Genomic DNA, 230,686 nt, shown 5'->3' on the forward strand with positions numbered 1-230,686 from the left:
GGCAAGAACATGCTCATTTGACAAGTCCAGACCAAAGGAGTTGTTACGCTCGCCGTAGAGATGGCGTGGTGGTGGTGTCAGTGGGTTTGGTGAAATGCCAGTGGCTTTGACCACATCAACTGGCGATTCGATCAGCTCATCGATGCTGACATTTTCGTCCACGATGCGATTGACAAACGACGAGTTCGCACCGTTTTCAAGCAAGCGGCGAACCAAATAAGCCAGCAGTGTCTTATGCGTGCCGACAGGGGCATAGATACGCACACGTCGGCCAAGGTTTTTCTCGCCAACCACTTGGTCATACAGCGTTTCACCCATGCCGTGCAAGCATTGAAATTCAAAGTCTTTGTCTTTGCCCATCTCATAGATGGTAGATAGGCTTTGGGCGTTATGCGTGGCAAACTGTGGGAAAATGGCATCTTGAGCTGACAGCAGTTTTTTGGCACACGCCAAATAAGACACATCGGTATGTACTTTGCGAGTATAAACAGGATAACCGTCCAAGCCATCAACCTGCGCCCATTTGATTTCGCTATCCCAATATGCCCCTTTGACTAGGCGAATCATCAGTTTTTGATTATTGCGGCGTGCCAAATCAATCAGAAAATCAATGACATATGGGCAGCGTTTTTGGTAGGCTTGCACCACAAAGCCAATGCCGTTAAAGCCTGCCAAATCAGGATCAGAAACCAATTTTTCCATCAAATCCAAAGACAGCTCAAGGCGGTTGGCTTCTTCGGCATCGATATTTAGGCCGATGTCATATTCTTTGGCAAGCACATACAGGGCTTTTAGGCGTGGCAAAAGCTCATTCATCACTCGATCGTGCTGGGCTCTAAAATAGCGTGGGTGAATGGCAGACAGCTTCACCGAGATGCCATTGCCATCATACACGCCACGGCCTTGGGCATCTTTACCGATGGCATGAATGGCGGTTACATAGTCTTGATAATAGCGATCAGCATCGGCTTGGGTCATTGCCGCTTCGCCCAGCATATCAAAGCTGAAACGATAGCCCATTTTTTCACGCTCTTTACCATTTGCCAAGGCTTCTTCGATGGTTTGACCAGTAACGAACTGTTTGCCTAGAATTTTCATGGCGTGATTGACACCAGCACGGATAAATGGTGCGCCGCCTTTTTGTAGTACACGAGTTAGGGCAGAGCCAAGTCCGTTTTGGTCGGTCGGCTGGGTCAGCTTACCAGTCAGTACCAAGCCCCAAGCGGCGGCATTGACAAACATCGATGGGCTGTTACCCACATGGCTTTTCCAGTCGCCATTGGCAAGTTTGTCCTGAATCAAGCGATCTCGAGTCGCCACATCTGGAATGCGTAACAAGGCTTCTGCCAAGCACATCAACGCCACGCCTTCTTCACTAGACAGTGAAAACTCGTGCATCAAGGCATCAACGCCTGATGATTTGCTGCGATCGGCACGCACTTGGGTAATCAGTCGGCGAGCCAGATTGCTGATTTGTTGTTTTTGGTTATCGTCAAAATTTAGAGTTGCTAATAAATTAGAAACTGCGGTTACTTCATCTAAGCGATACGCACTGGTAACAGCATCACGAAGTGCGGTTTGGGGTTGGGTAAATTGAAACATGGTACAACTCACATTAAAAATAAAGCAAACAAATAATAATTATAGCTTACATAAGGTCATAAACCAAGCTAATTTTGATTAATTTTTGTTATATTATCGCCATTGATGGGCAATTGATTAAAAAAATGGACAAATATCATTGCCATATCATCGCCAAAATTGACCAAACTTCACCCAGTTTTGTTACTGGGTTGTAATTTTTTGTTATAAAATAAATGACGCTGCAAATCGTCAAATGACAAATAAAATGGTAAAATCGCCCAACAAATCAAAAAACAAGGTTGATTTTGATGAAAATCATGGGTGAAACCATTCCAACTTGGGTGCTGATCGGTGCGGTGGTGTTGGCGTTTTGTGCAGGGGTGTTAAATACCACAGCCTTGACAGGGATTACTCACATTTCAGCATCACATGTGACGGGCAATGTCAGCTTATTTGTGGCGTCAATAATCCATGGCGATTGGCTAAACTTTCAGATGCTGCTGATTTCCATTGGCTCGTTTTGGTTTGGCTCGGTGCTAAGTGGGGCGATTATCGGCTCAAGCGAGCTAAATATCCGCCGTAATTACGGCTATGCCATGCTGCTCGAAGGCGTGATGTTGTGCATCAGTCTGGCGATGTATCTGAATGCTCATTTGTTTTTTGGTCAGATGCTGATCGCCATGGCGTGCGGTCTGCAAAACTCGATGGTCGCCACTTATAATGGCACGGTGATTCGCACCACGCATTTGACAGGGCTGACTTCGGATTTGGGGGCGGCGGTGGGCAATTGGCTGGTCGGTCGCCGTGTGAGCCTAAAGCGTATCATCTTGCACAGTGCTTTGTGGTGGGCGTTTTTTGTTGGTGGTGGCACGGCGGTGGTGCTGTACGCCCATTTTGGCTATTTGTCCATGCTGCTGCCGATTACGGTGATTTTGCTGGCGGCGTTATTTTATAATCAAATGGACAAACTGTATCACAAAGTCGAACAAAAGGTTGGGCGACTGGCTCGCTTGGCAATTCTTACAAATCGTTACAAAAAATAATTTTTAAAATTTCTCATTAGAGTTTACATCTGTTTATTTAGTAAATCTTATTAATAAAACAAGCTAAGTGCTTGACAACAAAGCAAAAAACCCAAAAAATTCTCTAAAAATCAACCAAAACCCCAAAAATCGCCGATAATATTTACTACTACTACTACTACTACTACTACTACTAACAATATTAGCAAAAATGATAAATCCACATTAATATCAATGATTATACATTTTTGTTACCAAACTATTACATTCTTGCCTATTCTTTAAATTGAATTTAATTTATGATTTCTGTATAATTCGTCAAATTCCGTCAGCCAGTAAGCTTTTGATGATTTAGATGATTTATTGATATTGTATAAATCGCTTGAGAGTTGTTGGTCAGTGTGTTATTTCAAAAGCTCGTTTTAGGATTCGTGGTAGTATCCAGAGCTTAACCTTAATTTAGGAAGTGTTTTGTGAATAAAATTTATCGTATTGTCTTTAACAAGGCAACCCAGACTTTTCAAGCGGTCTGCGAATATGCTCGTGCTCAGGGCAAATCATCATCGGCACAGGTTGGCTCGGCCGATATTGTAGAAGTTGATGCTAAGACGGCAGGTATGCCAGATGCCAGTAAGGTGCTGATGATTTCGGCGGCGGTGGTTGGTGCCACTTTATTGGCAGCACCACAAGAATCACAAGGTGCGGTAATCATTGGTGCTGTGGGTGATGCGGTTTTTTATGACAATATTAAAACAAACCCCACAGTAAATACCAGTGTATCTATCAACTCAAATGGTACAAATGACACAGGTTACATTCAACGGAAAAGTGCTAATGTTGCCTGTCATAAACAGCTGACTGATGCACAAGCTCAACACTCTATTTTCAAGGACCTTAAAGCTGAAGAATGTAATGCTATTGCGATTGGTTATAATGTAACCGTAGCAACAGGTGCTGCATCTAACAGCCTTGCATTGGGCAATGATGCTGCGGTCACGGCTGGTGGTACTGATGCGATGGCGATTGGTTATAAAGCCACTGCAAATGGTGCTGAATCTATGGCGATTGGTAAAGGGGCAAATTCTGTTGGCACTAACTCAACTGCTCTTGGTACTAACTCAACTGCAAATGGTTTAAGTTCACAAGCGATTGGTCGTGACACTCTTACTGCAAATGATGCCTCAACAGCAATCGGTTTTGGTGCTCAAGCCCTTCAAACTAATGCCACAGCAATTGGTAGAGATGCGCATGCCACACAAGTTAATGCTATTTCAGTAGGTAACAAAGCCAGTGCAAGTGCTAGTAACGCACTTGCTTTTGGTGCTGAATCGGCTGCCAGTGGCAATGATTCAACTGCTGTTGGTAAAGGTTCAAAAGCCTCAGCGGGAAGTGCAACGGCATTGGGTGTCGGGGCGGCTGCTAGCGGTACAGACTCTTTAGCTTTGGGCAAACAATCTAGTGCAACCTTGCCAAATGCCACAGCCATTGGTACTGGTGCAAATGCAAAAAATTACAGTGCACTTGCCATTGGTCGTGATTCAAAAGCTGAGGGCGTATCATCAACCGCATTAGGTTGGAATGCACAGGCAACAGCTGAAAATGCCCTAGCATTGGGTACAAATGCTGCTGCAACCCACGCAGGTTCTGTGGTGCTTGGTAGCGGTTCGGGTTCAGCAACTGTTAATTCACCAGCCAACATTACCGTTGGCGGTAAAATATATGAATTTTCTGGCGAAACGACCAATCCTGGTGCTTATGTTAGTGTAGGCAATAGTTCTGCTGCCCGCCAAATCAAATATGTGGCACCGGGGGAAATCTCTGCAACTTCTCAAGATGCCATTAACGGTTCACAATTTCATGCTGCAGTGCAAGCGATTGAAAGCCATCATTGGAATTTGGAAACTGATGGTAATCGTGGTGCAAGACAAAACAATGCGGCTGTTACCGATAATAAACAAACCGCAAATATTACCAACGATAAAACCGTTAAAATCATTGCCGGCGATAATTTGAAAATTGCTCAAAATGGTAATAATGTTACCCTTTCTGGATACAATGTTACTAATGCAGATGATAGCATTGTTGTGACTAAAGACGATGCCACTAACACATTTAAAATCAAAGCCAATGTTACGCCTGCAGGCAAACCAACCGTCGTTAAAAATGGCGATGATAGCGTTACAGTAACACCTGATGCGGCTAATAACACTTATACCATCACAGCCAAAAACGATAAAACAGTGGTGCAAGCAGGTAAAAATGTTAATGTAACAAATAATACTACTGGTAATACCACCACTTACACCGTTAATGCCGAAAAAACCACAGTGAGCAATGGCTCGAATAAAGTGGTGGTTACGCCTACGCCTAATGCCGATACAGGCGTTACCGATTACAGCGTTGATTTATCTCAAGCGGCAAAAGACAACATTGATAAAGTATCTAAAGGTTGGAATTATTCAACCAGCGGTAATAAAACGGCTGAAAATGTACAGCTTGGTCAAGAAGTAAAATTCGTTAATGGCACCAAAAATGTCAATATCACGCACACTGGCAAAACCATCACCATTGGCGTTGCTGATCCTGTAATTAACGGTGGCGATAATGTAGATGTGAAAAAAAACGAAACCGATGGTTCATTCACTATCACAGCCAAAAACGATAAAACAGTCGTAAAAGCAGGTAAAAATGTTACGGTAACCAACTCGACCGAAGGCGATACCACTACTTACACGATTGATGCCAATGTGCCAGAGCATTCCACTCTTACCACTTGGAAATTAAAAGGCCCGAATGTTTCTTCAACCACCATCAACACGGCAACAAACACTGCTGATGTGGGCGATGGTCATACTGTTGAATTTAAAGACGGTGATCACACCAAAGCCGATGTGCGTAAAGTTGATGCTGGTTCAACCACAGTTACTTTCCACGCGGATAGCTATCAAGGTGCCGGCCCTGTTTCTATTTCAGAAAATACCACAGCCACTCAAGCCAATGCCAATAAAACCAAGGTTTATGATGTTAATGTTAATACATCAAATGTGGTAACTGCGACTGATGCAACTGCAAAAACAGAAGGCAATAAAACTGGTGCAGCTAAATTAGATGTTATTCCAGAAGGTCAGACAAATGCAGGTCAGCCACAAAACGGCTCTAATTTGGTTAATGCCACAACAGTGGTTAATGCCATCAACAATTCTGGCTGGCGTGTAACGACTGGCGAAGACGGCGGTAAGCGTGCAGCTGGTACCACTGCAACCGAAGAATTGGTACAACCGGGCGAATTGCTAAAAATCAATGCCGGCAAGAACACTGTTATCAAACAAGACGGTCAAAATATCACGCTTTCTGCGTATGGTGTTGTCGCTGAGGATAAGAGTGTAACCGTTGTTCAAGACGATACCAATCACACTTTTAAAATCAAAGCAAATTTGCCTAAATTCCAAGCTGGTGATGATAGCGTTACTGTAACGCCTGATACAGCTAACAACACCTATAACATCACAGCGAAAAATAATGTGACTGTTGTAAAAGCGGGTAAAAATGTTACTGTCACCAATACTACACAAGGTAACACCACAACCTATACGGTTAATGCCGAAAAAACCACAGTGAGCAAAGGCTCAGATAAAGTAGTGGTTACGTCTACGCCTAATGCCGATACAGGTATTACCGATTACAGTGTTGATTTGTCTAAAGCGGCAAAAGACAACATTGATAAAGTCGGTTTGGGTTGGAATTATTCTACCAGTGGTAATAAAACACCAGAAAATGTACAGCTTGGCGAAGAAGTGAAATTCGTTAATGGCACTAAAAATGTCAATGTGACCCACACTGGTAAAGAAATCAAAATTAGTGTAGCCGACCCTGTAATTAACGGTGGCGATAATGTAAATGTTACCAAAAATGATAAAGGTGAATTTACTATCTCTGCCAATGTGCCAAAAGTAGCGGCAGGTGATGATAGCGTTACCGTAAATAAAGAGGGTGATACTTATAAAGTCACAGCCAAACAACCAAAAATAGAAGCTGGTGATGCTAGTGTCAATGTGACTAAAGAGGGCGATACTTACAAAGTAACAGCCCAAAACAATAAAACAGTGGTCGTTGGCGGTAAAAATGTTACTGTCGCTGAAAAAGTTGATGGCAATACCACCACTTACACCGTTAATGCCAATGCTTCTACTTGGACAATCAGCGGTAAAGCGGAAGTTGCGAACGAGGGCGAAACACCAACTACCACCACTAGCACCGTTGGTGATAATTCTACAGGCGTAACATTTTCAGACGGCAATCACACTACGGCAAGCGTAACCACCAAAGATAATATTACAACGGTGAAATACAATGCCGATAGCTATCAAGGCGAAGGCCCTGTTTTCATTAAGGCTAATAAGAAAAATGCAGATGGCACAACAACTTTTAATGTTAGCGTAAATACTACGACCATTGGCAATGTCGCTGCTAAAGTTGAAGGCGATAAAACGATCAACACTGGTAAAGTTGAAATTCCAGCAGGTCAGAACGGTTCTAATTTAGTTACTGGCGAGGCTGTGGTTAATGCCATCAACAACTCTGGCTGGCGTGTAACGACAGGTACTGATGGCGGTATTCGTGCTAAAGATAATGCAGCAACCGAAGAATTGGTACAACCGGGCGAATTGCTAAAAATTAATGCCGGCAATAACACCGTTATCAAACAAGAGGGTCAAAATATCACCCTTTCTGCATTTGATCTTATAGAAGGTGAAGGCGTTAATATTAAAACCGATAATAGCACCGGCAAAATTACCATTTCTGCAACCAAACCAGCCGCTACCCCACCTTCCACTTGGAATGTAAAAGGCAACAATGGCACAGAAGACATCACCGCAGCGATTGGTGAAGGCAATGATGTTACCTTTGTAAATGGTCAAGGCACTAAAGCGATTGTGACTAAAGATGACAAAGGCAATGTTTCAGTAAAAATTGATAGCCCGTTGGCATATTCAGGCAATACTGATACTAACGATCAATCCAACGCCACCAATAATGTGACTTTAGTTGGAAAAGATAAAAATGAAGCCGTGTCATTGCAAAATGTGGCAAGTGGTTTGGGTTTGACTAAAGAAGCAGCGAAAACTGTTACAGGTGCAGAGTTTGCAGAAAAATTAGACAAGGCAACTGATGCTCAACTCACTAACGCCGTCAATGTTGGTGATTTGAAAAACACCGTTAATGCCACTTTAAGCAAAGTGGGCTTTAATTTAACCACTAACGATGATAAAGCCGCTATCGATGCAATTGCAGATGAAAAAGATAAAGCTGCCGCTACCCGTATTGAGAACAACGAAACCTTTAACTTAAATAAAGGTGATGGCAATATCGTTGTTAAACAAATCAAAGACGGTTACGAGCTTTCTGCCAATAATAACTTCCAAATTGGTGAAAAAGGTGAAGATGGTGCAGAAGGAAAACCAGGCAAGCCAGGCGTTGATGGTACACTTGGCGTAAACGGCAAAGACGGTGCGTCTGTTGTGTTAAACGGCAAAGACGGCTCTATCGGCTTAACTGGCCCGAAAGGTGAAGATGGTAAAGACGGTGTGAGTGCGAATATCAGCTTAGCCAATGGTACAAAAGGTTTAGATGGTAACGATCTAGGCGGTACGAATGGCAAAGATGGCACAAACAAAACTCGTATTGTTTATGAAAAACCAAATGGCGATACCGAAGAAGTTGCAACCTTAAAAGACGGTTTAAAATTTGCTGGCGATAACGGTGATAAAAATGAAAACATCATCAACAAAGAACTCAATCAAAAACTTGAGATTGTTGGCGGTGCAGATAAAGATAAATTGTCTGACAAAAACATCGGTGTGAACGCTGAAAACGGCAAATTGGAAGTTAAATTAGCCAAAGAGCTTAAAGATTTAACCAGCGTTGAAACGGTTAATCCAACCAATAACACCACAACCACCCAAACGGGCGATGGCATTACGATTACCCATAATCCGAAAAATGAACAGGGTGATACGATCACAGAAGGTAAAAAACCGAATGTGAGTTTAACCATCAATGGTTTGGATAACGGTAACAATACGATTACCAATGTAACCAGTGGTTTAAATACTTACCCTGATGCACCAAAATCGGGCAAATCTGGTTTGATCAATCTGGATAATAACAATGTGCCAGATACAAACGCAGCAACCGTTGGCGACTTGAGAAAAATGGGTTGGGTAGTAACAACCAGCAAAGATGGTAAAGACACGCCTTATTCAGATAAAGTACAAAACGCCGATACAGTTGATTTTGTGGGCGATGGTGTAACTGTAAGTGGTGAAACTAAAGATGGTGTACGCACGATTACCATTAAAGCCGCACCAGCAGCAGACGGCGTTCACTATTTCAGTACCAAAGCAGATCCTAAAGAACAAGACAACTACAACAATGACGGTGCAACAGCTGCAAATTCTATTGCTGCCGGTATTGCAACCAAAGCATCTGGCGAACAAAGCACCGCATTAGGTTTCTTGGCAAATGCATCTGGTGCTGGTGCGACAGCGATTGGTTCAAATGCGTCTGCATCGAACTATGGTTCGATTGCAACTGGTCCAAATGCGAATGCTAGCGGTTCACACGCTATCGCATTAGGTATGAATGCCAGTGCCAGTGCACAACAAAGCGTGGCATTAGGTCAGTTATCAAACGCTTCTGAGTTGGCAACCACGGCATTAGGTACTAACACTAATGCTAGTGCATTGGGTGCAACGACTATCGGTGCAAACTCTAAAGCCACTGTAATCGGCGGCGTTGCAGCGGGTTATACTTCTCGTGCAGATCGTGCTGGTTTGTTGAAAAATGCAACAGCAACGGATAGTGCAACAGCAGCAGCTAACCAAGTGTATGCGTTAGCAGCGGCAACAGACGAAGAGAAAAAAGCGATTGCAGCAACGGCAAAACCTTATACTGGTGGTGCTGGTTTGGGTGCATTCTCTGTGGGTTCTTCATCGGGTACTCGCCAAATCATCAATGTTGCAGCGGGTTCTGAAGATAGCGATGCTGTTAACGTGGCACAATTAAAAGCGGTGGCTAATGCAGTTGCTCGTTCAGGCTTTAACTTAACCACGAAAAATGGTGATAAATCAGATGTGGAAGTTAAAGACGATGATGCAGATGACATTAAAGCGAAAAAAGCTGATGCTGTTCGTATTAACAACAACGAAACCTTTACCTTAGATCAAGGCGATAACAATATTGTTATCAAACAGATCGACAACGGTTATGCACTTTCTGCTAATAACAATTTCCAAATCGGCGAAAAAGGCGAACCGGGTGTTGATGGCAAACCGGGCAAAGACGGCATTGACGGTAAACTTGGTGTAAACGGTAAAGACGGTGCGTCTGTTGTATTAAACGGCAAAGACGGTTCTATCGGCTTAACTGGACCGAAAGGTAAAGATGGTACAGACGGCAAAGATGGCGTAAGCCCAAGCCTAATCTTTAAACCAGCTGAAGGCACTGGCACAATTGATGAGCGTGGTAAAGACGGCAAAGATGGTAGCACAGCCAAAGATGTTAATGCGACCCGTATCGTTTACGACACCAAAAATGAAAAAGGTGAAAATATCACCCGTGAAGTGGCAACTACTGATGATGGTTTGTACTTCAAAGGCGATAACGACACTGTATTAGATCGTAAATTAAACACTCGCTTAGATGTAAAAGGCGGTGCGGATAAAGATAAACTTTCTGATAACAATATCGGTGTTCAAGGTAGCATTGATAAGAATGGCAATCGTGTATTGGATATTAAATTAGCCAAAGAGCTTAAAGATTTAACCAGCGTTGAAACGGTTAATCCAACCAATAACACCACAACCACCCAAACGGGCGATGGCATTACGATTACCCATAATCCGAAAAATGAACAGGGTGATACGATCACAGAAGGTAAAAAACCGAATGTGAGTTTAACCATCAATGGTTTGGATAACGGTAACAATACGATTACCAATGTAACCAGTGGTTTAAATACTTACCCTGATGCACCAAAATCGGGCAAATCTGGCTTGCTGAATTTGGAAAATGCAAATAATCAAGGCGTTCCAGATACTAATGCAGCCACCGTTGGCGACTTGAGAAAAATGGGTTGGGTGGTTTCATCTGATAAAACCACAGGTGAGTTAGGCACTGCTTATAACGATCAAGTGAAAAATGCTGATGAAGTTCAATTCGTGGGGACAAATCTTGCGACAGTGAGCGGTAAAACAGATAGCACAACGAAAGTTCGTACTATTACCGTTGATGTTGATGCACAAAAAGTGGTGGAAAGTGCCCAATTACCAGTAGTTTATACCGATAAAGACGGTAATAAACTGGTGAAAATTGACAATAAATTCTACAAAGCAACCGATGTAGAAAATGGTAAGCCAAAACCAAATACCACAGACGTGCCAGCAGAACAGGTTATTGCCTCTATGAACAGTGGCGGTAATAACACTTCTACACCAGTGGCATTGCATAATGTTCAAAATGCAACGCTAACTTATGAGAAAGCACCAAAAATGACTGCTGGTGAAACGCCGCAACCATATATTCCTGCGAGTATTGCTGGTCATTTAGGTGACAATATTAAAGCGATCAATGGCTTGGCGAACCTAGATGCAGCCAATCCAAATGCAGCATTAACCGTGGGTGATGCTCGCAATTTAGGTTGGGTTGTTGGTGCTGGTAAAAATGAAAGTGGCAAAATTACTAACACCTATGCCGCACCTGTGACCAATGCCCAAGTGGTTGAATTTGTTGGTGATGATAATGGGATTATTACTGTTGAAGGTACAACCACCACTGACGGTATCCGCCGCATCAAGTTAAAAGTGAATAAAGACGACTTGAAAGGTGACAAAGGTGAAGATGGTAAAAATGGTTTAGATGGTAAAGACGGCAAACCAGTTATTGTTGAAACCAATAAAGAAGGCAACACCACAACGATCACCTTTAAAGATCCTACCACTAAGGAAGTGATCAGCACTGCCACAGTGGAAGATGGTAAACAAGGTATTCAGGGTATTCAAGGCGAAAAAGGTGCTGATGGTAAAGACGGCAAATCACCAACCGTTACTGCTGAGAAAAACGGCAATGTTACAACCTTAACTGTAACTGATCCAAACCAAAATGGCGGTAATCCACAAGTTGTGAAAATCAATGATGGTGCCAAAGGCGAAAAAGGCGACAACGGTAAACCTGTTAAAGTTGAAACCAGCAAAGATGGCAATGTCACAACTGTAATCTTTAAAGATCCCGACACTGGTGCTGAAATCAGCAAAGCAACCATCAATGATGGTGAGAAAGGTCAAGACGGCAAATCACCAACCGTTACTGCTAACAAAAACGGCAATACCACGACTGTAACAATCAACAATAACGATGGTACAGCACCAACAACCGTAGACATCAAAGATGGTGAAAATGGTAAAGATGGTGCTGCGGGTAAAGACGGTAAAGATGGTACTAATGGCACTAATGGCACCAACGGCAAAGACGGTAAGTCTGTTACTGTTGAAACCAACAAAGTTGGCGACACCACAACCGTAACCTTTAAAGATCCTGAAACTGGCACTGAAATCAGTAAAGCTACTATCAAAGATGGTGCTAAAGGTGATAAAGGCGACCAAGGCGAAAAAGGTGCTGATGGTGCAGCAGGTAAAGATGGTGTTGATGGTAAAAACGGTCTAGACGGCAAAAATGGTCTAGACGGTAAAGACGGTAAATCTGTAACTATTGAAACCAATAAAGTTGGCGACACCACAACCGTAACCTTTAAAGATCCTGAAACTGGCACTGAAATCAGTAAAGCTACTATCAAAGATGGTGAAAAAGGTGAGAAAGGAGAACGCGGTCTTCAGGGTGAAAAAGGTGCTGATGGTAAAGACGGCAAATCACCAACCGTTACTGCTAACAAAAACAGCAATACCACGACTGTAACAATCAACAATAACGATGGTACAGCACCAACAACCGTAGACATCAAAGATGGTGAAAATGGTAAAGATGGTGCGGCTGGTAAAGATGGCATCAATGGTAAAGACGGTAAATCTGTAACTATTGAAACCAATAAAGTTGGCGACACCACAACCGTAACCTTTAAAGATCCTGAAACTGGCACTGAAATCAGTAAAGCTACTATCAAAGACGGTGCCAAAGGTGAAAAAGGTGCTGACGGCACTAACGGTAAAGACGGTGCCAAAGGCGAGAAAGGTGAAGATGGTAAATCACCAGCCGTTAATGTTGAAAAAGGTAAAGATGGCGTAACTACAATTAAAGTGGTTAATCCTGATGGCACTAACTCCACTTCAACCGTGAAAGATGGTAAAGACGGTATTGACGGCAAATCACCAACCATCACCGTAGGTGAAAAAGGTGCAGATGGTACAACCACCATTACCGTAACTAATCCAGATGGCTCAACCAAAACAACGACTGTTAAAGACGGTGAAAAAGGTGAGCGTGGTGAACAAGGTCTGAAAGGTAAAGATGGTGTTGATGGTAAAAACGGTATTGACGGTAAATCACCAACCATTGAAACTAAAGATGTTGAAAACGGCACAACCATTATCGTAAAAGATGGTGACGGAAAAGAAATTTCTAATAAAACCATCACCAACGGTAAAGATGGTATTAACGGAAAAGACGGTGCCAAAGGTGAGAAAGGCGAAGATGGTAAATCACCAACCGTTAATGTTGAAAAAGGTAAAGATGGCGTAACCACGATTAAAGTGGTTAATCCTGATGGCACTAACTCAACTTCAACCGTGAAAGACGGTAAAGATGGTAAAGATGGTATTAACGGCACTAACGGTAAAGACGGTAAATCTGCGACCGCTAAAGTAACCACCAACTCTGATGGCTCACATACGATTACTGTTACCGATGCTAACGGCACAAGCACTGCGATTGTGACCAATGGTAAAGATGGTAAAACACCAACAGCGAATGTAGTGACCAATAAAGATGGTTCACACACCATTACGATCACTGATGGCAATGGCACGACCACTGCTGTTGTGACCAATGGTAAAGATGGCTCTGATGGTAAAGATGGCATCGTAGATCGTATTGATCCAAAAGATCCTGACAATACTACACCGCCAAGCACACCACCAACAGATGATGGCTCGAACCTTAGCGATGTGTTCTATTTGGGTGCTTATGAAGTAAAAGGAACAAACGGTAAAGTCATTCCTAAACAAATTACCGACCTAGGCAATCCAGATACCACCATTGAAAAAGGTGATGAATTTAAGTTAAATGCCGGTGATAATGTGATCATCACCCGTGTAGATGATGGTTACGCCTTATCAACCAACCATGACTTCCAAGTTGGTAAAGCGTCTGTACCGCCTAAAGATGGCAAACCAGGCAAAGACGGCATTGACGGTAAACTTGGTGTAAACGGTAAAGATGGCGTTTCTGGCGTTGCAATTAACGGCAAAGACGGCTCTATCGGCTTGCGCGGTCCAAAAGGTGCGGACGGTAAAGACGGTTCAAGCCTAACCTTTAAACCAGCCGAAGGCAAAGGTACGATTGACGAGCGTGGTAAAGACGGCAAAGATGGCAGCACAGCCAACAATGCTCAGGCAACTCGCATTGTTTATGAAACCAAAGGTAAAGACGGCAACGACATTACCCGTGAAGTGGCAACCACCGATGATGGCTTGTACTTCCAAGGTGATAACACTGATGTAACCTTAGATCGTAAGCTAAACACCCGCTTAGATGTCAAAGGCGGTGCGAAAGGTAACCTTACTGAGAAAAACATCGGTGTGGTTGGCAGTATCGACAAAGATACTGGTGCTCGCGTCCTTGATGTGAAACTGGCTGAAAATGTTGATTTGGGTGCCAAAGGCAGCGTGACGACAGGCGACACCACCATCAATGATAATGGTGTTAGCATCAACAATGGCCCAAGCATCACCAAAGGCGGCATCAACGCTGGCAATCAAGTAATCAGCAATGTCGCACCGGGCGTTAATCCGACCGATGCGGTGAATGTCAGCCAGCTGAACCAAACTAACGCCAACATCAACTATTTGGGTGATAAGATTAACCGCCTAGATAAAGATTTGCGTGGTATCGGTGCTAGCTCTGCGGCTGCATCATCATTACCGCAGGTGTATATCCCAGGTAAGAACTTGATGGCGGTTGCCGCAGGTACTTACGAAGGTCAGCAAGCACTGGCGGTAGGCTACTCAAGCATCAGCGACAACGGACGCTACATCATGAAGATGACAGGTACTGCAAATACCGCAGGCAAAGTCTCTGGCGGTGTTGGTTTCGGTGTTACTTGGTAATTTGCCAATTAAGCAATTATCAAATCAAAAAAACCAAGAGCGATTTTGCTCTTGGTTTTTGTTTATCAAATAACAACCACGATACTCAAAAACTAAATATACTCGTGTTATAATCCCCGACTCATACAAAACCAAATATGCTAAAATAAAAATTCAAACAAACCAAACCAACCGCCAAAATTTTGACTTTAAAACCTTGGACAATAGCAAAACACATTAAAAATGAATCCTGCATTTGTAAAATTTTTAAGCTGGACTTTTTTCTGTCTTGATTGCTTATATGCACCAGTTTTTTATTTTTTTTTCAGACGGGTGCTTTAGGTTCTGCATATCAGGCTTGCTTGAGAATTATAGAAAAAGGCGTTTTTTATGATTCTTTGGCAACTTACATTTTTTGTTTTGGCTTATTTATTGGTTTAAATTTATTGTTTTTATGCGTGGTGTATGTCTTTAACAAAAACATGGCTTGGAATATTATTAAGAACAATAAAATAGTTTTAATAGCTTTAATTATTTTTTCTCATATGATACTTTGTCATCGCCTGTATTTTGATGTAAAGAGAGATTTTGAGAAAGAGTGTGGGCAGTTTTTATCAGTAAATGAAGATAATATAAAGTAAACCCAAGGTGATTGATTGACAGTTTTACCAATCAATCACATGTAAGTTAATCGCTTGGATTTTACTTATTGATACGGATTGTCAAATCCCAACGCTGCCAAAATCTCAATCTCAAAACCTTCCATCTCATCGGCATCGTCATCGCTGATCTCGTGATCAAAGCCCAACAGATGCAAAATGCCATGAATGATCAAATGCGTCAAATGTGCCTGAAAACTTTTGTGCTGCGTGGCGGCTTCATTGACCACGACATCATGGCACAGTATCAGCTCACCCATCTCAATCTCGTCCATCACCGCCAGCACTTCATCAGGCAGACCGCTAGGGTAGGACAGCACATTGGTGGCATAGTCCTTGCCACGAGCTTGCAGATTGAGCGTACGACCTTCATCGGCATCAACAATATAAATGCTCAAGGCTTTGGGCTTGTGCCAATAATCACAAGCATTGGCAAAATAAGCAAAATCAACGCCAGTGGCCAGCTTATCGTCCATCAGTGATAGGGTGGTGTCAAAAATCTGCTCAATGTCCAAGGCTTGATAAATGGGTGGTATGGTCGGCTCAAGCGTTTCGGCAAAGCCCAGATAAATTGGATTACGGCTCATCGTGTTATTCCTTGGCTGCCAGGCTTTCTGCTAGGCGTTGGGCTTTTCGCTCGGCGGCCAGTGCTGCCTGTGCTTCATCAAAAGCATCATAGGCTTGGACGATTTTTTGTACCAAATGATGCCGCACCACATCTTGACTGTCAAAGCGTGTGATGTGAATTTCATCAATTTTTGATAGGATTTGCAACGCTTGAGCTAGCCCAGACTTATGTCCCCGTGGTAAATCCACCTGTGTCATATCGCCAGTAATCACCGCACGAGAGCCAAAGCCTAGGCGAGTTAGGAACATTTTCATCTGTTCAGGTGTGGTGTTTTGTGCTTCATCAAGAATCACAAACGAATTATTCAGCGTCCGCCCACGCATATAGGCCAAGGGAGCGACTTCGATAATTTGCCGTTCAAGCAATTTACCAACCTTTTCAAAGCCAAGCATTTCGTACAACGCATCGTACAATGGGCGTAAATAAGGGTCGATTTTTTGGGTCAAATCCCCCGGTAAAAAGCCCAATTTTTCGCCAGCTTCCACCGCAGGACGCACCAATAAGATTCGCTCAATCTCACCACGCTCAAGCATATCCACCGCACACGCCACCGCCAAATAAGTCTTGCCAGTGCCTGCTGGACCGACGCCAAACGACACATCGGAGATTAGGATTTTTTTGACATATTGTTGTTGGTTATGACCCCGTGGCGTGATTTTGCCTTTGCGAGTGCGTAGTGAAATGTCGGCAAATGTAGGGCTGGACGGCTTGTCGTGCGGATTTACCGAAGTGGTTTCGCCCCCACGAGCAAGGCTGGATTGGATAATCAAATGCAAATCTTCGCCGCTGATGTCGTCTTGCTCGCAGGCAAGCTCGGCCAGCTTTTGTAGCACCAGTTCGGTGCGTTCGACTGGAGTCAGCTCGCCGCTGATGATAAATTGGTCTTGGCGGTGAATGATTTGTACTTCTAATCGTTCTTGGATATATTTGATGTGTTTATTGTATTCACCCAGTAGTGTGCGTAACTGATGCGTATTAATGGGCAAAGAAATGGTGCGAGTCATGCTCACTGCGTTATCCTTTTGACAAACCTTTGAAACAAAAACTGAAACTAAACTTAAACTGCCCATGATATTGGGGCTTTTTGTGATAATTCAATATCAGGCTTTGTATCTTTCATAAAAATCTCTTTAATAAACTGCATTCAACAAATTCAAAAAACTGTATTTATCAAAACAGTGAACAATTTCAAAAAACTGTATTTATCAAAACAGTGAACAATCACCAAGCCCAAAATGATTAAAATGCAATGACCAATAATCATTTAACAATTCACCCAAAAATTGCAAAAAAACAGCTCAAACGCACAAGCGTCCAAGCTGCTGGAGAAAAACGCCAAATTCAATCAAGTTGAATCAAATTTAATCGAATCAATTTCATCAAATCAAGAAGGGTCTTTTAGCATATGACCTTCAAGGTAGTGAATGTTTTGGGCTTCTTCGCAGAATTTCTCATCTTTTAAAATCACATCACGATGCAGCGGAATGTTGGTTTTTACCCCTTCAATAATCAGCTCGTCCAAGGCGTGCAAAGTTTTGGCAATCGCTTGACGGCGTGTCTGGGCGTGGCAGATCAATTTGCCAATCAGCGAATCATAATAGCTGGGAATGGTGTAGCCTTGGTACAGATGCGAATCAAAGCGAATGCCTGAGCCGCTGGGCGTAAATAACTGCTGGATTTTGCCCGGTGATGGCATAAAGGTCTTAGGATCTTCGGCATTGATACGGCATTCGATGGCATGACCGCGAATGGTGATTTCGTCTTGATGGTAAGACAGACCATAACCTGCGGCGATTTTTAGCTGCTCAACGACCACATCGATGCCTGTAATCATCTCGGTAACTGGGTGTTCAACTTGCACACGAGTATTCATCTCGATGAAGAAAAATTCGCCATCTTCGTACAAAAATTCAAAAGTACCTGCACCACGATAGCCGATTTGCTCACAGGCACGGACGCAGGCTTGTAAGATTGGCGTGCGTACATCGTCTGGAATGTCTGGTGCTGGGGCTTCTTCTAGAACCTTTTGGTGGCGGCGTTGTAGCGAGCAATCACGGTCAAATAAGTGCAAAGCATTGCCATTGCCATCACCGAGTACTTGCACTTCGACATGGCGGGGGTTTTTCAAAAACCGTTCCATATAAACCGTGTCATCACCAAAGGCACTTTGGGCTTCGGTTTTGGCAGCTTGAACTTGGTTGAGCAGCTCTTCAAAGCGTTCAACCACACGCATACCACGACCGCCGCCGCCTGCTGCCGCTTTGACAATCAAAGGAAAGCCAATTTTGCGAGCTTGCTCTTCGGCATTATGTAGGGTTACTGCTCCCACAGAACCCGGCACGGTGGGTACGCCAGCTTCTTTCATGGCATTGATGGCGGAAACTTTATTGCCCATCAGGCGGATATGTTCAGGCAAGGGGCCAACAAAAGTAAGGCCAGCTTCTTCGACACGCTCGGCGAATTTGGCATTTTCGGACAAAAAACCATAGCCAGGGTGAATGGCGTCGGCACCTGTAATTTCGGCAGCTGCCAGTAGGGCGTTAATGTCCAAATAGCTTTGAGACGAAGGGGCATTGCCGATACACACCGCTTCATCGACAAAACGCAAATGCATCAAATCCTTATCAGCGGTTGAGTATACACCGACTGTCGAGATGCCCAACTGCTTACACGCACGCACGATACGCAAGGCAATTTCACCACGGTTGGCAATGAGTAGTTTTTTAATCATGGGGCATTCCTGTTAGGCTTTGTAGCGAATGACAGGCTGACCAAATTCAACCACTTCGGCATTGCTGACCAAAATCTCTTCGATAATGCCGCTTTGGGTGGCTTCTAGTGGGTTCATAATTTTCATGGCTTCGATGATGCCAAGCGTATCGCCAGCTTCAACTTTTTGACCGACTTTGACAAATGGCGGATCATTTGGGCTAGGTGCTGAATAAAACACTCCAACCATTGGCGAAGTCTCAACCTTGCCGCTCGGCGTCTTGGCAGCAGGTGCGGCGGTGGCAGCAGGTGCGGCGACTGCGGCAGCTTGTGGTACAGCGACCGTCTGAACGGCGGTGTTTCTGGTTAGGCTGATGTATTTGTCATCATAACCATATTCCAAATTTAATAGATCTTTTTCTTCCATCAGATCCACAAGTTCACGAATTTTTTTGATGTCCATCAGCATCACCTTTGAGTTAAGTTGTTCAATTAAGTTATTCAATCGGGCTTATTGGGCGACAAGCTCCAATATCGGCTAAATGAAAAATCAGGCTGGGTTATTATCAGTTATCAACTTCAACAGCCAACCGTTCAAAATTTATTTATATAGTGTACATTCGTTTTATTTTATTGCAAGTGTTTTTTGTAATATTTTGGTACAAATTTTTTGCATCAGCCGTTTTTTGGGTAATTTTGGGCGGTTTTAGGTGAATTTTGGCACTTGATAAGTGTCATCATCGCCCATCCAGTCGGGTTTGACCCATTTTTGCGATTCGACAAAGTGATAATTTGCCATCTTGGTCAATAGCTCATCGACGGTGTCGGCAACACACACCAAATCCACATTGGCAGCTGGCATAAAGCCTGTATCGGCAGCTTGTTTTAATAACTGCAAAAATGGCTCAAAAAAGCCGTCAATGTTAAGCACGCCAATCGGCTTGGTGTGGCGGCGTAGCTGTGCTAGCGAAATCACTTCAAACAGCTCTTCATAAGTGCCAATGCCACCGGGTAAAGCAATAAAAGCATCGCCAAGCTCAATCATCTTAAGCTTACGGCTCGCCATATCATCGGTAATAATCAATTCGCTCAAATGCTGATGGGCAACTTCTTTGTCTTTTAAAAATTTGGGAATGATGCCAATGCTGTCGCCACCATGAGCGATGACGCTGTCAGCCACTGTCCCCATCAACCCAACATTGCCGCCGCCATAGACCAGCGTTAGGCTGTGCTTGGCAAGTGTTTCGCCCAATTGCTGGGCGGCGTGATGATAGGCAGGCGTGTTACCAAAATTTGAACCGCAATACACAACCACATTTGTAAATTTTTCTTGATAGTTCATAATTTTCCCATGATTTTTGTGGCAATGGCGACTTTACTCGGTCATTGATGTGTTTAATACTTCTAAAATATGCTCTTTGAATGGTAATAGTGCAGGAATGATGCCATCAACCACCAAAGATTGACGATAGCCCAAAAGTTCAGGCGGTAGGGTGTTAATATCGCCATCATGAGCTACCAGTAATAGCAGCTCATTTATCCAGCGATTTTTGAGTAACAAATTGGCAGGAATCTGATGCTCAAGGCTGTATGTGTCAATGGCGGCGTCCAGCTCATTTTTAAAAGGTTTGGCTTTGCTGTGATAAGTCGGTGGTGGCAAAGGCGGCAGCGTGTCTGGGTTGCTGCTTTTGACTTGGCGAATGATACGCACAATCTCATCGCCGTAGCGTCTGAGTGTGGCACGGTTGATGGTGGTGCGTGCCAGCATTTTGATGCTGTCGGGCATTTCTTGGACAATTTCACGCAAGGCTTGCTTACCGATGATAAAGCTCTTTGGCTCGTTGGTGGCTCGTGCCAGTGCTTCGCGCCAAGCGGCAAGCTGTTGCAGCACACCAATTTGCTGACGATTATAAATCGGTGCTAACAAATCCAAATACAGTGTATCATCAGGTTGGTTTTGGATATTGTGTAACTCTTTTGCATAATGGTTGCTGTCTTCATAGACGCAAGCGACAATCTTGCGACGCTCAAGCTCATCATGCACCGCATCGCATAAAGCCAGTAAATACCGCACATCGTTGGCGGCGTAAATCTCTTGCTCGTGCGACAAAGGGCGTGCCAGCCAGTCGCTTTGGCTTTCGCCTTTATCCACATGAATGTCCAGCATCTCGCTCAACGCTTGACTGTAACCTGCTTGTAATTTGCCTGACAGATACGCCACACCCAGCTGCACATCAAAGACATTGGTCAAAGGTGGACATTTGGCAAGCAGATAAAAAATGCTCAAATCTTCACCGCAGGCATACCAAATCATGGTCGGCACTTCGATGAGTGCTTGCCAAAACTCAGTCAAATCCAAGCGTGGGGCATCGACCAAATAAATCGCACGCCCTGTATTGACCTGCACCAACGCCAAAATGGGATAATAAGTGGTGCGTTTGATAAACTCGGTGTCCAAGGCGACTTTATCGATGCTGTCAATTTCATCAATCAGTTCATACAGTTCATCTTCGTTACGCACCCAAACGGTCGGCAAATCATCGGCTGCCGCTTGGTCGATGTGAAGTTTTGGAAAATGAAAATCGGCTGTGGTGGTCATAGTTGTATTAAAATTTATAAAGTGCCACGATTTTGTAGGGCTTGGTGCAAGGTGATGCTATCGACATATTCCAGCTCGCCACCCATCGGAATGCCTTGAGCCAGACGAGTGATTTTTTTGGCATAGGCTTGGGCGGCATCGTGGATAAAAAACGCCGTGGTTTGCCCTTCGACGGTTGAGCCTGTGGCGAGAATCAACTCATCAATCGGCTGATTTTTGATGCGTTCAATCAACTCATGAATGTGCAAATCGTCAGCATTGATGCCATCGATGGGCGACAAATGCCCACCCAACACAAAATATTTGCCACGATAAGCACCGCTTTGCTCAATTGCCATTACATCGGCGGCACTTTCAACCACGCAAATCGTGCCATCGTCTCGGCGTGGGTCGGCACAAATGGGGCAAATCTCGCCATCGCTAAACGAGTGGCAATGTGAGCATTCGATAATGTCTTTCATGGCACTGTCCAATGCCAATGCCAGCGAAATGCCTTGATTGCGTTTTTTGCTTAGCAAATGCAATGCCATGCGTTGAGCGGACTTTTGCCCAACGCTGGGCAGGATTTGCAGTTCTTTAATCAGTCGATCAAGTTTTGGGGTCAGCATGACTTAGCCGAACAAGCCTTTCATGCTCGGTGGCAGACCCATGCCAGTGGTCGCACCAGCCATCACTTCTTCGTGCAGCTCGTCAGCTTGGCGTACGGCATCGTTAATGGCGGCGGCGACCAAATCTTCGATCATGTCAGGCTCATCACCCATTAAGCTTGGGTCAATGGATAGGCGTTTGACCACATGGCGGCCAGTCATGGTAACTTTGACCAAGCCGTTGCCTGCTTCGCCTTGCACTTCTTTGGTGGCAAGGCTGGCTTTGGCAGCTTCGACATTTTTTTCAACTTGCTTTTGCATGGCTTGAGCTTGTTGCATCAGGGCTTGAATATTCATCGTAAATTCCTAAAACAATCAATAAAAATCATCAATAAATTCAAAAATAACTGCCATTATAGCACAAAATCTAAGGGGATAAAAATGCAAAAATTTGGCATCTTTAAGGTAAATTCAAAGATGCCAAATTTATCTGCGGTGCAATCAATTTATCATTAATAAACCAATGATAAAAATAAATTTACCGATTAATCATTGATTTGTCCGACAAATCACAGTTTGCAAGCACCGCCTGCACAGCCATCATCAAGGTCGCTGTGAGTGTCGTTAGCCCCATCACGAGTGTTGTGATAATATAAGGTTTTGACGCCAAATTTATAAGCGGTCAGCAAATCTTGGATTAAGATTTTCATTGGTACTTTGCTGCCTTCAAACTTGGCAGGATCGTAGTTGGTGTTGGCGGAGATGCTTTGGTCGATGAATTTTTGCATAATGCCGACCAGTTTGAGATAGCCGCTATTATCAGGAATATCCCACAGTAATTCATATTGACTTGCCAGACGCTCAATTTCAGGCACGACTTGTTTTAAGATACCATCTTTTGATGCTTTGATGGACACCAAACCCCGTGGTGGCTCGATGCCATTGGTGGCATTGGCAATTTGTGAGCTGGTCTCAGATGGCATTAGAGCCGACAGCGTCGAGTTACGCAGACCGTGTGTTTTGATGTCGTGGCGTAAACCTTCCCAATCTAGGTGTAAAGGCTCGGTGCAAATGCCGTCCAAATCAGACTTATAGGTATCAATCGGCAAAACGCCTTGGCTATAAGTGGTTTGGTCAAAGTACGGACACGCCCCTTGTTCTTTGGCGAGTTTGTTAGATGCTTTCAACAGATAATATTGCAATGCTTCAAAAGTGCGATGCGTCAGACCCAACGCCGCTGCATCTGAATAGCGAGTGCCATTTTTTGCCAAATAATAGGCATAATTAATCACGCCCACGCCCAAAGTGCGGCGGTTCATGCTGCCTTGTTTGGCGGCGGCGACAGGGTAGTCTTGATAATCCAAGAGAGCGTCCAAAGCACGGACAATCAGTTCGGCAGGCTCTTCAATGTCAGACAGCGATTGGATTTTGCCAAGGTTAATCGCTGATAGCGTACAAAGGGCGATTTCGCCTTTTTCGTCATTGATGTTGTCCAGTGGTGTGGTCGGCAGGGCAATTTCCATGCACAAATTGGACTGGCGAATCGGTGCAACCGATGGGTCAAATGGGCTGTGCGTGTTGCAATGATCGACATTTTGGACATAAATGCGGCCAGTGCTGGCTCGTTCTTGTAGCATTAGGCTGAACAATTCACGGGCGGCAACTGTGCGTTTTCTGACATTGGGATCGGCTTCGTATTGGGTGTATAAGCGTTCAAATTCGGCTTGATCGGCAAAGAATGCTTCGTACAGCCCCGGCACATCTGATGGTGAAAATAAGGTAATGTTCGTGCCTTTAATTAAGCGTGTGTACATGGTTTTGTTAATCTGTACACCATAATCCATATGACGCACACGGTTATCTTCAACACCACGGTTGTTTTTTAATACCAAAAGGCTTTCGATTTCCAGATGCCAAATTGGATAAAACAAAGTTGCAGCACCGCCACGCACGCCACCTTGTGAGCAGGATTTGACCGCCGCTTGAAACATTTTAAAAAACGGAATGCAGCCTGTGTGCTGAGCTTCACCGCCACGAATTGGACTACCCAAGGCACGAATCGCACCAGCATTGACACCGATGCCAGCACGCTGTGAGACATAGCGGACGATGGCAGAAGTGGTGGCGTTGATGCTGTCTAGGCTGTCGCCGCACTCAATCAGCACGCATGAGCTAAATTGGCGTGTTGGCGTGCGGACGCCTGACATAATCGGCGTTGGCAGTGAGATATAAAAATTGGAAGTGGCATCATAAAAACGCTTGATGTAGTCTAGGCGTTCGGCTTTGTCATAATTGGCAAATAAGCACATACCAACCAGCATGTACAAAAATTGTGGGCTTTCATAGACACGCTTGCTAACTCGGTCTTGCACCAGATATTTGCCAAGCATCTGCTCAACGGCAGCATACGCCAAATTCATATCACGATTGTGATCGATGTGGTTGTTTAATTGCTCAAATTCATCAATGCTATAATCGTTTAAAATGTGTTTGTCGTATTTGTTTTGGGCGGTGAGATTTTTGACATGCTCGTACAAATGCGGTGGCTCAAAATCTCCATAAGCAATCTTGCGTAGGTGAAAAATCGCCAAGCGAGCTGCTAAATATTGATAATCTGGCGTGTCTTCTGAAATCAAATCTGCCGCTGCTTTGATGATGGTTTCGTGAATGTCGCAAGTACGAATGCCATCATAAAATTGAATGTGTGATTTTAGCTCAACTTGAGAAACAGACACATTGTTTAGCCCATCAGCCGCCCAGTTGATGACACGGTGAATTTTTTCCAGATCGATGGGTTCGGACCTGCCATCACGCTTGATGACTTTGATTTTATCAATGTGCGTCATTGTTGCTCCTAAGTTACTTACACGCTCGTGCAGCTTGGTGATTTTTACCAAGTGGATAATAAGTGGATAATTTTAAAGTGTTTTTTTGGGCTAAGATAAGCAAAAATCCGTATGGTGTGTCGTGATAAAAATTAACACCATATCTAGTGCACGAGTATTTTTCAGGCAACAATATATCCTATTTTTGATAAAAATAAAAGATTGCCAAAATACAAAAAATGTGCTTTGGTCGCCCAAAATTTGCCAAAAAACAACCAAAGCCAATGATATCAATGGCTTAGCGTAACAAAATTTTTTCCAAAATTTTTGTAACCAAAAGCCGACAAAAACCCATGGGTAGCCCATGGATAAATTTAAGTCAAAACACTGTTAAAAACGATTAATTTGACCCAATTGCATTATGATAAAATGTCTAAAATTTAATCAAATACCATCAGTGGTAGTGTTAGATAAAAAATCAGCCATCGTTTGACGGCTGATTTTATCACGCAGTATTATTTAATATAACTAATCAAATTTTGGTAAATTTGGCAGTTTTTAGATTGGGCGTGCGTGCTTTGTGGGTGTCTCGGCGTTCTTCACGGCGTTCGTACGCTTCGTGCTTTTTGCGGCGGACTTCTCGAGATTTGAGCGGTTTTTTGTGAATGCGTGCTTGCTTTTCTTTGGCGGCGGTATTTAGCCCAGTGCCTTGACGCTGACGCAGACCGACCGACTCGACCAGTTTGCCGATGTCTTTGGCATCAAGCTCAATAAAGCGGCCTGTACGCAGCTCTTTGGGTAAGCTGACGGTGCTATAGCGAGTGCGAATCAGGCGAGAGACCTTGAGTTCTTGGCTTTCGAACATGCGGCGAACTTCACGCTTACGGCCTTCTTTGATGGTAACATGATACCATTTGTTCACGCCCAAGCCGCCGCCTTCTTTGATGTCGTCAAATTTTGCCATGCCGTCTTCAAGCACCACGCCACGAGTTAAGGCACTGGCAATCTGTGGCGTCACTTCGCCCAGCACACGCACGGCATATTCACGTACCACTTCGCTAGATGGGTGCATCAAGCGGTATGCCAGCTCGCCATCGTTGGTGAACAGCAGCAGGCCTGATGAGTTGATGTCAAGACGACCAACCATCACCCAGCGATCGCCAGTGAGCTTTGGCAAGCGATCAAAAACCGTTGGGCGACCTTCAGGATCGTGAGCTGAGCAAATCTCGCCTTCAGGCTTATAATAGGCGATGACACGGCGGCGTTTTTCACGCTCGGCCTTTAGGCGTACCAGTCTGCCATCGATGCGGATCTCATCGGTCAATAACGCACGATCGCCCAAGGTGGCGACTGTGCCATTGATGGAGATGCGGCCAGATTTGATGATTTCTTCAAGTCCACGGCGTGAGCCAAGACCTAGGCGTGCCAAGAGTTTTTGTAGTTTTTCACCAACGGGTTTGTCGGTGGTGTCGTGCTGTTCGTGCATAAGTTGTCCTGATGGGTGGAATTTAACATTTCTCAATGTGTCAAAGCAATTTGCAGTTTGTAGTTATGAAATTGCAAACTTGCCATCATACGCCATTTGGGTAATTTTGGCAAGTAAAATGTAAGAAATTTTAAAAGTAGCTGCAGTGAATTAACCTGATTGGCTCGGCTGGCTTTGGCTTGACAGTTTTGGTTTATTGCAGTGGTTTTAGCCGTTCCAAATCTGGCAAAGGCGGCAAATCATCTAGGCTATCCAAACCAAAAGCGTCCAAAAATACCTTGGTGGTGCAGAGCAGTGCAGGGCGACCTAAGGTGTCTTTGTGGCCATTTTCGGCAATCCAGCCCTTATCAAACAGCTGCCGCAGAATGTTACTTGAAACGGTAACGCCACGCACCTGCTCAATGTCTGAGCGAGTGACAGGCTGCTTGTAGGCGATGACGCTCAAGGTCTCAAGCAGTGCTTGGCTTAGATTTTCAAGCCGCTCAGGAAAAACTTGCTGAATCAGTCCGCTGTAATTGTCTTTGATTTGCAAGCGATAGCCACTGGCGGTTTTATTAAGCGTCAGCACGCCATGACTGAGCCGTTCTTGTAGTACTGCTAATGCAGCATTTAACTCTTGATTGCCAATCATCAGGTGCTTTTTGAGATCGTTATCGGTCAAGGGCGTTTCGCTGGCGTGTAGCAGTACTTCAATATAACGGCTGAAAGTTTCGGCCTTTTTGTGGGCTTGCAAAAATTCTGGTTTGTTATTTTGACTCATATCGGTGCGTGATTCAATTAAAAAATAGGCTAGGGCGGACAATGGTTTATTTTTATAAAAAAAATTAATTAATTAATAATATCAATGCAACCAGTGTAAATTTTGTTGCGTCAAATTATGCCCATAATAATGTGTGGTGGTTTTGGCTTGGTTTTTGCGTTTTGGCAAATTGGCATCTTCTTCAATCAATGCCACTTCAGGCTCACTAAAGCCGATAAAGCCACGCTTAATCAGTTCAAGTACCGCCACAAAACTGACGACAATGCCGATTTTGCCTTGGGATTTGTCAATCAAATCAGCAAAACTGCTGACACCTTTTTGGCTCAAAATGCGTGTAATGGTCGCAATGCGTTCAGGCAGTGGCACGCTGTCAGCTTGCACGGTGTGCGATGCTGTGGCAGGGCGAATTTGCATATTGACCAAGCTATTGACCAAGATTTGTGGCGAATAATTGGGCAATTCTCGCTGCATCGCTTCGGCACTGGGCATGCTGGCAAATGCCAAAAACACATCACGCTCCAACCGCAAAAGCCCATCGATGCGTTGGGCAGCTTCTTTGATTTGGGCATATTCTTCCAAGCGTTGGATAAGCCGTGCCTTGGGACTGGTTTCGTCATCGCCAATCTGCGGCTGTGGCAACAACAGCTCTGATTTGATGGCGATTAAGGTACTTGCCATCAGCAGATAATCGCCTGCCAGCTCAAAATATTCTTCGTCCAAATCGTGAATATACCGCAAATATTGCTCAGTGATGGGCAAAATGGCGGTTTCGGTGAGATCAAAATTGTTTTTTTTGACCAAATAAAGCAAAAAATCCAAGGGGCCAGCAAATTGCTCAAGCCAAATGGCAAACGCTTGTGGCGGAATGTACAAATCTTCAGGCAAATTTAGCACTGGCGTATCAAAAATTCGTACGCCAGTTGCAGTTGTTGCCTGCTCGTTTTGCTCATTGCCAAGCGTATTTTGCACGCTGTGATTTATCATAAATTATCAACCACAAATGGCGGCTTATTTTAGCTTGGCAAGCGGCTTGATGCCAATGGCACGGCGTGTTTTATCAAGCTGCTTTTGGGCGGTGCGACGTGCTTTGGCTGCACCCATTTGTAAGATTTCTTCAAGCTCTTTGGGGTTTTTCATCAGCTCTAGATAACGCTGGCGATATGGTGCGATTTCGCTGTTGATTTTTTCAAACAAAATCTCTTTGGCTTCGCCCCAGCCGATACCACGGCGATAATGTGCTGCCAAGGCTTCGATTTCGTCAGTGGTAGCAAAAGCACGATAAATCTCAAAAATCGTACAATCGTCAGGGTTTTTTGGCTCTTCTGGCAGTTGTGAGTTGGTAACAATCTGCATGATGGCTTTACGCAGGGCTTTTTCAGGGTCGATTTGCGGATTGCCGTCACCAAACAGCGGAATGGTGTTGCCATAGCTTTTTGACATTTTGCGACCGTCCAAGCCTGTCAAAAGCGGTGTATTTTCATCAACCACGGCATTAGGTTCTTTAAATATTTCTTTGTATTTAAAATTAAAAGTACCAGCAATATCACGAGCCATCTCGATGTGCTGAATTTGGTCTTTGCCCACAGGCACATGGGTGGCGTTAAACATTAAAATATCTGCCGCCATCAGCACGGGATAGCCAAACAACCCCATGCTGATGCCATAATCAGGGTCGGTGTCTGCCTTAGCAAGGTTTTGATCGACAGCGGCTTTGTAGGCGTGGGCGCGATTCATCAAACCCTTGGCACAAGAGCAGTTGAGTATCCATGCCAGCTCTGGAATCTCTGGAATGTCCGATTGGCGATAAAAAGTCACTTTTTCAGGGTCCAAGCCGCAAGCAATCCAAGTGGCAGCGATGGCATGGGTTGAGCGGTGAATTTCGCTGGGGTCAAAGCATTTGATAATCCCATGATAATCCGCCAAAAAGAAAAAAGCATCGCCATCACCTTGGGCAAAGGCGGCATTAGCAGATGCGATGGCAGGGCGAATTGAGCCAACATAATTGCCCAAATGCGGAATACCTGTGGTGGTAATGCCAGTTAAAATGCGTTTTTTATCATCACTCATGCGATTTCTCTTAAAATTTTATTAAAAATCTATAAAAACAAAGCCATAAAATTAATTAAAAAAATCAATTAAAATGCCAAAAATATTTGATAGTTTAAAATGCTTTATGGCTAAATTTGTGGCTAACATTGTGAAATTTTACCAGTCAAATTTATCATCAAATGCTGGCAAGCAAATGCTCAAGGGCTTGTCCAGCGTTATCGGTTTTCATAAACTGCTCACCGATTAAGAAATGATGGATTTGATTGGCTTGCATCAGCTGAATGTCGGCAGCGTTATTTAGACCGCTTTCGCTGACCACCAAGGCATCATCGCCCAGCTCGGCAAATAACTGCTGGCATAGGCGAATGCTGTGTGCCAAATCCACTTTAAAGGTGTTTAAATCACGGTTGTTGATGCCGTAAATATTATGGGTGGATTTTGGCAGTTGTAAGGCACGGTTTAGCTCGTGTTCGGTATGAATTTCGATCAAAACATCTAAGCCAAGCTCGATGGCAACTTGATGCAAGTGCTTTACCGTCTTATCATCTAGGCATGCCATGATGAGCAAAATGCAGTCAGAACCGATGGCTTTGGCTTCGATGATTTGGTATTCATCAACCATAAAATCCTTGCGTAGCACAGGCAAACTCACCGCAGAGCGAGCCGCCACCAAATAATCATCATGACCCAAAAAATAATCTTTATCGGTCAGCACCGACAAGCAGGTCGCCCCAGCGTTTTGATAGCCTTGGGCGGCTGTTACGGGGTCGAAGTTTTGGCAAATGATGCCTTTTGATGGCGATGCTTTTTTGATTTCGGCAATGACACCGATTTTGCCAGCTTGATAATCCACAGCACGCAAGGCATTGGCAAAACCCCGTGGCGTTTGGGCATCGGCTAGGGCTTGCAGCTCATTGATACTGCGGACAGCTTTGGCAGCGGCCACTTCTTGGTGCTTGGTGGCGACGATTTTTTGTAAGATACTGGGTGTGTTGGTCATGGCGTTCATTGGGTAAATTTAGACAGATTGGGCGACGGATTGGGTGAATTGAGCAAAGGCATCAAGTTTATCCAAGGCAGCACGGCTGGTCAAGATTTCTTGGGCGATTTTGACACCTTGGGCGTGGCTGTCTGCCAGTCCTGAAACATAGATGGCAGCACCTGCATTGATGGCAATCATTTGCCGTGCCTTGATGGTGATGGGGCTGTTATCCGTACCGCCTAAGGCTTGCTTGATAATTTCAAGGCTTTGGGCAGATGATTCGACATGAAGTCCCTGCAGCGTCTGCGACTGTATGCCCAAATCTTCAGGTTGGCTAATGTAGGTACGCACTTGACCGTCTTTGAGTTCGGCGACATGCGTGCCTGTGGCTAGGCTAAACTCGTCCAAGCCGTCTTGGGAGTGAACCACCATCACATGCGTCATGCCCAATTTGGCAAAAACATCTGCCAACGGCTGGCACAGCTCAGGGCTAAACACACCAATCACCGCACGCTTGACTTTGGCAGGGTTGGTCAAAGGCCCTAAAATATTAAAAATGGTACGCACTTTTAGCAGGCGACGCACGCCAATGGCATGACGCATGGCAGGGTGATGATTGGGTGCAAATAAAAAGCCAATGCCCAGCTGATTGATGGCGTCCACGGTATGTGCTTTATCAATATCCAAACGCACGCCAGCCATACTCAGCACATCAGATGAGCCTGAAGTGGTGGATACGCCACGGTTGCCGTGCTTGGCGATGCTCACGCCTGCCGCTGCTGCCACAAACGCAGAAGCGGTAGAGACATTGAACAGATTTGAGCCATCACCACCAGTACCAACAATATCCACCGCATTGGCACAGTCAAGCTCAACCGTATCGGCAAGCTCAAGCATGGTTTTGGCACAGGTGCTGATTTCGTTGATCGATTCGCCTTTTTGACGCAAAGCAATCAAAATCGCCCCCATTAGAGCATCGGGGCAGCGGCCTTGCATGATGATAAGCATCACTTCACGCATCTGCTCATCGGTCAGCTCAATGTGCTTAAGCAATTTGCCAAGTGCATCGGTCAAGATGGCATGAATGGCAGCATCGTCCATGCTGGCAATATGTTCGGGGGTTTTTGGTGTGTTTGTCATGACAAAACCATTATTTATTTAATGATAAATTTAAAAAATTTAATAAATTGGCAAGTGAATCGGTTGGCAATAAATTGGTAAAATTAAAAAATCTGATTAAAACTTCTAAAATTTGATAAGTATAACTAAAATCAAATATCAAAATTTTTATCAATTAAGCCAATCAGCCAATCGCTCAATTAAGCAAATTTTGGCAAATCTGCCGATTTATGCCACTTCTGGCAACTCGTGATTTTCCAAAACCGCCAAATTGCAACGCTTTAAAAAGTTATTAAACAGCTGATAACCATGATTACTCAAAATCGATTCTGGGTGAAATTGCACGCCTTCAATGTCTAGCGTTTTGTGGCGAACGCCCATGATTTCTTGCATTGTGCCATCGGCGTTATTCGTCCATGCGGTGATTTCCAGGCAGTCTGGCAAAGTCGCCTTGTCAATCACCAAAGAATGATAGCGAGTGGCAACGAAGGGATTTGGCAAATCGCTAAACACACCTTGTCCAGTGTGGTAAATGTCCGACAGGCGGCCGTGCATCACTTCGCCAGCACGCACCACTTGACCGCCAAACGCCTGCCCAATGGCTTGATGACCCAGGCACACACCCAAAATGGGGATTTTACCAGCCAGCTTTTCCAAAATCTCAAGCGTAACGCCAGCTTCGGTGGGGCTGCAGGGGCCGGGGCCGATGACGATGGCTTTGGGGGCAAGCTCGATAATTTCATCAAGCGTGGTGGCGTTGTTGCGTTTGACGACAATATCTTGCTTTAATTCACCAAAATATTGAACAATGTTATAAGTAAAACTACAAAAATTATCTATCATTAAAATCATTCTAAACATATCCCTTTGATTTCATTGGATTTTTGGTTAGTTGAGTGTAAACTGTACTCAACATTGCACTCAAAAACAAAAAGCACGCCCAAATTGAGCGTGCTTGTTCGTTAGTTTTGTTCAATGAATTGTTTAACATTATTTTCTAACCAATATGGATATGGGTCATGCCCATCAGCTTTAGGTATTTTACCAGCTTTCCGCCATCTGTCAAATGTTGAGCGATGTTTTCCTAACAAATGACAAAATTCAATAATTCTAATGCGTCTTTGTATCATCTCACCACCTTTATCGTAACCCCAACTTTACCCTGCCCAAGCGGTGCAATTTTGGCAAATGCCGCTTTGGACAAATCTACACTTACGCCATATTTGCCAAATCCGCCACGGTCATTGACACGGCAGATGACCGATTTGCCATTGGCGGTGTTGGTTACTTTGAGCCGTGTGCCAAACTTGTGTGAATTGCTCGCACAAGTTAAGGCGTTTTGGTTAAATCGCTCACCGCTTGCCGTCTTGCAACCATGGAATTTATCGGCGTAGTAGGTAGCGGTGTTGGCTCGTGCTTCACCGATAATAACCGCCAAAGCAAACAAAACCACGGCTATATATAATATAGTACTGTCTTTCATTGCAAATTTTCCAATTCATCAAGGATATAATTTAACGCATCTAAAAAGCCGTGTTCATAACTGCCGTGAGCGACTTTTTGCAGGTTGCCAGCGTGCGACTTATACTCTGTAATAAGTGTCGCCCATTCATTCGATATTTGTTTAGCGTGGCTTTGGTTATCTGACCTTTTTTGATTGTATTAACCCACTGGTCATAATAATCAACAAACTTCATCACCCATCACCCCAACCAATTTCTGCAACTTCGGCGGTTCATAATCCGCCCCTTTCTTAATCTTGCCGTTGTTGTCAAACACTGGCTTACCGTTTTCAAACTTTGACCAGTTCGAGCGATTGACTTCAGCCAGTGCGGACTCAATATCAAAGCCCATCATATGAGCCACGCCAACCGCTGTTACGATTTGGTCGCACAGAGCATCAAGTAGCTCAACTTCATTTACATTGTTAAAAAATTCTTTAACAGCATCGCCAGAAGTTTCTGTATCAATGCTTTTGAACTCTTCGGCAATATCCATCAATTCAGCTATACCATCGTCAGGCTGTAGAGCTTGGGTCATCTCATAGACTTCTTCAAAATGACAACCCATCTGCACCAGCCGATCGGCATCGGTGGGATTGGGTTTTGCGGTTTCAAACCAGCGTTTAATCTGTTTAATCATAAATTACTCCTTAAAATTAAGTTCTCACTCGTGCATAGCTGTGGTAAGTATCGCAAATCACGCCTTTATGCTCCGCCCCCACTTGCTTGCAATAGTGATGGATAATATCGCCCAAATCAGCAAGCGTGCAATTGACTTCTAAGTCAGATATATCAAGCGGTTTTCTATCTTTGGCGGTGTCTGCTGGCAGATAGATATACATTGAGATTAAAAATCGTCGCTCTTGATTGATGGGGATTTTTGCCATATCGATATTGCCAACATATTTACATCTGCTAAACAGTTCGGCTGCGGTGTAGCCGTTGAGATTAAACTGCCAGTAGCCACAAAATTCCGTGCCGTTTTGCTTTTGCAATTTGCGTTCATACTGCATTTGACCAATTTTGGCTTGGGCGATGCGTTTATTTTTCTTAATGATGGCTCGTTTGCGTTTTGGGTTCATACTCGATTACCTTCGCTGTCGATGGTTTGCCATTCAAGTATCCAATTGTTTTTTAAAAATTCTAACAATTCGGCTTGATTGACAATATAGTAATAATAAAATCGTGTGCTTATCATGGGATTTTTCCGCCATAAAACAGCTCAGCAACTAACTCACAATGTATTCTAAAGGCGTGTTCTTGTGCTGCTAGCTGGCTTTCAAAGTCTTGCAAAATAGGGCGTTTGCCGTCTTCAATGAAAAATAAGCGGTGTTTGTTGTATTCAGGACGCACCACAAATTTGGCATTCACGCTGCTTGCCACAAAAACCCTGCCATCTGTCGATGACCAAATCAACTCTTTAATCATAAGTTTTCCGCCATTTGTTTGTATTTTTCGGCAATTCTATCCAGCTCGCTTTGTGGGTATCGCTTGGTTGCATCGCTGGCATTTTTAAGCTCAATTAATCTGTCGATACGCTCTTTGCCAAGTTTATTCTCAAGCCACCGCCCAGCTTCTGGAATGTCTTTTTGAAACCAAAACACATGACAGTTGTAGCACAAGGCAAGGGCATTATCAGCATCAAATCTGATATTGTAATAACGACGGCTAAAATGATGACTGCACTGTAAGCCTTGTGAGTTCGGCTCATATCGCTTACCGCAACGCTCACAGCAGTAGTTGGCACGCTTGCGGATATAATTGCTAAACGCTGCATCGGCATTTGAGCGTGTAAAGCCTTGGCTTGCATCTTTATCTTCTTTGCTGTGCTTTTTGATATGGCTGACGGTATCGCTTAATAAGTCATACAGTGCTGTTTGCTTGTATTTTTTGGCATCACGCCGCCAAGTATTGATTTCATTGATGAGTTTGGCGGTGGGACTGATTGGGTTTAGGGTAATGACGGTCATGATTTCACCTTTGGCTGTGGGTAGTAAAGCATACCAAAACGCACGGCACGCAATTTATCAAGTATCGCAGGGACATAATCAGCGTGGACTTCAGACATCACGGCGATTTGTCCGATATTTAAGCCGGTGCGGTTGCTCTCTAGTACCGCTTTGACTTTTTTCTCAGTGGGTGTTAATCGGATTTCAACTTTTTTGGGTGGCTCTGCTGGTTCGTTTTGTGGCTCGGCTTGCCAGTCATCGACGATTAAGCCCAATTTTTTGCAGTGCTTTTCAATCGTTCTAAAACTTTTTTTATCGCCAAAAAATAAATTAAAAATCTCGGTGCAGTCTTGCACGCTTTTAAATCTTTTGAAATGACTGACCAGCCAGCTTTGCCGCTTGGTATTCATAAATGTGGATTCGGTCATGTTTTCACCTGCTAAATTGATATTAAAAAAGCTCGTATCGTGAGCCAGCCGATGATTGCCCAGTCAAATGGTCTAATCTGTCAATCATTGCTGATGTTATAGCCCCCACATGTTGGGCAATGACCGCCACCGTCAGCTGGGCGTGTCATTTTTTCGCTTATGAAAACTTAAAACGGAATATCGCTATCATTAACTTGTCCAACAGGGCGTTGCATTGCTGTCTGTGGCGATGGTTGCGGATAGCCTTGTTGCCCTTGATACTGTGGCTGGGCAAATTGTGGCTGCTGCTGGGCGAATTGTTGATTAAACTGATTATTCACCTGCCCAGTCGCTCCGAACTGTGGCGGTTGTTGATACGCCGATTGTGCCATTTGTTGCACCGCTTGCGGTGTCTGCTGTGGTGCTTGGCGTGGCGTGTTACCATCATCTTTACTACTGCTTAGCATGTTTAGCGTCGTGGCTCTAATATCTGTGCTATAACGCTCGATGCCGTCGTTTTTATCTGTCCACTTGCGTGTTACGATTTTACCTTCGACATAGATTTGTGAGCCTTTTCGCAGATAATCACGCACAATCTCCGCCAAGCGTCCGCTAAATACGACACGATGCCATTCAGTGCTTTCTCGCTTTTCGCCCGTTTGTTTATCTGTCCAACGCTCATTAGTTGCGATTGACACATTAGCAATGATGCCGTCGGCAAACTGCTTAATATCAGGGTCAGCACCCAAAAAACCTACCAAAATTGCTTTATTTACGCTCATTGTTTAATCTCCAGGTAGTTACAATCAACACATTCATTACACTTAATCTCTTCTATCAATCTGCCAAGCTCATCGATTTGCTCTACTATCATATCTAACTGCCTGTCAATGCCAGCCAATCTCAATGCTTCGCCAATCGGTATTATTGGATTTGCTTTCGCCATTGCGGCAATGAGATATATAAATTGGGTTTTGATTTTGTTCTGTGCAATCAGCGTTGAAATCAGCTTTTGCACTGGCGGACTGTTATTACTCACAACAAATCTCCTTTTAACAATTCATTGACAAATTTCACCGCCTTACCGCTGGCGGTCAATACCCCATAATCACCCAAATCACCAATATTGCCGTCGCCTGTGTTTACCGTGCGGATAAAGCTGGCATTGACATCTGAGCGTTTTAGCCGTCGATAGCCGTCAAGTAGGGCGATTTGGCTGGTCTTATACGCTTTATCATTCACCGCTCGATTTAAGAAGTTTAGCTGATCGGTATCGACAATAATCGCCAAATCAATATTGCTAAATCGTGGCTTGGGGCGTTTGCCACGCTCAATCATCGCTGCACGGTCAAGATGACTGTCATTACAGACAATCCGCAGCTGATACATCGGTGCGTTTTCGCTGATAATATCAAGCTGCTTATCGGCGTCTTTATCCGCCAAATCGACACATGCTGAAGCAATGCCGTGGCTGTTGAAATGACTGGCTATTCGCCGTGCCACCGTGCGACACTCGACTTTTACCGCTCCTGCGATAAGTATCGTTCTCATGCCTTGCCCCCAGTGTATATGTGCATCAGATACTGGCGAGCGGTTACAGCTTCTAGCTCATCGATGGTTCGCATCGGCATGATTGCCGCCCAATCCATATCGTATTCGGCTCGTATCATGCCGCAAGCATTACGGCACATCGCCATAGCAAACACTGTACCAGTGGGTTCGTCTCTGACGATTTTTTGGACGATGCCATACCATACCTGTTCGCCTTCGTCGATATATTTAACGACATCAAGCGGCATCAGCTCACCGCCACAGATAACAGTTTCGTCATCGCTAAATCTATCCAGCGAACTCATACGCCACAAAAGCTGATCAATCAGCACTTTGGCATGATTATTCACTGCTGACTGGCTTGGTTTATTTGCTAAATCGGTCATAATATTCATTCTCACAATGTTGAATGGCTCTACAAATCAAGTTCACTTCTGTGGGCGTCATACGCACGCTACCGATGCGGATTTGGCGGCGGATAACTCGCAAATTACCCAGTGCAAACACTAACGCCAACTCGCCTCCATGTTCTTCATACCGCTTTAGGCTATGCACCGCACCATTTAAGCAGTGCCTGCTCATCGCATTGTATGGCTTGAGTTTGCTCATATGATGAATATACTGTTTAATGTTCATCAACCACCTGCACGCTGCTGTACTGATGGGCGATGCGTAGCATATCCTGCTCGCTGTCGTCTATCCAAGCATTGATAAGTAACACGAACAACAGCGACACAATCAAAGAAAAAATGATATTTTGAACAAGTTGCATGGTTTACCCCTTTGCATTTTCGTTTTGATGTATGTATAATACTACTATAAGTAGTATAACGCAAGTATTAATACTATCAAAAGTAGAAAAAGTTGCTAAACTATTGATTTTTAACTATTTAAAGTAGTATTTTTAGGTAATCAAAAACGCCCTTGGGGCGTTATTGGGTGTATTATGAATGTTGTAATTAATGTTTTCTTTTTTGTTGCGTACTCTTTATTCGTCTATGTGATGGGTTTTTTGCTGGCTAGAATTTGGTACAAACCCAAAAAAACAGATATTGTTACCATTGATGAATGTGTACAAAGAGCTGTGGATAAGCAATTTCTCAAAGGGGCAAGGGGTGATAAGATTGATGTCGCTGATTTGTCACACTATACAGCGATTGTGGGTAGAGACAGTGTAATTATTGTTAATCCCTTTAAACAGCTCTAATTAATAAAAAATGTAACAATAGCAATAATCGCCGCCAGCACAGTAAAAATATCTGCTGTGCTGGTCAATACATGTTTATTTTTCTCTAGACAGTATTTTACATGGCTAATAAACATCGCTAATCTCGATGGGTCATAATCTTGCCCTGTCAGATAGCCGCTATCGCTATTGATTTTATCACCACGGATAAAGGTTTTGATAAATTCTGCTTTAATTTTTGTCAAAAATTTAAACATCTATCATTACCACCGCTTCAACACTGACCAATTCCACACCCAGCCGATAATTTCAATCGTATTTAGCTCTTCGCCTGTTACGATTTCATCTTCATATTTTGGGTTGTGGCTGCGTAACACTAAGTCGCCATTGGGGCGTTTTAGCAGATATTTCACTCTCAAAAGTTCGCCGTGGTTAAATGCGTAAATTTGACCTTCTCTAATTTCTTTTTTTGACTGATCCACCGCTATCATTGAGCCGCTAGGGATTAGCTCTTCCATGCTGTCGCCTTTGAGCGTCAGGCAAATCACGCTATCAGGGTTTGCACCGCTGGCATAAGCGGCGGTAATGCCGTATTTAATCCGTCGCCGCCCATCATCTGGAGCTGGCAGCCTACCATCACCACCAAGCAGCTCAACATCTTTATAATAGGGGACTTCGAACTCATCATCATCAAGCGGTGTATGACCTTCCCAAAACTCAACCGCTCTTACTTCGACTTCGCTAATGGGTTGCCCATCTCGTGGACGATAAGTGATTCTCTTCTTACCTTCACCATAACTTAGCCACGCTGTTGATACGCCCAAAACTTCCGCCAGCTGCTGCATTTTGTCTTCTCTGGGCTTGGCAAGCCCATTGGCATAACGGCGTATCATTTCGTAGTTGATTTTTGTTTTGTCACTGATAGCGACCCAATCCAATTTTTTGGCATCAATCGCTTGTGTAAAACGCTTGGCAAATTCTTGATGAGAAGTAGTCATGTTACCCCCAAAAACTATCTATGTGATAGATATTATCATTAACAGCTACTAATAGTAGTAGCAAATATTATATTACACCATTTTTAGGCTTGCGTCATTACTATTTTTAGTAGTATAATACAACCCAAAGTAGCGAAATGGAGACAATATGACAGCACTTAATAGAGCAATCGACCTAGCGGGCAGCGTGTCCGCACTGGCTCGACAAATCGGCGTAACGCCGTGGGCAGTCGCCAAGTGGAACCCTGCCAAAATTCCAACCGATAGATGTCTGGCAATTGAAAAAGCCACAGGCGGACAAGTTACCGCCGAAGAGCTGCGACCAGATATTAACTGGCAATATGTCCGCCAACAATCCAACACGCAATAAAAAATCTCGTTGGGTGCGACCAACGAGATTTCAGCTAACTGTAGCGAGTTAATTATATGACAATTTCAGCTAAAAAACAACCCAAACGCCCGTATTTGGACTTCGAAAGAATCAAAATGCAGGCAAATGGCAACTTTACTGATGTAATATTCCCAGCCGTGGGCATTTCCTTAATGTCCACTCACCCCATGAAACACCAGCCCTGTCCGCTGTGTGGCGGTAAAGACCGCTTCAGATGCGATGACAAAAACGGCACTGGCTCATGGATTTGTAACCAATGCGGAGCAGGCGACGGCTTTAGTCTTGTCGAGCGATACACAGGCACATCAAACTATGAGCTGATGTCGCTGATTGCCGGCATTCTTAATATCGACGCCACCGCCCAAATCAGCGAAAGCGACAAGCAAAAATGGCGAGATGCCCAAATTCAGCGTGAGAGCAAGCAAGCAGCGATTGACGAGCAAAAACGCCAACACGCTGCCGCCACCGCTAATCAGCTTTGGCAATCTGCCACGCCAAGCGATGGCACGCACCCATATCTCATCAATAAACAAGTGCGTGGCGAGTATTTACGGTGCAAAGACAATATACTGCTTGTACCGCTGTATTTCACCGACCCCCAGACCCTACAAACCAAGCTGGTCAATGTGCAAAAGATTGACGAACACGGCAAGAAGTTATTTTTGGCAGGCGGACAACAAAAAGACTGCTTTTTTGCCATCGGTCAAGCGTCAGAAGTGGTGTTTATCGGCGAAGGCGTGGCAACTTGTGCCGCTGTCTATGAGAGTTTTGGCGGTCAATACATGGCGGTCTGTGCGTTTAATGCTAATAATTTGATGGGCGTGGGTCAGACAATCCGTCGCATTCTACCGACTGCTAAGCTGATTTTTATTGCTGATAATGACGCATTGACGGCTTATAACACGCCAAATCACGGCAATGTTGGCATCGATAAAGCCACCGCAGCCGCTGCCGCCGTCGATGGCTTGGTAGTTTTCCCAAATTTATAATAAGTAAGGATATTACAAATGCAAAATGTTGATTTTAATGATTTACTCGTACAAAACGGTGCGGCTGCGGTGCGTGAACAAATCACCCCAGCTATTACCGCCGCTTTATCTACACCGACCAAGCCAGCCAATATGCTACTGCCTGCGGACAATCTTAAGCTACAAGATGCCCTAAAACGCTATCACAGAATCATGGTGGGTCAAAATCTTAGCAATAAATTCTATGACGAGCAGACCGACCAAATCATCGGCAAAAAAGACTTTGCCAACGCTATCGGCGGTAAAATATGCAACGAATGGTTAAAAAGCAGCTATCAAGTCATCAATCAAGAGCAAATCGCACGCAAAATGACTGACGGACACGGCGAGAGCTTACAAGACTTGCTAGAGCGTTATTATTACATCGAAAACACAAAAGAAGTGTGGGACAATGCCAAAAAAATCCGCTTCAATATCGAAGGCATGCGATATGGCTATCCACGACTATTCAAGCATTGGAACGAAGACCCCGAACGCCTAAAAATCAACCCAGCCAACATCTGGTTTGACCCCACAGACAATCACCGCCCACAAGTAGCAGGCGAACTATACACCAACAGTTTTAAAGGTTTGCCATTGAGTGCATTAGACATCAGTCATGAGCAGGCTAAAGCAGAATCCAAGCCGTTTTTGGATTTGTTATTGCACCTATGCAACGGCAATCAAGAACACGCCAACTGGGTGCTAAATTGGCTTGCGATACCGCTACAAAAACTGGGTTCAAAAATGAATACTGGTTTGATTTTTCACGGCAAAACACAAGGAGCCGGCAAATCGTTGTTTTTTGTCAGCTTAATGCGAAAAATCTATGGCGAATACTGCAAAACACTGGGACAATCCCAGCTTGATAATCAGTATAACGACTGGGCAGACGGCACACTTTATGTAACTTTTGAAGAGATTTTTGCTGGCAATGACCGCTATCAAAATGTGCAAATGGTCAAGCATCTAATCACTGGCGAAGAAATCTACATCAACCGCAAGTTTATCAGTGGTTATACGCAAGCCAACTTCGCCAATTGCGTGTTCTTATCTAACGACATGATGCCGTTGGCGATTGAGCCAGACGATCGCCGAATGTTTGTTATTTCGCCAAAAAGCAAATGCCCACGCCACATCAGCCAAGCGGTATCAGATGCCTTGGCAGACCCAACACTGACCAAAGTGCGTGCGTTTTTGCAGTATTTACTCACCAAAGATTTGGGCGAGCAAAACGCCAAAGACGATGCGTTAATGACCGAATACAAAGAGCTATTGATTGAGATTTCATCGGCTAATTGGGAGCGTTTTGTTAAAGAGTGGATACATGGCTATTTGCCAGTGCCGTTTGAAACTTGTCCGTCTGATGAGCTATTTAAGTTGTATGAGCAGTGGTGTATTGCTGGCAACGAGCGAGCCACGAGTAAGAACAAATTTTCAGGCTACTTACAGCAATACCCCAATATCACCAAGAAAAGAACCAACTACAAACTCAGAAATAAAAACGAGAGAAAACAAGCAACATTTTTTGTCGTGGGTGAAGAACCGACAAACAAAACGCTTGAAGTTTACTACTCTGAGTGCTACTATAAGTTTTTTGATGCGTATGTTAAGCACAGAGCATCACTACATTTAGAACCATCTATCAGCCAGATAGTCAATCACCCCAGCCAAAATAACCCACCAGCAATGAGCAATATGCCGTTTTGATGCACTCTAATCAGTCATGATGCAGGGTTGATGTAGTCATGATGTAGGCACTAAAACAGACCCCAAAGCCAATGATAGCAAGGCTTTGGGGTTTTTTGATGCACATAATTTACAGCCCAGCACTTACTATAGAAAATTTTTTATTCTATTCATTAATTTTTTTTCTATTACAAATCTTATATTTATACCTGCATCATTACATCAAGGTATATTGTAAGCTAGATATAGTAAGGGTTTGAGCTTGATGTAGGCATGATGTAGGCTAAAGCAAATTTGACCATTTGCCTACATCAGATTTATAATACTGTTTTATTAATGGAATGCCTATGCACTATCAATTCGTCCGCTCACTGGCTGAAAGTTTTGAGCATATCAGCCGCTTTGAATCCGCTTGTTATCATTACTTGTATAACGCCGACTGCACCGCACGCCGTGATTATTTCCATATTCTCTACCATCATTATTACGATAAGTGCTTGATTGACCACCCACGCATTAACCGCCAGCACCTGGACAAGCTGGTTAATGCCGCCTTGTTAGAGCTTACTTATCCAGTGGCTAGTGATGGTTACGCATGGTCAACCAATGACCGCTGTCTATGCACTGGTATCAGTCGCCGCTCGTGGTATCGCCACAGCTATCATACGCTTATCAAGTCCATCATTGACGAAGTCCGCACAGTGAGCGACACCGTCGATATGCTGATTGGTTCACAGTTAGCCGACTACTACAAAGCAAATTCAAATTGTGCTTGACAGTTGGCACAGTTTTGACTATATTATTCTCATAATAGTAGTATTGTAACTTTATCCTTGATACATCGCCTTGAGTGTTCACACTCAGGGCTTTTTTTTATACTCTCACATCATGAAATTAACGACGCTAAAACCACGCCTAAAACCCACCCAAACCCACACCCCAAAGAAATCTTGGGGCAATGGTCGTGGTGGTCGTCCATGGCGTGCTTTGCGTGCTAAGGTTTTGCTGCGTGATGCTTACACTTGCCAGCATTGTCAGCGAGCTGGCGGACGCCTAGAAGTCGATCACATTATCAACATCGCCCAAGGCGGCAGCGACGACATGAGCAATCTTCAGACGCTTTGCCACGATTGCCATGCCATCAAGACCCAAGCCGAGTCGATGGCGGGGGGAGTTCATCGATTTTTCACCTGAACCGCTGGACACCGCCCCCAAAATCGTTTACAAAAAAAATTCTGATTTGAAAAAAAAATGTCCAAAATGTCTAAGATGATAATTGTTACAGCGTTTACATAACTTAACAAAAGAAACGATATGAGCCTAACACCAAATCAAGAGAAGTTTGCTCAACTGGTGGCGGCTGGCGTCGATGAGCTGGACGCCATCAAGCAAGTGGGCTACAAAGCCAGCAGTGCATCTAAGCAAGCCTACCGCATGGCAAAGCATGCAGGGGTACAAAACCGCATCGCTGAACTCAAAGCCTACAGACTCATGCAAGATCACACCTATCAGAGCAAGCAACAACAAAATGACCCATTACGCCCAGACCAAACCGATGCAGTTGTCAGTAAGCACAGGGCGTTATTATTTCTCAATGAAGTGTATTCAAACCCACGCTACAAGATGAGCGAACGACTAAAAGCCGCCATCGCTGCCTTGCCGTATGAAGAAGCCAAAATCGCAGCCGTGGGCAAAAAAGAAACCGCTGAATCTGCGGCAGTATCGGCAACCACTGGCGGTAAGTATTCATCATTGCAGCACCAAGCCGATTTTTTTAGTGATGTGGTGAGCTGATGAAATACATGAACGACAAGGGGCAGACGGCTGAAGTCATCAGCCAGCACGCCAACGCCGACAACAAAATACGCATACAGATTGACGGCGAAGACGGGCAAACCGTGGTGGACTATGACGCATTTATCGCTGAATATCGCCACATTTACCAAGATAACCAAAATGGAGCATTCAAATGATTAGTGCTGATGAGATTTGCCAGACTGCAATTGAAACGATGAAAGAGCGTGGCAAGGCTTATGACGATAAACAGACTCGTGAACGCTCGATGGCGTCAGTTGTGGCGGCGTTTAATGCTGCAACAGGGCATCAGCTCACCGAAGAACAAGGCTGGCACTTCATGACTATCTTAAAAATCGTCAGAAGCCAGCAGGGCGATTATAAAGCTGATAACTATGTCGATGGCACGGCTTACTTTGCTCTAGCTGGTGAGTGTGCCGACCGCCACGCACCACCAAAACGCAAGATTGTGGGCTATCAAGAAGGCTTTTTGGGCTATGATGTGCCGATTTATGAAGACGAAACAGAGCAATGATTGAACCGACTTGGACAACCGCACTCACCGACTGGGAAGATAAAATCAAAAATGGCGAATCGATGATACCGTGTAAGCCATTGTTTGATATACCAGCCCAAATCGCCCTGCGAATTTTTAAAGAATTACGCTTGGTTGATGTGCTGGGCAGTCCAAAAATCGGCGAAGTCAGCAAAAACTGGGTCTATGAGTTCGTCGCTGCTATCTTTGGGGCGTATGACCCAGCGACAAAAGAACGATTGATTAAAGAATTTTTTTTGCTTATCTCGAAAAAAAACAGCAAATCAACGCTGGCAGCGGGCATCATGCTCACCGCTTTAATTCTCAATGACCGCCACTCATGCGAGATGGCGATTATCGCCCCAACAAAAGAAGTTGCCAATAACTCATTTAATCCGCTCAAAGACATGATACGAGCAGACAGCGAACTCAAAGCAATGTTCAATATCTCAGAGCATACTAAGACCATCACCCACCTAGGCACAAAGGCGACGCTAAAAGTGATTGCCGCCGAAAATGACACGGTGGCAGGTCTAAAAGCCACTTATGTGCTGGTTGATGAGCTGTGGGTATTTGGCAAGCGGCAGGGGGCGGATTCGATGCTGCGAGAAGCCAAAGGCGGTCTAGCATCACGCCCAGAAGGCTTTGTTATTTATCTAACCACGATGAGTAACGAGATGCCCGCAGGCGTCATGAAAGAAAAGCTGGACTATGCCCGAAGCGTGCGAGATGGCGAAGTTATCGACAATGAATTTTTGCCAGTTTTGTACGAATTTCCCAAAAACATGCTCGAAGATGGCACGCACCATGAGCCAAAAAACTGGCACATTACCAACCCAAATTTGGGTGCATCGGTCAGCGAAAAATACTTAATTTCGGAGTATAACAAGGCTAAAGTCGCCCCCGAAAAGGCAGTTTTGCAAGACTTTATGGCAAAACACCTAAATGTCGAAATCGGTATTTCGCTACGAGCGAACCGATGGGCAGCGGCGGAGTTTTGGGAGAGTGCAGCAAAGACATTCACGCTTGATGAACTGATTGAACAATCAGAAGTCATCACCATGGGCGGTGATGGCGGCGGTCTAGATGACTTGCTTGGCTGCTGCGTACTGGGGCGAAAAGCCGATGCCCACAGCTCACACGATGCCAAGCCGTGGCTGGTGTGGAATCGTGCGTGGTGCCACCCTGTAGCACTTGAGCGGCGAAAGCAGGACGAGCCAAAATACCGAGATTTTGCTGCCGATGGCGACTTGATTATCGTCGATAAAGTCGGTGATGATACGGCGGAATTTGCCGATATTGCAAGAAAGCTACTTGATAGCGGTAAACTTGACCGCATCGGACTTGACCCCTTAGGCATTGGCGGTATCATCGATGACTTATTACACGCAGGCATACCACAGGATAAGATTGTTGGCGTCAGCCAAGGCTTTAAAATATCTGGGCATCAAAAAACTTGCGAACGCAAAATCGCCAGTGGTGATTTGTTCCATGCAAGCCAACCAATCATGACTTGGTGCGTGGGCAATGCTCGAGTGCTGGTCAAAGGCTCTGGCACAATGCTATCAAAAGCCGAGAGCGGCACAGGTAAGATTGACCCTGTGATTGCGATGCTAAACGCCGTGGCACTGATGAGCGAAAACCCAGAACCGCCACGAGATGCCGACGATGTGGGGGTTTATTTTTAGTATTAACTACCCAAACCCTGCTAAGTTGCAGGGTTTTATTTTGGATTATCAAAATGACCAAAGCATATTCAACCCTAACCATCAAATCAGTAACCGACACCGACGATGAACGCATCATCACTGGCATTGCCAGCACGCCAAATACTGATAGAGATGATGATATTTTGGAGCCTGATGGCGTCAAGTTCTCACTACCGATTCCGCTATTGTGGCAACACAATCACAATCAGCCGATTGGCGAAGTTACCGCCGCCAAAATCACCGACAAAGGCATCGAAATCACCGCCAAAATCGCCAAAATCGACGAAAATGGCAAGCTAAAAGAGCGTATCGATGAAGCATGGCAAGCGGTCAAATCTGGACTGGTCAAGTGCTTATCAGTCGGCTTTAAAGTCAAAGAGTTTAACTATCTAGAAAACTCATGGGGGCTACACATCAAAGAGTGGGAATGGTACGAGTTATCTGTCGTTACCGTGCCTGCCAATCCTGATGCCATCATCACCAGCGTTAAGCAGATTAAAGATGCCTTTGCCCCAATCGCACCCAAAGCGGAGCAAGCCGAACCACCAAAAACCGAACCAACCAAACCCCAAACCGCCAACCCTGCCACAGGCAGCGTGGCACTTATCAACACTCACGGAGTAATACTTGTATGAACTATCAAGAACAACTGGCAAAAATCAACGCCACCATCGCCCAAAAGCACAATGATATGGGCAATCTGATGACCAAAGCAGCGAGCGAAAACCGCACGCCCAATGATGATGAAGAAGTGCAAATCAAAGCACTAGAAGACGACATCGCCAAACTTGAGAAAAATGCCAATCGCTTAGTTAATCTCATCAAAGCAGGCGAAATGGCAGAAAAATCCGCCACCGTCATCGCAGGCGACACCCCACAAGCAGCGGAACAGTCAGCGACTGGCACAGTAAGCCAACCTACCCTAAAAGTCGAGCCAAATATGGAAAAAGGCGTGGGCTTTGCCTTGTTGGTCAAAGCGTCCGCCATCGCCACCAAGTCAAAAGGCGGTACAACCACCAGAGAAGTGCTAGAGTCTTGGGGCGTACCTGATACTGTCGTCAAAGCTGCCGCCCAAAAAGCGGTTATCGGCACGACAACAGACACCAATTTTGCTGCTGCATTGACCGATTATAACAATTTGACTGGCGAATTTATCGAATTAGTCCGCAAAAAGACGGTGATTGACAAATTGGCGGCTGGCATGCGTCATGTGCCGTTCAATGTCAAAATCCCTATGCAAACGGCAGCAGGCTCTGTGGGCTGGGTCGGTGAAGGTAAGATGAAACCTGTTGGCAATCCACAGTTTGATAATATCACACTGGGTCATTCAAAAATCGCTGGCATTGTGCTACTGTCTGATGAGCTTATCCGCTTTAGCAATCCCAAAGCTGATGCCCTAGTGCGTGATGACTTGGTCAACACCACCGTTGAATTTCTGGACCAGCAGTTTTTTGACCCTACAAAGGCAGAAAGCACCGAATCACCAGCATCTATTCTAAACGGCGTGGACGCAGTAACATCAACAGGTACCACGGTCGATAAATACGATGCCGATTTACAAACCCTAATTGCCAAAGTGGTCGATGCAGGCTTTACGCTAGAAGGGGCATATTGGGCGATGAGTGAGACTCGAGCGATGCAATTGTCTGGCTTGCGTGATGCCCTTGGCAATACTTACTTTGAGGGCATGAACTTAACAGGCAACCGCTCACTAAAAGGCTTGCCAGTGGTAACAAGTGGTCAATTAGCGGATAAGATTGTACTGATTATCCCAAGCCAAATCCTGCTTGCCGACGATGGCGGCGTGGACTTCTCTGTATCTACTGAAGCGACAATCAACCTAGGCACAGAAGAGTCACCAAAACTGGTGAACCTGTTCCAAAATAACTTGACCGCCATTCGTGCCGAGCGTTTTATCCGCTGGAAAAAACGCCTAGCCAATGCCGTGGGCTATATCAAGTACTAAGCCGCCAAAAGCCCCCAAATCTGAGCGTTTGGGGGTTTTTCATTGGAGATATTATGAAAATTAAGTATCTAAAACCTGCACCGCTTGGCAACACGGGTGATATTGGCGAAGTGCCAGACCATCATGCTCGTGTGCTAATCAGGCTGGGCATCGCCGAGCCGTACAATGAAGCACCGAAGCGACAGCGGACAAAGCATAAAGAACCGCAAAACGACTTACTCAGCGAATAATGGGAAAATTTATGGGATTTTTTGATTTTTTTCGCAAAAAATCGCTGCAAACAGTCCCATCTGATGGCTGGTATCCGATGGTACACGAGCCGCACGCTGGGGCGTGGCAAAAGGGCGAGACGCTAAATCGCACTGATGTGGTCAATTTTCATGCCGTGTTTGCTTGTGTGAGTCTGATTAGCTCAGACATTGGCAAGCTCAAAATTGAGCTAAAATCACGCAAAGACGGCGTATTATTACCCACCAAATCACGCAGTCAAGCCATCTTAAGCGTGCCAAATCGTCATCAGACATGGCAACAGTTCGCCGAGCAGTGGATTAGTAGTAAGCTGTTGCGTGGTAATACTTATGTGTATAAGCAGCGTGATATTTTCGGTGAGATTTGGCAGCTGCATGTACTAAACCCTGACCGTGTGCGTGTGCTGGTTACTGATAGTGGCGAAGTGTTTTATCATATTAGCCGTGATAAGCTGTTCGGCATTGACGATATGACCGTGCCAGCCAGCGAAATCATTCACGACAGATTTAACTGCTTTTATCACCCGCTTGTTGGATTATCGCCCATCAGTGCCTGTGCTGCCGCTGCTGGCGTCGGTACAGCAATTCAGCAGATGAACACCGCACTATTTAAAAATGGCTCACGCCCAAGCGGTATCCTGTCTGTACCAACAAGCATCAATCAGAGCAAGGCGGACGAAATCAAAGCACGCTGGCAAGCCCAGTACAGCGGTCTCAATCGTGGTGGCATTGCGGTCATTGGCGATGGTACAAAGTATGAAAGTATCAGTATCTCATCAAGCGATGCTCAAGCGATAGAGCAGCTAAAGATGACCACCGATATTGTCTGTTCGGTGTTCCATGTGCCAGCGTTTAAAGTCGGTATGACTGACTTTAAAAGTGGGCAAAAAATCAGCGACTTGAACGAAATCTACTATTCAGACTGCTTGCAGCACTATATCGAAGCAATGGAAAATCTGCTAGATACGCACCTTGAGCTAGAAAAAGGCGTGGAATGCGAAGCGGATTTAAGCCCATTAATCCGCATGGACAGCACCAGCCAAATGGCGTATCTCAAAGAAGGCACACTATCAGGCATCATCAGCCCCAACGAAGCACGAGCAAGCCTAGGACTTGCCCCAGTCGCTGGCGGTGATAGTCCGCTGATGCAGCAGCAAAATTATAGCTTAGAAGCACTGGCACGCCGAGACAGTAGCGATAATCCGTTTGGCAACAGCACAAGCAACAAAGGGGGCGATGATGACACTGGCGACACTTGATGAAGTCAAGCATCACCTGCGATATGACGATGATGCCAATGATACTGTGCTATCCATGTTACTTGTGGCAGCAGAGCAGGCGGTGATGGCGTATGTTACCGACACTATCACCGATGAGATGTTACCTACCCTAAAAGTCGCCACATTGCTGATGGTTGGCTATCTGGATAATAACCGCAACAGCGAAACAGGTAGCGAGCATCGCAACTATCTGCCTGCTGCCGTGCGTCAGCTACTTAGCCCCTACCGCACGCCAACAGTGGGCTAAGGGGGAGTGATGAAAGCAGCAACACTACGCCACCGCATTAAGATTTATAAGCCCACCGCAGGGCGGTCAGCCACTGGAGCGGTCAAGGCGGTAAAATGGGAGCATATTTTGACGATTTGGGGGCAGTTTAGCCCCTTATCAGTCAAAGATGTTATCAGCGGACAGGCGGCAGGTACTAGCGTAACCGCACGGCTCAAAATCCGCCACCGCACCGACATCACGCATCAAATGCGAGTGGAACACACAGGCAAAATGTATGACATCGTCGGTGAACCGCTGGCTGATGATGGTAGCGGACTGGAGTATTTGACGCTGATGCTTAAGGCGGTGAGTGCATGAAGTTTAGCGTAAAAGTTGAAGGCTTAGATGAGCTTGATAAGCAATTAGCCAAGCTCGACAATCAGACCACCGGCAAGGCTCTGTATGCAGCATTAAATTACAGCAGTAATCCGATGCAAAAAGACATGAAAGACAGAGCCCCAAAGGCTGCCGCTGCTTATCGGCGTTATATGTCGCACGCTCAAGGCGAAAAAACATGGGTCAAAACCAAAAACGGCAAACCCAGAGCTGGCAAGTCCAAGCGTGCCACGACTGGCACGGGCAAATATATCATTCAACAGCCCGGGTTGCTCAAGTCAAGCGTCCGCAAAAAACGGCTTAACAAAAACAGCCAAAACGAACATCAGGCGGCTTTGGGGATTTTTATTGCCCAAGGTACTGGCAAAACTTTTGGCTCACCGTATTATTGGTATTTTATCGAGTACGGCACAAAATACATGCCAGCGATACCGTTTGTCCGTCCAGCGTATGAGCAGGGCAAACACTTGGTTGTCGAACGCTTTAAACAAAATCTTGATAAGAACATCAAAAAACACAGCCGCTAACATTGATTTTTGCGTAATTTTCGGTTATTTTATGTTACACAATCACTAAGATTAGGAGTAAACATGAAAAAGTTGATTTTGACGGCATTAACAGCCTGCATTGCAACCACAGCATACGCAAATTGTGGCTATGAACAAATCAATAGTCCTGAATATAAAGTTGATGAAATCACCAGCAAATATATGGGCAGTAGTTTTGTGCTGTCTGAAAAAACTGGTACACTTTCGCATTCCTTTAATAACAAAAAATATGAGGAATTTGCCAATACAAACTTAAAAATCTCAAGAACTGCTATTCCTGTCAAGTACACACAAGAAAGGTACAAATCAAAATCTGAGAATGTCGAGATTGGCGGTAAATCTTACAAAAGAGACCAATCGGTCGCTACTGAATTTGTTACACCATCATGTAAGACCATTTTTTATACGGACAGTTCACCATCTCGTAATTTTGTTAAATCTAATGGCGACAAGATAGACGAGCAAGACAAACTCAATATCTGGGGTAAGGCATTAACACCAATCAGTGTAACAGCCAGATCAAAATATGATGAGTTTGATGGTATGTATAGCCTATCAACGGATATGTTTAACAATAAGTATCTTATCCGTGGCAATTATCGCAAACAAACTGGTGAACTTGCCGTATTGCAGATTTACCTAAAATACACATCTTTCTTTGGTTGGGCACATTTTACATCAGCAAGAGATACTAACGGTGGCAGTTATGACATTGTCAATATTGACCAAAATGCCGACTGCTCAGGCAAAAGCCTTGGACTATCTTGCCAAACAACCGAAGTTATCGGTATTAATATCACCGAATCACTACTTCGAAACAACCCCAACGGCTTTAAATTGAAACTTTATGGCAAACAAGAAGAGATTATCAATATCTCACCTGAAGTTATCAAGCCATTCTTAGATGAGTTGGATAAAGTAAAATCTAACTAAATCGAATTAAAACCACCCAAAACCCACCCATGCGGTGGGTTTTTTATTGGACAAAATATGAACGCCAGCGAACAAGTTTATACGCTACTTGCTGACTTGGTCAATCAGCAAGTTTTTCCGCTTTTTATTAACGAAAACCAAAGCGTAACGCCGCCGTATATCATCTATCAGCCCATCACCACCACGCCAGATAACACGCTTGATGGCGTGACAGGTCATGAATGGGTGCGTATGCAAATTGATATTTATCATGATGATTATGATGAGCTATTGACACTGACCAGCCAAGTTATTGCACAGCTGGACACTATCAAGCCATCAAATTATGAAAGCAGCCAAATCATCTATGAAGACGACTTGTATCGTCATGTGATTGAATACGGCTTTTGGCAGACTTATTAATTTTTTTTAACAATTTCACACCAACCAAACTCACCATTTCGGTGGGCTTTTTTTTATGGAGCTAATATGGCTAAAAATGTCGCTAATTTGGTTGATAGCTTTTATCAACTGTTTGTATCCACCGACGGTCAAACCTTTACAAAACTTGAGCATCTGCAAAAAAGCGGAGTCCCAAGCGAAGAAAAGACCATGGACGAAGTTACCGCCACTGATGACACTCGCACGGTCAAAGCAGTGGTGAACTTCAAAGAAGAGTCTGAAATTGAGTTTGAGTTCGCTGTAGATCCTGACGATGTCGCCCAAAATGCGGTGCAAAAAGCCTTTGAAGATGGCACGGAACTTACATTCCAACTCAAATTTACCAAAGCAACGCAAGAATCACGCCAGTTTAAAGGCATGATTTCTAAACTATCGCTGGACAACGAAGACACCAAGAAAAAACTTCGCAAACAAGCCACCATCACTATCACTGGCGATGTGACTAAGATTTCAGGTTAATTCACCCAAGCCTTGCGATACCGCAGGGCTTTTTTTTAATCAATTAAGGTAAAAAATATGAGCAAACGCAGCAATGTATTAATCGAAGCATTTTTAAACAAATCTCAACTATCTAAATCAACCCTATCAAGTGTTGCACAAGAATTTTATTTAAAAAAATTAACCATCGGCGACCAAGCCAGTCTTTATGCCACCAAAGATGATGATAATCCATTTTCTCAGATGATGACCATGATTTGGCTGTCGGTGTGCGATGCTGATGGCAATCGTGTCTTTGAAGATGTCGAAGCGGTCAAAGCGTTAGACTCACAAATCGCCACAGAATTGATTGACAAAATTAATAAGCTCAACAGCTTTGACAAAGACAGCGAAGATTTAGAAAAAAACTAATCACCGACAGCAACCGCCGCTTTTTGTTTAAGCTCGCTGGTCATCTGGGTAAAACGGTCGGCGAGCTTGAGAGCAGTCTAAGCATCGCCGAATTTGCTGAGTGGCAAGCCTTTGACCAGCTAGACCCCATCGGCGGATTTCGTGGCGACTTGCAAGCGGCAATTGTCGCAGCGTCAATGGGCGGCGGTAAGCTGTCGGATTATCTGGTGATTGACCCCAATCCGATGACTGATGAGATGCGTGAAGAATACGAGTACAGACAGCGATTACAACAGCTGACAGATGAACAAAACGCCTTAATTCAAGTTTTTAGCAATGTTGAGTAAAAGATATGTTTGCAAGTTTACAAATCGCACTGTCTGCCAACACGGCAAATTTTAGCCGTGGCATGAAAAAATCACGACAAGATGCCAAAAAAACCAGCGAAGACATCAAAAATAACTTCGGTTCGGCATCATCACAAGTCAGCAAAAGCCTAGAAAAAATTAACCGCCAAATCGACAACTACCGTAAAAAAATTGAAGGCTATCATAAGGGCGTTGCCGTGGTTACTGCTGCCGTGGGTGGCTTGACCGCTGCCTATGCCAGTATGTCTAAGATTGTCGATGTGCAGCGAGAATTTGACAAGCTAAACGCCAGTTTAATTACCGTTACAGGCTCATCTGCCAATGCCGCTGCGGCTATGGAAGATTTGAAAAAATTTGCCAAAGAAACGCCATTTGGCTTATCGCAAGCGGTGGACGGCTTTGTCAAGCTAAAAGCCTTGGGGCTTACGCCATCGATTGATGCTCTAACCAGCTTTGGTAATACCGCATCGGCGATGGGTAAAGACCTAAATCAGATGATTGAAGCGGTGGCGGACGCAGCGACTTTTGAATTTGAACGCCTAAAAGAGTTTGGCATCAAAGCCAACCAAGAAAAAAACAGCGTATCATTCACATTTCAGGGTATCACAACCACGGTGGGTAAGAACGCCAAAGAGATTGAGCAGTATCTGACCAATATTGGTAATGTGCAGTTCGCTGGGGCGATGGCAGAGCGAATGAAAACGCTGGACGGTGCAATTGCCAGTCTTGGCGATAGCTGGAATGAGCTGTTACTAAAAATCGGCAATTATAAAGTGTTCGATACCAGTGTTATGGATTTGCTTGCCGCTGCCGCTCGGCGTGCTGGTGATGCCATCGACTGGCTGTCTGAGCATCTTAATATCATCGTCGCTGGTATCAGTGTGCTGCTGGCAACACTTGCCAGCCGTGTGATTGCTACCGCTACCAGCACCGCTGCCGCTTGGGTGGCATCATCAGCGGCTAAAGTGCGTGCCAATATCGCTGAAGCAGCGAGCCTACAGGCTCAATCGGCGATGATTTATAATTATCAGCGTCAATTTGTACTGCTGCGATTGACCAAAACGCATTATATTAACACCATCAAAGAAACCACCAAAGCCACGCTTAACTATGTCCGTGCATTGCCCAACAAAATCACCGCCATCAAACAAAGTACTTTGGCAATGATTAACAATACCAGAGCAATGTTTACTAAAGCAAACGCTCTCAAGGCTTTAACCGCCAGTGCATCGGTGGCGAGCCGTGGTATCATCAGCCTAGGCGGTGCGTTTGCGTCGATGGGACGGCTGATACTTGCCAACCCCATTATGACCATTGCCGCCATCATCTCTGCTATCATTGTCCGCACTATGGGACTACAAAAAGCGATGGATAGCTTATCTGATGCTATTGATGTCGTGGGTGAGTTATTTGGGCGGTTGGTAGATTGGGGTATTGATGGCTTTGGTAATTTGCTCAATTCAGCTGGTGAGTTTCTCAGCGGATTTTTGGGGCAATCCGAAAGCACCACTGGCGGCGTTACTGGTTATTTTTCACAGATGTTTGCTGGCACCAAAGGCGGATTTGTTGGCTTGATACAGGTTGCCGCCAGTGCGTTTGACCGCATGTCAGGCTTTGCGGTGGGCTGTGTCAGATATATGCTTGATAATTTCAACCGTTTTAAAAATCAAGCGATTAACTTATTTATCAGTCTTGGTAACGCCATTGGTAGTTATTTTTCTAGTCGTATTAATACGGTGATTGACGGCTTAAACTGGGTTAATGGCAAGCTCGGTGGTGATGCCGATTATATCCCACACTGGCAATTTACACCCGGCAGCATGACACCCGTGTCCGATGTTCAATTTTCTGCGACTGGCGGTACCAATTTTCGTGGGTTGGTTGATGATGCCATTGGTACTGTTGACAACAAAAAGAAAAACCAAGGCGGCGGCGGTGCTGGTAGCGGTGCTGGCGGTAGCGGTGCTGGCGGTGCTGACAAAGGCAAAAGTGGTAAGGGCGGTAAGGGTGGTAAGGGCAACGGCAATCACAAGCCACACCATGAAAAACAAGAAAAACCCGACACCACAATTCAAGATGCCCTCAATGAAATGACGGTAAAAAATGCCAAACTGGAGTATGAAGCTAAACAATTATTAAACAATGTTTATTCTGATATGCTGTTTGAGATTTCAGATGAGTATGGCAAATTTTACAAAGCGACTAAAGAACAAAAACAAGCTTTATTGCAACTGGCAAAAGAAGAAGATTTGCTCACTGCCACTAAAAAAGCCCATGATGAATTTAAAAATATTGGGCGAACATTGAAGCTTATCGGCAAAGAAAACCCATTTGATGCTTTGCTTTATGATTTGTACGATGTCAGAAATGAACTGAGCGTACTCGATGAGCAAACTAAACAAAATTGGCTACTGCTTGAAGCTCAAAAGCAATCTGCTCAAGTCTTGCACGAACTTAAAGAAAAAACAAAAGAGCTGTCTAATGAAGCCGCACTGGTCAATGAACAATCAGAGTATCGGCGAGAATTGCTACAAATTGAGCAAGAAACCACCAAAACTTTGGAAAAATACGCTGGGCTAAACCAAGGCAATACTAAGCAAGTCTATGAGCAAATCATCGCCAATCATAAACTGTACGAAATCGAACAGAAAAAATTGGCGACTGAAAAAGCTTATCTACAAATCAAAGCCGATAACCAAAATGAAGAAGAAAAGCAGTTACAAACACTCACCAGCCAGCTTGATGTGCTAACAGAACAAGCCAAAATCGTGCAAGAGATGGGCGGTGATACTTATGCCATCGAAACACTGTCCAAAAAGCTAATCACCGACGCCATCGGCTTGCCAGAACTTAGTAACCCTTATGGAGATTTGGCTGATGAAGCGGTCAAACGCCAAAATTTGCTAGATGCTGGCATCGAACAATTGTTAAAAAATGAGCAATTAAACGAAGAGCAACGCATCAGCATTAAAAGATGGGGAGCTGCCGAGCGTGAACGCATCGAGAAAAACTATCAAGACTCAGTTAATCGCATGATTTTGACCGACAGCGAGAATATGTTTGGCTCGCTGGCGTCCATTGCCCGTGATGGCTTGGGTGAACAATCCAAAGTTTATCGTGCGATGTTTGCGATGCAGCAGGGCTTTGCAATCGTGCAAGCAACCATGGCAATGCAACAAGCCATTAGCCAAGGACTTGCCAAGGGCTTTCCGATGGGGCTGGCAGATATGGCATTGGCAGCCGCTGAAGGTGCAAAAATCGTCAGTGCCATCAAATCCGTTGTTATGCCAGTCGGTCAAGCCCACGACGGCATTATGTCAGTTCCCAAATCAGGCACTTGGAATCTAGAAAAGGGCGAGCGAGTGCTGCCCAAGCACACCGCAAAAGCCCTAGATAAAAAGCTGGACAGTATCGGTGGTGGCGGTGGCACGGCAATCAATATCAGCGTTACAGTCAATAGCAATGGCAGTAGCGATGTACAAAGCGATGCCCAAGCTGGCAAGAGCTTTGGCAATGCCATCAAAGCAGCAGTACAAAACGAGCTAATGCGACAACGCCGCCAAGGTGGCATGCTTTACGGAGTGTAAATGAAAACCTTCACTTGGAAAATGAACATGGGTGCGTCAAGCGAAACGCACCACGCCATCACAAAAACCCAATTTGGTGATGGCTATACGCAGCGTGTCAGCCATGGCATTAACGCCAAACGCACGGACTGGAGCGGTGTCAAGACTGGCGATTTTAACACTGTGATTAAGCCGATTATGGATTTTCTCGATGAACATAAAGGCGTGATGCCATTTTTGTGGACAAATCCGCATGGGCAGACGCTCAAATATGTTTGTGCTGATTATTCAGTCAGTCAAAACAAGGGCAATTTTTGGCAAATTAGCCTAAAATTTGAACAAACTTTCTAACTCAAAACGGAGCAAAACATGAACGAACTTACAACCCTTTCACGCCTAGAAGCCAACACTATCCAAAGCTTTATTGCTCAAGTCGATTTTTGGCTTGGGCAACACGGCGAAAAAGCGGATAAAATCGAAATCACTTATTACCCTGATGATGACGGCTTTGAAGTCGTGAACAATGAGCAAAACAACGGCGTACTTAAGCGTAACCGTGCCACTCGTTTTCGCACCGAAATTCTGGCATGGGCGATGAATATGCTCAATCAGCTAACCAATTATGACCCAAGCAAAGAAGTCAAAGCCTTTGCTTGCGTGTATAAAAACGGCGAATTTGGCGTGTTGGCAGAAGTCGGTGATGCGTCTGAAGACAGCGAAGAATTGGATAGCGAAGATAGCGAAGAATTGGGCAACAAACAAGATGAGTAATTTTAACACTCAGGTTCAACAAACCAGCGTTGAGAATTTCTTGACGCTGTATGAGCTGGATTTACGAAAATTGGGCGGTGAGATTTACCGCTTTCATGGGCATAATGATGGTGTCATCACTTGGCAAAACAAGCAATACACGCCCATTGCCATCACATCAGATGGTCTTGAAATGCGTGGCGATGGCAAAGCCAGCACGCCTAAGCTCACCATTGCCGATACTTTAAATGGCGTAAACGGAGCGATTGGGGCGTTATGCCGTATGTACGATGACTTTGCTGGGGCAAAGCTCACCATCACTCACGCCATCGGTGATGAGTACAAACAGCAGATTTGGTTTGTTGAGCAAAAAACCACCGAAAATCCATCATCTGGCGTGCTTGAATTTGAATTATCAAACCCAGTGGACTTTGAAAATCGCAAAATCCCCGTGCGAACCATCACCAACTTTTGTCATTGGGCGGTGATGGGGCAATATCGTGGCGAAACCTGCGGCTATACTGGCACGGCACGCTACACCATCGACGGCAAGCCTACCGATAATCCGCTTCTAGATAAGTGCGGCGGCTGTATGTCAGACTGTCAAATCAGGGGCAATGTCGCACGCTTTGGCGGTTTTCCTGCGGCAGGGTTGGTATGATATGCTAAATGATATTTTTAACCACGCTTGGCAATGCTACCCTAGCGAGTGCTGCGGACTTATCATCAACGGCAAATACCACCCTTGCACCAATATTCATCATGACCCCAAAAATCATTTTGAGATTGCTGCAGATGAGTATTTGACGCTTGAGAACTTAGGCGAAATTACCGCCATCGTCCACAGCCACCCAGATGGCGAGCCATTGCCCAGTGAGTTTGACCGTGTGCAAATGGGGCTACACGGCGTGGATTGGTGGATTGTAGGGCTTGGGTATTCACCGACTGGACAAAAGTATCAAGCGATACAAAAGCACAAGCCCACCGACTACCAAAGTCCGCTCATCGGCAGGGATTATATCCATGGCGTGCAAGACTGCTATACCTTGGTGCGTGATTATTACGCCCGTGAGCTTGCTATTGACTTGCCAGACTTTGAGCGAGCAGATGGCTGGTGGGAAGATGAAAATCATGAACCGCTGTATCAAGCCAATTTCGCCCAAGCTGGCTTTGTTGAAGTCGATACACCACAAAAACACGATGTGATTTTATGCCGTGTCGGACGCACGCAGCACATTAACCACGCCTTAATTTACTTAGGCGATGGCAAATTGACAAGCGAAAACGCCAGCGACATTATCGGCGATAATATCGTCTTACACCACCCCCATAGCCGCCTGTCGGTGCGTGAGATTTATGGCGAAAACTGGCAACGGCGGACGGCGATGGTGGTTAGGCATAGGCAGCTTGCCAAAGCTCCACCGCTTCCATGATGATGATATTTTTGGTTTTGCCTGTGCTTTTGGCAAGTTCGTCCAGTCGCTCGGCAAACTCAATCGGCACTTTAAAGCCGATATGTTTGACGCCACGGCGAGCATCGCTTTCTTTTTGGATTTGGCTGCGGGTTTTGGGATTGGCAACAATCTTTGGCATTTGACATTTTCCTGTGTTATGGTATGATAGGGGTTAAGTAAGGGGGTGAGCGGTGTTTCCTGTCCGCTCCGCCATATCATCTGCTGATGACTTAGGCGTTTATCTTAGTAAGCTGGTAAGCTATACAAGATAAAGACCAAAACGATGAGTGCTGTTAATACTTTCATCGCATTCTCCTTACATCGGTTGGCGGTTATTTCCCTTAGGTAAACCGTTTAACCTAGCAAGGCAAGGCTCGACCCCTTGCCTTGTTGTGTATATTATAGTTATAACTACTCTAAAAGTCAAGTAATTTCTACACTTTTTTATAAAAAGTTGTGAATTATTTGGCTTTTTTGTTGTCTAAATTTCACCGCTTTTGCATTGTGCAAGGGCGGTTTTTTATTGGGTAAATCTCATGAAAACAATCCAACTGCACGGAATTTTAGCCAAAAAATTCGGTAAATTTTTTCGGCTCAAAGTACAAACCGCACGAGAAGCTACGCACGCTTTGGCGTGTCAAATCCCTGCGTTTCGTCAATTTATGCTAGACAGCGAAAAGCACGGCTATCGCTTTGCCGTGTTTACTGGCAAGGTCAGTAAAGCTAATAACATCGGCGAGAACCGCCTAGACTTTATCACTGATAAAAACACCATTCATATCGTACCCAAAGTTATCGGCAGTGGTGGCAAGGCAATGGCATGGCTACAAGTGGTGGCTGGGGTGGCACTGATTGGCGTGGGGGTTTTTCAGGGCAATTTCGCCCTAGTCGGTGCAGGCGTTGGCTTGCTGTTGGGCGGTGTATCAACGCTACTCATGCCCACACCGCCACTTGGCACGCAGGACGAAGACGGCAATAGGGCAAATAACGGCTTTGGTGGGGCAGTTACCACTGTTGCCCAAGGCAACCCTGTGCCTGTGCTATATGGCGAGCGAGAAGTAGGCGGATTTGTGGCATCTGCCAGCATCATAGCGGAAGATAAAGTGGTGGCGGGCGTCGATGCCCCAAGAGCGAGATTAGGAGTGTTTAGACGATGATTAGCGGTGCAAAAAAACAAAAAAACCAAGCCCAAAAACCCAATATCCAAAAAGACACCACCGCCAGCACTGAATTTGTGCAGGCGTTGTATGGCTTGGCAGAAGGGGAGATTTTGGGCTTGGTGGACGGTGGTAAGTCCATTAAGCTGGACGGCACGCCCTTGATTAACGACAACGGACAGCCGAACTTTGACAATGTATCTTGGGACTTTCGAGCTGGCACGCTCAATCAAGACTACATTAAGGGCTTTAGCAGTGTGAATAACGAGAGCAATGTGGGCGTTGAGCTAAGACACGATAAACCCTATATCAAAGCCATTAATAACACCGCCCTTGATGCTGTGATTATTCGCTTAGGCTGGGGGAGCTTACGAGAACAAAAAGACAATGGCGATATTGTCGGCTATCGTATCGCTTATGCCGTCGATGTGCAGACTGATGGCGGTGCGTGGAGCGAAGTGCTGAACACTTTTATTAACGATAAGGCAAGCCAAGGCTATAAACGCAGCCACCGTATCGAGCTGCCTAAGGCACGCCGTGGCTGGACAATCCGAGTTCGCCGCACGACGCCCAATCGTGATAGTGAGCTGATTGGCGATAGCATGAGCGTGGTTGCGATAACCGAAGTCATCGACGCCAAATTGTGCTATCCTTTGACTGCTTTACTGGCGGTGAAATACGACGCTGAGAGCTTTAGTAATATCGCCAAATTATCGGTGCGTCTGCGTGGTAAGTTAATCCAAGTTCCTAGCAATTATAACCCAACGACACGCAGCTATAACGGCATGTGGGACGGCACTTTTAAGCTGGCGTATTCCAATAACCCTGCGTGGGTGTATTATGACATTTGCACGCACAAGCGGTATGGGCTAGGCTTAACCGTGGACAAATGGCAACTGTACCAAATCGCCCAATATTGCGATGAGATGGTCGATGATGGCAAAGGCGGTAAAGAGCCACGCTTTACTTGTAATGTGTACTTACAAAAAGCCGAAGACGCTTATCAAGTATTGCAAAGCCTAGCCAGCGTATTTCGTGGGCTAACATTTTGGGACGGTACGCAAATTGTTGTCGATAGCGATGTGCCAAAAGACCCAGTTTATACCTTTAGCCGCTCAAATGTGGCTGGTGGGGAATTTATCTATTCAGGCACACGCCGTAGAGACCGCCATACCGTCTTTAAAGTCGGTTGGGATAACCCTGATAACGACTATAAGACCGAGTATGAGATGATACGAGATGATTATGCCATCGCCAAATACGGCATCAATATCTTGGACATTAACGCTTTTGGCTGTACCAGCCAAGCCCAAGCCCAGCGAGTGGGGCAGTGGGCGTTAAAGACCGAGCAATTAGAGACGCAATCTGTATCTTTCAAAACTGGCTTGGACGGCTTTATCCCCAAGGTTGGCGATGTGATTAATGTGGCGGACAATGTACGAGCAGGGCGAGCGATTAGCGGACGCATTGCCGCAGTCAACGGCAATAAAATCACGCTGGACAGAAACGCTGGCAGCATAGGCAATACGATTGTCATCGGTGAGCATACCGCCAAAATTACCGCCGTTAATGATACTGTCATTACGCTAGATAAGCTAATCAATGCCAAAGCAAATGAGATTTGGGCGATGACAGCGGACGATTTGCACTTAGCTCAATACCGAGTGATGAGCATTGCTTATGATGATGCGTCGTTTAACATTACCGCCATTGAATACCGCCCAGAGAAGTATAGCGATGCAGTGCGGATTGAGCCACGCCCCATCAGCGTAATTAAGCCAACAATCTTATCCGCCCCAAGTCAAGTATTGCTAACTTCGCACTCACGCACGCACCAAGGGCAATCTATCACCACGCTTAGCATCAACTGGGAGCAAGTCAATGGGGCGGTGGGCTATATTGTGGAGTGGAAAAAAGACGATAACGCTTGGCAAAAAAGCAAAATCGCCAGCCAGTCTATCGATATTGACGGCGTGTATAGCGGTAATTACACGGCACGAGTGGCGGCGGTGGACGCATTCGACAATCAATCGAGCTTTGCTACTAGCGTCTTGACTACCGTAACAGGTAAGACTGGCAAGCCCAAAAAGCCGATTGGTCTTACCGCCAAAGGTGGTTTGTTTAGTATGATGATTGCTTGGGCGTTTGACACAGGCAGTGAAGATACCAACTTTACTGAAATTCAAGTCAGCCCTGATGGACGCACGAACATTAGCACACTGGCTACTTTTGCTTATCCGACAAATAAGCATGAAATTACAGGCTTGCAGGGCAATTTGACCCAGTTTTATCGTGCTAGAATTGTCGATAAATTGGGCAATGCGTCGGACTGGACAGCGTGGGCAAATGGCACAACCGAAGCCCAAGCCGAAAAAGTGCTAAACTTAATCAGCGGTCAAATCAACCAAAGCCACTTGCACCAAAGCCTAAGTACGCCGATTGCTAAGATTGCACCGCTTGAAACCAGCATTAACAGCACACGAAACGAGCTAAACGCCAGTAAAACGACGCTCAATCAAGCGGTAGCAAATATCACAACGCACAGACAGCAAATCACGCAAGCGGTGGCAAATATCACTAGCTTAATGAGCGATAAAAACGCCAAAACCCAGCAAATTACTAATCTGACGCAGTCGGTGAATAATCATGCGTCGTCAATTCGTGAATTGTCGGTAACGACTGGTACGCTCAATCAAAAATACGGCGAGCTAAAAACGCAGGCGGATAATGCCACCAGCCAAATCACGCAGATTACCCAAACTCAAGCCACGCAGGCGGCAAGTATCGAGCGAATGGGGGCGAGATTTGACAGTTTATCTATCGAAAATCGCAATTTGTTGATTGATAGTGAGTTTAATTCAATCAAAACTTGGAACAGTCATACACGCTCATTCACAAAAACAAACTTCAAGCACCGCCAGTTAATTCGTGTGAACTCAAATAATGTCAAGCAACAACAAATTGGTGTAGTGCATGCAACAGAACAAAACTCACTAAAACAAGGAGAAACTTACACACTATCATTCAACGCTCAAGGCACAAGCGGATTTATCAAAACTGGCTTGAATTATATCCTTTTTACTCGCCATAGCTCAGAAGGTGGTGTGTTTTTTGTTCCAAAAATCAATATCACTAATAACCTTGATACACGACACCAAATTACATTTGTCGCACCATGGACAAGTAATACTGTACGCTTGATGATTGGGGCTTTGGGTAATTTTTCGGAGTCAGATTGGTTTGAGTTCCACAGTGTCAAGCTAGAAAAAGGCAACATCGCCACAGACTGGACGCCTGCTCCTGAAGATTTGCAAACTGCGATTGATGGCAAGGCAAGCAGTGCAGATTTGCAGACGCTAAAAACCACGCTAGCCAATGCCGATACAGCGTTAAGCCAGCAAATCACCGCCATGGACGCTGCTTACAAGCAAGCAGACAGCCAAGCCAACGCCAAGATTGACAGTGAAATCACGGCACGCAGTAACGCAGACAGTGCGTTATCAAGTCGGATTGATAGCTTAGATACTGCTTACAAATCTGCTGATAGTAGCTTAACAAGCCGTATCGCTAGCGAAGAAACCGCACGAGCGACAGGCGATAACGCCAACGCCCAAGCCATTCGCACGCTAAACAGCACGGTACAAGGCATCAATGGGCGTGTCGGTACAGCAGAGAGCAAAATTACCACACTTGAGCGAACCACAAGCGATGCCACGCAAGCACTGGCAACAGCTCAAAGCCAGCTCAATGCTCGGTTTGATAATTTGGCGGTGGGCGGACGCAATCTGCTCAGAGATTCAGGCACGACAAAAACAGCAGGCTATTCTACACGCTATCGACTGACAGACGCTCCAGCCGTGGGCGAAGTGTTTTCTGTAACGCTTTGGGGCGAGCTTGGAGCGGATAGAAACGGTGAAATCGGTGTATTTAACAGTCGTGGCTGGGGCGAAATCACCAAATTAACCAAAATCTCCGATGGCGTGTACCATGGTACAGGCACTTGGAAGCTGGCAAATGGCGGAGATGACAGTGCTGATCAGGCTGATAATACGCATCTTAATCTGTACTTCTACCCACGAAATGCCAACTCTGTATCAACGATTAACAAAGTCAAAATGGAGCGTGGCAATATCGCTACCGACTGGACGCCTGCTCCTGAAGATACGCCGTCCGATGCCGTAACCACCGCCATGCTTGATGAGTACAAATCCGCTCAAGCGACCAAAGACACCGCCAATGCCCAAAAAATCACCACTTTGCAAACGCAGGTCAATGGGCAAACCGCCAGCATTCAACAGCATGCGACAAGTATTGATGGATTAAAAGCCCAATATACGGTCAAAGTTGATACTGGCGGACGAGTGTCAGGCTTTGGCTTGGCAAGTGGTGGCGGTGTGTCAGACTTTGCCGTAAACGCCGATAAATTCTATATCGCACCGCCTACTGGCAGGGGCAAGGGCATCACGCCATTTGTCGTGCAGACTACCACACAGACGATTAACGGCGTGCGAGTGCCAGCAGGGACTTATATTAATGATGCCTTTATTAAAAATGGCTCAATTAATATGCTCAAAATCGCCGATAGTATCCAGTCGGATAATTATGTGGCTGGGCGGAGTGGTTGGCGGTTGTACAAGAATGGTGAGCTTGAGATTAACTCAAGTTTTGGCGATGGCACAAAAGTTACGCTAACCAGTCGTGGCTTGGTTGGCTATTATAGCAATGGCAAAAAAGCCTTTGAATTGGGAGTTTTTAATGCTTAAAACTTACAGCAAAGACGGCAAATTGTTGGTGGGGCTTGATGGCGATTTTTTAAAATTGGTCGGTTTTATCACCGTGCCTGCCAATAAAAATGCACAGGGGCGGATTAATTTTACCGCCCCAGCTGACCGCCAAAAAGTTTATATGCCCATTGCTCAAGGCTTGGCACGACAAGATTTTGCGGTCATTCATGTGGACAATCAAACAGGCGATTATCGCTATCTTGAGCCGTATAAGTCGGACAATCGTTTTATTGCCGTGGAGTACAGAATTTATTATGGCTATATTTAAAACTTACAAAGCAGACGGCAGTTTGCTACTTGATGCCAATTTGGTCAAATATGGGCTGATTAAATCATGTGGCTTTGAATATCGTGGTGACAGTGCATCAAACCCAGCCAACATTTTGCACGATGTGGTCAAGGGCTTGTTTTCTCATGTGTTCACGGTTGATGTGGTTAGTCAAAACTGCCCAATTTGCTTTATTCATTATGATGGGACAATTTATGACAGTTATGGCTTAATCAATGGTGGGCGTGATTATAATTTCGTCTATCCCTTCAAGGTGCTAAAAGGCAAAAATGGCTATCGGTTTTATTTCGGCTCAATCTCAGCAGACCCCAGAATGCTTGATAAAATCCGCTTTTATTTTTTTGATGCGTTTATGCAAAGAGAAACCAAAGTTGGATTAAATCTGTATGACCAAAATGGCGTGCTGACTTTTTCAACCGCCAATCCGCCACTGCACATTTGTCATAGTTTGGTGGCGTATAAGCCCAAAGCCAGCTACATACCCAAGGCGATTGCTTATGACAGAATAGATGGTAGTGATGGCGGTGCGTATCTTGGTCAAATTTTACAAATCGCTCAAGTCAAACAAACGCAGCGACGAGAGCAATTGCAAATCGTCCATGATTATATCAGCCAATACCTCGAAACTGGGCAAGTGGCTGGTAAGCCTGCTGTAACCCATGAATTGAAAAGATATTATTTCAACAATCAGCATGGCGTTTGGGGGCAAGCGATGGATAACAGCTTAGATTATGTTGTCAAACTGCTGGATAAAAACAGACGCTATGCCACCTATTGCACCGCCGAGTCACAAATCGGCACAGTGGATATATTGGGCAGTTTTGGGCGTGATTTGCGTACCACAACTTTTTCAAGCATGGGCATCAATGGGGCAGTGCTGGCTTTGGCATGCGTTAAAGATGTGCCATTGTCAACTGACCGCTATGTTCTGCGTAACGGCTCAAGATTTGACTGGCTGGATAAAACCACCCAAGCGTTTCCCAATATTTTAGTGGCAGATGTTACCAATTTACCTTTTCCTTACAATTAGGGGGCAATACTGTGATAATCGAAGGGCTGCAAGCCCCTTTTTTAACTTCGTGGCTGGGCTTTTGGCTGTTTAGCATGATGGGCGGTCTTGCCAGTGGCTTTGTCAAGATTGATGATATTGATAACCGCCTGCGACACCCATTTATCGCCAAGCCCTTAATTGGCACGATTAGCGGCATGGCGATTGCGGTATATCTCAACCAAAACGCCGAGCCACCGCCGCCAACCTTGCTATTTTGGGCGTTTATTGCGTCGCTGCTTAGTACGCCGATTGTAACAGGTCTGTTGGTGTTTATCTCTGACCAACGCCGCCAAGACCAGATTTACAGCAAAGCCAAGGACAAATTTCTACCGTGGTCAAAGGAGGATAAGCAATGATAATGTATGTCAATGTGGCATGTTGCGTAGCGGGTCTTAGCGTCGGTTTATATACATTCATCAAGCACGCCAATGACCATGTTACCGATACTTGGCTAGTGTCGGTGGGTAATTTGGCGTGGGCGATGATGGGCTATTCAATCCTTGACCAGTTTTTTGAGCATTTAGACCCATTCGAGATTACTTTTACACGAGTAGAGACCTTTGCACGCATTTTATTTTTAATTTACTGGTGCGGCGTGCTGCTACAAGTCCAAAAGCACTGCTTACGATACAAACTTAAAAAGAGAAAGAAACATGAACATCAAAAATATTCAAAATCAAATTAATGTAACCGCCGATGGCATTTGGGGCGAGCAGTCCAAGCAGGCGTTGCGTGCCGCCCTAAACGCTGGCAAAGTGATTAAAATCACCGACAATATCAGCTTAAATGAGCTGATTATCAGCCCAACCGCCAAACGCTACGGCATTGATAATATCCCCAATCAAGCGGTGCTACAAAACCTGATTGATAGCAGTGTCAATCTGTGGCAACCTGCACGAGAAATTCTAGGGCAAGCGATGCACATTACCAGTGGCTACCGCTCGCCACAGCTAAATAGCAAAGTGGGCGGAGCGGCAAACTCTGCCCATAAATTCGGCTATGCCATTGATTTTCATTGTCCCAAATTCGGCAACACTCGCCAAATCGTGCAATTTTTAGCCAAAGAATTGCCAAAAAAAGGCATCAAATTTGACCAAGCCATTATTGAGTATCCCAAAAGCCCCAATTCTTGGGTGCATCTGGGCTATAAGCACCCCAGCGGCAAACAGCGTGGGCAGGTGTTTGTGATTGGGTAGAAAATGCCCCCACCAATTCAACAGCGGGGGCGTTTTTATTAATATTGCACTTCAACCGTTGGCTTTTTGCCCTTGTAGCTACGCATGATGGCGTTTTTGGCGAAGTCGTAGTAGATTTTGTTGTTATTTGCGTTTAGGTTGTATTCACGGTCAGTCACTTGGTTAAACTGCTCAACGGTCATATAAATGCGTTTGATGTCGCCTTTTTCCCAGATTTTGCAGCCCATTTCAAGTAGTGTATTTGCGATAGTCATTTTAAATCTCCTGTACGCCTTTGGCGTTTTCAAGTTCATCAAGTGCGTTATTGCTCTTGATGGGGTTATTATATAAGGGAACTTATATAAAGTCAAGCATTATTTTCAAATTTTTGCAAAAAAAATCAATTTTTTTTCTACAAAAAGTACAAAAAAACTTGCATTATCATCAACAATATGTTGTAATGATAGCACAGGTTGAGTTACAGGCGTACAGCCTGCTTAGAAAGTGATATTTTTAGGGTTTCAACCTGTGTTATCAGACGCACAGTCTGCTTAGAAATTGGTATTTTTTACTTTAATTTTTAAGTATGTTTTTCGACCGCACAGGTCGCTTAGAAAATATTATTTTTAATTTTCAATCGTAAGGTTGTCCTTAAAAGTAATAACTTTTAATATTATCGGTCGCACAGATCGCTTAATTAACGCTTTTGAAATTCGAACTTTTTCGATGACAAAAGTAAAAAAACCCCACTGTAACAAGTGGGGTTTTTGTTATTCACAATCATCAATATGTTCATCGTTGAACAAAATCCAGATTTTACAATCTTGGGGAATTTCGGCATTTTCATCAATCTTAATTTTGCCAATGGTGTACAAATGAGCCACCGCAGACTGATACGCCCGAAAAGTGGCGATATGAGTAACGCCAGTGGCGGCGGTAAAAAAGTCAAAATGAGCAAAATAAGGGAAAAATGCTCGCTTGGCGGGGGCAACTTCATCACTGCGATGAGCTTTGTTGTATTCATCGGCATATTCTTCAATGAATTTTATGCATGATGACAACAAACCGCCCAAATCTATCATCTGCATATGCACATCGGCAGGGATTGGCATTTTGCCCGCTTCCCAATATTGAATTGTGCGTGGGCGTATCTCAAGCACTTCTGATAATTCATTAACAGACAAGCCAACCGCTAAACGGCTGGCTTTTAATTCAGTTTTATTCATGATTTGTCTCCGTGATTTGGTAGTGTTGCCTAAGCAGCTTGCGGCATAATTCGCTAAAACTGCCGTCATCTGCATCAATCTTAGCCAGTAATTCGGCATCTTTTTCAATGTGAAAATCAATTCTTTTTTGGCGTCTCTTCTGCTGATATTTTTTAATCGCTCTTAGCGTGTATTCTGGGGTTTTTGTCATGATTTGTCTCGCTAAAAAAGCCAGTTTAACGACTTGGCTGGGTCGATGAGATTAAACAGTTTCGGCAAATTGGCAAATGTGCTGTACCACGCTTTCAACCAGTTTTGTTACTTCAAAATATAAGTCGGTGGGGTGGTTGGGTTTTGCCCAGATTGCATCTTCGCTAAATTCGCTAAAAACGGCGTCTTTAACTTCGCTATAAAATGTGTTGCCGTCCAAGTCTAAGCCCCAGCCTGTGCTTTGGTCATACTGGATTTGACCGTATAAATTGCTGTCGTTGATAGATACCATCACATTGACACCAACCCAGCCTTGGCGGTACTCTTCATCGCCCATCTCAAAGCCATATTCTGCGTTATAATCAATCACTTCGTCCAATTCGATAGCGATATTGAAAGTTTTGCCAGCGGCGGTTAGGTTTAAAGTTTTCATATTGTCTCCTATACGCTAAAAAGCGGTTTTAGTGTTCATCAAGTGCGTTATTGCTCTTGATGGGGTTATTATATAAGGGAATTTATATAAAGTCAAGCATTTTTTGCAAAAATTTTCAATTTTTTTTAGTATTGGATTTCCAAGCTTGGGCGGTTCTTTTTGTAAACCATATAAATCGCTTTGGCTTTGAAATCGTAAAAATAAGTGGTGTAGCGTGAATTTAAGATGCTTTTGCTGTTGGTCGCTTGATTAAATTGGGCAACAGTCATATAGATGCGTTTTTTGCCGTAGTTTTCCCAAATTTTTAAACCTAGAGCAAGTAGCGTATCAACAATATTTTTGCTGTCTGCCAAGATGGCTTTGATGGCAAGACCAAAAGTGATGCGATAATCATCGCCTGCTTTGATGATGGCTTTGGTTAGTGCGTGGGCTTTTTTAAAAAGTTCTGATTTAGTCATTTGAAATCTCCATACGCTCAAAAGCGGTTTTGGTTGCTGTTCTTTATGTTTTGTATTATATAACTTCCGTTATATAAAATCAAGCGAAAAATGAAAAAAAATTGGGTTTTTTTTTGCAAAAAAAAAATCAAAATCGCAAACTGTCTAGGTAGTCTGCCCATGCTTGTAGCATTTTTGTCCGCTCTGGCAAGTATAACGCATGATTATAGATGCCGCTGACTGTATTATCGACATGTGCCATTTGTAGATTGATATGCTGCGTGTCATAGCCCATGCCGTGCAAGTAAGTGGAGCCAGTCGATCGCAAATCATGCCCAGAAATATTATCAAAACCCATGTAGCTGATGGCTCCGTTTACCGTCATTTTGCCAATTGGCTGGCTTGGGTTTTTGTTCGATGGAAAAACAAACTCGCCAAGTCCGCTGATTTTGTGCATTTTTTCTAACAGTTGCATCATCTGATTAGACAGCGGCACAATATGCGGACGGTCGGTTTTCATGTTGCGTTCGCCTTGCTTGCGTCTTGAGATTTCTGCCAGCGGAATATTCCACAGCCTGCGTTCAAAGTCGATATGTTCCCAACGCATAAAGCGTGCTTCTTTGGCTCTACACATGGTATATAACATAGTCTGTATTACGCCAATTGTGGACGGCATGCCGCCGTATTCTTGAAGTCTGCCTAAAAATTGCTTAAGCTCATCAAGTGTCAAATCTCTGGCATGATTGATGGGCGGACGCTCAACTTCACCCTTGGCGGCAATCGTTGGGTCGTGTAAGCCACGCACTGACCGCATCGCATGACGAAAAATCAGACTGACAAGCTGGCGGCACATTTCGGCGGTAACTTCGCCAGTGCCACGCTTGCCACGGTTATTTGTCACATTTTTTAAGGCGGCGTGCATCATTTCGATAATATCAACAGTATCAATCTCTTTAATAGCTTTATCGCCGATTTGGGGCAAAATGTGCCGTCTTAGATGACCCTTGATTTGCTGGATATAGCCAGCGGATCGCTTTTGTTCCAAGCGGCTAATGAAGTTATCGGCGTGGTATTTGAACAAATCTTGGCGTTCGGCTTGCTGTGTCTTGCGGTCTTGTCGCTGTTTGGTGATAGGGTTGATGCCTTGCTTGAGTAAATTTCGCATCTGCAAATGTTTGGCTCGTGCGTCTGACAAGCTCAAAAGTGGATATTCACCAAGCAACATCATGGTCGCTTTTTTGTCAAATGAAAAGCGGTAGTACCAGTATTTTTTGCCGTTGGGGCGGACTTCGATGCACAAGCCCTGTTGGTCGGTTTTGCGATAGACTTTGTTGGTGGGTTTAAGATTTTTGATTTGGGTATCTGTGAGCATAAGATTTTGAGTGTAGCAAAAATGTACTCAATATTATACTCATTTTTTGTTGCGTTACAATGATTAAAGATGAGACAAAATGAATAAACTTTTTCACGCTAAGTATTGCACGGCTTGAATTTGACTATTACTCATCTTTACTCATGTTTAATCATTGTTTGTTAAGTGTTTTTTATCTATCATTAAAATCATGGCAATATTCCTTAAAATGCTTAAGCCTTGTTATTTATCATTTTTTATGATTTAACCGCTGTATTTTATCATGATGTGGCTATGGTTAAAAGTCAAAAGATGGTAAAAGATGCCAAATGTGCGGTTTTGGCGATTATTTGCTGTGATGGTTGGGTGAATTTGGCTGATTTTGGGTGGATTTGGAAATTTTTGGGCAAAATTAAGGATTGACTTGGCAAATTGGCTGTGCTTAAATGACTTGATATTTTGTGTAATTTTGATGATTTGTCTTGATGAGCTTGATTGCTTGAATTGTTTAATTTTTGGCAAAGTTTGATAGATTTTCTTGATTTTTTTTATTAAATTGTTTATTAAGTTTATTGATTAAGGTTGAATGATGTTTATCCCCAAATGTTTTGCTCAGACGGATCGCCGTGAGATTTTTCGCTTGATTGCCGAGTATCCGTTAGCGACCATCAGTTATGTTGCTGACGGTAAGCCGTGCGCTTGCCATGTGCCTGTGATTCATGTGGTTGAAGATGGCGTGGATAAACTCATCACCCATGTCGCTCGTGCCAATCAAATTTGGCAACATACCGACACGCCGTGGCTGCTGGTTTTTATGGGAGCAAGGCATTATATCAGTCCCAACTGGTATCCAACTAAGGCCAAGACGCACAAAGAAGTGCCGACTTATAATTATCAAACGGTGCATATCACCGCTGCAGCGACGGTACGACAACAGCTTGATGGGGCAAAGCAAGTGCTGGCACAGACGACAGATTTTTTTGAGACGCAGCTGGCTGGACAAACCGACCACACGCCGTGGCAGCTTGATGATGCACCGACAGAATATGTGGATAATATGTGCGATGCCTTGGTGGCGATTGACCTTGAGATTTTGGACATTGCCGCTCAGTTCAAACTTAGCCAAAACAAACCGCCAGAAAATCAAGCAGGCGTTATCGCTGGACTAAATCAGCTGGCGACGCCAGAAGCGGTGCAAATGGCCAATTTGGTGGCAAAATTTGCCAAAGACTGAATTAAAATGCTTGGTTTGTGATGCATTGATTTATCTTAAAATCATCATGGTTTAAGCACTTTTGTGAACTTTAAAGTAATTGGCATAATTAATATTTGCTTAAAATTATTAAATTGATATGATACCAAAAATAAAAACGAGACGGCATAAAGCAATCTCGTTTTTATTTTTATTTTTATTTTGGTAAGTTAAATTAAACTGATTTACCAAACCGTATTGGCAGGTTCATAATGCAACACTTGAGTGATGTGGTTTTGCTCATCAACCAAAACCACATTGGGTTTGTGGGTTTTGGCTTCATCATCATTCATCATCACATAAGACATGATAATCACAATGTCGCCCGCTTGCACTTTGCGAGCAGCAGCACCGTTTAGGCAGACAATGCCGCTGCCACGCTCACCAGCGATGGTATAGGTCTCAAAGCGTTCGCCATTGTTGTTATTGACGATGGCAACTTTTTCATTAACCAAAATGCCAGCAGCGTCCAACAGGTCGGTATCAATGGTGATACTACCAACATAGTTCAAATCGGCTTGGGTTACAGTGGCACGGTGAATTTTGCCACCAAGTAGTGTACGAATCATAAATTTTCCTAAGGTTATTAAGTAGTAATAATTATCATGACAATTGATAATTATTTATATAATCTAATCATACATATTAATCATCGGTGTGTTTATACAGATGGTTGATAAGTTTAAATAAAAAGTTGTCTAATATTAAGGCATGGTTATCTGCTATTAGGATTCATCGCCAATCATGACAAATCTTGATGATAATAATTTTTGCCATCGGCTTGGTTTTTGAATCGGCGGTGAAACCACATCCATTGGCTGACATCTTTTCGGATATTGGTTTCAACCAAGCGGTTAATGCGTTCGGCATCAAGCATTTCATCATCGCTGGGGTAGTTATCCAGTGCGGCACTTAGGCTGATATGATAGTGCGGACGGCGGCCACGGGGGATATAATCTGGCGTTTGGCGAATCATATCCATCATGATGACGGCAGGGGGATTGGTTTTGTCGCCCATCTTTGCCAGTCGGCGTTGTGCGGTGATGGTGGCGGCAGGCACGCCAAAAAAAGTCGCCATCACGCCATGTTCCAGACCAAAATCTTGGTCGGGCGAATACCAAATCACTCGCCCAGCTTTGATACGAGTGATGAGTTTTTTCATATCACGGCTGGAGATTTGCTCATCAAAAATCCGCCGCCGTGCATTATAAATAAACCACTCAAACAGCGGATTGTTCTGCGGACGATAAACGCAGTCCGCTGCAAAAAATTGCGTACAAAAACGACCGCCAAGATCCAAAGTCGTGTAATGACCGCCGAGCAAAATCACCGCTTTGCCGTTTTTTTGGGCATCAATCAGATGTTGCAGACCTGAGATGCTAAAGGTTTTGACAAAAACATTGGGGCGAAACCACGCACACAGACTCTCAAAAATGCCAATGCCTTGATTGATAAACACTTGGCGAGCGATGGCAAGGCGTTCGGCATCGGACTTGTCGCTAAAGGCAAGTTTTAGATTAATCAAAGTGTCCTTGACCCGAGTTTTGGCAAGCAAAAATACCAATTTGCCAAGCTGTTTGCCCAGCCAAAATTGCAGTCTTAATGGCAGATAAATCAAGGGCAAAATCAGCAAAAACACCAACCAAAATCCCCAGTTTTTTGGGTGCAAAAACGACCATAAAAATGGCTTGGCGTCCGCCATTTGAGTTTGCTTGTGCGTATCGGTTAGGCTTGGTGTGCCTTTGGTTGGCGTGGTGGCGGTTTTTTTGGTTTGGCAACCGCAGCTGTGATCAGAGTTTGATTGGCAGCTCATTTGGCAATGCTCTCCAGTTCGTCCCAACGCTCAAGTTTGATAAGCAACAACTCATCAATCTCGCCCAGTCGCTCACTGGCAGCAGTGGCAGCTGCCAAATCGCTGACAAACCAGCTACCATCTGCAAGTTTGGCAGATAAGGTGCTTTGTTCGGCTTCTAAGGTTGCGATTTCATCAGGCAGGCTGTCAAGCTCACGCTGCTCTTTATAAGACAGTTTGCGTTTTTGGCTGGCGATTTTGGTGGTATCTTGCTTGTCTTGAGCTGCTTTGGTGGATTTGTCGGATTTATCGGATTTGTCATCAGATTTTGGCTTATCGATTTCAGGCTTAGCGGTTTTTGGCTGGCTTGCGACAAATCTGGCGTGTTGCACCAGATAATCTTCATAACCGCCGACATATTCACGCACCACGCCATCGCCGTGCTTGTCGGTGTCAAAAACCCAAGTTTGGGTAACGACATTGTCCATAAAAGTGCGATCATGGCTAATGAGTAACACCGTGCCGTCAAAATTAACCACAAAATCTTCGAGCAGCTCAAGCGTCGCCATGTCCAAATCGTTGGTTGGCTCATCAAGTACTAAGACATTGGCAGGTTTTAGCAACAATTTGGCGAGCAACACTCGAGCTTTTTCGCCGCCAGATAAGGCTTTGACTGGCGTTCTGGCACGATTTGGCGTAAATAAAAAGTCTTGCAAATAGCCCAAAATGTGTGTTTTGCGACCGCCAACTTCGACATAATCCGAGCCTTCAGAGACATTGTCAGATACTGATTTTTCGGGGTCTAAGTCGTCTTTTAATTGATCAAAAAAGGCGATGTTTAAATTCGTACCCAGTTTGACCGAACCTGACTGAATCGCTGAATTATCAAGCCCTAAGATGGTTTTGATTAATGTGGTTTTGCCCACGCCATTTTTGCCGATGATGCCGACTTTATCGCCACGAATGAGCAGGGTGGAAAATTGCTTTAGCAGAATTTTGTTGTCATATTCTAAAGTTAAGTGATTGACTTCACAGACAATTTTGCCAGATTTTTCGCTGCCATTTTGGCTGATTTGTACATTACCCACGACATCACGGCGTGCTTTGCGTTCTTCACGCATGGCTTTTAAGGCACGCACTCGTCCTTCGTTGCGAGTACGGCGTGCTTTAATGCCTTGGCGAATCCATGCTTCTTCTTGGGCAAGTTTTTTGTCAAATTCGGCAAAGCTTTTTTGTTCGCTGGCAAGCTCTAGCTCTTTTAATTCTTGGTAGCGAGCATAACCGCCCACGCCTTGAGCGACATCATAGCTGGATAGCTGCCCACGGTCTAGCTCGATGATGCGTGTGGCTAAGGCATCGACAAATTTACGGTCATGGGTGATAAACAGCACCGTTAATTTTTCGTTTAATAAGAAATTTTCGAGCCAATCGATGCTTTCGATGTCCAAATGGTTGGTCGGTTCATCAAGCAGCAGCACATCAGGCTTGGTAACTAACGCTCGAGCCAGCAAGACACGGCGTTTGCGACCGCCAGACAGTTCATCAAGTTTGGCATCAGTGTCCAGTCCCATGCTGTCAATCAAGGCCTTGGCTTGGCGTTCAAAATCCCAGCCGTGCAGCGTATCTAAGGTATGTTGCAGCGAAGTCATCGCATCGCAGGCGGCATTATCGCCATGACTGCAGTCAATACTGGCTTGATGATACGCCGTCAGTGCTTGAGCGATGGTCCGATTGCCGCTCATCACCACATCTAGCACGCTGGCAGATTGGTTTGGCACATCTTGGGCAAGCATGGCGATTTTTACGCCATCTTTAATCAGCACTTCGCCGTCATCAGCGTGTAAATCGCCAGTGATGAGCTTGAGCAGGGTGGATTTGCCTTCGCCATTGCGTCCGATGAGACAGACACGCTCATTCGGCTCTAGGCTAAAATTTACGCCACCTAAGATGGGAGCGACACCAAACGCCAGATGGATATTTTTTAATTGAATCAACGCCATAACAGTTATTAAGATTTAGACAATTTGCCGACTATCATACCAAATTTTCCCCAAATTTTCCCCAAAATTTACGGAGAATGTCGTAAAATAACGCTTTTAATACAACCCATATAATAAATACTGTGATTGATATGACTATTGATACGACCGAACACGACCTAATCGAGCTACAAACTCGCATCAGCTTTTTGGAAGACACTTGCGACAGCCTAAGTGCCATCATCGCTCGCCAAGACAAGCAGCTTATTGATATGCAAGACCAGTTGCGACTTTTATATCAGCAAATCCAAGCCAAAAATACCGATGTCGGCATTGCACCGTTTGATTTGTTGGCAGATCGTCCGCCGCATTATTAACTTTTGATTTGTGATTATAAAGATTGATTGCCATAAAATTGTTATAAAAATTAACAGGTAATTCTCCAAAACACGCTAAAGCACCAAAAGCATGCCAAAAACAACAACTGTGCAGCACCGCCCAAAAGTGTGATTTTTTTTGCTCAATTATTTAGCAAATTTGCCGTTTTGTAAGTTTTTTGGATAGATTTTTGATAAATTTGCCAGAAATATTGCAAAAACTGTCAATTTTTCCCTTGTTTTGTCTATAAAATTGTTTTAAGATACGAGTGTACAAACATTGACATTTCTGTGTGCTTATCAGAAAGGTGGATTTTGTGCCTTTTAGGGATTTTACTTGGATTTTATTTGGAGAATGTGATGAGCTTAAAATTTGGATATAAAGCACTCAGCATCGCTGTGGCATCGACTTTGACGGCCACTGCCGCACACGCTGCTGGTATGGATCGCTCAGGTCAGGATATTACGGCGTTTTTGCAAGACGGCACTTATGCAGAAGCGGTTTATACTTATATCGATGCTGATGTCGCAGGCAAGGACATCGCTGGCAAACCTGTGTCAGATGTTGCTGAAGCTTACGACTTTTTCCGCTATGGCGTAAAAACAGACATCAATGATACTTTTAGCGTCGGTGTGCTGTATGATGAGCCATTTGGGGCGGCGGTACAATATCGTGGTGATAATAATTTTGTGGCTAATGGCGATGCGACAACACAGGCATTGGTTAAGACTGCTACGCCAGCAATTCAAGCCAGACTTGAAGCAAGTTCAGCATTAACTCCAGGGCAAAAGACTGCATATAAAGAATTGTTAAATCAGCTAGCACCAACAATCACCAGTCCAGAGTTGGCACACGGTACTGCAGACTTGGTTCGTGGCAATCCTGTTACCAAAGGCATTGCTGATACGCTAGATACCATTGCTAATACTGCTGACAGCCTAGATGGTCAAGGTACCAATGTAGAAATCCGTACCAACAATATCACCATGCTGGTTGGTGCTAAATTGGGTGCGAACAAAAACTTCCAAGTATATGGTGGTCCAGCAGCACAGCGTCTAAATGGCGAAGTGCATTTGCGTGGTACAGCTTATAGTGGCATGAACGGCTACGATGCTCGCATCGCCACCGATACCCAAGTCGGCTGGGTGGCAGGTGTGGCATATCACAAGCCTGAAATTGCCCTAAAAGCAGCTTTGACTTATCGCTCAGAGATTGAGCATGAAAGCACCATCGCCGAAACCGTACCAGTGTTGGCATTGCGTGGCTTGGATACACATACCAACCGAGACTTTAAGGTAACACTGCCTGAATCATGGAACTTAGATTTCCAAACTGGCATCAACCCAACCACGCTACTGACCGCCAAAGTGCGTTATGTGCCTTGGGCTGATTTTGACATTCGTCCGCCAACTTATGGCGACACCACCAAAGTCGCCACTGGCACAAGCCTACCAATCGTCAGCTACTCAAAAGACCAATGGTCGGCTGAGCTTGGTCTGGGTAAGCGTGTCAGCGATCGCTTGGCAGTGTCTGGCTCAGTGGGCTATGACAGCGGTGCAGGCAATCCTGCAAGCACACTAGGACCAATCAAGGGCTACTACTCAGTTGGTTTGGGTGCTAAGTACAATGTTACGCCACAATGGTCGCTTGCCGTTGGTGGTAAATATCTGAAATTTGGCGATGCCACTGCTCAAGTGCCGACAGGCGCTAAAGTGGGTGAGTTTGCTGACAATGACGGTTATATCGTTGGTGTCAAATTGGCATATCAAGCCAAATAATCAGTTGGCATTGTCAAGTCAAAATTGAATTAAAAACAGCTCAAGCAATACTTGGGCTGTTTTTTTTGGTGGGTAATTTACAGGATTTATAACCAATAATGCAGGTCAAGAACGCAACTTAGTAAAAAGACCTTTTGCAAAAACAGAAGGTCTTTTGATTAAAATCTGGCTAAAAAAGCATTAGCGGATTTCAACAGTTGCACCATTTTCAATCACAGCAAATAATTCCAGCACGTCCCAGTTGGTCAGGCGGATACAGCCAAGCGACGCTTGACGGCTGATGCCTTCAGGGATTGGCGAGCCATGAATACCATAGCTGGGCTTATTTAACCCCATCCAAGCGACGCCAACAGGGCTGTTTGGCCCTGGTGGTAGATAAAAAACTTTTGGCTCATCGCTGTCTTTATTAACCGTGGCTTTATAAGTTGGCATTTTGACTTTATTGACAATCTTGTATTTGCCACCCGGTGTGCTGCTGGCATTACCACCGACTGTGGTGGGATAAGTGGCGACCAGTTGATCACCGTGATAAGCATACAAAATCTTATCGCTGCGATCGGCAACCACACGAGTGATTTTGCCATCAAACGGCTTGCCTGTATTGATCACGGTGATGGTTTCGCCTGCGACAAACTTTTTATTTGGGTTGAGTTTTTTTAGGTAGGCGATGTCCATATGAAAGCGTTCACTGAGCATCTCTTGGATACTCTCATAGCCCAGTGCTTTGAGCTTTGAGCGAGATTCGGCATCGTTGGGCAGTTTTTTGTATGGGCCTTTGGCGTCCGCTTCGGTGATGGTATAAGACACCAAAACTGGCTGTTCGGCAGGAATATTGGCAATCAGGGCGTCCCAAGTGGCCTGATTCATCTTGCCAGTGGCTTCAAGTCCTTGAATTTTTTGAAAATTCACCAAGGCTTTTTTGCTGTTCATGCCCCAGCCACCATCAATTGGGCCGGGTGATGCGTGATTCCAGTCAAGCAAAACTTGCATTTTTACCGTCATGGCGGTATTGACTTTCATATTTTCTGACCACGCCGATTCATTGACACGACGGGCATATTCGTCCAAGCCATGAATGGTAACACGCTTGCCGCCTTGCTCGATGCTGTTGATGCTGCTGTGGTCGGTTTGCGTTGGTACAACCACTTCGCCAGAGATGATGTCATCATCGGCATTTGCCAAGGCGACATTAACCGAATTAGCTGACAAAATGCCTGCGATGGCAACGGTCAAAAATTTGTTTGCTTTTATCATAAAATTCTCACGATAATCTAAAATAATCATAACGCTTATGATAGCACAATTTGCCAAAAGATGATAAATCTGCGATTGGGTTATTTGACCAGCTCAATCGTACCATTGGCGGTGTAGGTCAGTGTGGTGTTGCCTGCTTCTAGGCTTTGCGATTCGATGGCACTGCTGGCATCGGCGACTTTCATTGACATTGCTGCCATGGGGCGGTAGTAGTGGTTGTGATTACCGCCAAGGCTGACATTGACGATTTTATAACTGCTTGAGCCAAAGGCTTGGCTGATGGTGGCAGCTTCATCACCAAAACGCTTGATGGCTTGTAGTTGTAGGCGTTTTTCTTCGGATTCTCGCAGCTGTTCTGAGACGCTAAAGCCGATATTTTCCATGACCATAATCGATTGTAAATCGGCAATGAGCTGGCTGGCTTTTTCAAAATTATTGCTCTTAATTTCTACCGATACCGAGCCAGTAAAGCCGACAATTTTATTGCTACCATTGGCGTAGCGTGGGTAGGTACTTTGTCTGCCTGTGCTGACGCTCACTTCAGGATAGCGTTTGGCGATTTGCATGGCGGCGTTAATGCTGCTGTTTAGTTCTTTGGCGATGGCGGTGGCAGTGGCAGCTTGGGCGGTTTTGCTCATCGTGGCACGCATTTCGTCGTTGGCGATTTCGCTTTTGACTTCGCTACTAAAGCTGATGCGATTATACTCATCAGCGTGGGCAGGCAGGGCGGCTAGGGTGGTCATCAAAACGCCAGTAAGAAAAATTGGGCTTTTCATAAATTGTCCTTGGATTTGGGATTTCTAAATTGGTCATGCCATGAACCATTTGTATTAGCCATATTATAAATCCAAATCGGACAAGCAATGTAACAGACTGGGATAAAAATTGTAAAATTATGCGAAATGCTGTGAAAATTTGCTAAAATTGGTGAAACTGGAGCAATAAATTATTGCTATTATCATAATAAGCCATTATAAAACCGCTTGGTCGGTTTGTTTTGTTCTAGCAAAGATTTTAATTGGTAAGCAGGTTTAAAAATATCTCTGATTGGATAAATGACTAAATTTATAACTATTTTATGAATTTTTATTAAACTATCACACAATGATTGCGTTTGATTTTATTAAGATAATCATCAAACATCATGCAGTAAAGATAAAATATCCATCACGCCAAACGGATAGCACAACAGGCGTGTTTTGGTGATTAGCACAGGAATCAGCACACCCAAAGCATCAATCAGCTGCTCATCGCTGGCATTTGCCAAATCCAGCAGTTGCAGTGTTGGGGCGTTGCTGGTTGTGGCAAAGGCTTGCTTAATGACAGCGTGGCTTTTATCGCACAAATGACAGCCATCAGTGCCAATCAGATACCAAGTGTTTGGGTCATTTGCCCCAACGGATTGATCATCAATGGGCTGGCGATAAAAACTGCTCAAAATCTTAGCAATCAAAGCCGTGTTGTCCGTCTGCGATAGGGCATGGCGATTGGTTTTGAGTGTTTTTAGTGCATCAAAATTGGCAAGTTTTGGCAAATCGTGGTTACTGATTGTCATTGTATTAAAATTTTTATTAAATAAAATAAAAATAAACCATCAAAAATTGCCGCTATACAAGACATTGGCAATGGTTTATCATGTACACAATTGCTGTGTTTGGAGTATTGTAGCGTGTTTCGTTGGTTTTTTAAATGGATAATAACGCCACTGTTGGTGCTATTTATCAGTTTTCATCTGCTGGTGGCAGGGCTGTTGGTGCTTTGGGGCAATACGCCTGTCAATCATTCTGCGTTTATGCTGTGGCATCGTCTATCTGGCGGCAGCGTAACGCAAAATTGGGTGGATTATGAAAACATCGCCAAAGCTGCCAAACAAGCTGCCATTGCCAGTGAAGATGGCAAATTTGCCACGCATCACGGCTTTGACTTTGATAGCATGCAAGCGGCGGCACAAGCCAACGAAGCCAAAGGCGTGGCGGTGGCGGGTGGCTCAACCATCAGCCAGCAACTTGCCAAAAACCTATTTTTGACATCGCACCGCTCATATCTGCGAAAAGGCGAAGAAGCGATAATTACGCTGATGATGGAAACTTTGTGGACCAAACAGCGGATTTTGGAAGTGTACCTAAATGTTGCCGAATTTGGCGAAGGCATCTACGGCATCGATGCGGCGGCACGGCATTATTTTCAGCGTTCAGCAGCAAATCTTAGCCGTGAGCAGGCAGCGTTATTAATCAGTTTGTTGCCCAATCCCAAATATTATGGCAAAAATCTTAACGCCAAGCGATTAAAAAACAAGCAACGCATTGTCCTAAGACGCATGAATGCCGCCCAGTTGCCATGATTGATGGTTGTGATGAACGATGATTGTTGATGATTGATGGTTTGTTGTCAAATTGCCATCATTCACAAAATTATTCAGTTAATTGATTGATTAGCACGATAAATCACTGCATAAAAATCAACTTGGCATATTGGTTGGCAAATTGGAGTATTTAAAGTAAAGTGTCGGCACGCCAAAATATTTTGGACAAAGCAAATGCCATAAAAGCCATTGAATCCTTGGCAAAATTTTTGTACACTAATTTTACAGCCTAAAGATGGATATGCCAGCGCTGTGCTGGTGAATTTTGCCATGATTGATACCATTCGCCTGCGACCATTGCCTGTTGCAATTCGCCAAATTCTGACAACTTTTAGGGATTTTGCCATGACTGAACACGCCCAGCCAACCGAACCAAACGCCAGTCCTTTACATACCAAATTGACAGAACTTGAGAATTTGTTTGATGAGCAGGGCGGATTTACGCCAAATTGCTACATCAACCGTGATTTGTCGGCACTCAGATTTCAGCTGCGAGTGTTGGCACAGGCGGCCAATCCCAATCACCCTTTGCTGGAGCGTATGTTCTTTTTGACCATTTTTTCGTCAAATTTGGACGAGTTTTTTGAGATCCGTGTGGCGGGTCTATTACAAAAAATGAAACAAGGCGACAAGGTCAGCAGCTTAGATGGTCGCAAGCCCAGCGAGATTTTGCAAATCATCAGCACCATCGCTCATGGGGCGGTGGCGGAGCAATACCGTATGCTCAATGATGACATTTTGCCTGAGCTTGCCAAGCACGAAATCCGCTATCTACGCCGTGATGATTTGAACGACAAACAGCGAGCTTGGCTGCGTGAATACTTTATTAGCCAAGTGATGCCAGTTTTGACACCGATTAGTATCGATCCAGCTCACCCATTTCCACGCTTGGTGAATAAGTCACTGAATTTTATCATCAGTTTAGAAGGCAAAGACGCTTTTGGGCGTGATATTAACCGTGCCATCGTGCCTGCTCCCCGCTCACTACCACGAGTGATTCGTCTGCCTGATGAGCTGACTGGCGGCAAAGAGCATCATGTGATGCTTTCGGCAGTGATTCACGAAAATGTCGGCGAGCTGTTTTTGGGCATGAAAGTGACTGGCTGCTATCAATTTCGCCTAACACGCAATGCTGATTTGGCGTTGGCGGACGATGTTGATGATATTGCCAAGGCATTAGAAGGTGAGCTGGACAATCGCCGTTTTGGTCAAGAAGTGCGACTGGAAGTAACGACCAATTGCCCACAAGAAATCAGCGACTTTTTGTTAGAAGAATTTGCCCTAAGCGACTCGCAGCTGTACCGTGTCAATGGGCCGGTAAACCTGACTCGGCTTTTGACCAGCTTTGACCGCCCAGAGCTTAAATTCTCACCATTTACCGCTGCCATTCCTAAGGCATTTCGTGAGATTGACATGAGCGATACTGGCTCAATGTTTGCCGCCATCAGTAAGCAAGATGTGCTGGTGCATCACCCATTTCATGCCTTTAGCCCTGTGGTCAATCTACTTTGGCAAGCTGCCAACGACTCTGATGTGCTGGCGATTAAGCAGACGATTTACCGCTCTGGGGTCAATTCGGAAATTGTCCAAGCCTTGGCCGCTGCCGCCAGAAATGGCAAAGAAGTTACGGCAGTGATTGAGCTGCGAGCCAGATTTGATGAAGCGTCAAACATCGCTGTGGCAAATATGCTCCAAGAAGCTGGGGCGGTGGTGGTCTATGGCATTGTCGGCTATAAGACACACGCCAAGATGATGCTAATAGTCCGCCGTGAGCAGGGCAAAATCCGCCGCTACGCCCATTTGGGTACAGGCAACTATCACGCAGGCAATGCCAAGGCTTATACCGATTATGGGCTGTTTACCGCCAACACCGAAGTTACCGAAGATGTGGCGGCGGTATTTCAGCAGCTGACAGGCATGGGCAGACCGCTGCCTGCCAAGCAGATTTTGCACGCCCCATTTACTTTGCACGATACTTTGATGCGTCTGATTGATGATGAAATCGCCCACGCCAAAGCTGGCAAAAAAGCACGAGTCATCATGAAATTTAACGCCTTGACCGAACGCAAAATCATCAATAAGCTGTACGAAGCGAGCATGGCAGGCGTGCAGATTGACCTGATTGTCCGCTCAATTTGTTGCTTGCGTCCGCAAGTGGTGGGTTTGTCCGAAAATATCCGTGTGCGTTCGGTGGTGGGCAGATTCCTTGAGCATACTCGAGTGTATTATTTTGCTAATGATGTCGAAAACGGCGGCGTTGAGCGGCTATATTGCAGTTCAGCCGACTTGATGGATCGCAATTTATTACACCGTGTTGAAGTTGCATTCCCAATTTTGGATAAAAAGTTATTCAAAAAAATCTACCAAGATGGCTTGATGAATTATCTAAAAGACGATGTGCAGGCGTGGGAGCTGTCTGGCAAGGGCGAATGGCACCCATTGTCGGTGCTGGGTGAGACGCACGATGCCCAAAATTATCTGCTTAAGAAAATCACATCATGAGAAAGTCGCATCATGAAAGTTGAGCCGACCGTTTGCCCTTGTGGATTGGGCGATTATCAGACTTGCTGTCAGCCATATCACCAAGGGCAAAATGCCCCAACTGCTGAGCGGTTGATGCGATCACGATACAGTGCCTATGTTTTGCAGGATATTGACTACATTATCCGCACCACTGTACCTGCCCAAGCTGGGCTATTGGACAGGGCGGCATTGAGTCAGTGGGCAGCACAGATGCACTGGCGAAACCTTGAGATTGTCAGCATTGCCCCAAAAATCGGCAAGCGTCATGCACAGGTGCATTTTCGTGCGTATTTTGACAAGCAAGACAACTTTGCTGGTAATGACAATGGTGTCAGTACTGATAGTGATGGCGTCGGTTGCCACGATGAACGCTCGGCTTTTGTCAAAATCAAGCAGGGCGAAGAAGTGCGGTGGTATTTTTTGGATCCGACCGTGCCAAATTCGCTCACCAACAAGCAGCCGTGTTTGTGTAGCTCTGGCGAAAAATTCAAAGCCTGCTGCGGCAAGTTTTTGGCGACAGGTGGCTAACTGGGTTTTGGCAAACGATAGCAAATTTCCTACGAATTTCCTACAACCAAAAAATTGTGCTAAAATACGGCATTTTATTGGCTATTGATAAATTTTAACAGGTTTGATTAACTGCTTGATTTAAAAAGTTAAATTGCTCAAGGCAAGTAATTTGGCAATTACTCAGCATTTATCATAACCATTCATCAATGATCAATCGGATTTTAACAAATCATTTATTTTTAAATTAACTTAAAATAGATTTAAAACAATAACTGAACAAGGCGGCATCATGGCAGGCAATACCATTGGACAACTTTTTACAGTAACAACTTGCGGCGAATCGCACGGCGTGGGCTTGATGGCGATTGTGGACGGTGTACCACCCAATTTGCCACTGTGCGAGGCGGATTTGCAAGACGAACTTGACCGCCGCAAACCCGGCACTTCCAAATTTGCCACTCAGCGAAAAGAGGACGATGTGGTGGAGATTATCTCTGGCGTGTTTGAGGGCAAGACCACAGGCACACCCATTGGGCTGTTGATTCGCAATACCGACCAAAAATCCAAAGATTATGGCAACATTGCCACGACTTTTCGCCCAAATCATGCCGATTATACCTACACGATGAAATACGGCTTTCGTGATTATCGAGGCGGCGGACGCTCATCGGCACGAGAGACGGCGATGCGCGTGGCCGCAGGGGCGATTGCCAAAAAATACTTGGCAGAAAAATTGGGCATCGTGATTCGTGGTCATGTTACCCAAATTGGCAACGAAAAAGCCGACAAATTGGATTGGCAGGTGGTGAATCAAAATCCGTTTTTTTGCGGTGATATTGATGCTGTGCCACGCTTTGAAGAGCTGGTTACTAAGCTGCGTGAAGCAGGGACGAGCTGTGGGGCGAGACTGGAAATTTTTGCCGAAAATGTCCCTGTTGGCTTGGGCGAACCAGTGTTTGACCGCCTAGATGCTGACATTGCCCATGCGATGATGAGCATCAACGCTGTCAAGGCGGTGGAGATTGGCGATGGCTTTTTGGTGGCAGAGCAGTTTGGGCATGAGTCCAGAGATGAGCTGACGCCAGAGGGTTTTCTTGCCAATCACGCAGGGGGGATTTTGGGTGGTATCTCTAGCGGACAAACCATCAAAGTCGCCATCGCCCTAAAACCAACCGCCAGCATCACCACTGCAGGCAAGACCATCAATTTGGACGGTGAGGCGGTTGATGTCATCACCAAAGGTCGCCACGATCCTTGTGTTGGCGTGCGAGCGACGCCGATTGCCGAAGCGATGCTGGCGATTGTGCTGCTGGATCATTATTTGCGTCATCGTGCCCAAAATGCCGATGTGGTGATGCCGCTTAAGCCGATTGCTTGACCAAATATTGATAAAAAATTGATATATGGTTAAATGATTGGTTAATTTTTATTGATAAAATCACAAAATCGCCAATCAATCGCTAACCAAACCACCGCCAAGCCGTGCAAAATCAGCGTTGATTAGGCAAAAGTTACCAGCTTGGATACAATCTTGGACTTAATTTGGATACAGTATGACGCCAGCCATTAAGCTGCTACAAAAGCAAAAAATCGCCCATCAGGTCAAAGAATATGAGCATGATGCCAATGCGACCAGTTTTGGCCTAGAAGCTGCTGAGAAATTGGGCTTATCCACCCATGAAGTTTTTAAGACTTTGCTTGCTACCGATGGCAAGGCGTTTTTTGTGGCGATTTTGCCTGTGGATTGCCGATTGAATTTAAAAAAGCTGGCGGCGGCGGTCGGTGTCAAAAAATTGCAAATGGCAAATCCTGACGATGCCGAGCGTATCACTGGCTATATTGTTGGCGGTATCAGCCCCTTGGCACAGAAAAAACGCCTAAAAACCGCCATTCACAAGACCGCAGCGACATTGGCGATGATGTATGTCAGCGGCGGCAAGCGTGGCTGTGATATTGGATTGGCACCAGCGGATTTGGCAAAAGTTTTATCGGCTGATTTTGTGGATATTGTGGAGTAGTTTGCTAAGTAAATTGTTATTTGGTATAAAAATTGCTGTCTTTTGTTTATTTTTTGTAAATTTTATGCTATATTGGTCGAATGGTTCGGATTTTCGGACAATTTATAATTGGCATAGTTGTAAAGTTTTCACAGATGGCTTATAAAGGCGGTATTGTAATTTTGGTGTATGACTTAGGCATGGGTTGGGCATAGGGCATGATGCGACACAATCAGACAGTTTGTACGATTTTGGGTGCTTTATCCGCTGTGGCTTTGAGTGCCTGCCAAATGGAGCAGTCAGAGCAGAATTTTGATGCCAGCATTGCCACAAGTACCGAAATGACAGCTGGCGAGAGTCAGTCATCAACCATCGTCCGTAAAGCCAATGCCCAAGACAGCTGTCCGCATTTGGTGCAAAAAAAAGTCGATAGCACCACAGTGCTAAGACAAGACAGCATGGTTGGCAGGTTTTGCGATTACTTTATTTATCCCTATGTTGGCGAGACCGTACAGGCGACGATTTCCGATCATCGTATTCGCCTAAATTTGGTGCGTCCTGATGTCCATGATTTTGCCAATGGCAGCTATCGAGTGAGAAAAAACGGCCGCCATGTGCTGCGATTGGAGTACGACGCCTTTGGCAAAAGACCGTCAGTGATGGATTATGAGATTGAGATTGACATCAAGCCAGTAACCCATTAACCCATTGCTTGCTTTGATTTGATTTGATGGACGCTTATTTATCCCATCTTATTTGTTTTGTTTAATATCAATTTAATCCAAGTTTGCCCCAAAATTCCCAATTTGCCTAACTTTTTAACTGATACAATAAAAAAATATAGCCAATGAAAAACATTGGCTATATTTGCTTATTTGGTCGGATAAATCATGGTTTGGATTATTGTTCCGTCCAGCGTTTTTGGCTTTCTTTGATGACTTGTTTTGCCACATCAATGCCAAAAAACCCTTGAACAACGGTTGTGCCAGCTTTTTTCAGATCTTTGTAGTGGTTGAAGTGAAATTCTAGCTGCTTGATTAGCTGTGCAGGCAAATCGTCTAGGCTGTTATAAGCGTTGCCATTGTTGCGGTCATCAGCAGGCACGACGATGATTTTATCGTCCACTTCGCCATCATCGACAAATTTCATCACGCCGATGACTTTGGCAGATAAGAAAATGCCTGTGGTCAATGGCTGATCGGTGATGATCAGTGCGTCCAACTCGTCGCCATCTTCGTCCAAAGTCTGCGGAATGAAGCCGTAGTTGCAAGGCTTGGCAAAGGCGATTGGCTCGACACGATCCAGCTCAAAGCATGCCAATTTGCGATTCCACTCGATTTTGTGGTTTGAGCCAGCCGGGATTTCAACAACGACATTAATCACGCCGCCATCAACATCACCTGCGTCCAAAATTTGATTAAAATCTGCCATAATCTGCTCCAAAATTGTAAAAATTAAATAAAATCAATAACAATGTAATAAAAGTCAAAAGGTTAAAAAGCTAAAAAAGTGTCAAACGCCAAAGCGGTCAAAACCGTGCTATTTTAGCGTATCTTGGGGTCGCAATTCAACCAAGCCAGCATGACGCCTGGCAATATTTTTGATAAATTTATCAATAAATTCGCCAACTTGCCCAGACTCAAACCGCCCAAAACTGGATAATTTTGCCATCGGCATGCCTGCATAGCCACAAGGATTGATGGCGTTAAATGGCGACAAGTCATTGATAAGATTAATAGCAATGCCGTGATAGCTAAAGCCTTGCTTGATTTTAAAGCCCAAACTTGCGATTTTGCCCAGCATATCGCCATCGTGATTATAAATGTACACACCCGGGGCATCTCGGCGAGCCTTTGCGGTCAGTGTGTCGGGCAGATATTCGCTGATGACATCTTCGATGGCCTGCTCGGCGTGGCTCACCAAATCACGCACGCCCATATTTAGCCCATGCAAATCAAACAGCCAATACACCACCAGCTGACCTGTGCCATGCCAAGTAACCTGTCCGCCACGGTCGGTGTGAATAATCGGCGTGTCGGTCTGGTATAAAATATGCTCAGGTTTACCAGCTTGTCCTAATGTATAGACATCTTGATGCTCGACAATCCACAGTTCGTCAGGGTGGTGAATGCCTGCTTTTTTGTCTTCGATGCGTTGTAAAGTGCGGTTTAGCATGGCATCGTGCGTGGCGTTATACTCGGCATCATCAAGCAGGCGGATAGTGAGCGAATCACTGGATAAGTCGCACAAAGACGGATATGAAGTAGGGGTGATTTTTTGCATAATAATTTGTCAATAATCAATGTTTGCCGCCAATGGTATTGTATTTTGGCAATTTTTTGCAATTTTGACATTTTTTGACAATTGTCAGTGATTTATCGCACTTTGACAAGTCAAAACGGGCGGCAATTGTCATCATAATAAGCACTTTATGCCAAGATTGCAAGGCGGATTGGTACAAATTTGCCAAATTTTATCAAGTGCGTGGCTGTTGGGCGAATTTATTAAAATTTATCAAAACCAAAAATCAAAACAAAAAGGCATTTTTGGTAAAATTCTAACAAAAACTATAAAATATAGTGAAATTTACATAAAAATTTATAGAAAAGGGTGCAAATACTGGTAATTTTGTGTATTATAGGAGTTTTTACATCATTAAAATATAACATCACACAGGGATCGAGCTTATGAGTGTCAATTTGACCGCCGATACGCCCATCATCACATCGCTTTTGGACAATGATTTGTACAAATTCACCATGTTACAAACGATGCTGCACCAATTTCCGCAGACGCATGGCGTGTACCGCTTTCGTTGCCGCAACAATCACCAAACTGTTTATCCGCTTGGTGAGATAAAGGCGGACCTAGAGCGACAGCTTGATGATTTGTGCCAACTCAGATTCACCCAAGATGAGTTAGATTATCTGCGTGGCTTGCGATTTATTAAGTCTGATTTTGTTGATTATTTAGAGTTATTTTCATTAAAACGCCGTTTTATCACCGTATCCACCGATGAAAATAACTTTTTGAATGTGGATATCGAAGGTCCGATGATTCAGGCGATGTTTTTTGAGATTTTTGTGCTTTGTATCATCAGCGAGCTGTATTATCGCCGTTTGGCAAATGATGAAATCATCGCCGAAGGTCAGCGTCGCCTTGACGAAAAAATCACGCTGCTGCACCAGTATCATCAAGAGCAAAGCGGACAAAATATCAGCCCAGAGCAGGCTTTTACCGTAACTGATTTTGGCACACGCCGCCGCTTTAGCAAGGCTTGGCATTATCATGTGGTCAAATCGCTGCACGAAGCCTGTCCGCAGATTGTGCGTGGCACTTCCAATGTGTATCTTGCCAAATCACTGGGCATCACACCAATTGGCACAATGGCACATGAATTTATGCAGGCATTTCAGGCCTTAGATGTGCGACTGCGAGATTCACAAAAGGCGGCACTGGAGTGCTGGGTGCGTGAGTATCGTGGCGACTTAGGGATTGCCTTGACCGATGTGGTCGGTATGGACGCATTTTTGCGAGATTTTGATTTGTATTTTGCCAAATTGTTTGATGGACTCAGACACGACAGTGGTGATCCGTACGAATGGGGCGACAAGGCGATTGCTCATTATCATCAGCTAAAAATTGACCCAAAAACCAAAGTACTGACCTTTAGCGATGGGCTAACGCTACAAAAGGCGTGGGATTTGCACCAATATTTTGCTGGTAGAATCAAAACAGGCTTTGGTATTGGCACCAATTTGACCAATGATATGGGCGTAACGCAATTAAATATCGTACTAAAATTGGTCGCCTGTAACGGTCAGCCAGTGGCAAAAATTTCAGATAGCCCCGGCAAGACAATGATTGATGACGATACTTACTTGGCGTATCTCAAGCAAGTCTTTGAAATCAAAGAATAAATGATGCAGATAAATTTTATATAATTTTGTGCAATAAAAAAACGGCAACTTTGATGAGTTACCGTTTGTTTTTTTTTAATTCGATTAATTTTATTTGAATAATAAATAATCAACATTTATTTAAACATTTAATCAAGCTTCAGTATCCAAGCCGTCCGCTTCGGCAAAGGCGGCTTTGAGTGCCGATTCTACAGCGTCAATGCGTGATTGACAGACACGATATGCCGCCAGTGATTCTTCAACAATGCAGACCAAATTATCAATATCCAAAGCGTCCGAGCGTTCCAGTTTTTCGGCATTGGTTTTTAAAATTTCGTAAGCGTCTTTAAAGTTACTGGGGGTGTTGTCGGTCGTTTGGCTCATGGTGGTTAATCGATGTCAAAAGTGAATTTGACCTATTGTAACCAATTTTTGATGTGTTGTTAAGCGTTTTTTGTGGCGATTGGCATAACCAAAGGCGATGTCAATTTGGCTAAATTTACGCATAACTTATCTCTTGCACATAAAAATTATATAAAAAATAAATACTTTTATAACAAATTCAATGGTTTGTCGGTTATTTATCTCAAAAACATTGCAAAATATTACATTTTTGTTATTATAACTTTGTTGTGGACGATGGTAGGGTATGCCGCTTGTGGAATCGGTGATTTCACGAGCTTTTGGTGTATCTGTTTGCTGTATCTGGCCGTTACCACTTCCCTATCTTATTGATGTATGATGGACAGGTCTTGATATACGCTCAATAGGTGTTTACATTTAAGGATAAGTTATGACACAATCAGATCAATCAAATGAGACAGATTTTACGCTAAGAACTGATTTTCAGCACAGTGATGACGGCGTTGCACCGTCTGGCGAGTTGCGTTCGGACGCCATCAAAGGCGTGGTGATTACTGCCATTGCAGCGATTGTTGCTTATGTTTTGTATGCCTTTGTTTTGCCATTTGAACCTTTGGCAAATAAGGGCTTGGCGTTGGCGACTTTTATCGGTATTTTGTGGCTGACAGAAGCCATTCATGTGACGGCAACGGCGATTTTGGTGCCGTTGTTGGCGTTATTTATCGGCATTCCTGATTTTGAAACCAAGCAGGCTTTGACTTCGTTTGCCGATCCGATTATTTTTGTATTTTTTGGTGGTTTTGCTTTGGCGGCCACTTTGCATGTCCAAAAACTTGACCGCAAAATTGCCTTTGGACTGGTTAGCCTAGTTGGTGGCCATTTGGGTAGAGCGGTGTTTATGGTGTTTGCCGTTACCGCAGGCCTATCAATGTGGATCAGTAACACAGCGACAGCGGCGATGATGCTGCCATTGGCGGTCGGTCTTTTGGGACAAATTGACGAGAAAAAAGACCGCAATACCTTTGTTTTTGTCTTGCTGGGTATTGCTTATTCAGCGTCGATTGGTGGCTTGGGGACTTTGGTCGGTTCGCCGCCAAATGCGATCGCTGCCAAGGCACTGGACATTGGCTTTACTGAATGGCTGTCTTTTGGTTTGCCGATGATGCTTGTGCTGATGCCAGCGTTAATTGGCACAATGTACTTGGTGCTACGCCCAAATCTGAACCAAAAAATCACTTTAGAAGAACAAGAGCCAATCCGCTGGACGACGCCACGCATTTTGACCATGGTGATTTTTGCATTGACGGCAGTGAGCTGGATTTTTGGCAAGCAGCTGGGCGAAGCGTTCGGCTTTAAGAGTCCAGATACGGTGATTGCTTTGTTTGCTGCCATTGCCGTGTTGTTGCTTGGTTTGGTCAGCTGGAAACAAGTGTCGGACAATACCGACTGGGGCGTGTTAATGCTGTTTGGTGGTGGTATCGCTTTGTCGGACATCATGAAAAATACAGGTGCGTCTGAAGTACTGGGCGACAGTATCGCTGCGTTTTTGGGTGGTGCATCGCCGCTATTGGTGATTTTTGTGATTGCATCGTTCATCATTTTCTTGACCGAATTTACCAGTAACACCGCATCGGCAGCATTGCTTGTGCCGCTGTTTGCACCGATTGGCGTGCAGCTGGGTCTGCCGCCTGAAGTGCTGGTGATGGTTATTGGTATCGGTGCATCGTGTGCCTTTATGATGCCTGTGGCAACACCGCCAAATGCCATCGTGATGGGTACAGGACACATCAAGCAGCGTGATATGATGAAGGTTGGTTTTTGGCTAAACATTGTCGCCATCATCATCGTTACCGCATGGGCATATTTGTTCTTGGCTTAATGTCAAATTTAAAATAAATTGACTATTTGCCAAACAAATTGCCAAAATAGTAAAACAAATCCCCATCAAGCGGTGGGGATTTGTTTTGGGTGGGTTTTAAAATGATGAGAAGTATTTTATTGAATACTTGATAAGTGTTAAAATTATACCAGTCATTCAAATTCAAATTACTTACAATCATTCAAATCACTTTTGAAATCATTTAAAGTCATTTAAACCATTTACATGGCATCAAATTGTGCTTGGCACAGCTTGATAAATTCATAGCCAAATTTGCGAATTTCGCTATCATCACGCACCGCAATCCAACTGGTAAAACGCCCAAAATAAGTGACAGGAATCGCCACCAAATCTGGATAATAATCTGGCTGATACGCCATTTCAGCGATGATACCAATGCCAAGCCCTGCCGATACATAGGTGCTGACCACATCAGAGTCCAGTGCCGCCAGCACAATGTCAGGCGTAAAGCCAGCTTGGGCAAACACCTTGTCAATCGCCCCACGACCTGTAAAGCCGCCATGATAAGTTACAATCGGATAGCTTGCCAAAGTCGGCAAATCCACGCCATCAACGACATTGGCAAATTCGGCCAGTTCATGATTTTTTGGGACGATAATCACATGCGACCAATCATAATAACGGTGGCAACGCAGCACATCGTTATTCAGCAGTGATTCGGTAGCGATGCCAATATCTGCCTGCCCACGAATTACCATCTGGGCGATGCTTTCAGGGTCGGCTTGCTGCAGCACCAGATTGACTTTGTCAAATTTTTCTCGAAATTCTTTGACAATCTGCGGCAACACATAGCGTGCTTGCGTGTGCGTGGTGGCGACTGTGAGCGTACCAGCTTGGGCATTATTAAAATCTAGGCTCAAATTTTCAATGGTGCGAATCTCGGCAAAAATCGCTTCAATGTGCGGCAATAACGCCTTGCCAATTGGCGTAAGTCCCGTTAGGCGTTTGCCTTGGCGAGTGAACACATCGGTTTTTAGCTGGCTTTCAAGGGCGGCGATTTGCTTGGATAGGCTAGATTGGCTGGTGTGTAGCAATTCAGCCGCTTGGCTAAGATTGTAGCCATTAACTACCGTATGCCAAACGGTTTCTAGTTGTTTGAGTTGAATTTGCAAATGACGCTGATTAATCACAATATCAATGGCCATAACAATCCTTACTGGGCGATAAATTGGGGAATTTGCACAATATACCCAATTTTGATAAAAAAAGGTAGGGGAATTTGTGAAAATGGCGAGAAAAGCAAGCAAAATTAAGGTAAAATGGATAAATTTATTTCTCCAATTTCAATTTGCAAGTGGGGCAACATGAGCGGTTCAACAATTCACACACAGCACAATTTGAGTTCGTGGCAGGCTTTTCGGCAGGCTTATTTTAATAAGCAGGCATTGAGTTTGCTGTTTTTGGGTTTTGCAGCAGGCGTGCCATTGTTGCTGGTTTTTTCATCTTTGGGCTTGTGGCTTCGAGAAGCTGGCATTGACCGTGCTACCGTAACGATGTTGGGCTGGGCGGCGTTGGGCTATTCGTTCAAATTCATTTGGGCACCGCTGGTGGATACTTTGCCTGTACCGATTTTGACACGCCTGTTGGGGCGGCGTCGTGGCTGGCTGCTTTTGACCCAAATGGCCATCATTGCCGCTTTGGTGCTGATGGCGATGACCAATCCGCATAACGATGAACACATGCTACAAGTGATGGCATTGGGTGCGGTTTTGCTTGGGTTTTCGTCAGCATCGCAGGACATTGTGATTGATGCGTATCGCATTGAGATTGCCCCTGCTGATATGCAGCCAGCACTGTCTGCCACTTATGTGATGGGCTATCGAATCGGTATGATAGTCTCAGGGGCGGGTGCGTTGTATTTGGCGGATTTTTTTGGTTCGGCGATGGAAGCGTATAATTACGCCGCTTGGCAAAAAACCTATCTCATCATGGCAGCGGTGATGCTGGTGGGCGTGGCAACGACGCTTGTTATTCGTGAGCCAAAAGTTGCCCTAAAACCAGTTACCCAAGAAAACCGTGATTATCTGCGACTGGTGGCGGCGTTTTTTGTTTCAATCATTGCGTTTATTGCAGCGTTTCGCACCATCGGTGGTGTATTGCCCCAGACTGAAAGTGTGCTGGCTGGCTTTTTATTTGGCTGCTTGCAGTTTATTGGCGGTATTGCAGCGTTTGCGGCATTGGGCTTTTCTTTGGTCAAAGTGGGTGTGGTGCCAAAAGCCATTGCCATGCGAACTTGGGTTGAGCCAGTGGCGGACTTTTTTTATCGTTATGGCAAAAAAGCGATTTTATTGCTGGCATTGATTGGCTTATATCGTATCAGTGATGTGATTGCTGGTAATATTTCTAACATTTTTTATCAAGATTTGGGCTTTAGTAAGACTCAGATTGCCAATGCAGTAAAATTGGTGGGTGTTGTTGCCAGTATTGGCGGCGGCTTTTTGGGCGGCTGGCTTGCCCAAAAAATCAACATCATCAAAGCCATGAATGTGGGGGCGATTTTGGCGTGTGTGACCAATTTATTATTTATCCTACTGTCCAATTACCCAACGGTATCGGTGATGTATTTTGCGGTGATTACTGACAACTTGGCGGCAGGTCTTGCCAGTGCGGTGTTTTTGGCGTTCTTATCGGCATTGACTTCCATTCGTTTTACTGCGGTGCAATATGCGTTATTTTCATCATTGATGACGCTGATTCCAAAGGTGTTGGGCGGTTATTCGGGCAGTATTGTTGAAGCGACCAATTACGGCACATTTTTTATGATTACCTTTTTGATGGGCATTCCTGTGCTGCTGTTGATTTATTTGGTCAATCGCCACATCGATATTGGCAATCCACAAATTGACAAATAGGCGGTTTTGATGTCCAAGATGCCCATTTTGCCGCAGCAGTCGGTGCGTGATATTCGCCGAGCATTTCGCCAATTGTGCAGCCAGACGCTGCCAATGCACTGGCTGGACGGCTGGCTGCTTGCGGTGCTGGATAAGTCTGCAGTGTTTTTGATGACTGATGATGATTATCGCTTGACCGCTGATGAGACGGCACAGCTAAATGCAGGCATTGCACGCATGATGACAGGCGAGCCTTTGGCGTATTTGTTGGGTCATCAGGCGTTTTGGGGTCGTGAATTTGTGGTCAATCGGCATACACTGATTCCTAGAGCAGATACCGAGATTTTGGTCGAGACGGTGCTAAATTTTGCCAAGACTCAAGCCAATTACCAGCCACGCATTTTGGACTTGGGTACAGGTTCAGGCTGCATTGCCATCACTTTGGCACTTGAGCTGCCTTTGGCATCGGTGCTGGCGGTGGAGCTGTCGGCAGATGCCCTACAAGTGGCACGCCAGAACATCGCACGCCTGCAAGCGGACAATTGCCAAGCGGTACAATCGGCGTGGTATCAGGCGGTAACAGGGCGATTTGATATTATCGTCAGCAATCCGCCATACATCAGCGATGATGATGAACATTTGGCTGGTTTGGCACATGAGCCAATCACCGCTTTGGTGGCAGCAGATGACGGTTTGGCGGATATTGATGTAATCATCAAAAATGGACGAGAGCATTTGTCCGATGGCGGTTTGATGGTGATTGAGCATGGTTATCGCCAAGCCAAGTCGGTTAGGGCGTTGTATCAGGCGGCAGGTTTTGTGGCGATTGAGACGGTCAAAGATTATGGCAGCAATGAGCGAGTAACTTTGGCTCGTTGGTATGGCGGTTGTGATCATCAGAGCGATAATTAAGGCAATAATCAGGACAATTTGGTGGCAAAATGACACAGGCGACTGGCGACGCTGGGTTTGACAATACGACATTGAGCGATGATGAGCTGATGCGGTATGCACGGCAGATTTTGTTGGACGATTGGGACATTGATGCCCAAATTCGCCTAAAAAATAGCCACGCTATCATCGTTGGTATGGGCGGCTTGGGCTGTCCTGTGGCTCAGGTGCTGGTGCGAGCAGGCATTGGCAGACTGACCATCATCGATGACGATACAGTCGATGACAGCAATCTACAAAGACAAGTGCTATACACCGCCGATGACATCAATCAGCCTAAAGCGATAGCTGCTAAAGTGGCACTTCGGCGACAAAACCACTTTTGTCAGATTGATGCTATCGTTGATAAAATCAATACCGATAATGCCTTGCGGTATTTACAGCATGTCGATTTGGTGATTGATTGCACTGATAATTTTGCCATTCGTGATTTATTAAACCAAATTTGCCGCAAGCATCATTATCCGCTATTGTCCACATCTGCCATCGCTCAAACAGGGCAAATTGCCCTATACACTGCCCAGACGGCTTGTTATCAATGCGTTTTTGGCTCAGATGCCAGCGATGAGCAAAGCTGTGCAACATCAGGTGTGCTGGCAAGTACGGTGGCGGTGATTGGGGCGTTGGCATCGCAGGTGGCATTGACTTTTTTGGGCAAGGGCATCAACCCAATCGCCAATCAGCTGTTGATTTGGCAGGGTGATGGCTTGCAGTTGCGGCACGCACGATTTTCGCCAGATTTGGCGTGTTTGGTGTGTGGTAATCATTAAGTTAATTTTATTCATTGATTAAAATTATATCGGTAAATCATTTTATATTTTTATAATTTGTAAGTTTGCAAGTTTACACTTTGCAAGTGTGCGATTTTCGAGTTTACAGTTTTTTACATTGACATTTTGCCATTTATCATCAAAAATCAATCATCAACAAATACCCACTAAAAAGTAACCAATATGTCAAAAAATCCATTTCATTTTGTCAAAAAACACTTAACCCAAGGCGTACAAATTCTGGGGCGTATCCATCGGACAGCAAGCGTGGCTGGGCTGTCGGCATTGCGTGTGGCAAAAGGCGATAAGATGGACGCTTATTTGTTGCGTGAAGCGTTTGAGCAAATGGGCGTAACTTATATCAAACTTGGGCAATTTATCGCCAGCACGCCATCGATTTTCCCCCGTGAATATGTGCTGGCATTTCAAGGCTGCTTGGATCAGACGGCGGCGGTGAGTTTTGCCCAAATTCGCCAAGTTTTGGCAGATGAGCTGGAGAATGAGCATCGTGGTTTGGGTGATATTTTTTCGTACATTGACCCTGTGCCTTTGGCATCGGCGAGTATCGCTCAGGTGCATAAGGCGGTGCTGACTGACGGCAGACAGGTGGCATTAAAGGTACAAAAACCCAATGTCAGCACGGTGATGCAGACCGATTTGAATGTGCTGCATGGTGTGTTTTGGTTGCTTGAGAAGGCGATTCCTAGCCTAAAAATGGCAAATTTGGCACCGATTATTGACGAAATGCGAATGCGAATGCTGGCAGAGACTGATTTTTTGGCAGAAAGTCGGCATATTGACAAATTCATCGCTCATCTTGAGCAAATTGGCAACACACGAGTTACCGCTCCGACGGTGCATCATCACTTATCCACCAAAAAAGTGCTGGTGATGGATTTGCTTGATGGCAAGTCGCTGGTTGATGACAGCTTGGTCTGGACGGCTGATAATGACAGCAAGCAAGCGATGAGCGATGTGCTGGACACTTGGTTTTTGTCCTTGATGATGACGGGGGAATTTCATGCCGATTTGCACGCAGGTAATTTGATGCGTCTGACAGATGGACGCATTGCCTTTTTGGATTTTGGCTTGATGGGGGCGATTGAGCCAAGCAGTTTGCAGGCGTGTTTTGAGCTGGTGCAGAGCTTACAAAATAACGATTATCACGGCATGGCAAGGGCGATGGTCAATATTGGCATGACGCACAGCATGGATAAGATGAACCTTGAGCGGCTGGCGGACGACTTAAAAAGAGTACTGGGCAAAGTGAGTCAAAATACCAAATCGCCACAATCGTCCAACGACAGCCTAAACGCCATGATGCTTGAGATGGTAGAAATCGGCAAGCGGCATGGCATTCATTTTCCCCGTGATTTTGCGTTGCTATTGAAGCAGTTGTTGTATTTTGACCGCTTTATGCTTACGCTTGCCCCCGAGATGGAGCTATTTGAAGGTGAGCGTTTGGGTTTGCTCAAAGTGAATTGATTTGTCATAATTTTAGATCAAATTTTTACAAATCCATCATTTGTTATGAAATGGCTGTATGGTAATACGGCAAAATTTAATCATTTAATGCAATAAAATTACAAATTGTGTTGATGTAAAATTAAGATTTCTGCCAATTTGTCCGCCAAATCCGCTCGCAGTGCTGCCTTATTATCTGGGTTGTCGATAAGATTGCTGCCATTGCCATCACCATCGTCAAGACTGCAATAGTTGGGGTGCGTGCGTGCTTTTTTGATGGGTGCTGGTAAGTTGTCGCTTTGCCAAGGCAGGCGTTCGCTGTCTGCGGTGATGGTAGCAAGGCTGGCATGGCCACGGTGTCTTAGATGATGATGTAGGCTTTGGGCTCGAGCTGCCAGCAGGGTGATGGTGGCTGCATCGATGGTCAGCGTCTGTACGCCCATTGCCTTATCCTTGATGGTGTGGGTGTTGGGCAAAAGCCCGCCCAGTACGCCGCCGATGGCAGTCCCCAGCCCAAGGCTTGCCCCCAGTGTTGCCACATCAATGCCAGCACCGATAAGCATACCGATACCACTACCGCCAGCGGTACGAATCCCATAGTGTGCCAAAATTTCTTTATCAAAAATATCCTGCGTCGCCCCTGTGATGCTCATCTGACTTAGGTGAATGTCGCTATGATAAAAGCGATACAGTGTGAGCAAATTTTGTTGTAAAACTTGCTCAGCTTGGCGGACGGCATGTTGCATGCGATTTAATATCGGTGCAGGGTCGGCTTGACTGTCGATTTTTTGAGCAAAGGCGGCGACATTGATTAAAAAATCAGCAATTTGTCCAGAACCCATCTCTAGCAAATCCTGCCAAGTCTCGGCACGCTCCTGTTGTAGTTTGGCAATGTTGGCATTGTGATTGGATAAAATTTTTAAATTCTCCCAAAGTGCCATCTCACTATCAAAATCAAAAGCCACCGTATCAAAAGCATTGCTAATGTGCAACACTCGCCGAGCCAGCATCTCACGCCACGCATCTAACTGCTGTGTGGCGATGGCAGTAAAATTAAACACAGGCAAAATCGGCGTGCCAGAATTTGCCAAAATCGCCAGCTCGTCTTTGTATTTGGCAAGCACAGGCTCTCTGGAATCAATCACATAAATGGCAATATCGGCAGACAACAGACTATTTATGACTTTGGCTTCTTGGCGATAATCGCCGTCCAACCGCTCATCGCAAGCTTGCACCGCTTGCAAAAACTGCTGCAATCGCTCAACGCCATCGGCACGAGCATCGGTATAATCTTGCAAAAAATCCATCACGCCTGTGGCATCTTCTAGCCCTGGCGTGTCGTGCAAGGTTACAAGTGGTACATTGTCTTTACCAAGTATATCCACAGCACTGACATGGCGAGTGGTGGCAGATGCATTTTGCACTTCGCCAAACGAAGTGTCTCTTAGCAGGGTACGCAGCAGCGATGTTTTGCCGACATTGGTATGTCCGATAACGCTTATCTTACACAAGTTATTGATTTTATTTGATTTATTCATAATAGCGGCTTATTTTTGACATAACAAAAAAATCAAGCAATAATCATCAGATATTGGGCAAAGTCCATAAAAACAACCCAACTTCATAGTGTTTCGGTTTCTTGAACCTTTTGATCTTTCCAAAGATGCACCGCCTGCATGATAATTGCTGGGCGTGACAGTCCTGTTTCTTTTGACAATTGGGCAAGCTCATCAATAAAACCCAATGGGAATTTATAGCTTGCGGTTTTGACGCCACGGCGTGCGTCCGATTCGGCTTGGATTTGGGCTTTGGTTTTTGGATTAGCAACAATCTTTGGCATTTGACATATCCTTAAAATCTTGGTAAGATAGTCCTAAGTTTTAGGAGCGAAGCGGTGGTGCGACCCACCGCCCCAGCCTTTTTAGGCTTGACTTAGTATTACCAAGCTGGTGTGCTTAATAATACCAAGATAATAACAATGGTTAGTTTAACAAGTTTCATTGTTCTCTCCTAGGATAGCCACCACTTGACTTAGGTCGGTGGCGGTAACCTATCAAGACTGGGTGTCGTTACCACCTTGTCTTGATAAAACATATTATAGTGTTTACTATAACAAAAGTCAAGTAATTTCTATACTTTTTGATAAAAGTTGTAAATTATTTGACTTTTTTGTTGTCCAAATTTCACCACTTCATATCACACCAAGGTGGTTTTTTATTGAGCAAAATCTATAAAAGTCTCACTCTGCACGGCATTTGAACCAAATTTTAACCAAAATTCGGTGAATTTTAATATTGATATTTTTTAAACTTAGAATTAAGACTGTATAAAAAATTTACAAAACCAACACCAATAAAAAAATAGCCCCAAAGTTAAGGCTATTTTTTTTATTATCCAATGTTGCAAATAAAGCATTACCAATTGTTTTGTTGCAACTGCATACGCAATTCTTTGCGTTTTTTCGCTGTTTCAAAGCGGCGTTTGGCGATTTCGTCCACCAATTCTAACTGCGGCACAGGTTTTGGCTTGTGATTGTCATCAATCGCCACCATGCTAAAATAGCAGCTGTTGGTATGGCGAGTGGTGCGTGTTTGGATATTTTCGGCTTCGACACGGATACCCACTTCCATTGAAGTGTTACCGACATAGTTGATGCGTGCCAAAAAAGTGACCAATTCACCGACATAAATCGGCTCTTTAAAAATCACCTGATCCACCGACAGCGTAACCACATAGCTGCCTGCATAACGGCTGGCACAAGCATAGGCGACTTGGTCGAGTAATTTTAAGATATTACCGCCATGCACATTGCCCGAAAAGTTCGCCAAATCTGGCGTCATCAATACGGTCATGATCAAATCGGTTGGGGCGATATTTAATGTACAAAATTCATTCATAGCCATTTTCTGCCTATACTGCTTAACAAAATAAACATTATAACATAATCTTTTATGGCTTTGAATTATTATAAAGATATTTTATGATAAGATTTTTTGTAAAAATACGCTCACCAAAATGCAGTCATTTACAGGCAATTTGGCGGTTTGGGCAAGCCGGCAATGCGATTGACATGGCGAGCCACCAGCCCTGTGTTAAATAGCTGTTGCAATTTTTGATTGCTAATCTCAAGTTCGGGCAAAGTCGCCATCAGATGCTTAATCAGTGGGCGAGTGCTTGGGCTGTGATGATAAGTATCAAAAAAAGCACGCACTTGCAGGATAATCTGATAATGCACTTCATCAAGTGTTACATCGATGGTATCGGCAAGCTGTTGGGCGATTTGCGGTGTCCATTGTTGATGGTCTTTTAGATGGCCATCATCATCAAGTATGGGTAGGGTGGCTTGGTTCATGGTTTATTTAATTTATCTGAAGTTTAATTTATCCAAAGTCTAAAAAAAATTCTAAAACATTGTTCAGCTGTTCAATGATTTAATTTGACCAATTTATAAAAATAATTAAAATAAATTATCAAAATAAATCATCAAAACAAATTATCTAAAAATAAAATTTATCAAAAAACAAAAAGGCTGTCAAACGCATCAGGATTTGGCACGCCACGGCAAATGGCTTGGCGAATCACATCATCAAGCTGACTGCAAGCGGCATCATCAAAATCATGATAAGCAGGCGGTAAATCATACAGCTCAAGCGATTGCACCATGCCATACAAGCGAGTGCTGGAGTCGCTTAATAACGCCAGTGTCGCCTTGCCAAACGCCAGCTGCACCGTGTGGTCAAAGGTTGCCAAAGTCAAGGCAAGGGCAATCGCTTCATAGCCGATCAATTCGCTGTCGGTGTCAATGCTGATAAGAAATTTCATAAAAATGCGTCCAAAACCGTCCAAATTATCCAAAATTAGCCAAAGTTGTTAAATCGCCCAAAACCGTCCAAAAATTGCCGATTGATTGATGAAATTTACCGTTCTGGGTTGATTGATTAGGCGTGTAAAATCAGTATTGCACGACTGTATCACTGGCGTCGATTAATAACGCCAATTCGGATAAACCCACCAAAGTAAATGGCGGCAGTAAGTTTTCGCCATCTAATCCGTGGCGTTTGGCGTTTTCGCCATCGGTGATGCCACGAGCCAAAGCGGTGCTGACACACACTGGCAGGGCAATCCGATACTTGGCGGCAAGTTCGACCCAGTCTTTGGCGATATTGGCGACATTGGCGGTTTGCCACATTAGGCGGTTGGCGGTATAAGCCCCATCGCCATAAAAAAACACCGAGACCGTCTCGCCACGCTCCAGCCGTTGCTTGGCATCGCTGATGGCAAGTTTGGCTTGATGGCTGTGCGGTGAGCTGATAATGAGCAATAAAGTCATAAATATCAAATTGTTAGGGGAAAATTGATCAATTTAGCAACATCTTTTGGTGATACCTTGACCAACTGATGAGCCAATCTATAAATTAAGGCTTATTATAGCCCAAAATATGGTGTAAAATAAGTCTAAGTTTTAAGATATGCGTTTATTTTGGATTGTTTTTATATTTTAATTTTAGATTGATATTATTAATTAATATTAATTAACAGTATTTACAAGGCAATTTATGGCTTCGTTAAATTTTGTGCCAAATGACACCCAGCTTGAGCGGTTGGCGGTTGCCAGCCCTTTTGCGATGCAAATTTACCAAAAACACACGCACGATGCCCAAGCGTTTTTGGCACAGTTTGGCTTTGGCGTGCCGATGTTTGGCGTGGATTTTGATGCTTTGATACGCCAATTTGTAGGACTTGGAGCGACCAATTATCTGGACAGCATCAACGAAGAGATGGTCATGGCAGGCCTAAGAAAACTGCGGCAACTGCTGATGCTAAAATGGATTTGGCAGGACGCTTTGGCGGCGATTTCGCTTGAACATCTGACCAAGGAGTTGTCCGATTTTGCCGATAGTTGTATTAATTTTGCCAAAGATTTTGTTTATAATAAATTAACCAAACGCTACGGCGATCCCATCATCAGACGCAAAGCCAAAACCCTAAAAGATGAGCTTGCCATCATCGCCATGGGCAAACTTGGGGCAGGCGAGCTGAATTTATCCAGTGATATTGATTTGATTTTTGTGCATATTGACAACGGCGATACCGATGGCAAAAAGTGCATTGATAGCCACAAATTCATGCGAGATTTGGGGCGTGGCGTGATTAAGATTTTGGACGAAAACACCGAGCATGGCTTTGTGTTTCGTGTGGATATGCGACTGCGACCTTGGGGCGATGGTTCGGCATTGGTGATGCACATGGCGGCGTTGGAGAAATATTTTAATCAGCATGGACGCACTTGGGAGCGATTTGCTTGGCTAAAAGCTCGTGTGGTTAATCAAATCAGTGCCGATTTTGCCCAGCCGCTGCGACAGATTATCAAAAACTTCGTGCATCGTTATTATATTGATTACAGTGCATTTAGTGCCTTGCGAGAGATGAAGGCGATGATTGTCAATCAGCAGATGCAGCGTCAGGATTTGGACAATGTCAAGCTGGGCATGGGCGGTATTCGTGATATTGAATTTATCGTGCAGGCATTTGCCTTGATTTACGGTGGGCATCATGTGCGTATCGCCGAAAATCCTGCTTGCCTTGACTGCTTGGCGGTGCTGACCGAGCTTGGCTATATTGATAAAGAAGAAAGTGGGCAGGTAGAATCGGCGTATCGTTTTTTACGCCGTCTTGAGCATGCCATTCAAGCACGCCATGACCAACAAACCCAAAGACTACCAAGCGATGATGGGCAAATGCAGGCAATTGCCCAGACTTTGGGTTTTGAGTCGATTGCATCATTTCGTTCGGTGTTGGACGCTCATCGCCAAAATGTCAGCCGACCTTTTGGACGCATGGTTACTGACAGACAGTCGCCCAAGCAAGAAAATCTCAACGCCGAGCAAGTTTATACGGCATTATGCCAAACGCTGGGCGAGCAGGCACAAGCACAGTTGGCAAATTTTATCAATTCACGCTTGGTGGCAAGTTTGGACGATGTTTCCAAAGAGCGGCTCAACCAAGCCTATCCCATCATTTGGCATGCTTTATTGATGCACGCACAGCGAAATGGCGACGAAGCGATGGCGGCATTGCCCAGATTGATTGGCTTATTAGAAGCCATTTGCCGCCGCTCGATTTATCTGGTGATGCTGACCGAAAACCCTGATGCCACGGTGCGTCTGATTCCGATGCTCAGTGCCAGCCCTTGGATTGCCAGAGAACTGGCGCATTATCCAGTGCTGTTGGATACTTTTTTACAAAAGCGGTATTTGCATTTGCCAGACAAGATGGAGCTGACGGACATTTTACGCCAAAGTCTGCTGCGTGTTGAGCCATTTGATGACGAAAATTATCTAAGTAGCATTCGCTTGTTCAAAAAAACGCAAGTGCTGGCGGTGGCGACGGCAGATGTGCTGGGACTTCGCCACATTATGAAAGTCTCAGACAGTCTAACTTTTATTGCCGAAGTGGTGCTAGAATCCGCCTTGTACCGTGCTTTTGATGAGCTGACCCAAAAACACGGATTTCCCAAACTCAATGACGGACGGCGTGCCGATGTCGATACTTGTGGTTTTGCGATTGTCGGCTATGGTAAATTGGGCGGCTTAGAGATGAGTTATGCATCTGATTTGGATTTGGTGTTTTTGCATCGCATTGATGAGCAGGGCGAAACGGACGGCGAAAAACCGATCAGCGGTATGAAATTTGCCGCTCGCCTAATCCAAAAACTGATGAATTATCTGGCAACGCAGACTCGTGATGGGCGAGCATATGAGATTGATACACGCTTGCGACCGTCTGGCAATGCAGGCGTGGCGGTGATTTCGACTCATGCCTTTGAGATGTACCAAACCCAAAAAGCGTGGGCATGGGAGCATCAGGCGTTGGTGCGCGCTAGGGGCTTGAGCGGCGATAGGGCGGTGCTGGACGAATTTTGCCGCATTCGCAAGCAAGTTTTGACTAGTTGTCGCAATCAATCACAGGTTCGTCAAGATGTGATTGAAATGCGTCAAAAAATGCAAAGCCATTTGGGTACTCGCAACAAAACCGCCAATACAGATGGGGACAAAGTGGAACAATTTCACCTAAAACAAGACTTTGGCGGCTTGGTGGATATTGAGTTTTTGGCACAATATATGGTGCTAAGTCATGCCCATCAATACCCAGATTTGGCGATTTGGCCAGATAATGTGCGGATTTTTGAAGAAGTCCAAAAGGCAGGGATTTGGAGTGCTGAGCGTTGCCAAAAGCTGACCCAAGCCTATTTGGATTTACGCAAAAAAACGCACGAATTGGCATTGTCCGAACAAAATACCATCGTCAATGATGGGCAATGGCGGCAGCTGCGTGATTTTGTCCGCCAAGTTTGGCAAGATGAATTGGGAGATAACTGATTGAATTAAATGGCAATTTTTGCTATTTTGCTATAAATCATTTATCCAAATTTAACAATTTGCCGATTTTATCATTTTGTTAAATTATTAAATTGATTTTATGAAATAAATAAAACTTATCAAATTTCCCAAAGGTTTTTTAAGTAAGTCGTAAAACGCCAAAAATTGGCGTGTATAAGGCGTGTGTCAATTGTACAGACATTACCAATTGATAAAAAAACGCCCAATTTGCTCAACAAAACCTTTTATTATTTTTGTCGCATCTGTTATAATTATCCGTTATATCGGTTAATAACATTCATGGAGTCAATTATGAGCATGGCAACCCAAGAAGGCAAAATGTGGCTTGATGGTGCGTTGGTTGAGCAACCAGATGCCAAGGTGCATGTGCTAACCCACAGTTTGCATTATGGTTTGGCAGTGTTTGAAGGCGTGCGTGCCTACCAAACGCCAGATGGACGCACAGCGATTTTCCGCCTACAAGAGCATACCGAGCGTTTGCTCAATTCTGCCAAAATTTTCCAATTAAATGTTCGCTACACTTTTGATGAGCTGGTACAAGCCCAAAAAGATGTGGTGCGTCTGAATAACTTGGCGTCTGCTTATATTCGCCCATTGATTTGGGTCGGTTCTGAAAAACTGGGCATCGCCGCCAAAGACAACACCATTCATGCGGCAGTGGCTGCGTGGCATTGGGGTGCATATCTGGGCGAAGATGGCATCAAAAACGGTATCCGTGTCAAAACTTCAAGCTACACGCACCACCACCCAAATGTTACCATGTGCAAAGCCAAAGCCGCCAGCAACTATCCTGTGTCTATCTTGGCAAACCAAGAAGTAACACGCAATGGCTATGATGAAGCGATTTTGATGGATCCGCAAGGCTATGTTTGCCAAGGCTCGGGCGAGAACCTATTTTTGGTCAAAAATGGCGAATTGCACACGCCAGATTTGGCAGGCGGTGCTTTGGACGGCATCACACGCCGCACCATCATTCAATTTGCCAACGATTTGGGCATTAAAGTGGTCGAACGCCGCATCACTCGTGATGAGTTTTATCTTGCCGATGAGATTTTCATGACAGGTACTGCCGCCGAAGTAACGCCAATCCGTGAATACGATGATCGTGTGATTGGCAACGGCAAGCGTGGCGAAATCACCGAAAAATTACAAACGCTATATTTTGATGTGGTGCAAGGCCGCAACGAGCAGTACAAGCATTGGTTAAGTTTTGTTGATGAATGATTTATTAATGATTTATCAATAGCTTATTGATGATGTATCACCTGTGGGTTGTTTTTTGATAAAGCTGCTTTTGGCGAATTATTTTTTGACGGATTTGCTTTTAGTCAATGTAATTTTGATAAACAACCCACCAAAAAGCGTTTGGGCAGCTGAACGCTTTTTTTTGTTGTGCCAAAAAACACCCAAAAGCAGTCCATGCACTGATGATAAAACAAAATCAGCCTTAATTAAAAGTAACATTATAAAAGAGCAACAACAATGAGCGAAACAGACTTTGGTGAAGTGCTATTACCCCAGCCAGATTATCCTGAAGATTGGGAATGCTGCAATAGTGAGTGTGGCGATGCCTGTGTTTATCAGCTTTATCAGCAGGACAAGCAGGCTTATGACGCACAGCAAGCACGCCTAAAGGCATTTTTGGCAACCAATGCCCAAAAGGCGGAGATAGCGGATTAATATTTATCAACAGTGATTTGTTAAATTAATGTCAATTAACCAAATTGATAATTAAAACAACCGAGCCGATGGGTGAAAAATTGACAATAAAAAACCTTGCCAATTTGCAAGGTTCTTATTAATATGGTGGGGACGGAGAGACTCGAACTCTCACACCTTGCGGCGCTGGAACCTAAATCCAGTGCGTCTACCAATTCCGCCACGTCCCCATATTGGGTAATTTGTGCTTGATGGGCGTTATTATAGCGGATTTTTGTCATTTGGCAAGTGTTTTTTGTAAAAAAAACCATTTTTTTTTGCCATAAATTTCACCGCAAACAATGATTGGGCAAAATTGACAATCAAAAATTGATAAACTGATAAATAGTTGCCGTGATGATAGGCGGTATGATTTTCTATGACTTTTGGGTCAGTGCCTTTAAGGTTGCCATTGGCATTGTCTGTGTGTTATTATTTGGCGTTTGTTTTATTGATTAAATTTTAAGATAGCTACGGATTTTTAATGAATCAAGTTGCACAACAAGCCACGCCCAGCATTGCCATTGTTTTTCATTCAAACTATGGACACACCAGACGAGTTGCCCACGCCATCGCACAGGGAGCGGCACAGTTGCCCACGCATTTGGTGGACATCGCCAACATCAGCGAGCAGGATTGGGCAGCGATGGACAATGCGTCATTGATTGTCTTTGGCAGTGCAGTCTATATGGGCAGCATTACGGCGGCGTTTAAAACCTTTATGGACGGCACATCTAAGCGTTGGGTGGCTCGCTCTTGGCAGGGTAAATTTGCCGCAGGATTTGCCAATTCTGGTGGATTGAGCGGTGATAAATTGGCGGTGCTGCAACAAATTTGCCTATTTGCCATGCAGCACGGCATGAACTGGGTGGGCATGCCGCTGATGCCAACTGGCAGTAGTGAGCAGGATTTGAACCGCTTGAGCAGCTTTTTGGGTTTGATGACGCAGTCTGTCGATGCACCGCCTGAAGTAACGCCATGCCAAGGCGACATTGAGACGGCGGTTTGGTTTGGCAATCATTTGGCACAGACCGTATTAAGATTTTCTAAAGTATAACCGCACCAAGTTGGCTATTTTAAAATTTGGCACTTTTAACCAGATGTCTGTCCAGATGTTTTTGGGTGAGTATTTTTAGGCAAAGTTTTTAAATCATATTTTTAGATAAATTAAACAAGATAATTGAGAGTTTTATGAAAATTTATTTGGCAAGAAATCGTGTGCAAGCAGGGCCTTATACGCTTAGCGAGCTAAACACCATGTTGGCATCAGGGGAAGTGCAGCTGGACGATTTGGCTTGGCATGCACCGATGAGCCAGTGGCAACGACTGGGTGATTTGACCGACAATCAGTACCATTATCAGCCAAAGCAAAGCGGACAGGGCGAGCTAAATCAGCAAAACCAAGCCGATAAAATCAGCCTAGCAGACGCCACTCAAGATACCGCCAATCCTTATGCCAGTGGTGAACCACGGGGTTTTGGTGATAATGTCGATTTGCTACCAAATCATCAAGCAGGACAGGATAAGCCAAAGCGAGTGAGCGTTGATGAATTGTACGGCAGACCGTCTAACACCGCACAAAAGCCCAAGGTGAATGTGGTGATTGTCAAGCCAAATACCGCCAAGGCAAGTACTTTGGATCAGACGGCTTATGCGTCCATCGGTTCACGATTTTTGGCGGTGGTGATTAATTTTGTGTTATTTGTATTGATTTTATTGCCGTTTTTGCAGCAGTTTTTGACACTTAATCCAGACCCTAAACTACTTGGTGCTGGTGATTTTGCCGCTCGCATGGCTTACGCCCAAGAGCTTGCCGCCCAAATGCCCACTCACGCCATCAATTTATCCAGCTTGTTATTGCTTGGCTATTTGGCGGTGCAGCTGATTTTGATTGTGGCACGGGCCCAGTCATTTGGCAAGATGGTTGTCGGTATTCGCACAGTAGATGCGGTTACTTTTGCCAAGCCGAGCTTTTTTAAGCGAGTGGTATTGCGAGTGATTGTGCTGTTTTTGATTTATCAGCTGATTGGCAGTTTGCCAATCCCTGTGAATATGGCGTTAATTTTATTGTCAATCAATTACCTGATTGCCGCCAAAAGCCCAAACAAACAAGGCTGGCATGACAAATTGGCAGGCACAGTGGTGGTTAAGACTTCAGCGATTGGCTTTGATGATAAAAAAGCAAAACAAGGCAAATAAGGTAAAACAAGACAAAAATGATGACACCTGAACAACAAGCGACGCTGGCTCGTGTGCAGTTGCCAGAAGATTGGAAAGCGGCATTAGCACCTGCGTTACTAAGCCCCAATATGGATAAATTGCGTGATTTTTTACGCTCGCAATATGCCGAACAAAAAGACATTTATCCGCCAAAATCGCAGATTTTTCAGGCATTTCACTTAACGCCTTTGTCGCAGGTCAAAGTGGTGATTTTGGGGCAAGATCCTTATCATGGAGCAGGGCAGGCGATGGGATTGTCGTTTAGTGTACCTAAAATTATTCCCAAGCCGCCAAGTTTGCAAAATATCCTAAAAGAGCTGGCGAGCGATTTGGGCATCGAAGTCAGCAAGCATGGCAATTTGAGCCACTGGGCGACGCAGGGCGTATTGCTACTGAATGCCACTTTGACCGTGCAAGCAGGCATCGCAGGCAGCCACCAAAAACAAGGCTGGGAAGAGTTCACCGATGCTGTGATTGAAACCATCAATCAACAAACCGACCGCACGGTTTTTATTTTGTGGGGCAGTTATGCCAAGCACAAAGGGCGGTTTATTGACACATCACGGCATTTGGTGCTGGCTGCCAACCACCCATCACCACTGTCGGCAAATCGTGGCGGATTTTTTGGTACACGCCCATTTTCACGCACCAACAATTACCTGATGCAGCATGGCAAAATGCCGATTGATTGGGCGTTGCCACAGTGACTGGGCAGCTGGTAAAGTTAGCGACACAAGTGGGGCGATCAAAGGGTTTTGAGCAAATTCAAAACTTTTGCCCATCAAGTATGCAACCGCCAAGCGTGCAGCTATCAAGAATGCAACCACTGATGGATTTTACCCAGCTAAAATTTTGGTCAGTCAAAGATGCACAAATGATGGCTCATGCACTGGATTTGGCAAAGCAAGGTATGGCGTGCGGTGAAGTGCCAGTCGGTGCGGTGCTGGTCTGTGATGGTCAAATCATTGGCGAAGGCTATAATCAGCCGATCAGCTGCCACGACGCCACAGCTCATGCCGAGATTGTCGCCATCAAAGACGCTTGTCGCCGACTACAAAACTATCGCTTGCCTGCTGGCACGACCTTGTATGTCAGCTTAGAGCCTTGCACTATGTGCTTTGGGGCGATGATTCATGCCAGAGTGGGGCGAGTGGTCTATGCAACGAGCGAACCCAAAGCAGGTGTGGTTGGCAGTCAGTTGAATTTGCAGGCAATGCCGTTTTATAACCATTTTGTTGCGGTGGAACATGGCTTATACCAAAAAAACGCCGCCGATATGCTCAGTGATTTTTTTCGCCAAAGACGGCAGCAGAAAAAGGCACAAAAGCAGATTGCCAAAGCATGATGCTATTAAGCATACTATGACTAGACATAATATGATTAATAAAAATGCTATTTTTAAGAAAATTATTTCATGATTGATTAATTAACATTGTCAATGAATTGGATATGTTATGACAAAACAACCGATAATCATCACCATCGATGGGCCATCAGGTGCAGGCAAAGGTACGGTGGCGTACCGCTTGGCACAGACTTTGGGTTTTGAGCTTTTGGACAGTGGGGCATTATACCGCATTGTGGGGCTGCTTGCTCATAAGCAAGGCTTACTGGTTGATAATATTGATGAAGACAAATTGGCGGATTTGACTGGTTCGCTAAAGCTGTCTTTTCGCCCAAATACTGACACTTGTAGCGTCGATATTCTTATCGACAATCAGCCATTAATAGACGACATTCGCAACGAAATTGTTGGCGGATACGCATCAAAAGTCGCTGTTTTTCCCAAAGTTCGTGCCGCTCTTTTGGATTTGCAACGCAATCTTGCCAATGGCAAAAAGGGACTGGTGGCGGACGGACGAGACATGGGAACGGTGATTTTTCCTAATGCTGATGTTAAGGTATTTTTAACAGCCAGTGCCAAAGCTCGTGCCAACAGACGAGTGCGACAGCTGCAAATGGCAGGCAAAGTGGCGGATTATCAGAGCATTTTGGCGGACATTGTCGCTCGTGATGAGCGTGATGAAAACCGTGCCGTCGCCCCCAGCCGCCCTGCGTCAGATGCTTTGGTTTTGGACAGTTCGGATAAATCGGCGGACGCTGTGTTTGATGAGATTTTTGCATTTATGCAGAATAAGTTATGATTACGCTTACGCTTAACCCATTAACCGCCAAGCATTATGATGATTTATCTTATGCGTTGAGTGATGAGCAACAGCAGTTTACTGTCTTGCCGAGCGTGTGGTTTGATGATGACAATTTGCACGCCCATAAGGTCGCTATCTTAGACAATGGCAAAGCGGTGGGGTTTTTTGTGTTGGATTTTGGGCAGGATAAATACCGCTACACTGATGATGCTCATGCCGTTTTACTTCGCTCAATGTCCATCAATCCTGCTTTTCAGGGCAAAGGCTATGCCAAAAATGCGTTAAATCTAAATCACTTACAGCAATTTTGCCAAACGTACATTCCGTTTTGTCATCAGATTGTGCTTGGGGTTAATCACGCCAATTGGCCCGCCCAAAGGCTTTATGAAAAGCTGGGCTTTGTCAAACAAGCACGAACCGTCATGGGACAAAAGGGCGAGCAGTGGGTCTATGTGTTAAATTTATAAAATAAATCCTATCTATTTTATAAATTTTGTGCTATCATAACACCGCTTTATTTTTTTATTTGCCGATCATTTGCCCAAAACCAGTATTGCAATGACTGGCAATCACTTGAACCACACTGTGCTGGACAGGCTGTGGCTAATTTTTTAAGGTAAACATAATGGTATCATTTGCTGAACTGTTTGAAGCAAGCCAATCAGAACAAGGTCTTAACATTGAGCGTGGCTCAGTAATTTCAGGTACTGTCGTTGCGATTGACAGCGATTGGATTACAGTTGATACAGGTCTAAAATCTGAAGGCATCGTTGCTCGTGAAGAGTTCCTAAACGAAGCTGGTGAGCTTGAAGTAGCAGTAGGCGACAGCATCGACGTTGTTGTTGAAGCTGTGGACAACGGTATGGGTCAAACTGTACTTTCACGCGAAAAAGCGAAGCGTGAAGAAAGCTGGCGTGCCCTTGAGCAATTGCACGAAAATGACGAAATCGTTAAAGGTGTAATCTCATCTAAAGTTAAAGGCGGTTTCACTGTTGAAATCGGCTCAGTGCGTGCATTCCTTCCGGGTTCTTTGGTTGATGTTCGTCCAGTGCGTGAGACAACTCACCTAGAAGGCAAAGAGCTTGAATTTAAAGTCATCAAAATTGACAAACAACGCAACAATATCGTTGTATCACGCCGTGCCGTTATGGAAGCTGAAAACTCAGCAGAGCGTGATGAATTGCTTGCCAAACTAGAAGAAGGTATGGAAGTAGAAGGTATCGTTAAGAACCTAACTGACTACGGTGCATTCGTTGATTTGGGCGGCATCGATGGTCTTCTACACATCACTGACATGGCTTGGAAGCGTATCAAGCACCCATCAGAAGCGGTGGAAGTTGGCCAAGATCTAAAAGTTAAAGTATTGAAGTTTGACCGTGAGCGTAACCGTGTTAGCCTAGGTCTAAAACAGCTTGGTGCTGATCCATGGACTGAAGTTGAACAAACTTACCCAGTGGGTACAATCACCAAAGCTCGTGTAACCAACCTAACTGATTACGGCTGCTTTGCAGAAATTGCTGAAGGCATCGAAGGTTTGGTACATGTTTCTGAAATGGACCACACCAACAAAAACATTCACCCATCAAAAGTTGTTCAAGTGGGCGACGAAGTGAATGTTATGGTTCTAGAGATTGATGGCGAGCGTCGTCGTATCAGCCTAGGTATCAAACAAACCATGCCAAACCCATGGGCTGAGTTTGACAAAAACCACGAAAAAGGTCAAAAAATTAGCGGTACTATCAAGTCAATCACTGACTTTGGTCTGTTCATCGGCCTAGAAGGTGGTATTGATGGCTTGGTACACTTGTCTGACATCTCTTGGACTGAGTCTGGCGAAGAAGCAATCCGCAACTACTCAAAAGGTGATACCGTTGAAGCTGTGGTATTGTCTGTTGACGCAGAAGCCAACCGTATCAGCCTAGGTATCAAGCAGCTAAATTCTGATCCATTTAACGAATACCTAATCGCTAACGACCGTGGTGCTATCGTTAAAGGTACAGTAAAAGAAGTTGATGCTAAAGGTGCAGTTATCACTTTGGCTGACGAAGTTGAAGGCTACTTGCGTGCTTCTGACATTGCTCGTGAGCGTACTGAAGACGCATCAAAAGTGCTAAGCGTTGGCGATGAAGTTGAAGCGAAAATTGTTAGCACCGATCGCAAATCTCGCAACATCGGTCTATCAATCAAAGCCAAAGACGAAGCCGATGAGCGTCAAGCCATCAAAGAGCTTTCAAACGCTGCGGCAGTTGAAGCACAGCCTAAGACATTGGGTGACATTTTTGGTGATCAACTAAAAGGCTAATTTTGGCTGATTGAAGTTGTGATCTTCAAATGACAAAGGGGCGGCAAGTTTTTCTTGCTGTCCTTTTTATTTGTCAAATGATTTACTAAAATTGGCGGTATAATGCAGATTGATGAAATATACAAAACACTAAATCCGACCAAAAGATTCATGATATCAATTTTAACAAAAAATACATTTTCTTTTTGGTTGATTTCGGTTATCATTTAAGTTTGAAATAAAAACAAATCCAAATTTGGCAATTGGTTAAATTTTGAGTGGATAATATGCAAATGGTATTAAATAAATCTGATTTGATTACCAATTTGGCATCAAGATGCGATAATATTGATGAGTACATTGTAACCGAGTCGGTACGCCTGATTGTCGCTATGATGGTTGATGAATTGGTACACGATGGACGCATTGAAGTGCGTGGATTTGGCAGCTTTTGCCTGCACCATCGAGATGCACGCTTGGCACGCAACCCCCGCACGGGCGAAAAAGTATCCGTCAAAGCCAAAGCCGTACCATATTTTAAACCGGGCAAAGCACTGCGAGAGTCTGTCAATGTCATCGCTGATTAATCGGTTGATTGACGATAAACCAAATTTTAAGAGCGATTTTGTAAGAGCAATCTGTTTAAGAATGATTTTTTTTGGTCAGATTGCTGCTAATGGTTGGCAAAAGCCACTTTACAGAGTTTTATAAAGAGTTTTTTATGCATATTATTCTTATTATTTTATTGATTTTGGCGTTTGCGTATTCTTGGACGCTGGTTTGGCTAAATAACCAAGCCATTTCCGTTAATTTGCTATTTTCTAATGTTGCCAACATGAGCTTGGGCTTGGTATTGGTGGCGACCATCTTTTTGGGCATTTTGATTGGCATTTTGTTGGCATTATTGCTGTTTCGTGTTTTGCAAAACAAATGGGAAATCAGCCGCCTGAAAAAAGAAGTCGCTCATGTGCAATCACAGCTGGCAGATGCCAATATCAAGCTGGCACAACAAGCCGATGACATTCGCCGAGCCGAATTGGCACAGCAAACATCACTGGCAGCAACCCAAGGCACGCTAAACACTGCTCAAACAACGGCGGATAATGACAACGCATACAATCCAGCCAGTTCAAGCAATCCAAACAACCCAGCATAAGCCAGTAACATCAATCGGTCAGCCATTTTGCAAATTGAATGGCAATTGAATTTATGCTATGATGATTTGGCTTTGTAAAAAAAACCGTTAAATCAACGGTTTTTTTATGACCAAATGAATAAAATAAGGAATGATTATGGCGAGCAAATCACCAATTATTGTGGCGGTTGACAAGCATCATTTGAACGATGCATTGACATTGGCGGACAGTTTGGATCCAAATTTATGCCGCCTAAAGGTGGGCAAAGAGCTGTTTACCGTCTGTGGCACTCAAGTGGTCAAAGAATTTCATCAGCGTGGCTTTGATGTGTTTTTGGATCTAAAATTCCATGACATTCCCAATACGACTGCCCAAGCGGTGCTGTCGGCGGCGGATATGGGCGTTTGGATGACCAATATCCATGCCAGCGTTGGCAGTGATGCGATGCGTCTTTGCAAAACTCGCCTAAGCGATGGCGGCTATCAGACGCTATTGATTGCGGTAACGGTGCTGACTTCGATGACCGATGCCAATTTGGCGGAGCTTGGCATCACTCGCACGGCAAGTGAACAAGTGCTACACTTAGCGGGGTTGACACACCAAGCAGGACTTGATGGCGTGGTGTGTTCGGCACAAGAAGCTACCATCTTAAAACAAAAATTTGGTGAAGCATTTAAGCTGGTTACGCCTGGCATTCGCTTGGCAGACGATGCTAAAGATGACCAAATGCGAATTTGCACGCCAGCACAAGCCCTGCAAAATGGCTCGGATTATTTGGTGATTGGCCGCTCGATTACTAATGCGGATAATCCCAATGACAAATTACGCCTGATTTTGTCGCAAATTGGCATGGCAAGCAGCTGAATAATTTGGTTGGTAAGTTGCTAAATTTGTCAAAATCCCTGTGTCAAAGCAGGGATTTTGTTAATTTAAAAATATCAATAGCAACTTAATAATCAATCCAGCGACTGATAGCGTGTCGGATCGGCAACGCCTGCATCAATAAAACCCTGTTTTCGCAAGTGGCAACTGTCGCAAGTGCCACAAGCTCGCCCATCGGCATCGGCTTGGTAGCATGAGACGGTTTGCGAATAATCCACGCCAAGCGATAAGCCCAGTTTGAGCGTCTCAGCTTTGGACAGGTTTTGTAGTGGAGCGATGATGGATAATTTATGCCCTTGTCTGCCAGCGACAGTGGCAAGATTTGCCATGTTTTCAAAGGCGGTGATGTAATCGGCTCGACAATCTGGATAGCCTGAATAATCCACCGAGCTGACACCGATGATAATCGCTGATGCGTCGGTTACTTCGGCGACCGCTAGGGCATAGGATAAAAAGATGGTGTTGCGTGCTGGCACATAGGTGACGGGTGCGACCTGCTGGCTGTCATCATAGACCACCGAAGCGTCATAATCAGGCACGCTAATTGCCGTGTCCGTCAGAGCAGAGCCGCCCAATTTACCAATATCAATGTCAATGATATGATGGCTAACACCAAGCGATTGGCTGATTTTTTGGGCGGTGATAAGCTCGCTAGAATGCCGCTGCCCATAGCGAAAACTGACAGCGGTTACTTTGGCAAATTGCGACTTCGCCCAGTACAGGCAAGTGGTCGAATCCAGACCGCCTGAGAACAGCACGACGGCGTTTTGTTGTTGATAATTTGACATAAGAAAAACCCATAATTTTGGCAAGCACAATACCGCAATTTTTTGGCGATTTCAACTGTTTTTGGTGTTTTTGTACCAAATTTTGGGCAATCAGATGCACAAATTGCTAAAGCTGGCAAATTTGCAAAATTTTTCAAAGATTTGGTCAAAGCATGATAAAATAATTGGCAAAATGACTGCCATTATCAGATGTCAAGTATTAAATATCAAATAATTATCGTAATTATCGCATGGGAAAATCATGGAAGTAGAAATTATTAAAATTATTCTTGCCTTTGTGGTGCTGATCAATCCATCGGCAGCGTTGGCGATGTTTGTCAATATGACCAACGGTTACAGCCTGCAAGACAAACGCCGCATTGCTCGCATTGCTTGTGCAACGGTTTTTGTGACCATTGCTTTTTTTGCCTTATGTGGCGAAGCGTTGTTACATGGCTTGGGGATTTCGTTGGGGTCGTTTCGTGTGGCAGGTGGGATTCTGCTGTTTTTGATTGCTTTGGGCATGATGAATGACGGCAATAATCCTGCCAAACCAAATCCCAGCGAAGACGAAATGTCTCCTGCCAAACCAAAAGACCCAAGCTCGCTGACGGGCATGGCGGTTGTGCCACTTGCCATTCCGATGATGATTGGGCCGGGCGGCATTTCTACGGTGATTATTTATTCATCACAAGTCAGCGGTGCGATGCAGATGCTGTTTATCATCATCGCTGGACTGTGCATTAGTGTGTTTTGCTATCTGTCATTGATGGCGGCGGGTAGCATCAGTAAATTGCTTGGTGCGACAGGGCTAAATGTCATCAACCGCATTATGGGGATTATTTTGGCGGCGTTGGCGATTGAGATTGTGGTGGCAGGGCTGCGAACCATTTCACCAAACATACTTTAGGTTTATGTTGAGCGATACTGATTTTATCCAAATTACCGTTGAAATTTTGTAAAGTTAATGCAATGACAAATAACTGACAAAGCAATGACGATTGCAGTGATTATTAGTGCAATCATCATTGCAATGATTGCAAAATTCTAAACGCATCACCATTTGCCGTATTGTGGCGGTGAAATTATCATGTATTACTTAAAATTATCAGTGGTAAATCTTATCAATCAACATTGTCGCTGATGGGCGTTTGTAATCGCTTGCGAGCGGGTGATAATTTGTCCAATAATGCCGCCGTGATGGGCAAAATACCGCCATCAAGCAAATCCGCCAAAATCTCACCGCACAAAGGGGCAAAGCTAAAACCCTTTGAACCCATGCCATACAAGCAATAGCTGTGTTGGCGGTTGGCAATTTTGCCGACCAGTGGGTGATAATCTGGCGTCTGGGCTCGCACGCCTGCACGCCCAATCAGCTGGCTGTTTTGAGTAATGCCCAGTTTTTGGCAATATTGGGGCAGGGCTTGGCGAAGTTTTTGATAATTAAACTGATGTTCGTCATTGTGTACCGCTGTGTCGGTGCAATTTCTGACAAAACTGGCACCAAACAGCAGCGATGGTTTTTCGCTGATGGGGTCAAAAAATTGACTGCAATAACCATCGTATTTGATGGCTCGCCACTGCTGATGGGCTGACGATTCATCATCGCTAATGGCAGTCCAAGACACTTGCCCACGGATTTTACGGCAGTTAAATAAACCATCGTCCAGCTGATGGCTCATAAAGCCAGCACAGATAACCACACGATCAAAGTCAAACTGCTCACGGTTGCCAGTATCGTCAAAGGCTGTTAGGCGAACATTTTGTTCATGCTCATCAATCTGCTCAATGCTTAACCGCTGATGGCAAATCCGCTGGCAGCATTCAATGGATTTGGCGATATTGGCAGGGTATAAAATGCCGCCCATCGGCACATGAGCGACAATGTTGGCAGATTTTAGGTCGTCTGCCAAAGCGTCCTGCTTAAGACTTACCAAATCAAACTCATCAATCAAATCATCAGGATAATCGCTTATCATGGTGCGGTGTTTATCGGCGGTTTTTTGGCTGGGCAATAACAAATCAATCACGCCAGTATTGTCCATCACGGTATAAGTTTGGTTCAGTGCTTTATAATGACGATGTGCGTACAAAAAACTGACAGTCGGCAAATGATTGCAGGCTTGCTCAAGCAGTGTCAATTTGGGCGAAAATAACGCACAAGGATTGCCCGAAGCTGCCGACATGATGGGCTTGGCATCAAAAATACTGACATCATGACCACGGCGAGCCAGTGCTTGGGCAAGGCTAACGCCACTGATACCGCCGCCGATGATGGCGATGCGTTTGTGAGTGATGGCGGCTTGTTTGGGGAAATTGGGCTGGTTTGGCGTGTCGGCAGATTGTAGCATTTCACGCTTTTTGCCAAAGCCTTTGGATTTGACGACATCAAAGCCAGCCGCCAATAAGCCACGGCGGACAAAGCCTGCAGCGGTAAAAGTGGCGATACTGCTTTGGTCGTGCGAGAGTTTTGCCATCGTGTCAAACAGTGCTTGACTCCACATATCGCTATTTTTGGCAGGGGCAAAGCCGTCCAAAAACCACGCATCGACTCGCAAGCTGCCTGCAGTTTGGGTTTGGATTAATTGAGCAAAACTGTCCAAAGCATCGCCAAGCCACAAATCCAGCGTAATCGCATCGCCAATATGCAGCCGATGGCAGCCAGTCAGTGGCAGCGGATAGGCATCAAGCAGGGCATCAATCCAAGGCACAAGGCTGGCATCTTGTCGCCAAGCCGATAACGCCTGAGCCAAATCTTGGCGACTTAGGGGAAATTTTTCGGTGCTGATAAAGTGCAGCTTGGCGGATTTTGGGGCGGTGTTTTGCCATAATTGACAAGTCGCCAAAAAATTTAGCCCTGTACCAAAACCAGTCTCAGCAATCACAAATCGTGTCTGCTGGGGCGGATTTTGGGGCAAATTATCTTGCAACTGGGCAAATCGCTTGGGCAGCTGATTGCCATGCAAAAACACATGATAAGTCTCCGCCAAGCCGCCTGCGTGCGAAAAATACACATCATCAAACTGCACGGAAGTTGGCACGGTATGCCCATCGGTGTCGGTTTTCCAGCACAGATTGGCGGTGCTTAGTGCGGACTGGTTGCCAATATCGGCGTGGTTGGTATGAGTCATGGCTTGGCGTTTGTTTATTGGTATGTGAATGCACGGCTTTTGATTATTTGTTAATTTGCCAAGTCGTCAATTGGTTTAACAATTTAGCAATTTACCAATGCAGTATTGGCTACTTTTTGGCTGGCAGTGCTTGGATAAATGGCTTGACATCAACATGGCTGTACACGCCTGCACTGATATAAGGGTCTTGGCTTGCCCACGCTTTGGCGGCTTGAATGTCGGCAAATTCTGCTACCACCAGACTGCCGCTCATTGCAGGTTCACCGTGTGTGATGGGCGTTGGTCCTGCGATGACAAGGCGGTTTTGGGCGAGCAGTTCGTTTAATCGCTCAAGGTGAGCTGGGCGAGCGGCGGCACGCTTGTCGGTGCTGTCGGCGACATCGTGTCCGATGATGGCAAATAATGGCATGATATTTTCCTTAAACTAAAACCATAATGAAAATTATGTTTAAAATTGAAATTAATTAAAATGAACTTAAATTTAATTAAATTCATTAAACTCACATCAAAATCAATCATTCAACGCAACAATTATAGCACATCTTGGGCGTCTTGGCGTGTGATGATGGCAATTTGCCGCTCGTGCAGTGCCTGTTGCCATGCCGTCAGATGTGTGCTGTCATCGCCTGTTAAGATTACTACCAAACCAAACTGATGGCTGGCAAGCCGCTCAATTTTACGGACAATGCCACGATCAGGGGCGGTATCGGTATTGATAATTAAGCAAATTTGTGCCGATGACTGATGGGCTTTTTGTAAAAAGTCATCAATTTGTGCCTTGGTGTCAATCACGCCAATCGCTGCATTGGGCAAATAGGGCTTTTCTAGGGCGATGGCAAGGCGTGCCGTGCTGGGCATGGGCGTGCGGACAATGGTCGGTATCGGTGCTTGATAATCGTCTGGATCGATGATTCTTTTCCCAAAATAATTTAGCAAATCTGCATAATAAGGCTCACGAGTATCAATGCCGGTCATAGGTCTTGTTTGCCAGCGGCTGTACAGATACGCCAGCAAGCGGGGCAATATGCCATAGCCAATCAGGCTAAAAATGGCAAGCCATGCAAATTGGGCGGAGCTGCTATGTGCCATGGTTGGTAAAGTCAATCCCAATTTGGCAGGCAAATAACCAATGATGGCAAGCCAAGCATAAAAGTGCTGGTCGGATAACAGCGTGGATTCCCAGCGAAAATCATAGCTTTTGAACAAAAACAGCCCAAACAGCCCAAATACGCTGCCTACCAAAGCAGCAAGCCAGACGCCGTGCATGATGCTGGCGATTTGCCAGCGTCTGCTGGTTGCTTGGTTTTGGGCTAAGATGGCAAGCACCGCTTTTTGGAGTGTAGCGTCCGTTTGCCATTTACCAAACAGGGAATTTTGTAAGATATATTTATCAATCAGATTATCCATGATGGATATTTTATTGGGCAATATCAAGCCAATCAGCCACCACATGAGCGAAATCGTATGCCAGCCAAGCAAAGTTGCCAGCAGATAAAAGAAATTGATGCTTTGGCTGCCAAGTAGCCCTGTGGTGCTGATAATCGCCAACAAAAAATACAGCAAATACAATGCCTTAACTGCCATACCAATCGCCTGCTTGGTGTGTTGTAGGCTTGCCATGATACGGCCATCACTGTCCAACTTCTGGGCGTACAAAAACAGCTTATCATAAGCACTGGCACGCTCGGTCGCCACCGCCGCCAAGGCCGTTTTGGCATCTTGGGCGAAGGGGTAATTTTGTTGGGCAAGTCGCCGAATGATTTGTAGATGCTGATAATCGGCTGGCGAGTGCTTATTTTGGGCGGTGTGGGAAGATTTGTCCGTCATGGCGTATCCTTTATGGCTATCCTTGAGCGTGCTGATGGCATTTGGTGGCAATCATTCCAATTGGGCAAGTTCTTGTTGCAATTTGCTCAACTGCTCACGCAATTTGGCATCGTCTTTGACAGCAAGTTGCTTGGTTAATTTTTTAATTTGACTGCGTAATTTGGCAGCGGCGATGGTATTTTTGGCGGTTTGTTGGTCGATATTTGGGCTTTGGGCGGTGTTTAGGGCATTGACCATGGCCGATTCGATGGTGCTGACCACAGGTTTACTGCCGCTTTCGATGGTTTTGGCGATGCGGTGCAGATGCTGATGATAGCGATGACGCAGGTGGTTTTGTTCGGCGGTGCGTGCCGATTCGTCTAGCGTGCGAGCGTGCGCAACCAGTTCGATGCAGTCCACAGGACAAGGGGCGATACACAGCTCACACCCTGTACATAAATCGCTGACAATGCTGTGCATGTGCTTGGCAGTGCCGATGATGGCATCAACAGGGCAGGCAGGAATGCACTTGGTGCAGCCGATACAGTCAGCTTCACGAATCACGGCACGCACTTCGGTGGGGCGATTGGTGGTAGGGTCAAGCGGATGCTTGCTGGGCGTGGCTGTTTGTCCGTCACGGCCAGTGATGGCGGCGATGGCGTCTGTGGTTGCTTGCCCACCGGGGACACACAGATTGATGGCTTCGCCTTGGGTAACGATGCCATGGGCATAGGGCAGACAGCCGTCATGATGTCCGCACAGTCCGCATTGCGTCTGTGGCAAAATCGCATCAATGGCGGCGATGGTCGCTTGGCTGGCATCATCAAGTTTGTCCAAATTCAGCTTGGTAAATAATACTGGCAAATTGGTCAATCTGGATTGTGGTGGGTTTGGTTTATCAAAGGTAATCATGGCGTATAAGCTGTGTTTGTGTGTTGCATGTTTGTATTGTCAGTTGTGCGTTTGTGCGTGTTTTATGCGTTGGGCGTATTGTGCTTATCATTAAAATGGTGAATCACATGGCAAATCAAAGCATGGGCAATGGTGCCAGTGCGTGGAATTTTTGGCAAATTGTCAAAATCAAAAAACTGGGCATCAACCAGCTCATCAGGACAAATGGCAATCGTACCGCTGGCATAATCGGCAACAAAACCTGCCATCAAATTGCTTGGATACGGCCAAGACTGACTGCCAAAATAGCGTGGCGAATCGATGCACAAGCCGACTTCTTCGAGTACTTCTCGGTGGGCAGCCATTTCCAGTGTTTCGCCAGATTCGACAAAGCCAGCAATCAAACCATAAACCCCTTGAACCTTATGCCTTTGATGTTGGGCCAATAAAATCTGTGGCTTGCCAGTTGTGGTATCGGTGTGTGTGATGGCAACGATAACGCAGGGCTGCACTCGTGGGTAGGCATGATGATGGCATTTTGGGCAAACTTTGGCGTGTTCGCCGTGTGCGTGTGGCACAGCCTTCGTGCCGCAGCGACTGCAAAAACGGTGATCGTTTTGCCATCTGACTAAGGTGATGGCACGAGTGATGGCGGCAAGTGTTGGCATATCGGCAGTGTCCAAAAACTGCGTAAAGCTGATTTTGCGTAAATGCCGCTGATCTTTGGTGTCATAGCCGTCGCCATAAGCGGCAATCAGCCCAAGTTTGATGGCGTCTTTGATGTCCATGGCATGACTGACAGGCAAATTGGCGGTCTGTAAAATCGGCTTGCCGTGATGTGTCTCAACAAAACCCAGATAAATTGCACAGCGTGGCGTGTGGTCAAGCGTCAGCACCAAAGGCGTGCCATTTGCCAGACAAATAATCCCATCACCATCAACCAGCCAGCTTGTGATCATCATGCTTATCCCAATTTATCCCAGTTATCCTTTTAGCACACGCTGTCGCCATGCAGCATCGGCATCGCTATCGGCATTTGAGATTTGTAGTAGGCTGGCTAACTGCGACAAATTGGCAAAGCCTGTGCCTTGCGACAGCTGTTCATGCCCCAGTCCTTGATCGTCATCGATTGCCATGGTGATTTGTCCGCCAGTCATTGCCAAATACACTTCGGCCAAAATTTCAGAGTCCAGTAAAGCACCGTGGAAAGTACGGTCTTTTTTGCCGACATCAAGCCGTTTGACCAAAGCGTCCAAGCTGTTTTTTTGCCCTGGGTACATTTGCTTTGCCATCGCCAGTGTGTCGGTAACTTGCACTCGCTGACTAAAATCATGCAAGCCAACACGGTCAAATTCCATCGTCAAAAATCGCATATCAAAGTTGGCATTGTGAGCGATGATTTCACTATCCACCATAAATTCATAAATCAATTTGGCAACTTCGGCAAATTTTGGCTTATCAGACACAAAGTCATTGCTAATACCGTGAACGGCAATAACTTCATCGTCCATTTGCTTTTCAGGGTTGATATACACATGCAAAATGTTGCCAGTAAATTTACGCCCAACCAGCTCCACAATGCCCACTTCCACGATGCGGTCGCCATTTTGGTCGTTAAAACCTGTGGTCTCCGTATCCATAATCAGCTGCCGCTCAGATGTGCCACGATTGACAGGGGCGGGCAATATCGCCCAAAAATCTGGATTAATGCGACTGGTATCACCATCATAATTGGGATTTTGCACGGTGTTGTATTCGCCGATTTTGGGGGCGGATACTGGGGCGATTTGTTCGCCATTTTGACCGCCATGTTGTCCATCATGGTTTTGAGCATTGTCGGTGTGATGGATTGGCTCATAATGCTCATGATAATCGCCACTGGCTTGATTGGCTTGAAAAACTTGATTTGAAATCAGCTCATCGCCTTGCCCATCAACGCCCAGATTTGCCAGTTTGTCTGCCATTTCGTTACCTTCATGTCCTGCGTGGCCTTTGACCCATTGCCAATCGATTTGGCGGTTTTGACAAAGATTGTCCAGCGTCTGCCACAGTTCTTGGTTTAGCACAGGTTTGCCGTCCGCTTTTCGCCAGCCCCGAGCCTTCCAGCCATCGATCCATTTGGTGATGCCGTCTTTGACATAACCAGAATCCGTCCACAGCTGCAGTGGCGTATCGCTTGGCGTGCTTTGTAAGGCGACGATTGCCGCCATCAGCTCCATGCGATTGTTGGTGGTGTCCGCTTCGCCGCCCCACAGGTTACGCACATCACGATTGGCAAATTGCAAATGCACGCCCCAGCCGCCTGCCGATGCGCCTTGTTTGCCATTGCCTTTGCAGGCACCGTCTGTGTATGCGATGATTGGGTGGGTCATAATTTTGCTCTAAACCTTGCTCAATGTGCCTAATAAACAAAAAAATTAAGCATTTAATGATAAATTTAAGGACAAACAAATTAATTTGTCCAAACCGCCTATTATAAAGCATTGATGGCATTTGTGCGAATTTTTTGGTATGGATAAAAGTCGGCTGTGTTATTGTGGTATAATAAGCCTTTGATGATTTATCACAAATTACCAATCACAAGCCACAAATCAGATATAACCAATACAACCAACAAAACCACGATGAATAAGCCAAGTTTTAAACAAGATTTTAGCCATCAATTTGCCCGAGTGTTTGACACGCAGCATTTTCACGCCCCCAAAAATTTTTCGCCAAAAGATGCCGCCGCCATTGCTCAGGCAGTAGCAACCAATACGCCGCTGTATTTAGAAATTGGTGCTGGCAAAGGCAAACATGCGATGCTATTTGCTAAGGCAAATCCAGACAAGCATCTGATTGCCGCTGAGCGAACAGCAGAAAAATTTGCCGCTTTTGCTAAGCTGGCGACTGGCTTGGACTTGCCAAATCTGACCCATATCCATGCCGATGCCATTGCCTTTGCCGTGCATCATCTGCCGCCTGCATCGCTTGATGGCGTGTTTTTGTTATACCCCAATCCAGAGCCGCACAACAAAAACCAACGCTGGCTAAATATGCCGTTTTTTGAGTTTTTATTATCACGGCTCAAGGCAGGGGCAAGCATTGTATTGGCGAGTAATATCACAAGTTATATTGATGAAGCGTGTGAGCTGTTGCAGACGGTTTGGTATTTGCCTTATCAAAAATCGGTGATTGACCCCCAGTCGGCACGCACGCATTTTGAAATCAAATATCTGGCTCGTGGCGAGCTTTGCCAAGAACTTGTCATCACCAAGCCTGATAATTATCGCACGCATTTTGATGCCACGCCTGCCAAATGGGGTGCTGATGAAGTCTAACAAACCCAAAATTGCCATCATCGGTGCTGGGGCGGCAGGCTTGATGGCGGCAGAAGTGCTGTCGGCTTATCCTGTGGCCGTGCAAGTGTTTGAACAAAAACCCACCGCTGCACGCAAGATACTGATGGCAGGCAAAACAGGGCTGAACATCTCACACAGCGAAGATAAGGCGGTCTTTGTCAAGCGTTATATGCCCAGCGATTGGCTGGCGGCATTCGTGCAGGATTTTGGAGCGGACGAGATTGTCGCATGGATGAATGGGCTTGGCATTGACAGCTATGTCGGCTCAACAGGGCGGATTTTTCCTGTGCAGATGAAAGCATCAAAACTGGTGCGTGCTTGGCTGCAGCGATTACAAAGCCGTGAAGTACAGTTTTATTATCGGCATCGCTGCACGGCAATGAATGAGCGGTCGCTTTGTTTTGAACAACTAAACAATCAAAATCAAGTGATTGACCAGTTTGATGAGTCATTTGATGCGGTGATTTTGGCATGTGGCGGTGGCTCTTATCCGTCATTGGGTAGTGATGGTGCATGGCAGGCGTGGCTGCCTGATGAGCTATTGACACCGCTGTATGCCAGTAATGTTGGCGTGTTGGTGGGCTGGTCGCCTTATATGGCGGCGATTTTTGGGCAGCCGCTCAAGCGTGTCAAAATCACCGTTGGCGATACCAGCGAGCAGGGCGATGTGATTATCAGCCATTATGGGTTAGAAAGCGGACTGATTTATAAGCTCAACGCCGCCATGCGACAAGCAAGCGATACCGATGGCTTTGGTCTGCAGATGGATTTATTGCCTGACAAATCTGCCGATGAGATTGGTCGTATATTAAGTAAATCTAAAAAACAATCGCTCAATACTTCGCTCAAAAAAGCAGGTCTGGACGCCGCAAAAATCGCCATCTTGCGAGAATGCACACCAAAATCCGACTGGCAAAATCCCCAAACAATGGCCAAGCATATCAAATCGCTAGCCGTTCACTGCACAGGATTTCGCCCAATGGCCGAAGCCATCAGCACAGGTGGTGGCATCAAACGCACGGCGGTTGATGTATCATTACAACTTCGCCATCAAGCAGGGGTATTTTGTGCTGGCGAAATGCTCGATTGGGACGCTCCCACAGGTGGTTATTTGCTCACAGGCTGTTTTGCCACAGGAAAAGCGGCAGCGATGGGCGTACTGGCATTTTTAAATTTGTCAGATGGATTGTATTGATTTATTAGCAATTATCTGTATTTTATCAATTGATTTATCAGCTAATATTAATTATATTAATCAATAAATCAACACAAAAAAACACAAGCAATCAAACAAAATCCGCCATTAATGCGTCAGCGTCAGTGCGTGCGTCTAAGGCAACCAATAACGCATAAGCACCGATGAATTTGCGGCTAATGAACATCATTTCTTTTGGTGGTAGGCTAAATTCCAGCGACTGCATGCCGTTTTTGGCGGTGTCCATCACTCGAGCGTATAGGTTGCTTGTCGCCCAAAGATACAAGCCTGCATCGTCCAAATGGGGTGAGTTGCTATGATGAGCAGCACGCAACGCCGATGCCTGTGCAAACGGCTCACACGCCATCAAAAACACATCTGCCATGTCTGATTTTGGCTTGCCAGTCAATTTATCAAAAAAATCATAACCTGTCATCGCCGCCATCATCGCCCCCTTGTCTTGGTGATAGCCAGCATGAATCAGACCCTTGGCGATACTAAGCAAATGATTATCAAACTGCTTAATCGCCCCAAAATCTAATAAGATTAGCTTATCAATGCCATCTTCATAACGCACCAAATAATTGCCAAAATTTGGGTCAGTCTGCATCTCTCCCCATTCAAAAAGCTCACGAATCACCACTTCGATGGCAGCTTGCCCTAGGGCGTTTTTGCGTGCTTGGGGTAGGGCGGACAGGCTTGGGTCGTTGAGCGATACACCAGCTTCAAAACTCATACAAATCAGCCGCTTAGTGCTATAATTGTCATAAATCGTTGGGACAATGTAGCGATGATCGGCCGCCAAATAACTGGCAAAACGCTTGGTGGTATTCGCTTCAAGCTGATAATCCACTTCACGATGCAGCAGCTCACCAATCTCTTCAAACCACGCATCTAATGCCTTAGTCTGTGGCACGGCGTTGGTTATTTTTAATAAATGCTTAAAAATAGACAAGTCAGAATCGATAGAATCGGCAACACCGGGATACTGCACTTTTAGCACGACAGCACGGCCTGTGTATTTGTGGATTGCCTTATGCACTTGGGCAAGGCTTGCCGTGCCAATTGGCGTGCGTTCAATCTCAAAATCAGCAATCCGCTCACCAAGCTCGGCTTTTAGCGTTTCATAAATCACATGCCACGACAGCGGTGCGGTGCTGGCGTCCAGTGTATGCAGGGCGTTTAGCACTTGTTTTGGCAAAAAATGCTCACCGTACAATGCCAGCATTTGCCCAACTTTGACAACCGAACCTTTGAGCTTGCCCAACTCGCTCACCAAATAATCGGCCTGCTCTTGTAGTAGCGTGTGCTTGGCGACTGCTCGCTCTTCTTTACTGAGTAAAAGTCCGCTCATGCTGGATTTTGCCCAGTTTTTGCCGATATTGAGTGAAGTTTTGGCGATGGATAAACGCCGTGATAGGGGCGTGGTTTTGAGTTTGGTCAGTGGCTGATTCATTGGCGGCTAAAAGTTTACAAGTTTTTGAAGTTTTGGGGTTTGGGATAAAAATTTGTGCATAGTATAGCAAAATTTGCCAGTTTTGACAGTTGTGAAATTGTGAATAATTCGGATAAAATTTAGACGAGAAAAGCCAGTACGGTTAATGGATATAATTTATAAATATGATTTATAAACACAGTTTATATCATAATTAAATATAATATTAAAATACACTTTCCAACCAATTCAAACCAAAACTCAAATTTTATTTAATAAAAAAAATGGGCAAATGATAAAATTCACCCATTTTAGCTTATTGATTAAGTATATTTAATAAATAAATCATCAGCGGTTAATCGCACGCCAGCCAATATCACGGCGGTATTGCATGCCATCGAAGTGGATTTGGGCAATTGCCGCCAATGCGTCTTGTTGGGCGGTGGCGATGTCTTGTGCCAATGTCGTAACACACAGCACACGACCACCATCGGTTACGATGTCTTCACCAGATTTTTTGGTACCAGCGTGGAATACTTTGAGTGTGTTGGTGTCGCCGCCCAAGCCTGCGATGATGTCGCCTTTTGAGCTGCTCTCTGGATAGCCACGGCTTGCCAGTACCACGCCTAGGGCGACTTTGTCAGACCATTTGGCTTGGCTTGGTAAATTGCCAGACAGACCTGCTTCGATCAGCTCAACCAATGAGCTTTCTAGTCGCATCATAATCGGCTGAGTTTCAGGATCACCAAAGCGGCAATTAAACTCAATCACATACGGATCGTTATGCTCATCAATCATCAAGCCTGCGTACAAAAAGCCCGTGTATGGCGTGCCGTTGGCTTTCATCGCCTTGACCACAGGGGCAATCACTCGCTCGATGACTTTTTGATGGACTTCGTCAGTGACCACAGGTGCAGGCGAGTACGCTCCCATGCCGCCAGTGTTAGCCCCTGTATCGCCTTCAAAAATTCGCTTATGATCTTGGCTGGTTGCCATTGGCAAAATGTTATCGCCATCAATCATGCAGATAAAAGACGCTTCTTCGCCTACCAAAAATTGCTCAATCACCACACGGCTGCCTGCTTCGCCAAATTTATTGCCAGACAGCATATCATCAATGGCATCAAAGGCTTCTTGTTCGCTCATCGCCACAATCACCCCTTTGCCAGCAGCCAAGCCGTCTGCCTTGATGACAATTGGCGCACCGTGTTCACGCACATAGTTTTTGGCAGGGTCAATTTCGCTAAACACTTCATAAAAAGCGGTGGGGATATTGTGCTGTTTCATAAAGGCTTTGGCAAAGGCTTTTGAACCTTCTAGCTGTGAGCAATACTGCGTTGGCCCCCAAATGGCAATGCCAGCAGCACGCAAATCATCAACCACACCAGCGACTAAAGGTGCTTCAGGGCCAACCACCACAAAGCTGATTTGATGGCTTTGGCAAAACTCAATCAATGACGCATGATTGCCAATATCCAAATCCACATTTTGTAACTTTGGCTCAATGTCTGTGCCAGCGTTGCCACGAGCGACATAGACCGTAGCGACACGCTCATCTTTGGCACACGCCCACGCCAAGGCGTGTTCACGGCCGCCTGTGCCTAATACTAAAATATTCATAGCCATTCCAAACGGTTGTTAAAATTGCACTTATTGTAACAAAATTTTGACAATTCGCCAATGTGATTTCAAATTGCCATTTTATTTAATTAAAATTAATAGTATTTATAAATTAATCCACAGATAAAGTATAAGCATCTTTATCAATGGCAGCAATCAGCACATCGCCACGCTCCAGCCGACCCACGCCTTTTGGTGTGCCAGTGTAGATAATATCGCCTTGTCTGAGTCCAAATTTATCATGCAAATAACGCAGCTGATAGCCGACATCAAACAGCATCTTATCGGTGCTGTCATTTTGGCGGATTTGACCATTAACCGTCAGCGACAACTGGCAAACGCTCGGCACGCCAGCACACAAAACCGACAGCCAAGCGGCATCACGAAAACCCTTGGCAAGCGTCCAAGGCAGCCCTTTGGCTTTTAAGTCAGTCTGCACATCACGAGCGGTCAAATCCAGCCCAACGCCATAGCCTGCGATACATTCAAGCGTTGGCGTGGCATCATCGGCGACATCACGGCCGATATAGACGACCAGCTCCACTTCGTGATGCACATCGTCTGAAAACTTCGGCAGGTGCAGTCTGTCGGCGGTGGTCAGTGCCGTGGTGGGTTTCATAAATACCACAGGTTCGCCTGTTGGTGTGTTGCCAAGTTCGCTGATATGTTCGGCATAACTGCGTCCGATGCAGTAGATATTATTGACCGTGGCGGTGCTGCCGTCTTTAAAGGTGATTTGTTTCATCAAAAAATCCTGCATAAAATCTGGTGTGGTTGTCAATCTCAATCGCCAAAAGTGCAAATTCTGGTGCAAATCTTAAGTATAAACTTTAAGTGCAAATTTTAAGTCTAAGTCGCAAATTTTGGCGATTCGTTTGTGCGTTTTTGCATTTCTGCGTTTGTGGGTGTGTGCGTTTGTAAATTGTTATGCCAAATCGCTGCGTCAAACTCAAATCAAACCAAAACAACCAAGTTGATGGGGCATAAAATTGGCACAACACGACACAGACCCATGACACAGGATAATATAGCACAGACCCATTGTGATTGCAGTTTATTTTATTTTAAAAAATAACAAGAATTATTCTCAATTCACTTGCTTTTTGGTGGTATTATGGTATATCATAACATTTATTCCATTCACGCTTGCGAATTTATGCGTGTAAATTTATACTTGTAAATCAATCAAAAGGAGCCATCATGCAAGTTTTATCATCACTAAAATCCGCCAAAAACCGCCACGAAGATTGCCAAATTGTCCGTCGCCGTGGTCGCACTTTTGTGATTTGCAAATCCAATCCACGCTTTAAAGCCGTCCAAGGTGGCAAAAAACGCAAATAAAATAGCGACAATCAAAATCCAAACTTGGCTTTTGTTAATTCAAATTTATCACCAAAAAACCGCTCTTGACGACCAAATTATCGGTAGTAAAGGGCGGTTTTTGATTTAGCGAATTAATGGCATTGATGGTATTGGCAAATTCATATCAAATTCATCATATCAACCGTATATCAATTTGACACCAAACCAATACCAATCACTCTTGGCAGTGCGTACTGATAAGATGGGCAAGGTAGGGGTGGTAATATTCGGGCAAATCGTGTCCCATACCGCTGACCAGCACAAAGCGAGCATTGTCGATGACTTTGGCAAGAAATTTGCCATGACTGGGAGCAAGCAGTCCGTCTTTATCGCCGTGAATAACTAAGGTTTTGGCACGGATTTGTTTGCTAAAGCGTAAAATCGAGCCAGATGCCAAGATGGCAGTCAGCTGCTGCGAGACGCCCAAAGGGTGGAAGTTGCGTTGGTAGCGTTTTTCGGCGATGGCACGAGTACCCTTGATGTCCAAATGCCCCGGTGAGCCGACCGCTGTCATAAACCACACGCTATGACGCACCATGTCTCTTTGGGAGTGGCTTTCTGGACGACGCACAAAAGTCATGAACTGCTTGGGTTTTGGTGGTCGCAAAAACGCACGGTTGGCGGTGGAGAATAACAAAACCAAGTTTTTGATGTATTTGGGATAGCGAGCGGCGACAATCTGAGCAATCATGCCACCCATTGACGCACCGACCAAATTGACATTGTCAAGGTGCATGGTTTTGATGAGTCGTGCCACATCTTCTGCCATATCGGTGAGCGTGTAGGCGACTTGTTCGGAGCGGTTGGACAGCCCTGCTTGGACTTTGAGCATCATTTTGAGCGTGTTTAGGCGTGGCAAGCCATCAATCTGAATTTTACTGGATAAGCCAGTATCACGATTGTCAAAGCGAATCACAAAAAACCCAGCATCAATAAACCGCTTGAGCAATTTATCCGACCAAAACAGCATCTGCGAGCCAAGCCCTGTGATAAAAACCATCGGCGGATTGTTAGGATTGCCGCCAGCTTCGACGCACAGCTGAATGCCTTCGCCAATGTCAATGATGGCTTGATACAGATGCTCTGACAAGTCGGACGGATACCAGTGAATATCCCCAAAGCGTTGCCAGCTATCAGGCGGTGCGGTCGTGCGGTCGTGCGTGGTCATGGCGGCTATCAGATTTCAATCATCTCAAAATCCATCTTGCCCACGCCGCATTCTGGGCAAATCCAATCATCGGGAATGTCTTCCCAACGAGTGCCGGGGGCAAGTCCTTCTTCAGGGCAGCCCAATTCTTCATCATAAATCCAGCCGCAGACGATGCATTGATATTTTTTCATATTAAGCCCTTGATGTGCTGTGTTAAGTATGCTGTGCCGAGTTTGCCGATGATTGGGTAAAACGCCAACCAATCAAGGCAAATGGGTACAAATCATCAAAATCAATTATGTGCTTAGTTTACAGATGTATCGAATTTTTGCAAGTAAAATTTGTGATTTTGGGTAATTTTTGGGCGATTTTTGAGTAATTTTACCAAAAGTTGCCAGTTTTGCCATTTTAAGTGCGACCAAATTGCGATTGTATCAATAAATTCATACCAATAATGAAGTTTGGCAATAAATACAAACCATCGCCATTGAATAAAACTGGCTGGATAAATGCAGTCAATGCAGTCAATGCAATCAATTAATACCGCCAAAAAAAAGCAAGATAAAAAACCGCCAATAGTGTCGCAATTGGCGGCGATGTTTAAACTATTCATGAGTTATCAATAGTTTATTAATGATGATTTAATTGGCTGATAGCTGCTTTGCCAAAGTTTCTCTGGCGGCGATAAAGCCGTCAATGCCCTTAAGCAAAAGCTCATTGAGCGGATTGGCGTTTTGTTCACGCTCAAATGCATCACCACTGATGGCAGCAGGCTTATCAAGCGTGTTTTGGCTTGGACTTAACACAGGCAGCACAGGCAAGTGGCTATTTGCCAATTCATCAAGCAGGGTAGGCGAGATGGTCAATAAATCGCAGCCCGCCAAGGCGATGATTTGCTCAATACTTCTAAAACTTGCCCCCATCACTTGCGTGTGATAGCCGTGCGATTTATAAAATTGGTAGATGCTTTTGACCGAATTTACGCCCATATCTTCGCTGATGGCGATGTGTTGGCGGTTTTCGTGGGCTTTTTGCCAATCGGTGATGCGACCGACAAACGGCGAAATCAAAGTAACGCCAGCATCGGCACAGCTGTGGGCTTGCGTTTGGGTAAATAACAAAGTCAAATTGCAGTGAATGCCTTGTTTTTCTAGGGTATGGGCAGCTTGGATACCTTGGTAGGTTGCAGCGATTTTTATCAAAACACGGCTGGCGTCCACGCCTGCTTGGGCGTAGCGTTCGATGTATTCTAATGCTTTTTTGACCGTGGCATCGGTATCAAACGACAAGCGTGCGTCCACTTCGGTTGAGATGCGTCCTTGAATGCGTTTGCTGATCTCAACGCCCAACGCTACCGTTAAGGTATCGATGGCGTCATCGATGTCCAAGCCTTTGATTTGGCTTAATAATTCATCATGATCGCCACTGGCAAAGGCAGCGGCAATCAGGCTTGGGTTGGTGGTGGCATCGACAGGTTTTAGGCGGCTGATGGCGTTCAAATCGCCAGTATCGGCAACGATGGTGGTGTATTTGGCAAGCTGTGCCAAGCTGTTTTCGGCTGAATGATTCATAAATTTACCCCAAAATCACACAAAATCTCATTTTAACAATGACAAAAAAGTAAAAATGACAAAAATAACACAAAGGACAAAATGTCGCTTGGTTTAACGAAGTTTAATTGAGTTTAAAATGTCAAAACGACTAAAACAATTGAAATGATTAAAAATTCACCAAAGCAAATATCAAAGCGACAATCGGCTTGGATAAATTGACTTTGATAAACGCATTTCATCAATTTGCTATTTATACAAATTCGCTTGCTACAAATTAGCACATTTTGCCCAGTTTGACCAGTGTTTTGATGGTTTGGGTGGGGTGGGTTGCGTGATTTTTAAAAAATATGGCGTAAATTGTAAGCCAAATGAACAAACCGCAAAATACGAACAACGATTGATAAAGTGGATAAAGTGTGTACAAATGGCAAAATTGCCACAAAATCAGACAAACCCCAAAATCTAAGTGATGCCCAAGCTATACCTATACAACACCCATGCAATAAAATAAAATTAAGTCATAAAATAAAGTTTGGCAAAATAACTACAACAAAACCGCAAAATCGTGTATTATTATCCATCATTGACACCATATCGACATCATGACTTGTTTGAGCATGGCGTTGGGCATGGCAAAATCGCCAAGCAGCATTGCCAAATGCCAAACAATTGACAACAAAGGAATCGCCCCATGAGTGAGACAACGCAATCATTACCTGTAAATACTGACGAAATCAAAAGCTATCGCAGCCAGATTGACGCCATTGATGAACAAATCCAAAAACTCATCAACGAGCGAGCCAAAGTGGCACAGCAAGTCGCTGTGGTGAAAAAAAATTACGAAAATCACCCAATTTTTTATCGTCCAGAGCGTGAAGCACAAGTACTAAAAGCGGTGATGGCACGCAATGAAGGCCCGCTTAGCGGCGAGAAAATGGCACGCTTATTCCGTGAGATTATGTCGGTATGCCTAGAGCTTGAAGCACCGCAAAAAGTGGCGTTTTTGGGGCCAGTCGGTACATTCACGCACGCAGCGGCGTTGAAGCATTTTGGCAAGGCGGCAACGACGGTTTCTTTGGCGACCATCACCGATGTGTTCCGTGAAGTGGAAGCAGGCAGTGCGATGTATGGCGTCGTTCCTGTTGAGAATTCATCAGAAGGCGTGGTCAATCACACTTTGGACGCTTTTTTGGGTTCTGGACTAAAAATCATCGGTGAAGTTGAGTTGCCGATTCATCACAATTTTTTGGTTGCCGAGCATACCAGAATCGAGAGCCTAAGCCGCATTTATAGCCATCAGCAGGCACTGGCACAGTGTCGCCATTGGCTAGATGTCAATTTCCCAAATGTCGAGCGTGTGGCGGTGTCGTCAAATGGCGAAGCTGCTCGCCGCCTACAAAATGAGTGGCACTCAGCGGCGATCGCTGGTGATGTGGCAGTGGCTGAATATGGCTTGCACAAACTTTATGAAAACATCGAAGACAATCCGGGCAATACCACACGCTTTTTGATTATCGGCCGAGAAGATGTCGCACCATCAGGACAGGATAAGACTTCAATCATGGTTTCTAGTCCAGACAAGGCAGGGGCGTTGATTGAGATTTTGGAGCCGCTGCGTCGCCATGGCGTGTCGATGACCAGCATTGAGACTCGTCCAGAGCGTCCGAACAAATGGGCTTATGTGTTCTTTATTGATATGAATGGCCACATCAATGATGACAATGTCGCCGCTGCCATCGAAGACATTCGTCCTTTGGTGAAGGATTTGCGTGTGTTGGGTTCTTATCCCAAAGCGGTGCTGTAAAAAAAAGCGGTGCTATAAATTGACCAAAAACATATTTGGTTAATCATATGATATGATTCATCTGATATGATAAATTGGTATCATTAAAGTCATATTGATAAATTAACCGTATTCACTTTTATCTTTTGTAATTATTGGGATTTTTCAATGCACGACGGACATAAGCCGATGTTTGAGCATCTGTGCGTCATTGGTTTGGGCTTAATCGGTGCGTCTTTTGTACAGGCGGTGTATCATGCCAATCAGCGGCTCGGCAGTCCATTGGTGGGCAAAATCACCGCCGTGGACACCAACCCAAAAAGCATCAAAGACGCCATCGCCGCAGGGCTAATCCAAGACGGCGGCGATACGGTGTCGGCAGTGGCTGCTGGGGCGGATTTGGTGGTGATTGCCACGCCAGTTCAGAGCGTCGAGAGCATCATGCAGACGCTAAAAGATGCGATGAATGCAGGCGTGTTGCCTTATGATGCCATCATCAGCGATGTGGGCAGCACCAAAGTGAGTGTACAGCAGGCGGCGGATCGGATTTTTGGCTTGGGGCATCATTTTATCGGTGGACACCCAATTGCAGGGGCAGAAAATTCAGGCTTTGATGCCAGAAATGGTGAATTGTTTGTTCAGCACAAATTAATTCTTTGTCCAACGCCAGACAGCCCAGCCGATGCAGTCGCCAAACTTGCCAAACTCTGGCAGGCGGTTGGTGCTGAAGTGATACAAATGGACGCATCTCGCCATGATGAGATTTTGGCTTATACCAGTCATTTGCCACATTTGTTGGCTTTTAGTTTGACGCATCAGCTTGCCAGTCATGATGACAATTTGGATATTTTTCGCTATGCAGCAGGCGGTTTTCGTGATTTTAGTCGCATTGCCGCCAGTCACCCAGTGATGTGGCATGATATTTTTATTGCCAACAAATCGGCACTGCTACAATCACTGGACGAATTTCAGGCACATTTGAGCGAATTTCGCCAAATCATCGCCAATGAAGATTCACAAACCATGCTTGATTGGCTTGGCACGGCACGGCATGCACGCCGACATTTTGGCCATATGCTTGCCAAAAAACCCATGTACAAACCCTATTCATCAACCATTAGCAAAGACAAAGACGCCATCAAGGACACCATTATGAATCAAAGCTATCACATTCGCCCCCAAAACACCATCGCTGGTACCATCAGTGTGCCGGGGGATAAGTCGATTTCGCACCGCAGTATTATGTTTGGGTCGCTGGCAGATGGCATCACGCAAGTCAGCGGTTTTTTGCAGGGCGAAGATGCGTTATCGACTTTGCAAGCCTTTGTCGATATGGGCGTAAAAATTGAGCGTCAAGGTGATAAAGTAACCATTCACGGTGTGGGCGTTGATGGCTTGTCAGCACCTGCCGAGCCTTTGGATATGGGCAATTCAGGCACGAGTATGCGACTGCTTGCTGGGATTTTGTCCGCCCAGCCATTTGACAGTGTGATGACTGGTGATGTCAGCTTATCCAAGCGTCCCATGGAGCGTGTCGCCAAGCCGCTGCGTCAGATGGGGGCAAAAATCCAGTCCACTGGCGAAAAAGGCACAGCACCGCTGTCCATCACTGGCGGACAAGCCCTAAACGCCATCGAGTATCCGTTGCCTGTGGCGTCAGCTCAGATTAAGTCTTGCTTGATTTTGGCGGCGATGTGGGCAAAAGGTACAACCACCATCATCGAGCCTGAAGTGAGCCGTGATCACACAGAGCGTATGCTCAAGGCATTTGGCTATCCGATTAGCGTTGATGGCAATAAAATCAGCATCACTGGCGGTGGACGCTTGACGGCAACGGATATTATCGTACCAGCGGACATTTCCAGTGCGGCATTTTTTATGGTGCTGGCGGCGATTGGCGGCGGTGAAGGCTTGACCATCGAAAAAGTCGGCATGAACCCAACACGCACTGGCGTGATTGATATTTTACGCCTGATGGGAGCGGACATTCGCCTAAGTAATGAAGCCGTTGTTGGCGGTGAGCCGATTGCGGACATTACGGTACGCCCATCGGATTTGCACGGCATTGAGATTCCTGAGTCTTTGGTACCACTGGCAATTGATGAGTTTCCTGTGCTATTTATTGCCGCCAGCTGTGCCACTGGCACGACCAAATTGACAGGAGCCAAAGAATTGCGTGTCAAAGAATCCGACCGCATTCAGGTGATGGCGGATGGCTTGGCGACTTTGGGCGTTGATAGTACCGTGCTTGAAGATGGCATCATTATCCAAGGCAAAGGCGTGGCAGGCGAGAAAAATGCCATTTTTGGTGGTGGGGTGATCGAGTCGCACCATGACCATCGCATCGCCATGAGTTTTGCGGTGGCAAGTAGCCGTGCAACCGATGACATCATCATTCATGGCACGCAGACGGTGAACACCAGTTTTCCGGGATTTGCCGAGCTTGCTAACCAAGTGGGGCTTGCCATCGAAGTGAAATGAGCGGATTGACTGGCTGGATTCGTTAAATTGTCTTAATTGGTTTGACTCATCTTAGCTTGATTTAATCAGATGAAGTAACTGACAAATGAATCCAGCCATCGCCGTTGCTGTTTTAATCATTTAAATCATTTAGGCAGTTTAAGTCATTTAATTTGCCGTTATCCATAAGGCAAACCATCAGGTCAAGCCCATGAGCCAAACCGTCAAAACCACACCAAAAGGCCTGATAACCGCCTTAGCCGCCTTTTTATTATGGGGAAATTTTCCTTTATATTTCAAGGCATTATCAGATTATGATGCCATAGAGATCATCACTCATCGAGTGATTTGGACTTGTGTGGTACTGTTTGTGGTGGTGCTACTGGGTGGGCGATGGCGGCGGATTTGGCAAGTTGCCAAAAATCCCAAATGGCTGCTATTGACAGGGGTGGCGGCATTGTTGATTGCGACCAATTGGCTAGTCTATGTCTGGGCGGTAACGCACGATCGAGTGCTAGAAGCCAGCTTGGGTTATTTTATTCACCCATTGGTCGGTGTGGCGTTGTCGATGTTGATTTTTAAGGAAAAACTTCGCCCATTACAAAAAATCGCCGTGGCGTTGGCAGCGTTGGCGGTAGTCATTCAGATTATTTGGCTGGGCGGCTTGCCTTGGGTGAGCTTGCTGTTGCCGTTGTCGTTTGCGTTTTATGGTGTGATTCAGCGAAATACGCCTTTTGATGCTGTCGATGGGCTGTTTGTTGAGACAGCGTTATTGTTGCCGCTGTGTTTGCTGTGGCTGTCTTATGCCGATGTCGCCAGTTCGCATCTGTCTTTGTGGTTGTCGCCCCAAGTTTGGCTGTTAAGTCTGGCAGGGCCAATCACATTGATTCCGCTTTTGTTGTATAATATGTCCACTAAGACGGTGCAGTTTAACACTTTGTCATTTTTAAACTATCTGACGCCAAGCATCGTGTTTTTGTTGGCGGTGTTTTATTATCATGAAACTTTTGATTTGCAAAAAATCATTGTTTTTTCACTGATTTGGCTGGGGCTGTTGGTATTTAGTGCCGATATGCTAAAATACAAAAAAGGATAATCCATTGAGCGATATTGTTTTTATTCAAGGTTTGCAGATTAATACGCTGATTGGCGTGTATTCGTGGGAGCGTGCCATCAAGCAGCAGCTGATTATTGATGCTGAGATGGTCTGTGATATGAGCCGTGCCATTTTAGATGACGATGTCGCCCATGTGATCAATTATAAAACCGTCTGCGAAGACATGGAAAGGCTGTGCCACGAGATTCAGGCGGAGCTGATTGAGACTTTGGCGGATAAGATTGCCGAGTATGTTTTGACGCATTATCCATGCAGTCAGATTGCGCTGACCATTCATAAGCCAAACGCCATCAAGCAAGCGGCCAGCGTTGGGGTGAAAATTGTCCGCACAAAACCATCTGCAACAAGCAAACACACGCAACCAAACACTACACCATGACACCAAAAAATAGCAAAGACATTCAGGCGGTGGTGCTGGCATTGGGCAGTAATTATCAAGCCGATGCCGCTTTTGGCGTTGCCCTTGAGCAGTTGGCGACGCTTGGCGTGATTTGCTTGTCTGATAAAAATGTCGCCCAAGATTTTACAGGTCGTAGCTGTCGCTTGTATCATAATGCCTGTGCTTACCTGCTACTCAATCAAGCGACCGATTACCAAACGCTAAATGAGCAGTGCAAAGCCATTGAGCGTCTGTGTGGCCGTGATAATGCCAAAAAAACCGCCGAATTTGATTATCAAGTGGCGATGGACATTGACATACTGGCAGTGTACGCACAAAGTCTTTGGAAAATCAACACCGCCAGATTGCCACTAAAAGCACACGACATCGCAGGCGTGGCACAAGTGGCGGCATTTTTATTGGCGGACGATTTGTCTGGTGATTTGCCTGATGAGTTATCTTAATCTAACTTGTTGATAACATTGGGGTTATTGGATAGTGATGGCGATAATATAAATTTTGGATTAAATCGAACATTTTTTAATTAAATGAATACAATAACGATATTTATTTTATTGAATAAACATTTTGCACAAATCCTTTTATAATAAACAGTAATTGTATATGGGATAAATTCCCTTAGGTTGCATGGGCAAATGGCTGTCCGTGCGTGAATTTTCGCCATCACATCGGTGGTGATTGAGTTTAATCAGGGCAAATGTAATGACAACTTATTATAACGACCCCGATCACATCGAAACCCAAGAGTGGTTAGATGCCTTTGAATCGGTTATCAAAAACGCTGACAAAGATCGTGCGCAATTTTTATTAAAATCACTGTACAACATGGCTGTACAAGAAGGCTTGCCGTTTAACCGCTTGGACACCGCTTATATCAACACCATTCCTGTGGAAGATGAGCCAGCGTATCCGGGCGATTTGCACATGGAACGCAAAATCCGTGCCTTGGTGCGTTATAACGCCTTGGCAATGGTGATGCGTGCCAACCAAAACAATGACGATTTGGGCGGACATTTGGCGACTTTTGCGTCATCGGCGACTTTGTACGAAACAGGCTTTAACCATTTTTGGCGAGCGCCGAGCGAAAACCACGGCGGCGATATGATTTATTATCAAGGCCACGGTGCGCCGGGTATGTATGCTCGTTCGTTCCTAGAAGGGCGATTGAGCGAAGAGCAGCTGGTGAATTTTCGCCGTGAAGTGGACGGCAAGGGCTTATCAAGCTATCCGCACCCTTATTTGATGCCAGATTATTGGCAATTCCCAACAGTATCGATGGGTCTTGGGCCATTGATGTCTATTTACCAAGCTCGCAACCAAAAATATCTGACTAATCGTGGCTTGATCAAAGATGAAGATCGCAAAGTGTGGGCGTTTTTGGGTGATGGTGAGACGGACGAGCCAGAGAGCTTAGGTGCAATCTCCATGGCTGGCCGTGAAAAGCTGGACAACTTAATTTGGGTAATTAACTGTAACCTACAACGCCTAGACGGCCCTGTGCGTGGTAACGGCAAAATTATCCAAGAGCTTGAGTCGGTATTCCGTGGTGCTGGCTGGCGTGTGATTAAGGTTATTTGGGGTGATCATTGGGACGCTTTACTTGCCAAAGACAAATCTGGCGCACTCAAAAAACGCATGGAAGAAGTGGTTGATGGTGAGTATCAGCTGTACGAAGCTCGTGATGGTGCGTTTGTGCGTAAAGAGTTTTTTGGCAAATATCCAGAACTTGAAGAGCTTGCCAAAGACCTAAGTGATGAAGAAATCATGCGTCTTAATCGTGGCGGCCATGATCCCAAAAAGGTCTATGCCGCATTTAGCGAAGCGATGAAGACCAAAGATCAGCCAACCGTCATTTTGGTAAAAACTGTCAAAGGCTACGGCTTATCAAACCAAATCCAATCGGTCAATAAAGCCCACCAAATCAAAAAAATTGACGAAAGTGGTCTAAAATATTTCCGTGATCGTTTTGATTTGCCATTGACTGATGAGCAGCTCAAAGAATTGCCGTTTTATCGTCCAAGCGAAGATTCGGCAGAATACAAATATCTGATGGGTCGCCGTGAATCGTTGGGCGGTCATTTGCCAGCACGCCGCAGTGGTCATATTCCGCTACAAATTCCAGAATTGTCAATTTTTGATCAAGTGCTACAAGGCTCAAAAGGCAAAGAACAATCCACCACGATGGTCTTTGTGCGTCTGTTGTCGGCCTTATTAAAAGACAAAGCTCTACAAAAATATGTCGTGCCAATCGTGCCTGATGAAGCACGCACCTTTGGTCTAGAAGGTATGTTCCGCCAGTTGGGTATCTATTCATCAGTGGGACAAAACTATGTCGCCGAAGATGCCGAAGCCTTAATGGGCTATCGTGAAGCCAAAGACGGCCACATGCTAGAAGAAGGCATCAACGAAGCTGGTGCGATGAGTGCTTGGATTGCTTTGGCGACCAGTTACTCGGTGAATGCTTTGCCAATGATTCCGATGTATATTTATTATTCTATGTTCGGTTTCCAACGCATTGGTGATTTGGCATGGGCAGCAGGGGACTGTCAAGCACAAGGTTTCTTGTTCGGTGCAACTGCAGGCCGTACAACGCTGAACGGCGAAGGTTTACAGCATCAAGATGGTCATAGCCATATTTTGTTTGGTACTGTGCCAAACTGCGTTACCTACGATCCATGCTATGGCTACGAATTGGCAGTGATTATGCACGATGGCCTACGCCGCATGTATGGCGAAGGTGAGCGTGTGTACTACTACATTACTTTAATGAATGAAAATTACGAACATCAAGCGATGCCAGCAGGTGTTGAAGAAGGCATCAAGCGTGGTATGTATTTGCTTGAAGACAATGGCTCAACCCAAGTGCAGCTATTGGGTTCTGGCGTGATTTTGCGTGAAGTTCAAAAAGCAGCTCGCATTTTGCAAGATGAATTTGGCATCACTGCCAATGTCTGGAGCGTAACCAGCTTTAATGAGCTGACTCGTGATGGCATGGCGTGCGATGATTATAACCGCTTGCACCCAACTGCTGAACAAAAAACCCCTTGGGTTACTAAGCAGTTAGCACCGCACAAAGGCATCGTGGTCGCTGCATCTGACTATATGCGTAACTATGCCGAGCAAATCCGTGGCTGGTTGCCAGACGCACGCCCATACGCCACTTTAGGTACAGACGGTTTTGGTCGTTCGGACAGCCGAGCCCAGCTGCGTAGTTTCTTTAATGTCAATGCCGAACACATCGTGGTGGCGACTTTGAAAAAACTGGCTGACGAAGGCGAAATCGATGCACGCTTGGTGCAAGATGCCATCAACAGCTTTGGCATTGATGCCGATCAAGCTCCAGCATGGCAGCCGCAGCCGCAATATGACTTTTTCCCAGATGCACCAGCACCAAAAACTGTGCGTGAGCCAAACCCAGTGCCTGAACTGATCGACGACAACATCAACAACGGTTAAACACCCAGAACATAGGAGAATATGATGGAAATCAAAGCCCCCGATTTGGGTGTAGAATCTGCCGAAGTGGCAGAGATTATGGTCAAAGTTGGCGACAGCGTCAGCCAAGACAGTAATTTGGTACTGGTAGAGTCGGACAAGGCGTCGGTTGAAGTGCCGTCGCCAGCTGCAGGCATCATTCAGGCGATTCATATCGCTGTTGGTGATAGCATTGGCGAAGGCAGTCTATTATTCACGCTAGAGTCTGCTGCCGATAGCAGTACTGCACAGGATACGCCTGATGCACCCGTTGCCGAAGTTGCCAAAACTAGCGAGCAAGCGGCCGCACCTGTTGCCGAACCACAAGCGGCTGCTCCAGTGGCAGCTGGCGAAAGCCAAACGCATCATTTGCCTGATTTGGGCGTGGACAGTGCCGAAGTCGCTGACATTATGATCGCCGTTGGTGATACGGTTGAAAAAGATCAGCCGCTGATTTTGGTGGAATCGGACAAAGCATCGGTTGAAGTGCCAGCACCAGTGGCTGGTGTGGTTGAAGCGATTTTGGTCAATGTTGGCGACAGCGTGGCAAATGGTCAAGCCTTTATCAGCATCAAAGGCGGTGCGGTTGCCAGTGAAGCTGTTAAATCTGCAGAAACCAAACCTGCCCAAAGTGTCGCACCAACTCCAGTTCAAGCTCAAGCTGCCAAAGCACAGCCAGCTGCCACACCAGTTGCACCAACTGCCACGGACAAATTACCAGAGCATATCGTCAATGAGAAAGCTCGCAATGTCTATGCTGGCCCTGCGGTGCGTAAATTGGCAAGACAGTTGGGCGTGGACATCAGTGCCGTTACTGGTACAGCCGCCCATGGCCGTATCCTAAAAGAAGACCTGTTTGGCTATGTCAAGGCAGTGATGAATGGTGCTGCTACCAAGCCACAAGCAGCGGCAGCGGTGTCTGAGCGTTCAGGTTTACCAAACTTGCCAGACATGAGCAATGCCGAGATTTGGGGCGAGATTGAAGTTCAGGACTTAACTCGCCTGCAAAAGGTTTCTATTCCGCAGCTAAACTACAACACCTACCTACCGCAGGTAACGCAGTTTGATTTGGCGGACATCACCGATACCGAAAGCCTGCGTAACGAGCTAAAAGGCGAGTTTAAGGCTGAAGGCATTGGCTTGACCATTTTGGCGTTTATCGTCAAGGCAGTGGCGTATGCACTCACTTGCCACCCAAAATTCAACTGCCACTTGTCAGACGACAATACTCAGATTTTAATCCGCAAATCGGTCAATATGGGCATTGCCGTGGCAACCGATGACGGTCTGATTGTGCCAGTGATTAAAGACGCACAAGCCAAAGGTATTAAGCAAATCGCTATTGAAATTGGCGAACTTGCCAAAAAAGCTCGTGATAAAAAGCTGACCGCCAAAGAGCTACAAGGTGCCAGCTTTACCATCTCAAGCCAAGGAAACTTGGGCGGCACAGCGTTCACGCCACTGGTGAACTGGCCACAAGTCGGCATTTTGGGCATCTCTGAAGCGTCATTCCAGCCCCGTTGGAATGCTGCCACCAAGAGCTTTGAGCCACGCTTGATATTGCCACTGTCGTTGTCATACGATCACCGTGTGATTAACGGCGCTGATGCGGCGGTATTCACTCGCTACATCGCCAAGCTGTTGGCAGATCCACGCCGTATTTTGCTTTGATGATGGTTTAAATTTGGTTAAATAACTGATGAATTTAAGTTAAAAGTCAAGTTAATGAAATTTGATTTAACTCAATAAATTGCACAATTTAGCCGATTTCACCACTTTTAACCAAATCAATCAAAACCACAAATCACCGATGATTTACCCAAATTGTCGGTGATTTTTTTTGTCATTTTATTTAAAATTTGTAAAAATTCACTAACTGCTTATTTTAATAAATATTAATTATTAATTAAAATTTAATAAATTTCTAAACTAATTACAAATCCGATTTTAAATCCAATTTTAAAGCACACCTAAGCCAATTTACGATTTGACCTATAAAAAGATTAACAATCCACAAAAATGGTGTAAAATAGCCGTTTTATTTTCCCTTTTATATTTAACCACATTCCCAAACTTCCCTTGATCTGTGCTGATTATGAAATTTATCGTCAAACTGTTCCCAGAAATCATCATGAAAAGCGACTCAGTTCGCAAGCGTTTTATCAAAGTATTAAATAGTAATATCAAAGAAATCTTACAAAAAATTGACGAAACGGTGGTGGTCATTCGCCATTGGGACTTTATCGAAGTCAAAAGCAGCGATGAATCCAAGCGTCTGGCAATTCGTGAAGCATTACAACGCATCAGCGGCATTCATCACATTTTGGAAGTCGAAGAAAGCCAGTATCGTGATTTGCATGATATTTTTGAGCAGACTTTGGCGGCATATCAAGATAAGCTTGTGGATAAGACTTTTTGTGTGCGTGTCAAGCGTCGTGGCAAGCAGGATTTTGATTCGATGGCGGTGATGCAATATGTCGGTGGTGGGCTAAATCAGCACATTGCCACCGCTAAAGTACAGCTAAAAAACCCCGACATTACCGTCCGCATTGAGATTGAAGATGACAAAATGATGCTGGTCAAGGCACGACACGAAGGTCTTGGCGGCTATCCAATGAGTACCCAAGAAGATGTGTTGTCGCTGATTTCAGGCGGTTTTGATTCTAGTGTGTCCAGCTATATGTTTATGCGTCGTGGCAGTCGTGTGCATTATTGCTTTTTTAATTTGGGCGGACAGGCACATGAAATTGGTGTTAAGCAAATGGCGTATCATCTGTGGTCTCGCTATTCGTCATCGCATAAGGTGAGATTTATCACGGTGGATTTTGAGCCAGTGGTTGCTGAGATTTTACGCAGTATCGATGATGGGCAAATGGGCGTGGTGCTAAAGCGAATGATGGTCAAGGCGGCCAGTGCCATTGCCGAACGAATGGGCGTTGAAGCGATTGTTACTGGCGAAGCGTTGGGACAGGTGGCGAGCCAAACGCTGACCAATTTGCACATCATTGACAAAGCAGCAACACGGCTGATTTTACGCCCATTGATTACCAGTGATAAAGAGTGGATTGTTGATACCACCCAAAAAATCGGTACGATGGAAATTGCCAAATCCATGCCAGAGTTTTGTGGTGTGATCTCAAAGTCGCCCACGGTCAAGGCGGTCGAGTCCAAGATTGTCGCCGAAGAGTCCAAATTTGATTTTGGCGTGCTAGATTATGCCATCGAGTCGGCAAAATCGGTCGATATCCGAAGTCTGGCGACAACCGATACTGTGCTGATGCCAGAAGTGGTGCATGAAGTGCAGGCAGGGCAAGTGGTGCTGGACATTCGCTCACCTGATGAGATTGACGAAATGCCGCTTGCCATCGATGCGACCGTGATACAGATACCATTTTATCAATTGTCATCACGCTTTGGCGATTTGGATCAGTCGCAGACTTATCTGCTGTACTGCCAGCAAGGGGTAATGAGCCGCCTGCAAGCCAGTCAGCTGATGGCAAATGGTTATCACAATGTCAAAGTGTTAAAATTGCAAAAAAAATTGATAAAAATGCTTGACAGCAAAAAATAATCATATATAATATGCCACACAAAGCGGGAATAGCTCAGTTGGTAGAGCACAACCTTGCCAAGGTTGGGGTCGCGAGTTCGAATCTCGTTTCCCGCTCCAAATTTTAAAAAGCTCAAATCAGACGATTTGGGCTTTTGTACATTTGTAATTTGCTTGAAGTTAGAGACGGAGAGTGGCGATGAATGACGATTTGATGGTTGGTTTAATGGGTCCTATGCTCACAATTGGAATTGCCAATAGAAAGCAATTTAAATCTACTTTTGATAAATTATTAGAAGAGTTAAAAAACAAGAGTGATACATATTATTATCTTTTTTGTAAATTATACAAAAAATATTTAACAGTATCCGATGCCAAAGAAATCATTAAGGTTGATCTCGATGAATACAAATCTAATTTTAGTGATGATGAAATTGTAATTTTAGATAAAATTCACAAGTCTGTTTTGGATCTTTATAGGCAAATGCTTTTTATGATTGAAAATAATGAAGATCCAAAGGTTTTAAAATTAGCCCTATCTGATATTCCATACTTTATTTACGATAGAATGCTGCCTCTAGAAGCCTATGATGATCTTACCGATAAGGACGAACCTTTCTGGATGAGAGATGTCAGTGATTTTATTCAAAAAAGATAAATCAGGTGCTGATGCCGATCGGCAACAAGGTGATTATTGGGACAGAGTATTGATTCAATTATTTAGCAATGGTGCGGTACGCTTTCAGACAGAGTTTGATTAAGTTTGCAAAATCCTGCATCATAACACATTAATTTTAACAATCAAAAACAGCTGCCCAGTTTGAGCAGCTGTTTTTTTTAACCAATTATCAACACTGACTAAAGCCAGATTTGATATTGACCACATCAATGCGTTTGTTATTGGTGGCGTCGATGACATGGACAGCCAAGCCACCTTTGGCGGTTTCTTTGTATTTATCCATCATATCAATGCCTGTTTCTTTCATGGTGGCAATCGCTTCATCGAGCGAGACATGATGGCTGCCATCGCCACGCAGTGCTAGGCGAGCGGCATTGATGGCTTTGACCGATGCCATGGCATTACGCTCAATGCATGGCACTTGCACCAAGCCTGCGATGGGGTCGCAGGTCAAGCCCAAATTATGCTCAAGTCCAATCTCAGCGGCGTTTAGGCATTGTGCCACACTGCCGCCCAGCACATGTGCCAGACCTGCCGCCGCCATTGCACAGGCAGAGCCGACTTCGCCTTGACAGCCGACTTCAGCACCAGAGATGGAAGCGTTTTGCTTAATCAATGCACCGATTGCCCCAGCGACCAGCAGAAATTCACGCACACCTTGATGGCTAAATGACGGAATAAACCCACGGTAATAATGCAACACCGCAGGGATAATGCCTGCTGCACCATTGGTCGGAGCGGTAACGACTCTGCCACCAGCGGCGTTTTCTTCATTGACCGCTAGGGCGTACAAATTGACCCAGTCCATCGCCAACAGGCCGCCATTGCCCGAATAGCCGTATTCTTTAGAAAGCTGCTCATACAAGGCCTTGGCACGGCGTTTGACATTAAGCCCACCGGGTAAGATACCATCGACCTTACAGCCTTGAGCGACGCAGGCTTGCATGGTGTTCCAGACATCGTTCAGATAATCGGTAACGACAGTTTCATCACGAAGGGCGGTTTCATTTGCCATCATCAAGGTGGCGATATTCAGCTGATGCGTTTGGCATTGGGCGGATAATTCATCAGCACTGTCAAAGTCATAGGGAAATTGCAGCGATTCAGCAGTGTTGGCGGTATTTTGAATTTCTTGCTCGTCTTTGATAAAGCCGCCACCGATAGAATAATAAGTGCGAGTAAATTGACTGCCATCATTTAGCGTGGCAGTCAGTTGCAGGGCGTTTGGGTGCGTGGGCAGGGCGGTATCGTCCCACAGTAGATGATTTTGGGCATCAAAACTGATGGCGTGTACGCCATTGAGAGCCAATTGTCCATCTTGATAAATGGGGGTAAGGTATTTGTCCGTCTTAGTGGTATCAATACTGCTTGGCTGATGCCCAAGCAACCCCAATAAAACAGCGGTATCTGTGGCATGCCCCTTGCCTGTCGAAGACAGTGAACCGTACAGTTGAATGGTGATTTGTTGCACTTTTGGTAAATTGTCCGCCAATTCCGCCAAAAAACGATTGGCAGCCACCATCGGCCCCACCGTGTGTGAGCTTGATGGGCCGATACCGATTTTAAACAATTCAAAAACACTAATCATGGCTCTATCCTTATTTGGCGTGTGGCTTTGACGATTTTTTAATCACGATTTATCAATAGCTATGTTATCAATAATAAAAACAAAAAGTATCAAAATAATAAAATGGCAAAGACGATAACTGGCGTTATGAACAGCTGATGTCCTTGCCAGCGGTGTTGATGCACATTTTTGTGCCATTGCCCAGATTGCCAATCCATGCCTTGCCATGTTCAAAAATCAGCGGTGTGTTTGGGGCTTTGGGCGTTTGGCTGCCAGCGTGAATGCCGTCTTTGTGGAATTGAAAATTAATCACCAAATCGGCTTTTTCATCAATAAAACCCCAATAGTTGCCCTGACGCACCGCCGCCAAGCCTTCAGAATAATCACGCACTTCATCAAAGGCGTATAGGATTCTAAGATTGCCTTGACGATCAACAAAACCCCATTTGCCATCGGCGGCTTGTTGCTTTTTGATGAGCGTTGTTGTGTTGGCAGGTTGGTTGGTTTGTTGGGCAGTTTGCACGGCTTGTGTGGCAATCTGCGGCTGTATCAGCGTAATGCGGCTGATTGGCTGAGCGTTGGCAGCAGGGTTAATGGTCGTGCTGGCGGTATTGATACTGGCAATGCTTGGGTTTTGCGGTGTGCTTTGCAGCGTGTTTTGTGATACGCTCTGTGGCATATTTTGGGCTGCGGCTGTGGTCGAGACGGTCGTGGTGGTTGTGGTGGCAATGGTTGCTGGTATCGGTGCGGTAGGTGCGATACGATTGCCTTGTTTGTCAATTTCATAACGCTGCGTGTTTTGCACCACAGTGGCGACGCCATTGTGATAGTCGGTCATTTGGCTGACATTGCGGTCAAAGGTGCGAATCAGTCGCCCAGAAGCACTCAAAATCACATAGCGGCCATTGGCATAGGCAATGATGCGATCATCACTCACGCCACGAGCCCAGCTGCCTGATGGCATTTTGTCATAGTTAAAGCCAATCACCACTTTGCCTTGGCGGTTGATGTAACCGACTTTGCCATTTTTAAGCACAGGCAGTAATCCTGCTTGATATTGATTTGCCAAAACTGCTTGATAACTGAACAAATCGACAATCTTTTTGCCTTGTCTGTCCAGCAGGGCGACAGGTTCGCCGTTGTCTTTGGTTGCCAAAAAAGTATCACTTTGGGCGGTACAACGAATGTTTTTATAGTCGCTTTTTGGTGGTGTGCAAGCGTGGGCAGCACTGACACCACTCACAAAAACGCCGCCGATAATCAACGGTTGTAGCAGTTTATGGGTCAAATGATGTGTCAAAAATTTCGCTCTAAACATGGTTTTCATCATCAAATACAATTCAAATATGGCTTAAATACAGTTCAAATACAGTTTAAATATAATAACAATTGCAAAATTGTCGCAAGTTTGTGCCGATGGCTGATTTTAAACTTCTAAATCTCAAAGCCACCATTTTAGCGTTTAGCAAAGATTTTGTATAGTAAAAAGCAAGCAGAAAATGGCTCATTTGCATGAATTGACCAAAAAATACACAGCATTAATTGAAAATTTTTATAAAAAGGTGAATTTTATTTCATTATTTAAAATCCATAAGATAAAATTTGAAAAAATCAATAAATATGTTTGCAAATAGGAACGGTTATTGTTATTATATGTGCAAAAGAGAATTGCTCGCTTTTGAGAACAAAACATAATCGCAAAAAGCAGGGATTTTCAAATTATTTAATAAAACACAAAACCCAATTACGGTAGATTTAATCAAATCAAAATTCGGTATCGCCAGCCAAGGAGTCGTTATATGTATGTATGTATTTGTCACGATGTAAAAGACACCCAAATCAAGACCGCTTTGGCGTCTGGCGTTGATGGTATGGAAGGTCTGCAACAAGCGTTATCGGTGGGTACTTGCTGCGGCTGCTGTGTGCCGATGGTGCAAGATTTGGTTGATGAACACCAAGCCACGGCGATTGCCATTGATGTGATGGCAAGTTAATTGATGGTTTGACTGGTGATTTTGCCGATGATTTGGCGGTTTTGACCATTTTTATCATCAGATTGTTGCTAAATTGTTACTGTCATGCACAAATCTGCAAAGCATGATTTTGGCATTTATCCCATTAATTGACCAAATTGATAATCATTTTTAGTTTGAAAATTTCAATTAAAAGTGATTATCAATAAAAATTATAAAAAGTACTTTAAAATCAATCAGTTATATCTCATATTTTTATCATCTGAACAAATTTTGTGCAGATGATTTTTTATTTTATTTGCAAGTTATTATCAGAGTGTAAAGCGTTCGCAGTTCAATAGTCTTACAAAGTCAGGCTGGATTTGTTCATATTTTGTGCTATTATAATCAGCGTAACCAATCATCTTTTGAAGTTTTTGATAAACATTGAATCATTTAGAATCAGTTATTCAAATTAATATTGATGAATTTTAACATTGATGAATTTTTGCCAACAACAAAAGGAGCAAAGCGATGAAATCATCTCAAAAAGTTATCGATTATCTAAATTTCCTATTGGGCGGTGAGCTGGGCGCTCGTGATCAGTACTTTATCCATTCACAAATGTATGCCGAATGGCATTTGGGCAAGCTGTATGACCGTATCCATCACGAGATGGAAGATGAGACTTTGCACGCTCAGCTACTGATCCAACGCATCTTGATGCTGGGTGGTACGCCAAATATGCAAGTCAGTGCCATCAATATCGGTAACGATGTGCCAAGCATGCTAAAAAGCGATCTTGACCTAGAATACAGCGTCCAAGAACACCTAAAAGAAGGCATTGCTCTTTGTGAAGCAGAGCGTGATTATGTGACTCGTGATATGTTGGTGCGTCAGCTAGAAGACACCGAGCAAGACCACGCCCATTGGCTAGAAAAACAACTACGCCTAATCGACATGATGGGTCTGCAAAATTACCTACAAAGCGTTACCGCCGAGCCAACACCAGTAGCGGCAGCACACTAATTTTAAGGAAATCTTATGAAAGGTAATAAAGAAGTCGTCCGTGCGTTAAACTTGGTTTTGGGTCAGTCACTGATCGCCATTAACCAGTATTTCCTGCACGCACGCATCACCAAAAACTGGGGCGTAACTGAGCTAAACGAAGCATTTTATAAGCAATCTATCCAAGAAATGAAGTGGTCTGATGAGCTGATTGAGCGTATTTTACTGCTTGAAGGCTTGCCAAATCTACAAGAGCTGGGCAAATTGCTTATCGGCGAAGATGTTTTGGAAATCTTAGCTTGCGATTTAAAACTTGAGCAAAGAAAGCACGATGTGCTGGTTGAAGCCATCGGCATCTGTGAGTCCAATCGTGATTATGTCTCTCGTGAAATCTTGGTAAAACTTAAAGATGGCAATGAAGAATATGAAGATTGGCTAACAACACAACAAGAGCTTATCGAAGATATGGGTATCCAAAATTACATTCAGCTAAAAGCCAGTGATGATTGATAACCTGTATTGAGCCAAACTGGCCAAGCAAAGCACCCCAAAAGTTTATCGCTTTTGGGGTGTTCTTATTTAATTAAAAACTCAAAAATTAATTAAATATAAATTAAATATTGATAAGTAAAATTATCAATTACAAATTAATAATTATTAAAGTCTTTGATTAAAGTTTGAATCAAATTGACCATTTTTGGCAGTCCTAACCAATCAGAATTGATAATTAAAACCCAAGCGTGTTTTGCTGTCAATCTTGCCATCGGTCAAAGGGCTGTCTTTTTGGCTATCAGATAGCCATTCGATACGCTGATTGGCAAAAAGGCTGATGTTATCGGTCAGCTGATAATTGGCGGTTGCTGTGATAAATGGCGACCAGCCAGCTTTGGCATCGTAGCGACTTAAGCCTGAGCGTTGGCTTTGTTCGACATTGATGCCATAGTAGTATTGGTTATAGTCTTTACTTTGCCAAGTTGCCCCAAATTCTGGGTAGATTGTCCAAGCGTCTTTGCTAAATTTGCTTAAGTGCGACAGGGTAACGGTTTGTCCGTCGTGGCGATTTAGCAAATCGGTGGCGGCTTTGATTTTTAGGCCGCCATAAGGGGTTAGGTGCATATAGCTGGCGTGTGCCAGTGCCGACCATTTGCGTTTGTCGGCTTGCTTGAGTGCGTCGCTGTCTGCTTCACTGGCATCAAAGCTGCGTCCGTCATAACTGACACCCAGACGCACATGGTGCTTGGCGTCTTTGTACGGATACACGCCAGCTTCAGCCCCTTCGATATAGACACGGTGATTGTCATAAAAGGCTTGTGGCAGCACAGACACAGGGTTTTTGCTGGCGTAGGCGGTGGCGTTATAGGTGGTGTTGATGCCGATTTTTAGCTCTGCATTGTTGTCAACTGGCAGGCTTTGGGCATGGGCTACCGTGGTAGCGGCAGCGGCGATGCCAAATAAGGCGGTGATAGTTAGGTTTTTCATAAATTTTCCTGATTTTCCAAAATTTATTAAAAATTTCAATGATTAAAAATTTAAAATCTGAAGCTTAATTGAATATATTAAATATATTACAAAACTTGCTTAAATTATCCAAATCATTGGTCAAAAAACTGTGCGGATATCAATCAATGGCTTAATCTGGCGGTTTGGGCGAGTGGTCAAGCGGCACATCAGCTCATAGCCGATGGTGTTGGCACAGTCGGCAATCTCATCAATGCTTGGCTGCTGCCCCCACAGCACGACCGTAGCACCGACATCAATCTGCAAGCCGTCAATATCCACCATAAACATATCCATGGCAACACGGCCAATGATTGGGCATTGGTGTACTTTCCCTTGTTTGTCGGTGATGGCGACGCTGGCATTGTCCAGCACTCGTGGGTAGCCGTCGCCATAACCGATGCTAACCACAGCGATTTGTTGGCTTTTGGTGGTTGTCCACAACGCACCATAACCGACTTGACTGCCAGCAGGTAGGGTGTGTATTGCCATCACTTGAGCAGATAGCGTCATCGCAGGTTTTAGACCCAATGCTTTGGCAGACTGATTGGCGATGGGCTTTGAGCCATACAAGGCGATGCCTGCACGCACCCAGTCGTGATGATGCTCTTTAAAATGAAAAATCCCTGCCGAATTGCACAAGCTGCCCTTGGCATCAGGAGCAAAGCGGCGAATGCTTGCCAAGGCGGTGTTAAATTTGTCAATTTGCACGGCATTGAGTGGGTGATCTTTGTCGTCAGCACAAGAAAAATGTGTGGTCAAAATCAAGCGATAACCAGCTTGGTGCAGTGTTTTGGCGGCGGCGATCACGCCATCATCATCAAAGCCCAGTCGATTCATGCCTGTGTTGTATTTTAGCCAGATACTACGGCAAAAGCTGTCATCATTGGGTAAATTTTGTATTGCCCAGTTAAGCTGTGCTTGACAATGAACAACGCAGCCAAAATCATGCAAAATGGCGGTTTGCCACTCATCTTGACTAAAGACACCTTCGATAAGCACGATGGGTTTTTTGCTTGATTTTTTGTCATTCAGTGCTTTTTCTACCGCCATGGCTTCGCTTAGGCATGCCACGCCAAAGCCATCTGCCGCCAGCAGGGCAGGCACGGCGGCATCGACGCCATGACCGTAGGCGTTGGCTTTGACCATTGCCAGCACTTTGGTGGTGGGTTTGATGGTGTTTTTGATGATTTGCAAATTATTTGCCAAAGCATCTTGATGGATAGTAACGGTTGCAGTACGCATAATGGGTCTTATTTTTAGTGGGTTAAGTTTATTGGATTAAGTTTAGTAATATTTAAAAATCAAACGCAAATCTCATACATCAATTATCATATATCAATGCACAGCCAAGCCAATTGATGGCAGGCGTTGGGCATTATTCTTCGTCCATATCATAATCGTCAGGCATATCACCGGGGATAAGATCTTCAAAACGGACATATTCGCCAAGGAATTTGAGCGGTACTTTGCTCCGTTCGCCTTGGCGGTTTTTGCCGATAATCAGCTCGGCAAGATGCTTGATGTCGTTTTTGTCTGGGTGATAGTAGTGATGGCGATAGACAAATAAAATCAAGTCGGCATCTTGCTCAATTTGTCCTGATTCACGAATATCAGAAATCAGCGGCCGCTTATTGGGACGCTCTTCGACTTTGCGGTTGAGCTGCGACAGGGCGACAACAGGGCAATTTAGCTCACGAGCCAACGCCTTAAGGCTGCGAGAGATTTCGCCCATTTCATTAACTTTGTTGTCGCCCATGCCGGGTACTCGCATCAGCTGCATATAGTCAATCAGCACAAAGCCCAGACCGTCAGGGTAATTTTTGGCGATGCGGCGGCAAGTGGCACGCACTTCTGATGGGCTAAGGTCTGAGCGGTCGTCAATATACAGATGCTTGTCTTGTAGCAAAGTTACGCCATTCATAAATCTTGCCCATTCGTCTTCGTTCATGTTGGCAGACATCATGCGTTTCATATCAATGCTGCCCCATGCCGCCAACATACGCATGGTGATGGACTCGGCAGGCATCTCCATCGAAAAAATCGCCACTGCTTTATTGGACATTAACGCCGATTGGGCAAAGTTTAGGGCAAGGGCGGTCTTACCCATCGCAGGGCGTGCTGCCAGCACAATCAAGTTGCCATTTTGAAAGCCCAGCGTCTTATTGTTTAGCTCAATAAAGCCAGTATCCAGACCAATAAGGCCATCAGGACGCAGGCGGATTTCGTTGAGCTGATTGACCACTTTTGGCAAAATATCATTGATCGACTGCGGGCCTGTCTTGCTGCTACCCCGAGCAAAACTCTCACCGATGCGAAAAATATCCGATTCGATTTTGTTTAAAATCTCGGTAACTGATTGTTTTTTGGGGTGATAGGACAGATTGAGCATGGTGTTGGCAGCACCGATAAGCTGCCGATACACCGACATTTCACGCACTTTTTCGGCATAGCTGATGAGATTAAAAAAGTTGGCAGTGCTTTGGTTGATGGTAATCAGATACTCTTCGCCGCCTGCCATGGTCAGCTGATTGGTGCGGCTTAGATAATCATGCACCATGATGCTGTCATACGGTTCATTGACATGAGCCAAATGGCTGATGGCTTCAAAGATTTTTTTGTGCCGTTCGCCATAAAAATCATCGGCAGTTAAGATATTTTCAACATTTTCAAACGAATCATTGATACTCATCAAAGATGCCAACAAAGAACGCTCCATCTCGATATTGTGGGGCGGCTTTAGGGTCAGTGAAGGGCTGGTCTTATCGGTATTGCTATCGGTCATGGTGTGCCTGTTTTGATTATCTAAAATATATTAAAAATTTTATAAAAATGATTGCAACTTTGATAACAATCCACCATATCGCCACCTATCGCCAAAATTGTCGGCGAAGTTTTGGTAAAATATCGGTAAAACTTGTGGCGATATTTTACCAAAACTTTTGCAAAGTTTGCGGCAAATCATTGGCGTTTGGCAATTTTTATCAAAAATGCTAAAATCCGTCTGATAAATTGTACCATATTACGCCACAAAAATGCTTTAGGATATGCCAAAATGTCATCATCAGACAATTTTTCTCCCAATTTTTTCCCAAATCGCTCTTTGCAATCGCCTTTTTTAAAATCAGACAGCTTGACAGCTGATGCACACGCTTTGACAGACACAGCGACACACTCCGCCAACGCCACCAAAAAACCAATGCTGATCACCGCAGGTGAGCCAGCAGGCATCGGCATGGATATTGTTTTGACGGTGTTTGATGCGTTGCCAGATGGGACTTGGCTGGTGGCTGCTGATGCTGATGCGTTGTTTGAGCGTGCCAAATTGATGATGCAGTCGTTAAACCTACCAGCTGATGAGCAGGCGGATAAACTTGAGCGGATTAAGCATTTACCCATCATTAACGCCCCTGATGATGCGGCCGATGTGGGCGATGATTGGCTGGCAGAGCAATTGTCCACATTGCCCAAACCGCCCCAATCACCCACAGCGGATAAGCATCATGCCAAGCGTGTCATTATTTTGCACATACCTTGTCATGATAAAGTCATTGCAGGTCGCCTAAATGCCGCCAACGCTCCCATGGTTGAAAAGCAGCTGCATCTTGCCCATCAGCTTGCTCACGGTCGCCAGATTGCTGCCATTATCACCACCCCTATCCAAAAATCCATCATGATACAAGCGGACATTTGCCTAGATAATGGCGAGATGTTCAGCGGTCATACCGAGTATTTTATGCACAAAGCAGGCTGTGATAAAGTGGTGATGATGCTTGCCAATTCGGTGATGAAAGTTGCTTTAGTAACCACGCATTTGCCGCTAAGGGCAGTACCCGACGCCATCACTTGCGATGAAGTGGCAAAAACGGTGCAGATTACCCATCAGGCTTTGGTGGCACAATTTGGCAAGCAATCCCCCAAAATCCTAGTCTGTGGGCTAAACCCCCACGCTGGCGAAAACGGACATTTGGGTGATGAAGAAAATCAGATTATCAATCCTGTTTTGCAGCGGTTTATTGATGATGGCATGGATATTTCGCTGGCGATGCCTGCCGATACGCTGTTCACGCAGCGGCATTTGGCAGAGTGTGATGCGGTGATTGCCATGTATCACGATCAAGGATTGGCTCCGCTCAAGTCGCATGGCTTTGGCGATACGGTCAATATCACGCTGGGTTTGCCTTATGTGCGGACATCGGTGGATCATGGCACAGCATTGGATTTGGCAGGTACAGGCAGGGCATCTGGCTCAAGTTTATTGCAAGCGATTGATTATGCACAGCGTATGACGACAAATCCGTGAATGTGCTTGCCAATTGCTTTATTAACTCTTTAGCTGATTTAATTTGGCAAATTGAGTAAATTAACCAAATTGCCAAATTTTGGTTTAAAAACTGCTAGGTGAAAAACTGTCAAAGGGCTTAAAATTGCCATCGCTGCTTTTAATCAAGCAACGCTCATTTTGGCAATTTTTACTGATTTTTAGCAATTTACCAATAATTTGTCTATAATTTATCAAACAAAGCCACAAAACGCATGAATAAAAGCACAAATCATGGTATCATGTGGCGAGCCAATATTTATCTTTTGATTATTATTTATTCATTACTTATTTAGAAAATTATCATTTATGCACATCATTCCAAAATCCCCACAACAGGCCAAACATACACCACGCAAGCGTTTTGGTCAAAATTTCTTGCACGATACCAATGTTATTGCACAGATTGTTACTGCCATTCGCTTGAATAGACGGGATAATTTGCTAGAAATCGGCCCGGGTCTTGGGGCATTGACCGAGCCGCTGCTTGCCGAAGTGGACGGCATGACGGTGGTTGAGCTGGATAAGGATTTGGCAGGGCAGCTAAAAATTAACATTGGTGCCAATAGCCACCCTGATTTTACCATCATCAATGACAACGCCATGCACCTTGATTATCGCAAGCTTGCCGATCAAGTGGGCAAAGGGGCGTTTCGTGTGGTGGGCAATTTGCCGTACAATATCTCAACGCCGATTTTGTTTCGCTTGCTGGAGTTTAGCGATGTGATTGATGATATGCATTTTATGCTACAAAAAGAAGTGGTGGATCGCATCACCGCCGAGCCAAACTCCAAAGAATACGGCAGATTGTCGGTGATTATGCAGTATTATTGCCAATCAGAATATCTTTTGACCGTGCCAAAAGGGGCGTTTAATCCGCCGCCAAAAGTAACCAGTGCGGTTTTTCGCTTGACGCCATTTACCACCAAGCCAATCACTGCCAAAGATGAAGCGGTGTTTGCATTGGTGGTGCGTGAGACCTTTAACCATCGCCGTAAGACTTTGCGAGCCATTTTTAAGGCAAATGCACTACTGCCAACGCTTGATGAGAGCGATTTTGAGCAAGCAGGCATCAATCCACAAGCCAGACCTGAGACTTTGAGCGTGGCGGATTTTGTCAAATTGGCGGATTTGGTGGTGGATTGCCGTGCCAAGGCGTGATGCTTATCCGCTGCGATTGGTAATTGGTGATAAATTGTTGGCGAATTTGTGATAAATGCGCGATAGATTTTTGGCAAATGTGTAATCATTGCCACAAATTTGCCTGCTTAAATTTAGATTAAATTTGTATTGACAAATCCATATTGCCAAGTCTATATTACATCGCTCAATTTGCTTGATTTGCTGAATTGACCCAATCTGTATTGCTAAATTTGCTATAAAATTTTGGTATCGTTTGACACATGAAAAAAAATAAAACAAAACATTATCGCCATCAATATGTGATTGGTGATTTGCAGGGCTGTTTTGCGGCATTTAATGAACTTTTGCAGGCTTTGGATTTTGATGAAACCCAAGATAAGCTGTGGCTGGCGGGTGATATTGTCGCACGAGGCGAGGATTCGTTGGCGACTTTGCGAGAAGTGAAGCGGCTGGCGGATATGGGGGCATTGACCACGGTGCTTGGTAATCACGACATCACGCTGATTGCCACATGGCGTGGCGTTCTACCGCCCAAGCCAAAAGATAAGACTGCTGCCATCTTTGCTGCCGATGACTGTGATGAGCTGCTAAACTGGCTACGCAAGCAGCCTTTGCTGGTTTTTCCAGACGAAAAGACGGTTTTGACGCACGCTGGCATTCCGCCAAATTGGTCAATCATCGAGACGGCAGGCTATGCCAAAGAGCTGGAAAAACAGCTGGGCGGTAGCCTAAAGCAGCTAGACAGATTGTTGCCCAATTTGTACAGCAAAAAAAGCGATGAATGGTCGGACAAGCTAAACGGCTATAAGCGAATGCGAGCCATTGCCAATTATCTGACTCGAATGCGGTTATGCACAGCGTCTGGTTTGTTGGAATTTTCGTTCAAAAAGACCCTAGATGACGATATGCCGATGGATTTTCGCCCATGGTTTGAGTGGTTTGTGGTGCGTGAGCGGCGGATTTTGTTTGGGCATTGGGCGGCGTTGCGTGCCGAAGTGGACACCAAATTTGTGCGAGCATTGGACGGTGGCTGCGTTTGGGGCGGTACTTTGGTGGCATATCGCTTGGCAGATGCCAAAGTGATTGCGGTATCTGGTGATGTACCTTTGGACTGATGGGTATGAAAATTTTCATCGCACAAGTCAAATCTTAAAGTTGCATTTGCGTTAAGGATTGATTTATAATCAAGCGGTTATCGTGTCGATGCACGGTTTTGTGCATTATTTACATTTATCAACACTTGTACTCATCAAGAATTTGACAAAATTTGCCAAATTGACCAAATTTTGTCAAAAGTAAATTTGTCAAAAGTGAAACTCAAAAGGATCGGCTATGGCGATTGTTGCAATGAAAGATTTAGATTTGTCAGGTAAGCGTGTACTAATCCGTGAAGATTTGAATGTGCCAATTAAAGACGGCGTTATCACCAGTGATGTGCGTTTGCAAGCGGCACTACCGACACTAAAAGACGCTTTGGCACAGGGGGCGGCAGTGTTGGTGGCATCGCATTTGGGTCGCCCAACCGAAGGCGAGCCAGAAGCCAAATATTCGCTAGCACCTGTGGCTGATTATCTTGCCAAGCATTTGGGTGTGCCTGTGCGTTTTGAGACGGATTATTTGGGCGGCGTGCAAGTGGCGGCAGGCGAGTTGGTATTGCTTGAAAATGTCCGCTTTAATGTTGGCGAAAAGAAAAACATCGCCGAGCTGTCTGAGTGCTATGCCAATTTGTGTGATGTGTTTGTGATGGACGCATTTGGCACGGCACATCGTGCGCAGGCTTCGACCGAAGGCGTGATTCGTGCTGCCATCGCCCAAGGCAAAGCGGTCTGCTCAGGCAACCTGCTGACTGCCGAATTATCCGCTTTATCTCGAGCATTGGACAATCCTGCCGCACCTGTATTGGCGATTGTTGGTGGCTCAAAAGTTTCAACCAAATTAGATGTATTGTTAAGTCTGGCCGAAAAATGCGACAGTATCGTGGTTGGTGGCGGCATTGCCAATACTTTCTTGGCAGCCACTGGCGTCAATGTCGGTGCATCGCTGTATGAGCCAGATTTGATTGACACCGCCAAGCAAATCATGCAAAAAACGCAAATTTTATTGCCGTCAGAAGTGGTGGTTGCTGACAAAGCCCAGATTGATTTTGACAATTTCTTAGGCTCACTTGAGCAGGCGGACGCTGTGGTCAAATCGGTTGAGCAAATCGGCGATAATGAGATGATTTTGGACATTGCCAAAACCAGTGCCGATGTCATCGCCGAGCATATCAAAAACGCAGCAACAATCCTATGGAATGGACCTGTTGGCGTGTTTGAAGTGGACAAATTTGGCACAGGCACACAAGTGCTGGCGTTGGCGGTCAAACAAAGTGCAGGCTTTAGCATCGCAGGCGGTGGCGACACTTTGGCAGCCATCGACAAATACCAAGTGGCAGATGATGTCGGCTATCTTTCAACAGGTGGCGGTGCGTTTTTGGAATTTGTTGAAGGCAAAACTTTGCCAGCGATTGCCGCCTTACAAACTGCCTGATGGTTGATTTGGCTGAGCTTTTGCTGGAGCATTGGGTAGGATAAACCCATAAAAATTAACAATCGCCATAGCAAAACTTAACGCTTTGTTGCTTTTTGTTACATTTTTTGAATTGGGCTTGTCAAATCCACTGGCGAAAGCTAAACTAATTGCAATGATTATTTGATAAATTGGCAAAAGTTGGATAAATCGCTGTTGATTGGTGTGATTTATTTTGATTTATCAAATTGTTAGTTAAATTGTTAGCCGATTTCACTCACTTCACCCACTTCATCAAAAAGAGAATGCATTATGAAAAAAATCTTACTAGCCACCGCTTTTGCCGCTTTATTGGCAGCTTGCAGCCAGCAAACCAAAGACGCTGCCAGTGAAGCTGCCGCATCTGCAGCCGAAGACACCAAGGCAAATACCGAGCAAGTCATTCAAGAAGCAGAAGCCGCCGCCGCTGCCACCGGCAATGCTGTTGAAAACGCTGCCGCTGCCACTTCTGAAGCGGTCAAAAATGCTGGTGCTGCGGTTACTGATGCTACTACCACTGAAGCCACCGAGCAAGCAGATTCTGCCGAAGGTCGTGCACCTGAAGATCAGCAATACTGATTTGCCGCTGATTTGTTTTTAATTTTATTGTATTTGATAAAATTATTACAAGCAGCAAAGCACAAAGTAGCCAAAAAGCCGACAAGATAATTTGTTGGCTTTTTGTGCTAAAAATCAATGGCAAAACCGCCAAAATCTTATTAATACACGCCAAGATGCCATACCTAAAATGCTAGACAAAGATGCTATGTAAAACTGCCGCTGATATGGTATAATTGGCAGGAAATTATCTATAATCCCCAAAATACGGAGAACGATATGGCATTGGTATCATTGCGTCAATTATTGGACCATGCAGGCGAGCATGCTTATGGATTGCCAGCATTTAATGTAAACAACCTAGAGCAAATGCGAGCCATTATGATGGCGGCGGATAAGACCGATTCGCCAGTGATTGTGCAGGCATCGGCAGGGGCGCGCAAGTATGCAGGTGCGCCGTTTTTGCGTCATTTGATTTTGTCAGCCATCGAAGAATGGCCGCACATTCCTGTGGTGATGCACCAAGACCACGGCACCAGCCCAGCGGTTTGCCAACGCTCAATCCAGCTTGGTTTTAGCTCGGTGATGATGGACGGCTCGCTCAAAGAAGACGGCAAAACACCAGCAAATTATGACTACAATGTCAGCGTTACTCGTGAAGTGGTCAAAATGGCACACGCTTGTGGTGTATCAGTTGAAGGTGAAATTGGCGTATTGGGCAGCCTAGAAACTGGCATGGCAGGCGAAGAAGACGGCGTGGGTGCCGAAGGTGTGCTTGATCATAGCCAGCTATTGACTTCTGTTGAAGAAGCTCGTCAATTTGTGGCGGATACCAATGTGGACGCTTTGGCGATTGCAGTGGGTACTTCGCACGGTGCGTACAAATTTACTCGTCCACCGACAGGCGACATTTTGGCAATTGACCGCATCAAAGAAATTCATGCCGCCTTGCCAAATACGCACATCGTCATGCACGGCTCAAGCTCAGTGCCGCAAGAATGGCTAAAAATCATCAACGAAAATGGCGGTGCAATCGGTGAAACTTATGGTGTACCAGTTGAGCAGTTGGTTGATGCCATCAAGCACGGCGTGCGTAAGATTAATATTGACACCGATTTACGCTTGGCAAGCACAGGGGCGATTCGTAAATTTATGAACGAAAACCCTGCCGAATTTGACCCACGCAAATACTTGGCGGCATCAATCAAAGCCATGGAAGAAATCTGCGTGGCGCGCTACGAAGCATTTGGAGCGGCAGGCAATGCCAGCAAAATCCGCCCAATTGGCCTAGAAAAAATGGTTGATTACTACAAATGATTGGCAGCATCACAGGGCAAGTCCAGTATCTAAATGCACCAGTGGCTTGCCTGATGACCGCCAGCGGTGTGGGCTACGAGATTGAGTTGCCCATACCGTCATTTTGTCAGCTGGCACTGGGAGCGAACATCAGCCTGTATGTGCATCACCATGTGCGTGAAGATGCCCAAAGCCTGTTTGGTTTTATCGACAAGAGCGACAGAGATGTCTTTCGTAAACTGATAAAAATCAACGGCGTGGGTGCTAAGATGGCACTTGCCATGCTATCGACACTCACCGCTGGTGAAATCAAGCAAGCCGTTGAGCGTGATAATGAAGTGGCTTTGGTACGAGTACCCGGTATTGGCAAAAAAACCGCACAACGCATTATCCTTGATTTAAAGGGCAAGTTGGCTGATTTTGGCGATTATACGGCAGTCGATGGATTATTTGAGCCGCAAGGTGAAGTGGATAATTCCATGCAAATTATCGCTGAAGTTGAGAGTGCCTTGATAAATCTGGGCTATAAAGAAAAAGAAGCACAAACTGCCATCAAACTTGCCCAGTCTGATGGTGCAGACAGCACTTCTGCCTTATTAAAGGCGGCTTTGCGGCAGTTGTCAGGGCTTTGACATTTGGTTGATGCTTGATTTATCTGCTTATTTTGCCTTTTAACGGTTTTTGTCTTTAACTGCCTTTAATTGCATCAATTAAAAAAATGCCAAACGATTGCTTTGGCATTTTTTCGGTTTTATTTTATAAAAGTTTGAATATTTGAAATAAGCATCAGTTTAGATTAAATCAAATTTTTCTGCTGGCTCATCAATGGACAGCATGGATAGCAAGGCTTGCATGCTTGCTGAGCGAGTCAAATTGGGATTGGTCACCAGTCCCAAATGCCGCTGCAATTCGATGTGTTCTGCCATATCAATCTTAATCAAATCTTGATTAATCAGCGTCTCAGGTAATACCGACCAGCCCAGACCAACCGATACCAGCATGCGGATAGACTCCAAAGGGTTGGTGCTCATGGTCGCATAAGGTCGCAAATTGTGCTTAGCAAATTCGGCTAGGGTGATTTGACTGGTAAAAGTATTGGCGGCAGGCAAGATGGCAGGGTGATGTGCCAGTTGTAGTAGGCTGACTTTGGATTTTTGAGCCAAAGGGCTGAGTGTGCCTGTCACAAAATACAAAGGATCGCTCCACAGCGTGTGGTAGTTTAGCCTACGATCATAAGTTGGTGGCAAAGTCAAAAATGCCAAAGAAATCTCGCCTTCAAGCACCGCTTTATGGGCTTCTTCTGAATCGACAAACCGCACTTCCAACTGAACGGCAGGATAGGTTTGGATAAACCGCTTTAGCACAGGGGCTAAGTGATGCAGGCCAATGTGATGGCTCGTGCCAACAACCAAGCGACCTGATGCCACTTCCTTGGCGTGCTGCAAGCTGGCTTTACAGGCTTCATAATCATCAAGCCAACGACGAACAAAAGGCAGTAGCTCATGGGCAGCAGTCGTGGGAATGATGCTGCGTCCGACCGTGTCAAACAGCACCGTGCCAAATTCGTCTTCAAGATTTTTGATGCGTTTACTGACCGCAGGCTGAGTGATATAAAGCTTTTCGGCAGCACCTGAAATGCTGCCTGTCTGCATCACGGCGATAAAAGTCGCAAGGTTGGTGGTGTTCATCGCATTTGCCCAATCGGTGAAGTATAAAAGTTGCCAATAGCTTAATTTATTCCAAAAAGTTTTGCAATCAAAATTTTCAGGAATATTGTAATTAAGTCAATGCGTATCAGTGCTTGTTATTCGTTATAAAATTCGTTAGCTTTATACAATATCAGCAATAATGCAGAATAACAAAAGATACTAATTAGGCAAAGCACCAAAAACACCAAGCCAGTTTTTTCTAAAGATGCACCATTAGCAAAAGGATTGTAAATGATGCCATCGCCCCAAAACAGCCAGTTGATGATGATTTGGCAAATAAACCCAATCACGCACAAGCGAGTAACCACTTTTTCAGATGAGCTGCCTTGACGGCGAATCAAATACAAGCCAATCAGTAAAATCAGTAGAAAAATCGCAACAGAAATCGCATAAATCATCATGGTATTTTTTCCTTATAGACATCAAATTTTGTTAAAAAATCATCATAATGAACAGTTGCCATGCAGTTGGTGCATGATTTTCTTACAGCAATGTAACATAAATTTACAAAAAGCACAACAAGCCAGCCAGATTTTGAGTCAATTACAAGGCAGAAAGTGGCTAATATTCCAAAAAGTTTGTAAATATATAATAATAATAAATTATCATTATATATTTATTTTTGCTATAATTGGCAATATCCATTAAACTATGGCTAAAATCATCGACAAAGCTAACCAAATGAAAACGGCAGGTTTTGGTGATGGATTTGATAAAACATGTGTTGTGATTTGTGATAATTAGTTATCACTGATGTTATAAAAACTACCCAGTCTATTTTGGAGTAAAAAATGGCAGGCAAAACTTTATACGATAAATTATGGGACGATCATTTGGTCAAACAGCGTGATGATGGCTCAAGCCTAATTTATATTGACCGTCAATTGTTACACGAAGTAACCAGTCCGCAGGCATTTGAAGGCTTGGAGTTGGCAGGGCGTAAGCCTTGGCGATTATCGGCAAATATCGCCACCCCTGACCACAATGTCCCAACTTCACAAAAAGAGCGTGCCGAAGGCATCGCAGGTATCGCCGATGATACTTCACGCATTCAGGTCAAGACGCTTGATGATAACTGCAAGACCTTTAATGTGGCACAGTTTGGCATTAACGACATTCGCCAAGGCATTGTCCATGTGGTTGGCCCTGAGCAGGGTTTGACTTTACCGGGTATGACGGTGGTGTGTGGCGATAGCCATACAGCGACACATGGGGCGTTGGGCTGCTTGGCTCATGGCATCGGCACAAGTGAAGTGGAGCATGTGCTTGCCACGCAGTGCTTGGTTGCCAAAAAAATGAAAAATATGCTGGTGCGTGTCGATGGTAAACTTGGCAAGGGTGTTACGCCAAAAGATGTGGTGCTAGCGATTATCGGCAAAATCGGTACGGCAGGCGGCACAGGCTATGCCATCGAGTTTGGCGGTCAGGTGTTCCGTGATATGTCCATCGAAGGGCGTATGACCGTGTGTAATATGGCCATCGAAGGCGGTGCCAGAGTGGGGCTTGTGGCGGTTGATGATAAGACCATCGATTATGTCAAAGGCCGCCCTTATGCTCCAACAGGCGAAAACTGGGAGCGTGCGGTGGCGTATTGGAACACGCTGCATTCTGATGATGATGCCGAGTTTGACACGGTGGTTGTCCTGCAAGGTGAAGAGATTGAGCCGCAGGTATCTTGGGGGACTTCGCCTGAGATGGTGATTGCTGTCAGCCAAAATGTACCAACGCTTGATATGGCAAAAGACGATGTGCAGCGTAACGACTGGACTCGTGCCTATCAATACATGGGGCTAAATGCAGGTCAGCCGTTGTCTGAGATTGTCCTTGATCGTGTGTTTATTGGCTCATGCACCAACTCACGCATCGAAGACATTCGCGTCGCCGCCGAAGTCGTCAAAGGTCGCAAGGTGGCAGCTACCATCAAGCAGGCGATGATTGTCCCAGGTTCTGGCTTGGTCAAGCAGCAAGCCGAAAGCGAAGGCTTGGATAAAATCTTTATTGAAGCGGGTTTTGAATGGCGTGAGCCGGGCTGCTCGATGTGCCTTGCGATGAATGCCGACAAATTGCAGTCAGGTGAGCATTGTGCCAGCACTTCCAACCGTAACTTTGAAGGTCGTCAAGGCAATGGCGGACGCACGCATTTGGTATCGCCAGCGATGGCAGCAGCAGCAGCGATTGCAGGGCATTTTGTTGATGTGCGGACTTTTTGATATCTTGACATAAGGTAGTTTGCAAAGAACTGCCTTATTTTGAAAAAAATGAATGGTGCTGCTATGCAAATTGGTAAATTTATACATAATGTTAATCTTGCCGAAGAATATCAGAATTTATCAGAAGTAGATGAGTTGTCAGCTGATATTTTAGCCAGTCACAAAAGATTTGAACAGGCTTGCTATTTTTTATTACAAGCAATGGAAAAATCCTTAAGGGCAAAAATTTTTACAAAGATTAACCCAAATCATGGGTATTTTAGAGAGATTAATCGCTCACATTCTATAGAAGATGCTATTAGACTGTTTACCGACATTGTTTCAGGTGGTGAGGAGATTAAGAAAATGCAAATTAACAAACAGTTAGATGACTATGTTATCAAAGGTTCTAATTACAATTTTTTGCATAATAATTTAAGATATCCGAATTTTTCCAATAAGTATAAAAATTTTTCAAAGTTGGCTGTTAAGAAAAACGATTTTGATGAATTAAAAAGACGCTTAAATTGGCTAAGGGTTTTTTTAAAAGATTATTAATTAAATATTTAATTTTAGATTAATTTTTTTTTGCAGCATTGATTAATTCGCCATTCAAATTAAGAAGCTTAATTAAAGGAAAAGCTATGAAAAAATACACCACCGAAAAAGGCATTGTCGCCCCTTTGGATCGTGCCAATGTTGATACCGATTTGATTATCCCTAAGCAGTTTTTAAAGTCCATCAAACGCACAGGCTTTGGCGATAATTTGTTTGACGAATTGCGTTATTTGGACGAAGGCTATCTGGGTCAAGACATCGCCAAACGCCCAAAAAATCCTGATTTTGTCTTAAATCAAGACCGCTATCAAGGTTCAACCATTTTGTTGGCTCGCAGTAACTTTGGCTGTGGCTCTAGCCGTGAACACGCACCTTGGGCGTTGAACGAATACGGTTTTCGCACGGTGATTGCTCCAAGTTTTGCTGATATTTTCTTTAATAACAGCTTTAAAAATGGTATGCTACCAGTGATTTTATCCGAAGAAATCGTTGAGCAATTATTCCAAGAATGCTTTGCCAACGAAGGCTATCAGCTGACGGTGGATTTACAAAATCAAAAAGTCATCACTCCAAGTGGTCAAGAATTTGCCTTCGAAGTTGATGCGTTTCGCAAGCATTGCTTATTAAACGGCTTGGACGATATTGGCTTGACGCTACAAAATAGCGATGAAATCCGTGCCTTTGAAGAAAAAGCCAAAGCTGAGCGTCCTTGGGTGTTTAAAGAGCTTAACGCTTAATTTTGGTAAGATGAATTTTGATTGATTTATTGGTTTAAATAAAAATTAGGATTGATTATGACCAAACACATTGCAATTTTAAAAGGCGATGGCATCGGCCCTGAAATCATCGCTCAAGCAGTAAAAGTGCTTGATAAGCTGATTGAGCAGGGCTTAGATGTCAAATACGACTATGCACCATTGGGCGGTGCTGCTTATGATGAGTACGGCAGTCCGTATCCAGAGTTTACCCAAAATCTTTGCCGTAAGGCAGATGCGGTGCTGCTGGGTGCAGTTGGTGGCCCACAATATGACACGCTGGAACGCTCAGTGCGTCCTGAGCGTGGACTGCTTGCCATTCGCCGTGATTTGAATTTATTTGCCAATTTACGCCCTGCGATTTTGTACAAAGAGCTTGCCAATGCGTCCACGCTAAAGCCTGAAGTGGTAGCAGGACTGGATATTTTGATTGTGCGTGAGCTGACAGGCGATATTTATTTTGGTGAACCAAGGGGCATTCGCACCCTAGATAATGGCGAGCGTGAAGGCTTTAACACCATGAAATACAGCGAGTCGGAGATTCGCCGTATCGCCAAGGTGTCCTTTGAAGCCGCCCAAAAGCGTGGCAAAAAACTGTGCAGTGTGGATAAGGCAAATGTGCTAGAAACCACCGAACTTTGGAAAGAGATTTTTAACGAAGTTGCCAAAGACTATCCAGATGTTGAGCTGTCGCATATGTATGTGGACAATGCTGCCATGCAGCTGGTGCGAGCACCCAAGCAGTTTGATGTGATCGCCACAGGTAATATTTTTGGTGATATTTTGTCCGACCAAGCCAGTATGCTGACAGGCTCAATTGGTATGTTGCCATCAGCAAGTCTTGACGAAAACGGCAAGGGTCTGTACGAGCCAAGCCATGGCTCTGCCCCTGATATTGCAGGACAGGACAAAGCAAACCCACTGGCAACCATTTTGTCATTGGCGATGCTGCTGCGTTATAGCCTAGGCGATGAAAGCCGTGCTGCTCAAGTTGAAAATGCCGTACAAAAAGTGCTGGAGCAAGGCTATCGCACAGGTGATATTTACGAAGATGGCACGCAGCTACTGTCGTGCAGTGCGATGGGTGATGCGGTTTTGGCGGCATTATAATTTGACTAAAGCAGGATAATTTTTACATAAAACCACCCTTGTCTTTTGGGTGGTTTTATTATATTTTTAATAAATTTTTAAAAAATTTAAAAATCAGCACCAAAAGCCATCAAACAGCTAAATCACAAGCCGCATTTGTTTATCAAAAAATCGGCGAATGACCAACAAAGCCGACAAGGTGCATGAGATGGCACTGCCCGCACAAATCAAAAACATGGTGATGATTTGATAACGAACCGCTTGTGTGGGGTCAGCACCTGCCAAAATTTGCCCAGTCATCATACCAGGCAGGCTCACCAAACCAACGACCATCATTGAGTTAATCGTCGGCATCATGCCGGCATTGATGGCGGTGATGATGGTACGATGGCAGGCTTCATAAGGCGTGGCGGATAAAGTGAGCAAGGTGCGTATTTGCCCTTGCTGCTCGTGCAGATGGTCAATCAATCGCCCTGTGGTTAGCGAAATGGCGGTCAAAGAATTGCCCAAAACCAAGCCCAAAATGGGAATGATGTACTGCGGCGAATACCACGGTTTGATTTGTAAAATCAACAGCATGGCGACCAGCGTTACGCCAAAAGTCGCCAATGACAGTGCCAATAAAGTGTCGGTCAGTAGCCCACGATAGGGTTTTTTGATGCGGTTTTTGGCAGCGATGGCAGCGATAAGCGTCATAATGCTCAAAATGCTCAGCACTTCATACCACGCTTCTCGTGCAAAAATCCATGCCAAAATCAAACCAATCAGGCTTAGCTGAACCATGGTACGCACCGCCGCCATCAGTAGCGTTTTGGTTAGCCCAAGTTTAAGATATTGTGAGATAAAAATGGCAATTAGCACCAAACTTGCCGATATGCCCACATCAACCAAACTCAATATCATCAGACTATTTCCTTAAAATTTATGGCATCTATGGTGTCCGTACTATTTGTGGTGAGCTTGCCTGCGTGCATCGTCCAGCATTTGGCGGATAATTGATACCGCTCGTCAGGGTGATGGCTAACCCAAATGATGGCTCGATGGGGCGCATCACTTACCCAGTGGTTAATGCAGTCAATCAAGGCTTGAGCGGTTTTTGTGTCCAGTGCGGCGGTCGGCTCGTCCAGTAGCAAAACATTGGGCTGCAATTGCAAAGTCCGCAAAAAATGCACCAATTGCCGCTCGCCACCAGACAGCGTATGAATCTCTTGCTTGATAAAATCGGCATCTTTGCCAAACGCTGTCAGTTGGGCGATGTGCCACGCTTGACAAAAGGATTTGGCTTTGTGCTGTACAAAGCGATAAGGCAGGGCAAGATTGTCCAGCACCGTGCCATCAATCATTACAGGCGTTTGGGTCAATAACGCCACTTTCTCACGCCACAAGGGAGCAGGGGTATCGGACTGTGTCAGTGGCTTGAGCGGTAAGTGCAGGCAAATTTGCCCCTGATAGGCGATTTGCCCAGCCAAAGCCGACAGCAGCACCGATTTGCCAGCACCAGATTGTCCCATCAGCACCACTTTATCGCCAGTGTTTAATTTGCCTGATGCTGCGTGTAGCAGTTGTTTTGGCATGGCAGATTGGCGGTGAGCGGTGTCGGTATGCTGAGGATTATTTTGATAAAAACTAAGATTATCAAAACTTAACAAATTGGTCAAATCAGTCATGATTGGCTTGGCTGTTTAGGCGATTAACAAAAGATGTCGGCAGGCGATAAGGGCGGATTTTTTGTCCATCATTTTGTACGCATGCCAAGGTGATTTTGGCGGTGGTGGCGGCTTTGGGCTGACCTGCTCGGTAAATGCTTTGGTGCAAAATCAAACTGGCAGGGCGAATGACAATGTCATCAATACAGACGGACAAAACATCATCAACAAACAGTGGGCTGTGATACGCCAAATCGGCATGGCTCACCACAAAATGCACCGCCTTATTATAGCCGTTCGTTGTCGGCTCTGTGTCGTCATTGATCAAGTCAAAAAAATAGCCGTCATAGCCTAGACTTGTGAGCCAATCACGCCGACAATGCTCAAAAAACACCAAATGATTGGCATGATATACGATGCCGCCAGCGTCCGTGTGATTGATATAGACTTTATAAGTGTTGCAAAATTTTGCCCCAATATCCATAATTACCGCCTTGCTGTTTGCTCAATTTGTTAAGTTATTCATAACAGTATATCATTGTACACCGTTTTTTGGGTGCTGGCTAGGCATCTTTAGGCAGGGATTGGACAAATTTTCACCACGACATTGTTGCTAAGATATTTTCACCACGATATTGCCATCATGGTATTTTTCCAAGATGCATTTGTCAATGCGCCATTGCCAAGATGTTTGCACCATAAGTGTTGCCAATTTTACCCAATCGCATTTTTATACCAAAAAGCACCAAAATCAAAATAAAATGGCATTAAATTACCAAAATTGTCCAAAAAATTGTTAAAATAACCAATTAACTTATTTGTATCTTTATATTATCCATATCATTCATAATAATAAGGAAAAATATGACCACTTTTGTCAGTTTTAATATCAATGGCTTGCGTGCTCGTCCGCATCAGTTGGCGGCGGTGCGTGATATTTTGGCGGCAGATGTGATTGGCCTACAAGAAACCAAAGTGCATGATGAAGCCTTCCCTATTGAGATGGTGCAAAGTCTGGGCTATCATGTGGAATTTTTTGGACAAAAATCGCATTATGGCGTGGCTTTGGTATCAAAAACCGCCCCAATTTTTGTTCAAAAGGGCTTTCCTTTTGCCGATGCTGATGCTCAACGCCGCCTAATCCATGCACGCTATGAGTTTGGTGGGCAGCAGATTGATGTGATTAATGGCTATTTTCCGCAAGGCGAAAACCGCAGCCATGAAACCAAATTTCCGATGAAGCAGGCGTTTTATGCCGATTTGAACCGCTATATCAAGCAGCTACAAGCCGAAGGTCGGCAACTGATTGTGATGGGTGATATGAACATTTCGCCCCAAGACAGCGATGTGGGCATCGGCGATGTCAATGCCAAACGCTGGCTTGCCAAGGGCGTGTGTTCGTTTTTGCCTGAGGAGCGTGAATGGTATCAGTCCTTGTTGGCGACAGGCCTAAGCGACACTTATCGCCTGTTTTATCCAGAGGCGGCAGATGAATTTAGCTGGTTTGATTATCGTTCACGAGGCTTTGAGGATACGCCCAAGCGTGGACTTCGCATTGACCACATTCTTTGTACAGATACGCTAAAAGACAGCTGCGTGGCAGCAGGCATCAGCTATGAGATTCGTGGCATGGATAAGCCGTCTGACCATGCACCGATTTGGGCAAAATTCCAATTATCGTGAGATTTTTTTTTAAATTTGCTCATTAAATTGTCAAAATTTATTTATCAAAATGATAAATTTTTAGGCACAAATTAAACCACACAAACCACCCAACCAACCCAAGGAGCAGATGATGGCAGTCGGTGATATTAGCATTCCTAAGACAATCTATCCCATTGATGGGGTAAAAATGGGCATCGCCCAAGCACAGGTGCGTTATGCCAATCGCCGAGATTTGACGGTATTTGCCATCGATCAAGGGGCGAGCGTCGCTGTCGTTACCACCCAAAATCAATTTTGTGCTGCCCCTGTGCAAGTGTTACGCCAGCACATCGCCGAGCAGACGCCAGCGTATCTTTTGATTAATACTGGCAATGCCAATGCCGCCACAGGCAGCGATGGCTATCAGCGAGCTTTGGCGACTTGTCAGGCTTTGGCGGATAAAGCAGGCGTTACCACCCAAGCGGTTTTGCCGTACTCAACAGGTGTGATTGGTGAGACCTTGCCCAGTGATAAAATCATCGCAGGGCTAGATGCGGCGATGGCGGATTTGTCAGCGGATAATTGGCTGTTTGCTGCTCATGCCATCTGCACCACCGACACCATTCCAAAACTTGCCAGTACCAGAGTGGCAGCCGATGGCATCACTTATCATATCACAGGCATCTCAAAAGGGGCAGGCATGATTCGCCCAAATATGGCGACGATGCTTGGCTTTGTGGCGACAGATGCCAATATCGCTCCAGATTTATTGCAAACCATGCTAAAGCAGTTGACCGATGCGTCATTTAATCGCATCACCATTGATGGCGATACTTCAACCAACGACTGTTGCACCTTGATTGCCACTGCCAAGGTTGGCGAGTTGATTGACAGTGAAAATCACCCACATTATCAAAGTATTTATCAAGCCTTACAAGCGGTGTTTGTGCGTTTGGCGACCTTGATTGTCCGTGATGGCGAAGGGGCAAGCAAGTTTATCACCGTCAAAGTTACTGGCGGCAAAACCACCCAAGAATGTGCCGATGTCGCTTATAGTGTGGCACATTCGCCTTTGGTTAAGACGGCATTTTTTGCTGCCGACCCAAATTGGGGGCGGATTTTGGCGGCAGTGGGTAAAGCTGGCGTCGATCTGGATCAAAGTTTGGTCAATGTCGCTTTGGACGAAGTGGCGATTTGTCAGCGTGGCGGTCTGGCGGCAGGCTATACCGAAGCTGTCGGAGCGGCAGTGATGCAACGCCCAGAAATCACGGTACACATCGAGCTGGGTCGTGGCGACGCCAGCGATACGGTTTATACTTGTGATCTGTCTTATGAGTATGTCAAAATCAATGCTGACTATCGCTCTTAATGGCGGTTTTTTGATAGTTTTTGGCGGATTTGTCTTTTGTAAAATCATATATCAATGGATAAATGCTTTAATTGATACAGATTGATATTTAACCTAAATTAAAACCTAAATTAAAAACGGCTGATAAGTATCAATACCAGCCGTTTTTTATAAATTTTGGGTATTATGCCTAACTGTTGATGATTTTATTTGATTAATTTGGAAATGCTCTTAAAGGCAGGATCGTCCGCCGTCCGTAGTAGCTCAAATAAGACGGCTTCAGTGGTTGTAACCGCCGCACCAGCTCGACGCATTCGCCGAATGGCTTGTTTTTTGTCATAAGGGCTGCGACTGCCCACCGCATCAGCGACAATCACTGGCTGCATGCCATTATCCAGCAAATCCAATGCCGTCTGCAGTACACAAACATGGGTCTCGATACCAAAAAGCAGCACGATGCGGCGGTTTTGGCGGACGATATTTGCCCAAGATGGCGGATTGTCGCAGACGCTAAAGCTCTTTTTCTCAAAACTGGTGCGGTTGCTCTCATCAAGCAGCTCATACAAGGGAGCAATGGTTTCGCCCAGACCTTTTTTGTACTGCTCGTTAAGCATAATCGGCACGCCAAGAATTTGTAGACCTTGGATTAATATTGCCATTTTTTGGCGGATATTTTCATGCTCAAAAATGTGCGGCATTAATTTTTCTTGCACATCAATCATCAACGCTTGAGTATCTTCACGCAAAATGCGATAAGGCACCGAAAAAGTTTTTGTCGTCATTTCAAACTCCTTTTTGATGGATTTGCCCAAATACCAATCCGTCAAAGGTTGAGCGGATATTAAGTGATCATTGGGCGGATAAAAGCACAGGCTTTATGTCATCATAGCAGGTTTTTGGCTGATTGCCAATTTTTATGCGGCTTGTTTGCGGTTTTGTTTACTGCTTTGTTCGGTATTTTGTGGCAGATGGCGGCAAATTTGCGATAAATTTATCATAAATTCATGCCAAATTGATGGCAAATTGCCAAAATATTAATGATAGATTTTTGATAATCTGCTACAATATGGCAGATTTTTATTTTTTTTAATTTTTCGTTTTAATGACAAATTTAATGGTAAATTGGAACTGCTATGAGTGAACAAAACCAAGCCCCAACTGGTGCAGATGCGACAATTTCTGAAAATGATCTGATCGCTCAACGCCACGCCAAACTAGAAATACTACAACAAAAGGCCGCAGAGCAAGGCAAAACCGCTTATCCAAACACTTTTAAGCGTGAAGATTATTGTGGCGATTTGCAAGCACGATTTGACGGCGTGGATAAAGCGACCATCGAAAGCGGCGAGCAGGTACACGCCAAAGTAGCAGGGCGTGTGATGCTAAACCGTGGCTCATTCATCGTTATCCAAGACATGACTGGGCGGATTCAACTGTATGTGGACAGAAAAGGCTTGCCAGCGGAGAAACTTGAGTTGATCAAATCTTTGGATTTGGGCGACATCGTGGCAGCAACTGGCTATATTGGCCGTTCAGGCAAGGGCGATTTGTACATTCATTTGCAAGATTTTGATTTATTGACCAAATCGCTACGCCCATTGCCTGACAAATTCCACGGACTAAGCGACACTGAAGTCCGCTATCGTCAGCGTTATCTGGACTTGATTGTCAATGAAGAAACTCGCAAGACTTTTGAGATTCGTGCCAAGGTGATTTCAGGCATTCGTGAGTACTTGGTCGGTGAGCGTTTTATGGAAGTGGAAACGCCGATGATGCATGTGATTCCCGGTGGGGCATCAGCACGCCCATTTGAGACGCACCATAATGCCTTGGATATGCCGCTGTTTTTACGCATCGCCCCTGAATTGTACCTAAAGCGTCTGGTTGTCGGCGGCTTTGAGCGTGTGTTTGAGATTAACCGTAACTTCCGTAACGAAGGGGTTTCAACTCGCCACAATCCAGAATTTACCATGATTGAGTTTTATCAAGCCTATGCTGATTATACCGATTTGATGGCATTGACCGAAAAAATGCTTGAAAAATTGGCAGTGGATATTCTAGGCTCAACCGATGTGCCTTATCAAGGCGAAGTATTCAGCTTTAAAGGCCCATTTAAGAAAATCAGCATGTTTGATGCCATTTTGGAGCACAATCCAGAATTTACCGCCGACAATGTCAATGACCGTGAATTTTTGGCAAAGTTTGTCCAAGAAGTGCTAAAAGAAGAAGTCAAGCCGTCATTTGGCTTGGGCAAATTACAAACCATCGTCTTTGAAGAAACGGTTGAAACCAAACTTCGTCAGCCGACTTTTATTACCGAATATCCAGCTGAAACTTCACCGCTGGCACGCCGCAATGACAGCAATCCGCACATTACTGACCGTTTTGAGATGTTCATCGGTGGTCGTGAGCTTGCCAATGGCTTTAGCGAGCTGAATGACCCTATTGATCAGGCAGAGCGGTTTAAGGCACAAGTTGCCGAAAAAGACGCTGGCGATGATGAAGCCATGCACTACGATGCGGACTTTATCGAAGCCTTGGAATACGGCTTGCCACCAACGGCAGGGCAAGGTATCGGCATTGACCGCTTGGTGATGCTGTTTGCTGATGCTGCCAGTATCCGTGATGTGATTTTGTTCCCACATATGCGTCATAAATAAATGATGGACAAACAATATCAAGTCTTAGCCCGAAAATATCGCCCCAAAAACTTCCATGAGCTTTTGGGGCAAACCCATGTTTGGCACGCACTGGCAAATGCGGTGGACACAGGCAGGCTGCATCACGCCTATTTGTTCACTGGTACTCGTGGCGTCGGTAAGACGACCATTGCCCGTATTCTTGCCAAATGTCTTAACTGCGAAACTGGCGTAACCAGCCAGCCTTGCGGTGTTTGCGATACTTGCGTGAGTATCGACAGTGGGCGGTTTTTGGACTTGATTGAGATTGACGCAGCCAGTCGCACCAAAGTCGAAGATACTCGAGAGCTGCTTGAAAATGTGCCTTATGCCCCTGTGCAGGGCCGCTATAAGGTCTATTTGATTGACGAAGTGCATATGCTATCGACGCACTCTTTTAATGCGTTATTAAAGACGCTTGAAGAGCCGCCTGAGCATGTCAAATTTTTGTTTGCGACCACCGATCCCCAAAAACTGCCCATCACCATCATTTCACGCTGTTTGCAGTTTGTCCTGCGGCCGTTATCCCAAGCCTTGCTTGCCGAGCATTTGGCAAAGGTACTGGGCAGTGAACAGGTGGTATTTGCCAATGAAGCGGTTTGGCAAATCGCCAGTGCTGCCAAAGGTTCGGTGCGTGATGCACTGTCCTTAACCGATCAAGCTATTGCCTTTGGCGGCGGTCAGATACAAGCCGACACCGTCAATGAGATGCTGGGTCTGGTCAATAGCATCAATGTGTTTGAGCTGATTGAAGCGGTCTATCAGGACAATCGCACCGCTGTTGCCAGCCACATTGCCACCATGCGTGCCAAGATGGTTGATGCCACCGCCGTGTTTGATGAGCTGATTGACAGCATTCACCAGATGGCGATGATGCAGGTGCTGCCTGATGTGCCAATGGATATGAACCAAGAGCAAGTACAGCATTTGCAACGCTTGGCGGCGGCAATCAGTGCCGATGCGCTGCAGTTGTATTATGAGATTTTGACCAAAAGCCGTGATAATATCCGCTTTGCCAGCACGCCTATGCAGGCGTTGGAAATGGGGATTTTGCGTCTGTTGGCGTTTCGTCCTTTAACAGGCGAGCAGTGTTGTGCAGACATTGGCATAGATACCAATCATGATAATACTAATGCCAATGCCGAACCGCCCAAGCCAGACGCACAAAATCTGTCCGATGAGCATAACAATCAATCAAACACTGTCAGCGACACCGATACCATCGATGCTGATGCCAAAGATACTGACAATGCCACCACCACCGCAGATAATGCAGCTGCTAAAGATGATGCCTTAGTAAGCATTGACAAAATCAATCATTCAGCATCGGATAATGGTAACGGCAATGAAAATACCTTATACTTACAAAGTGCTGACGATAAGGTAATGGCTAATAACAGTGAGCCAGTCGATCATACTATCGCCACCGCTGATACAGATATTGATGACTTGATGGCAAAAAATGCTGATAATTCTGATAATGCTGCGGACAATCTGCCAAATTTGCTAACAGTGCCAACAGATAGCATCACAGCAGATGTTACTGACACACCGATTTTACCACTGGAATCGTCTGATGGCAGTGATGATAAGCATAATCAGACGAGCGATGATTGTTATGCTATCGATACTACTTCACCGTTAATGACGGACGATTTGACCGATAATGCAGCGTTTAATCAGCAAAAAAACACGGTAGAGCCAATCGATGCTTTGGCGGCCGATGTTGTTGATATGGCTGATGCTGATAATGCCAATCATGCCATTAATAACAACCGTGATAGCAATATTGATGATAACACCAAAAACAGCAACGACAACGCAATTGCCGATAATCACGCCAGCGATAACGCCGAAAATGCCGATAAATCAACGACATTAACCACAGCAATGACTAAGGAAACCATGCTTGAGCGGCTCAATCCGCCCATGTCCGAGATTGTGGGTGAGTGGGACAATGCAAAGTGGGATTATTGGTTGCATTTGGCACGCCAAAGCGAGATTTTTTCTGCCGATGAGCTGGCATTGATGGCAAACGCTGTAATGGTGGGCGATACCGCAGGCGAAAGCTGGCTGCAAGTTGGCGAGCGAAATTCGCAAGTCGAAGTCAGTTTTAACAGTCTGCACCAAAAAATCGCCCAGCATTATCCGCAGATTCGCCTGCATACAGAGCCTGTCTTAGCTCAGGTGGCACTATCGCCTGCCGAGCTTGCCAGACAGCGACAAGCCCAAATTCGTCTAGATGCCCAAAATCAGCTTATCAATAGCCCAGTCTTCCAAAAACTTTGGCAAGCGGGTTATGTGATTAGCGACGGCACGCCAGTACTTGGCAATTCCAAATTGAGCATTGACTAAAGCACTCAGCACTCATCACACACCATTAAAATTGCTTGATTTTATGATTGGCAAAATCAAATATCAAGCATATTTTCTCCATTATTTCAAAATATTAAGCAATTCTTTCTTAAATCTAAATCTGTTAAAAATAATGCAAATATCATTACAATAAGATACATTTTTTTTGAATAATTGGTTGATAATCACATGAATTTGCTTTATAGTTATGTTTCATTATTTAAGAGATTGTCTGTTAAATCATTTTTAACAATGTGGGATTCAATTCTACTGTTTTGGTTAATTTACTATTAACATTTTTGTTATAATTAACCAAAGGATAAAAATGACTGGTCAGTCACGATTTCTTACATAACTGAATGAATTTTTGATTATAATAGTTTGCTTTTTCTAATAAATGCAAGAATTTTTTAATTAATAAATGAAATGAAATTAACTAATAGAGGTAAATATGTTAGATAATTTACGAGGTATGGCGGTATTTGCCAGCGTGGTGCGTCACGGTTCATTCAGTGGTGCTGCCAAAGAACTGGGCATCACAACCAGTGCTGTTAGCCAGCAAATTCGTTCACTAGAGACTGATTTGGGCGTGTCATTGTTGCACCGCTCAACCCGTAAACTTAGCCTGACTGAAGCTGGCGAAAGTCTGTACAATGCAGCATTGCAAATGGTCAAGGCAGCAGAGCAAGGCCGTGATGGTGTCATTCAGCTAAAAGACGAGCTGTCTGGCAGCTTGCGTGTGGCAGCATCTCCAGTGCTTGCCAAAGAATATCTATTGCCAGCATTGTCTGACTGGCTATCAGAGCATGATAACCTATCACTAAATATCATCTCTCGAGATGACTTGGACATGATCGAAGATCGTGTTGATGTGGCATTGCTATTGAGCGAAGCATCACAAGGCATCAGCCTAAAAACCGTCAATCAGCTGTTGGTTGCATCACCAGCGCACATCAAAGAGCATGGCGAAGTTGAAAATCCAAAAGCATTGACTGCTCACTCAGTGATTATTTGCGGTGAAAAACCAACCGAAAACATCGAGTTCAAAGATGCCAATGGCAAGCAAAATGTTCGTGTTAGCTCACGCCTAATCACCAACAACCACGCCATCGCCCTAAACTTGGCAGAGCAAGGTTGCGGTATCCTAAAAACCAACGAAGTGGAAGCTAAGGCATTGCTAGACGCTGGCAAATTGGTGCGTGTGTTGCCAAATTATAACTTGCCAAGCCTAACTTTGAGTGCCAGCACCATCTCAAAAGAGCAAACCCCAATCAAAGCCCAAAAATGCATCGAGATCCTAGAAGCATTTTTTAAAGCATAAGCCACACATAGCATCTGTGTGATTGGCTATGCCAATCGGATAAGGATTGGACAAGACCCTTGCAAAACATTTGCAGGGGTTTTTTGATGGGATTAATTCTTTAAACTTAAAAATTTATGATACAATCACTTTGCAATGGGTTTAAATTGTGCTACATTAGCCACCTGTAATGCGAGTTATTCGTGTTATTCGCTATTGTTTTGGTATTTTTAATTTTATTTCATCTTATTTTGTGGCATTGTTGATTGTCTTATGAAAAGAAAGTTTTCCCCAAAAACACAAGGATATGGCACGCATTGGGCATTAAAAATTGGCTATTTGGCAGTGGCGACTTTGATGCTGCAAGCCTGCCAGACCGTCCATAGTCAAAATACGCACACGGCACAGGCGATTGCCCCAAGTCAGTTGCTATTTTCGGACAATGTGTCCACGCCGTCTAGTATTGCTAAGGCAAATTTATTGGCGGCGATGGGTCAAAATTTGTCGCAAGATCTTTATTCTTTGTCTCGTTATCAATACCGAGTTTTGCCGAGTGTCTCTAGCGATAGCATCGATGTAGGCAGTGATCATCTGTGGACAACAGCACGCAAAATCTACGCCAGCCAAGCCAATCCAAATACTGACGATGCTGGTGGCACTTTGTCCACTGTGTCAGAAGAGATGATTGATCAATGGCTAACCCAAATCAATCAGCAAAAAACTTCGCCATTTTTGCGTTATGACGATCAAAAAGCCAACCGCACGCCTAGTGATTATGTAACTTATGAAGTGGCGTTATCAGAGCCGTATCGGGCAGTTTCGGCAGCGATTGGCGGTTTTGCAGATCAGCAAAGAGAGTGCCTGCTAGATATTTCGATCGGTATTGATGACATTATCCAAGAGCGTCCCACGGCAAGCACAAACGATCAGGACATCAAAGAACGGCTTGGTAAAGTGCATGACTGTATCGATGCCAGCCAAGCACAATTGGCACAGATACAGCCACAAGCACAGGGCTATCAGTTGGGCGATATTGCCAAAATTCGCCAATGTGCCGCCATTTATCAAGAAGATCTTACCCAAGCCTTAAGTGCCAAGCGTAAAAATAAATCACTGACAGGCGATGCTTATTATGGCTATGATATGGCTTGGCAAAATTACACCGCTTGCCGAGATACCTACACACAGCAGGCACTTTGGCTGGATCCCTTAGGCTGGGATTTTCAGGTTATCGATGATAAAAAGCTCGCCACCGTTGGTGATATACAAAAATGCCTAACCACCCAAACCAAGCAAAGAGATGCTTTGCGTCAGCAGGGCATTACGCTTGCCAACAACCCAACGCCAGATATGATGGCTTATCGTGAAGCGACTTACTGCTCGGCGGCAGCATTTAGCAAGCAATATTCAGAGTTTGCAGCACCCAGCATGCCAACAGATAATGCCGAAGCTGATGAGCTAAAAGCTGCTTTTATGGACGCTGCTGGCAAAGTGTTTTATGATGACACTCAAGATGATACAACTTCGGCGGTTGATGGCTGGTTTGCAACTTATAAACGCATCAAAACTGCCGAACAGGCCACTGGTATGGCAAATCAGCAAAGCAGCCAAACTGTACCGTTGCCATTGCCGCTGCCTGACAGTGAATCACAAACTTATGCTTATTCGATGCTTGAGTCGCTGTTTGATGCCGTCCAAAAAACCCCTGAGCAATTAACCGCTCAAAATTTATACAATTATGACAACATGGTGGTAACGGTATTGAGCCACAATCAGCCAAGTCAGCGAAAAATCAATGCGGTTTTTGCGGTTGATAGTCAAGCACCGACCGCCAAAACATCGATACAAATGCCGTTGGTGATGGATTTTAATCAAGAAAATCTACTCATTGACACATCGGCAGCATTGCCACTGTTGGCATTGGCAAGTCCTAAATACGCACCATTGCCCAAAGATACCCCCAGTGGCGTGGTCAAATTCCGCCTGCCTGAGCAATTATCAGGCGTGATTCCGATGCCCATGATTTATGATTCGCTATTAAAGGCGAATTTGGCCAGTTTTGGCGAACTTGATGCCGAAAATTTCACGCCTATGGCAATTGCCAATGATAATTACGCCAAGCAAATCGGTGCAGCACAGGTGATTAAATTAAACCTATCTGCCCAAAATCTTGGCAAAATGATCGGTGTGCTTTCTAAGCACCTTGCCAAGGATCTTAAAGCCTATGTTGATGCTCACCCTGAGCGTTATAGCGACACAGGCGGCGACACTGAAGATAAGATCCAAGATAAGTCATTAAGCCCAGCGGCAATCAAGGCGGTGATTGATGATTGGACGCTGATTAATCAAGGCTATCAAAGTGATGATGTTGGCAGTTTGTTGGCTTTGTTTGAAGCGGTGCAACTGTCAAAATCATCGGGTGCGTTTTATTATTATCTGGATAATCGTGGCAAATTAATCGGTATGCAGTTTGTGCAAGCCACCAAGCAGGCCATCGCCAACACTCGCCTAGAGCTTGCCGCACAGGTTCGCTTTAGTGATAAGCCGTTTAATCATGTTTATAGCGACAAATTGTCTTTGGATTTAGATGCGTCCAAAGCGGCTGATGGCAATGCTTTTATCCAAAAAATCCGCCAAGACAGTCAGCTGCAAGCACTTGCCAAACAAGCACGAGAAGATTATACGCCACCAGCGGACGATTTGGACAATGGCAATTTATCGCCAAATCATTAATGCAATGACAAATTGTCTTAATAACCCTTAACAATCTTAATAATATTAATAAAAACAACTTGATTGGCACAGTTTACAAAGAGTATCTGTATGAAGATGAGTAAAAAACCCCTATATTTGACTTTGGCAATTGCCACGCTTTGTGGCTGTGCCAGCACTGGACATCAGCAGCCAAACCACCCAAACCGCTTAAATCACTCAAGCAACTCCCAAAATGCCAAAGACGCATTGGCATCGGCGGCAGCATCTCAGCTACGCACATCGTTTGGCTATCAGACGGACATTTATGTCTCAAACGCCATTCGTGATGAGCAATTGGCTCACGCCAGCGATGAGCAGCGTCATGCCAGTGCCGATGTGATGAGCCAATGCGAACAGACGCATGACGATGCTTATGTAGCACTTGCCAAAACACTGATAAAACAGGGCGTCCATGCCGAAGCGGTCGCCCAATCTGCCGATTACCAAAAAATTCATCAAGCATATCAAGCCTGTATCACCGCTCGCCAATCGGCATTACAGGCAGGCGTTGAAGATTTTAATATCCAAGAATTTTTGGACAACACCCAAGGCATCGATGCTGCCGAGCAGTTTGATTTATTATACGAAACGCTGCAACAAAAACAGCAAGACGATGCCACCACGCTTGCAGCTGCCATAGCAAATTTTGCTGCCAATCATGACGGCAATCACACGGCACTGGACGCCAAAAAATCCCAACTGATTTACGCATATTTGATTGAACCTGCCAAACTCTCGGTGATTGGCAATTATCAGCCGTTATTGGGCAAATTCACCGCCTTGCCTGCGGTGGATTATCAAGCCAAAAATGTGCAAATTCATCTCAATCAGCCGCTGTATGTGGATTTTAAAAAGGGCATTTTATACCTGTGGGCGGATAATTTTGCCCTAGCTAACAGCAATATATTGGATAAGCAACTGGGCGATAAATGGAAAAATCGCTGGCTGGCGATTGAGCTAAATGATGGCAGTTTGCCAGACGGTTTTGCCAAAGATTTGCTGGGTTTTATTATCGATGCCAAAAAACAAAGTTTTGCCAGCTTGCCAACATCGGCGTTTGGCTGGGTAGATGCCGATGGCGTTTTGTCTGAGCCATTTTTACAAAATCATCTGCCAAAATCGGACATTGAGCGTATCAAAAATACCCATCGCATCATCAAAAGCAGTCCCACTCAGGCCGACAGCGATTATGCACGCCATTTGTTTGCTGATATTTTGTACCAAAATATCGTCGCCAAATACCCTGAATTTATGGGCAATTATCAAGACAATGAGCGTGTCATTAAAGATGGCGAGAACATTATTTATATCATCAATGCCGACGATGCCAGTGATAAAAAAGACCGTGAGCAAGCAGAGCAGCAGTCGGCAGTGCAAGCGGTGGCGGTCAATGATCGCTTGGTGATGAATCTGCTGCTCAATGTGCTACAAAGTATCAGCTACGGTTATTTGTCTGATATGCAAGCCCAAGCAGACGGCTTTGGGGCGGCTGCTGGCAAATATCAAAACCAATCGTACTACGGCATAGACGCTGGGCGGATTGGTTGGACATATCAGCGGCAATATGTGAATAATCCGACTTTGCCAAAAGATGCGTCCGATTTGCGTCAAGCAGAGCCGTTGGTGGTGGATATTTTTACCAATTACACCGCCACACACAAAGATGTCTTTATGCAGCTGCCTGCCGGCAGCCGATTGCCAAATGCCGATAATACGGTGAATTTGGTGGGTTATGGGCGTGAGTTGTTTGAGCGTATCAAGACTGGCAATGACCAATCTGCCAAACGGATTTTGGGTTTGTTTGGTGTTGATGATGAAGATGGCATGGGTGAATTTGATGACATTGATGAATTTGATGAAGAATACACCCCAGATGAGCTTGAGCCAATGGGTGATGATTTGCCAGATTTGCAGAATTGATAAAATTGGCCGATACACCAAAATGGCTTGAGTCAAGATTTGAGCTAAGATTTAAGTTTTGGTCATTTTTTGCTTGCTTGATGATGATTATTAAATCCAGTCCGTTTTGCTATCAATTTGACCATCAATGAAACTGATTTACTTGCAACATTTATCAATTGACAAAATCAATTGCAAATACCAAGAATGCTTACTGAGTGCATAACTGTAAGATTTTCTAATTTGACAAATAAAGGATAATTATGAACGATTCGCAACAAAGTTTATTGGCAATAAAACCTGCTCAAGCGGCCGTCATTGCTTTGGCGATGATTGCCATCATGGGCATCACAATGATCGCATGGGGCTGGGTGCCGCATTTGTCATTGCTGCTGGTGATTGTTAGTTTGTTGGCTTTTGGCTTTATTAAGGGACAAAAATTTGCCGATATGCAAAAACGCATGACCGATGGTGTCAATACGGGCATGGGTGCGATTTATTTGTTCTCGTTCATTGGTCTACTTGTGTCTGCTTTGATGATGTCAGGGGCGATTCCGACTTTGATTTATTATGGCTTTGGCGTTTTGTCGGCAGATGTTTTTTATTTGTCAGCGTTTATTTTGTCATCGGTGGTGGGCATTGCTCTGGGCAGTGGCTTTACCACTTGTGCGACCGTTGGCGTGGCGTTTTTGGGTATGTCGGCGGCATTTGGGGCAAATCCTGCTATTGTCGCTGGTGCGGTTGTTTCTGGGGCGTTGTTTGGTGATAAGATGTCGCCATTGTCCGACACGACCAGTATCGCAGCGTCCATTGTTGGTGTGGATTTGTTTGACCATATCAAAAACATGATGTACACCACTGTGCCAGCGTGGCTGATCAGTGCAGTGTTGTTTTGGTGGTTATCCAATGGCGGCGTTACAGCGGATTTGGCAGACATCACCACGCTAAAAAACCAACTGGTTGATAGTGGTTTGGTGCACGGCTATGCTTTGTTGCCTTTTGTGGTTTTGGTGGCGTTGGCGGTGCTGCGAGTCAATGCCATTTACACCATTTCGGCGACTGTCGTGGCGGCAATTTTGGTTACTTATGTGCATTCTAGCCCAAGTTTGTCGGATTTGGGCGGTTGGTTTTTTGCAGGTTATACACCTGCCGTTGATTTGAACTTGGGCGAAGTTGCCAAAATCATCTCTCGTGGTGGCTTGCAAAGTATGTTTTTTAGCCAGATTTTGGTGATTTTGGCGTTATCATTGGGCGGTTTGTTGCAAGGTTTGGGCATTTTGCCAGCATTGCTTGATGGCATGCGTCATCTATTGACCAAGGCAAGCCGTGGCGTGGCAGCGGCGGCTTTGACATCGCTTGGCATCAATATCTTGGTGGGTGAGCAATATTTAAGCTTACTCATCTCAGGCAATGCCTATTTATCTGAATACAAACGCCTAGGGCTGCATCCGATTAACCTATCTCGCACCATTGAAGATTCTGGGACGGTGATTAATCCTTTGGTACCATGGAGTGTGTACGGCAGCTTTTTGACAGGGACTTTTGCGATGCCTGTGATTGACTATGTGCCGTATGCGTTTTTCTGTTATTTGTGCTTTTTCTTGACTTTGTTGTTTGGCTTTACTGGCTTGACCATCACCAAATTGGACAATGGGCGATAAAAGGGCGTTTGTTGGCGTTGTTAGGTTTTGCTAAATTTTTCTAAGGTTTGCTAAGTTTTTATAAATTGCAGGGCGGTATTACAAAGATAAGCCATTATCAAGACAATCCTTGCCAAAATCACCAGAGCCATTGCCAAGATAATGTTAAATTATCAAACCTTTTATTATCGGCTTGTAACAATTTATGAAAAAAATTGACAAAGCCAACAAACCGCCAAATTTATGGTAAAATAAGACATTACCAAAAAGGGGAGAAAAGATGAAAGTAATCAAACGCACTGGTCAAAATATGGCCGTTTTGTTGGCAGTGATGGCAGGTACGGGCAGCGTACACGCCTTCACCATCGATAATAGCCAGCAGCGTATTACCAATATCCAGCCAGCACAGTTGACGACTGACCAGACGGTCTATGTACAGCCAAGTGCTGAGCTTAAAACCACGACCAATGTCAGCATTCAGGCGGCAACGCCAGCACCGACACCAGCGGCAACTGTCAGCACCCAAGTCAATGTGTACTCTGCACCAGTGGTCAATCCACAGGTGCAGACCACCAACTACGCTGCCAATTCAGCAGCATATAGCAATTCAAATTATGCCAGCAGCTTTGATGAATTGGCATTGACCACACGCTCGGCGGCGGTTTTAGTTTATGATTTGCAAACTGGTAAACCGATTTATACCAAGAACATCAATGCTCAGCGTTCGATTGCTTCGGTCAGTAAAGTGATGACCGCCATGGTAACTTTGGACGCTGATTTGGATATGCGAGAAGAGATTACGCTCATCGCTTCAGACTTGGTTGGTGCCAAGCAAGCCAGCACTCGCCTAAAAGCAGGCGACCGCATGACACGCTCTGAGTTTACCTTGATGGCGTTGATGCGTTCAGAAAACCCCGCTGCCAAGGCGTTGGCTCGTACTTATCCGGGTGGCTATGATGCGTTTATCGCTGCGATGAACCAAAAAGCCCAAGAGCTTGGCATGTATCAGACCAAATTTAGCGATTCATCAGGCTTAGACCCACGCAATATGTCATCGGCCAATGACTTGCTTATCATGATGAAAGCGGTAAACAGCGATCCACGCTATCACAGTATCCGCAACTTCTCAACCGCACCGACTTACGATTTTTATATCACCAATTATAACAGCGGCGACCGTGTCTATAAAGGCAACAACACCAACCGACTGGTGCGTGAAGGCACTTACCCAATTGGCGTACAAAAAACTGGCTATATCCGTGAATCAGGCTACAATGTCGTCATGGAAACCAACATCAACAATCGTCCTGCCATTGTCGTGTTGCTGGGTGCATCGAACAGTGAAAACCGTTGGCGAGATGCCGAAAATATCCTAACAGAATTGGCGTATCGCAAATAAGCGAAAATTACCAACTTTAATCAATATACCAAATACCCCAAAGTTACGATTTTGGGGTGTTTTTCATGATTAAAATTAAAATTATACAAATTAATTTGCCATTAAATGATGGGTTAAAATGTTAAAAATCTTGTCAATTTAATTGAATGGCAAAGGCTATTTCGTTTTAATTGATTTGGATTGATGGGTGATTTGATGGCATAAAATTAATGACATAAAAAATACGCCCAAAAATCATTTTGAGCGTATTGGCTGGTATTATCGGTTCAGTCTTTGCTATTTTGTAGCTCAGGATCAGAAAATACCACAACTTCTTCTTCAAATTCAGGTTTAACTTGTACCACAAAATCTTCACGAGACAAGCCAAGCATCAGCGGAATCGAACTTGCGATATAAACCGATGAATAAGTACCTGCAATCAAGCCGATAAATAACGCCACTGAGAACCAGTACAGACCATCACCACCCAAAAACAGCATGGCAATCACCACCACAAACACCGTTCCCACCGTCATGATGGTACGGCGTAGCGTCTCGGTCAAGGACAAATCCAGCACTTCTACGGGTGTCAGACCACGCACACGGCGGAAGTTTTCACGGATACGGTCATAAACAACGATGGTATCGTTAATCGAATAGCCAATCAGTGCCAACACCGCCGCCAGCACGGTCAAGTCAAACGGCCAGCCCATGACGGCAAAAATCCCAACGACAACAATCACATCGTGAAACAGTGCCAATACCGCACCTAACGCCAGCTTAAACTGGAATCGTGTGCCAACATACAGCAGCATCATGCCCAAAGCCACCGACAACGCCAGCAGTGAGTTTAGGTAAATTTCATTACCCACCTGACTGCCGATGATGCTGATGCTATCGACCGTTGATGCATTATCAGGGAAGTCCAAAGCCTTATCCAAAGCGGCGGTTAGATTCTCTGCCGAGCCTTCTTGGGGTGGTAGGCGAAGTAGCAGCTCTTGGCGTGTGCCTAGGTACTGCACGACGGCGTCAGGATAGCCATGATCTGCCAAGGCTTGCACGACTTGCACTTGCTCGACAGGCTTTTCATAAGCAACATTGGCAGACACACCGCCTGTAAAGTCCAAACCAAAATTTAGCCCCTTGACAATCACCGCCACAATGCCTGCCAAAATCAGCAATGCCGATATTATCATCATCGGCTTTTCGATTTTCATAAATGGAATGATGCGTTGATTGGCAATTAGCTTAACGCCGCCTGCTTTTTCGGCAGCTTCATCGCCTTGCTCAGCTATCAGGCTTTGGTCGGCAAGGGCATTTTGGTTGGTGATGGCATTTGCCCCCTTGCCGTCACGGCGTGGTGTGCGGCGACGGCGTGGCACTTGGTTAGCACCAGTGTTTGGGTCGATTGGGTTATTTTCATTACTCATCTTTGACTCCTAACCAATGCTAAGTTTTGTTAAATTTTTGCGATTGCCATACCAAATTTGGATCATGGCTCGTGTAACGATAATCGCCGTAAACATTGAGCTGATGATACCGATGGCAAGCGTTACCGCAAAGCCCTTGATGGGGCCTGTACCGATGGCAAATAGGATAAAGGCAATCAACAAAGTGGTGATGTTGGCGTCAAAAATCGAGCTAAAAGCACGGTCAAAACCAGCGACAATCGCCGATTTGGCACGCACGCCATTGGCAAGCTCTTCACGGATACGCTCAAAAATCAGCACATTGGCATCAACCGCCATACCGATGGTCAAAACAATACCTGCAATCCCCGGTAGGGTCAATGATGAGCCAATGATGGACATGATGGCGACCATCATAATCAGGTTAAAGGCAAGTGCGATATTGGCAATCACCCCAAAGGCACGATAAAACACAATCATCCACAAAAACACCAGCAGATAGCCGACTTGGGTTGAGAACAGACCTTTGTCAATATTATCCTGACCCAGTGATGGGCCAATGGTACGCTCTTCAACAAAGTACATCGGTGCCGCCAAAGCACCTGAGCGAAGCAGCAGGGCAAGTTCGGCAGCATCAGCGTCCGAGTCCAGACCTGTAATCACAAAAGTTGAGCCAAGCACCGCCTGAATGGTCGCACGGTTAATGATGCGAGATTCGGTATAAGGCGTGCGTGTTTCAACAAGTTCACCAGTTTTTGGATCTTCATTAAAGGTGATACGCTGTTTATTTTCGATAAATAGCACCGCCATTTGCTTACCGACTGCGGTATGAGTGGCATTTTGCATCAAGCGACCACCATTGGCGTCTAGCGTGATGGCGACTTGTGGGCGACCGTCTTGATCCAGACCAGACTGGGCGCCTTGGACACGCTCACCAGTGATGATGGATTGGCGGTTTAATAGCATCGGCTGACCATCTAGCGTACCAAATGGGAAGGCTTCTGTGCCAGCAGGTGGAATGCCGCCAGCATAATTGGCGTCTGCTTCGCTAACCATGCGAAATTCAAGGTTTGCCGTGCGTCCCAAAACACGCTTGGCTTCGGCGGTGTCCTGAACCCCGGGCAGCTCAACGACAATACGGTTTGTGCCTTGTGATTGTACCAAGGCTTCCGCCACGCCAAGCTCATTGATACGATTGCGTAGTGTGGTTAAGTTTTGACCAACGGCGTATTCATTGATTTCTTGAAGTTTGGCTTCGGTGTAGCTCAACTCAAGGGCAGCCCCTTCGGTATCAGCATACGGACGCAGTGCAAAATCCAATCCCATTTGCTTTTGTAGCAGCGTTTGGGCGGTGTTTCGGTCATCAGCATTGGCAAAGTTTAGCACCATGCCGTTATCGGTTGTTTTTAGACTTTTGACAGAAATTTGCTTGGTACGCAAAGTACGGCGGACATCTTGGCTGGCAGTGGCTAGGCGTCGCTCCAGTGCTTTTGCCATATCCACTTCTAGGACAAAACGCACACCGCCACGCAAATCCAGACCCAGTTTCATCGGCTTGGCACTGATATTACGCAGCCATTCGGGTGTGGTTTGGGCAAGGTTTAGGGCGACAACATATTGCTCACCCAAATCACGGCGTAGCACTTCTTGGGCTTTGAGTTGGTCTTCGGCATTGGACAAGCGTACCAACGCACTGTTATTCTCAAAACTGCCATCGTGATAATTCAGTCCTGCCTTGCCTAGTAGCGTCTCGGCTTGTGTTAGGACATCAGGGGTGAGTTCGGTGCCTGCCGTTACGCCTGTGATTTGCACAGCAGGTTCGTCGGGGTAGAGATTGGGCAGTGCATAAATGCCAGAAATGACAAGCACCACAGCAATTAATATATATTTCCAAGCAGGGTAGTGCATAGAGTATTCTTATTTAGTTAATCAGGATTTATGAATTTATTCATATGATTTGATAAAGCAAAAACTGGAACAAATTTGATAAATCCTGCGTCAAAAACAAACCCAAGCTGGTGGCAGATGACAATCCGTTTTGGCAAATTAAGCAGCTTAAATCCATGAATTTAGACCATTGAATTAAATTTAATCTAAGTAAATTTAAGTAAATTTGACAAATCATTGAGATAAACCAAAAATATTTATCATCGGCCACTTACTTGGGCAAATCAGATTAGATATTATCAATCGTACCTGCTGGCAATACCATCAGCACGCTGGCACGCTGCACTTTGACATCGGTTGAGTTGCTCAAAGTGATGACGGCATAATCGCCTTCGACTTTTTTGATGCGACCAATCAGACCGCCTGCAAAGACCACTTCGTTGCCTGCCGTCAGACCATCGACCATCGCTCTGTGCTGCTTATTGCGTTTAGATTGTGGGCGAATAATCAAAAAATAAAAAATCGCCACAAACACCACTGGCAATAGCAAATTCATCCACATCGGCTGCTGTGCTGGTGCTTCAGCCGCTGCGTGTGCTGTGTTAATCAACAAATCGAACATAACCGCTCCTTTAAATATAATGATTGATAAGTGCAATTTAATACTTGGTACAATTTGTTTAATAAAATGTTCATAAAATTAAAATACAAATTGAGTCAAGCATCAATTGACTTAAGTTTAATGGTTAAACTTGATAAAAATTTAATAAAAACTTGATGAAATTTTATAAGATAAACAATCAAGATAAACAATTTAATCCAATTAATCCATCGCTTTACTTAGCTGCCGTTGATGATTTAGATGATTTAAGAAAAACTCTTAAAAACTTGGCAAACACCGCAAAGCAAAAGGTAAAATAACCCACATTGTAGCATATTTTTGGCTTGCTCGCTTGGGTTTTTGGCATATCCGTGGCACGCTAGCATTATCAATACAAAAATACTAAAAACAATACTTGCAGTTTGCTTATTTTTCACTTAATATGGCGGTAATTTTTGCAATTTATCACCCTTATGCCCCGACCAAGAACTTTGATTATCGCTGATTTTTTTTCCAATTATTTTCGCCATATTTTGATAGCTGCCACTGCTTTATTGGCAATGTCTAGCCCACTGATGGCAAATGCCGCTTTTCAGCTTGGCGGTGATAGTGTTAATCTTGCCTTATTAATCTTTTTTATTTCTTTGTCGTTGATTGTGTCTTTTGTTTGCTCGATTTCTGAAGCGACACTATTGACCATGACGCCTTCGTATATCGACACGCTTGCCGAAGACAACCCAAAGCATGCAGAACTACTTAAAAATGTCAAAGTGGATAATATCGAAAAATCCATTTCGTCAATTTTGACATTAAACACCGTCGCTCACACGCTAGGCTCACTTGGTGCAGGGGCTCAGGCGGTGATTGTGTTTGGCAATGCGTGGTTTGGCGTTTTTAGTGCGGTGATGACTTTGCTGATTTTGATTGGCACAGAGATTATCCCAAAAACCATCGGCACGGCATACTGGCGACGCTTTGCCGTTGGCGTGGCGTATTATGTGCGAGTGATTAACATTGCTTTGATGCCCATTATTTGGATTACCGAAAAAATCTCACGGCTTTTGACTCGTGGCCATCAAGACGACGGCTTTAACCGCCATGAATTTTTGGCACTTGCCAACCAAGGCGAAAGTTTGGGGCATATGAGCGAGATGGAAACTCGCATTATCAAAAACTCGCTGGCACTTGGCATGATTAATGTCGAAGATATCGTAACCCCACGCTCGGTGATTACTGCCTTTGACGAAAATATGACCGTCGGTGATGTGTTTGCCAAATACCCCAAATTGCCGTTTTCTCGTTTTCCGATTTTTAATGAAGATTTGGATCACACCACAGGTTTTGTCCTAAAATCTGACTTGCTTATCGCCAAAGCAAACCAAGACATTCATACGCCAGTCAAGCAGTTTTGTCGTGATATTAACTTTGTGTTTGCCAAGATGAAACTGCTGGATTTGCTGGATTTGATGCTAAAAGAGCGAGTGCATATCGCTTTGGCGGTGGGTGAGTTTGGCGAAGTTAAGGGCTTGGTGAGCCTTGAAGATGTGCTAGAAACCTTATTGGGGCTTGAGATTGTCGATGAGTTTGACCGTGTCGATGATATGCAAATTTTGGCACGCCAACTGATGGAACGCCGCATGGCACGACTGGGGGCGAAACTTGAAGAAGATGACACGCCAGCACAGACACCAAGCCATTAACCTTGACCGCCTTTGATTTGATGTGTCGGTTTGGTGCAACGGTACAGGATTTCCTATAATTGAAACAAAATGTTACAAGCTGGTTATGATGGCTTAAGTTTATCGTGTTATTGTACTAAAGTAAGAAAACTAAGTCTTGCCAAGCGTCTGGCGTTTGTTGAATATTGGCTTGATTGATAAATTTGAATTGGTGAATTTGATTGAGAAATTCAGCTGACAAAATTTGCCATCAAGCCGCTACAACACATTTAATGACACATTGACACTTTGGCAAAAGATTCATTCCATTTGATAAACTGATTAATAAGGGTTGTTTTATGAAACATAGCACCCGCAACATTCTAAAAAAAACCGCCACCGCCAGCGTACTGACTGCTGCTTTGGGTACGGCGGGTAAATTACTGGGTAAGCCGATGACCAAAGGGCTTGGCTTGGGGTTATTTGTGGGCATTGTTGGTATCCAAGGGCTGATGGCAACGCCTGCTTACGCCATCAGCGATGCCGACATTGGCCGCTATTCAACAGCGATGAGCAGTGCTGCCAATGCCCAAAACATTGCCCAAGTCTCACGACTTATCGCCGATGATGCAATCATTTCTTTATCCAGAAATGGCAAAACGACCAATCTGGACAAAGAAGGCTATCTGCAGCTATTACAAAAAAGCTGGGCAAAATCAAGCGGTTATCGCTATCAGATCGAGATTAGCGATGTGGTTGCCACAGGTGATCAGGCACGAGCCCAAATGACCACAACCGAAACTTGGCTGCAAGATGGCAAACCTGTAACCATCAAAACTTCATCACGAGTAACGATTTCACAGGTGGGCAATAATCCTGTGCTGCTGCGTTCGGTGGCTCAAGTTACTATTAATTAAACCAATTAAACGCCAATCAATACCAAAAACAAACCCAAAAATCATAAAAATATCTCTGATGTGTATTTGCTACAAAATATCGCCAGAGATATTTTTTATGGCAGTTTATGACAATTTTATGGCGATTTTAAGGTGAATTATGGTGATTTTTGGCTGATGTGGTTGATAAAATGGCAAAAATAAGGCATTATTAACCATTTGCATGCGGCGAATTGCTTTTGGTTGATTTTTATCACGCCAAGCGGTTTGGCGATGTTTTATTTTGTTGCTTAGGCAACCAAGCCACTAAAGGATATGACAATGACAAAATCCAATGATATGACGCCTTCTAAAATCCTAAAACCGCTCAGTCTTGCCATTTCATCTTGTATCTTGGTTGCTTGTAGCAGTACTGGCACTGCCACCAAGCCAACGCCTGCACCCACTCGCACGCCAACGCCCACCAAGCCCATTGTGATTGAGCATAATGGCACGCCAAGTGCTGGCACAGGCGGGGGGATTTTGGACGCCCAGATGTTAGACACGCTTGAAAGCCTACTGCAAGCCACCGATATGACGATGGTAGAAGGTGATGAACTGGCGGTAAAACGCTATGGCAACCTGTGGGATCGTGTCCGTCGTGGCTATCGTCTTAATGAAATAACCAACGCACGCATCGAAGCCCAAAAATCGTGGTTTTATACTCGCCAAAATTATCTGGACAGACTGACAGCTCGTGCATCTCGCTATCTATACCATACTGTTGCCGAAGCAGAACGCCGTGGCATTCCGTCAGAGTTGGCACTGCTACCGATTATTGAAAGCTCCTACGACCCAACTGCCACCAGTAACGCTGCTGCTGCAGGTCTTTGGCAGTTTATCCCAAGCACAGGGCGTATTTATGGCCTAAATCAAAACCAAAGCTATGACGGCCGCCGTGATGTCATCGAATCCACTCGAGCGGCGTATGATTTTTTGACCAGTTTGTACAATCAATTTGGCTCTTGGGAGCTGGCTTTGGCGGCATATAATGCTGGGCCGGGGCGAGTATCACGAGCTATCCGAGCCAACCAAGAGCAGGGCTTGCCGACTGATTATTGGTCGCTAAAATTGCCTACCGAAACCATGAACTATGTGCCACGCTTTTTGGCGGTGTCGCAAATTGTCAAATCACCAAACAGCTACGGCATTTATCTGCCTGCCATCGCCAACCACAACCACTTTCGCACCGTGCCAGTTAATTATGGCGTCAGTCTGTCGGAAGTATCAAGCGTAACAGGCGTTTCGGTTGATGAATTACGCTTGCTAAACCCAGCACTGCTAAATCAAACCATTGATGAGATTGGCCCAAACCGCATCGTTATTCCAGACAGCTTGCCAAGCCAAGTCGATGCTCAATTATCCGCCCTAAAAGGCTATGGCTTTGGCGGTGATTATATCGCCACTGCTCCTGCTCAAAGCATCAGTTATGTCGTGCCAAAATCAGGGGCAACGACCAGCAGCAGTTCTCAACAAGAGCTGATTGCGTCCAACACTTTGCCCACAACCATCGCACAAGTGACGGCAAATAACACCATTATCCAAGAGCCGCCATTGTCGATGGCAGAACGGGATTTGATTGTTGCACAGATTCAAGCAAGCACCACCGACCCTGTACTCAGTCCGCAAGATGGTAATATTCAGCTTGATGCTGTCCAAACCAGTCAATCGGTGCTGGACGCTCGTGGCGAAACCAAAACCCTAAAATTTGCTGGCAGTCCAACGCCTGCAATGCCTGTACAGCCACAGCCGATGCCAAATCCAACGCCAGCACCAGTCATCAATCAAACACCGAACACGGTCGTGCAACTGCCGCCACCTGTTGTGCAGCCAACGCCTGTCGTTGTGGTTAATCCTGCACCGATTGTGGTACAATCCCAGCCACAGCCACAGCCACAGCCACAGCCACAGCCACAGCCACAGACGCCACCAGTGCGTCCAAATCCGCCAGCACAACCAAAACCAACGCCCAAACCCACCCCAAAACCTGAAAGCTACACTGTCCGTGCAGGCGATAGCCTAACTTCTGTTGCTGCGGCAAATGGTTTAACTGTTGCACAATTGGCAAGTTATAACAATTTGGCTAATGATGCTCATATTCTGACAGGGCAAAAACTTTGGCTCATTGCTGGCAAAGTCAAACCACAAACCCAAACCAGCACCCCAACACGCCAAAACAACAGCAACAGCAATAACAACACCAGCACAGCAACTCATAAAGTACAAGCTGGTGAAAGCCTAACCGCCATTGCTCGTAAATACAACATCAGCTTACAAGCCTTGGCAAGCGAAAACAACCTATCTGTTACCGATGGCGTGCTAATTGGGCAAACCCTAAAATTACCAAGTGGAGCAACTGCAGCAAGTACCACGACAGCTGCATCAAAAAATCAAGTACAAGCGGCAGCCAAACCCACCCCAAAACCTGAAAGCTACACTGTCCGTGCAGGCGATAGCCTAACTTCTGTTGCTGCGGCAAATGGTTTAACTGTTGCACAATTGGCAAGTTATAACAATTTGGCTAATGATGCTCATATTCTGACAGGACAAAAACTTTGGCTCATTGCTGGCAAAGTCAAACCACAAACCCAAACCAGCACCCCAACACGCCAAAACAACAGCAATAACAATACCAGCACAGCAACTCATAAAGTACAAGCTGGTGAAAGCCTAACCGCCATTGCTCGTAAATACAACATCAGCCTACAAGCCTTGGCAAGTGAAAATAACCTATCTGTTACCGATGGCGTATTAATTGGGCAAACCCTAAAATTGCCAAGTGGAGCAACTGCAGCAAGCACCACGACAGCTGCACCAAAAAATCAAGTGCAAACGGCAGCACCTGCCAAAGGGCGTACCAACATTGGAGCGACCGAAAAATACACCGTCAAAGCTGGTGAGAGCCTGACCGCATTATCCAACCGTTTTGGCGTGTCAATCAACGATTTGGCAGCGGCGAACAATTTGGCGACCAATGCCAATTTACGCATCGGACAAGTGATTCAAGTACCAAAAGTAACCACCACTTACACCGTCAAAGCTGGCGATGGCTTGATTTCTCTGGCTCGCCGTTATGGTATCAGTACCGAAGAGCTTGCCAAGATGAATAACCTGCAACCAACGGACAATTTGCGTATCGGACAAGTACTGACCGTGCCAAATAAATAACCTTGTCAAAGATTTGGCAACCCAGCCAAACACCCCAAAGTAATGTGCTTTGGGGTGTTTTTTAATTTGGTAAAATGGCTTAAAAAGAAAATAATGGCTTTTATCAGCACAATAGCACAATGCTTAAAATAGATTGTGCCAGATTGATATTTGGGTTTGATACCAAAATGCTTGATATAAATTTAAATTAATATCAATGATGATATTGGCACAATTTTAATAAGCATAAAATTTTAAATCAAAAACAGTTGGTCGATTTTTGTCATACTGGACGATGAAAAGGGCGGAAAAATCATTTTCCACCCTAAAATAGCCTTGCTGTGATTAATACTGTGCTAATTACGATGCCTGCACATCATTGATCAGTTTGGCATTGTGTCCTTTAAGTGCTTGCGGCATACGCTCGCCCAATTTTTCGAACAATTCGGCATGGCTTTGTAGCTCTTTGATCCACAAGTCTTTGTCTTGGCTAGTAACCAATTCAAATTGGGCTTGGCTAAAGTCAGACTCTGCCCAGTTGATGTCTTCATAAGTCGGTACTAGGCCAATCGGCGTCTGTACGGCATTTGCCTTGCCTTCGCAACGCTCAATGATCCATTGTAGCACACGCATATTTTGACCAAAGCCCGGCCATACGAAGTTGCCTTCTGCATCACGGCGGAACCAGTTTACTTTGAACATTTTTGGCAATTTGTTGCCAGCAGCAGCGGCTTTGGCACCGACGCTTTCGCCCATTTGTAGCCAGTGGTTGAAATAATCCGCCATGTTATAGCCAGCAAATGGCAACATCGCAAACGGATCACGGCGTACCACGCCTTGAGCGCCAGTGGCAGCGGCAGTGGTCTCTGAACCCATTGTAGCGGCTTTATAGACACCATCGACCCAATCAAAGGCTTCGGTTACTAGTGGCACAGTGTCGGCACGGCGACCGCCAAAGATAAAGGCAGAGATTGGTACGCCTTCAGGGTTTTCCCATTGTGGATCGATTGATGGGCATTGTGCTGCCGATACGGTAAAGCGTGCGTTGGCGTGGGCGGCACGCTCTTCGCCTGTGTGTGGTTCACGTTTCCAGTTGATTAGGTTGGCTGGGGCTTCTTTGGTTTTACCTTCCCACCATACTTCGCCATCTTCGGTAACAGCGACATTGGTGTAGATAACATCAGAAACCAGCGTACTCATGCAGTTGGAGTTGGTTTTGGTATTAGTACCGGGGGCGACGCCAAAAAAGCCTGCTTCAGGGTTGATGGCATATAGTTTGCCGTCCGCTGATGGCTTAATCCAAGCGATGTCATCGCCGACTGTTTCGACTTTCCAGCCTTCATAGCCTGCAGGTGGGATTAGCATGGCAAAGTTTGTCTTACCACACGCAGATGGGAAGGCGGCAGCGATGTAGTGTTTTTTGCCTTCTGGGTTGGTTACGCCCAAAATCAGCATATGCTCGGCCAACCAGCCTTGCTCACGACCCATGGCAGAAGCGATACGCAACGCTAGGCATTTTTTGCCAAGTAGGGCATTGCCACCGTAGCCTGAGCCAAAAGACCAGATTTCACGAGTTTCTGGGAAATGTACGATGTATTTGTCATCGTTGCAAGGCCATGCCACATCTTTGGCACCGTCTGCCAGTGGCGAACCCACAGAATGCACACAAGGCACAAACTCGCCATCAGTACCCAGCACATCATAGACGGCTTTGCCCATGCGTGCCATCTTACGCATACTGGCGACGACATAAGGACTGTCGGTAATCTCAATACCAATGTGGGCAATATGGCTGCCCAATGGACCCATGCTAAATGGCACGACATACATGGTGCGGCCTGCCATACAGCCATCAAACAATTCATTCAACTTGGCACGCATTTCGTTTGGTTCAATCCAGTTGTTGGTCGCACCAGCGTCAATTTCTTTTTCTGAACAAATAAAAGTGCGGTCTTCGACACGAGCCACATCTGACGGATCTGAAAATGCCAAATAAGATTTTGGGTGCTTTTCTTCATTTAGCTTAATCATTGTGCCATTATCAATCATCAAATCGATCAGGCGTTGATTTTCTTCGTCAGAACCATCGCACCATTCAACTTTGGCAGGTTTGGTTAATGCAGCAATCTGGGCAACCCAGTCAATCAAGGCTTGATGACGAACAAATTCTGGAGCAGTAATCTTAGTGGTCATGATTCAGTCTCATTTGATAAAAAAATGCAAAATTTGCCAAAAATGTTGGTTTTTGCTCATTCGTATCGAACAGGGCAAAATGTAACAAAACAATGCAAATCCGCCGAAAACCGTATTAAATCATAAAATGGCGGAAATTATAACTATTATAATTTAAATAAATGAATGTATTTTTTATTTTTATGGATAATTATGAATGATTTCATGAAATATTTTAATCGATGATTGAAATTTGTACAACAGCAATTGGGGTGGTTTTACGGTTTTTTGGGTGGGCTTGGGTGGTTGTTTGGTGGGGTGTTGCCTATTTGTCAAAACTTTTCAAAATCATGCCAAAAAATGCTACAATTTGCCACGACAATCACATAGCAATATCGCAATTACGCAAATACAAGGGCAATCATCATGGCAAAAGCCAAAAGCAGCTATGTCTGCCAAAACTGTGGGGCAATGTACGGCAAATGGGCAGGGCAATGCACCGATTGTGGCGAGTGGAACACGCTCATCGAAGCACCCAACACCAGTCTGCCACATCACACCAAGCCAAAAACACCGCCAGCTGGCACGACCCGCAAAGTGGGCAACTACGCAGGGGCAGTCAGTGGCGTGATGACCCTAGACAGCGTTGGGGTAACGCTTGAGACTCGAATGCCGACAGGGATTGGTGAGTTTGACCGTGTATTGGGTGGTGGCTTGGTGGCAGGTTCGGTGGTGCTGATCGGTGGCGATCCGGGGATTGGTAAATCCACGATTTTATTACAAACGGCGATTAACATGGCGGCAGGGGATTCGTTGTCTGGTTCGGCATTGTATATCACTGGCGAAGAAAGCCTATCGCAGGTGGCGATGCGAGCCAAGCGACTGGGACTACCGACAGACCGCCTGCGTGTGCTGGCAGAGACCAATGTCGATACCATCTGCATGGCATTGACCACAGAGCAGCCTGCCATTGCGGTGATTGATTCGATCCAGACTTTATTTACCGAGATGATACAATCTGCCCCCGGTGGCGTGGCACAAATTCGAGAGTCGGCAGCGATATTGACTCGCTACGCCAAGCAGACTGGTACGGCATTGTTTTTGGTGGGGCATGTGACCAAAGAAGGTGCGTTGGCTGGCCCCCGTGTGCTTGAGCATATGGTGGATACGGTGCTGTATTTTGAAGGTGAAGCTGACAGCCGTTTTCGCATGATTCGTGCAGTCAAAAACCGCTTTGGTGCAGTCAATGAGCTGGGGATTTTTGGCATGACGGATACAGGGCTTAAGGAAGTCGCCAATCCGTCAGCGATTTTTTTGAGCCGTTATGATAAGCCGATTGCAGGCTCGGTGGTGATGGTCAGCCGTGAAGGGACACGGCCGCTACTGGTTGAAGTGCAGGCCTTGGTGGACAGCTCGCAAGCACAGCCACGGCGTATGGCGTTAGGTCTGGATTATCAGCGGCTGTCCATGCTGCTGGCGGTGATGCATCGCCATGGCGGTATCCACACCAGTGGCATGGACGTGTATGTCAATGTCGTGGGCGGTGTCAAAGTACTGGAAACAGGCTCTGACCTTGCCGTGCTGTTGGCATGTGCGTCCAGTATCCGTGAAAAAGCCTTGCCAAATCGCCTGTGCGTCTTTGGTGAAGTGGGGTTGTCTGGCGAGATTCGCCCAGTGCCAAACGGACAAGAACGCCTAAAAGAAGCCATGAAGCACGGCTTTACTCATGCTATCATTCCTAGAGCCAATGCTCCAGCCAATCATGCCCAATTTGCAAATATCCAAATCATCGCTGTCGATCGGCTTGATGATGCGATTTATCAGGCTTTTGAGATTATCGGCTAAAGTGCCAAATGATTGTTTGGCTTTGTAAAATGATTGGTAAATTTTTTTTTTAAATTTTTAATGACAACTGCGGTTTAATGACAGATTTTTCTAAACGCTAAAATAATATCAATGAGCAAATCAAAAGTCCAAACAATCAACAAAAAAGCACAGAACACCGCCTGTGCTTTTTGTTTTAAATGAATTTGTTTGAATGATTTTTACATTAGTTTGTTAAATTAACTGATGAAATTTTTAAGTTCATCAAATTTACAAACCCAAAAAATCCACCACAAAATCACTGCCGGGTTTGGCAAACAGCTCATTTGGCGTGCCAATTTGTTCAATTTGACCGTGATTCATCACCACGATTTTATCAGAAATCGCTTGAGCTTCTTCTTGGTCGTGCGTTACCATGATGCTGGTGATGCCAATTTCTCGCTGAATGTCTTTTAGGGAATTACGCAGCTCTTTACGCACTTTGGCGTCCAACGCACCAAACGGCTCATCAAGCAGTAACAGCTTAGGATTGGTCGCCAATGCACGAGCCAAAGCGATACGCTGACGCTGACCGCCTGACAATTCGTGCGGATAGCGGTTTTTGGTTTGGGGCAGTTGCACCAACGCCAACAGCTCATCGACACGGCAGTTGATTTGTTCGGCAGTCGGTCGCTCACTGCGTGGCAACAAAGTCAAACCAAAGGCGATATTTTCGGCGATGGTCTGATGGCGAAACAGGGCGTATTGCTGAAACACAAAGCCAATGCCACGCTTTTGGACAGGCACATCGGTAACATCAACGCCATCAAAATAAATCTGCCCATGGTCAGCATTTTCAAGCCCAGCAATGATACGCAGCAGGGTTGTCTTGCCGCAACCTGATGGGCCAAGCAAAGTGGTCAATTCGCCAGTCGGCACTTCGATGCTGATATCACCCAAGGCAACAAAATCACCAAAACGCTTGTGGACATTGCTAATCTTAATACTCATGAATTATGCCTTTTTAATTTCAAAATTTTTTAGATTTTTTACAAATTTATCACGATAACTGATTGATAAGCGGCTATTTTTTGTGGCTCATCACGCCTTGCACCACCAAAGTTACCAACGCCAATAACGCCAGCAGACTGGATAGGGCAAATGCCAAAGTAAAGGCGTATTCGTTATAGGCAATCTCAATCATCAGCGGCATGGTGTTGGTTTCGCCACGGATATGCCCAGAAACCACCGACACCGCCCCAAATTCACCCATCGCCCGAGCATTGGTCAAAATAATACCATAAAGCAACGCCCATTTGATATTTGGCAAAGTAACCTTCCAAAACATCTGCCAACCGTTCGCCCCCAAAGTCAGGGCAGCTTCTTCTTCGCTATCGCCTTGGGCTTGCATCAGCGGAATCAACTCACGAGCAATAAAGGGAAAGGTAACAAACAAAGTCGCCAGCACGATGCCTGTTGTGGCAAAAATAATCTGAATGCCCATGCTCTCAAACCAGCCACCAAGCAAAGTATTTGCCCCAAAAACCAGCACAAACATCAAACCTGCAACCACAGGCGACACCGCAAAGGGCAAATCTAAGAGCGTGGTGATGATAAATTTGCCACGAAATTTATGGCGAGTAATCAGATACGCCAACGCCACGCCAATGATGGTATTAATCGGCAATACCAGTGCTGTGGTCAGCAAAGTCAGCTTAATTGCCGACAAACTGTCAGGTTCAAGCAATGCCGCTTGATACGCCTGCCAGCCGTCTTTGAGTGCTTCATAAAAGATGGACAGCAAAGGCACAACCAGCATCACCGCCATAAATGCTACTGCCGTGGTAATCAGCAGCCATTTCACCCAAGGTTTATCTCGTGTGGCGGGGTTATTTTGATAGGCGTAGGTATTTGAACTTGCCATAATTTGCCTTGATTTTGGTTAAATTTAGTAATTTGTAATTTTAAAAATATTTGGATAATTTGCTAAATTTTAATCAATTTAGTTGGATAATTAATTCATAATTAAATTAAGTGGTAATGAATTAATTTACCTATCGTTAATTGGTTTTCGCCCCCAAGCGTGCGGACAATTTCCACTGGGCAAAGTTAATCGCAAACAGCACGATAAGCGAAATAATCAGCATAAACAACGCCACGCACGACGCACCTGCCACATCAAACTGCTCTAATTTTGAGACGATAATCAGCGGCAAAATCTCAGATTGCAGCGGAATGTTGCCAGCAATAAAAATCACCGAACCGTATTCGCCAGTCGCTCGAGCAAACATCATGCCTGCCCCAATGAGCATCGCTGGCATAATCTCAGGCAAAATCACACGGCGAAAAATGCTCAAGCGATTGGCTCCCATCACCGCCGCCGCTTCTTCAAATTCAACGGACAGCTCGGCAAGCACTGGCTGCACGGCACGCACGATAAATGGAAAACTCACCACCACCAACGCCAGCCAAATGCCAATCGGCGTAAAGGCGATTTTTATCGGCTCGCCAAACAGCAGCATGCCAAGTTTGGTAAACCATTGCCCAAATAAGCCGTTGGGGGCGTACAAGGTCGCAAGGGCAATCCCCGTTACCGCTGTCGGTAGGGCAAATGGCAAATCCACCAAAGCATTAATCAGCGATTTGCCCCAAAATTGATAACGCACCAACACCCAAGCAATCAAAGTACCAAAAACCAAATTGGTCAAAGTCGCCAACGCCGCCATGGACAGCGACAATTTGATGGCGGCAAACACTTGCGGCTCACGAATGGTGCGGACAATATCGGCAAAATCCATCTGCAAAGTGGTAATAATCATCATCGCAAATGGCAAAATCACCAAAAGCGACAAGGCAAACACACTCACGCCCATACTTAGCCCAAAAAATGGCATCACTCGGCGATTGCGATTTTTGCGGTGTTTGGCTGGGTTTGGCATGCAGGTTTCCTATAAAATGCGTCATGGCTTGGCTAAACGCACCAAGCCAAATTGCGATATTATTTATTGAAGTGTTAAGCAAAGTTTAAGCAAATAAGTATAAAAAAATAAGTATGAATAAATATCAAGCGAAATAAACATTGAATAAATTAAGCAAATGTTGATCAAATCGCAAGCAAAACAACCAACAACATAGCTAACAATTGCTTAATCATCGCTTAATTAGTTCATTAATTATCAATTTATTCGCTATTGACCATCGGCAAATCCGCCAAAGTCAAACGATGGCTGTACTTTAAGCGATGCACCATAAAACTGCCAGAGCAAAAATTGAATTTTTATTTTCTTAAATGGAATTTATAGACAAATCATGCCATCAATGCTGCCCAATCGCTAAAAAGCGGTCAATAATGACAAAAATTTGCTCAATAAGCAAGCGATTGGCAGATTATTTATCAATTTAATCAATTTGCTTTGAAAATCATGGGCAAACATGCGATAATGAGGACACTTATTCATTCTATTAGGATTGGACCATGTTAAAAACACTTGCAAAATCGACTTTGGTATTGGCACTGGCAGCATCACCACTATTTGCCGTATCGGCAGATGCTAAGACCACCAAGACCACTAAGACCGCCAAAACTGTACAAACCACACAAAAATCAGCTGCCGCCGCACCTGCCAAGACGCAAGCTGACGAGTTAAGCGACGAACAAAAAGAGATCTTACAGATTTGTTCAGTGGCTGCCGACAGTGTGGCAGATATTGCTTTTGCTCGCCAAAGCGACATCGCCAAAGCTGTGGTGGTGAAAGGTCTGGAAGAAGAAGTTGCTGAAATCCAAAAACACACAAATCCAGAATTTGCAGGTATGTGGTCGCAATTTTGGAACAGTGCTGTTGAAGAGCTGTACAAACAGCCCATCGAAAAAGACGACGCCAAAAAGTTAGAGTTTGTCAGTGCGGCAGGCCACAATGCATTTGCTATTTGCCTAGAGAATTTCACTCAAGAACCAACTGTCCAAAAGTAATTTGCCAAAACCATGAATTTGCAAAAATATCAACATTAGCATTAGCGAATCACAATCATGACCGATACCGTTTTTACAGATTTTAATGATTTGCCACTTTCGCAGACGACGCTAAAAGCTGTGCGTGCGTTGAATTTTGAGAAATTGACACCGATTCAGGCGCAGATTTTGCCGCACACTTTGGCAAATCAAGACGCCATCGGACAGGCACAGACTGGCACGGGTAAGACAGCGACTTTTTTGATTACCATCATTGAAGCGTTGATGAAACGGCCGTTTGGCAAATCAGAAACACGCTATTTGGGCGAGCCACGGGCGTTAATTTTAGCACCGACACGAGAGCTGGCACAGCAGATTTTGGCAGATTGCCGAGATTTGACCCGTTATAGCGATTTATACAATCTGTGTATCACGGGCGGTACGGATTTTGATAAGCAATACGAACAAATCCAAAAAAAGCCGCTGGATATTTTGATCGGCACACCGGGCAGAATCATTGACTGGGTCAATAAAGGCGTGCTGTTTTTGGATCGTGTTGAAGTGTTTGTGCTTGATGAAGCAGATCGCATGCTGGATATGGGCTTTATTCCTGATATTAAGCGAATCGTCCGCCAAATGCCAAGCAACACCGAACGCCAAAGTTTGCTATTTTCGGCAACCTTTAACCAAGATGTGATGAATCTGGCGTATCGCTGGCTTTATCAGCCTGCTTTTGTTGAGATTGCCCCAGAAAGTAAGACCAATACCGCCATCGATCAGCAGTTTTATCTGTTGACCGAGCGTGAAAAAATGGCGGCACTGCGGCAGATTTTGGCAGACGATGCTGTCAAAAAAGTGATTATTTTTGCTAATCGCAAAGACCAAGTCAAGCGATTGTATGACAATTTACGCCGTCACCACGAAATCACCATGCTCTCTGGCGATGTCGTGCAACAAAAGCGAGAACGCTATTTGCAACGCTTTAAGGACGGCGATGTCAATATTTTGGTGGCGACCGATGTGGCAGGGCGTGGCATTCATGTTGATGATGTCAGCCATGTGATTAATTACACCTTGCCTGAGATGCCTGACGACTATGTGCATCGCATTGGGCGTACAGGACGAGCAGGGCAAGAAGGCGTGTCCATCAGCTTTGTCAGTGAAAACGATGCCTTTAATTTACCAGCGTTAGAATCGCATGTGGGCATTAAGTTTAAATTACATCAGTTTGAATTTCATCATGATGATGAATTGTTATCATAGGCGAAATCATGTTGCCTGATTTTCGGTTGTCGCCTGATAACATTCCTTTATCGTTGTACATTCACATTCCTTGGTGTATCAAAAAATGCCCTTATTGTGATTTTAATTCGCACGCTCTGCCAGTGGTAGCACCGTTTGATGAGTATGTCGATGCACTGCTGTTGGACGCTGCCGCCCAAGCCGATTTGAGCGGCAATCGTGCCATTAGCTCTGTTTTTATCGGCGGTGGTACGCCATCTTTGTTGCCTGTTGCTCAATTTGCTCGCTTATTGAGTGGTTTGCGTGCCATTTACCCATTTGCCGATGATTGCGAAATCACCTTAGAAGCCAATCCCGGTACGCTTGAACACGCTCCCTTTGCCGAGTATTTGTCATTGGGGATAAATCGCTTATCCATTGGCGTGCAGAGCTTTGATACCAGTGCCTTGCAGACACTTGGGCGGATTCATAACCCAAGCCAAGCCATTGCCGCCATTGATGCTGCCAGAGCTGCTGGCTTTGACCGTGTTAATGCCGATTTGATGTATGGTCTGCCCAGTCAAAATGCTGATAAAGCGGTGCAGGACATCACGACAGCAGTGGCAGCAGGGGCGACACATTTGTCATGGTATCAGCTGACCATTGAGCCAAACACTGCCTTTTATCGCACGCCGCCTGATTTGCCCGATGATGAGATGATGGAAGCCATCGAAATCGCAGGGCGTGATGTACTGACAAAGCACGGATTTTATAATTATGAAGTCAGTGCTTGGGTGGGGCAAGCGGACAAACCTTGTCAGCACAATCTTAACTATTGGCAATTTGGCGATTATCTCGCCATTGGTGCTGGCGGTCATGGCAAAATAACCTTGCATAACCATCATACCCATGCTGATGGCATTTATCGCTATCAAAAATCACGCCTGCCCAAGGATTATTTGGATTTTGGTGATGCACCCAAGATGGTGAATTTTTGTCCTGTTGCTGATGAAAATTTGCCCTTTGAATTTATGATGAATGCCCTGCGGCTTAAAGATGGTGTCAGTACCACGCTGTTTGAGACACGCACGGGGCTTTTGGTAAGTACCATTGATAATGAAATGATGCCATTGCAGCATCAAGGTTTGATGGTGGCAGACCCTTTGCGTATCGCACCGACAGCGTTGGGATTTCGCTATGTCAATCATTTGGTGAGCCAGTTTTTGTAATTTCGATTCTTTATAAATTGCTCATTCATAAATGATAATTTTTTCACCATTATTTATCCAATTTTTAAATAAAATAAATTGATTAAGTGGTTTATCATGACAGATGCCTTGATTCACATTGTGCTTTATTCGCCAAAAATCCCCAATAACACAGGCAGCATCATTCGCCTATGTGCCAATACTGGGGCGCAGCTGCATTTGGTGCGGCCGCTAGGCTTTGAGCTGGACGACACTCGCCTAAAGCGGGCTGGTCTGGATTATCACGAATACGCCACCATGCAGGTGCATGACAGTTGGGCGGACGCCAGACAAGTCTTGCAAGCGGCAGGCGTTGGCTGTGTGGTAGCGATGACCACCAAATTTAGCCGTCCGTTTTATGAGTATCGTTTTGGTGTAGGCGGTGATTTGCAGGGCAATTTGTCAGATGATTTGCCAAAAGTGGCGTTAGTTTTTGGTTCTGAAACCGATGGCTTGCCAGACGATGTGCGTGCTGATATTGGCAGTGATCATTGGCTGCGTTTGCCGATGCTACCACAATCACGCAGCCTAAATCTGGCAAACAGCGTTGGCATTTGTCTGTACGAAGTGTGGCGACAGCTGGGTTTTGTTGGCGATGTGGGGCAAAGTGTGGGGTATCATAAGCCGACTTCAAGATAATATAACCTATTTGATTTTATTGGATATAAATTTTTATACATATAATTTAGTATTCAAATTAGTAAACATTTTGCATAAAAAAAGCCCGCAATCGTGCGGGCTGATGCTTATTTGGATAAAAGTTTGTTTTTTGTCTGTGCTTTATGGTTTTGGCAATCCATGGCATGATTTTCAGCCCACTTTAAGACTGCTTGATTGTCAAAACGGGGCTTACCATTCAAATAAATCGGCTCTGGAAACTTGCCACTATTGTACCAGCGACGCAGTGTCGTACGGTTGATGTCTAGCATTTTTGCAAGTGTTGCCAAGCTGGAATAACCAATATTCGGTAAATTAATTTGCATATTATCACTTTTCATTATTGTAACTTTTCAATCTTAACTCTAACTTTTCCTTGCCCAAGCGGTGCAATTCTTTTAAACGCCGCTTTTGACAGATCTACACTTACGCCATATTTACCAAATCCGCCACGGTCATTGACACGGCAGATGACCGATTTGCCATTGGCGGTGTTGGTTACTTTGAGCCGTGTGCCGAATTTGTGGCTGTTTGACGCACAAGTTAAGGCATTTTGGTTAAAGCGTTCCCCGCTTGCGGTCTTGCGACCATGGAATTTATCGCCGTAGTAGGTGGCATAAGTCGTACCTGCATCAGCTTGTTGTATAATCGCTATAACTGCACTGGCTATCATTAAGAAAAAAACAACCCTAGCAGCAAGCAACGCTATTTTTAATTGTCTGTCCATACTAATCTCCGAACATTAACCATACAATCATTAAAATCATTAGAATAAGCGGTAGTAATTGACTCTGATTATCCATCTAAGCCGTTCTCCTGTATTTGGCGTTCCATTAATACGTTATCAATTTGCTGTACTGTCGCAAGTACTAGCTCATTGGTGAAGTCGTACACATAAGGATTTAAATTCATCTCACCACTTGCCGTCTTGCGACCATGGAATTTATCGGCGTAGTATGTAGCGGTGCTGGCTCGTGCTTCACCGATGATAATCGCCAAAGCAAACAAAACCACGGCTATATATAAAATTGTGCTGTCTTTCATGTTCCAATCATCTCCTTAGGTTCTAATACGAGCAAAGCTCTTATAACTGTCTGGGCTTAGCGTGGGATTTTCTTTATAAATCTCGTCAAGGTGATTAACCACCACATGATAAATATCGCCAAAGCGGCAAGGCTCGGTACGGTAGCCATCGACAAAAGTGCGGTTAATCTGCTTTTCTTTTATCACAATCTCAATATGATAAACACGCTCGCCCAAGGGTGGCTTGTCTTGATGCCAATCGCCAAACCATTGACTGCGTCCAAAGATTTCTTGGGAGCTGATGCCATATAGCGGAAATTGCCAATAGCCAAAGCGGTCAGTGCCAAGCTCGGCTTGTAGGCGGTGTTCGTGGTCTAGCTTTCGTTGGTAGTTGCGTTTGCCTTGTTGGTGTTTTTTGGCAAGTTTTTGTTTGCGGGTTTTCATGCTTGCTCCTTGTTTTGCTAAATTTTGGGTGAAGTTCGCCCACCCATGCCATACGGCATGAGCAGACAAAGGGGGTGAAAATTAACGCATGATTAGGGCGTTACCGCTGTAATAGTTCATGCGGCACTCGTTGCCGATACGCTCAAACATCGGTGAGCCGTAGCGGTTGGTCAGTGCCATCTCTTGCGACAGGCGGATAATATCGGCTAGGGTCTGACGCACAGGGGTATCTGATGGGGCGTGCAGATACTGGGTGAGTCTGGCATACTCGTTCAGGTAGGTATAGCAGTCAGTGTCTGATACAGTTTGGGGTCTGCTTGCATCATCAGGCTATGCACATAGGCGATGGCAGTAGGGATTTGGCTGGTGGTGAGCTGATCGGCAGACTCGACATTCATATACTCATGCACCAGCTTCCAAGCGGTGGGATAAGTATAGCCATACTGCTGGGCTAGGCGATTGACCGCCATCACCAGCCCTTTACGCTCGGCGGTGGTGGATAGGGGGTTGGTGGTTGGCTCGCCCACTTCTTTATCCAAAATATCTAGCACCCACTGGCGAAATGCTTTGGCAGTCGCTGTACGGGCAAACATAGCGATAAGGTGGCAACCACGCAGGGAGAAAATGCGGATTTTAGCATTTTTCATTTGTGGGTTGGGAATAAGTGCGGTCATTGATGAAATAAATTCATCAGAATTGGAATTATACAAATTTGTTACGGATTTATCACTTGCATAACCCAACGCTTTGGCAAGGTCAGATGATGACAGCCAAATTTGATTATCCAATTTAGCAGGGGTTAAAGTGATATTGTGAAAAGTGAGCGTTTGCATTTGAACATACCTTTTTGATAGGGTTAAATTTACCTAAATTTCTCGTGTCATTGATTTAGTGATACGGAAGAATTAGGGTGGTAAACGGCTCAAAACCTGTGTTCAATCAGGCGGATTTATTCGTGTAGCAAGCTACCTTATTTCATCGCACCGTTTACCATAATCAAAAAGGATTATGCTTTTAGCCTTAGGATAGGCAAAAAAATTCACGCTGACGGGGTGATTACCGTTGAACAAATAGGCTTTTGAGACCGTACAGCCATCATACCCCACTTTTTTTGTGCTGTCAATGGGGTTTGAAAAAATACATGGTATGGCGTACTAAAACAAGCTAAAATAGCCCAGTCTTGCCAAAAACAGGAGAATATATGTTATATCCAGTCGCTATCGAAAAAGAAGTTATCAATGGTAAAGCCGTCTATGGTGTGGTCGTGCCTGACCTTTTGGGCTGTGTCAGCGTCGGCGATAGTTATAGCGAAGCGTGCCATAACATCGCAGAAGCCATCAGCCTGCATTTGGACGGTATGGCACAAGATGGTGATGATATTCCCATGCCCAAGAGTATTGATGATTATATCCACCACCCTGATTATGCAGGTATGTATTGGGCGATGGTAGAGATTGATTTAACGCCGTATTTAGGCAAAGCCGAAAAACTTACCATCACTTTGCCCCAATCGCTGCTATATCGCATTGACCAAAAAATCCTTGCTAACAAAAGCTATTACAAAAGTCGTTCTAACTACTTGGCACAACTGGCGTTGGCGGATTTGGGGTGATAGCCGATAAAAAGCGGTCATTAAGACCGTTTTTTTTGCCCTTATCAAGGTTTGATTTTTATATTAAAAAAGCTCGTATCGTGAGCCAGCCGATGATTGCCCAGTCAAATGACACTATCAATCATTGCTGATGTTATAGCCCCCACATGTTGGGCAATGACCGCCACCGTCAGCTGGGCGTGTCATTTTTTCGCTTATGAAAACTTAAAACGGAATATCACTATTATTCACCGCAGGGCGTTGCATTGCCGTCTGTGGTGATGGCTGTGGATAGCCTTGTTGCCCTTGATATTGTGGCTGGGCGAACTGTTGATTAAACTGATTATTCACCTGCCCAGTTGTCCCAAATTGGGGCGGTTGTTGAGCATTATTTTGGGTGTTGTTTTGTGAGCTGTCCAGCATTTGCAAATTTTCCACTTGGATATAAGTGCTGTATCTGTCTTGCCCTTGGTTGTCTTGCCATTTGCGAGTTTTGATTTTGCCGTCCACATAGATTTGTGAGCCTTTTTTTAGGTATTGACTTGCGACATCAACCAATTTTCCTTGAAATTGGATTGTGTGCCATTCGGTGTGTTCTTTTCGTTCGCCAGTCTGCTTATCAGCCCAGCGTTCCGATGTTGCCAGTGATGCGGTGGCGATTTTATCACCGCTTTGAAATTGGCGGACTTCAGGGTCTTTGCCCAGTCTGCCGATTAAGATCGCTTTGTTTACGCTCATTGTTTTTTTCCGATTGTTGTACTTAGCAGATTGTTCAATTTGGCATTTTGCCGCTCGATGTTGTCCAAATGTTCATTGGCATCTATCAGCTCAAACATTTCATCAACGGATATTTGTGCATTATGGGCGGCGTGATAGATGACTTCATCAATCAATCTTGCTTGGCTTTTGTTACATTTTATCAGCTGTGCAATCAGTTCATTGTGCATAACCAGCCCCCAAGCCGATCAGGTAGTCTCTCCAACCTGTAAAGTGTGATTGGGCGATGGTTTCCATGGTGATGCTTCGTGCCGATTGTTCTTGCAAAACTTGCTGTCTAAGTTCAGGGGATAGGCTATCAAGCAAGCTTATCAGCTCGGCTTTTTGGGCGTCATTGATATAATAGCCTGCCGTCTCAACTGGTGGCTTGCTGTATTTTGAGCCATCATAATTGCCAAAATAAATATCAGCAGCGATGCCCACCGCCTTAAACGCCACAGACAAAGCATCAGTTACCGCCATTTGTAGCCGTCATCATTGGACTGTAAGCCGTTTTTGTTGCTCTCGATAATCTCCGAACCGCCAATACCGCTAAACTCTTCGCCCCATTGGTCATTGAGCTTGGTTTTTACCGCCACTTCGGCAAAGCACATGAGCGAGCCGTTGGGGTGTGGCTCGCTCCATGTTCTGACGATGCGATAAGTCCAGCCATGTCCGACAACCCCAAAGCATTCAGTCATCATCATTAGCCGCCATTGCGGATTGATGTCTGATTTGCCTTTGAGTTTGCCAAATCCAATCGGTTTTAAAAACTGCTCAGGAACCCGAGCAGCTTTATTCCACAAACTAAGATTATCCATTTAACCAATCCTTATGTGCTTATGCTGCACCAGTGCAGCACCTGCAATCACTGCCCCTGCTTTGAGTGCCTTGGCAAGTGCGGTATTGTTGGCTTTGATTTCCACTTTTTTAAATTCATCTGGCAAGTCATCAGCACTTACCGACAGCTGCACGGCAGCAGGGCTATTTTGTAGGCGGATAGGCATAACAGGGTCATCAATCCTATCAATATTGTTATCAAGCATCGCCTGTAGCATGCTGTGCTTGAGAATGTCGGTGCGGTTTTGTAGCACTTTTTTTCTTGCCGTGAGACGCTTGATTTCGCCATCTAAGCTGTCAATGTCTGCTTGCGTGTTTTTGACAAACTTGCCGTAATTGACCAGTTTATCGCTCAAATCGCTTTTGAGATTTAGCAGCTCATCAATGATGGACTGCGGTGGGGTTTCGCCAGCTTCTAGCATTTCGCCCAAGGCGGTCATGCCGTCTTGTAGCTCTTGGTTAATTTGATATAAATTCATATTTCACTCCCAAACGGTAAACCAAATTCATCTGTCAGTAGGTCAAAATACTGGCGTTCATCATCAATTTGCATCTGTTCATCTAACGAAAATTGCTCATCGATATAATCGCTATAATCGGCATCGTTCATTGTGCTACTCCTATCGCTGGCTCACAAATCCCTGCATGTAACGCCAAATCGATAACCAATTCGGCGTCTTGGCTATCGGACAAATCTAATGAAATTTCGTGCTGATTAACAAAAACTTTGGCGGCGGTAATGAGCGTGCGATTATCGTCATAAACAACCGTTAGTTTGCTTACTAGGCGGCTTTCGGTTTTGCCGATACGCTCGCTGATAATCTCTTGCATCAATACCCCCACAGGCGTAAACTGCCATCAATGCACAGCATAAACAGATACGCCAAAATCATGGCAAAGGGCAATACGCTAATCATATCTTTTAGCGTCATCAATAAAACTTTTCTCATGCGACCATCTCCATGTTGTTTAGCTCGGATAATAGCCATTGGTTGATAAATGGCTTAAATGCTTGGGTGATATGCTTAGGCAAGCTGCTAATAAAGGCGTTGCCATCGTAGATTTCGACCAGATGATGATCGGTAACTTCGGCATATCGGCTGTGATAGTAGCGTATGCCGTCTTCATCGTGCCAATCGCCATCATGGTCAAATTTAAACCTGATGCACACATAGGGGTAGTCATCATGCTCTGCTAATCGCTCGGCGTACTGCAAGTAGATTTCGCCTGTTCGGCTCTCAAGGCTATATTCATGGTCTGACTGGGGACAAAGCTGTAACATAAGTCTCTCCTTAGTTAATCCAGCATTGCCAACGGCAAAACCATTGGCAATAATTGATTAACTCCGTTATCTGCCACGGTGGTTTGGGCTTTGTTATCAAAGGCGATAACGCCGTGATTTTCCCTGCACGGTAGGGCTTCCAGGCTGTTAAATAATTAAAATCAGTTTCATTGGCTGATGGGGGTATTATAGCTACAACTATAATTATAAGCAAGTAAAAAATAGCAAAAACTATATTTTATGATAAAAAAATCTATAAATTATTGATAATTATAACTATTTTTTAATGGCTATTTTTTTTAAAGAAATAAAAAAGACAACAAAAAAACCACCCGTGGGGGTGGTTGTTTTACGCTTCATAATAATATGATAAAATGTTGCAGAAAGATTATCAGGGATATGGATTAAAAATATTCCCATAAAAAACAAAAGACCCCAACCAAAGCTAGAGTCTTTTGCCGACTAGGAATGACACATCGGTTATGATGATACCCAGTCCACATGCCTATTATATGCTTTTTCTTTTATGAGTACAATAGTACAATCAAAAAAAAGAACAAAAAACCACCCATGGGGGTGGTTTGGGGTGAAAAAAAACGACCCTGCATTCGCAAGATCGCCCAAGTTGCACTTGTTTTATCGGTCAATCAGCATCGTACTAAAAAACACCATGCTTGATAACCGTAGTCGTGTGCGTCTAGGAATTTTTGAGACTTCCCTTTTACTCGTCGAGTACGACAACACACCCATTTAAAGCCTTTTGGGGCAGGCTTTGTACCCAGTTTTTTTAAGTTCATAACTGAACTCCTATTACAAAAATGTAACCGAAGTTGATTTATGACCCAAAAACTTGATACAATACAGACTCTCACATCATGTTGTAAAGTTTTTGAGCGTGCTGCTCGGTTACTTAACAGCACCCAAGCTGATAGCTTAGCAATAAGTTATCAGCTTTTGCATTCTTTGTACCTTAGTGCGGCACACTGGTAACTAATCTTGTATTTTGTCATTATTTCATCAATGGATAGTCCAACACACCCCTTTAATGGTGCTAATAACTCAGCAGCAAACTGATTGGCTTGCCATTCGCTGTCTTCGTATGTTTTATGATTGCCATCACCACGATTTAGTGCAACGCCTTTGTGCATAAACAGATGACCAAACTCATGGGCAATAGTAAATCTTGCCCTAGGGTCGTTCCCATGCAACGCTTCATACACATCTTCCCGAATGTGCATCAGTTTTTTGTCAGGCAGTACTGCCACTTCGGTCATGCCCATGTATTCACGGCTTTGTAAATCAAATGCAAATCCATGCCTTGACAGTTGTGGGGTTAGGCACGAAAACCGATGGTCTTAAAAATGATAAGCCAACTGCCGCAAGATATATTAAAATGACGGCAAATATCTGGGATTTTTAGGTTTCGGATATTGGTAGCGGTGGCAATGTCGTTATTAAAGCCCTGTTCTGAAGTAATCACGGTGCAGCCATGCGTCCTAGATACGCAAATGCTGGATAGATCGTTATCTAAGTGGCTAAGCCGTTGGGCTGTGATGGCGGTGGTGATGGACATTAAGTCGGCTTTTAGTGCGGATAAATCGGCATCATAGCCGCCAATAATCTGTACTCGAAAAGCTGCCAAAAACGCATCAAATACCGTCCTATCATAGCCCATGTATGAGATTTTATCGGTGGTCTCGGTGTAGATGTGCTGTGCAATGACAAATTTGATTTGATTTGCCAATATGGCAGCATCGAGCGATTCCCACAGACTGCCAAACATCGCCTGTGGATAATAGCGATAACAAAAATCCAAAATAGAATTGGTGTCAAGGCAACAAATCATGAAAACACCTTTTCTTCCAGATAGTTAAGCTGTTCGACCGTGTCTATTTTTAGAATTTTTAGAGCCGAACTGATGCTTACATCATTGCCCCATACCGCCGATAAAACCTGCTGGACAAAATTCTTACCAAAACGATGGTAGGCGGTGTATTGTTTGCCAGTCTTACCAAAGCCATCGAGCTTTTGGCTGCTCATGTAGTTATCAAACTCCAGCTGGCTGATTCTGTGCGTCAGCAGTAGTTGAATGGCGATGGCTTGTTTACTCACCCTTAGGTGCTTGCGAATGCGGTAGATGTTCTCTGCCAAGGGCAAATGATGACAAAATAACCGATCCAAGCTGTGTTCAGGTACCAATACATGACCTGCCACTTGGTTACAATAGCGTTCGATGGCGGTATCATTCATCAATAGCTGACCATCTACCGCACTTTGTCTTAGCCCAAGGTGTACCAGCTCATGCACCATGGTAAACAGCTTTCTAGATGCCGTCTGCCCTGATGATAAAATGGCAATCACAGGCAAGATGGGGTAGTATAACGCCATGCCTTCGGAGTTGATTTTTGTCCGAGCGATTTCTAGCACGATGATGTCTTTACTTTCGATCAGATTTCGCCATGCTCGGTAATAATCATCGTTTTGGTGCAGTTTGAAATTTTGTTCATTGACATTAAAAAACTGGCGAATGCGATTGGCATCACCGATGGCATCATTGCCCGACAATTGTAGCAAAAAAGGCTGTGGCTCTATCGCTAGGCTGTCATAGGTATAAATCAAATCTTCTCGGCTGGTGGCAACATCTCTGATTGCCTTTTGGAGCAAATACTGCTCTTCTTCTTGGTCAGGCTCTAAGTGATTGCGGTAGTCTATCTGCTGGGGTACATCAATATCTTTGATGATGTCTGACAATAAACAAAAATCAGCAACCATCAGAATTTTGGCTAACTTTTGGATTTGTTTAAAGGTAAAAACGGTGGTTTGTTGTTCGCCTTTTTCGATCTTGGATAGGGCAATGGCGGATTTTTTGGCAAGCGTCTCCCTAGACAGTGATAACTGCCGTCGATAATGGCTCAATGCCTTTGGAGAGTGCTTTATGTATTGTGTCATCGTTTCAAAATCCAGCTAAGCGGATTATAGCATTATAAATTTTTAAGCTCAACCACTGCGATACGCCACACGCCCAATGATGATTAGGCTATCGCCGTTATGGTCATCGACGATTTTATCCTTATACGCCTTGTTATCGCTTGAGAGTATCAGCACGCCGCCAGCTTCTCGAAAAATCCGCTTAATCATGGTATCACCGTCCAAAAACAGGGCGTAGGCTTCGCCGTCCTTGGGGATTTTGTCGCTGATGTCTAGCCCCACGGCATCGCCTTCGTTGATGTAGGGAGCCATGCTATCGCCTTTGGCATAGATGATCTTAAAAAATTCAGGTTTCACCCCCCTAAAACGAAAAAAGCTATCATCAAATGGTAGCGTTTTTTTTAGGGGTTCAAATTCGGCATAGCCACTGCCATCACCGCAACAAAATTTCAAATCATACACTTCTACCCATGTCTGCTGCCGCCAAGGCTCAATCTGGTCATGGGTGATGCCGTTGGGCATCGATTCTATCAGCTCATCAACCACCTGCTGGGGGCTTTTGATTTCGCCTTGACCTGTGGCGAGCCAGTTAATGTTCACTTTTAAGGCGTTGGCAATCTGTGGCAAAAAAGCACTCTTACCGCTTTTACCGCTCTCTAACGCTTGATAGCTTGGCTGTGAAATGCCCACCGCCTTAGCAACGGCGGCTTGGCTGATTTTGGCGTTTTTGCGAGCAAATTTTAATCTGTCGGCTAATGTTTCCATGATAAAACCCTTGTGCTGGCTGATATATTCCTATTATATAGTTCCAACTATATATAATCAAATAATTTTATCTATTGATTTATCATAGATAAAACTATAAAATATACCGATATTATAAAAATATCACAGGTTTATTTATATGGACTATCAAGAACTCGTTAATCATTTTGGTTCACAGGTAGAAACCGCTCGGCAGCTTGGCATCACACAACCTAGCGTCCATGCTTGGCTTAGTGGCAAGGCGAGAATGGGGGCGGTGATTGCAACCAAAGCCGAGATAATCACCAATGGCAAGTTTAAGGCAGTGGATTTATGCCCAGAGCTTAGAAAAATTTCCAGAGATGCACGCTAATGAACTACTACCAAGACACCCTAAACCGTATCAAATCCGCCGAAATTGACAGCCAAATCGCCGAGTTTTTGGCAGGGGGCGGTACGATTACCCAGCTGGATACTGTTACCCGTCCAAAACCCACCGCCATCAAAAAAGCCAAGCTCAAAAAAGACGGTGGGCCCGCCAAATGGCTAGACTACCTAAAACGCACCAAAGCCAAAACCACAGGCAAACAGGCTCGGCAAATGTTCGGCGTTACCAGTCCTACCAGAGTTTATCAGCAATTTCGCCAAAACGGTGAACCCATCGTCTGTGAGCGAGTGCGTCAGGGCGGTGCTTTAATTTGTGTGTATTATTACAACGGAGATAAATCATGAGTTTTAAAGCCATGGCATGGGCAACGGAGCAAAACATCACGGTAACCAGCCCCCAATCGCATTTACTGTTAATTTTAGCCAGCTATGCTAATGATGCCAACGAGTGCTATCCATCGGTAAAAACCATGATGGATAAAACAAGATTATCTGAAAAAACTGTTCGCAAATGTTTAAAAGATTTGACCGAATTGGGGCTGATTTTTGATACCCAAAAAGTCTCAGAATTTGGCTCAAAAGTTTATCAGTTAAATTTAGATTTGGTTAATAATACCGAGCCAAATGCTAATGATACCCCTAGTAAATCTACCAGTACCCCCCTAGTAAATTTACAGGGGGAAAACGGTAATTTTACTACCCCTAGTAATTTTACCACCCCTAGTAAATTTACCCCTAACCCCCCTGTAAATTTACCGCACCCCCCTGGTAAATTTACCGCTGACCCCCTAGTAAATTTACCACCCAATCCTATTATAGAACCTATAAGAGAACCTATTATAGAACCTATTAGTAATACACGCGCGAAAAAATTTTTGGACAAACAGGATTTGGTCAATCTTGGGGTAGCTGATCAAGTTGCCAAAGATTTTTTAGCGATCAGAAAAACCAAACTGACCCAAACGGCGTTAAGCGGAATTATCCATCAGGCAAACCAAGCTGGGATTTCGCTCAATGACGCTTTGCAGTTTGCCCTTGAGATGGGCTGGCAGTCGTTCAAGGCGGATTGGTATTTTTCACGAACCGAGCAGCCAATCCCACCACAGGGCAATGTGCTGGTCAAGCAGTGGCAACAGGCGTGGGGTGAGTGATGCAGTTAGCCGTACAGACAACCGTGGATATGATCAAGGCGTTAGTGCCACGCTCTTTTGCCAAAACCTTTGAAGGCATGAATTATCAGGCGATTTACTCAAGTATGGAGCTGTGCATTGGCGATTTGTCTCGTGAACAAATCGGTCTAGGCTTGCAGGTGGTGCGTGATAGGGCGTTTTGTCCTGACCCTGCACTGTTTCGCAGATGGTGCTTGGGGCAGGTGGATTTTTCGCATTCAGACGCCATCGCCGACAGCTACATTGGCAAATCAGGGGCTTTGGGCAATCTGGTCAAATGGCTAGAAAACGACAAACGGGGCAAGATTAGCGTGGCAGAAAAACAGGCGTATGACCAGACTTACCACCTATGGCAAAACTGGCGTACTGATGGCGATAAATACCGAGCAGAAAACGCCTTCAAGGACGCTTACCAGTTTATCGTCAATCGCTTGGTGCGTGATGGTGTGGCTTGTAGCGAGTATGTACCACCGACGGCTCTAGGATACAGCGAAAACAGCACCCATACCCCAGCGTCTGATGCGTACATTAACGACTTGATGCAGCGATACAAGCCATGACAAGATTACAAAAAATCCGCCAAATGAGCTGTGTGGGCTGCGGAGCCAATCCGCCATCACAAGCGGCACATGCCAACTGGCAGGCGTTTGGCAAGGGTATGGGCAAAAAAGCCGATGATGAATTTACCATACCGCTATGCCATGCTTGCCATCGCAAATTAGACCAATATCAGGGCATTCATCGGCAATACGCCAAAGATTGGTTTATGGGCAAACTGGAGCTGGTAAATCGTGCGTTATCGAATTATTAACGATGATGTACTAACACAGTGCATCAGTGAAATCATCAGACGGCAACAGGTAGGGATACCCAATGTGATTATCACCGATAAAGACGAGACACGAAGCCAAGCCCAAAACCGCCTGTATTGGCTATGGCTACACTATTTGCAAAGTCAAACAGGGCAAGGCGACGCTGATTGGCATTTGTATTATAAACGCAATCTGTTGGCAAAAATTTACGCCAGAGATGACGGCGAGATGGCGATGTTATTTGAGCAAATGCGAACGCTACGGCATCAGGCGGATTATGAAAAAACGGTGGCTTTGCCGATGACGAAACATTTTTTAAGCACGACAAAGGCGAGTACTTCGCAATTTAGCGAATATCTAAATCAAATTGAAGTTGATGCATACAGCAAGGGGATTTTGTTGCCCACACCCGAAGATTTGTTATGGGTGCGAGAATTTATATGAAATATTTGTTTGAAGGTCGGCAAGTTGAAGTGGTAGAGATGGACGATAGCTACAATGATTTGTTTGGCTATACGGGCATGGTTGAACTCATTGATGAATTTGGAGCAAATTATTTGGTTAGTTATGCTGATTTTTTGTACAAGGCGGTGGCGATTGAAGTACAAAAATAAAAAAACAACGATTGACGGTATCGTATTTGACAGCAAAAAAGAAGCCAGCCGATACCTAACCCTAAAAGCGATGGAAAAGGCAGGCGAGATTAGCGGTTTAACGCTACAAGAGCGATTTCATTTGTTGGACGGTGTCAAGATAGCAGGCGAGAGCCGAAAGCGTCCTAGCGTGCGTTATATCGCCGATTTCGTGTATCTCAATCGCTATGGCGAGCAGGTGGTGGAAGATGTCAAATCCGCCATCACCAAAAAAGACAAAACCTATCGGCTAAAAAAGCATTTGATGAAAATTGTGCATGGGATTGATGTGGTGGAGATATGAAATATTACAATCAAGCCACAGGGCAGACCGCCAAAATTAATAGCGATAAAGCCGATAGCCACGGCAACATTTGGGTTGAGATTGATGGCGGTATGCCTGTTAAGATGAGTTATGATGAGTTTATCAAGCAGTTTAAGGCGATAGTGAGTGAAAGACGGACAAAAATATGACCACGGCAAGCCACGCTTTAGCCTATTGCCGATGGCGGCATTATGGCAAGTTATCGCCGTCTTGGAATTTGGGGCGGCAAAGTATGGGGCGGATAACTGGCAACAGGTGGATAACGCCAAAACACGCTATTTTGACGCTTGCCATCGGCATTTATCGGCATGGTGGGCAGGCGAGCGGCTAGATAGTGAGAGCGGATTGCCGCATTTGGCTCATGCGGTGTGTTGTTTGCTGTTTTTGATGTGGGGGGATTGATGAACTGGCAAAAGTACACGATTGATGAGTGGCTAACGCAGTTTGGGGCGTGGTGCAATACTTGCATGATGAAGGGCGGTCATTTGCCCGATGGCTTGCATGAAAACCAAATCTATTGGCTGATGCAGTCGGTCGAGCCTAGGACGAGTAGGCATTACCCACGGTGCGAGATTAGCGATGATGAAGCAGGCGAGATTAATCTTTTGCTCATAGACGGTATGCAGATTTTGCCAAATCAAGTAACCTTGGTGATTGAACATAAGGTGCATGGGCGGTCATTGCGTGAGTTGATGCAAACGGCAAATATGACGCACAACCAAGTATATACAGCGGTGTTGGCAGGGCAACATTACTTGGCAGGATTAAGACAAATCAAACCTTAATTGTGTAAAAATACACAAAAATCCTTGACTTTGTGCTTTAAATGTGTAATAATACACACAACTTAACAACAAAGGGGCTTTTATGAAAAGCAGCGAGTTGATTAAGTTACTAGAAGCTGATGGCTGGCAGGTGGTTCGCCACGATAGTACAAGCCATGTGATACTCAAGAAAGATGGTATTAATGAGTTAATCTCACTATCCTACCCTAGAAAAGATGTATCAAGGTTGCAGCTATCCAAAGCCAAGCGTATCAGCGGTCTTAAATTCTAGTAGCTTGCCCTAGCTGACCAACTAGGGCAACTTCATAAAAGCCAAAAGGAGAATGCCATGTTACACTATCCGATTGCGATTAGCAAAGATGACGGTATGCAAAATTACGCTTCTGTCGTGCCTGATGTTGATGGCTGTTTTGGATTTGGTGATACCATTGATGAGACAATTGACAATACCAAATCATTACTACAAAAACATATTGCCACCATGCTTGAGCTGGATATGCCGTTTGAATTTAAGACTTCAACGATTGAGAGTTTGCAAACTGACCCTGATTATAATGGGGTGATTTGGGCGGTGGTTGCCATTGATGAAACCGCATTTGACAAACAAGTCCGCTTTAATGTTTCATGGAGCGAGCATTTACTGAAAAAAGTCGATGATTATGTGGCAAAAACCCATGACACTCGCTCAGGGTTTTTGGCTAAACTTGCCGAAGAGCGGTTAGCCGTACAAAGTGCTTGACTGTTCGAACAGAAAATGATATATTTATGTTATCGTGGTCGTATTATACAAAAGACACGGTTTAACTTTTTTATGTGCCATTTCTTCGGTCTGGGGAAATGGTTTTTTTTTTTGGTTTAGAAAATGCGAAAGTTAAAGTTTACAAAAAAGGGCTGGTATGGATTATGCCCAATCTATGCAACAGATGACGGCAAGATAATGACACGCCAAGATTGGTATTGGTGGTGGTTGTCCATCAATGGTTTTTTGCTATTTCCTGTTATCCTATTATTTGGTGGCGAACTCATGTTTATCACTGATGAACTTGATGAACCAATCGAATATGGTGCTTTGATAGGTTTATTTGTTAGATGACCTTGTTTTTGTGATATTGCACCTAATTTTAGGAACAATGCCAAGGAATATTTTATGTTATCAATTATTTATAAAAATACCGATGATTTAATTCCTTATGTGAATAATTCACGCACGCAACAAGATTAAAGGAAATTTAAGCCATGCGACAGGTTATGTGCAAGGCATGCTTGAGTTGTTGGCAGAGATAGGATAATAACGTAATGAAAAATTTCGTTATAACTTTGTTAAGTTGTCGCCCCTAACCTGATTGGTTGGTGGTTTTTACCATTTCACAACTGTGTAAACAAGCGGTATTTGCTATAATATGCCAAAACAAAAGAGAGAGCGTATGAAAGCATTAAGTGTACGACAGCCATATGCTACAGACATTTGCCTAGATATGAAGACAATTGAATTGAGAACATGGCGTACTGATTATCGTGGCAAGTTGTTGATTTGCAGTAGCAAAACTGGCATTAAAACTTGGCTAGAATATCAAGACAAATATTATTTTGCTCCGATGGGTGCAACGATTTGCGTGGTTGATCTGATTGATTGCCGTCCAGCAACAAAAGATGATGCCGATGATGCAAATTGCCCCCCAGATGATATTACTGATGGCATGTGGGCATGGGTACTGGATAATGTGATTGATGTCAAACCCAAGCCAATTCGTGGCAAGCTAAACCTGTTTGAAGTTGATGATAGTTTGGTTGAGCCGTGTGGTGAACCTTTATATCATGAGTTTTTAGAACAAGGCATACCCAGCTTTGACAAAGATGATATTATATTTTTAGGTTAACATTTTTTTTAGGCAAAACCGTCCATAAAGGGCGGTTTTTTTATTAGGAGAAAGCGTGATGAGTAAAAACTATACACACAAAAAGGTTGGTGCAACTCGTGCCGAACAGCGACGGCATGATAAACACCGTGAAGGCTTTGAAAAAGAGCTAAAAACAATCCGCAGAAACGAACGCAACGCCCAACGCCGAAAATCCAATGGCGGTGCTGGTGGCTAAGTTGTTTGACCCAATTAAAGCTCAATCACGCATAACAGACCATGTTATTGTTGGCTTTAGTGGCGGTAAGGATAGCGTGGTTACTCTTGATTTGTGTTGCCGTTATTTTCCAAAAGTAACGGCTTTTTTCATGTATCAAGTCAGTGATTTATCTTTTCAAAATGCAATGATTAAATGGGCAGAGCGAAAATATCAAATCGATATTGATGTTTTGCCTCATTTTGAATTATCGAATTTTTTGGCGTATGGTTCATTTCGCCATCATGATTACACCGTGCCAATCATTGGTATGAATGACATTTACAAATTTGTCAGATTGACCAATAATGCGTGGTGGATTGCAGCAGGTGAGCGTATTGCTGATAGTATTGTACGCCGTGCAATGATGAAAAAATCAGGGTGTATTGATGAAGTGCGTGGGCGATTTTATCCTATTGCTAATTTTAGCAAAAATGATGTGATGGCTTATATCAAGCACCACAATCTTAAATATGCACCAGAGACTTCATCAATGGGACATAGTTTTCGCTCGTTGGCTGAAAAAGATATGTGGCTACTAAAACAGCATTATCCATCCGACTATCAGCGTGTCAAATCATGGTTTCCATTTGTGGAAGCGTCTGTAATTAACTATGAACTAACCGATGGCAAAAAGTAAACACCAAAAATATGAAATGGCTACCATGTGGCGTAGTCAAATCCAATTACACCCAAAAAATCCACGGCATATTGACGAGCAAGCCCAAAAGAACCTAAAAACCAAAATGGAAGAAGTTGGGTTGTTGCAGCCACTGATTGTTAATCAAAAAACTGGCTATCTGCTTGGCGGTCATCAAAGATTGGCAGTGCTGGATAAAATCGAAAGATACAAAGACGGCAAAAATGATTATGAGCTTGATGTATCGTTGGTTTATCTTGACGAAAAAGCCGAATTGGAGATGTTGGTATTCTTGAACAATCCATCGGCACAAGGTACTTGGGATAAAGACCTGTTGGCAGAATTAAACCTAGATTTTGGCATTAATTTTGATGATATGGGTTTTAGTCGCTTAGATGTGGATTTGATGTTTGATGGCGATAGTCGTTTTGCAGGCAGTGAATTGTTTGAAGACACTGCTGAAGTGCAAGCAGTCAAGGCTGATTTGCAAGAAATCAAAGAACATCGCAAAGAAAGCACTGAAAAATTAAAACAACAAAACAACATTGATTATTATTTTACCGTCGTTTGTCGAAACCAAAAAGAAAAGGCGGAGATTTTAAAACTGGTCAATATTCCAGAGCATGAAAACTATATCAGTGTTGATGCAATTAAGGGGTATATTGAGCGTGGCAGACAAGGCTAAAGGTGGCAGACCACTAACAACACTTGATGATAAACAAATCGCACAAGTAGAAGCCTTGGCAAGTGTTTTGACCATTGAGCAGATTGCTGATTATTTTGGCATTAGCCGCAAAACTTTTTATGCGATTATGGAGCGACAGCCTGAAGTATCTACACATTATAAAAGGGGTAAGGCAAAGGCGATTGGCTCAATTGCCCAAAACCTGCTTACACAAGCCAAAGAAGGCAACTTGACGGCGATTATTTTCTTTTTAAAAACCCAAGCAGGCTGGAGAGAGCAAGATAATACCGAGCTTGAAAAAGTACAGGCACAGCCAACCACCATTGTGATTGATGTCAAAGATGGACGAAAAGATGCCTAGTTTGAACATTCCGCAGGCGAAGTTTTTAAACATGCCCCATAAATTCCGTGCATATGTGGCAGGCTTTGGCTCTGGCAAAACATGGGCAGGCTGTGCAGGTCTTTGTAAGCATTTTTGGGAATTTCCCAATGTTAATGCTGGGTATTTTGCCCCCACTTATCCGCAAATTCGAGATATTTTTTATCCGACGATGGAAGAGTGTGCCAAGGATTGGGGCTTGACGGTACAGATTAAGCATGCCAACAAAGAAGTGGAAATTTATAGCGGTAATCAGTACCGTGGTATGATTATTTGCCGCTCTATGGATAATCCCAATAGTATTGTCGGCTTTAAAATTGGTCATGCTTTGGTTGATGAGCTTGACACACTAAACACCGATAAGGCAAGGGACGCATGGCGAAAAATCATTGCCCGTATGCGTTACAATGTACAAGGGCTAAAAAACGGCATTGATGTTACCACAACGCCTGAAGGCTTTAAATTCACCTATGAGCAATTTGTCAAAGAAGCCAGCCGTGATGAGATTGCCAAATTGTACGGCATTATCCAAGCCAGCACTTATGACAATGAGCAGAATTTGCCAGATGGCTATATTGAGAGTTTGCGGCAGTCTTATCCATCGCAGCTGATTGAAGCGTATCTGAACGGTCAATTTGTCAATCTTACCAGTGGGGCGGTGTATCCTGATTTTGATAGACGCTTGAACGCTACAGACGCTACCATACAGCCACACGAGACGCTACATATCGGCATGGATTTTAACGTGCTAAATATGTCAGCGGTGGTGCATGTGGTGCGTGATAATGTCGCTTATGCCGTTGATGAAATCGCAGGGGCAAGGGATACGCCAGCGATGTGCCAGATTATCAAACAGCGTTATGCCAATCATCATATCGTGATTTATCCTGATGCCAGCGGTCATAATACCAGTAGCAAATCTTCCAGCGTCTCAGACCATAGCATTTTACGGCAGGCAGGATTTGCCATCAAAGTAGCAAGCGTCAATCCTAGCATCAAAGACAGGATTAATGCGATGAATGCCCTGATTTGTAATGCCAAAGGACACCGCCAATACTTTGTCAATCCTAAGATGTGTCCTGAGTATATCGATTGCTTAGAAAAGCAGGTTTATGACAAAGCAGGTATGCCTGATAAGAGTGCAGGACACGATCATATGAATGACGCAGGTGGCTATTTTGTGGCGTATCAATACCCAATTAGTAAGCCTGTTTTGACTTCGTTTATTGAAATTCCTTATTAGTGAGACCTTATGCCAGTTAATAGCACGCACCCACAGTATGACGCCGCTTTGCCTGCTTGGACAATGTGCAGCGACTTTGTCAATGGTACAACCGCAGTCAAGGCAAAAGGCGAGAAATATTTACCACGCCCAAATCCTAACGATGACAGCTTGGACGCCATGCAGCGTTATAAAAACTATCTTAAGCGTGCGGTGTTTTATGAGTACTCAAGTAAAACCGTATCGCAATATATTGGCTTGGCGTTCAAACAAGACCCCATTTGTGAGCTTGACGAGCGACTGGCGGCGATGAAATACAACGCCGATGGTCAAGGCACTTCGCTGTATCATCAAGCACAAAAGGGCTTAAAATCGCTACTGGTGAATGGGCGTTTTGGCATTTGGGTGGATTTTCCAACCCAAGAGAGCAAAACTTCACAAAAAGACGATACCGCCTTGCCAAAACTGCTGTTTTATCCAGCCCAAAGCATCATCAATTGGCGTGATGATATGATTGTGCTACAAGAGATGGTGAGTATTGCCACTGATGACCCTTTTGTGGTCAAGCGAGTGGAACAATGGCGAGTGCTGGGCATTGATGAAGTCGGCTACTATGTCGAAGTGTGGACAAAGGGCGAAGACGGCTTTAGTGTCAATGGCAGACAATATCCAAAGCAGCACGGCGATAAACACTGGCAAACCATTCCTTTTCAGATTTTTGGTAGCCAGTACAACACCTTTGATGAGCAAGAAATCCCCATTGAGCCGTTGGTGCATATCGAGCAGGGCATTTACTGTAACAGTGCCGATGCCGAAAATAGCCGCTTTATTTGCGGTCAAATCCAGCCGTTTTTGAATGTGGATAACCAAACCGCCGATTGGTACAAAGACAAAAAACTCAAATTGGGTAGCGAAACGGTGATTATGCTTGGCGAGCATGGCTCATTTGGCTTTGCTCAAGCTAGCCCCAATACCATGGCAACCGAAGGCATCGCCGATAAACGGCAAATCATCAGCGAGCTTGGCTATCAGCTGGGACAGTCTGGCGGCGGTATCAAAACCGCCACACAAGCGGATAATGAACAGCAAGCACAGCATAGTCAAGTATCGCTATGTGTTGCCAATATCAACGAAGGCTTTACCAATCTGCTCAACTGGTGCAATCTGTACAAAGGGGCAGAAAAACCGCCCAAATTCACCATCAGACAGCAATTTAACCAAACGGCTGTCAATATGGAGCTTTTGCAAGGCTTGGCGTCGCTGATTGATGGCGGTAAATTGCCCAAAGCGGTATTGTATGACAAAGCCAAAGAGTACAATTTACTTGATGTTGAGCTATCGCATGATGATATTGATGGCATGATTGAAGCAAATAACTATGAAGCAATTAATCAATTTGGAGCGACTAAAAAGCTATTTGAGCGTTCAATTTCAGCTGACGGTAAAGCAGATTGATGATTTTTTGCAAAGCGTGGTTTTTCGCCGTGAAATTAGCGAATTAAAGCACAAAGAAGTGGATTTATTGCTCAAAAAATCCAATCAGCGTATCGGTGCGTTGCTCATCGCTTATGTGGGCGAGCTTAAACAAAACTGGCAAGGCTTGTACAAACACCGTTATCAATTACTGGCTGATGGCAAAACAAAAGACGCAAGTTTTGATACACCGCTACGCATCACCGCCAATGTGGGCATCACGCTTAACGATATGTTACAAAACTTTGGCGAGCAAGAAACCAAAAAACTGACCAATGCGATACGCTACGCCCACGCCAACAATCTTAGCAATCAAGATTTGGTAAAAATCATTCGTGGC

The 230,686-nt window shown here is 44.8% G+C and carries 237 protein-coding genes and 2 tRNA genes (2 of these 239 only partly in view); 133 read left to right on the forward strand and 106 right to left on the reverse strand.

All coding sequences use genetic code 11. The annotated features are described in order from the left end of the window. A protein-coding gene (gene putA, locus ACFBZI_RS07385) for a bifunctional proline dehydrogenase/L-glutamate gamma-semialdehyde dehydrogenase PutA (protein ID WP_375715739.1) crosses the window boundary here: on the reverse strand, positions 1-1,602 show its 5' end (the start). 1,983 nt of this gene lie to the left of the window's left edge; the window shows 1,602 of its 3,585 coding nt (coding positions 1-1,602); its start codon is at positions 1,600-1,602; its stop codon lies off the left edge, out of view. A 290-nt stretch (positions 1,603-1,892) separates the two neighbouring features. On the opposite strand from putA, the gene ACFBZI_RS07390 reads away from it, so the two are divergent. Together ACFBZI_RS07390 and ACFBZI_RS07395 are read left to right on the forward strand one after the other, a co-directional pair. Further along, on the forward strand, positions 1,893-2,627 hold the full coding sequence (locus tag ACFBZI_RS07390; RefSeq protein ID WP_375715740.1) for a YoaK family protein: 735 nt from the start codon (positions 1,893-1,895) through the stop codon (positions 2,625-2,627). Positions 2,628-3,079: 452 nt separating this feature from the next. Next, positions 3,080-14,941, forward strand: coding sequence for a collagen-flanked surface repeat-containing protein (locus tag ACFBZI_RS07395; RefSeq protein WP_375715741.1), 11,862 nt, complete (start codon positions 3,080-3,082; stop codon positions 14,939-14,941). A gap of 685 nt (positions 14,942-15,626) precedes the next feature. Here ACFBZI_RS07395 and ybeY read toward each other — a convergent pair. The 29 genes from ybeY to ACFBZI_RS07540 all read right to left on the reverse strand — a co-directional run bounded on the left by ybeY (position 15,627) and on the right by ACFBZI_RS07540 (position 37,504). After that, positions 15,627-16,166, reverse strand: a complete 540-nt coding sequence (ybeY, locus tag ACFBZI_RS07400) for an rRNA maturation RNase YbeY (protein ID WP_375715742.1) — start codon at positions 16,164-16,166, stop codon at positions 15,627-15,629. A 4-nt stretch (positions 16,167-16,170) separates the two neighbouring features. Next, entirely contained in the window at positions 16,171-17,217 is a 1,047-nt protein-coding gene (locus ACFBZI_RS07405; RefSeq protein ID WP_375715743.1) for a PhoH family protein, read from the reverse strand. A gap of 374 nt (positions 17,218-17,591) precedes the next feature. Continuing rightward, entirely contained in the window at positions 17,592-18,938 is a 1,347-nt protein-coding gene (accC, locus tag ACFBZI_RS07410; protein WP_375715744.1) for an acetyl-CoA carboxylase biotin carboxylase subunit, read from the reverse strand. A gap of 12 nt (positions 18,939-18,950) precedes the next feature. Next, on the reverse strand, positions 18,951-19,379 hold the full coding sequence (accB, locus tag ACFBZI_RS07415; protein ID WP_375715745.1) for an acetyl-CoA carboxylase biotin carboxyl carrier protein: 429 nt from the start codon (positions 19,377-19,379) through the stop codon (positions 18,951-18,953). Positions 19,380-19,622: 243 nt separating this feature from the next. Then, complete coding sequence (locus ACFBZI_RS07420) at positions 19,623-20,258, reverse strand: LOG family protein (protein ID WP_375715746.1); 636 nt, start codon at positions 20,256-20,258, stop codon at positions 19,623-19,625. Positions 20,259-20,291: 33 nt separating this feature from the next. Continuing rightward, positions 20,292-21,515, reverse strand: a complete 1,224-nt coding sequence (locus ACFBZI_RS07425; RefSeq protein ID WP_375715747.1) for a ribonuclease D — start codon at positions 21,513-21,515, stop codon at positions 20,292-20,294. Between the two features lie 14 nt (positions 21,516-21,529). After that, complete coding sequence (recR, locus tag ACFBZI_RS07430) at positions 21,530-22,123, reverse strand: recombination mediator RecR (RefSeq protein WP_375715748.1); 594 nt, start codon at positions 22,121-22,123, stop codon at positions 21,530-21,532. A gap of 3 nt (positions 22,124-22,126) precedes the next feature. Further along, entirely contained in the window at positions 22,127-22,459 is a 333-nt protein-coding gene (locus ACFBZI_RS07435) for a YbaB/EbfC family nucleoid-associated protein (protein ID WP_375715749.1), read from the reverse strand. A gap of 212 nt (positions 22,460-22,671) precedes the next feature. Further along, positions 22,672-24,948, reverse strand: a complete 2,277-nt coding sequence (nrdA, locus tag ACFBZI_RS07440) for a class 1a ribonucleoside-diphosphate reductase subunit alpha (RefSeq protein ID WP_375715750.1) — start codon at positions 24,946-24,948, stop codon at positions 22,672-22,674. Positions 24,949-25,459: 511 nt separating this feature from the next. Then, complete coding sequence (rluB, locus tag ACFBZI_RS07445; RefSeq protein WP_375715751.1) at positions 25,460-26,413, reverse strand: 23S rRNA pseudouridine(2605) synthase RluB; 954 nt, start codon at positions 26,411-26,413, stop codon at positions 25,460-25,462. Positions 26,414-26,606: 193 nt separating this feature from the next. Beyond that, positions 26,607-27,173, reverse strand: a complete 567-nt coding sequence (gene scpB, locus ACFBZI_RS07450; RefSeq protein WP_375715752.1) for an SMC-Scp complex subunit ScpB — start codon at positions 27,171-27,173, stop codon at positions 26,607-26,609. Between the two features lie 81 nt (positions 27,174-27,254). Continuing rightward, a complete protein-coding gene (locus tag ACFBZI_RS07455) occupies positions 27,255-28,157 on the reverse strand; it encodes a segregation and condensation protein A (protein ID WP_375715753.1) in 903 nt (300 codons plus the stop codon). Positions 28,158-28,181: 24 nt separating this feature from the next. Then, positions 28,182-29,240 (reverse strand): tryptophan--tRNA ligase, encoded by a 1,059-nt coding sequence (gene trpS, locus ACFBZI_RS07460; protein ID WP_375715754.1) that lies wholly within the window; start codon positions 29,238-29,240, stop codon positions 28,182-28,184. Positions 29,241-29,397: 157 nt separating this feature from the next. Then, positions 29,398-30,222 (reverse strand): indole-3-glycerol phosphate synthase TrpC, encoded by an 825-nt coding sequence (gene trpC / locus ACFBZI_RS07465; protein ID WP_375715755.1) that lies wholly within the window; start codon positions 30,220-30,222, stop codon positions 29,398-29,400. An 18-nt stretch (positions 30,223-30,240) separates the two neighbouring features. Then, positions 30,241-31,344: an anthranilate phosphoribosyltransferase gene (gene trpD, locus ACFBZI_RS07470; RefSeq protein ID WP_375715756.1), complete on the reverse strand. Its 1,104-nt coding sequence runs from the start codon at positions 31,342-31,344 to the stop codon at positions 30,241-30,243. Positions 31,345-31,551: 207 nt separating this feature from the next. After that, a complete protein-coding gene (locus ACFBZI_RS07475) occupies positions 31,552-32,175 on the reverse strand; it encodes an anthranilate synthase component II (RefSeq protein WP_375715757.1) in 624 nt (207 codons plus the stop codon). A 110-nt stretch (positions 32,176-32,285) separates the two neighbouring features. Then, entirely contained in the window at positions 32,286-32,453 is a 168-nt protein-coding gene (locus ACFBZI_RS07480; protein WP_375714461.1) for a helix-turn-helix transcriptional regulator, read from the reverse strand. Next, positions 32,450-32,806, reverse strand: coding sequence for a septal ring lytic transglycosylase RlpA family protein (locus tag ACFBZI_RS07485; RefSeq protein WP_375714460.1), 357 nt, complete (start codon positions 32,804-32,806; stop codon positions 32,450-32,452). The genes ACFBZI_RS07480 and ACFBZI_RS07485 overlap by 4 nt, the downstream gene beginning before the upstream one ends. A 200-nt stretch (positions 32,807-33,006) precedes the next feature. Next, positions 33,007-33,465: a phosphoribosyl-ATP pyrophosphohydrolase gene (locus tag ACFBZI_RS07490; protein WP_375714459.1), complete on the reverse strand. Its 459-nt coding sequence runs from the start codon at positions 33,463-33,465 to the stop codon at positions 33,007-33,009. A gap of 16 nt (positions 33,466-33,481) precedes the next feature. Next, a complete protein-coding gene (locus tag ACFBZI_RS07495) occupies positions 33,482-33,907 on the reverse strand; it encodes a hypothetical protein (protein WP_375714458.1) in 426 nt (141 codons plus the stop codon). Positions 33,908-34,019: 112 nt separating this feature from the next. Then, positions 34,020-34,253 (reverse strand): hypothetical protein, encoded by a 234-nt coding sequence (locus ACFBZI_RS07500; protein ID WP_375714457.1) that lies wholly within the window; start codon positions 34,251-34,253, stop codon positions 34,020-34,022. Next, positions 34,250-34,795, reverse strand: coding sequence for a hypothetical protein (locus ACFBZI_RS07505; protein WP_375714456.1), 546 nt, complete (start codon positions 34,793-34,795; stop codon positions 34,250-34,252). The genes ACFBZI_RS07500 and ACFBZI_RS07505 overlap by 4 nt, the downstream gene beginning before the upstream one ends. After that, the gene (locus tag ACFBZI_RS07510; RefSeq protein ID WP_375714455.1) at positions 34,792-35,202 is read right to left on the reverse strand and encodes a hypothetical protein; all 411 of its coding nucleotides are present in this window, start codon (positions 35,200-35,202) and stop codon (positions 34,792-34,794) included. Before ACFBZI_RS07510 ends, ACFBZI_RS07505 begins: the two co-directional genes overlap by 4 nt. A 167-nt stretch (positions 35,203-35,369) precedes the next feature. Next, on the reverse strand, positions 35,370-35,963 hold the full coding sequence (locus ACFBZI_RS07515) for a single-stranded DNA-binding protein (protein WP_375714454.1): 594 nt from the start codon (positions 35,961-35,963) through the stop codon (positions 35,370-35,372). Beyond that, positions 35,960-36,220: a hypothetical protein gene (locus ACFBZI_RS07520; RefSeq protein WP_375714453.1), complete on the reverse strand. Its 261-nt coding sequence runs from the start codon at positions 36,218-36,220 to the stop codon at positions 35,960-35,962. Before ACFBZI_RS07520 ends, ACFBZI_RS07515 begins: the two co-directional genes overlap by 4 nt. Further along, entirely contained in the window at positions 36,217-36,732 is a 516-nt protein-coding gene (locus ACFBZI_RS07525) for a hypothetical protein (protein WP_375714452.1), read from the reverse strand. The genes ACFBZI_RS07520 and ACFBZI_RS07525 overlap by 4 nt, the downstream gene beginning before the upstream one ends. Further along, positions 36,729-37,118, reverse strand: a complete 390-nt coding sequence (locus tag ACFBZI_RS07530; RefSeq protein ID WP_375714451.1) for a hypothetical protein — start codon at positions 37,116-37,118, stop codon at positions 36,729-36,731. The genes ACFBZI_RS07525 and ACFBZI_RS07530 overlap by 4 nt, the downstream gene beginning before the upstream one ends. Then, the gene (locus ACFBZI_RS07535; protein ID WP_375714450.1) at positions 37,099-37,368 is read right to left on the reverse strand and encodes a hypothetical protein; all 270 of its coding nucleotides are present in this window, start codon (positions 37,366-37,368) and stop codon (positions 37,099-37,101) included. The genes ACFBZI_RS07530 and ACFBZI_RS07535 overlap by 20 nt, the downstream gene beginning before the upstream one ends. Continuing rightward, positions 37,358-37,504 (reverse strand): hypothetical protein, encoded by a 147-nt coding sequence (locus ACFBZI_RS07540; protein WP_375714449.1) that lies wholly within the window; start codon positions 37,502-37,504, stop codon positions 37,358-37,360. The genes ACFBZI_RS07535 and ACFBZI_RS07540 overlap by 11 nt, the downstream gene beginning before the upstream one ends. Before the next feature lie 174 nt (positions 37,505-37,678). Here ACFBZI_RS07540 and ACFBZI_RS07545 point away from each other — a divergent pair, with 174 nt between their 5' ends. Next, positions 37,679-37,939, forward strand: a complete 261-nt coding sequence (locus tag ACFBZI_RS07545; RefSeq protein WP_375714448.1) for a hypothetical protein — start codon at positions 37,679-37,681, stop codon at positions 37,937-37,939. Here ACFBZI_RS07545 and ACFBZI_RS07550 read toward each other — a convergent pair. Beyond that, entirely contained in the window at positions 37,936-38,163 is a 228-nt protein-coding gene (locus ACFBZI_RS07550) for a hypothetical protein (protein ID WP_375714447.1), read from the reverse strand. The two genes, ACFBZI_RS07545 and ACFBZI_RS07550, sit on opposite strands and share 4 nt — an antisense overlap. Positions 38,164-38,181: 18 nt before the next feature. Continuing rightward, a complete protein-coding gene (locus ACFBZI_RS07555; protein WP_375714446.1) occupies positions 38,182-38,916 on the reverse strand; it encodes an XRE family transcriptional regulator in 735 nt (244 codons plus the stop codon). A gap of 148 nt (positions 38,917-39,064) precedes the next feature. Here ACFBZI_RS07555 and ACFBZI_RS07560 point away from each other — a divergent pair, with 148 nt between their 5' ends. The 26 genes from ACFBZI_RS07560 to ACFBZI_RS07685 all read left to right on the forward strand — a co-directional run bounded on the left by ACFBZI_RS07560 (position 39,065) and on the right by ACFBZI_RS07685 (position 59,006). Further along, positions 39,065-39,286, forward strand: coding sequence for a transcriptional regulator (locus ACFBZI_RS07560; RefSeq protein WP_375714445.1), 222 nt, complete (start codon positions 39,065-39,067; stop codon positions 39,284-39,286). A 56-nt stretch (positions 39,287-39,342) separates the two neighbouring features. Continuing rightward, entirely contained in the window at positions 39,343-40,296 is a 954-nt protein-coding gene (locus ACFBZI_RS07565) for a primase-helicase zinc-binding domain-containing protein (RefSeq protein WP_375714444.1), read from the forward strand. An 18-nt stretch (positions 40,297-40,314) separates the two neighbouring features. Beyond that, a complete protein-coding gene (locus ACFBZI_RS07570; RefSeq protein WP_375714443.1) occupies positions 40,315-42,024 on the forward strand; it encodes a DUF5906 domain-containing protein in 1,710 nt (569 codons plus the stop codon). Between the two features lie 326 nt (positions 42,025-42,350). After that, positions 42,351-42,779 (forward strand): hypothetical protein, encoded by a 429-nt coding sequence (locus tag ACFBZI_RS07575; protein ID WP_375714442.1) that lies wholly within the window; start codon positions 42,351-42,353, stop codon positions 42,777-42,779. Positions 42,780-42,891: 112 nt separating this feature from the next. Further along, on the forward strand, positions 42,892-43,197 hold the full coding sequence (locus tag ACFBZI_RS07580) for an HNH endonuclease (RefSeq protein ID WP_375714441.1): 306 nt from the start codon (positions 42,892-42,894) through the stop codon (positions 43,195-43,197). A 120-nt stretch (positions 43,198-43,317) separates the two neighbouring features. Beyond that, positions 43,318-43,797: a terminase small subunit gene (locus ACFBZI_RS07585; RefSeq protein WP_375714440.1), complete on the forward strand. Its 480-nt coding sequence runs from the start codon at positions 43,318-43,320 to the stop codon at positions 43,795-43,797. After that, positions 43,797-43,976 (forward strand): hypothetical protein, encoded by a 180-nt coding sequence (locus tag ACFBZI_RS07590; RefSeq protein WP_375714439.1) that lies wholly within the window; start codon positions 43,797-43,799, stop codon positions 43,974-43,976. The genes ACFBZI_RS07585 and ACFBZI_RS07590 overlap by 1 nt, the downstream gene beginning before the upstream one ends. Continuing rightward, positions 43,973-44,332 carry a DUF6378 domain-containing protein gene (locus ACFBZI_RS07595; protein WP_375714438.1) on the forward strand — a complete coding sequence of 120 codons (360 nt, stop codon included), beginning with the start codon at positions 43,973-43,975 and terminating at the stop codon, positions 44,330-44,332. The genes ACFBZI_RS07590 and ACFBZI_RS07595 overlap by 4 nt, the downstream gene beginning before the upstream one ends. Further along, the gene (locus ACFBZI_RS07600) at positions 44,329-46,020 is read left to right on the forward strand and encodes a terminase large subunit (RefSeq protein ID WP_375714437.1); all 1,692 of its coding nucleotides are present in this window, start codon (positions 44,329-44,331) and stop codon (positions 46,018-46,020) included. Before ACFBZI_RS07595 ends, ACFBZI_RS07600 begins: the two co-directional genes overlap by 4 nt. A gap of 53 nt (positions 46,021-46,073) precedes the next feature. Further along, entirely contained in the window at positions 46,074-46,676 is a 603-nt protein-coding gene (locus tag ACFBZI_RS07605; protein WP_375714436.1) for an HK97 family phage prohead protease, read from the forward strand. Then, positions 46,673-48,007 (forward strand): phage major capsid protein, encoded by a 1,335-nt coding sequence (locus tag ACFBZI_RS07610; protein ID WP_375714435.1) that lies wholly within the window; start codon positions 46,673-46,675, stop codon positions 48,005-48,007. The genes ACFBZI_RS07605 and ACFBZI_RS07610 overlap by 4 nt, the downstream gene beginning before the upstream one ends. 53 nt (positions 48,008-48,060) lie before the next feature. Then, entirely contained in the window at positions 48,061-48,237 is a 177-nt protein-coding gene (locus tag ACFBZI_RS07615) for a hypothetical protein (protein WP_375714434.1), read from the forward strand. Between the two features lie 11 nt (positions 48,238-48,248). Further along, on the forward strand, positions 48,249-49,514 hold the full coding sequence (locus ACFBZI_RS07620; RefSeq protein WP_375714433.1) for a phage portal protein: 1,266 nt from the start codon (positions 48,249-48,251) through the stop codon (positions 49,512-49,514). Further along, on the forward strand, positions 49,495-49,782 hold the full coding sequence (locus tag ACFBZI_RS07625; RefSeq protein ID WP_375714432.1) for a head-tail connector protein: 288 nt from the start codon (positions 49,495-49,497) through the stop codon (positions 49,780-49,782). The genes ACFBZI_RS07620 and ACFBZI_RS07625 overlap by 20 nt, the downstream gene beginning before the upstream one ends. 9 nt (positions 49,783-49,791) lie before the next feature. Continuing rightward, positions 49,792-50,121: a phage head closure protein gene (locus ACFBZI_RS07630; protein WP_375714431.1), complete on the forward strand. Its 330-nt coding sequence runs from the start codon at positions 49,792-49,794 to the stop codon at positions 50,119-50,121. Beyond that, positions 50,118-50,666 carry an HK97-gp10 family putative phage morphogenesis protein gene (locus tag ACFBZI_RS07635; RefSeq protein ID WP_375714430.1) on the forward strand — a complete coding sequence of 183 codons (549 nt, stop codon included), beginning with the start codon at positions 50,118-50,120 and terminating at the stop codon, positions 50,664-50,666. The genes ACFBZI_RS07630 and ACFBZI_RS07635 overlap by 4 nt, the downstream gene beginning before the upstream one ends. A 63-nt stretch (positions 50,667-50,729) precedes the next feature. Continuing rightward, positions 50,730-51,620: a hypothetical protein gene (locus ACFBZI_RS07640; RefSeq protein WP_375715758.1), complete on the forward strand. Its 891-nt coding sequence runs from the start codon at positions 50,730-50,732 to the stop codon at positions 51,618-51,620. Between the two features lie 57 nt (positions 51,621-51,677). Then, complete coding sequence (gp17, locus tag ACFBZI_RS07645) at positions 51,678-52,022, forward strand: tail completion protein gp17 (protein ID WP_375715759.1); 345 nt, start codon at positions 51,678-51,680, stop codon at positions 52,020-52,022. 66 nt (positions 52,023-52,088) lie between these two features. Next, the gene (locus ACFBZI_RS07650) at positions 52,089-52,520 is read left to right on the forward strand and encodes a hypothetical protein (protein ID WP_375715760.1); all 432 of its coding nucleotides are present in this window, start codon (positions 52,089-52,091) and stop codon (positions 52,518-52,520) included. A 57-nt stretch (positions 52,521-52,577) separates the two neighbouring features. Continuing rightward, positions 52,578-52,910, forward strand: a complete 333-nt coding sequence (locus ACFBZI_RS07655; protein ID WP_375714482.1) for a phage tail assembly chaperone family protein, TAC — start codon at positions 52,578-52,580, stop codon at positions 52,908-52,910. A gap of 23 nt (positions 52,911-52,933) precedes the next feature. Continuing rightward, on the forward strand, positions 52,934-53,236 hold the full coding sequence (locus tag ACFBZI_RS07660; RefSeq protein ID WP_375714481.1) for a phage tail assembly protein T: 303 nt from the start codon (positions 52,934-52,936) through the stop codon (positions 53,234-53,236). Between the two features lie 5 nt (positions 53,237-53,241). Then, positions 53,242-56,844 (forward strand): tape measure protein, encoded by a 3,603-nt coding sequence (locus ACFBZI_RS07665; protein ID WP_375714480.1) that lies wholly within the window; start codon positions 53,242-53,244, stop codon positions 56,842-56,844. Next, entirely contained in the window at positions 56,845-57,174 is a 330-nt protein-coding gene (locus ACFBZI_RS07670) for a phage tail protein (protein ID WP_375714479.1), read from the forward strand. Positions 57,175-57,192: 18 nt separating this feature from the next. Beyond that, complete coding sequence (locus ACFBZI_RS07675; RefSeq protein WP_375714478.1) at positions 57,193-57,594, forward strand: hypothetical protein; 402 nt, start codon at positions 57,193-57,195, stop codon at positions 57,592-57,594. Beyond that, on the forward strand, positions 57,587-58,234 hold the full coding sequence (locus ACFBZI_RS07680; protein WP_375714477.1) for a phage minor tail protein L: 648 nt from the start codon (positions 57,587-57,589) through the stop codon (positions 58,232-58,234). Before ACFBZI_RS07675 ends, ACFBZI_RS07680 begins: the two co-directional genes overlap by 8 nt. 1 nt (position 58,235) lies before the next feature. Continuing rightward, a complete protein-coding gene (locus ACFBZI_RS07685) occupies positions 58,236-59,006 on the forward strand; it encodes a C40 family peptidase (RefSeq protein WP_375714476.1) in 771 nt (256 codons plus the stop codon). On the opposite strand, the gene ACFBZI_RS07690 is transcribed toward ACFBZI_RS07685, so the two are convergent. Next, a complete protein-coding gene (locus ACFBZI_RS07690) occupies positions 58,966-59,166 on the reverse strand; it encodes a ribbon-helix-helix domain-containing protein (RefSeq protein ID WP_375714475.1) in 201 nt (66 codons plus the stop codon). The genes ACFBZI_RS07685 and ACFBZI_RS07690 overlap by 41 nt on opposite strands. Before the next feature lie 397 nt (positions 59,167-59,563). Between ACFBZI_RS07690 and ACFBZI_RS07695 the strand changes: the two genes are divergently transcribed. Genes ACFBZI_RS07695 through ACFBZI_RS07725 form a run of 7 tightly spaced genes read left to right on the forward strand, consistent with a single transcriptional unit; the run spans position 59,564 to position 67,504 of the window. After that, on the forward strand, positions 59,564-60,184 hold the full coding sequence (locus tag ACFBZI_RS07695; protein ID WP_375714474.1) for a tail assembly protein: 621 nt from the start codon (positions 59,564-59,566) through the stop codon (positions 60,182-60,184). Next, the gene (locus ACFBZI_RS07700; RefSeq protein ID WP_375714473.1) at positions 60,181-64,947 is read left to right on the forward strand and encodes a TipJ family phage tail tip protein; all 4,767 of its coding nucleotides are present in this window, start codon (positions 60,181-60,183) and stop codon (positions 64,945-64,947) included. Before ACFBZI_RS07695 ends, ACFBZI_RS07700 begins: the two co-directional genes overlap by 4 nt. Continuing rightward, positions 64,940-65,236 (forward strand): hypothetical protein, encoded by a 297-nt coding sequence (locus ACFBZI_RS07705; RefSeq protein WP_375714472.1) that lies wholly within the window; start codon positions 64,940-64,942, stop codon positions 65,234-65,236. Before ACFBZI_RS07700 ends, ACFBZI_RS07705 begins: the two co-directional genes overlap by 8 nt. After that, positions 65,223-66,287 carry a hypothetical protein gene (locus ACFBZI_RS07710; RefSeq protein ID WP_375714471.1) on the forward strand — a complete coding sequence of 355 codons (1,065 nt, stop codon included), beginning with the start codon at positions 65,223-65,225 and terminating at the stop codon, positions 66,285-66,287. Before ACFBZI_RS07705 ends, ACFBZI_RS07710 begins: the two co-directional genes overlap by 14 nt. A gap of 11 nt (positions 66,288-66,298) precedes the next feature. Continuing rightward, positions 66,299-66,664, forward strand: coding sequence for a hypothetical protein (locus ACFBZI_RS07715; RefSeq protein WP_375714470.1), 366 nt, complete (start codon positions 66,299-66,301; stop codon positions 66,662-66,664). Next, positions 66,661-66,993 (forward strand): hypothetical protein, encoded by a 333-nt coding sequence (locus ACFBZI_RS07720; RefSeq protein ID WP_375714469.1) that lies wholly within the window; start codon positions 66,661-66,663, stop codon positions 66,991-66,993. The genes ACFBZI_RS07715 and ACFBZI_RS07720 overlap by 4 nt, the downstream gene beginning before the upstream one ends. Continuing rightward, positions 66,962-67,504: a YcbK family protein gene (locus ACFBZI_RS07725; protein ID WP_375714468.1), complete on the forward strand. Its 543-nt coding sequence runs from the start codon at positions 66,962-66,964 to the stop codon at positions 67,502-67,504. Before ACFBZI_RS07720 ends, ACFBZI_RS07725 begins: the two co-directional genes overlap by 32 nt. A gap of 38 nt (positions 67,505-67,542) precedes the next feature. On the opposite strand, the gene ACFBZI_RS07730 is transcribed toward ACFBZI_RS07725, so the two are convergent. From ACFBZI_RS07730 to ACFBZI_RS07755, 6 genes are all read right to left on the reverse strand, one after another. Then, positions 67,543-67,758: a hypothetical protein gene (locus tag ACFBZI_RS07730; RefSeq protein ID WP_375714467.1), complete on the reverse strand. Its 216-nt coding sequence runs from the start codon at positions 67,756-67,758 to the stop codon at positions 67,543-67,545. A 495-nt stretch (positions 67,759-68,253) separates the two neighbouring features. Beyond that, positions 68,254-68,709, reverse strand: a complete 456-nt coding sequence (locus ACFBZI_RS07735) for an Aca2/YdiL-like domain-containing protein (protein ID WP_375714466.1) — start codon at positions 68,707-68,709, stop codon at positions 68,254-68,256. Beyond that, the gene (locus ACFBZI_RS07740; protein WP_375714465.1) at positions 68,702-68,899 is read right to left on the reverse strand and encodes a hypothetical protein; all 198 of its coding nucleotides are present in this window, start codon (positions 68,897-68,899) and stop codon (positions 68,702-68,704) included. Before ACFBZI_RS07740 ends, ACFBZI_RS07735 begins: the two co-directional genes overlap by 8 nt. Positions 68,900-68,950: 51 nt before the next feature. Then, positions 68,951-69,331 (reverse strand): hypothetical protein, encoded by a 381-nt coding sequence (locus ACFBZI_RS07745; protein ID WP_375714464.1) that lies wholly within the window; start codon positions 69,329-69,331, stop codon positions 68,951-68,953. A 125-nt stretch (positions 69,332-69,456) separates the two neighbouring features. Next, positions 69,457-69,789 (reverse strand): hypothetical protein, encoded by a 333-nt coding sequence (locus ACFBZI_RS07750; RefSeq protein WP_375714463.1) that lies wholly within the window; start codon positions 69,787-69,789, stop codon positions 69,457-69,459. A 127-nt stretch (positions 69,790-69,916) separates the two neighbouring features. After that, positions 69,917-71,140: a tyrosine-type recombinase/integrase gene (locus ACFBZI_RS07755; protein ID WP_375714462.1), complete on the reverse strand. Its 1,224-nt coding sequence runs from the start codon at positions 71,138-71,140 to the stop codon at positions 69,917-69,919. Between the two features lie 568 nt (positions 71,141-71,708). Between ACFBZI_RS07755 and ACFBZI_RS07760 the strand changes: the two genes are divergently transcribed. After that, positions 71,709-72,353, forward strand: a complete 645-nt coding sequence (locus ACFBZI_RS07760; RefSeq protein WP_375715761.1) for an FMN-binding negative transcriptional regulator — start codon at positions 71,709-71,711, stop codon at positions 72,351-72,353. A 203-nt stretch (positions 72,354-72,556) separates the two neighbouring features. Here ACFBZI_RS07760 and panD read toward each other — a convergent pair whose 3' ends face one another. The 3 genes from panD to ACFBZI_RS07775 all read right to left on the reverse strand — a co-directional run bounded on the left by panD (position 72,557) and on the right by ACFBZI_RS07775 (position 76,163). After that, the gene (gene panD / locus ACFBZI_RS07765; protein ID WP_375715762.1) at positions 72,557-72,940 is read right to left on the reverse strand and encodes an aspartate 1-decarboxylase; all 384 of its coding nucleotides are present in this window, start codon (positions 72,938-72,940) and stop codon (positions 72,557-72,559) included. A gap of 173 nt (positions 72,941-73,113) precedes the next feature. Next, on the reverse strand, positions 73,114-74,184 hold the full coding sequence (locus tag ACFBZI_RS07770; protein ID WP_375715763.1) for an LpxL/LpxP family acyltransferase: 1,071 nt from the start codon (positions 74,182-74,184) through the stop codon (positions 73,114-73,116). Beyond that, on the reverse strand, positions 74,181-76,163 hold the full coding sequence (locus ACFBZI_RS07775) for an ATP-binding cassette domain-containing protein (RefSeq protein ID WP_375715764.1): 1,983 nt from the start codon (positions 76,161-76,163) through the stop codon (positions 74,181-74,183). Before ACFBZI_RS07775 ends, ACFBZI_RS07770 begins: the two co-directional genes overlap by 4 nt. Before the next feature lie 131 nt (positions 76,164-76,294). Between ACFBZI_RS07775 and ACFBZI_RS07780 the strand changes: the two genes are divergently transcribed. Further along, positions 76,295-76,519 carry a SlyX family protein gene (locus ACFBZI_RS07780; RefSeq protein ID WP_375715765.1) on the forward strand — a complete coding sequence of 75 codons (225 nt, stop codon included), beginning with the start codon at positions 76,295-76,297 and terminating at the stop codon, positions 76,517-76,519. Between the two features lie 360 nt (positions 76,520-76,879). Further along, positions 76,880-78,298 carry an outer membrane protein transport protein gene (locus tag ACFBZI_RS07785; RefSeq protein WP_375715766.1) on the forward strand — a complete coding sequence of 473 codons (1,419 nt, stop codon included), beginning with the start codon at positions 76,880-76,882 and terminating at the stop codon, positions 78,296-78,298. A 180-nt stretch (positions 78,299-78,478) separates the two neighbouring features. Here ACFBZI_RS07785 and ACFBZI_RS07790 read toward each other — a convergent pair whose 3' ends face one another. The 3 genes from ACFBZI_RS07790 to ACFBZI_RS07800 all read right to left on the reverse strand — a co-directional run bounded on the left by ACFBZI_RS07790 (position 78,479) and on the right by ACFBZI_RS07800 (position 81,107). Beyond that, positions 78,479-79,552, reverse strand: a complete 1,074-nt coding sequence (locus tag ACFBZI_RS07790; RefSeq protein ID WP_375715767.1) for a L,D-transpeptidase family protein — start codon at positions 79,550-79,552, stop codon at positions 78,479-78,481. 80 nt (positions 79,553-79,632) lie between these two features. Next, complete coding sequence (locus tag ACFBZI_RS07795) at positions 79,633-80,328, reverse strand: SIMPL domain-containing protein (protein ID WP_375715768.1); 696 nt, start codon at positions 80,326-80,328, stop codon at positions 79,633-79,635. A 359-nt stretch (positions 80,329-80,687) separates the two neighbouring features. Beyond that, positions 80,688-81,107, reverse strand: a complete 420-nt coding sequence (locus tag ACFBZI_RS07800) for a thioredoxin domain-containing protein (protein WP_375715769.1) — start codon at positions 81,105-81,107, stop codon at positions 80,688-80,690. 114 nt (positions 81,108-81,221) lie between these two features. Between ACFBZI_RS07800 and mtgA the strand changes: the two genes are divergently transcribed. Further along, entirely contained in the window at positions 81,222-81,893 is a 672-nt protein-coding gene (gene mtgA / locus ACFBZI_RS07805) for a monofunctional biosynthetic peptidoglycan transglycosylase (protein WP_375715770.1), read from the forward strand. A gap of 74 nt (positions 81,894-81,967) precedes the next feature. Here the strand turns inward: mtgA and ACFBZI_RS07810 are convergent, their stop codons facing one another. After that, positions 81,968-82,186, reverse strand: coding sequence for a hypothetical protein (locus ACFBZI_RS07810; protein WP_375715771.1), 219 nt, complete (start codon positions 82,184-82,186; stop codon positions 81,968-81,970). A gap of 73 nt (positions 82,187-82,259) precedes the next feature. Here ACFBZI_RS07810 and ppk1 point away from each other — a divergent pair, with 73 nt between their 5' ends. The 5 genes from ppk1 (at position 82,260) to ACFBZI_RS07835 (ending at position 87,648) form a co-directional block, all read left to right on the forward strand. Next, positions 82,260-84,416 carry a polyphosphate kinase 1 gene (gene ppk1, locus ACFBZI_RS07815; protein WP_375716335.1) on the forward strand — a complete coding sequence of 719 codons (2,157 nt, stop codon included), beginning with the start codon at positions 82,260-82,262 and terminating at the stop codon, positions 84,414-84,416. Positions 84,417-84,425: 9 nt separating this feature from the next. Then, entirely contained in the window at positions 84,426-84,965 is a 540-nt protein-coding gene (locus ACFBZI_RS07820) for a YchJ family protein (protein WP_375716336.1), read from the forward strand. A 271-nt stretch (positions 84,966-85,236) separates the two neighbouring features. After that, a complete protein-coding gene (aroC, locus tag ACFBZI_RS07825; protein WP_375715772.1) occupies positions 85,237-86,325 on the forward strand; it encodes a chorismate synthase in 1,089 nt (362 codons plus the stop codon). A gap of 175 nt (positions 86,326-86,500) precedes the next feature. Beyond that, positions 86,501-86,965, forward strand: a complete 465-nt coding sequence (ybaK, locus tag ACFBZI_RS07830) for a Cys-tRNA(Pro) deacylase (protein WP_375715773.1) — start codon at positions 86,501-86,503, stop codon at positions 86,963-86,965. Positions 86,966-87,162: 197 nt separating this feature from the next. Next, entirely contained in the window at positions 87,163-87,648 is a 486-nt protein-coding gene (locus ACFBZI_RS07835; protein WP_375715774.1) for a hypothetical protein, read from the forward strand. A 196-nt stretch (positions 87,649-87,844) separates the two neighbouring features. Here the strand turns inward: ACFBZI_RS07835 and ACFBZI_RS07840 are convergent, their stop codons facing one another. Then, positions 87,845-88,375, reverse strand: coding sequence for an inorganic diphosphatase (locus ACFBZI_RS07840; protein WP_375715775.1), 531 nt, complete (start codon positions 88,373-88,375; stop codon positions 87,845-87,847). A gap of 108 nt (positions 88,376-88,483) precedes the next feature. Continuing rightward, positions 88,484-89,227 carry a lipoyl(octanoyl) transferase LipB gene (gene lipB / locus ACFBZI_RS07845; RefSeq protein WP_375715776.1) on the reverse strand — a complete coding sequence of 248 codons (744 nt, stop codon included), beginning with the start codon at positions 89,225-89,227 and terminating at the stop codon, positions 88,484-88,486. A 404-nt stretch (positions 89,228-89,631) separates the two neighbouring features. On the opposite strand from lipB, the gene pncB reads away from it, so the two are divergent. After that, entirely contained in the window at positions 89,632-90,864 is a 1,233-nt protein-coding gene (gene pncB, locus ACFBZI_RS07850) for a nicotinate phosphoribosyltransferase (RefSeq protein WP_375715777.1), read from the forward strand. A 132-nt stretch (positions 90,865-90,996) separates the two neighbouring features. Here the strand turns inward: pncB and xseB are convergent, their stop codons facing one another. Then, a complete protein-coding gene (xseB, locus tag ACFBZI_RS07855; RefSeq protein ID WP_375715778.1) occupies positions 90,997-91,227 on the reverse strand; it encodes an exodeoxyribonuclease VII small subunit in 231 nt (76 codons plus the stop codon). A gap of 409 nt (positions 91,228-91,636) precedes the next feature. On the opposite strand from xseB, the gene ACFBZI_RS07860 reads away from it, so the two are divergent. Further along, a complete protein-coding gene (locus tag ACFBZI_RS07860) occupies positions 91,637-93,085 on the forward strand; it encodes an SLC13 family permease (protein WP_375715779.1) in 1,449 nt (482 codons plus the stop codon). A gap of 221 nt (positions 93,086-93,306) precedes the next feature. Here ACFBZI_RS07860 and ACFBZI_RS07865 read toward each other — a convergent pair whose 3' ends face one another. After that, complete coding sequence (locus tag ACFBZI_RS07865) at positions 93,307-94,251, reverse strand: LysR substrate-binding domain-containing protein (protein ID WP_375715780.1); 945 nt, start codon at positions 94,249-94,251, stop codon at positions 93,307-93,309. Between the two features lie 159 nt (positions 94,252-94,410). On the opposite strand from ACFBZI_RS07865, the gene ACFBZI_RS07870 reads away from it, so the two are divergent. From ACFBZI_RS07870 to ACFBZI_RS07885, 4 genes are all read left to right on the forward strand, one after another. Continuing rightward, positions 94,411-95,958: an AmpG family muropeptide MFS transporter gene (locus ACFBZI_RS07870; RefSeq protein ID WP_375715781.1), complete on the forward strand. Its 1,548-nt coding sequence runs from the start codon at positions 94,411-94,413 to the stop codon at positions 95,956-95,958. A 9-nt stretch (positions 95,959-95,967) separates the two neighbouring features. Beyond that, entirely contained in the window at positions 95,968-96,849 is an 882-nt protein-coding gene (gene prmC, locus ACFBZI_RS07875; protein WP_375715782.1) for a peptide chain release factor N(5)-glutamine methyltransferase, read from the forward strand. Positions 96,850-96,878: 29 nt separating this feature from the next. Next, the gene (locus ACFBZI_RS07880) at positions 96,879-97,658 is read left to right on the forward strand and encodes a HesA/MoeB/ThiF family protein (RefSeq protein ID WP_375715783.1); all 780 of its coding nucleotides are present in this window, start codon (positions 96,879-96,881) and stop codon (positions 97,656-97,658) included. Between the two features lie 183 nt (positions 97,659-97,841). Further along, a complete protein-coding gene (locus ACFBZI_RS07885) occupies positions 97,842-99,143 on the forward strand; it encodes an ABC1 kinase family protein (protein WP_375715784.1) in 1,302 nt (433 codons plus the stop codon). A gap of 98 nt (positions 99,144-99,241) precedes the next feature. On the opposite strand, the gene ACFBZI_RS07890 is transcribed toward ACFBZI_RS07885, so the two are convergent. The 6 genes from ACFBZI_RS07890 to tusD all read right to left on the reverse strand — a co-directional run bounded on the left by ACFBZI_RS07890 (position 99,242) and on the right by tusD (position 103,452). Continuing rightward, the gene (locus tag ACFBZI_RS07890; RefSeq protein ID WP_375715785.1) at positions 99,242-100,660 is read right to left on the reverse strand and encodes a GTPase/DUF3482 domain-containing protein; all 1,419 of its coding nucleotides are present in this window, start codon (positions 100,658-100,660) and stop codon (positions 99,242-99,244) included. 83 nt (positions 100,661-100,743) lie between these two features. Then, positions 100,744-100,962: a hypothetical protein gene (locus ACFBZI_RS07895; RefSeq protein WP_375715786.1), complete on the reverse strand. Its 219-nt coding sequence runs from the start codon at positions 100,960-100,962 to the stop codon at positions 100,744-100,746. A 574-nt stretch (positions 100,963-101,536) separates the two neighbouring features. Further along, positions 101,537-102,019 (reverse strand): acyl-CoA thioesterase, encoded by a 483-nt coding sequence (locus tag ACFBZI_RS07900; protein WP_375715787.1) that lies wholly within the window; start codon positions 102,017-102,019, stop codon positions 101,537-101,539. Between the two features lie 128 nt (positions 102,020-102,147). After that, on the reverse strand, positions 102,148-102,474 hold the full coding sequence (locus ACFBZI_RS07905; protein ID WP_375715788.1) for a TusE/DsrC/DsvC family sulfur relay protein: 327 nt from the start codon (positions 102,472-102,474) through the stop codon (positions 102,148-102,150). 161 nt (positions 102,475-102,635) lie between these two features. Further along, a complete protein-coding gene (locus tag ACFBZI_RS07910) occupies positions 102,636-102,944 on the reverse strand; it encodes a hypothetical protein (protein WP_375715789.1) in 309 nt (102 codons plus the stop codon). A gap of 130 nt (positions 102,945-103,074) precedes the next feature. After that, the gene (gene tusD / locus ACFBZI_RS07915; protein WP_375715790.1) at positions 103,075-103,452 is read right to left on the reverse strand and encodes a sulfurtransferase complex subunit TusD; all 378 of its coding nucleotides are present in this window, start codon (positions 103,450-103,452) and stop codon (positions 103,075-103,077) included. 226 nt (positions 103,453-103,678) lie between these two features. Between tusD and glnE the strand changes: the two genes are divergently transcribed. The 3 genes from glnE (at position 103,679) to ACFBZI_RS07930 (ending at position 108,202) form a co-directional block, all read left to right on the forward strand. After that, complete coding sequence (gene glnE, locus ACFBZI_RS07920) at positions 103,679-106,501, forward strand: bifunctional [glutamate--ammonia ligase]-adenylyl-L-tyrosine phosphorylase/[glutamate--ammonia-ligase] adenylyltransferase (protein ID WP_375715791.1); 2,823 nt, start codon at positions 103,679-103,681, stop codon at positions 106,499-106,501. A 312-nt stretch (positions 106,502-106,813) separates the two neighbouring features. Continuing rightward, positions 106,814-107,746 (forward strand): branched-chain amino acid transaminase, encoded by a 933-nt coding sequence (locus tag ACFBZI_RS07925; RefSeq protein WP_375715792.1) that lies wholly within the window; start codon positions 106,814-106,816, stop codon positions 107,744-107,746. 258 nt (positions 107,747-108,004) lie between these two features. Beyond that, the gene (locus tag ACFBZI_RS07930; RefSeq protein ID WP_375715793.1) at positions 108,005-108,202 is read left to right on the forward strand and encodes an oxidoreductase-like domain-containing protein; all 198 of its coding nucleotides are present in this window, start codon (positions 108,005-108,007) and stop codon (positions 108,200-108,202) included. A gap of 124 nt (positions 108,203-108,326) precedes the next feature. Here ACFBZI_RS07930 and ACFBZI_RS07935 read toward each other — a convergent pair. After that, a tRNA-Leu gene (locus ACFBZI_RS07935) sits at positions 108,327-108,411 on the reverse strand. Between the two features lie 293 nt (positions 108,412-108,704). On the opposite strand from ACFBZI_RS07935, the gene ACFBZI_RS07940 reads away from it, so the two are divergent. From ACFBZI_RS07940 to pyrF, 10 genes are all read left to right on the forward strand, one after another. Further along, positions 108,705-109,277, forward strand: a complete 573-nt coding sequence (locus ACFBZI_RS07940) for a flavodoxin family protein (protein WP_375715794.1) — start codon at positions 108,705-108,707, stop codon at positions 109,275-109,277. A 134-nt stretch (positions 109,278-109,411) separates the two neighbouring features. Continuing rightward, entirely contained in the window at positions 109,412-110,419 is a 1,008-nt protein-coding gene (locus tag ACFBZI_RS07945; RefSeq protein WP_375715795.1) for an RDD family protein, read from the forward strand. A gap of 20 nt (positions 110,420-110,439) precedes the next feature. Continuing rightward, positions 110,440-111,147, forward strand: a complete 708-nt coding sequence (ung, locus tag ACFBZI_RS07950; protein WP_375716337.1) for a uracil-DNA glycosylase — start codon at positions 110,440-110,442, stop codon at positions 111,145-111,147. An 80-nt stretch (positions 111,148-111,227) separates the two neighbouring features. Further along, positions 111,228-111,785, forward strand: a complete 558-nt coding sequence (tadA, locus tag ACFBZI_RS07955) for a tRNA adenosine(34) deaminase TadA (RefSeq protein ID WP_375715796.1) — start codon at positions 111,228-111,230, stop codon at positions 111,783-111,785. Positions 111,786-111,894: 109 nt separating this feature from the next. After that, positions 111,895-112,584, forward strand: a complete 690-nt coding sequence (cmk, locus tag ACFBZI_RS07960) for a (d)CMP kinase (protein ID WP_375715797.1) — start codon at positions 111,895-111,897, stop codon at positions 112,582-112,584. Further along, on the forward strand, positions 112,581-113,054 hold the full coding sequence (locus ACFBZI_RS07965) for a GNAT family N-acetyltransferase (RefSeq protein WP_375715798.1): 474 nt from the start codon (positions 112,581-112,583) through the stop codon (positions 113,052-113,054). Before cmk ends, ACFBZI_RS07965 begins: the two co-directional genes overlap by 4 nt. A gap of 155 nt (positions 113,055-113,209) precedes the next feature. Then, entirely contained in the window at positions 113,210-114,889 is a 1,680-nt protein-coding gene (rpsA, locus tag ACFBZI_RS07970) for a 30S ribosomal protein S1 (RefSeq protein ID WP_375716338.1), read from the forward strand. 266 nt (positions 114,890-115,155) lie between these two features. Beyond that, complete coding sequence (locus ACFBZI_RS07975; protein ID WP_375715799.1) at positions 115,156-115,455, forward strand: HU family DNA-binding protein; 300 nt, start codon at positions 115,156-115,158, stop codon at positions 115,453-115,455. 134 nt (positions 115,456-115,589) lie between these two features. Continuing rightward, positions 115,590-116,024, forward strand: a complete 435-nt coding sequence (locus ACFBZI_RS07980; protein ID WP_375715800.1) for a lipopolysaccharide assembly protein LapA domain-containing protein — start codon at positions 115,590-115,592, stop codon at positions 116,022-116,024. 130 nt (positions 116,025-116,154) lie between these two features. Next, positions 116,155-116,868, forward strand: coding sequence for an orotidine-5'-phosphate decarboxylase (gene pyrF / locus ACFBZI_RS07985; protein ID WP_375715801.1), 714 nt, complete (start codon positions 116,155-116,157; stop codon positions 116,866-116,868). A 92-nt stretch (positions 116,869-116,960) separates the two neighbouring features. On the opposite strand, the gene queC is transcribed toward pyrF, so the two are convergent. Continuing rightward, positions 116,961-117,674: a 7-cyano-7-deazaguanine synthase QueC gene (gene queC / locus ACFBZI_RS07990; RefSeq protein ID WP_375715802.1), complete on the reverse strand. Its 714-nt coding sequence runs from the start codon at positions 117,672-117,674 to the stop codon at positions 116,961-116,963. Between the two features lie 241 nt (positions 117,675-117,915). On the opposite strand from queC, the gene ACFBZI_RS07995 reads away from it, so the two are divergent. Then, positions 117,916-118,563, forward strand: a complete 648-nt coding sequence (locus tag ACFBZI_RS07995) for a MarC family protein (protein ID WP_375715803.1) — start codon at positions 117,916-117,918, stop codon at positions 118,561-118,563. A gap of 214 nt (positions 118,564-118,777) precedes the next feature. Here ACFBZI_RS07995 and mnmC read toward each other — a convergent pair whose 3' ends face one another. The 6 genes from mnmC to dnaQ all read right to left on the reverse strand — a co-directional run bounded on the left by mnmC (position 118,778) and on the right by dnaQ (position 125,853). Further along, positions 118,778-120,784 (reverse strand): bifunctional tRNA (5-methylaminomethyl-2-thiouridine)(34)-methyltransferase MnmC2/FAD-dependent 5-carboxymethylaminomethyl-2-thiouridine(34) oxidoreductase MnmC1, encoded by a 2,007-nt coding sequence (gene mnmC, locus ACFBZI_RS08000; RefSeq protein ID WP_375715804.1) that lies wholly within the window; start codon positions 120,782-120,784, stop codon positions 118,778-118,780. A 109-nt stretch (positions 120,785-120,893) separates the two neighbouring features. Next, a complete protein-coding gene (locus ACFBZI_RS08005) occupies positions 120,894-121,193 on the reverse strand; it encodes a YciI family protein (RefSeq protein ID WP_375715805.1) in 300 nt (99 codons plus the stop codon). A gap of 122 nt (positions 121,194-121,315) precedes the next feature. After that, entirely contained in the window at positions 121,316-122,611 is a 1,296-nt protein-coding gene (locus ACFBZI_RS08010; RefSeq protein WP_375715806.1) for a DUF2868 domain-containing protein, read from the reverse strand. A gap of 51 nt (positions 122,612-122,662) precedes the next feature. Beyond that, the gene (locus ACFBZI_RS08015) at positions 122,663-123,502 is read right to left on the reverse strand and encodes an RnfABCDGE type electron transport complex subunit B (protein WP_375715807.1); all 840 of its coding nucleotides are present in this window, start codon (positions 123,500-123,502) and stop codon (positions 122,663-122,665) included. 62 nt (positions 123,503-123,564) lie between these two features. Next, positions 123,565-124,443 (reverse strand): NAD(+) diphosphatase, encoded by an 879-nt coding sequence (gene nudC, locus ACFBZI_RS08020; protein ID WP_375715808.1) that lies wholly within the window; start codon positions 124,441-124,443, stop codon positions 123,565-123,567. A gap of 21 nt (positions 124,444-124,464) precedes the next feature. Further along, positions 124,465-125,853: a DNA polymerase III subunit epsilon gene (gene dnaQ / locus ACFBZI_RS08025; RefSeq protein WP_375715809.1), complete on the reverse strand. Its 1,389-nt coding sequence runs from the start codon at positions 125,851-125,853 to the stop codon at positions 124,465-124,467. Positions 125,854-126,105: 252 nt separating this feature from the next. On the opposite strand from dnaQ, the gene ACFBZI_RS08030 reads away from it, so the two are divergent. Beyond that, positions 126,106-126,801, forward strand: coding sequence for a class I SAM-dependent methyltransferase (locus tag ACFBZI_RS08030; RefSeq protein ID WP_375715810.1), 696 nt, complete (start codon positions 126,106-126,108; stop codon positions 126,799-126,801). After that, positions 126,791-128,017 (forward strand): TIGR03862 family flavoprotein, encoded by a 1,227-nt coding sequence (locus ACFBZI_RS08035; RefSeq protein WP_375715811.1) that lies wholly within the window; start codon positions 126,791-126,793, stop codon positions 128,015-128,017. The genes ACFBZI_RS08030 and ACFBZI_RS08035 overlap by 11 nt, the downstream gene beginning before the upstream one ends. A 91-nt stretch (positions 128,018-128,108) precedes the next feature. On the opposite strand, the gene ACFBZI_RS08040 is transcribed toward ACFBZI_RS08035, so the two are convergent. The 3 genes from ACFBZI_RS08040 to ACFBZI_RS08050 all read right to left on the reverse strand — a co-directional run bounded on the left by ACFBZI_RS08040 (position 128,109) and on the right by ACFBZI_RS08050 (position 131,853). Beyond that, positions 128,109-129,473 (reverse strand): ABC1 kinase family protein, encoded by a 1,365-nt coding sequence (locus tag ACFBZI_RS08040; RefSeq protein WP_375715812.1) that lies wholly within the window; start codon positions 129,471-129,473, stop codon positions 128,109-128,111. Positions 129,474-129,800: 327 nt separating this feature from the next. Further along, on the reverse strand, positions 129,801-131,072 hold the full coding sequence (gene purD / locus ACFBZI_RS08045; protein ID WP_375715813.1) for a phosphoribosylamine--glycine ligase: 1,272 nt from the start codon (positions 131,070-131,072) through the stop codon (positions 129,801-129,803). A 112-nt stretch (positions 131,073-131,184) separates the two neighbouring features. After that, positions 131,185-131,853 carry a fumarylacetoacetate hydrolase family protein gene (locus tag ACFBZI_RS08050; RefSeq protein WP_375715814.1) on the reverse strand — a complete coding sequence of 223 codons (669 nt, stop codon included), beginning with the start codon at positions 131,851-131,853 and terminating at the stop codon, positions 131,185-131,187. Between the two features lie 419 nt (positions 131,854-132,272). Here ACFBZI_RS08050 and ykgO point away from each other — a divergent pair, with 419 nt between their 5' ends. After that, positions 132,273-132,413, forward strand: a complete 141-nt coding sequence (gene ykgO, locus ACFBZI_RS08055) for a type B 50S ribosomal protein L36 (RefSeq protein ID WP_003657744.1) — start codon at positions 132,273-132,275, stop codon at positions 132,411-132,413. 196 nt (positions 132,414-132,609) lie between these two features. Here ykgO and ACFBZI_RS08060 read toward each other — a convergent pair whose 3' ends face one another. From ACFBZI_RS08060 to ACFBZI_RS08070, 3 genes are all read right to left on the reverse strand, one after another. Beyond that, the gene (locus tag ACFBZI_RS08060; RefSeq protein ID WP_375715815.1) at positions 132,610-133,602 is read right to left on the reverse strand and encodes an alpha/beta fold hydrolase; all 993 of its coding nucleotides are present in this window, start codon (positions 133,600-133,602) and stop codon (positions 132,610-132,612) included. An 8-nt stretch (positions 133,603-133,610) separates the two neighbouring features. Then, positions 133,611-133,775 carry a rubredoxin gene (locus tag ACFBZI_RS08065; RefSeq protein ID WP_375715816.1) on the reverse strand — a complete coding sequence of 55 codons (165 nt, stop codon included), beginning with the start codon at positions 133,773-133,775 and terminating at the stop codon, positions 133,611-133,613. A 450-nt stretch (positions 133,776-134,225) separates the two neighbouring features. Next, the gene (locus tag ACFBZI_RS08070) at positions 134,226-135,155 is read right to left on the reverse strand and encodes a transaldolase (RefSeq protein WP_375715817.1); all 930 of its coding nucleotides are present in this window, start codon (positions 135,153-135,155) and stop codon (positions 134,226-134,228) included. A gap of 673 nt (positions 135,156-135,828) precedes the next feature. On the opposite strand from ACFBZI_RS08070, the gene pheA reads away from it, so the two are divergent. The 11 genes from pheA (at position 135,829) to ACFBZI_RS08125 (ending at position 148,682) form a co-directional block, all read left to right on the forward strand. Continuing rightward, positions 135,829-136,941 carry a prephenate dehydratase gene (gene pheA / locus ACFBZI_RS08075; RefSeq protein ID WP_375715818.1) on the forward strand — a complete coding sequence of 371 codons (1,113 nt, stop codon included), beginning with the start codon at positions 135,829-135,831 and terminating at the stop codon, positions 136,939-136,941. A 147-nt stretch (positions 136,942-137,088) separates the two neighbouring features. Then, entirely contained in the window at positions 137,089-139,401 is a 2,313-nt protein-coding gene (locus ACFBZI_RS08080; RefSeq protein WP_375715819.1) for a bifunctional prephenate dehydrogenase/3-phosphoshikimate 1-carboxyvinyltransferase, read from the forward strand. Positions 139,402-139,591: 190 nt separating this feature from the next. Then, entirely contained in the window at positions 139,592-140,476 is an 885-nt protein-coding gene (gene rarD / locus ACFBZI_RS08085; protein ID WP_375715820.1) for an EamA family transporter RarD, read from the forward strand. A gap of 4 nt (positions 140,477-140,480) precedes the next feature. Beyond that, positions 140,481-140,876, forward strand: coding sequence for a dihydroneopterin aldolase (folB, locus tag ACFBZI_RS08090; protein ID WP_375715821.1), 396 nt, complete (start codon positions 140,481-140,483; stop codon positions 140,874-140,876). Next, the gene (locus ACFBZI_RS08095) at positions 140,873-141,340 is read left to right on the forward strand and encodes a 2-amino-4-hydroxy-6-hydroxymethyldihydropteridine diphosphokinase (protein ID WP_375715822.1); all 468 of its coding nucleotides are present in this window, start codon (positions 140,873-140,875) and stop codon (positions 141,338-141,340) included. The genes folB and ACFBZI_RS08095 overlap by 4 nt, the downstream gene beginning before the upstream one ends. A 259-nt stretch (positions 141,341-141,599) precedes the next feature. Further along, positions 141,600-144,353: a pyruvate dehydrogenase (acetyl-transferring), homodimeric type gene (aceE, locus tag ACFBZI_RS08100; RefSeq protein WP_375715823.1), complete on the forward strand. Its 2,754-nt coding sequence runs from the start codon at positions 141,600-141,602 to the stop codon at positions 144,351-144,353. Between the two features lie 24 nt (positions 144,354-144,377). After that, positions 144,378-146,042 (forward strand): 2-oxo acid dehydrogenase subunit E2, encoded by a 1,665-nt coding sequence (locus ACFBZI_RS08105; protein ID WP_375716339.1) that lies wholly within the window; start codon positions 144,378-144,380, stop codon positions 146,040-146,042. Positions 146,043-146,466: 424 nt separating this feature from the next. After that, a complete protein-coding gene (gene thiI / locus ACFBZI_RS08110; protein WP_375715824.1) occupies positions 146,467-147,942 on the forward strand; it encodes a tRNA uracil 4-sulfurtransferase ThiI in 1,476 nt (491 codons plus the stop codon). Between the two features lie 23 nt (positions 147,943-147,965). Beyond that, positions 147,966-148,041, forward strand: a tRNA-Gly gene (locus ACFBZI_RS08115). Between the two features lie 79 nt (positions 148,042-148,120). Then, positions 148,121-148,579 (forward strand): hypothetical protein, encoded by a 459-nt coding sequence (locus ACFBZI_RS08120; RefSeq protein ID WP_375715825.1) that lies wholly within the window; start codon positions 148,121-148,123, stop codon positions 148,577-148,579. After that, complete coding sequence (locus ACFBZI_RS08125; protein ID WP_375715826.1) at positions 148,551-148,682, forward strand: hypothetical protein; 132 nt, start codon at positions 148,551-148,553, stop codon at positions 148,680-148,682. The genes ACFBZI_RS08120 and ACFBZI_RS08125 overlap by 29 nt, the downstream gene beginning before the upstream one ends. 87 nt (positions 148,683-148,769) lie before the next feature. Here ACFBZI_RS08125 and ACFBZI_RS08130 read toward each other — a convergent pair whose 3' ends face one another. Beyond that, entirely contained in the window at positions 148,770-150,188 is a 1,419-nt protein-coding gene (locus tag ACFBZI_RS08130) for an L-serine ammonia-lyase (protein ID WP_375715827.1), read from the reverse strand. Between the two features lie 124 nt (positions 150,189-150,312). Next, positions 150,313-151,485, reverse strand: a complete 1,173-nt coding sequence (locus ACFBZI_RS08135) for a WG repeat-containing protein (RefSeq protein ID WP_375715828.1) — start codon at positions 151,483-151,485, stop codon at positions 150,313-150,315. Between the two features lie 481 nt (positions 151,486-151,966). Between ACFBZI_RS08135 and ACFBZI_RS08140 the strand changes: the two genes are divergently transcribed. From ACFBZI_RS08140 to bfr (ACFBZI_RS08150), 3 genes are all read left to right on the forward strand, one after another. Further along, positions 151,967-152,161, forward strand: coding sequence for a (2Fe-2S)-binding protein (locus tag ACFBZI_RS08140; protein ID WP_375715829.1), 195 nt, complete (start codon positions 151,967-151,969; stop codon positions 152,159-152,161). 492 nt (positions 152,162-152,653) lie between these two features. Beyond that, positions 152,654-153,148 (forward strand): bacterioferritin, encoded by a 495-nt coding sequence (gene bfr / locus ACFBZI_RS08145; protein WP_375715830.1) that lies wholly within the window; start codon positions 152,654-152,656, stop codon positions 153,146-153,148. A 15-nt stretch (positions 153,149-153,163) separates the two neighbouring features. Further along, entirely contained in the window at positions 153,164-153,637 is a 474-nt protein-coding gene (gene bfr, locus ACFBZI_RS08150; protein ID WP_375715831.1) for a bacterioferritin, read from the forward strand. A gap of 204 nt (positions 153,638-153,841) precedes the next feature. On the opposite strand, the gene ACFBZI_RS08155 is transcribed toward bfr (ACFBZI_RS08150), so the two are convergent. From ACFBZI_RS08155 to dnaB, 3 genes are all read right to left on the reverse strand, one after another. After that, the gene (locus ACFBZI_RS08155) at positions 153,842-154,606 is read right to left on the reverse strand and encodes a MipA/OmpV family protein (RefSeq protein WP_375715832.1); all 765 of its coding nucleotides are present in this window, start codon (positions 154,604-154,606) and stop codon (positions 153,842-153,844) included. A gap of 120 nt (positions 154,607-154,726) precedes the next feature. Continuing rightward, entirely contained in the window at positions 154,727-155,869 is a 1,143-nt protein-coding gene (alr, locus tag ACFBZI_RS08160; protein ID WP_375715833.1) for an alanine racemase, read from the reverse strand. Positions 155,870-156,002: 133 nt separating this feature from the next. Next, positions 156,003-157,409, reverse strand: coding sequence for a replicative DNA helicase (gene dnaB, locus ACFBZI_RS08165; protein WP_375715834.1), 1,407 nt, complete (start codon positions 157,407-157,409; stop codon positions 156,003-156,005). A gap of 414 nt (positions 157,410-157,823) precedes the next feature. Between dnaB and pdxA the strand changes: the two genes are divergently transcribed. The 7 genes from pdxA to ruvA all read left to right on the forward strand — a co-directional run bounded on the left by pdxA (position 157,824) and on the right by ruvA (position 165,121). Continuing rightward, the gene (gene pdxA, locus ACFBZI_RS08170; protein WP_375716340.1) at positions 157,824-158,927 is read left to right on the forward strand and encodes a 4-hydroxythreonine-4-phosphate dehydrogenase PdxA; all 1,104 of its coding nucleotides are present in this window, start codon (positions 157,824-157,826) and stop codon (positions 158,925-158,927) included. A gap of 327 nt (positions 158,928-159,254) precedes the next feature. Continuing rightward, positions 159,255-160,106 (forward strand): 16S rRNA (adenine(1518)-N(6)/adenine(1519)-N(6))-dimethyltransferase RsmA, encoded by an 852-nt coding sequence (gene rsmA / locus ACFBZI_RS08175; protein WP_375715835.1) that lies wholly within the window; start codon positions 159,255-159,257, stop codon positions 160,104-160,106. Positions 160,107-160,348: 242 nt separating this feature from the next. After that, a complete protein-coding gene (locus ACFBZI_RS08180) occupies positions 160,349-161,203 on the forward strand; it encodes a symmetrical bis(5'-nucleosyl)-tetraphosphatase (RefSeq protein ID WP_375715836.1) in 855 nt (284 codons plus the stop codon). Positions 161,204-161,420: 217 nt separating this feature from the next. Continuing rightward, positions 161,421-162,617: a phosphoglycerate kinase gene (locus ACFBZI_RS08185; protein ID WP_375715837.1), complete on the forward strand. Its 1,197-nt coding sequence runs from the start codon at positions 161,421-161,423 to the stop codon at positions 162,615-162,617. Positions 162,618-162,908: 291 nt separating this feature from the next. After that, positions 162,909-163,214: an entericidin gene (locus ACFBZI_RS08190; protein ID WP_375715838.1), complete on the forward strand. Its 306-nt coding sequence runs from the start codon at positions 162,909-162,911 to the stop codon at positions 163,212-163,214. A 258-nt stretch (positions 163,215-163,472) separates the two neighbouring features. Continuing rightward, a complete protein-coding gene (gene fba, locus ACFBZI_RS08195; protein ID WP_375715839.1) occupies positions 163,473-164,510 on the forward strand; it encodes a class II fructose-bisphosphate aldolase in 1,038 nt (345 codons plus the stop codon). Further along, positions 164,507-165,121 carry a Holliday junction branch migration protein RuvA gene (gene ruvA, locus ACFBZI_RS08200; protein WP_375715840.1) on the forward strand — a complete coding sequence of 205 codons (615 nt, stop codon included), beginning with the start codon at positions 164,507-164,509 and terminating at the stop codon, positions 165,119-165,121. The genes fba and ruvA overlap by 4 nt, the downstream gene beginning before the upstream one ends. A 159-nt stretch (positions 165,122-165,280) precedes the next feature. Here ruvA and ACFBZI_RS08205 read toward each other — a convergent pair whose 3' ends face one another. Together ACFBZI_RS08205 and ACFBZI_RS08210 are read right to left on the reverse strand one after the other, a co-directional pair. Further along, positions 165,281-166,177 (reverse strand): LysR family transcriptional regulator, encoded by an 897-nt coding sequence (locus ACFBZI_RS08205; RefSeq protein ID WP_375715841.1) that lies wholly within the window; start codon positions 166,175-166,177, stop codon positions 165,281-165,283. Between the two features lie 116 nt (positions 166,178-166,293). After that, on the reverse strand, positions 166,294-166,599 hold the full coding sequence (locus ACFBZI_RS08210; protein WP_375715842.1) for a hypothetical protein: 306 nt from the start codon (positions 166,597-166,599) through the stop codon (positions 166,294-166,296). Between the two features lie 390 nt (positions 166,600-166,989). Between ACFBZI_RS08210 and leuC the strand changes: the two genes are divergently transcribed. The 4 genes from leuC to leuB all read left to right on the forward strand — a co-directional run bounded on the left by leuC (position 166,990) and on the right by leuB (position 170,810). Beyond that, a complete protein-coding gene (gene leuC / locus ACFBZI_RS08215; protein WP_375715843.1) occupies positions 166,990-168,408 on the forward strand; it encodes a 3-isopropylmalate dehydratase large subunit in 1,419 nt (472 codons plus the stop codon). Between the two features lie 48 nt (positions 168,409-168,456). Further along, positions 168,457-168,945 (forward strand): HEPN domain-containing protein, encoded by a 489-nt coding sequence (locus tag ACFBZI_RS08220; RefSeq protein ID WP_375715844.1) that lies wholly within the window; start codon positions 168,457-168,459, stop codon positions 168,943-168,945. Between the two features lie 86 nt (positions 168,946-169,031). After that, entirely contained in the window at positions 169,032-169,682 is a 651-nt protein-coding gene (gene leuD / locus ACFBZI_RS08225) for a 3-isopropylmalate dehydratase small subunit (RefSeq protein ID WP_375715845.1), read from the forward strand. A gap of 57 nt (positions 169,683-169,739) precedes the next feature. After that, the gene (leuB, locus tag ACFBZI_RS08230) at positions 169,740-170,810 is read left to right on the forward strand and encodes a 3-isopropylmalate dehydrogenase (protein ID WP_375715846.1); all 1,071 of its coding nucleotides are present in this window, start codon (positions 169,740-169,742) and stop codon (positions 170,808-170,810) included. Positions 170,811-170,927: 117 nt separating this feature from the next. On the opposite strand, the gene ACFBZI_RS08235 is transcribed toward leuB, so the two are convergent. Genes ACFBZI_RS08235 through ACFBZI_RS08245 form a run of 3 tightly spaced genes read right to left on the reverse strand, consistent with a single transcriptional unit; the run spans position 170,928 to position 172,919 of the window. Further along, a complete protein-coding gene (locus ACFBZI_RS08235; protein ID WP_375715847.1) occupies positions 170,928-171,692 on the reverse strand; it encodes an ABC transporter permease in 765 nt (254 codons plus the stop codon). Then, the gene (locus ACFBZI_RS08240; RefSeq protein WP_375715848.1) at positions 171,692-172,456 is read right to left on the reverse strand and encodes an ABC transporter ATP-binding protein; all 765 of its coding nucleotides are present in this window, start codon (positions 172,454-172,456) and stop codon (positions 171,692-171,694) included. The genes ACFBZI_RS08235 and ACFBZI_RS08240 overlap by 1 nt, the downstream gene beginning before the upstream one ends. Continuing rightward, positions 172,449-172,919, reverse strand: a complete 471-nt coding sequence (locus ACFBZI_RS08245; RefSeq protein ID WP_375715849.1) for a thioesterase family protein — start codon at positions 172,917-172,919, stop codon at positions 172,449-172,451. The genes ACFBZI_RS08240 and ACFBZI_RS08245 overlap by 8 nt, the downstream gene beginning before the upstream one ends. Positions 172,920-173,299: 380 nt before the next feature. Between ACFBZI_RS08245 and xthA the strand changes: the two genes are divergently transcribed. Next, complete coding sequence (xthA, locus tag ACFBZI_RS08250) at positions 173,300-174,118, forward strand: exodeoxyribonuclease III (protein ID WP_375715850.1); 819 nt, start codon at positions 173,300-173,302, stop codon at positions 174,116-174,118. Between the two features lie 112 nt (positions 174,119-174,230). After that, on the forward strand, positions 174,231-175,448 hold the full coding sequence (gene argJ, locus ACFBZI_RS08255; protein ID WP_375715851.1) for a bifunctional glutamate N-acetyltransferase/amino-acid acetyltransferase ArgJ: 1,218 nt from the start codon (positions 174,231-174,233) through the stop codon (positions 175,446-175,448). A 185-nt stretch (positions 175,449-175,633) separates the two neighbouring features. Here the strand turns inward: argJ and ACFBZI_RS08260 are convergent, their stop codons facing one another. Next, on the reverse strand, positions 175,634-176,209 hold the full coding sequence (locus ACFBZI_RS08260) for an isochorismatase family protein (protein ID WP_375715852.1): 576 nt from the start codon (positions 176,207-176,209) through the stop codon (positions 175,634-175,636). 351 nt (positions 176,210-176,560) lie between these two features. On the opposite strand from ACFBZI_RS08260, the gene lysS reads away from it, so the two are divergent. From lysS to ACFBZI_RS08295, 7 genes are all read left to right on the forward strand, one after another. Further along, entirely contained in the window at positions 176,561-178,087 is a 1,527-nt protein-coding gene (gene lysS, locus ACFBZI_RS08265) for a lysine--tRNA ligase (RefSeq protein WP_375715853.1), read from the forward strand. Positions 178,088-178,090: 3 nt separating this feature from the next. Next, entirely contained in the window at positions 178,091-180,460 is a 2,370-nt protein-coding gene (dnaX, locus tag ACFBZI_RS08270; protein ID WP_375716341.1) for a DNA polymerase III subunit gamma/tau, read from the forward strand. A 451-nt stretch (positions 180,461-180,911) separates the two neighbouring features. Further along, entirely contained in the window at positions 180,912-181,781 is an 870-nt protein-coding gene (locus tag ACFBZI_RS08275) for a LysR family transcriptional regulator (RefSeq protein WP_375715854.1), read from the forward strand. A 252-nt stretch (positions 181,782-182,033) separates the two neighbouring features. Continuing rightward, positions 182,034-184,493 (forward strand): hypothetical protein, encoded by a 2,460-nt coding sequence (locus ACFBZI_RS08280; RefSeq protein WP_375715855.1) that lies wholly within the window; start codon positions 182,034-182,036, stop codon positions 184,491-184,493. A 90-nt stretch (positions 184,494-184,583) separates the two neighbouring features. Beyond that, on the forward strand, positions 184,584-186,434 hold the full coding sequence (locus tag ACFBZI_RS08285) for a hypothetical protein (RefSeq protein ID WP_375715856.1): 1,851 nt from the start codon (positions 184,584-184,586) through the stop codon (positions 186,432-186,434). Between the two features lie 242 nt (positions 186,435-186,676). Further along, positions 186,677-188,074 (forward strand): Na+/H+ antiporter NhaC family protein, encoded by a 1,398-nt coding sequence (locus ACFBZI_RS08290; protein WP_375715857.1) that lies wholly within the window; start codon positions 186,677-186,679, stop codon positions 188,072-188,074. A gap of 259 nt (positions 188,075-188,333) precedes the next feature. Next, the gene (locus tag ACFBZI_RS08295; RefSeq protein ID WP_375715858.1) at positions 188,334-189,452 is read left to right on the forward strand and encodes a D-alanyl-D-alanine carboxypeptidase family protein; all 1,119 of its coding nucleotides are present in this window, start codon (positions 188,334-188,336) and stop codon (positions 189,450-189,452) included. Positions 189,453-189,718: 266 nt separating this feature from the next. Here the strand turns inward: ACFBZI_RS08295 and secF are convergent, their stop codons facing one another. The 3 genes from secF to yajC all read right to left on the reverse strand — a co-directional run bounded on the left by secF (position 189,719) and on the right by yajC (position 193,349). Continuing rightward, positions 189,719-190,861, reverse strand: coding sequence for a protein translocase subunit SecF (secF, locus tag ACFBZI_RS08300; protein ID WP_375715859.1), 1,143 nt, complete (start codon positions 190,859-190,861; stop codon positions 189,719-189,721). A 9-nt stretch (positions 190,862-190,870) separates the two neighbouring features. Continuing rightward, positions 190,871-192,748 (reverse strand): protein translocase subunit SecD, encoded by a 1,878-nt coding sequence (gene secD, locus ACFBZI_RS08305; RefSeq protein ID WP_375715860.1) that lies wholly within the window; start codon positions 192,746-192,748, stop codon positions 190,871-190,873. Positions 192,749-193,016: 268 nt separating this feature from the next. After that, entirely contained in the window at positions 193,017-193,349 is a 333-nt protein-coding gene (gene yajC / locus ACFBZI_RS08310; RefSeq protein WP_375715861.1) for a preprotein translocase subunit YajC, read from the reverse strand. A 539-nt stretch (positions 193,350-193,888) separates the two neighbouring features. On the opposite strand from yajC, the gene ACFBZI_RS08315 reads away from it, so the two are divergent. The 3 genes from ACFBZI_RS08315 (at position 193,889) to ACFBZI_RS08325 (ending at position 199,089) form a co-directional block, all read left to right on the forward strand. Continuing rightward, positions 193,889-195,028, forward strand: coding sequence for a CNNM domain-containing protein (locus ACFBZI_RS08315; protein WP_375715862.1), 1,140 nt, complete (start codon positions 193,889-193,891; stop codon positions 195,026-195,028). Positions 195,029-195,345: 317 nt separating this feature from the next. Beyond that, positions 195,346-195,903 carry a DUF4440 domain-containing protein gene (locus ACFBZI_RS08320; RefSeq protein WP_375715863.1) on the forward strand — a complete coding sequence of 186 codons (558 nt, stop codon included), beginning with the start codon at positions 195,346-195,348 and terminating at the stop codon, positions 195,901-195,903. A 294-nt stretch (positions 195,904-196,197) separates the two neighbouring features. Beyond that, a complete protein-coding gene (locus ACFBZI_RS08325; RefSeq protein WP_375715864.1) occupies positions 196,198-199,089 on the forward strand; it encodes a lytic transglycosylase in 2,892 nt (963 codons plus the stop codon). Positions 199,090-199,428: 339 nt separating this feature from the next. Here the strand turns inward: ACFBZI_RS08325 and ACFBZI_RS08330 are convergent, their stop codons facing one another. Continuing rightward, positions 199,429-201,261 (reverse strand): phosphoenolpyruvate carboxykinase (GTP), encoded by a 1,833-nt coding sequence (locus ACFBZI_RS08330; protein ID WP_375715865.1) that lies wholly within the window; start codon positions 201,259-201,261, stop codon positions 199,429-199,431. Between the two features lie 405 nt (positions 201,262-201,666). Between ACFBZI_RS08330 and radA the strand changes: the two genes are divergently transcribed. After that, positions 201,667-203,085: a DNA repair protein RadA gene (gene radA, locus ACFBZI_RS08335; RefSeq protein ID WP_375715866.1), complete on the forward strand. Its 1,419-nt coding sequence runs from the start codon at positions 201,667-201,669 to the stop codon at positions 203,083-203,085. Positions 203,086-203,334: 249 nt separating this feature from the next. On the opposite strand, the gene ACFBZI_RS08340 is transcribed toward radA, so the two are convergent. The 3 genes from ACFBZI_RS08340 to cysT form a co-directional block, all read right to left on the reverse strand. Then, positions 203,335-204,054, reverse strand: coding sequence for a sulfate/molybdate ABC transporter ATP-binding protein (locus ACFBZI_RS08340; protein ID WP_375715867.1), 720 nt, complete (start codon positions 204,052-204,054; stop codon positions 203,335-203,337). Between the two features lie 73 nt (positions 204,055-204,127). Beyond that, positions 204,128-204,967, reverse strand: coding sequence for a sulfate ABC transporter permease subunit CysW (gene cysW, locus ACFBZI_RS08345; RefSeq protein ID WP_375715868.1), 840 nt, complete (start codon positions 204,965-204,967; stop codon positions 204,128-204,130). Positions 204,968-205,103: 136 nt separating this feature from the next. Further along, positions 205,104-205,982, reverse strand: coding sequence for a sulfate ABC transporter permease subunit CysT (gene cysT, locus ACFBZI_RS08350; RefSeq protein WP_375715869.1), 879 nt, complete (start codon positions 205,980-205,982; stop codon positions 205,104-205,106). Between the two features lie 536 nt (positions 205,983-206,518). Between cysT and ACFBZI_RS08355 the strand changes: the two genes are divergently transcribed. The 4 genes from ACFBZI_RS08355 (at position 206,519) to ACFBZI_RS08370 (ending at position 210,099) form a co-directional block, all read left to right on the forward strand. Then, a complete protein-coding gene (locus tag ACFBZI_RS08355; RefSeq protein ID WP_375715870.1) occupies positions 206,519-207,013 on the forward strand; it encodes a hypothetical protein in 495 nt (164 codons plus the stop codon). A gap of 57 nt (positions 207,014-207,070) precedes the next feature. Beyond that, positions 207,071-208,255, forward strand: coding sequence for a DEAD/DEAH box helicase (locus tag ACFBZI_RS08360; RefSeq protein ID WP_375715871.1), 1,185 nt, complete (start codon positions 207,071-207,073; stop codon positions 208,253-208,255). Positions 208,256-208,263: 8 nt separating this feature from the next. After that, positions 208,264-209,442 carry a radical SAM family heme chaperone HemW gene (gene hemW, locus ACFBZI_RS08365; protein WP_375715872.1) on the forward strand — a complete coding sequence of 393 codons (1,179 nt, stop codon included), beginning with the start codon at positions 208,264-208,266 and terminating at the stop codon, positions 209,440-209,442. 96 nt (positions 209,443-209,538) lie between these two features. Further along, complete coding sequence (locus tag ACFBZI_RS08370) at positions 209,539-210,099, forward strand: tRNA (cytidine(34)-2'-O)-methyltransferase (RefSeq protein ID WP_375715873.1); 561 nt, start codon at positions 209,539-209,541, stop codon at positions 210,097-210,099. Positions 210,100-210,206: 107 nt separating this feature from the next. On the opposite strand, the gene ACFBZI_RS08375 is transcribed toward ACFBZI_RS08370, so the two are convergent. The 6 genes from ACFBZI_RS08375 to ACFBZI_RS08400 all read right to left on the reverse strand — a co-directional run bounded on the left by ACFBZI_RS08375 (position 210,207) and on the right by ACFBZI_RS08400 (position 212,417). Next, the gene (locus tag ACFBZI_RS08375; protein ID WP_375715874.1) at positions 210,207-210,458 is read right to left on the reverse strand and encodes a helix-turn-helix transcriptional regulator; all 252 of its coding nucleotides are present in this window, start codon (positions 210,456-210,458) and stop codon (positions 210,207-210,209) included. Then, positions 210,458-210,844: a septal ring lytic transglycosylase RlpA family protein gene (locus tag ACFBZI_RS08380; RefSeq protein WP_375715875.1), complete on the reverse strand. Its 387-nt coding sequence runs from the start codon at positions 210,842-210,844 to the stop codon at positions 210,458-210,460. The genes ACFBZI_RS08375 and ACFBZI_RS08380 overlap by 1 nt, the downstream gene beginning before the upstream one ends. 68 nt (positions 210,845-210,912) lie before the next feature. After that, complete coding sequence (locus ACFBZI_RS08385; RefSeq protein WP_375715876.1) at positions 210,913-211,161, reverse strand: hypothetical protein; 249 nt, start codon at positions 211,159-211,161, stop codon at positions 210,913-210,915. A 15-nt stretch (positions 211,162-211,176) separates the two neighbouring features. Beyond that, positions 211,177-211,584 (reverse strand): hypothetical protein, encoded by a 408-nt coding sequence (locus ACFBZI_RS08390; protein ID WP_375715877.1) that lies wholly within the window; start codon positions 211,582-211,584, stop codon positions 211,177-211,179. An 81-nt stretch (positions 211,585-211,665) separates the two neighbouring features. Further along, the gene (locus tag ACFBZI_RS08395) at positions 211,666-211,806 is read right to left on the reverse strand and encodes a hypothetical protein (RefSeq protein WP_375715878.1); all 141 of its coding nucleotides are present in this window, start codon (positions 211,804-211,806) and stop codon (positions 211,666-211,668) included. A 50-nt stretch (positions 211,807-211,856) separates the two neighbouring features. Continuing rightward, complete coding sequence (locus tag ACFBZI_RS08400; protein WP_375715879.1) at positions 211,857-212,417, reverse strand: BRO-N domain-containing protein; 561 nt, start codon at positions 212,415-212,417, stop codon at positions 211,857-211,859. Positions 212,418-212,785: 368 nt separating this feature from the next. Between ACFBZI_RS08400 and ACFBZI_RS08405 the strand changes: the two genes are divergently transcribed. Next, positions 212,786-213,196, forward strand: a complete 411-nt coding sequence (locus tag ACFBZI_RS08405) for a type II toxin-antitoxin system HicB family antitoxin (protein WP_375715880.1) — start codon at positions 212,786-212,788, stop codon at positions 213,194-213,196. A gap of 204 nt (positions 213,197-213,400) precedes the next feature. Here ACFBZI_RS08405 and ACFBZI_RS08410 read toward each other — a convergent pair whose 3' ends face one another. From ACFBZI_RS08410 to ACFBZI_RS08465, 12 genes are all read right to left on the reverse strand, one after another. Beyond that, entirely contained in the window at positions 213,401-213,913 is a 513-nt protein-coding gene (locus tag ACFBZI_RS08410) for a single-stranded DNA-binding protein (protein ID WP_375715881.1), read from the reverse strand. Beyond that, a complete protein-coding gene (locus ACFBZI_RS08415; RefSeq protein ID WP_375715882.1) occupies positions 213,910-214,122 on the reverse strand; it encodes a hypothetical protein in 213 nt (70 codons plus the stop codon). Before ACFBZI_RS08415 ends, ACFBZI_RS08410 begins: the two co-directional genes overlap by 4 nt. Continuing rightward, on the reverse strand, positions 214,112-214,414 hold the full coding sequence (locus tag ACFBZI_RS08420) for a hypothetical protein (RefSeq protein WP_375715883.1): 303 nt from the start codon (positions 214,412-214,414) through the stop codon (positions 214,112-214,114). The genes ACFBZI_RS08415 and ACFBZI_RS08420 overlap by 11 nt, the downstream gene beginning before the upstream one ends. Then, positions 214,405-214,752, reverse strand: coding sequence for a hypothetical protein (locus tag ACFBZI_RS08425; RefSeq protein WP_375715884.1), 348 nt, complete (start codon positions 214,750-214,752; stop codon positions 214,405-214,407). Before ACFBZI_RS08425 ends, ACFBZI_RS08420 begins: the two co-directional genes overlap by 10 nt. Further along, a complete protein-coding gene (locus ACFBZI_RS08430; protein WP_375715885.1) occupies positions 214,753-215,250 on the reverse strand; it encodes a siphovirus Gp157 family protein in 498 nt (165 codons plus the stop codon). Then, positions 215,247-215,381, reverse strand: coding sequence for a hypothetical protein (locus ACFBZI_RS08435; protein WP_375715886.1), 135 nt, complete (start codon positions 215,379-215,381; stop codon positions 215,247-215,249). Before ACFBZI_RS08435 ends, ACFBZI_RS08430 begins: the two co-directional genes overlap by 4 nt. Continuing rightward, the gene (locus tag ACFBZI_RS08440) at positions 215,378-215,602 is read right to left on the reverse strand and encodes a hypothetical protein (protein WP_375715887.1); all 225 of its coding nucleotides are present in this window, start codon (positions 215,600-215,602) and stop codon (positions 215,378-215,380) included. The genes ACFBZI_RS08435 and ACFBZI_RS08440 overlap by 4 nt, the downstream gene beginning before the upstream one ends. Positions 215,603-215,717: 115 nt before the next feature. Next, the gene (locus ACFBZI_RS08445; protein WP_375715888.1) at positions 215,718-216,053 is read right to left on the reverse strand and encodes a hypothetical protein; all 336 of its coding nucleotides are present in this window, start codon (positions 216,051-216,053) and stop codon (positions 215,718-215,720) included. A gap of 947 nt (positions 216,054-217,000) precedes the next feature. Beyond that, positions 217,001-217,333, reverse strand: coding sequence for an ImmA/IrrE family metallo-endopeptidase (locus ACFBZI_RS08450; protein ID WP_375715889.1), 333 nt, complete (start codon positions 217,331-217,333; stop codon positions 217,001-217,003). 53 nt (positions 217,334-217,386) lie between these two features. Then, positions 217,387-217,899, reverse strand: coding sequence for a DUF4411 family protein (locus ACFBZI_RS08455; RefSeq protein WP_375715890.1), 513 nt, complete (start codon positions 217,897-217,899; stop codon positions 217,387-217,389). Continuing rightward, positions 217,896-219,002, reverse strand: a complete 1,107-nt coding sequence (locus ACFBZI_RS08460) for an ImmA/IrrE family metallo-endopeptidase (RefSeq protein ID WP_375715891.1) — start codon at positions 219,000-219,002, stop codon at positions 217,896-217,898. Before ACFBZI_RS08460 ends, ACFBZI_RS08455 begins: the two co-directional genes overlap by 4 nt. Before the next feature lie 48 nt (positions 219,003-219,050). After that, on the reverse strand, positions 219,051-219,746 hold the full coding sequence (locus ACFBZI_RS08465; RefSeq protein ID WP_375715892.1) for an XRE family transcriptional regulator: 696 nt from the start codon (positions 219,744-219,746) through the stop codon (positions 219,051-219,053). A 139-nt stretch (positions 219,747-219,885) separates the two neighbouring features. Between ACFBZI_RS08465 and ACFBZI_RS08470 the strand changes: the two genes are divergently transcribed. The 22 genes from ACFBZI_RS08470 to ACFBZI_RS08575 form a co-directional block, all read left to right on the forward strand. Then, positions 219,886-220,098 carry a Cro/CI family transcriptional regulator gene (locus tag ACFBZI_RS08470; protein ID WP_375715893.1) on the forward strand — a complete coding sequence of 71 codons (213 nt, stop codon included), beginning with the start codon at positions 219,886-219,888 and terminating at the stop codon, positions 220,096-220,098. Continuing rightward, the gene (locus tag ACFBZI_RS08475) at positions 220,098-220,457 is read left to right on the forward strand and encodes a hypothetical protein (RefSeq protein ID WP_375715894.1); all 360 of its coding nucleotides are present in this window, start codon (positions 220,098-220,100) and stop codon (positions 220,455-220,457) included. Before ACFBZI_RS08470 ends, ACFBZI_RS08475 begins: the two co-directional genes overlap by 1 nt. Beyond that, complete coding sequence (locus ACFBZI_RS08480) at positions 220,454-221,263, forward strand: helix-turn-helix domain-containing protein (protein WP_375715895.1); 810 nt, start codon at positions 220,454-220,456, stop codon at positions 221,261-221,263. Before ACFBZI_RS08475 ends, ACFBZI_RS08480 begins: the two co-directional genes overlap by 4 nt. Next, a complete protein-coding gene (locus tag ACFBZI_RS08485; RefSeq protein ID WP_375715896.1) occupies positions 221,263-221,841 on the forward strand; it encodes a hypothetical protein in 579 nt (192 codons plus the stop codon). Before ACFBZI_RS08480 ends, ACFBZI_RS08485 begins: the two co-directional genes overlap by 1 nt. After that, positions 221,838-222,092, forward strand: a complete 255-nt coding sequence (locus ACFBZI_RS08490; RefSeq protein WP_375715897.1) for a DUF968 domain-containing protein — start codon at positions 221,838-221,840, stop codon at positions 222,090-222,092. Before ACFBZI_RS08485 ends, ACFBZI_RS08490 begins: the two co-directional genes overlap by 4 nt. Continuing rightward, a complete protein-coding gene (locus tag ACFBZI_RS08495; protein WP_375715898.1) occupies positions 222,073-222,537 on the forward strand; it encodes a hypothetical protein in 465 nt (154 codons plus the stop codon). Before ACFBZI_RS08490 ends, ACFBZI_RS08495 begins: the two co-directional genes overlap by 20 nt. Next, the gene (locus ACFBZI_RS08500; protein ID WP_375715899.1) at positions 222,534-222,707 is read left to right on the forward strand and encodes a hypothetical protein; all 174 of its coding nucleotides are present in this window, start codon (positions 222,534-222,536) and stop codon (positions 222,705-222,707) included. The genes ACFBZI_RS08495 and ACFBZI_RS08500 overlap by 4 nt, the downstream gene beginning before the upstream one ends. Beyond that, positions 222,691-223,029, forward strand: a complete 339-nt coding sequence (locus ACFBZI_RS08505) for a DUF1064 domain-containing protein (RefSeq protein ID WP_375715900.1) — start codon at positions 222,691-222,693, stop codon at positions 223,027-223,029. The genes ACFBZI_RS08500 and ACFBZI_RS08505 overlap by 17 nt, the downstream gene beginning before the upstream one ends. Next, a complete protein-coding gene (locus tag ACFBZI_RS08510) occupies positions 223,026-223,199 on the forward strand; it encodes a hypothetical protein (RefSeq protein ID WP_375715901.1) in 174 nt (57 codons plus the stop codon). The genes ACFBZI_RS08505 and ACFBZI_RS08510 overlap by 4 nt, the downstream gene beginning before the upstream one ends. Continuing rightward, entirely contained in the window at positions 223,177-223,452 is a 276-nt protein-coding gene (locus tag ACFBZI_RS08515; RefSeq protein ID WP_375715902.1) for a dATP/dGTP diphosphohydrolase domain-containing protein, read from the forward strand. Before ACFBZI_RS08510 ends, ACFBZI_RS08515 begins: the two co-directional genes overlap by 23 nt. Further along, complete coding sequence (locus tag ACFBZI_RS08520; protein ID WP_375715903.1) at positions 223,452-223,835, forward strand: hypothetical protein; 384 nt, start codon at positions 223,452-223,454, stop codon at positions 223,833-223,835. The genes ACFBZI_RS08515 and ACFBZI_RS08520 overlap by 1 nt, the downstream gene beginning before the upstream one ends. An 82-nt stretch (positions 223,836-223,917) precedes the next feature. Continuing rightward, positions 223,918-224,106, forward strand: coding sequence for a type II toxin-antitoxin system HicA family toxin (locus ACFBZI_RS08525; protein ID WP_375715904.1), 189 nt, complete (start codon positions 223,918-223,920; stop codon positions 224,104-224,106). Positions 224,107-224,163: 57 nt separating this feature from the next. Next, positions 224,164-224,574, forward strand: a complete 411-nt coding sequence (locus tag ACFBZI_RS08530) for a type II toxin-antitoxin system HicB family antitoxin (protein ID WP_375715905.1) — start codon at positions 224,164-224,166, stop codon at positions 224,572-224,574. 198 nt (positions 224,575-224,772) lie between these two features. Continuing rightward, positions 224,773-224,928, forward strand: coding sequence for a hypothetical protein (locus ACFBZI_RS08535; RefSeq protein ID WP_375715906.1), 156 nt, complete (start codon positions 224,773-224,775; stop codon positions 224,926-224,928). A 331-nt stretch (positions 224,929-225,259) separates the two neighbouring features. Further along, entirely contained in the window at positions 225,260-225,712 is a 453-nt protein-coding gene (locus tag ACFBZI_RS08540) for an ASCH domain-containing protein (RefSeq protein ID WP_375715907.1), read from the forward strand. A 58-nt stretch (positions 225,713-225,770) separates the two neighbouring features. Beyond that, positions 225,771-225,929, forward strand: coding sequence for a hypothetical protein (locus ACFBZI_RS08545; protein ID WP_375715908.1), 159 nt, complete (start codon positions 225,771-225,773; stop codon positions 225,927-225,929). After that, positions 225,922-226,587 (forward strand): phosphoadenosine phosphosulfate reductase domain-containing protein, encoded by a 666-nt coding sequence (locus ACFBZI_RS08550; protein WP_375715909.1) that lies wholly within the window; start codon positions 225,922-225,924, stop codon positions 226,585-226,587. The genes ACFBZI_RS08545 and ACFBZI_RS08550 overlap by 8 nt, the downstream gene beginning before the upstream one ends. Further along, positions 226,574-227,272 (forward strand): ParB N-terminal domain-containing protein, encoded by a 699-nt coding sequence (locus tag ACFBZI_RS08555; protein WP_375715910.1) that lies wholly within the window; start codon positions 226,574-226,576, stop codon positions 227,270-227,272. Before ACFBZI_RS08550 ends, ACFBZI_RS08555 begins: the two co-directional genes overlap by 14 nt. Next, positions 227,250-227,633, forward strand: coding sequence for a hypothetical protein (locus ACFBZI_RS08560; RefSeq protein ID WP_375715911.1), 384 nt, complete (start codon positions 227,250-227,252; stop codon positions 227,631-227,633). The genes ACFBZI_RS08555 and ACFBZI_RS08560 overlap by 23 nt, the downstream gene beginning before the upstream one ends. Next, positions 227,614-228,894 carry a phage terminase large subunit gene (locus ACFBZI_RS08565; RefSeq protein ID WP_375715912.1) on the forward strand — a complete coding sequence of 427 codons (1,281 nt, stop codon included), beginning with the start codon at positions 227,614-227,616 and terminating at the stop codon, positions 228,892-228,894. Before ACFBZI_RS08560 ends, ACFBZI_RS08565 begins: the two co-directional genes overlap by 20 nt. Positions 228,895-228,903: 9 nt before the next feature. Then, entirely contained in the window at positions 228,904-230,328 is a 1,425-nt protein-coding gene (locus ACFBZI_RS08570) for a DUF4055 domain-containing protein (RefSeq protein ID WP_375715913.1), read from the forward strand. After that, positions 230,252-230,686: the beginning of a minor capsid protein gene (locus ACFBZI_RS08575; RefSeq protein WP_375715914.1), read on the forward strand. Its footprint extends 1,299 nt past the window's final position; 435 of the gene's 1,734 nt are visible here — the first part of the coding sequence; the start codon lies at positions 230,252-230,254; its stop codon lies beyond the right edge, outside the window. The genes ACFBZI_RS08570 and ACFBZI_RS08575 overlap by 77 nt, the downstream gene beginning before the upstream one ends.

The sequence above is a fragment of the Moraxella marmotae genome (genome assembly GCF_042219885.1).
Lineage (GTDB): Bacteria > Pseudomonadota > Gammaproteobacteria > Pseudomonadales > Moraxellaceae > Moraxella > Moraxella marmotae.

Coding starts and splice junctions, on each gene's coding strand:
- ACFBZI_RS07390 (WP_375715740.1), top strand. CDS start 1,893: ATGAAAATCATGGGTGAAACCATTCCAACTTGGGTGCTGATCGGTGCG.
- ybeY (WP_375715742.1), bottom strand. CDS start 16,166: ATGAGCCGTAATCCAATTTATCTGGGCTTTGCCGAAACGCTTGAGCCG.
- accC (WP_375715744.1), bottom strand. CDS start 18,938: ATGATTAAAAAACTACTCATTGCCAACCGTGGTGAAATTGCCTTGCGT.
- accB (WP_375715745.1), bottom strand. CDS start 19,379: ATGGACATCAAAAAAATTCGTGAACTTGTGGATCTGATGGAAGAAAAA.
- ACFBZI_RS07420 (WP_375715746.1), bottom strand. CDS start 20,258: ATGAACTATCAAGAAAAATTTACAAATGTGGTTGTGTATTGCGGTTCA.
- ACFBZI_RS07425 (WP_375715747.1), bottom strand. CDS start 21,515: ATGACCACCACAGCCGATTTTCATTTTCCAAAACTTCACATCGACCAA.
- recR (WP_375715748.1), bottom strand. CDS start 22,123: ATGCTGACCCCAAAACTTGATCGACTGATTAAAGAACTGCAAATCCTG.
- ACFBZI_RS07435 (WP_375715749.1), bottom strand. CDS start 22,459: ATGAATATTCAAGCCCTGATGCAACAAGCTCAAGCCATGCAAAAGCAA.
- nrdA (WP_375715750.1), bottom strand. CDS start 24,948: ATGACGCACATTGATAAAATCAAAGTCATCAAGCGTGATGGCAGGTCC.
- rluB (WP_375715751.1), bottom strand. CDS start 26,413: ATGCACGAACAGCACGACACCACCGACAAACCCGTTGGTGAAAAACTA.
- scpB (WP_375715752.1), bottom strand. CDS start 27,173: ATGAGTCAAAATAACAAACCAGAATTTTTGCAAGCCCACAAAAAGGCC.
- ACFBZI_RS07455 (WP_375715753.1), bottom strand. CDS start 28,157: ATGATAAATCACAGCGTGCAAAATACGCTTGGCAATGAGCAAAACGAG.
- trpS (WP_375715754.1), bottom strand. CDS start 29,240: ATGAGTGATGATAAAAAACGCATTTTAACTGGCATTACCACCACAGGT.
- trpC (WP_375715755.1), bottom strand. CDS start 30,222: ATGACCAACACACCCAGTATCTTACAAAAAATCGTCGCCACCAAGCAC.
- trpD (WP_375715756.1), bottom strand. CDS start 31,344: ATGACAAACACACCAAAAACCCCCGAACATATTGCCAGCATGGACGAT.
- ACFBZI_RS07475 (WP_375715757.1), bottom strand. CDS start 32,175: ATGATTTTAATGATAGATAATTTTTGTAGTTTTACTTATAACATTGTT.
- ACFBZI_RS07480 (WP_375714461.1), bottom strand. CDS start 32,453: ATGATACAAAGACGCATTAGAATTATTGAATTTTGTCATTTGTTAGGA.
- ACFBZI_RS07485 (WP_375714460.1), bottom strand. CDS start 32,806: ATGAAAGACAGTACTATATTATATATAGCCGTGGTTTTGTTTGCTTTG.
- ACFBZI_RS07490 (WP_375714459.1), bottom strand. CDS start 33,465: ATGATTAAACAGATTAAACGCTGGTTTGAAACCGCAAAACCCAATCCC.
- ACFBZI_RS07495 (WP_375714458.1), bottom strand. CDS start 33,907: ATGAACCCAAAACGCAAACGAGCCATCATTAAGAAAAATAAACGCATC.
- ACFBZI_RS07500 (WP_375714457.1), bottom strand. CDS start 34,253: ATGATTAAAGAGTTGATTTGGTCATCGACAGATGGCAGGGTTTTTGTG.
- ACFBZI_RS07505 (WP_375714456.1), bottom strand. CDS start 34,795: ATGACCGTCATTACCCTAAACCCAATCAGTCCCACCGCCAAACTCATC.
- ACFBZI_RS07510 (WP_375714455.1), bottom strand. CDS start 35,202: ATGACCGAATCCACATTTATGAATACCAAGCGGCAAAGCTGGCTGGTC.
- ACFBZI_RS07515 (WP_375714454.1), bottom strand. CDS start 35,963: ATGAGCGTAAATAAAGCAATTTTGGTAGGTTTTTTGGGTGCTGACCCT.
- ACFBZI_RS07525 (WP_375714452.1), bottom strand. CDS start 36,732: ATGAGAACGATACTTATCGCAGGAGCGGTAAAAGTCGAGTGTCGCACG.
- ACFBZI_RS07530 (WP_375714451.1), bottom strand. CDS start 37,118: ATGACCGATTTAGCAAATAAACCAAGCCAGTCAGCAGTGAATAATCAT.
- ACFBZI_RS07535 (WP_375714450.1), bottom strand. CDS start 37,368: ATGAACATTAAACAGTATATTCATCATATGAGCAAACTCAAGCCATAC.
- ACFBZI_RS07540 (WP_375714449.1), bottom strand. CDS start 37,504: ATGCAACTTGTTCAAAATATCATTTTTTCTTTGATTGTGTCGCTGTTG.
- ACFBZI_RS07545 (WP_375714448.1), top strand. CDS start 37,679: ATGAATGTTGTAATTAATGTTTTCTTTTTTGTTGCGTACTCTTTATTC.
- ACFBZI_RS07555 (WP_375714446.1), bottom strand. CDS start 38,916: ATGACTACTTCTCATCAAGAATTTGCCAAGCGTTTTACACAAGCGATT.
- ACFBZI_RS07560 (WP_375714445.1), top strand. CDS start 39,065: ATGACAGCACTTAATAGAGCAATCGACCTAGCGGGCAGCGTGTCCGCA.
- ACFBZI_RS07565 (WP_375714444.1), top strand. CDS start 39,343: ATGACAATTTCAGCTAAAAAACAACCCAAACGCCCGTATTTGGACTTC.
- ACFBZI_RS07570 (WP_375714443.1), top strand. CDS start 40,315: ATGCAAAATGTTGATTTTAATGATTTACTCGTACAAAACGGTGCGGCT.
- ACFBZI_RS07575 (WP_375714442.1), top strand. CDS start 42,351: ATGCACTATCAATTCGTCCGCTCACTGGCTGAAAGTTTTGAGCATATC.
- ACFBZI_RS07580 (WP_375714441.1), top strand. CDS start 42,892: ATGAAATTAACGACGCTAAAACCACGCCTAAAACCCACCCAAACCCAC.
- ACFBZI_RS07585 (WP_375714440.1), top strand. CDS start 43,318: ATGAGCCTAACACCAAATCAAGAGAAGTTTGCTCAACTGGTGGCGGCT.
- ACFBZI_RS07590 (WP_375714439.1), top strand. CDS start 43,797: ATGAAATACATGAACGACAAGGGGCAGACGGCTGAAGTCATCAGCCAG.
- ACFBZI_RS07595 (WP_375714438.1), top strand. CDS start 43,973: ATGATTAGTGCTGATGAGATTTGCCAGACTGCAATTGAAACGATGAAA.
- ACFBZI_RS07600 (WP_375714437.1), top strand. CDS start 44,329: ATGATTGAACCGACTTGGACAACCGCACTCACCGACTGGGAAGATAAA.
- ACFBZI_RS07605 (WP_375714436.1), top strand. CDS start 46,074: ATGACCAAAGCATATTCAACCCTAACCATCAAATCAGTAACCGACACC.
- ACFBZI_RS07610 (WP_375714435.1), top strand. CDS start 46,673: ATGAACTATCAAGAACAACTGGCAAAAATCAACGCCACCATCGCCCAA.
- ACFBZI_RS07615 (WP_375714434.1), top strand. CDS start 48,061: ATGAAAATTAAGTATCTAAAACCTGCACCGCTTGGCAACACGGGTGAT.
- ACFBZI_RS07620 (WP_375714433.1), top strand. CDS start 48,249: ATGGGATTTTTTGATTTTTTTCGCAAAAAATCGCTGCAAACAGTCCCA.
- ACFBZI_RS07625 (WP_375714432.1), top strand. CDS start 49,495: ATGACACTGGCGACACTTGATGAAGTCAAGCATCACCTGCGATATGAC.
- ACFBZI_RS07630 (WP_375714431.1), top strand. CDS start 49,792: ATGAAAGCAGCAACACTACGCCACCGCATTAAGATTTATAAGCCCACC.
- ACFBZI_RS07635 (WP_375714430.1), top strand. CDS start 50,118: ATGAAGTTTAGCGTAAAAGTTGAAGGCTTAGATGAGCTTGATAAGCAA.
- ACFBZI_RS07640 (WP_375715758.1), top strand. CDS start 50,730: ATGAAAAAGTTGATTTTGACGGCATTAACAGCCTGCATTGCAACCACA.
- gp17 (WP_375715759.1), top strand. CDS start 51,678: ATGAACGCCAGCGAACAAGTTTATACGCTACTTGCTGACTTGGTCAAT.
- ACFBZI_RS07650 (WP_375715760.1), top strand. CDS start 52,089: ATGGCTAAAAATGTCGCTAATTTGGTTGATAGCTTTTATCAACTGTTT.
- ACFBZI_RS07655 (WP_375714482.1), top strand. CDS start 52,578: ATGAGCAAACGCAGCAATGTATTAATCGAAGCATTTTTAAACAAATCT.
- ACFBZI_RS07665 (WP_375714480.1), top strand. CDS start 53,242: ATGTTTGCAAGTTTACAAATCGCACTGTCTGCCAACACGGCAAATTTT.
- ACFBZI_RS07670 (WP_375714479.1), top strand. CDS start 56,845: ATGAAAACCTTCACTTGGAAAATGAACATGGGTGCGTCAAGCGAAACG.
- ACFBZI_RS07675 (WP_375714478.1), top strand. CDS start 57,193: ATGAACGAACTTACAACCCTTTCACGCCTAGAAGCCAACACTATCCAA.
- ACFBZI_RS07680 (WP_375714477.1), top strand. CDS start 57,587: ATGAGTAATTTTAACACTCAGGTTCAACAAACCAGCGTTGAGAATTTC.
- ACFBZI_RS07685 (WP_375714476.1), top strand. CDS start 58,236: ATGCTAAATGATATTTTTAACCACGCTTGGCAATGCTACCCTAGCGAG.
- ACFBZI_RS07690 (WP_375714475.1), bottom strand. CDS start 59,166: ATGCCAAAGATTGTTGCCAATCCCAAAACCCGCAGCCAAATCCAAAAA.
- ACFBZI_RS07695 (WP_375714474.1), top strand. CDS start 59,564: ATGAAAACAATCCAACTGCACGGAATTTTAGCCAAAAAATTCGGTAAA.
- ACFBZI_RS07700 (WP_375714473.1), top strand. CDS start 60,181: ATGATTAGCGGTGCAAAAAAACAAAAAAACCAAGCCCAAAAACCCAAT.
- ACFBZI_RS07705 (WP_375714472.1), top strand. CDS start 64,940: ATGCTTAAAACTTACAGCAAAGACGGCAAATTGTTGGTGGGGCTTGAT.
- ACFBZI_RS07710 (WP_375714471.1), top strand. CDS start 65,223: ATGGCTATATTTAAAACTTACAAAGCAGACGGCAGTTTGCTACTTGAT.
- ACFBZI_RS07720 (WP_375714469.1), top strand. CDS start 66,661: ATGATAATGTATGTCAATGTGGCATGTTGCGTAGCGGGTCTTAGCGTC.
- ACFBZI_RS07725 (WP_375714468.1), top strand. CDS start 66,962: ATGAACATCAAAAATATTCAAAATCAAATTAATGTAACCGCCGATGGC.
- ACFBZI_RS07730 (WP_375714467.1), bottom strand. CDS start 67,758: ATGACTATCGCAAATACACTACTTGAAATGGGCTGCAAAATCTGGGAA.
- ACFBZI_RS07735 (WP_375714466.1), bottom strand. CDS start 68,709: ATGAATAAAACTGAATTAAAAGCCAGCCGTTTAGCGGTTGGCTTGTCT.
- ACFBZI_RS07740 (WP_375714465.1), bottom strand. CDS start 68,899: ATGACAAAAACCCCAGAATACACGCTAAGAGCGATTAAAAAATATCAG.
- ACFBZI_RS07745 (WP_375714464.1), bottom strand. CDS start 69,331: ATGAAAACTTTAAACCTAACCGCCGCTGGCAAAACTTTCAATATCGCT.
- ACFBZI_RS07750 (WP_375714463.1), bottom strand. CDS start 69,789: ATGACTAAATCAGAACTTTTTAAAAAAGCCCACGCACTAACCAAAGCC.
- ACFBZI_RS07755 (WP_375714462.1), bottom strand. CDS start 71,140: ATGCTCACAGATACCCAAATCAAAAATCTTAAACCCACCAACAAAGTC.
- ACFBZI_RS07760 (WP_375715761.1), top strand. CDS start 71,709: ATGTTTATCCCCAAATGTTTTGCTCAGACGGATCGCCGTGAGATTTTT.
- panD (WP_375715762.1), bottom strand. CDS start 72,940: ATGATTCGTACACTACTTGGTGGCAAAATTCACCGTGCCACTGTAACC.
- ACFBZI_RS07770 (WP_375715763.1), bottom strand. CDS start 74,184: ATGAGCTGCCAATCAAACTCTGATCACAGCTGCGGTTGCCAAACCAAA.
- ACFBZI_RS07775 (WP_375715764.1), bottom strand. CDS start 76,163: ATGGCGTTGATTCAATTAAAAAATATCCATCTGGCGTTTGGTGTCGCT.
- ACFBZI_RS07780 (WP_375715765.1), top strand. CDS start 76,295: ATGACTATTGATACGACCGAACACGACCTAATCGAGCTACAAACTCGC.
- ACFBZI_RS07785 (WP_375715766.1), top strand. CDS start 76,880: ATGAGCTTAAAATTTGGATATAAAGCACTCAGCATCGCTGTGGCATCG.
- ACFBZI_RS07790 (WP_375715767.1), bottom strand. CDS start 79,552: ATGATAAAAGCAAACAAATTTTTGACCGTTGCCATCGCAGGCATTTTG.
- ACFBZI_RS07795 (WP_375715768.1), bottom strand. CDS start 80,328: ATGAAAAGCCCAATTTTTCTTACTGGCGTTTTGATGACCACCCTAGCC.
- ACFBZI_RS07800 (WP_375715769.1), bottom strand. CDS start 81,107: ATGACAATCAGTAACCACGATTTGCCAAAACTTGCCAATTTTGATGCA.
- ACFBZI_RS07810 (WP_375715771.1), bottom strand. CDS start 82,186: ATGGCAAAATTCACCAGCACAGCGCTGGCATATCCATCTTTAGGCTGT.
- ppk1 (WP_375716335.1), top strand. CDS start 82,260: ATGACTGAACACGCCCAGCCAACCGAACCAAACGCCAGTCCTTTACAT.
- aroC (WP_375715772.1), top strand. CDS start 85,237: ATGGCAGGCAATACCATTGGACAACTTTTTACAGTAACAACTTGCGGC.
- ybaK (WP_375715773.1), top strand. CDS start 86,501: ATGACGCCAGCCATTAAGCTGCTACAAAAGCAAAAAATCGCCCATCAG.
- ACFBZI_RS07835 (WP_375715774.1), top strand. CDS start 87,163: ATGATGCGACACAATCAGACAGTTTGTACGATTTTGGGTGCTTTATCC.
- ACFBZI_RS07840 (WP_375715775.1), bottom strand. CDS start 88,375: ATGGCAGATTTTAATCAAATTTTGGACGCAGGTGATGTTGATGGCGGC.
- lipB (WP_375715776.1), bottom strand. CDS start 89,227: ATGCAAAAAATCACCCCTACTTCATATCCGTCTTTGTGCGACTTATCC.
- pncB (WP_375715777.1), top strand. CDS start 89,632: ATGAGTGTCAATTTGACCGCCGATACGCCCATCATCACATCGCTTTTG.
- xseB (WP_375715778.1), bottom strand. CDS start 91,227: ATGAGCCAAACGACCGACAACACCCCCAGTAACTTTAAAGACGCTTAC.
- ACFBZI_RS07860 (WP_375715779.1), top strand. CDS start 91,637: ATGACACAATCAGATCAATCAAATGAGACAGATTTTACGCTAAGAACT.
- ACFBZI_RS07865 (WP_375715780.1), bottom strand. CDS start 94,251: ATGGCCATTGATATTGTGATTAATCAGCGTCATTTGCAAATTCAACTC.
- ACFBZI_RS07870 (WP_375715781.1), top strand. CDS start 94,411: ATGAGCGGTTCAACAATTCACACACAGCACAATTTGAGTTCGTGGCAG.
- prmC (WP_375715782.1), top strand. CDS start 95,968: ATGTCCAAGATGCCCATTTTGCCGCAGCAGTCGGTGCGTGATATTCGC.
- ACFBZI_RS07880 (WP_375715783.1), top strand. CDS start 96,879: ATGACACAGGCGACTGGCGACGCTGGGTTTGACAATACGACATTGAGC.
- ACFBZI_RS07885 (WP_375715784.1), top strand. CDS start 97,842: ATGTCAAAAAATCCATTTCATTTTGTCAAAAAACACTTAACCCAAGGC.
- ACFBZI_RS07890 (WP_375715785.1), bottom strand. CDS start 100,660: ATGAATAAATCAAATAAAATCAATAACTTGTGTAAGATAAGCGTTATC.
- ACFBZI_RS07895 (WP_375715786.1), bottom strand. CDS start 100,962: ATGCCAAAGATTGTTGCTAATCCAAAAACCAAAGCCCAAATCCAAGCC.
- ACFBZI_RS07900 (WP_375715787.1), bottom strand. CDS start 102,019: ATGAATGAATTTTGTACATTAAATATCGCCCCAACCGATTTGATCATG.
- ACFBZI_RS07905 (WP_375715788.1), bottom strand. CDS start 102,474: ATGAACCAAGCCACCCTACCCATACTTGATGATGATGGCCATCTAAAA.
- ACFBZI_RS07910 (WP_375715789.1), bottom strand. CDS start 102,944: ATGAAATTTCTTATCAGCATTGACACCGACAGCGAATTGATCGGCTAT.
- tusD (WP_375715790.1), bottom strand. CDS start 103,452: ATGACTTTATTGCTCATTATCAGCTCACCGCACAGCCATCAAGCCAAA.
- glnE (WP_375715791.1), top strand. CDS start 103,679: ATGGCTTCGTTAAATTTTGTGCCAAATGACACCCAGCTTGAGCGGTTG.
- ACFBZI_RS07925 (WP_375715792.1), top strand. CDS start 106,814: ATGAGCATGGCAACCCAAGAAGGCAAAATGTGGCTTGATGGTGCGTTG.
- ACFBZI_RS07930 (WP_375715793.1), top strand. CDS start 108,005: ATGAGCGAAACAGACTTTGGTGAAGTGCTATTACCCCAGCCAGATTAT.
- ACFBZI_RS07940 (WP_375715794.1), top strand. CDS start 108,705: ATGAATCAAGTTGCACAACAAGCCACGCCCAGCATTGCCATTGTTTTT.
- ACFBZI_RS07945 (WP_375715795.1), top strand. CDS start 109,412: ATGAAAATTTATTTGGCAAGAAATCGTGTGCAAGCAGGGCCTTATACG.
- ung (WP_375716337.1), top strand. CDS start 110,440: ATGACACCTGAACAACAAGCGACGCTGGCTCGTGTGCAGTTGCCAGAA.
- tadA (WP_375715796.1), top strand. CDS start 111,228: ATGCAACCGCCAAGCGTGCAGCTATCAAGAATGCAACCACTGATGGAT.
- cmk (WP_375715797.1), top strand. CDS start 111,895: ATGACAAAACAACCGATAATCATCACCATCGATGGGCCATCAGGTGCA.
- ACFBZI_RS07965 (WP_375715798.1), top strand. CDS start 112,581: ATGATTACGCTTACGCTTAACCCATTAACCGCCAAGCATTATGATGAT.
- ACFBZI_RS07975 (WP_375715799.1), top strand. CDS start 115,156: ATGCAAATGGTATTAAATAAATCTGATTTGATTACCAATTTGGCATCA.
- ACFBZI_RS07980 (WP_375715800.1), top strand. CDS start 115,590: ATGCATATTATTCTTATTATTTTATTGATTTTGGCGTTTGCGTATTCT.
- pyrF (WP_375715801.1), top strand. CDS start 116,155: ATGATTATGGCGAGCAAATCACCAATTATTGTGGCGGTTGACAAGCAT.
- queC (WP_375715802.1), bottom strand. CDS start 117,674: ATGTCAAATTATCAACAACAAAACGCCGTCGTGCTGTTCTCAGGCGGT.
- ACFBZI_RS07995 (WP_375715803.1), top strand. CDS start 117,916: ATGGAAGTAGAAATTATTAAAATTATTCTTGCCTTTGTGGTGCTGATC.
- mnmC (WP_375715804.1), bottom strand. CDS start 120,784: ATGACTCATACCAACCACGCCGATATTGGCAACCAGTCCGCACTAAGC.
- ACFBZI_RS08005 (WP_375715805.1), bottom strand. CDS start 121,193: ATGCCATTATTTGCCATCATCGGACACGATGTCGCCGACAGCACCGAC.
- ACFBZI_RS08010 (WP_375715806.1), bottom strand. CDS start 122,611: ATGACGGACAAATCTTCCCACACCGCCCAAAATAAGCACTCGCCAGCC.
- ACFBZI_RS08015 (WP_375715807.1), bottom strand. CDS start 123,502: ATGATTACCTTTGATAAACCAAACCCACCACAATCCAGATTGACCAAT.
- nudC (WP_375715808.1), bottom strand. CDS start 124,443: ATGATGATCACAAGCTGGCTGGTTGATGGTGATGGGATTATTTGTCTG.
- dnaQ (WP_375715809.1), bottom strand. CDS start 125,853: ATGACCCACCCAATCATCGCATACACAGACGGTGCCTGCAAAGGCAAT.
- ACFBZI_RS08030 (WP_375715810.1), top strand. CDS start 126,106: ATGAATAAGCCAAGTTTTAAACAAGATTTTAGCCATCAATTTGCCCGA.
- ACFBZI_RS08035 (WP_375715811.1), top strand. CDS start 126,791: ATGAAGTCTAACAAACCCAAAATTGCCATCATCGGTGCTGGGGCGGCA.
- ACFBZI_RS08040 (WP_375715812.1), bottom strand. CDS start 129,473: ATGAATCAGCCACTGACCAAACTCAAAACCACGCCCCTATCACGGCGT.
- purD (WP_375715813.1), bottom strand. CDS start 131,072: ATGAATATTTTAGTATTAGGCACAGGCGGCCGTGAACACGCCTTGGCG.
- ykgO (WP_003657744.1), top strand. CDS start 132,273: ATGCAAGTTTTATCATCACTAAAATCCGCCAAAAACCGCCACGAAGAT.
- ACFBZI_RS08060 (WP_375715815.1), bottom strand. CDS start 133,602: ATGACCACGCACGACCGCACGACCGCACCGCCTGATAGCTGGCAACGC.
- ACFBZI_RS08065 (WP_375715816.1), bottom strand. CDS start 133,775: ATGAAAAAATATCAATGCATCGTCTGCGGCTGGATTTATGATGAAGAA.
- ACFBZI_RS08070 (WP_375715817.1), bottom strand. CDS start 135,155: ATGAATCATTCAGCCGAAAACAGCTTGGCACAGCTTGCCAAATACACC.
- pheA (WP_375715818.1), top strand. CDS start 135,829: ATGAGTGAGACAACGCAATCATTACCTGTAAATACTGACGAAATCAAA.
- ACFBZI_RS08080 (WP_375715819.1), top strand. CDS start 137,089: ATGCACGACGGACATAAGCCGATGTTTGAGCATCTGTGCGTCATTGGT.
- rarD (WP_375715820.1), top strand. CDS start 139,592: ATGAGCCAAACCGTCAAAACCACACCAAAAGGCCTGATAACCGCCTTA.
- ACFBZI_RS08095 (WP_375715822.1), top strand. CDS start 140,873: ATGACACCAAAAAATAGCAAAGACATTCAGGCGGTGGTGCTGGCATTG.
- aceE (WP_375715823.1), top strand. CDS start 141,600: ATGACAACTTATTATAACGACCCCGATCACATCGAAACCCAAGAGTGG.
- ACFBZI_RS08105 (WP_375716339.1), top strand. CDS start 144,378: ATGGAAATCAAAGCCCCCGATTTGGGTGTAGAATCTGCCGAAGTGGCA.
- thiI (WP_375715824.1), top strand. CDS start 146,467: ATGAAATTTATCGTCAAACTGTTCCCAGAAATCATCATGAAAAGCGAC.
- ACFBZI_RS08120 (WP_375715825.1), top strand. CDS start 148,121: ATGAATGACGATTTGATGGTTGGTTTAATGGGTCCTATGCTCACAATT.
- ACFBZI_RS08125 (WP_375715826.1), top strand. CDS start 148,551: ATGTCAGTGATTTTATTCAAAAAAGATAAATCAGGTGCTGATGCCGAT.
- ACFBZI_RS08130 (WP_375715827.1), bottom strand. CDS start 150,188: ATGATTAGTGTTTTTGAATTGTTTAAAATCGGTATCGGCCCATCAAGC.
- ACFBZI_RS08135 (WP_375715828.1), bottom strand. CDS start 151,485: ATGTTTAGAGCGAAATTTTTGACACATCATTTGACCCATAAACTGCTA.
- ACFBZI_RS08140 (WP_375715829.1), top strand. CDS start 151,967: ATGTATGTATGTATTTGTCACGATGTAAAAGACACCCAAATCAAGACC.
- bfr (WP_375715830.1), top strand. CDS start 152,654: ATGAAATCATCTCAAAAAGTTATCGATTATCTAAATTTCCTATTGGGC.
- bfr (WP_375715831.1), top strand. CDS start 153,164: ATGAAAGGTAATAAAGAAGTCGTCCGTGCGTTAAACTTGGTTTTGGGT.
- ACFBZI_RS08155 (WP_375715832.1), bottom strand. CDS start 154,606: ATGAAAAACCTAACTATCACCGCCTTATTTGGCATCGCCGCTGCCGCT.
- alr (WP_375715833.1), bottom strand. CDS start 155,869: ATGCGTACTGCAACCGTTACTATCCATCAAGATGCTTTGGCAAATAAT.
- dnaB (WP_375715834.1), bottom strand. CDS start 157,409: ATGACCGATAGCAATACCGATAAGACCAGCCCTTCACTGACCCTAAAG.
- pdxA (WP_375716340.1), top strand. CDS start 157,824: ATGCTGATCACCGCAGGTGAGCCAGCAGGCATCGGCATGGATATTGTT.
- rsmA (WP_375715835.1), top strand. CDS start 159,255: ATGCACATCATTCCAAAATCCCCACAACAGGCCAAACATACACCACGC.
- ACFBZI_RS08180 (WP_375715836.1), top strand. CDS start 160,349: ATGAAAAAAAATAAAACAAAACATTATCGCCATCAATATGTGATTGGT.
- ACFBZI_RS08185 (WP_375715837.1), top strand. CDS start 161,421: ATGGCGATTGTTGCAATGAAAGATTTAGATTTGTCAGGTAAGCGTGTA.
- ACFBZI_RS08190 (WP_375715838.1), top strand. CDS start 162,909: ATGAAAAAAATCTTACTAGCCACCGCTTTTGCCGCTTTATTGGCAGCT.
- fba (WP_375715839.1), top strand. CDS start 163,473: ATGGCATTGGTATCATTGCGTCAATTATTGGACCATGCAGGCGAGCAT.
- ruvA (WP_375715840.1), top strand. CDS start 164,507: ATGATTGGCAGCATCACAGGGCAAGTCCAGTATCTAAATGCACCAGTG.
- ACFBZI_RS08205 (WP_375715841.1), bottom strand. CDS start 166,177: ATGAACACCACCAACCTTGCGACTTTTATCGCCGTGATGCAGACAGGC.
- ACFBZI_RS08210 (WP_375715842.1), bottom strand. CDS start 166,599: ATGATGATTTATGCGATTTCTGTTGCGATTTTTCTACTGATTTTACTG.
- leuC (WP_375715843.1), top strand. CDS start 166,990: ATGGCAGGCAAAACTTTATACGATAAATTATGGGACGATCATTTGGTC.
- ACFBZI_RS08220 (WP_375715844.1), top strand. CDS start 168,457: ATGAATGGTGCTGCTATGCAAATTGGTAAATTTATACATAATGTTAAT.
- leuD (WP_375715845.1), top strand. CDS start 169,032: ATGAAAAAATACACCACCGAAAAAGGCATTGTCGCCCCTTTGGATCGT.
- leuB (WP_375715846.1), top strand. CDS start 169,740: ATGACCAAACACATTGCAATTTTAAAAGGCGATGGCATCGGCCCTGAA.
- ACFBZI_RS08235 (WP_375715847.1), bottom strand. CDS start 171,692: ATGATATTGAGTTTGGTTGATGTGGGCATATCGGCAAGTTTGGTGCTA.
- ACFBZI_RS08240 (WP_375715848.1), bottom strand. CDS start 172,456: ATGACTGATTTGACCAATTTGTTAAGTTTTGATAATCTTAGTTTTTAT.
- ACFBZI_RS08245 (WP_375715849.1), bottom strand. CDS start 172,919: ATGGATATTGGGGCAAAATTTTGCAACACTTATAAAGTCTATATCAAT.
- xthA (WP_375715850.1), top strand. CDS start 173,300: ATGACCACTTTTGTCAGTTTTAATATCAATGGCTTGCGTGCTCGTCCG.
- argJ (WP_375715851.1), top strand. CDS start 174,231: ATGGCAGTCGGTGATATTAGCATTCCTAAGACAATCTATCCCATTGAT.
- ACFBZI_RS08260 (WP_375715852.1), bottom strand. CDS start 176,209: ATGACGACAAAAACTTTTTCGGTGCCTTATCGCATTTTGCGTGAAGAT.
- lysS (WP_375715853.1), top strand. CDS start 176,561: ATGAGTGAACAAAACCAAGCCCCAACTGGTGCAGATGCGACAATTTCT.
- dnaX (WP_375716341.1), top strand. CDS start 178,091: ATGGACAAACAATATCAAGTCTTAGCCCGAAAATATCGCCCCAAAAAC.
- ACFBZI_RS08275 (WP_375715854.1), top strand. CDS start 180,912: ATGTTAGATAATTTACGAGGTATGGCGGTATTTGCCAGCGTGGTGCGT.
- ACFBZI_RS08280 (WP_375715855.1), top strand. CDS start 182,034: ATGAAAAGAAAGTTTTCCCCAAAAACACAAGGATATGGCACGCATTGG.
- ACFBZI_RS08285 (WP_375715856.1), top strand. CDS start 184,584: ATGAAGATGAGTAAAAAACCCCTATATTTGACTTTGGCAATTGCCACG.
- ACFBZI_RS08290 (WP_375715857.1), top strand. CDS start 186,677: ATGAACGATTCGCAACAAAGTTTATTGGCAATAAAACCTGCTCAAGCG.
- ACFBZI_RS08295 (WP_375715858.1), top strand. CDS start 188,334: ATGAAAGTAATCAAACGCACTGGTCAAAATATGGCCGTTTTGTTGGCA.
- secF (WP_375715859.1), bottom strand. CDS start 190,861: ATGAGTAATGAAAATAACCCAATCGACCCAAACACTGGTGCTAACCAA.
- secD (WP_375715860.1), bottom strand. CDS start 192,748: ATGCACTACCCTGCTTGGAAATATATATTAATTGCTGTGGTGCTTGTC.
- yajC (WP_375715861.1), bottom strand. CDS start 193,349: ATGTTCGATTTGTTGATTAACACAGCACACGCAGCGGCTGAAGCACCA.
- ACFBZI_RS08315 (WP_375715862.1), top strand. CDS start 193,889: ATGTCTAGCCCACTGATGGCAAATGCCGCTTTTCAGCTTGGCGGTGAT.
- ACFBZI_RS08320 (WP_375715863.1), top strand. CDS start 195,346: ATGAAACATAGCACCCGCAACATTCTAAAAAAAACCGCCACCGCCAGC.
- ACFBZI_RS08325 (WP_375715864.1), top strand. CDS start 196,198: ATGACAATGACAAAATCCAATGATATGACGCCTTCTAAAATCCTAAAA.
- ACFBZI_RS08330 (WP_375715865.1), bottom strand. CDS start 201,261: ATGACCACTAAGATTACTGCTCCAGAATTTGTTCGTCATCAAGCCTTG.
- radA (WP_375715866.1), top strand. CDS start 201,667: ATGGCAAAAGCCAAAAGCAGCTATGTCTGCCAAAACTGTGGGGCAATG.
- ACFBZI_RS08340 (WP_375715867.1), bottom strand. CDS start 204,054: ATGAGTATTAAGATTAGCAATGTCCACAAGCGTTTTGGTGATTTTGTT.
- cysW (WP_375715868.1), bottom strand. CDS start 204,967: ATGGCAAGTTCAAATACCTACGCCTATCAAAATAACCCCGCCACACGA.
- cysT (WP_375715869.1), bottom strand. CDS start 205,982: ATGCCAAACCCAGCCAAACACCGCAAAAATCGCAATCGCCGAGTGATG.
- ACFBZI_RS08355 (WP_375715870.1), top strand. CDS start 206,519: ATGTTAAAAACACTTGCAAAATCGACTTTGGTATTGGCACTGGCAGCA.
- ACFBZI_RS08360 (WP_375715871.1), top strand. CDS start 207,071: ATGACCGATACCGTTTTTACAGATTTTAATGATTTGCCACTTTCGCAG.
- hemW (WP_375715872.1), top strand. CDS start 208,264: ATGTTGCCTGATTTTCGGTTGTCGCCTGATAACATTCCTTTATCGTTG.
- ACFBZI_RS08370 (WP_375715873.1), top strand. CDS start 209,539: ATGACAGATGCCTTGATTCACATTGTGCTTTATTCGCCAAAAATCCCC.
- ACFBZI_RS08375 (WP_375715874.1), bottom strand. CDS start 210,458: ATGAAAAGTGATAATATGCAAATTAATTTACCGAATATTGGTTATTCC.
- ACFBZI_RS08380 (WP_375715875.1), bottom strand. CDS start 210,844: ATGGACAGACAATTAAAAATAGCGTTGCTTGCTGCTAGGGTTGTTTTT.
- ACFBZI_RS08385 (WP_375715876.1), bottom strand. CDS start 211,161: ATGAAAGACAGCACAATTTTATATATAGCCGTGGTTTTGTTTGCTTTG.
- ACFBZI_RS08390 (WP_375715877.1), bottom strand. CDS start 211,584: ATGAAAACCCGCAAACAAAAACTTGCCAAAAAACACCAACAAGGCAAA.
- ACFBZI_RS08400 (WP_375715879.1), bottom strand. CDS start 212,417: ATGCAAACGCTCACTTTTCACAATATCACTTTAACCCCTGCTAAATTG.
- ACFBZI_RS08405 (WP_375715880.1), top strand. CDS start 212,786: ATGTTATATCCAGTCGCTATCGAAAAAGAAGTTATCAATGGTAAAGCC.
- ACFBZI_RS08410 (WP_375715881.1), bottom strand. CDS start 213,913: ATGAGCGTAAACAAAGCGATCTTAATCGGCAGACTGGGCAAAGACCCT.
- ACFBZI_RS08415 (WP_375715882.1), bottom strand. CDS start 214,122: ATGCACAATGAACTGATTGCACAGCTGATAAAATGTAACAAAAGCCAA.
- ACFBZI_RS08420 (WP_375715883.1), bottom strand. CDS start 214,414: ATGGCGGTAACTGATGCTTTGTCTGTGGCGTTTAAGGCGGTGGGCATC.
- ACFBZI_RS08425 (WP_375715884.1), bottom strand. CDS start 214,752: ATGGATAATCTTAGTTTGTGGAATAAAGCTGCTCGGGTTCCTGAGCAG.
- ACFBZI_RS08430 (WP_375715885.1), bottom strand. CDS start 215,250: ATGAATTTATATCAAATTAACCAAGAGCTACAAGACGGCATGACCGCC.
- ACFBZI_RS08435 (WP_375715886.1), bottom strand. CDS start 215,381: ATGAACGATGCCGATTATAGCGATTATATCGATGAGCAATTTTCGTTA.
- ACFBZI_RS08440 (WP_375715887.1), bottom strand. CDS start 215,602: ATGCAAGAGATTATCAGCGAGCGTATCGGCAAAACCGAAAGCCGCCTA.
- ACFBZI_RS08445 (WP_375715888.1), bottom strand. CDS start 216,053: ATGTTACAGCTTTGTCCCCAGTCAGACCATGAATATAGCCTTGAGAGC.
- ACFBZI_RS08450 (WP_375715889.1), bottom strand. CDS start 217,333: ATGGGCATGACCGAAGTGGCAGTACTGCCTGACAAAAAACTGATGCAC.
- ACFBZI_RS08455 (WP_375715890.1), bottom strand. CDS start 217,899: ATGATTTGTTGCCTTGACACCAATTCTATTTTGGATTTTTGTTATCGC.
- ACFBZI_RS08460 (WP_375715891.1), bottom strand. CDS start 219,002: ATGACACAATACATAAAGCACTCTCCAAAGGCATTGAGCCATTATCGA.
- ACFBZI_RS08465 (WP_375715892.1), bottom strand. CDS start 219,746: ATGGAAACATTAGCCGACAGATTAAAATTTGCTCGCAAAAACGCCAAA.
- ACFBZI_RS08470 (WP_375715893.1), top strand. CDS start 219,886: ATGGACTATCAAGAACTCGTTAATCATTTTGGTTCACAGGTAGAAACC.
- ACFBZI_RS08475 (WP_375715894.1), top strand. CDS start 220,098: ATGAACTACTACCAAGACACCCTAAACCGTATCAAATCCGCCGAAATT.
- ACFBZI_RS08480 (WP_375715895.1), top strand. CDS start 220,454: ATGAGTTTTAAAGCCATGGCATGGGCAACGGAGCAAAACATCACGGTA.
- ACFBZI_RS08485 (WP_375715896.1), top strand. CDS start 221,263: ATGCAGTTAGCCGTACAGACAACCGTGGATATGATCAAGGCGTTAGTG.
- ACFBZI_RS08490 (WP_375715897.1), top strand. CDS start 221,838: ATGACAAGATTACAAAAAATCCGCCAAATGAGCTGTGTGGGCTGCGGA.
- ACFBZI_RS08500 (WP_375715899.1), top strand. CDS start 222,534: ATGAAATATTTGTTTGAAGGTCGGCAAGTTGAAGTGGTAGAGATGGAC.
- ACFBZI_RS08510 (WP_375715901.1), top strand. CDS start 223,026: ATGAAATATTACAATCAAGCCACAGGGCAGACCGCCAAAATTAATAGC.
- ACFBZI_RS08520 (WP_375715903.1), top strand. CDS start 223,452: ATGAACTGGCAAAAGTACACGATTGATGAGTGGCTAACGCAGTTTGGG.
- ACFBZI_RS08525 (WP_375715904.1), top strand. CDS start 223,918: ATGAAAAGCAGCGAGTTGATTAAGTTACTAGAAGCTGATGGCTGGCAG.
- ACFBZI_RS08530 (WP_375715905.1), top strand. CDS start 224,164: ATGTTACACTATCCGATTGCGATTAGCAAAGATGACGGTATGCAAAAT.
- ACFBZI_RS08535 (WP_375715906.1), top strand. CDS start 224,773: ATGACACGCCAAGATTGGTATTGGTGGTGGTTGTCCATCAATGGTTTT.
- ACFBZI_RS08540 (WP_375715907.1), top strand. CDS start 225,260: ATGAAAGCATTAAGTGTACGACAGCCATATGCTACAGACATTTGCCTA.
- ACFBZI_RS08545 (WP_375715908.1), top strand. CDS start 225,771: ATGAGTAAAAACTATACACACAAAAAGGTTGGTGCAACTCGTGCCGAA.
- ACFBZI_RS08555 (WP_375715910.1), top strand. CDS start 226,574: ATGGCAAAAAGTAAACACCAAAAATATGAAATGGCTACCATGTGGCGT.
- ACFBZI_RS08565 (WP_375715912.1), top strand. CDS start 227,614: ATGGACGAAAAGATGCCTAGTTTGAACATTCCGCAGGCGAAGTTTTTA.
- ACFBZI_RS08570 (WP_375715913.1), top strand. CDS start 228,904: ATGCCAGTTAATAGCACGCACCCACAGTATGACGCCGCTTTGCCTGCT.